Origin of the sequence: Pseudomonas lactis (assembly GCF_001439845.1) — a bacterium.
In the GTDB taxonomy this organism is placed as follows: domain Bacteria; phylum Pseudomonadota; class Gammaproteobacteria; order Pseudomonadales; family Pseudomonadaceae; genus Aquipseudomonas; species Aquipseudomonas lactis.
Genome location: NZ_JYLO01000001.1, coordinates 115343 through 344874 on the forward strand (window position 1 = coordinate 115343; position 229532 = coordinate 344874).

207 protein-coding genes, 2 tRNA genes and 2 pseudogenes (2 of these 211 running past the window's edge) are annotated in these 229532 nt (G+C 60.1%); 98 read left to right on the plus strand and 113 right to left on the minus strand.

From position 1 onward, the window contains the following. The 6 genes from dibA to TX24_RS00440 all read left to right on the plus strand — a co-directional run. Positions 1-937: the final stretch of a phosphodiesterase DibA gene (gene dibA / locus TX24_RS00415; protein ID WP_034134600.1), read on the plus strand. The gene continues 980 nt to the left of window position 1, outside the view; the window shows 937 of its 1917 coding nt (coding positions 981-1917); its start codon lies off the left edge, out of view; it ends in the stop codon at positions 935-937. Positions 938-1235: 298 nt separating this feature from the next. Continuing rightward, positions 1236-1418, plus strand: a complete 183-nt coding sequence (gene oscA, locus TX24_RS00420) for a sulfur starvation response protein OscA (protein WP_003170956.1) — start codon at positions 1236-1238, stop codon at positions 1416-1418. A gap of 64 nt (positions 1419-1482) precedes the next feature. Then, positions 1483-2493 carry a sulfate ABC transporter substrate-binding protein gene (locus TX24_RS00425; protein ID WP_003187562.1) on the plus strand — a complete coding sequence of 337 codons (1011 nt, stop codon included), beginning with the start codon at positions 1483-1485 and terminating at the stop codon, positions 2491-2493. Positions 2494-2693: 200 nt separating this feature from the next. Then, on the plus strand, positions 2694-3512 hold the full coding sequence (cysT, locus tag TX24_RS00430; RefSeq protein WP_032894195.1) for a sulfate ABC transporter permease subunit CysT: 819 nt from the start codon (positions 2694-2696) through the stop codon (positions 3510-3512). 13 nt (positions 3513-3525) lie between these two features. Next, positions 3526-4398, plus strand: coding sequence for a sulfate ABC transporter permease subunit CysW (gene cysW / locus TX24_RS00435; RefSeq protein WP_014716421.1), 873 nt, complete (start codon positions 3526-3528; stop codon positions 4396-4398). 3 nt (positions 4399-4401) lie between these two features. Continuing rightward, positions 4402-5370 (plus strand): sulfate/molybdate ABC transporter ATP-binding protein, encoded by a 969-nt coding sequence (locus TX24_RS00440; protein ID WP_032894194.1) that lies wholly within the window; start codon positions 4402-4404, stop codon positions 5368-5370. A gap of 127 nt (positions 5371-5497) precedes the next feature. On the opposite strand, the gene TX24_RS00445 is transcribed toward TX24_RS00440, so the two are convergent. Further along, the gene (locus tag TX24_RS00445; RefSeq protein WP_057709516.1) at positions 5498-6022 is read right to left on the minus strand and encodes an Mpo1 family 2-hydroxy fatty acid dioxygenase; all 525 of its coding nucleotides are present in this window, start codon (positions 6020-6022) and stop codon (positions 5498-5500) included. An 83-nt stretch (positions 6023-6105) separates the two neighbouring features. Here TX24_RS00445 and TX24_RS00450 point away from each other — a divergent pair, with 83 nt between their 5' ends. Beyond that, on the plus strand, positions 6106-6792 hold the full coding sequence (locus TX24_RS00450; protein ID WP_057709517.1) for a Crp/Fnr family transcriptional regulator: 687 nt from the start codon (positions 6106-6108) through the stop codon (positions 6790-6792). Here TX24_RS00450 and uraH read toward each other — a convergent pair. The 3 genes from uraH to TX24_RS00465 all read right to left on the minus strand — a co-directional run bounded on the left by uraH (position 6787) and on the right by TX24_RS00465 (position 8893). Then, a complete protein-coding gene (uraH, locus tag TX24_RS00455) occupies positions 6787-7197 on the minus strand; it encodes a hydroxyisourate hydrolase (protein WP_057709518.1) in 411 nt (136 codons plus the stop codon). The two genes, TX24_RS00450 and uraH, sit on opposite strands and share 6 nt — an antisense overlap. A gap of 27 nt (positions 7198-7224) precedes the next feature. Continuing rightward, positions 7225-7698, minus strand: coding sequence for a GlcG/HbpS family heme-binding protein (locus tag TX24_RS00460; protein WP_003187574.1), 474 nt, complete (start codon positions 7696-7698; stop codon positions 7225-7227). Between the two features lie 190 nt (positions 7699-7888). Continuing rightward, positions 7889-8893: an AraC family transcriptional regulator gene (locus tag TX24_RS00465; RefSeq protein ID WP_057709519.1), complete on the minus strand. Its 1005-nt coding sequence runs from the start codon at positions 8891-8893 to the stop codon at positions 7889-7891. 101 nt (positions 8894-8994) lie between these two features. On the opposite strand from TX24_RS00465, the gene TX24_RS00470 reads away from it, so the two are divergent. Then, positions 8995-10068, plus strand: a complete 1074-nt coding sequence (locus TX24_RS00470) for a fatty acid desaturase (RefSeq protein WP_003187578.1) — start codon at positions 8995-8997, stop codon at positions 10066-10068. Here the strand turns inward: TX24_RS00470 and TX24_RS00475 are convergent. After that, positions 10055-10870, minus strand: a complete 816-nt coding sequence (locus tag TX24_RS00475) for an ABC transporter ATP-binding protein (RefSeq protein ID WP_057709520.1) — start codon at positions 10868-10870, stop codon at positions 10055-10057. The genes TX24_RS00470 and TX24_RS00475 overlap by 14 nt on opposite strands. After that, entirely contained in the window at positions 10867-12465 is a 1599-nt protein-coding gene (locus TX24_RS00480) for an ABC transporter permease (protein WP_057709521.1), read from the minus strand. The genes TX24_RS00475 and TX24_RS00480 overlap by 4 nt, the downstream gene beginning before the upstream one ends. A 279-nt stretch (positions 12466-12744) precedes the next feature. Between TX24_RS00480 and TX24_RS00485 the strand changes: the two genes are divergently transcribed. Beyond that, positions 12745-13746, plus strand: coding sequence for an ABC transporter substrate-binding protein (locus TX24_RS00485; RefSeq protein WP_057709522.1), 1002 nt, complete (start codon positions 12745-12747; stop codon positions 13744-13746). A gap of 100 nt (positions 13747-13846) precedes the next feature. Here the strand turns inward: TX24_RS00485 and TX24_RS00490 are convergent, their stop codons facing one another. Next, positions 13847-14767, minus strand: a complete 921-nt coding sequence (locus TX24_RS00490) for a LysR family transcriptional regulator (RefSeq protein ID WP_003187586.1) — start codon at positions 14765-14767, stop codon at positions 13847-13849. A gap of 183 nt (positions 14768-14950) precedes the next feature. On the opposite strand from TX24_RS00490, the gene TX24_RS00495 reads away from it, so the two are divergent. Beyond that, complete coding sequence (locus TX24_RS00495) at positions 14951-15856, plus strand: TauD/TfdA dioxygenase family protein (RefSeq protein ID WP_003187589.1); 906 nt, start codon at positions 14951-14953, stop codon at positions 15854-15856. Positions 15857-15978: 122 nt separating this feature from the next. Here the strand turns inward: TX24_RS00495 and TX24_RS00500 are convergent, their stop codons facing one another. The 3 genes from TX24_RS00500 to TX24_RS00510 all read right to left on the minus strand — a co-directional run bounded on the left by TX24_RS00500 (position 15979) and on the right by TX24_RS00510 (position 19266). Continuing rightward, positions 15979-17586, minus strand: a complete 1608-nt coding sequence (locus tag TX24_RS00500; RefSeq protein ID WP_057709523.1) for an alkaline phosphatase family protein — start codon at positions 17584-17586, stop codon at positions 15979-15981. A gap of 168 nt (positions 17587-17754) precedes the next feature. After that, positions 17755-18216, minus strand: a complete 462-nt coding sequence (locus tag TX24_RS00505; protein WP_057709524.1) for an HIT family protein — start codon at positions 18214-18216, stop codon at positions 17755-17757. 105 nt (positions 18217-18321) lie between these two features. Further along, complete coding sequence (locus TX24_RS00510) at positions 18322-19266, minus strand: LysR family transcriptional regulator (protein ID WP_057709525.1); 945 nt, start codon at positions 19264-19266, stop codon at positions 18322-18324. A gap of 155 nt (positions 19267-19421) precedes the next feature. Between TX24_RS00510 and TX24_RS00515 the strand changes: the two genes are divergently transcribed. Continuing rightward, positions 19422-21737 (plus strand): TonB-dependent receptor, encoded by a 2316-nt coding sequence (locus tag TX24_RS00515; protein ID WP_057709526.1) that lies wholly within the window; start codon positions 19422-19424, stop codon positions 21735-21737. Here the strand turns inward: TX24_RS00515 and TX24_RS00520 are convergent. Both TX24_RS00520 and TX24_RS00525 read right to left on the minus strand, forming a co-directional pair. Next, on the minus strand, positions 21708-22895 hold the full coding sequence (locus TX24_RS00520) for a CynX/NimT family MFS transporter (RefSeq protein ID WP_003187597.1): 1188 nt from the start codon (positions 22893-22895) through the stop codon (positions 21708-21710). The genes TX24_RS00515 and TX24_RS00520 overlap by 30 nt on opposite strands. Beyond that, positions 22882-23343, minus strand: a complete 462-nt coding sequence (locus TX24_RS00525; protein ID WP_057709527.1) for a nucleoside deaminase — start codon at positions 23341-23343, stop codon at positions 22882-22884. Before TX24_RS00525 ends, TX24_RS00520 begins: the two co-directional genes overlap by 14 nt. Before the next feature lie 105 nt (positions 23344-23448). On the opposite strand from TX24_RS00525, the gene TX24_RS00530 reads away from it, so the two are divergent. From TX24_RS00530 to TX24_RS00585, 12 genes are all read left to right on the plus strand, one after another. Continuing rightward, positions 23449-24300, plus strand: a complete 852-nt coding sequence (locus TX24_RS00530; protein ID WP_057702704.1) for a LysR family transcriptional regulator — start codon at positions 23449-23451, stop codon at positions 24298-24300. A gap of 235 nt (positions 24301-24535) precedes the next feature. Next, the gene (locus TX24_RS00535) at positions 24536-25348 is read left to right on the plus strand and encodes an energy transducer TonB (RefSeq protein ID WP_003187602.1); all 813 of its coding nucleotides are present in this window, start codon (positions 24536-24538) and stop codon (positions 25346-25348) included. Positions 25349-25373: 25 nt separating this feature from the next. Continuing rightward, a complete protein-coding gene (locus TX24_RS00540) occupies positions 25374-26096 on the plus strand; it encodes a MotA/TolQ/ExbB proton channel family protein (RefSeq protein WP_087149709.1) in 723 nt (240 codons plus the stop codon). 1 nt (position 26097) lies between these two features. Next, on the plus strand, positions 26098-26499 hold the full coding sequence (locus TX24_RS00545; RefSeq protein WP_003187607.1) for an ExbD/TolR family protein: 402 nt from the start codon (positions 26098-26100) through the stop codon (positions 26497-26499). A gap of 195 nt (positions 26500-26694) precedes the next feature. Then, positions 26695-29631 (plus strand): glycosyltransferase family 32 protein, encoded by a 2937-nt coding sequence (locus TX24_RS00550; protein ID WP_157255538.1) that lies wholly within the window; start codon positions 26695-26697, stop codon positions 29629-29631. 284 nt (positions 29632-29915) lie between these two features. Further along, positions 29916-30497 carry an alpha/beta hydrolase gene (locus TX24_RS00555; RefSeq protein ID WP_003187610.1) on the plus strand — a complete coding sequence of 194 codons (582 nt, stop codon included), beginning with the start codon at positions 29916-29918 and terminating at the stop codon, positions 30495-30497. A gap of 47 nt (positions 30498-30544) precedes the next feature. Then, on the plus strand, positions 30545-31471 hold the full coding sequence (locus tag TX24_RS00560) for a sigma 54-interacting transcriptional regulator (RefSeq protein WP_056782590.1): 927 nt from the start codon (positions 30545-30547) through the stop codon (positions 31469-31471). 106 nt (positions 31472-31577) lie between these two features. Then, positions 31578-32360, plus strand: coding sequence for a MetQ/NlpA family ABC transporter substrate-binding protein (locus tag TX24_RS00565; protein ID WP_003187613.1), 783 nt, complete (start codon positions 31578-31580; stop codon positions 32358-32360). A 316-nt stretch (positions 32361-32676) separates the two neighbouring features. After that, positions 32677-33342 (plus strand): amino acid ABC transporter permease, encoded by a 666-nt coding sequence (locus tag TX24_RS00570; protein ID WP_003187615.1) that lies wholly within the window; start codon positions 32677-32679, stop codon positions 33340-33342. Continuing rightward, positions 33323-33982 carry an amino acid ABC transporter permease gene (locus tag TX24_RS00575; protein WP_003187616.1) on the plus strand — a complete coding sequence of 220 codons (660 nt, stop codon included), beginning with the start codon at positions 33323-33325 and terminating at the stop codon, positions 33980-33982. The genes TX24_RS00570 and TX24_RS00575 overlap by 20 nt, the downstream gene beginning before the upstream one ends. Further along, on the plus strand, positions 33979-34755 hold the full coding sequence (locus TX24_RS00580) for an amino acid ABC transporter ATP-binding protein (RefSeq protein ID WP_057709528.1): 777 nt from the start codon (positions 33979-33981) through the stop codon (positions 34753-34755). Before TX24_RS00575 ends, TX24_RS00580 begins: the two co-directional genes overlap by 4 nt. Further along, on the plus strand, positions 34752-35600 hold the full coding sequence (locus tag TX24_RS00585; RefSeq protein ID WP_003187618.1) for a transporter substrate-binding domain-containing protein: 849 nt from the start codon (positions 34752-34754) through the stop codon (positions 35598-35600). Before TX24_RS00580 ends, TX24_RS00585 begins: the two co-directional genes overlap by 4 nt. 109 nt (positions 35601-35709) lie before the next feature. Here the strand turns inward: TX24_RS00585 and TX24_RS00590 are convergent, their stop codons facing one another. Further along, positions 35710-36873 carry an AAA family ATPase gene (locus TX24_RS00590; protein ID WP_034125474.1) on the minus strand — a complete coding sequence of 388 codons (1164 nt, stop codon included), beginning with the start codon at positions 36871-36873 and terminating at the stop codon, positions 35710-35712. Between the two features lie 121 nt (positions 36874-36994). Between TX24_RS00590 and TX24_RS00595 the strand changes: the two genes are divergently transcribed. The 5 genes from TX24_RS00595 (at position 36995) to TX24_RS00615 (ending at position 46001) form a co-directional block, all read left to right on the plus strand. Beyond that, on the plus strand, positions 36995-38077 hold the full coding sequence (locus TX24_RS00595) for an efflux RND transporter periplasmic adaptor subunit (RefSeq protein ID WP_003187621.1): 1083 nt from the start codon (positions 36995-36997) through the stop codon (positions 38075-38077). Continuing rightward, positions 38074-39144, plus strand: coding sequence for an efflux RND transporter periplasmic adaptor subunit (locus TX24_RS00600; protein ID WP_034134619.1), 1071 nt, complete (start codon positions 38074-38076; stop codon positions 39142-39144). The genes TX24_RS00595 and TX24_RS00600 overlap by 4 nt, the downstream gene beginning before the upstream one ends. After that, positions 39141-42188 carry an efflux RND transporter permease subunit gene (locus TX24_RS00605; RefSeq protein WP_003187624.1) on the plus strand — a complete coding sequence of 1016 codons (3048 nt, stop codon included), beginning with the start codon at positions 39141-39143 and terminating at the stop codon, positions 42186-42188. Before TX24_RS00600 ends, TX24_RS00605 begins: the two co-directional genes overlap by 4 nt. 243 nt (positions 42189-42431) lie before the next feature. Then, a complete protein-coding gene (locus tag TX24_RS00610) occupies positions 42432-44645 on the plus strand; it encodes a glycoside hydrolase (protein WP_057709529.1) in 2214 nt (737 codons plus the stop codon). A 39-nt stretch (positions 44646-44684) separates the two neighbouring features. Next, entirely contained in the window at positions 44685-46001 is a 1317-nt protein-coding gene (locus TX24_RS00615; protein WP_057709530.1) for an amidohydrolase family protein, read from the plus strand. On the opposite strand, the gene TX24_RS00620 is transcribed toward TX24_RS00615, so the two are convergent. Beyond that, a complete protein-coding gene (locus tag TX24_RS00620; RefSeq protein ID WP_057709531.1) occupies positions 46002-46631 on the minus strand; it encodes a class I SAM-dependent methyltransferase in 630 nt (209 codons plus the stop codon). It abuts the gene before it with no gap. 176 nt (positions 46632-46807) lie between these two features. Between TX24_RS00620 and TX24_RS00625 the strand changes: the two genes are divergently transcribed. Next, positions 46808-47911, plus strand: coding sequence for a hypothetical protein (locus tag TX24_RS00625; RefSeq protein ID WP_034135367.1), 1104 nt, complete (start codon positions 46808-46810; stop codon positions 47909-47911). A 1-nt stretch (position 47912) separates the two neighbouring features. Here TX24_RS00625 and TX24_RS00630 read toward each other — a convergent pair whose 3' ends face one another. From TX24_RS00630 to TX24_RS00690, 13 genes are all read right to left on the minus strand, one after another. After that, positions 47913-48152: a hypothetical protein gene (locus TX24_RS00630; RefSeq protein ID WP_032900343.1), complete on the minus strand. Its 240-nt coding sequence runs from the start codon at positions 48150-48152 to the stop codon at positions 47913-47915. A 65-nt stretch (positions 48153-48217) separates the two neighbouring features. Then, entirely contained in the window at positions 48218-49483 is a 1266-nt protein-coding gene (locus tag TX24_RS00635) for a hypothetical protein (protein ID WP_057709532.1), read from the minus strand. A 91-nt stretch (positions 49484-49574) separates the two neighbouring features. Beyond that, positions 49575-50219: a methionine ABC transporter permease gene (locus TX24_RS00640; protein ID WP_003187635.1), complete on the minus strand. Its 645-nt coding sequence runs from the start codon at positions 50217-50219 to the stop codon at positions 49575-49577. After that, entirely contained in the window at positions 50209-51324 is a 1116-nt protein-coding gene (locus tag TX24_RS00645; protein ID WP_057709533.1) for a methionine ABC transporter ATP-binding protein, read from the minus strand. The genes TX24_RS00640 and TX24_RS00645 overlap by 11 nt, the downstream gene beginning before the upstream one ends. Continuing rightward, a complete protein-coding gene (locus tag TX24_RS00650) occupies positions 51321-52136 on the minus strand; it encodes a MetQ/NlpA family ABC transporter substrate-binding protein (RefSeq protein WP_057709534.1) in 816 nt (271 codons plus the stop codon). Before TX24_RS00650 ends, TX24_RS00645 begins: the two co-directional genes overlap by 4 nt. 138 nt (positions 52137-52274) lie before the next feature. Then, positions 52275-53633 carry an LLM class flavin-dependent oxidoreductase gene (locus tag TX24_RS00655; protein ID WP_057709535.1) on the minus strand — a complete coding sequence of 453 codons (1359 nt, stop codon included), beginning with the start codon at positions 53631-53633 and terminating at the stop codon, positions 52275-52277. Then, complete coding sequence (locus TX24_RS00660) at positions 53633-54826, minus strand: SfnB family sulfur acquisition oxidoreductase (protein ID WP_003187639.1); 1194 nt, start codon at positions 54824-54826, stop codon at positions 53633-53635. Before TX24_RS00660 ends, TX24_RS00655 begins: the two co-directional genes overlap by 1 nt. A 40-nt stretch (positions 54827-54866) precedes the next feature. Next, positions 54867-56108 (minus strand): SfnB family sulfur acquisition oxidoreductase, encoded by a 1242-nt coding sequence (locus TX24_RS00665; RefSeq protein ID WP_003187640.1) that lies wholly within the window; start codon positions 56106-56108, stop codon positions 54867-54869. A 183-nt stretch (positions 56109-56291) separates the two neighbouring features. Then, positions 56292-57083 carry a hypothetical protein gene (locus TX24_RS00670; RefSeq protein WP_034135361.1) on the minus strand — a complete coding sequence of 264 codons (792 nt, stop codon included), beginning with the start codon at positions 57081-57083 and terminating at the stop codon, positions 56292-56294. Positions 57084-57454: 371 nt separating this feature from the next. Beyond that, positions 57455-58201 (minus strand): L-cystine ABC transporter ATP-binding protein TcyN, encoded by a 747-nt coding sequence (gene tcyN / locus TX24_RS00675; protein WP_034135360.1) that lies wholly within the window; start codon positions 58199-58201, stop codon positions 57455-57457. Between the two features lie 3 nt (positions 58202-58204). After that, positions 58205-58870, minus strand: coding sequence for a cystine ABC transporter permease (tcyL, locus tag TX24_RS00680; RefSeq protein ID WP_003187646.1), 666 nt, complete (start codon positions 58868-58870; stop codon positions 58205-58207). Then, complete coding sequence (tcyJ, locus tag TX24_RS00685; RefSeq protein ID WP_014716462.1) at positions 58870-59664, minus strand: cystine ABC transporter substrate-binding protein; 795 nt, start codon at positions 59662-59664, stop codon at positions 58870-58872. Before tcyJ ends, tcyL begins: the two co-directional genes overlap by 1 nt. A 272-nt stretch (positions 59665-59936) precedes the next feature. Continuing rightward, positions 59937-60932, minus strand: coding sequence for a D-cysteine desulfhydrase (locus TX24_RS00690; RefSeq protein ID WP_003187648.1), 996 nt, complete (start codon positions 60930-60932; stop codon positions 59937-59939). Between the two features lie 166 nt (positions 60933-61098). Here TX24_RS00690 and epsC point away from each other — a divergent pair, with 166 nt between their 5' ends. From epsC to mgrA, 3 genes are all read left to right on the plus strand, one after another. Continuing rightward, complete coding sequence (epsC, locus tag TX24_RS00695; protein ID WP_014716464.1) at positions 61099-62025, plus strand: serine O-acetyltransferase EpsC; 927 nt, start codon at positions 61099-61101, stop codon at positions 62023-62025. 398 nt (positions 62026-62423) lie between these two features. Next, positions 62424-64385, plus strand: coding sequence for a choline transporter BetT (gene betT / locus TX24_RS00700; RefSeq protein WP_169878728.1), 1962 nt, complete (start codon positions 62424-62426; stop codon positions 64383-64385). A 127-nt stretch (positions 64386-64512) separates the two neighbouring features. Continuing rightward, positions 64513-65550, plus strand: a complete 1038-nt coding sequence (gene mgrA, locus TX24_RS00705) for an L-glyceraldehyde 3-phosphate reductase (protein ID WP_057709537.1) — start codon at positions 64513-64515, stop codon at positions 65548-65550. Positions 65551-65690: 140 nt separating this feature from the next. Here the strand turns inward: mgrA and tauD are convergent, their stop codons facing one another. From tauD to TX24_RS00740, 7 genes are all read right to left on the minus strand, one after another. Continuing rightward, a complete protein-coding gene (gene tauD / locus TX24_RS00710; protein ID WP_057709538.1) occupies positions 65691-66527 on the minus strand; it encodes a taurine dioxygenase in 837 nt (278 codons plus the stop codon). Positions 66528-66541: 14 nt separating this feature from the next. Further along, entirely contained in the window at positions 66542-67378 is an 837-nt protein-coding gene (gene tauC / locus TX24_RS00715) for a taurine ABC transporter permease TauC (protein WP_003187657.1), read from the minus strand. Further along, positions 67375-68154: a taurine ABC transporter ATP-binding subunit gene (tauB, locus tag TX24_RS00720; RefSeq protein ID WP_003187659.1), complete on the minus strand. Its 780-nt coding sequence runs from the start codon at positions 68152-68154 to the stop codon at positions 67375-67377. The genes tauC and tauB overlap by 4 nt, the downstream gene beginning before the upstream one ends. Positions 68155-68171: 17 nt before the next feature. Further along, positions 68172-69149 (minus strand): taurine ABC transporter substrate-binding protein, encoded by a 978-nt coding sequence (gene tauA / locus TX24_RS00725; protein ID WP_057709539.1) that lies wholly within the window; start codon positions 69147-69149, stop codon positions 68172-68174. Between the two features lie 243 nt (positions 69150-69392). Then, complete coding sequence (gene gshA / locus TX24_RS00730; protein ID WP_057709540.1) at positions 69393-70976, minus strand: glutamate--cysteine ligase; 1584 nt, start codon at positions 70974-70976, stop codon at positions 69393-69395. Positions 70977-71190: 214 nt separating this feature from the next. Beyond that, complete coding sequence (locus TX24_RS00735; RefSeq protein ID WP_057709541.1) at positions 71191-71574, minus strand: PaaI family thioesterase; 384 nt, start codon at positions 71572-71574, stop codon at positions 71191-71193. After that, positions 71574-73898, minus strand: a complete 2325-nt coding sequence (locus TX24_RS00740) for a Tex family protein (RefSeq protein WP_003187667.1) — start codon at positions 73896-73898, stop codon at positions 71574-71576. Before TX24_RS00740 ends, TX24_RS00735 begins: the two co-directional genes overlap by 1 nt. Before the next feature lie 355 nt (positions 73899-74253). Between TX24_RS00740 and ompR the strand changes: the two genes are divergently transcribed. Together ompR and TX24_RS00750 are read left to right on the plus strand one after the other, a co-directional pair. Next, complete coding sequence (ompR, locus tag TX24_RS00745; protein ID WP_003187669.1) at positions 74254-74994, plus strand: osmolarity response regulator transcription factor OmpR; 741 nt, start codon at positions 74254-74256, stop codon at positions 74992-74994. A gap of 117 nt (positions 74995-75111) precedes the next feature. After that, on the plus strand, positions 75112-76425 hold the full coding sequence (locus TX24_RS00750; RefSeq protein ID WP_003187671.1) for an ATP-binding protein: 1314 nt from the start codon (positions 75112-75114) through the stop codon (positions 76423-76425). 623 nt (positions 76426-77048) lie between these two features. On the opposite strand, the gene rimK is transcribed toward TX24_RS00750, so the two are convergent. Genes rimK through rimA form a run of 3 tightly spaced genes read right to left on the minus strand, consistent with a single transcriptional unit; the run spans position 77049 to position 79226 of the window. Continuing rightward, complete coding sequence (gene rimK, locus TX24_RS00755; protein ID WP_003187674.1) at positions 77049-77954, minus strand: 30S ribosomal protein S6--L-glutamate ligase; 906 nt, start codon at positions 77952-77954, stop codon at positions 77049-77051. Further along, positions 77951-78433: a retropepsin-like aspartic endopeptidase RimB gene (rimB, locus tag TX24_RS00760; protein WP_003187676.1), complete on the minus strand. Its 483-nt coding sequence runs from the start codon at positions 78431-78433 to the stop codon at positions 77951-77953. Before rimB ends, rimK begins: the two co-directional genes overlap by 4 nt. Positions 78434-78446: 13 nt before the next feature. Continuing rightward, positions 78447-79226 (minus strand): S6 modification regulatory phosphodiesterase RimA, encoded by a 780-nt coding sequence (gene rimA, locus TX24_RS00765; protein WP_003187678.1) that lies wholly within the window; start codon positions 79224-79226, stop codon positions 78447-78449. A gap of 116 nt (positions 79227-79342) precedes the next feature. On the opposite strand from rimA, the gene TX24_RS00770 reads away from it, so the two are divergent. Continuing rightward, a complete protein-coding gene (locus TX24_RS00770; protein ID WP_047712342.1) occupies positions 79343-79750 on the plus strand; it encodes an RNA-binding S4 domain-containing protein in 408 nt (135 codons plus the stop codon). A 75-nt stretch (positions 79751-79825) separates the two neighbouring features. On the opposite strand, the gene TX24_RS00775 is transcribed toward TX24_RS00770, so the two are convergent. Next, positions 79826-80629, minus strand: a complete 804-nt coding sequence (locus TX24_RS00775) for a phosphatase PAP2 family protein (protein WP_057709542.1) — start codon at positions 80627-80629, stop codon at positions 79826-79828. 124 nt (positions 80630-80753) lie between these two features. Here TX24_RS00775 and hslO point away from each other — a divergent pair, with 124 nt between their 5' ends. Together hslO and TX24_RS00785 are read left to right on the plus strand one after the other, a co-directional pair. Further along, positions 80754-81656 carry an Hsp33 family molecular chaperone HslO gene (gene hslO / locus TX24_RS00780; RefSeq protein WP_003187686.1) on the plus strand — a complete coding sequence of 301 codons (903 nt, stop codon included), beginning with the start codon at positions 80754-80756 and terminating at the stop codon, positions 81654-81656. Positions 81657-81835: 179 nt separating this feature from the next. After that, positions 81836-83377, plus strand: a complete 1542-nt coding sequence (locus TX24_RS00785) for a phosphoenolpyruvate carboxykinase (RefSeq protein WP_003187687.1) — start codon at positions 81836-81838, stop codon at positions 83375-83377. A gap of 59 nt (positions 83378-83436) precedes the next feature. Here the strand turns inward: TX24_RS00785 and TX24_RS00790 are convergent, their stop codons facing one another. The 5 genes from TX24_RS00790 to TX24_RS30175 form a co-directional block, all read right to left on the minus strand. Continuing rightward, a complete protein-coding gene (locus TX24_RS00790) occupies positions 83437-84300 on the minus strand; it encodes an EamA family transporter (RefSeq protein ID WP_241666046.1) in 864 nt (287 codons plus the stop codon). Between the two features lie 159 nt (positions 84301-84459). Continuing rightward, positions 84460-84816 (minus strand): DUF1493 family protein, encoded by a 357-nt coding sequence (locus TX24_RS00795; RefSeq protein ID WP_057709544.1) that lies wholly within the window; start codon positions 84814-84816, stop codon positions 84460-84462. Positions 84817-85493: 677 nt separating this feature from the next. Then, positions 85494-85790 carry a hypothetical protein gene (locus tag TX24_RS00800; protein ID WP_034134657.1) on the minus strand — a complete coding sequence of 99 codons (297 nt, stop codon included), beginning with the start codon at positions 85788-85790 and terminating at the stop codon, positions 85494-85496. A gap of 300 nt (positions 85791-86090) precedes the next feature. Further along, positions 86091-86690, minus strand: coding sequence for a putative adenosine monophosphate-protein transferase Fic (locus tag TX24_RS00805; RefSeq protein ID WP_034134658.1), 600 nt, complete (start codon positions 86688-86690; stop codon positions 86091-86093). After that, positions 86690-86860 (minus strand): YhfG family protein, encoded by a 171-nt coding sequence (locus TX24_RS30175; protein WP_003187692.1) that lies wholly within the window; start codon positions 86858-86860, stop codon positions 86690-86692. Before TX24_RS30175 ends, TX24_RS00805 begins: the two co-directional genes overlap by 1 nt. 175 nt (positions 86861-87035) lie before the next feature. On the opposite strand from TX24_RS30175, the gene TX24_RS00810 reads away from it, so the two are divergent. The 3 genes from TX24_RS00810 (at position 87036) to TX24_RS00820 (ending at position 90818) form a co-directional block, all read left to right on the plus strand. Continuing rightward, on the plus strand, positions 87036-88211 hold the full coding sequence (locus TX24_RS00810; protein WP_057709545.1) for a tetratricopeptide repeat protein: 1176 nt from the start codon (positions 87036-87038) through the stop codon (positions 88209-88211). A gap of 225 nt (positions 88212-88436) precedes the next feature. Continuing rightward, the gene (locus TX24_RS00815; protein ID WP_003187695.1) at positions 88437-90374 is read left to right on the plus strand and encodes a RecQ family ATP-dependent DNA helicase; all 1938 of its coding nucleotides are present in this window, start codon (positions 88437-88439) and stop codon (positions 90372-90374) included. A 12-nt stretch (positions 90375-90386) separates the two neighbouring features. Then, the gene (locus tag TX24_RS00820) at positions 90387-90818 is read left to right on the plus strand and encodes an acyl-CoA thioesterase (protein WP_032894109.1); all 432 of its coding nucleotides are present in this window, start codon (positions 90387-90389) and stop codon (positions 90816-90818) included. A gap of 146 nt (positions 90819-90964) precedes the next feature. Here TX24_RS00820 and TX24_RS00825 read toward each other — a convergent pair whose 3' ends face one another. The 3 genes from TX24_RS00825 to fdhD form a co-directional block, all read right to left on the minus strand. Continuing rightward, positions 90965-91447, minus strand: a complete 483-nt coding sequence (locus TX24_RS00825) for a glycine zipper domain-containing protein (RefSeq protein WP_003187699.1) — start codon at positions 91445-91447, stop codon at positions 90965-90967. Between the two features lie 350 nt (positions 91448-91797). Beyond that, entirely contained in the window at positions 91798-94146 is a 2349-nt protein-coding gene (locus TX24_RS00830; protein ID WP_003187701.1) for an FdhF/YdeP family oxidoreductase, read from the minus strand. Beyond that, positions 94143-94982, minus strand: a complete 840-nt coding sequence (gene fdhD, locus TX24_RS00835) for a formate dehydrogenase accessory sulfurtransferase FdhD (RefSeq protein ID WP_057709546.1) — start codon at positions 94980-94982, stop codon at positions 94143-94145. Before fdhD ends, TX24_RS00830 begins: the two co-directional genes overlap by 4 nt. 242 nt (positions 94983-95224) lie before the next feature. Between fdhD and lysM the strand changes: the two genes are divergently transcribed. Then, positions 95225-95665 carry a peptidoglycan-binding protein LysM gene (lysM, locus tag TX24_RS00840; protein ID WP_003187704.1) on the plus strand — a complete coding sequence of 147 codons (441 nt, stop codon included), beginning with the start codon at positions 95225-95227 and terminating at the stop codon, positions 95663-95665. Positions 95666-95694: 29 nt separating this feature from the next. Here lysM and yrfG read toward each other — a convergent pair whose 3' ends face one another. Further along, positions 95695-96360 (minus strand): GMP/IMP nucleotidase, encoded by a 666-nt coding sequence (gene yrfG / locus TX24_RS00845; protein ID WP_057709547.1) that lies wholly within the window; start codon positions 96358-96360, stop codon positions 95695-95697. A gap of 87 nt (positions 96361-96447) precedes the next feature. Between yrfG and nudE the strand changes: the two genes are divergently transcribed. Both nudE and cysQ read left to right on the plus strand, forming a co-directional pair. Beyond that, positions 96448-97014: an ADP compounds hydrolase NudE gene (gene nudE / locus TX24_RS00850; RefSeq protein ID WP_003187708.1), complete on the plus strand. Its 567-nt coding sequence runs from the start codon at positions 96448-96450 to the stop codon at positions 97012-97014. Continuing rightward, positions 97011-97847, plus strand: a complete 837-nt coding sequence (gene cysQ, locus TX24_RS00855) for a 3'(2'),5'-bisphosphate nucleotidase CysQ (RefSeq protein WP_057709548.1) — start codon at positions 97011-97013, stop codon at positions 97845-97847. Before nudE ends, cysQ begins: the two co-directional genes overlap by 4 nt. Before the next feature lie 125 nt (positions 97848-97972). Here cysQ and TX24_RS00860 read toward each other — a convergent pair whose 3' ends face one another. From TX24_RS00860 to rfbB, 7 genes are read right to left on the minus strand one after another with little or no spacing between them, the layout of a single operon-like run. Then, positions 97973-98428 (minus strand): thioesterase domain-containing protein, encoded by a 456-nt coding sequence (locus tag TX24_RS00860; RefSeq protein WP_003187710.1) that lies wholly within the window; start codon positions 98426-98428, stop codon positions 97973-97975. A 26-nt stretch (positions 98429-98454) separates the two neighbouring features. Continuing rightward, complete coding sequence (locus TX24_RS00865) at positions 98455-99840, minus strand: sigma-54-dependent transcriptional regulator (protein WP_003187711.1); 1386 nt, start codon at positions 99838-99840, stop codon at positions 98455-98457. Next, on the minus strand, positions 99837-101645 hold the full coding sequence (locus tag TX24_RS00870) for a sensor histidine kinase (protein WP_003187712.1): 1809 nt from the start codon (positions 101643-101645) through the stop codon (positions 99837-99839). The genes TX24_RS00865 and TX24_RS00870 overlap by 4 nt, the downstream gene beginning before the upstream one ends. Before the next feature lie 34 nt (positions 101646-101679). Continuing rightward, positions 101680-102549: a dTDP-4-dehydrorhamnose reductase gene (gene rfbD, locus TX24_RS00875; protein ID WP_003187713.1), complete on the minus strand. Its 870-nt coding sequence runs from the start codon at positions 102547-102549 to the stop codon at positions 101680-101682. After that, the gene (gene rfbC, locus TX24_RS00880; RefSeq protein ID WP_034134665.1) at positions 102546-103091 is read right to left on the minus strand and encodes a dTDP-4-dehydrorhamnose 3,5-epimerase; all 546 of its coding nucleotides are present in this window, start codon (positions 103089-103091) and stop codon (positions 102546-102548) included. The genes rfbD and rfbC overlap by 4 nt, the downstream gene beginning before the upstream one ends. Beyond that, the gene (rfbA, locus tag TX24_RS00885; RefSeq protein WP_034134666.1) at positions 103088-103963 is read right to left on the minus strand and encodes a glucose-1-phosphate thymidylyltransferase RfbA; all 876 of its coding nucleotides are present in this window, start codon (positions 103961-103963) and stop codon (positions 103088-103090) included. The genes rfbC and rfbA overlap by 4 nt, the downstream gene beginning before the upstream one ends. Next, positions 103960-105042 carry a dTDP-glucose 4,6-dehydratase gene (rfbB, locus tag TX24_RS00890; protein ID WP_057709549.1) on the minus strand — a complete coding sequence of 361 codons (1083 nt, stop codon included), beginning with the start codon at positions 105040-105042 and terminating at the stop codon, positions 103960-103962. Before rfbB ends, rfbA begins: the two co-directional genes overlap by 4 nt. Positions 105043-105193: 151 nt before the next feature. On the opposite strand from rfbB, the gene TX24_RS00895 reads away from it, so the two are divergent. From TX24_RS00895 to TX24_RS00905, 3 genes are all read left to right on the plus strand, one after another. Then, positions 105194-108103 carry an aminotransferase gene (locus tag TX24_RS00895; RefSeq protein ID WP_057709550.1) on the plus strand — a complete coding sequence of 970 codons (2910 nt, stop codon included), beginning with the start codon at positions 105194-105196 and terminating at the stop codon, positions 108101-108103. A 121-nt stretch (positions 108104-108224) separates the two neighbouring features. Beyond that, on the plus strand, positions 108225-109331 hold the full coding sequence (aguA, locus tag TX24_RS00900; protein WP_003187722.1) for an agmatine deiminase: 1107 nt from the start codon (positions 108225-108227) through the stop codon (positions 109329-109331). A 235-nt stretch (positions 109332-109566) separates the two neighbouring features. Then, on the plus strand, positions 109567-109782 hold the full coding sequence (locus TX24_RS00905) for a hypothetical protein (protein ID WP_057709551.1): 216 nt from the start codon (positions 109567-109569) through the stop codon (positions 109780-109782). A gap of 587 nt (positions 109783-110369) precedes the next feature. On the opposite strand, the gene TX24_RS00910 is transcribed toward TX24_RS00905, so the two are convergent. Further along, entirely contained in the window at positions 110370-112445 is a 2076-nt protein-coding gene (locus TX24_RS00910; RefSeq protein WP_057709552.1) for a TonB-dependent receptor, read from the minus strand. A gap of 408 nt (positions 112446-112853) precedes the next feature. On the opposite strand from TX24_RS00910, the gene TX24_RS00915 reads away from it, so the two are divergent. Further along, positions 112854-114170: an OprD family porin gene (locus tag TX24_RS00915; RefSeq protein WP_003187728.1), complete on the plus strand. Its 1317-nt coding sequence runs from the start codon at positions 112854-112856 to the stop codon at positions 114168-114170. 113 nt (positions 114171-114283) lie between these two features. Here the strand turns inward: TX24_RS00915 and TX24_RS00920 are convergent, their stop codons facing one another. Continuing rightward, positions 114284-115183: a LysR family transcriptional regulator gene (locus TX24_RS00920; protein WP_003187729.1), complete on the minus strand. Its 900-nt coding sequence runs from the start codon at positions 115181-115183 to the stop codon at positions 114284-114286. Positions 115184-115342: 159 nt separating this feature from the next. Here TX24_RS00920 and TX24_RS00925 point away from each other — a divergent pair, with 159 nt between their 5' ends. From TX24_RS00925 to TX24_RS00940, 4 genes are read left to right on the plus strand one after another with little or no spacing between them, the layout of a single operon-like run. Beyond that, positions 115343-116902: an MFS transporter gene (locus tag TX24_RS00925; protein WP_057709553.1), complete on the plus strand. Its 1560-nt coding sequence runs from the start codon at positions 115343-115345 to the stop codon at positions 116900-116902. 8 nt (positions 116903-116910) lie between these two features. Beyond that, positions 116911-117885: an LLM class oxidoreductase gene (locus TX24_RS00930; RefSeq protein WP_240164834.1), complete on the plus strand. Its 975-nt coding sequence runs from the start codon at positions 116911-116913 to the stop codon at positions 117883-117885. Further along, positions 117878-119116, plus strand: coding sequence for an MFS transporter (locus TX24_RS00935; RefSeq protein WP_240164833.1), 1239 nt, complete (start codon positions 117878-117880; stop codon positions 119114-119116). The genes TX24_RS00930 and TX24_RS00935 overlap by 8 nt, the downstream gene beginning before the upstream one ends. Before the next feature lie 17 nt (positions 119117-119133). Beyond that, positions 119134-120324: an LLM class flavin-dependent oxidoreductase gene (locus TX24_RS00940; RefSeq protein ID WP_003187734.1), complete on the plus strand. Its 1191-nt coding sequence runs from the start codon at positions 119134-119136 to the stop codon at positions 120322-120324. 43 nt (positions 120325-120367) lie between these two features. On the opposite strand, the gene TX24_RS00945 is transcribed toward TX24_RS00940, so the two are convergent. From TX24_RS00945 to TX24_RS01015, 15 genes are all read right to left on the minus strand, one after another. Further along, entirely contained in the window at positions 120368-121237 is an 870-nt protein-coding gene (locus TX24_RS00945; RefSeq protein WP_034134675.1) for a DUF6282 family protein, read from the minus strand. Next, on the minus strand, positions 121234-122007 hold the full coding sequence (locus TX24_RS00950) for an alpha/beta fold hydrolase (RefSeq protein ID WP_003187736.1): 774 nt from the start codon (positions 122005-122007) through the stop codon (positions 121234-121236). The genes TX24_RS00945 and TX24_RS00950 overlap by 4 nt, the downstream gene beginning before the upstream one ends. A gap of 68 nt (positions 122008-122075) precedes the next feature. Next, the gene (locus TX24_RS00955; RefSeq protein WP_003187738.1) at positions 122076-123047 is read right to left on the minus strand and encodes an NAD(P)H-dependent flavin oxidoreductase; all 972 of its coding nucleotides are present in this window, start codon (positions 123045-123047) and stop codon (positions 122076-122078) included. 73 nt (positions 123048-123120) lie between these two features. Next, on the minus strand, positions 123121-123483 hold the full coding sequence (locus tag TX24_RS00960) for a hypothetical protein (protein WP_003187739.1): 363 nt from the start codon (positions 123481-123483) through the stop codon (positions 123121-123123). 30 nt (positions 123484-123513) lie between these two features. Beyond that, the gene (locus TX24_RS00965) at positions 123514-123969 is read right to left on the minus strand and encodes a flavin reductase family protein (protein WP_223816913.1); all 456 of its coding nucleotides are present in this window, start codon (positions 123967-123969) and stop codon (positions 123514-123516) included. 104 nt (positions 123970-124073) lie between these two features. After that, positions 124074-124787, minus strand: coding sequence for an RraA family protein (locus TX24_RS00970; protein ID WP_003187741.1), 714 nt, complete (start codon positions 124785-124787; stop codon positions 124074-124076). Beyond that, positions 124771-125961 carry an isocitrate/isopropylmalate dehydrogenase family protein gene (locus tag TX24_RS00975; protein ID WP_034134678.1) on the minus strand — a complete coding sequence of 397 codons (1191 nt, stop codon included), beginning with the start codon at positions 125959-125961 and terminating at the stop codon, positions 124771-124773. Before TX24_RS00975 ends, TX24_RS00970 begins: the two co-directional genes overlap by 17 nt. Further along, positions 125958-126983, minus strand: a complete 1026-nt coding sequence (locus tag TX24_RS00980; RefSeq protein ID WP_034134679.1) for a beta/alpha barrel domain-containing protein — start codon at positions 126981-126983, stop codon at positions 125958-125960. The genes TX24_RS00975 and TX24_RS00980 overlap by 4 nt, the downstream gene beginning before the upstream one ends. 287 nt (positions 126984-127270) lie before the next feature. Then, positions 127271-128191, minus strand: coding sequence for a LysR family transcriptional regulator (locus TX24_RS00985; protein ID WP_087149706.1), 921 nt, complete (start codon positions 128189-128191; stop codon positions 127271-127273). A gap of 362 nt (positions 128192-128553) precedes the next feature. Next, positions 128554-128629: transfer RNA gene (locus tag TX24_RS00990), tRNA-Thr, on the minus strand. 488 nt (positions 128630-129117) lie between these two features. Further along, entirely contained in the window at positions 129118-130305 is a 1188-nt protein-coding gene (locus TX24_RS00995) for a methyltransferase (RefSeq protein WP_057709555.1), read from the minus strand. After that, on the minus strand, positions 130286-130975 hold the full coding sequence (locus tag TX24_RS01000) for an ABC transporter permease (protein WP_032803763.1): 690 nt from the start codon (positions 130973-130975) through the stop codon (positions 130286-130288). Before TX24_RS01000 ends, TX24_RS00995 begins: the two co-directional genes overlap by 20 nt. 38 nt (positions 130976-131013) lie before the next feature. Continuing rightward, positions 131014-131709, minus strand: coding sequence for an ABC transporter permease (locus TX24_RS01005; RefSeq protein WP_003187757.1), 696 nt, complete (start codon positions 131707-131709; stop codon positions 131014-131016). 74 nt (positions 131710-131783) lie between these two features. Next, positions 131784-132536, minus strand: coding sequence for an ABC transporter substrate-binding protein (locus TX24_RS01010; protein ID WP_005783892.1), 753 nt, complete (start codon positions 132534-132536; stop codon positions 131784-131786). Positions 132537-132549: 13 nt separating this feature from the next. Beyond that, a complete protein-coding gene (locus tag TX24_RS01015) occupies positions 132550-133323 on the minus strand; it encodes an ABC transporter ATP-binding protein (RefSeq protein ID WP_003187760.1) in 774 nt (257 codons plus the stop codon). Between the two features lie 555 nt (positions 133324-133878). Here TX24_RS01015 and gabP point away from each other — a divergent pair. Beyond that, positions 133879-135270 carry a GABA permease gene (gabP, locus tag TX24_RS01020; protein ID WP_057709556.1) on the plus strand — a complete coding sequence of 464 codons (1392 nt, stop codon included), beginning with the start codon at positions 133879-133881 and terminating at the stop codon, positions 135268-135270. A 136-nt stretch (positions 135271-135406) separates the two neighbouring features. Here the strand turns inward: gabP and TX24_RS01025 are convergent, their stop codons facing one another. Further along, positions 135407-135820, minus strand: a complete 414-nt coding sequence (locus TX24_RS01025; RefSeq protein WP_034134684.1) for a hypothetical protein — start codon at positions 135818-135820, stop codon at positions 135407-135409. Between the two features lie 158 nt (positions 135821-135978). On the opposite strand from TX24_RS01025, the gene TX24_RS01030 reads away from it, so the two are divergent. Both TX24_RS01030 and TX24_RS01035 read left to right on the plus strand, forming a co-directional pair. Further along, positions 135979-136944, plus strand: coding sequence for an arsenic resistance protein (locus TX24_RS01030; protein WP_047712363.1), 966 nt, complete (start codon positions 135979-135981; stop codon positions 136942-136944). 87 nt (positions 136945-137031) lie between these two features. After that, positions 137032-138639, plus strand: a complete 1608-nt coding sequence (locus TX24_RS01035) for an ArnT family glycosyltransferase (protein WP_003187765.1) — start codon at positions 137032-137034, stop codon at positions 138637-138639. A gap of 36 nt (positions 138640-138675) precedes the next feature. Here the strand turns inward: TX24_RS01035 and TX24_RS01040 are convergent, their stop codons facing one another. Then, positions 138676-139347 (minus strand): YajG family lipoprotein, encoded by a 672-nt coding sequence (locus TX24_RS01040; protein WP_003187766.1) that lies wholly within the window; start codon positions 139345-139347, stop codon positions 138676-138678. Positions 139348-139510: 163 nt separating this feature from the next. Further along, positions 139511-140449 (minus strand): LysR family transcriptional regulator, encoded by a 939-nt coding sequence (locus tag TX24_RS01045; protein ID WP_057709557.1) that lies wholly within the window; start codon positions 140447-140449, stop codon positions 139511-139513. A 101-nt stretch (positions 140450-140550) separates the two neighbouring features. Here TX24_RS01045 and TX24_RS01050 point away from each other — a divergent pair, with 101 nt between their 5' ends. Genes TX24_RS01050 through TX24_RS01065 form a run of 4 tightly spaced genes read left to right on the plus strand, consistent with a single transcriptional unit; the run spans position 140551 to position 145331 of the window. After that, entirely contained in the window at positions 140551-141447 is an 897-nt protein-coding gene (locus TX24_RS01050; protein WP_032894039.1) for a DMT family transporter, read from the plus strand. A 58-nt stretch (positions 141448-141505) separates the two neighbouring features. Then, complete coding sequence (locus TX24_RS01055; protein WP_003187771.1) at positions 141506-141889, plus strand: cupin domain-containing protein; 384 nt, start codon at positions 141506-141508, stop codon at positions 141887-141889. Then, positions 141886-143547: an acyl CoA:acetate/3-ketoacid CoA transferase gene (locus TX24_RS01060; RefSeq protein WP_082628728.1), complete on the plus strand. Its 1662-nt coding sequence runs from the start codon at positions 141886-141888 to the stop codon at positions 143545-143547. The genes TX24_RS01055 and TX24_RS01060 overlap by 4 nt, the downstream gene beginning before the upstream one ends. A gap of 56 nt (positions 143548-143603) precedes the next feature. Next, entirely contained in the window at positions 143604-145331 is a 1728-nt protein-coding gene (locus TX24_RS01065; RefSeq protein ID WP_057709558.1) for an FAD/NAD(P)-binding protein, read from the plus strand. Between the two features lie 128 nt (positions 145332-145459). On the opposite strand, the gene TX24_RS01070 is transcribed toward TX24_RS01065, so the two are convergent. The 4 genes from TX24_RS01070 to TX24_RS01085 form a co-directional block, all read right to left on the minus strand. Then, positions 145460-145535: transfer RNA gene (locus TX24_RS01070), tRNA-Phe, on the minus strand. A gap of 103 nt (positions 145536-145638) precedes the next feature. Next, on the minus strand, positions 145639-145911 hold the full coding sequence (locus tag TX24_RS01075; RefSeq protein ID WP_003187776.1) for an oxidative damage protection protein: 273 nt from the start codon (positions 145909-145911) through the stop codon (positions 145639-145641). Next, a complete protein-coding gene (mutY, locus tag TX24_RS01080) occupies positions 145908-146975 on the minus strand; it encodes an A/G-specific adenine glycosylase (protein WP_057709559.1) in 1068 nt (355 codons plus the stop codon). Before mutY ends, TX24_RS01075 begins: the two co-directional genes overlap by 4 nt. After that, on the minus strand, positions 146972-149188 hold the full coding sequence (locus TX24_RS01085; protein ID WP_057709560.1) for an AsmA family protein: 2217 nt from the start codon (positions 149186-149188) through the stop codon (positions 146972-146974). The genes mutY and TX24_RS01085 overlap by 4 nt, the downstream gene beginning before the upstream one ends. Positions 149189-149514: 326 nt before the next feature. On the opposite strand from TX24_RS01085, the gene TX24_RS01090 reads away from it, so the two are divergent. The 7 genes from TX24_RS01090 (at position 149515) to TX24_RS01120 (ending at position 155351) form a co-directional block, all read left to right on the plus strand. Then, on the plus strand, positions 149515-151176 hold the full coding sequence (locus tag TX24_RS01090; RefSeq protein ID WP_003187780.1) for an OFA family MFS transporter: 1662 nt from the start codon (positions 149515-149517) through the stop codon (positions 151174-151176). A gap of 303 nt (positions 151177-151479) precedes the next feature. Next, positions 151480-152076, plus strand: a complete 597-nt coding sequence (hisB, locus tag TX24_RS01095; protein ID WP_003187781.1) for an imidazoleglycerol-phosphate dehydratase HisB — start codon at positions 151480-151482, stop codon at positions 152074-152076. After that, positions 152076-152714 carry an imidazole glycerol phosphate synthase subunit HisH gene (gene hisH, locus TX24_RS01100; protein WP_003187782.1) on the plus strand — a complete coding sequence of 213 codons (639 nt, stop codon included), beginning with the start codon at positions 152076-152078 and terminating at the stop codon, positions 152712-152714. Before hisB ends, hisH begins: the two co-directional genes overlap by 1 nt. After that, positions 152715-152972, plus strand: coding sequence for a DUF2164 domain-containing protein (locus TX24_RS01105; RefSeq protein WP_032900357.1), 258 nt, complete (start codon positions 152715-152717; stop codon positions 152970-152972). Between the two features lie 39 nt (positions 152973-153011). Further along, a complete protein-coding gene (gene hisA / locus TX24_RS01110) occupies positions 153012-153749 on the plus strand; it encodes a 1-(5-phosphoribosyl)-5-[(5-phosphoribosylamino)methylideneamino]imidazole-4-carboxamide isomerase (protein WP_003187784.1) in 738 nt (245 codons plus the stop codon). A 9-nt stretch (positions 153750-153758) separates the two neighbouring features. Further along, complete coding sequence (gene hisF, locus TX24_RS01115) at positions 153759-154529, plus strand: imidazole glycerol phosphate synthase subunit HisF (protein WP_003187786.1); 771 nt, start codon at positions 153759-153761, stop codon at positions 154527-154529. Positions 154530-154595: 66 nt separating this feature from the next. Then, on the plus strand, positions 154596-155351 hold the full coding sequence (locus TX24_RS01120) for a substrate-binding periplasmic protein (RefSeq protein ID WP_057709561.1): 756 nt from the start codon (positions 154596-154598) through the stop codon (positions 155349-155351). Positions 155352-155460: 109 nt separating this feature from the next. Here TX24_RS01120 and TX24_RS01125 read toward each other — a convergent pair whose 3' ends face one another. From TX24_RS01125 to gpmI, 4 genes are all read right to left on the minus strand, one after another. Further along, complete coding sequence (locus tag TX24_RS01125; RefSeq protein WP_003187789.1) at positions 155461-156234, minus strand: divergent polysaccharide deacetylase family protein; 774 nt, start codon at positions 156232-156234, stop codon at positions 155461-155463. A 2-nt stretch (positions 156235-156236) separates the two neighbouring features. After that, a complete protein-coding gene (locus TX24_RS01130; protein ID WP_003187790.1) occupies positions 156237-157550 on the minus strand; it encodes a S41 family peptidase in 1314 nt (437 codons plus the stop codon). A gap of 30 nt (positions 157551-157580) precedes the next feature. Continuing rightward, complete coding sequence (locus TX24_RS01135) at positions 157581-158876, minus strand: murein hydrolase activator EnvC family protein (RefSeq protein WP_003187792.1); 1296 nt, start codon at positions 158874-158876, stop codon at positions 157581-157583. Positions 158877-159134: 258 nt separating this feature from the next. Further along, positions 159135-160661, minus strand: a complete 1527-nt coding sequence (gene gpmI, locus TX24_RS01140) for a 2,3-bisphosphoglycerate-independent phosphoglycerate mutase (protein ID WP_057709562.1) — start codon at positions 160659-160661, stop codon at positions 159135-159137. Between the two features lie 151 nt (positions 160662-160812). Between gpmI and TX24_RS01145 the strand changes: the two genes are divergently transcribed. The 3 genes from TX24_RS01145 to secB are packed head-to-tail and all read left to right on the plus strand — an operon-like array spanning position 160813 to position 162003. Then, the gene (locus TX24_RS01145) at positions 160813-161226 is read left to right on the plus strand and encodes a rhodanese-like domain-containing protein (RefSeq protein ID WP_034134692.1); all 414 of its coding nucleotides are present in this window, start codon (positions 160813-160815) and stop codon (positions 161224-161226) included. Next, positions 161227-161481, plus strand: coding sequence for a glutaredoxin 3 (grxC, locus tag TX24_RS01150; RefSeq protein ID WP_057709563.1), 255 nt, complete (start codon positions 161227-161229; stop codon positions 161479-161481). A gap of 42 nt (positions 161482-161523) precedes the next feature. Beyond that, positions 161524-162003 carry a protein-export chaperone SecB gene (secB, locus tag TX24_RS01155; protein WP_003187799.1) on the plus strand — a complete coding sequence of 160 codons (480 nt, stop codon included), beginning with the start codon at positions 161524-161526 and terminating at the stop codon, positions 162001-162003. 159 nt (positions 162004-162162) lie between these two features. On the opposite strand, the gene TX24_RS01160 is transcribed toward secB, so the two are convergent. Further along, positions 162163-162618 (minus strand): tRNA (cytidine(34)-2'-O)-methyltransferase, encoded by a 456-nt coding sequence (locus tag TX24_RS01160; protein ID WP_003171120.1) that lies wholly within the window; start codon positions 162616-162618, stop codon positions 162163-162165. Here TX24_RS01160 and TX24_RS01165 point away from each other — a divergent pair. Beyond that, positions 162617-163057: a hypothetical protein gene (locus tag TX24_RS01165; RefSeq protein ID WP_003187800.1), complete on the plus strand. Its 441-nt coding sequence runs from the start codon at positions 162617-162619 to the stop codon at positions 163055-163057. The genes TX24_RS01160 and TX24_RS01165 overlap by 2 nt on opposite strands. Positions 163058-163502: 445 nt before the next feature. Here the strand turns inward: TX24_RS01165 and ntrC are convergent, their stop codons facing one another. From ntrC to glnA, 4 genes are all read right to left on the minus strand, one after another. Further along, the gene (gene ntrC / locus TX24_RS01170) at positions 163503-164948 is read right to left on the minus strand and encodes a nitrogen regulation protein NR(I) (RefSeq protein WP_057709564.1); all 1446 of its coding nucleotides are present in this window, start codon (positions 164946-164948) and stop codon (positions 163503-163505) included. Further along, positions 164945-166030 (minus strand): nitrogen regulation protein NR(II), encoded by a 1086-nt coding sequence (gene glnL, locus TX24_RS01175; protein ID WP_014716523.1) that lies wholly within the window; start codon positions 166028-166030, stop codon positions 164945-164947. Before glnL ends, ntrC begins: the two co-directional genes overlap by 4 nt. A 363-nt stretch (positions 166031-166393) precedes the next feature. Beyond that, the gene (locus TX24_RS01180; RefSeq protein ID WP_003187810.1) at positions 166394-166930 is read right to left on the minus strand and encodes a chorismate mutase; all 537 of its coding nucleotides are present in this window, start codon (positions 166928-166930) and stop codon (positions 166394-166396) included. Positions 166931-167134: 204 nt separating this feature from the next. Continuing rightward, entirely contained in the window at positions 167135-168541 is a 1407-nt protein-coding gene (glnA, locus tag TX24_RS01185; protein WP_003187811.1) for a type I glutamate--ammonia ligase, read from the minus strand. Positions 168542-168876: 335 nt separating this feature from the next. Here glnA and thiI point away from each other — a divergent pair, with 335 nt between their 5' ends. Further along, the gene (gene thiI, locus TX24_RS01190) at positions 168877-170331 is read left to right on the plus strand and encodes a tRNA uracil 4-sulfurtransferase ThiI (RefSeq protein WP_057709565.1); all 1455 of its coding nucleotides are present in this window, start codon (positions 168877-168879) and stop codon (positions 170329-170331) included. A 139-nt stretch (positions 170332-170470) separates the two neighbouring features. Continuing rightward, on the plus strand, positions 170471-172291 hold the full coding sequence (gene typA, locus TX24_RS01195) for a translational GTPase TypA (RefSeq protein ID WP_003187814.1): 1821 nt from the start codon (positions 170471-170473) through the stop codon (positions 172289-172291). 197 nt (positions 172292-172488) lie between these two features. On the opposite strand, the gene TX24_RS01200 is transcribed toward typA, so the two are convergent. Then, complete coding sequence (locus tag TX24_RS01200; RefSeq protein WP_003187815.1) at positions 172489-172923, minus strand: YkgJ family cysteine cluster protein; 435 nt, start codon at positions 172921-172923, stop codon at positions 172489-172491. 237 nt (positions 172924-173160) lie between these two features. Between TX24_RS01200 and TX24_RS01205 the strand changes: the two genes are divergently transcribed. Together TX24_RS01205 and TX24_RS01210 are read left to right on the plus strand one after the other, a co-directional pair. Beyond that, positions 173161-175611, plus strand: coding sequence for a glycogen/starch/alpha-glucan phosphorylase (locus TX24_RS01205; protein WP_003187817.1), 2451 nt, complete (start codon positions 173161-173163; stop codon positions 175609-175611). A gap of 233 nt (positions 175612-175844) precedes the next feature. Continuing rightward, positions 175845-176855: a class 1 fructose-bisphosphatase gene (locus tag TX24_RS01210; protein WP_003187818.1), complete on the plus strand. Its 1011-nt coding sequence runs from the start codon at positions 175845-175847 to the stop codon at positions 176853-176855. A 57-nt stretch (positions 176856-176912) separates the two neighbouring features. On the opposite strand, the gene TX24_RS01215 is transcribed toward TX24_RS01210, so the two are convergent. Both TX24_RS01215 and TX24_RS01220 read right to left on the minus strand, forming a co-directional pair. After that, entirely contained in the window at positions 176913-177236 is a 324-nt protein-coding gene (locus TX24_RS01215; protein ID WP_057709566.1) for a type II toxin-antitoxin system RelE/ParE family toxin, read from the minus strand. After that, complete coding sequence (locus tag TX24_RS01220; protein WP_003171142.1) at positions 177233-177505, minus strand: type II toxin-antitoxin system Phd/YefM family antitoxin; 273 nt, start codon at positions 177503-177505, stop codon at positions 177233-177235. The genes TX24_RS01215 and TX24_RS01220 overlap by 4 nt, the downstream gene beginning before the upstream one ends. Positions 177506-177725: 220 nt before the next feature. Between TX24_RS01220 and TX24_RS01225 the strand changes: the two genes are divergently transcribed. Beyond that, positions 177726-177980: a hypothetical protein gene (locus TX24_RS01225; protein WP_003187823.1), complete on the plus strand. Its 255-nt coding sequence runs from the start codon at positions 177726-177728 to the stop codon at positions 177978-177980. A 30-nt stretch (positions 177981-178010) separates the two neighbouring features. Continuing rightward, on the plus strand, positions 178011-178580 hold the full coding sequence (locus TX24_RS01230; RefSeq protein WP_014716529.1) for a lipocalin family protein: 570 nt from the start codon (positions 178011-178013) through the stop codon (positions 178578-178580). A 126-nt stretch (positions 178581-178706) separates the two neighbouring features. Here the strand turns inward: TX24_RS01230 and TX24_RS01235 are convergent, their stop codons facing one another. Further along, the gene (locus TX24_RS01235; protein ID WP_057709567.1) at positions 178707-180071 is read right to left on the minus strand and encodes a formimidoylglutamate deiminase; all 1365 of its coding nucleotides are present in this window, start codon (positions 180069-180071) and stop codon (positions 178707-178709) included. Positions 180072-180218: 147 nt separating this feature from the next. Here TX24_RS01235 and hutC point away from each other — a divergent pair, with 147 nt between their 5' ends. The 20 genes and pseudogenes from hutC to TX24_RS01335 all read left to right on the plus strand — a co-directional run bounded on the left by hutC (position 180219) and on the right by TX24_RS01335 (position 204986). Continuing rightward, complete coding sequence (hutC, locus tag TX24_RS01240; protein WP_171905445.1) at positions 180219-180929, plus strand: histidine utilization repressor; 711 nt, start codon at positions 180219-180221, stop codon at positions 180927-180929. Beyond that, complete coding sequence (locus TX24_RS01245) at positions 180926-181486, plus strand: HutD/Ves family protein (RefSeq protein WP_057709568.1); 561 nt, start codon at positions 180926-180928, stop codon at positions 181484-181486. Before hutC ends, TX24_RS01245 begins: the two co-directional genes overlap by 4 nt. A gap of 342 nt (positions 181487-181828) precedes the next feature. Further along, positions 181829-183499, plus strand: coding sequence for a urocanate hydratase (gene hutU / locus TX24_RS01250; protein WP_003187833.1), 1671 nt, complete (start codon positions 181829-181831; stop codon positions 183497-183499). Positions 183500-183647: 148 nt separating this feature from the next. Next, the gene (locus TX24_RS01255; protein ID WP_057709569.1) at positions 183648-185093 is read left to right on the plus strand and encodes a purine-cytosine permease family protein; all 1446 of its coding nucleotides are present in this window, start codon (positions 183648-183650) and stop codon (positions 185091-185093) included. Positions 185094-185162: 69 nt separating this feature from the next. Further along, complete coding sequence (locus tag TX24_RS01260) at positions 185163-186128, plus strand: ABC transporter substrate-binding protein (protein ID WP_034134695.1); 966 nt, start codon at positions 185163-185165, stop codon at positions 186126-186128. 71 nt (positions 186129-186199) lie between these two features. Next, positions 186200-187051: an ABC transporter permease gene (locus TX24_RS01265; protein ID WP_003187838.1), complete on the plus strand. Its 852-nt coding sequence runs from the start codon at positions 186200-186202 to the stop codon at positions 187049-187051. Continuing rightward, on the plus strand, positions 187048-187872 hold the full coding sequence (locus tag TX24_RS01270; RefSeq protein WP_003187840.1) for a quaternary amine ABC transporter ATP-binding protein: 825 nt from the start codon (positions 187048-187050) through the stop codon (positions 187870-187872). The genes TX24_RS01265 and TX24_RS01270 overlap by 4 nt, the downstream gene beginning before the upstream one ends. A gap of 152 nt (positions 187873-188024) precedes the next feature. Next, the gene (hutH, locus tag TX24_RS01275) at positions 188025-189533 is read left to right on the plus strand and encodes a histidine ammonia-lyase (protein ID WP_057709570.1); all 1509 of its coding nucleotides are present in this window, start codon (positions 188025-188027) and stop codon (positions 189531-189533) included. Positions 189534-189559: 26 nt separating this feature from the next. After that, complete coding sequence (gene hutH / locus TX24_RS01280; protein ID WP_087149707.1) at positions 189560-191098, plus strand: histidine ammonia-lyase; 1539 nt, start codon at positions 189560-189562, stop codon at positions 191096-191098. 164 nt (positions 191099-191262) lie between these two features. Then, positions 191263-192672, plus strand: a complete 1410-nt coding sequence (locus TX24_RS01285) for an amino acid permease (RefSeq protein WP_003187846.1) — start codon at positions 191263-191265, stop codon at positions 192670-192672. Between the two features lie 15 nt (positions 192673-192687). Beyond that, a complete protein-coding gene (hutI, locus tag TX24_RS01290) occupies positions 192688-193893 on the plus strand; it encodes an imidazolonepropionase (RefSeq protein WP_003187848.1) in 1206 nt (401 codons plus the stop codon). 12 nt (positions 193894-193905) lie between these two features. Then, the gene (hutG, locus tag TX24_RS01295; protein WP_057709571.1) at positions 193906-194706 is read left to right on the plus strand and encodes an N-formylglutamate deformylase; all 801 of its coding nucleotides are present in this window, start codon (positions 193906-193908) and stop codon (positions 194704-194706) included. A gap of 487 nt (positions 194707-195193) precedes the next feature. Continuing rightward, positions 195194-196165 (plus strand): prolyl aminopeptidase, encoded by a 972-nt coding sequence (pip, locus tag TX24_RS01300; RefSeq protein WP_014716544.1) that lies wholly within the window; start codon positions 195194-195196, stop codon positions 196163-196165. After that, the gene (dtd, locus tag TX24_RS01305; RefSeq protein WP_003187854.1) at positions 196162-196599 is read left to right on the plus strand and encodes a D-aminoacyl-tRNA deacylase; all 438 of its coding nucleotides are present in this window, start codon (positions 196162-196164) and stop codon (positions 196597-196599) included. The genes pip and dtd overlap by 4 nt, the downstream gene beginning before the upstream one ends. 266 nt (positions 196600-196865) lie before the next feature. Further along, on the plus strand, positions 196866-198602 hold the full coding sequence (locus TX24_RS01310; RefSeq protein ID WP_003187856.1) for a glucan biosynthesis protein G: 1737 nt from the start codon (positions 196866-196868) through the stop codon (positions 198600-198602). After that, positions 198595-201173: pseudogene (mdoH, locus tag TX24_RS01315) on the plus strand (glucans biosynthesis glucosyltransferase MdoH); the annotation flags it as partial. The gene TX24_RS01310 and the pseudogene mdoH, both read left to right, overlap by 8 nt. Positions 201174-201351: 178 nt before the next feature. Further along, entirely contained in the window at positions 201352-202152 is an 801-nt protein-coding gene (locus tag TX24_RS01320; protein WP_034134698.1) for a transporter substrate-binding domain-containing protein, read from the plus strand. A 219-nt stretch (positions 202153-202371) separates the two neighbouring features. After that, on the plus strand, positions 202372-203169 hold the full coding sequence (locus TX24_RS01325) for a transporter substrate-binding domain-containing protein (protein ID WP_032893985.1): 798 nt from the start codon (positions 202372-202374) through the stop codon (positions 203167-203169). Positions 203170-203299: 130 nt separating this feature from the next. Beyond that, positions 203300-204259, plus strand: a complete 960-nt coding sequence (locus TX24_RS01330; RefSeq protein ID WP_034134699.1) for an amino acid ABC transporter permease — start codon at positions 203300-203302, stop codon at positions 204257-204259. Then, positions 204252-204986: an amino acid ABC transporter ATP-binding protein gene (locus TX24_RS01335; RefSeq protein ID WP_003187866.1), complete on the plus strand. Its 735-nt coding sequence runs from the start codon at positions 204252-204254 to the stop codon at positions 204984-204986. Before TX24_RS01330 ends, TX24_RS01335 begins: the two co-directional genes overlap by 8 nt. A gap of 113 nt (positions 204987-205099) precedes the next feature. Here the strand turns inward: TX24_RS01335 and TX24_RS01340 are convergent, their stop codons facing one another. From TX24_RS01340 to ubiE, 12 genes and pseudogenes are all read right to left on the minus strand, one after another. Beyond that, on the minus strand, positions 205100-207007 hold the full coding sequence (locus tag TX24_RS01340) for a methyl-accepting chemotaxis protein (protein ID WP_057709573.1): 1908 nt from the start codon (positions 207005-207007) through the stop codon (positions 205100-205102). A gap of 135 nt (positions 207008-207142) precedes the next feature. Continuing rightward, on the minus strand, positions 207143-208015 hold the full coding sequence (locus tag TX24_RS32850) for a methyl-accepting chemotaxis protein (RefSeq protein ID WP_370694792.1): 873 nt from the start codon (positions 208013-208015) through the stop codon (positions 207143-207145). Then, positions 208001-209059, minus strand: a pseudogene (locus tag TX24_RS32855) (methyl-accepting chemotaxis protein); the annotation flags it as partial. The gene TX24_RS32850 and the pseudogene TX24_RS32855, both read right to left, overlap by 15 nt. 232 nt (positions 209060-209291) lie before the next feature. Then, the gene (locus TX24_RS01350) at positions 209292-209999 is read right to left on the minus strand and encodes a 16S rRNA (uracil(1498)-N(3))-methyltransferase (protein WP_003187872.1); all 708 of its coding nucleotides are present in this window, start codon (positions 209997-209999) and stop codon (positions 209292-209294) included. After that, positions 209996-210787 (minus strand): twin-arginine translocase subunit TatC, encoded by a 792-nt coding sequence (tatC, locus tag TX24_RS01355; RefSeq protein ID WP_003187874.1) that lies wholly within the window; start codon positions 210785-210787, stop codon positions 209996-209998. The genes TX24_RS01350 and tatC overlap by 4 nt, the downstream gene beginning before the upstream one ends. Then, complete coding sequence (tatB, locus tag TX24_RS01360) at positions 210784-211191, minus strand: Sec-independent protein translocase protein TatB (RefSeq protein ID WP_003187876.1); 408 nt, start codon at positions 211189-211191, stop codon at positions 210784-210786. Before tatB ends, tatC begins: the two co-directional genes overlap by 4 nt. A gap of 10 nt (positions 211192-211201) precedes the next feature. Next, complete coding sequence (locus TX24_RS01365) at positions 211202-211480, minus strand: twin-arginine translocase TatA/TatE family subunit (protein ID WP_003187877.1); 279 nt, start codon at positions 211478-211480, stop codon at positions 211202-211204. A gap of 26 nt (positions 211481-211506) precedes the next feature. Further along, on the minus strand, positions 211507-211839 hold the full coding sequence (locus TX24_RS01370) for a phosphoribosyl-ATP diphosphatase (RefSeq protein WP_003187881.1): 333 nt from the start codon (positions 211837-211839) through the stop codon (positions 211507-211509). A gap of 2 nt (positions 211840-211841) precedes the next feature. Then, positions 211842-212234 (minus strand): phosphoribosyl-AMP cyclohydrolase, encoded by a 393-nt coding sequence (gene hisI, locus TX24_RS01375; protein WP_003187884.1) that lies wholly within the window; start codon positions 212232-212234, stop codon positions 211842-211844. A 41-nt stretch (positions 212235-212275) separates the two neighbouring features. After that, entirely contained in the window at positions 212276-213880 is a 1605-nt protein-coding gene (gene ubiB / locus TX24_RS01380; RefSeq protein ID WP_003187885.1) for a ubiquinone biosynthesis regulatory protein kinase UbiB, read from the minus strand. Continuing rightward, positions 213877-214500 carry a ubiquinone biosynthesis accessory factor UbiJ gene (locus TX24_RS01385; RefSeq protein ID WP_003187886.1) on the minus strand — a complete coding sequence of 208 codons (624 nt, stop codon included), beginning with the start codon at positions 214498-214500 and terminating at the stop codon, positions 213877-213879. Before TX24_RS01385 ends, ubiB begins: the two co-directional genes overlap by 4 nt. Then, complete coding sequence (gene ubiE / locus TX24_RS01390) at positions 214500-215270, minus strand: bifunctional demethylmenaquinone methyltransferase/2-methoxy-6-polyprenyl-1,4-benzoquinol methylase UbiE (RefSeq protein WP_003171186.1); 771 nt, start codon at positions 215268-215270, stop codon at positions 214500-214502. Before ubiE ends, TX24_RS01385 begins: the two co-directional genes overlap by 1 nt. Before the next feature lie 145 nt (positions 215271-215415). Here ubiE and TX24_RS01395 point away from each other — a divergent pair, with 145 nt between their 5' ends. The 3 genes from TX24_RS01395 (at position 215416) to TX24_RS01405 (ending at position 217166) form a co-directional block, all read left to right on the plus strand. Beyond that, a complete protein-coding gene (locus tag TX24_RS01395; RefSeq protein WP_057709575.1) occupies positions 215416-215691 on the plus strand; it encodes a polyhydroxyalkanoic acid system family protein in 276 nt (91 codons plus the stop codon). A 104-nt stretch (positions 215692-215795) separates the two neighbouring features. Beyond that, the gene (locus TX24_RS01400; RefSeq protein WP_034134703.1) at positions 215796-216218 is read left to right on the plus strand and encodes a phasin family protein; all 423 of its coding nucleotides are present in this window, start codon (positions 215796-215798) and stop codon (positions 216216-216218) included. Positions 216219-216230: 12 nt separating this feature from the next. Continuing rightward, positions 216231-217166 carry a phasin family protein gene (locus TX24_RS01405; RefSeq protein ID WP_034134704.1) on the plus strand — a complete coding sequence of 312 codons (936 nt, stop codon included), beginning with the start codon at positions 216231-216233 and terminating at the stop codon, positions 217164-217166. 187 nt (positions 217167-217353) lie between these two features. Here the strand turns inward: TX24_RS01405 and TX24_RS01410 are convergent, their stop codons facing one another. The 10 genes from TX24_RS01410 to TX24_RS01455 form a co-directional block, all read right to left on the minus strand. Beyond that, positions 217354-217974, minus strand: a complete 621-nt coding sequence (locus TX24_RS01410; RefSeq protein WP_057709576.1) for a TetR/AcrR family transcriptional regulator — start codon at positions 217972-217974, stop codon at positions 217354-217356. Positions 217975-218002: 28 nt separating this feature from the next. Continuing rightward, the gene (phaC, locus tag TX24_RS01415; RefSeq protein ID WP_057709577.1) at positions 218003-219685 is read right to left on the minus strand and encodes a class II poly(R)-hydroxyalkanoic acid synthase; all 1683 of its coding nucleotides are present in this window, start codon (positions 219683-219685) and stop codon (positions 218003-218005) included. 90 nt (positions 219686-219775) lie between these two features. Beyond that, the gene (gene phaZ, locus TX24_RS01420; RefSeq protein WP_003187895.1) at positions 219776-220621 is read right to left on the minus strand and encodes a poly(3-hydroxyalkanoate) depolymerase; all 846 of its coding nucleotides are present in this window, start codon (positions 220619-220621) and stop codon (positions 219776-219778) included. Between the two features lie 165 nt (positions 220622-220786). Next, positions 220787-222466, minus strand: a complete 1680-nt coding sequence (gene phaC, locus TX24_RS01425) for a class II poly(R)-hydroxyalkanoic acid synthase (RefSeq protein ID WP_057709578.1) — start codon at positions 222464-222466, stop codon at positions 220787-220789. 249 nt (positions 222467-222715) lie between these two features. Then, positions 222716-223093, minus strand: coding sequence for a gamma-butyrobetaine hydroxylase family protein (locus TX24_RS01430; RefSeq protein WP_003187897.1), 378 nt, complete (start codon positions 223091-223093; stop codon positions 222716-222718). Between the two features lie 164 nt (positions 223094-223257). Then, complete coding sequence (hslU, locus tag TX24_RS01435) at positions 223258-224595, minus strand: ATP-dependent protease ATPase subunit HslU (RefSeq protein ID WP_003187898.1); 1338 nt, start codon at positions 224593-224595, stop codon at positions 223258-223260. A gap of 37 nt (positions 224596-224632) precedes the next feature. Further along, positions 224633-225163 (minus strand): ATP-dependent protease subunit HslV, encoded by a 531-nt coding sequence (hslV, locus tag TX24_RS01440; RefSeq protein ID WP_003171209.1) that lies wholly within the window; start codon positions 225161-225163, stop codon positions 224633-224635. A 220-nt stretch (positions 225164-225383) separates the two neighbouring features. Further along, positions 225384-226085 carry an SPOR domain-containing protein gene (locus TX24_RS01445; RefSeq protein WP_003187899.1) on the minus strand — a complete coding sequence of 234 codons (702 nt, stop codon included), beginning with the start codon at positions 226083-226085 and terminating at the stop codon, positions 225384-225386. 1 nt (position 226086) lies between these two features. Continuing rightward, the gene (gene argS, locus TX24_RS01450) at positions 226087-227823 is read right to left on the minus strand and encodes an arginine--tRNA ligase (RefSeq protein ID WP_034134706.1); all 1737 of its coding nucleotides are present in this window, start codon (positions 227821-227823) and stop codon (positions 226087-226089) included. Between the two features lie 203 nt (positions 227824-228026). Beyond that, on the minus strand, positions 228027-229532 hold the 3' portion of the coding sequence (locus tag TX24_RS01455) for a primosomal protein N' (RefSeq protein ID WP_057709579.1). 714 nt of this gene lie beyond the right edge of the window; 1506 of the gene's 2220 nt are visible here — the last part of the coding sequence; its start codon lies off the right edge, out of view — the gene reads right to left on this strand; it ends in the stop codon at positions 228027-228029.

Here is a 229532-nt window from a genome sequence, read left to right on the forward strand (position 1 = left end):
GTTTATCAGCGCCAGTATCGGTATCAGCCTGTTCCCCAGTGACGCCCTCAGCGCCGAGCAATTGCTGCGCAACGCCGATTCCGCCTTGTTCAAGGCCAAGAGCGCCGGGCGCGAAGGCTACGCGTTGTATACCGAAGAGCTGACCGCCCACGCCCAGCATCGGGTGGAAATCGCCGGCGAGTTGCGTCGCGCCCTCGACCAACATGAATTGCGCGTGTATTACCAGCCGGTGCACGACCTGCACGACAGCCGTTTGGTCGGCGTCGAAGCACTGGTGCGCTGGCAGCACCCGGAACGCGGCCTGGTTCCGCCGGGCGAGTTCATCCCCATCGCCGAGCGCACTGGGCTGATTGCCGACATCGATGCGTGGGTGATGGACCAGGCCTGCCGCCAGATGTGCCAGTGGCTGGCCGACGGCGCGCCGCTGAGCTTTATCGCCATCAATGTCTCCAGCCGCCTGTTTGCCCGGCGCGAGCTGTATGAGCAAGTCGCCCAAGTGCTGCACACCACTGGCCTGGATCCGGCCTTTCTGGAGCTGGAAGTCACCGAGAGCGCCGTGATGGACGACCCGGAAGTCGCGCTGGAGCAACTGCACCGCTTGCGCGAACTGGGCCTGCGCCTGGCCATCGACGACTTTGGCACCGGCTATTCCTCGTTGCTGCGCCTCAAACGCCTGCCGGTGCAGAAGCTCAAGATCGACCAGGGCTTTGTGGCGGGCTTGCCGTGGGACGAAGACGACGCGGCGATTGTGCGCGTGGTGATCGCCCTGGCCAAAAGCATGGGCATGCAGGTGCATGCAGAAGGGATCGAGCAGGTGGAACAGGCGCGGTTCCTGCTGGACCAGGAATGCGACATGGGCCAGGGGTACTGGTTTGGACGGCCGATGCCGGCCCAGGAGATTGATTGGACGCGGGCCCCTCTGATCCGCCAAGACTGACTCGGTCAATGTGGGAGCCGGGCTTGCCCGCGAAGGCGGTGTGTCAGTCACTGCATGTGTTACTGCACCACCGCTTTCGCAGGCAAGCCAGCTCCCACAGGGGGTTCTGCGGCGCCTGTGTGTGAGCGTTTTTGCTGCCAAAACTCTTGCAACCCCATGCCCCATCAGAAAATTCTTTCTGGTTATATAAACATTCTTAAATAGTATTTTTAAGAATATCCGCGCTTATCTACTATCGCCCTCACGCCGCAAGCAGTGCCGCCACTGCCAGGCACTACTCATTTTCAGGAGCGAGACCATGAGCGCATCTCTACGTAGCGTTGACGGCCAGGACGAAGCAGCCATTTTGCGTGAAATCCAGAGCGCCCTGCGCGACCTGCGGTTTGGCGCGGTGGAAATCACCGTACACAACGCCCAAGTGGTACAGATCGAACGCAAGGAAAAATTCCGTCTGCAGAACCCCGGTAACAAACCGAGCTGAGCTAGAACGGCGATAGACCCGCAATTACAAGAAAAGCCAACACTCAAGAATTTCAGGAGCTTCTATGTCGTCGATTCGCCGTTATGCCTTGGCCGCATTGGCCAGTGCCGTGTTTGCCGGTTCCGCCGTTGCCAAGGACTACGAGTTGCTCAACGTCTCGTACGACCCCACCCGTGAGCTGTACCAGGATTACAACGCTGAATTCACCAGCTTCTGGAAACAGTCCCACCCCGGCGACAACGTCAAGATCCAGCAGTCCCACGGTGGCTCGGGCAAACAAGGCCGGGCGGTGATCGATGGCCTGCGCGCCGACGTCGTCACCCTGGCCCTGGCCGGTGACATCGACGAAATCGCCAAGCTGGGCAAGACCCTGCCGGAGAACTGGCAGACCCGCCTGCCGGACGCCAGCACGCCCTACACCTCCACCATTGTGTTCCTGGTGCGCAAGGGCAACCCCAAGGGCATCAAGGACTGGGGCGACCTGATCAAGAAAGACGTGTCGGTGATCACGCCCAACCCGAAAACCTCCGGCGGTGCACGCTGGAACTTCCTCGCCGCCTGGGCCTACGGCCTCAAGGCCGGCGGCAGTGAAGCCAAGGCCCAGGAATACGTCAAAGAGCTGTTCAAGCACGTCCCGATACTGGACACCGGCGCGCGCGGTTCTACCATTACCTTCGTCAACAACGGCCAGGGTGACGTGCTGCTGGCGTGGGAAAACGAGGCGTTCCTGGCCTTGAAGGAAGACGGCGGCGCCGACAAGTTCGACATCGTCGTGCCGTCCCTGTCGATCCTGGCGGAACCGCCGGTGGCTGTGGTCGACAAGAACGCCGAGAAAAAGGGCAACACCGAGATCGCCACCGCGTACCTCAACCACCTGTACAGCCCGGCGGGCCAGGAGATTGCGGCGAAGAATTTCTACCGTCCACGGGATGAAAAAGTCGCCGCCAAATACGCCCAGCAGTTCCCGAAACTGGACCTGGTGACTATCGACAAAGACTTCGGCGGCTGGAAAACTGCCCAACCGAAATTCTTCAATGACGGTGGCGTGTTCGACCAGATCTACACGGCGCAATAAGCCAAAGTAACTGTAGGAGCCTGACTTTTTTGTAGGAACTGGGCTTGTGTGGGAGCTGGCTTGCCTGCGATAGCATCACCGTGGTGTGACTGACACATCGAGGTGCCTGCATCGCGGGCAAGCCCGGCTCCCACAGAAAAGCCAGCTCCCACAAAAAGCGCGCTCCTACAGTGGTTTCTACCCTTTAACCAAGGACTCTTATGTCGCGTCGTATCTCCCCCGTCATACCCGGCTTCGGGCTGACGCTGGGCTACACCGTGGTGTACCTCAGCCTGATCGTACTCATCCCCCTGGCGGCGATGTTTGTACACGCCGCTCAACTCACCTGGGATCAGTTCTGGAATATCATTTCCGCACCTCGGGTACTGGCGGCCTTGAAGCTGAGCTTCAGCACCGCGCTGTACGCCGCGCTGATCAACGGTGTGATCGGCACGCTGCTGGCCTGGGTGCTGGTGCGCTACACCTTCCCCGGGCGCAAGGTCATTGATGCGATGATCGACCTGCCGTTCGCCTTGCCCACTGCCGTCGCCGGTATCGCGCTCACGGCGTTGTACGCGCCCAACGGCCTGGTTGGCCAGTTTGCCACAGACCTGGGTTTCAAGATCGCCTACACCCCCCTGGGTATCACCCTGGCGCTGACCTTCGTCACGTTGCCCTTCGTGGTGCGCACGGTGCAGCCGGTGCTGGCCGATATCCCCCGGGAAATCGAAGAGGCCGCCGCCTGCCTCGGCGCCAAGCCGTTGCAGGTGTTCCGCTACATCCTCGTGCCGGCATTGTTGCCCGCCTGGCTGACCGGCTTCGCCCTGGCGTTTGCCCGAGGCGTGGGTGAGTACGGGTCGGTGATCTTCATTGCCGGCAACATGCCGATGAAAACCGAAATCCTGCCATTGCTGATCATGGTCAAGCTCGACCAATACGACTACCGCGGCGCCACCTCCATTGGTGTGCTGATGCTGGTGGTGTCCTTTGTCTTGCTGCTGCTGATCAACCTGTTGCAGCGGCGCATCGAACGTCCATAAGGAGGCGCGGAACATGTCCCAATCGTCTATTTCCGCCGCGTCCTCGGCCAACGCCGCCCGGCGTGGCAGTGCGACCTCGCGACGTATCCTGATCGGCCTTGGCTGGCTGGTATTCGTCCTGTTTCTGCTGCTGCCATTGCTGGTGGTGGTGTCCCAGGGCTTGAAGAACGGCCTCGGCACGTTCTTCACCGCAATCCTTGAGCCAGACGCGCTGTCGGCGCTGAAACTCACGGTGATCGCCGTGCTGATTTCGGTGCCGCTCAACCTGGTGTTCGGCGTCAGCGCCGCCTGGTGCGTGAGCAAGTACTCGTTCCGTGGCAAGAGCATCCTGGTCACGCTGATCGACCTGCCGTTCTCGGTCTCGCCGGTGATCGCCGGCCTGGTGTACGTGTTGATGTTCGGCGCCCAGGGCTTCTTCGGGCCGTGGCTGCAAGAGCATGACATCCAGATCGTGTTCGCCCTGCCGGGTATCGTGCTGGCGACCATCTTCGTCACCGTGCCGTTCGTGGCCCGTGAGTTGATCCCGCTGATGCAGGAGCAGGGCACCCAGGAAGAAGAAGCCGCGCGCCTGCTGGGCGCCAATGGCTGGCAGATGTTCTGGCATGTCACCGTGCCGAACATCAAGTGGGGCCTGATCTACGGCGTGGTGCTGTGTACGGCGCGGGCCATGGGTGAGTTCGGCGCGGTGTCGGTGGTGTCCGGCCACATTCGCGGCGTCACCAACACCCTGCCGCTGCATGTCGAGATTCTTTACAACGAATACAACCACGTTGCCGCGTTTGCGGTGGCCAGCCTGTTGCTGATCCTGGCGCTCTTCATCCTGCTGCTCAAGCAGTGGAGCGAGAACCGAATCAACCGCCTGCGCAACAGCGCGGGTGAGGAATAAGTCATGTCGATCGAAGTCCGTAATGTCAGCAAGAACTTCAACGCCTTCAAGGCCCTGGACAGCATCAACCTGGATATCCAGAGTGGCGAGCTGGTGGCGTTGCTGGGCCCGTCCGGCTGCGGCAAGACCACGTTGCTGCGCATCATTGCCGGCTTGGAAACCCCGGATGCCGGCAGCATCGTGTTCCATGGCGAAGACGTCTCCGGCCACGATGTGCGTGATCGCAACGTTGGGTTTGTGTTCCAGCACTACGCGCTGTTTCGCCACATGACTGTGTTCGATAACGTCGCGTTCGGCCTGCGTATGAAGCCGAAAAACCAACGCCCCAGCGAAAGCCAGATCGCGAGCAAGGTTCATGAGCTGCTGAACATGGTGCAGCTGGATTGGTTGTCGGACCGTTACCCCGAACAACTCTCCGGTGGCCAGCGCCAGCGTATCGCCCTGGCCCGCGCCCTGGCGGTGGAGCCCAAGGTGTTGCTGCTGGACGAACCCTTCGGCGCCCTTGATGCCAAGGTGCGTAAAGAACTGCGCCGCTGGCTGGCGCGCCTGCACGAGGACATCAACCTGACCTCGGTCTTCGTGACCCACGACCAGGAAGAGGCCATGGAAGTCGCCGACCGTATCGTGGTGATGAACAAGGGCGTGATCGAGCAGATCGGTTCACCGGGCGACGTCTACGAAAACCCGGCCAGCGACTTTGTCTATCACTTCCTGGGGGACTCCAACCGCCTGCATTTGGGCGAAGACAAGCACCTGCTGTTCCGCCCCCACGAAGTGTCGTTGTCACGCCATGAACTGGAAGATCACCATGCGGCGCAAGTGCGGGATATTCGGCCGTTGGGTGCGACCACTCGCGTGACCTTGAAGGTTGAAGGCCAGAGTGAATTGATCGAGGCCGAAGTGGTGAAAGACCACGACAGCCTCACCGGCCTGGCGCGGGGCGAGACCCTGTTCTTCAAACCCAAAACCTGAGCCCAACACAATACCCCTGTGGGAGCCGGGCTTGCCCGCGATGGCGATGTGTCAGTCGACGGTTATGCCAGCTGATCCACCGCCATCGCGGGCAAGCCCGGCTCCCACATTGGGTCTTCAGTACCTGTTAGACCGTGGCGTTTTTCCCGCGTACCGCCACAGGCCCCGACCGCTCTTCAATCTGCCGCTTGAGGTCCTGCCGCAACCCCAGCAAAAACGCCAACTCCACCACCACAAACAACGGCCCCACGATCAGCCCCGACACATCGTCCACAAACGCAGGCTTTCTGCCTTCGTAGTAATGCCCGACGAACTGAATCACCCAGCCCACCACAAACATGCCCACGCCGCTGCTCAGCCACACCGCCGTGCTTTGCGCCGCCAGCACATGCCCGGCCCACACCGACAAGCCCATCAGCACCGTCATCAACACGCCCAAGGCCAGTTCCAGGCGCAGGTAAAACCACGCCGAAAACAACGCCAGCAGCACCGCAGGTGATAGCCACAGCCCGCCCACCGACCACTCGGGGCGCGACAGCAGCACGGCCACCGCCACCACAATCAGCGGGATACCGATGAAGTGGCTGGCGATGTTGCGTGGGTCGCGGTGGTATGCGGCGTATTGACTGAGGTGGTCGACGAGGCTTTTCATTGTTGTTCCTCCTGTAGGATGTTTGATCATGCCCTGTCAGCCTGTACCTAACTGTCAACTGGGCGACAATCTTCGGAGTTCGCATGGACACAGGGACATGGCACGCGCAATTGGCTCGCGGTCATTGGTTCAGCCATTTGCCGCCTGACTTGCAGCGTAGCCTGCTGGAGGCAGCGCGGTTGCGTGTGCTGACGGCGGGGCAGTACCTGTTCAAGCGAGGTGACCCGCCGTGCGGCGTGTATGCGGTGCTGGAAGGCACGGTGCGCATCAGTGCGGTCAGTGCCCAAGGCAAGGAAGCGGTGTTGAGCCTGGTGGAAACGCCCTACTGGTTCGGCGAGATCTGCCTGTTCGACAACCTGCCGCGCACCCACGATGCCCTGGCCACGGGCGCATGCAGGCTGTTGCAGGTGCCGCAGGCGGCGATGCTCGGCATTCTCGAACAGCATCCGCTGTTCTGGCGGGAGATGGCCCTGTTGATGAGCCATAAACTGCGGCTGTCGTTGATCAATATCGAACAGATAAGCCTGATGCCCGCCTCAAAGCGCCTGGCCCATCGGTTGCTGATGATTGCCCAAGGCTACGGCGAAGTGGAGCAGGCGCGCCGCGTGCTGCACCTGCCCCAGGAGGATCTGGCGGCAATGCTGGGCCTGTCGCGCCAGACCATCAACAGTCTGCTCAAGGCGCTGGAGCAACAGGGCATTATCGGCTTGAGTTACGGCGCCATCGAGATACGCGACCTCAACGGGCTGCAGCTGGCCGCGGGCCTATGAACCGCGATAGGTGGAGAAGCCGTAAGGGCTGAGCAGCAGCGGGATGTGGTAGTGCTGGTCGGCTTGCTTGACCTGGAAAATCACCGGCACCTCGGGGAAGAACGTCTCGCGGTTAGCCTTCTTGTAGTAATCGCCGGTCTTGAACACCACGCGGTACTCGCCCGGCTGCAGGCTGCGGTTGGCCGGGAACAGCTCGGCGATGCGGCCTTGCTGGTTGGTGACACCTTCAGACAGCGACTGCCATTTATCGCCCACGTGCTGTTCCAGGGTGACATTGACCCCGGCGCTTGGCAGGCCATTTTCCAGGTTGAGTACGTGCACGCTCAGGGGGTTGCCGTCGGCCAGGGCCAGGTTGCACAGGCTGCTCAGGCTTAGTGCGGCAAGGGTCATGCTCAAGGTTTTCATCGCGAAGTCCTTTTGAGGGAAGTGGAATCAAGGGGTGATTTTCAGGCCCAGTTGCTCGGCGGCCTGCACGGCGCAGGCTTCATCCTGCGCGGCGCCACCGGCACCGGCGATGCCTAGGGCACCGACCAGTTCGGCGTCGGCAAACAGCGGCACGCCACCGCCGAGCAACAGCAGCTCGGGCAAGCTGTTGAGGTTGGCGGCCTCGGGGTTATTACGCGCCCGTTCGGCAAACAGCCGGGTCGGGTTTTTTGTCGACAGCGCCGTGTACGCCTTGCGTTGGCTGGCGAGGCTGTTGTGCGGGCCAACACCGTCAGCGCGCAGGCCCAGCAACAGGTTGCCACCGCGGTCGAGTACGGTCAGCGCAGCGGTGCAGTGGGCCAGGCTGGCGTCGGCCAGTTGGCGAGCGGTGTGCAGATCCAACTCGGCGTGGCGTGGCAATTGTGGCGCCGCCTGGGCGGCGGTGGCCACGGCGAGGCTCAAGAACAAGGCAGTGCGGTACATAGTGAGGGCTCCAGAAAGCAGGCCGTCACGGTAACCAGCGGATGCGGACAAAAGCCGCACAATTGGATGACAGGTTTGTAATCAAACTCAGGGAGTTTTGGTGGTTGTACTGGCCTCATCGCAGGCAAGCCCCCGCATGATGTGAACCCATTCCCCTGTGGGAGCTGGCTTGCCTGCGATGAGGCCCTTGCTACTGCAACCCGTCGCGAAACTGCCCCGGCGTCATCCCTGTCCAGCGCTTGAACGCACGGTTGAAACTGCTGGTATCGGCAAACCCCAGCAAATGGCTGATCTCGGCCAATGAGCACTGCGGGTCGCGCAGGTGCAATAACGCCAGGTTTTGCCGGCACTCGTTAAGCAAGGCGTCAAACCGACACCCTTCATCGGCCAAGTGCCTTTGCAGGCTGCGCAGGCTCAAGTGCAGCGCTTGTGCAATGCGTTCGGCACTCGGCTCGCCGTCTGGCAATTGCGCCTCGATGGCGGCGCGCACCTTGCGTTCCCAGGTCAGCGGTTGCAGTTGGGCGAGGGTGCGCTTGAGCACGGTTTCGTTGTGTTCGGCCAGCTCCGGGTTGGCATCGTCCAGGTGGCTGTCGAAGTCGCTGGCGGCGAACTCCAGGCGGTCTTCGTCGGCGGCAAATAATACTGGCGAGCGAAATACCGTATGCCATGGCTTGGGGTCGGCAGGTTCCGGGCGCCGTAGGTAAACGGCCAGCGGCGCATAGTCACGCCCGAGGCGGTTGCGGCAGGTGCGCACATAGATCGCCGCAAAGGCATCGATCGCTTCCGGCGCGGGCGCGGGGCTGCCTGGGGGTTGGAGCAGGCGAAAACGGTAGACGTCGCCGTGGCGGCTCAGCTCCAGGTCCAGGGCATCACTGACCACTTGGTGATAGCGCACGATGCGCTCGAACACCTCGCGCAAGCTGCCGCTGGCCACCAATGCGTAACCCAGCGCATGAAAGGTGGTGGGGCTGACAAACCGCGACACCCGCAACCCAATCGCCGGGTCGCCACTGGCCTCTACCGCCAGCGCCCATAAGCGCGTAGTGGCCGACAACCGATAGCGGGCGTTGGGGTCGTCCATCTGCTGCGGGTCCAGCCCGGCTTCGGCGCACAGCGCGGCGCTGTCGAGGCCCAGGGCGTCGAGCTGCTTGCGCAGGGCGCGGGTCCAGCTGGCGAGGGAAGTGGGTTCGGTCATGGCAATTGGCGCTTGTGGTCAACAGATTGGCGTGCGCGGCTAGCGTCCTGCGCTAGGGTTAGGTGCAGGATTCAGGCATCACTTCACAAGAGAATGGAAGCATGGACGGTACTTCTGCAAGCCCCCAGCCGTTGAACGCACAACAGCGTTCGGCGCATATCCGCGAGGTGGTGATGGCCGAGGGCGTGCGCCTGCGCCAGCGGCACCCCTGGTTGTTGCATCAGGACGCGCTGGGCGCGGGCATCCTGGCCTTTGCCTTGTTAGGCATGCTCGGCTCGGCGGCGCTCTATATCAGCGGTCACATGGCCTGGTGGGTGTGCCTGCTGCTCAATGCGTTCTTCGCCTCGCTCACTCACGAGCTGGAACACGACCTGATCCACAGCATGTACTTTCGCAAACAGCGCGTGCCCCACAATTTGATGATGGGCCTGGTGTGGCTGGCGCGCCCGAGCACCATCAACCCGTGGATACGTAGGCATCTGCACCTCAACCATCACAAGGTTTCGGGCACCGAGGCCGATATGGAAGAGCGCGCGATCACCAATGGCGAACCCTGGGGCATCGCGCGGTTGCTGATGGTGGGGGACAACATGATGTCGGCCTTGATCCGCCTGTTGCGCGCCAAGACCTGGCCGCACAGGTTCAGCATCCTCAAGCGCGTGCTGCTGGTGTACGCACCGCTGGCCTTGCTGCATTGGGGCGCGTGGTACGTCTTCCTGGGCTTTCATGCCGCCAATGGGATTGCCAGTTTGATGGGCGCGCCCATTCAGTGGTCAGCCGGTACCTTGCAGGTGATGCAGGTGATCGATATCGCTGCGGTGGTGATCATCGGCCCGAACGTGTTGCGCACCTTCTGCCTGCACTTTGTCAGCTCCAACATGCATTACTACGGCGATGTGGAGCTGGGCAATGTGATCCAGCAAACCCAAGTGCTGAACCCCTGGTGGCTGTGGCCGTTGCAGGCGTTCTGCTTCAACTTCGGCAGCACCCACGGCATCCATCACTTTGTGGTGAAAGAGCCGTTCTACATCCGCCAGATGACCACCAAGGTGGCGCATAAGGTCATGGCCGAGATGGGGGTGCGCTTCAATGATTTGGGCACCTTTGCCCGCGCCAACCGCTTCGAGCGACGTGAGCAGGCACACAGCGATTTAGCTCACCTCAGCAGGCAATAAACGCCAGGGGCAAATCGCGAATCTGTTCGCGCACGGGCGGTTGGTAGTGGTCATCGCTGATCAACTCGTGCAGCAGTTCTTCGCGCAGTTGGTGGAATTCAAAGCTGCTGCGCTGGCGTGGATGGGGCAGGGCGATGTCGACTATTTGCTTGATGCGCCCGGGCCTGGGCTCCATCACCACCACACGGTCGGCCAGGAAAATCGCCTCTTCCACATCGTGGGTCACCAGCACCGTGGTGATCCTGGCGCTGGCACGAATCGCCAGCAGTTCATCCTGCATCTGCTGACGAGTCAGCGCGTCGAGGGCGCCGAAGGGCTCGTCCAGCAACAGGATGCGCGGGCTGGCCACCAGGCCGCGGGCAATCGCCACCCGTTGCGCCATGCCGCCGGAGAGTTGGTGCGGGTAGGCACGGGTGAAGTCGGTAAGGCCCACCAGCTCGATAAAATCGTTGATGCGCCGCGTGCGCTCGGCCTCGCTCAGCGGCTCGTTGACCAGGCCCAAGCCGATGTTTTGCGCCACGGTCAGCCACGGAAACAGACGGTGCTCCTGGAATACAATGCCGCGTTCGCCGCCGATACCGCTGACAGCGTTGCCATCCACCTGGATCTCGCCGCGAAACTGCGTATCGAGCCCCACCAGCAGGCGCAGCAGGGTCGACTTGCCGCAACCGCTGGCGCCGACAATCGCGACGAATTCCCCTTCGGCCACCTCCAAGTTGAATTCACGGATGGCTTCCAGTTCGAAGCCATCGACGTCGAAGGACTTGCCCACGTGGTTGAAGCTGACAATCGGTGCGTTCATGCGTGTCTCCAGCGAGTGGCGCGGGTTTCGAGGCGTTGGCCGAGCAGGTTGAGGGTGGCGCCGGTGAGGCCGACCAGCAGCATGCCGCTCATGATCAGGTCCATGCGCAGCAGCTGTTGGGCACCGATCATCAGGCTGCCGATGCCGCCATTGGAGGGCATGAAATATTCGGCGCCAAGGGTGCCCATCCACGCGTAGATCAGGCTCAGGCGCAGGCCGGCGAAAATCCCCGACGCGGCGCCCGGCAGCACCAGGCGACGCAGGCGTTGCCAGAGGTTCAGGCGCAGCACCTGCGCGGCTTCGCGCAGCTGGGGCGACAGGTTGAGCACGCTGCGCTGGGTGGCGATAAACAACGGGAAGAAGGCGGCGAGGGCGATAAACACCCACTTGGCCAACTCACCCAGGCCGAACCAGGCGGTCAGCAGCGGCACCCAGGCGAAAATCGCAATCTGACGCAGCGCGGACAAGGTTGGGCCGAACAGTCGCTCACTGCGCCGCGACAACCCCAGCCACAGGCCCACGGCAAAGCCCAGGCTGCCGCCGAGCAGCAAGCCGCCCAGGGCTCGGCCCAGGCTTTTGCCCAAGGCTGTGGTCAGGCTTCCATCCAGTGCGCCGGCCAGGGTGGTTTGCAGCACGGTCCAGGGGCTGACCAGAATGTTCGGGTCTACCCAGCCCTGTTGCGTCGCTGCCTGCCACAGCGCCAACAACAGCAAGGGTAACAACCAGGGCTGCAGGCGTTGCCAGCCTTCATAGCGTGGCCCGCGGCGGATCTGCGCGGTGGCAGGGTGGGGCCAGTGCACCCACTTGCGATCCAGCCAGCCGATGCCGCGGTCCATCACCACACCCAGCACGCCAATGACCACGATGCACACGAAGACGATATCGAGCATGAACAACTGGCGCGCCCACACCATCAGGTAGCCGATGCCTTCGCTGGAGGCCAGCAACTCCACGGCCAGCAAGGAAGTCCAGCCGGCCCCCAGGGCCAGACGCACGCCGGCCATGAACGCCGGCAGTGCGGCGGGCAGGATCAGACGGCGGATCAGCAAGTGGCCAGGCAGGCGCAGCGCCCGGGCGGCTTCGCGCAGGTTGGGCTGGGCATCGCGCACGCCCACCAGGGTATGCAGGGTCACGGGCACCACGATGGCCTTGACCAGCACCACCAGTTTGAGGGTTTCGCCAATGCCGAAAAACACCATGAACAGCGGGATCCAGGCCAGGGTCGGCACTTGCGCCAGTGCGCTGAAGGTCGGGAATACCAAGCGCTCGGCGCGCGCACTGAAACCCAGGAACGCGCCGAGTATCGCGCCGGCACTGACACCGGCCAGCAGGCCCCAGAACAAACGCTGCAAGCTGATGGCCAGATGGCTCCATAACTCGCCGCCGGCCAACTCCACCGCGCTGCTCCAGACCAGGGCGGGAGTGGGCAGAATCTGCTCGCTCATCCAATGATTGCGGCTGGCCAGCCACCATAAGGCAAACAGCGTGAGTGGCAGCAGCCACGGCAATAAACGCTGGCCCAGCTGCGGCCAGCGCGACGCGATGCCTTTGGGCGGGGCCGCCAGCGGCAGGCTCAGAAGTGAAATCCGGGCCATGGAAGACCTCCGAATGCGTTATGTGATTTCGATCTTACAAAAGCGTGATCAAGATGATTGTGAGATAAGAAAAGTCATTTAAAGCCTCACACCGCCACGCATCCAATGCATTCGAAGAATATTTTCGATGCTGTTTGTGCATACCCCGCTGGAGGCTGCGGGTTAGCTTGCATAGTTCTAAAAGCTATTAAATTGTGAATTTATAGTATTTAAAGTTTTGTTCAGTCTGTGCCTACTTTTTGCTCCCCAGGCGACCGTCGCCCACCAGGAGCTGCGCTTATGAAACTGCCCTTTAAACGTCTGATCAGCCTGTTCGTCGGCACTGCCCTGGCCGGGTTGGTGCATGCCGCCGACCTCAAGGAAATCCGCATTGCGGTGCCCGACCTCAGTGCCGGCAGCCAGCACAGCGGCGGTGGCATCACCGACGTGTTGCGTGAGCAGCAGATCTTTGAAAAAGCCTTTGCCGACCAAGGCATCCAGATCCAGTGGAATTACTTCAAGGGCGCCGGCCCGGTGATCAACGAAGCGTTCGCCAACGGCCAGGTGGACCTGGCCTATCTGGGCGACCTGGCGGCGATCATCGGCCGCTCCAATGGCCTGGACACGCGGCTGCTCAGCGCCTCCGCACGGGGAGTGAAACACTACCTCGGCGTGGTGCCGGGCTCCGGCATCAAGACCTTGCAAGACCTCAAGGGCAAGCGCGTGGCGGTGTTCCGTGGCACGGCCAGCCAGTTGTCGTTCGACAGCGCTTTGGCCAGCCAGGGCTTGAGCGAGAAGGACCTGAAGGTGATCAACCTGGACTTCAACGCGGCCGCTGCCGCCCTGGCCGCCAAGCAGATTGACGCCACCTGGGGCGGTTCCACCCTGACGGCGTTGCAGGCCAAAGGCTTGGCAGAGATACCGCTGACCACCAAAGACCTGGGCGATGCCGGCAGCATCCAGGCCGTGCTGGTGGGCAGCGCCAAATTCGTCGATGAACACCCAGACGCTGTGGCCACGTTGCTCAAGGCTCAGCAGCAAGCGGTGCAGTGGTTGACCGATGACAACAACAAACAGGCGTACATCGCACTGGTGTCAGGGCTGGCCAGTTACCCGCCGGTGATCCTCACCAATGATTTGAAAGACCAGAAACTCAGCGAAGTTTTCCCCTCCACACTGGACCCGGTGTTCCTTGGCAAATTGCAGGATGCGGTGGACTTGGCGTCCAAAGAGAAGTTGATTCGCAGGTCGTTTCAGGTGAGTGATTGGGTGGTGCCTGGGTTGGCGGCGGCGGGGCTCTGAGCTTGTCGGTGCCTGGGCTATCGCTATCGCAGGCAAGCCAGCTCCCACAGGTTGCAATGCATTCCAAATGTGGGAGCTGGCTTGCCTGCGATGAGGCCCGTCAAACCGCCACACTCACCTGCTGACTATCCACCTCCACCAAGGTCTCAATCATCGCCTTCGCCGCCGGCGACAACCGCGACCCCGTGCGGCTGACAATCCCGCAGCGTGCACTCAGGGTGTCCATGTGCTGCGGCAAGTTGCGCCAGTGCAGCAGTACCAACGCCCCCCTGGCAATGTCCTCGGCAAACGCTTCTTCAGTGCCGACACCGATGGCATTGGTTTGCAGCACGATGCTCACCAGCGCCGGGAAGTGCTCGGTCTGGATGCTCGGTGAAAAATCCATACGCCCACTCAGGTTGGCCAACAGCTTGCGAATGCCTTGGGAAATCAGCGGCGCCGCCAGCGGGTAGTCGAACATATCGTTGGTCGACAGGCTGTCCTTGGCCAACAACGGGTGCCCAGGGCGGCAGAAAAACACCCCGCGTTTGGGGGTGAGTGCGCGGGTCTGGAAATTCGGGTCGGCCTCGAACTGACGAATGTCAGCGATAAAGAATTCGATCTCTTCACGGCTCAGGCGGCGGCTGAGGGTTTCCCAGTTATCCACCTGAAACGTGGTGCGGATTTTCGGGTGCGCGTTGATAAACCGCGCCACGGCATCCGGCACCAGTTTCACCGCGGGCGCCGGGCCGCAGCCGAAACGCAGGTCGCCGGCGTCCAGCTTGGTCATGCGCGTCACTTCACTGCTCAGCAGCGCTGCGCCATGCACCAGGCTCAGGGCGTGCTGCAACACCACCTGGCCTTCCGGCGTGGGGCGCAAGTCCTTGTGGCCACGGTCTACGAGCACGCAACCGAACTCCTGCTCCAGCCCCTGGATGCTGCGGCTGAACGCTGGTTGGGTGATGCCCATGGCGTCCGCGGCACGCACGAAACTGCGGTGTTCGTTGAGGGCGATGAAGTAGCGCAGTTGGCGAAGATCCATATGCTTTCCCGGCATTTTAAAAATAGGTCGAAGGCATTTGCGACCGAGCAAGCTGAGGTTTTAAATGCAAGCTCTTATTCCGTCAACGAAGCATTCATTCATTTGCTAGACCTAAATTGCATATGAATAGAGCGTTGCTGGAAGCGTCCCCCACCATTTCGCAGGCACATGAGGGTCATCACAATGAGCAACGCCGCATTAGCCGTTCAACCCATCGCCCACGCACTCGATATTCACCCGGTGGCCGGGCGAATCGGTGCCGAGATCCGTGGCATCAAACTGTCCGGTGAGCTGGATGCCGCCACCGTCGAAGCCATTCAGCAGGCGCTGGTGCAATACAAGGTGATCTTCTTCCGCGAACAAACCCATCTTGATGACCAGAGCCAGGAAGCCTTTGCTCACCTGCTCGGTGAGCCGATTGCCCACCCGACGGTGCCGGTGCGGGACGGCACGCGCTTCTTGATGGAGTTGGATGGCACCCGTGGCCAGCGCGCCAATTCCTGGCACACCGACGTGACTTTCGTCGATGCGTACCCAAAGGCCTCGATCCTGCGTTCGGTGCTGGCGCCTGCTTCCGGTGGCGACACCGTATGGGCCAACACCGCCGCTGCCTACAACGACCTGAGCGTGGAACTGCGCGCATTGGCTGACCACCTGTGGGCAGTGCACAGCAACGAATACGACTATGCCGCCCGCAAGCCGGATGTGGCGGTGGAGAAGCTGGAGGAATACCGCAAGGTGTTCACTTCCACGGTGTACGAAACCGAACACCCGGTGGTGCGCGTGCACCCGGTCAGTGGTGAGAAAACCCTGCTGTTGGGGCACTTCGTCAAACGCCTGAAAGGCTACTCCCAGGCAGAGTCGGCGCAGTTGTTCAACCTGCTGCAAGGCCACGTCACTCGCCTGGAAAACACCGTGCGCTGGCGCTGGAACACCGGCGACGTGGCGATCTGGGATAACCGTGCCACCCAGCATTACGCGGTGGACGACTACGGCACCCAGGAGCGCATCGTGCGCCGGGTTACGCTCAAGGGGGATGTGCCGGTGGGGGTGCAGGGTCAATCAAGCAAAACCACTAAAGGTCTCTAAGCCGGGTGAAGATTAAAAATGTGTGCGGGCTTGCTCGCGAATGCGCAGTGTCAGTCGACGTATTCATCAACTGACCGATTGCATTCGCGAGCAAGCCCGCTCCCACATTTGGTTTGTGGTGTTTACCAGACCCCGATCTTCACCACTTTCTCTGCCTCTGGTTCACCATAACGAAACCATTGCCCACGCAGTTCAACCTCCGTGTGGCTGATGGTGGTGCGCCGCTTCAAACCGCGCAGCCAGTCGAACAGATAACCCAGGTGCGTCTCGCGCACCTCGGCATAGGCAGGATCGCTGCCCAGGTCGTGCAGTTCTTGCGGGTCGTTTTCCAGGTCGAACAGTTGCGGGCGAAAGCCGTCGTACGCCAGGTACTTCCAGCGCTCGCTGCGCACCATGGTCATGCGGCAACGGTCGATGGGTTGCTCCAGGCGCTCGCGAGCGGGGGCCTGGAAGGCGTAGTCATATTCGGCAATGGCATAGCGGCGCCAGGTGGGTTGTGCGCCCTGCAGCAATGGAATCAATGAGCGGCCTTCCAGGCGATGGTCGGCGGCGGGCAATCCCAAGGCGTCGAGGAAGGTGGGCAGGGCGTCGATGGTTTCCACCAGGCGCTCGTCTACGGTGCCGCGGCTGATATCGGCGCTGGCACGCGGGTCGCGCACGATCAGCGGTACACCCACCGCAGGCTCCAGCAAGAATTCTTTTTCACCGAGGAAATGATCGCCGAGGAAGTCGCCGTGGTCGCTGGTGAACACGATCAGCGTGTCGTCCCAGCGGCCAGTGCTTTGCAGAAAATAGAACAGCCGCCCGAGTTGATCGTCGATCTGTTTGATCAGGCCCATGTAGGTCGGAATCACCGTGAGGCGCACCTCGTCACGGGAAAAATTCTGGCTCTCCTGGTGTTGGCGGAATGCCTGGTACACCGGGTGATCGCTGGTGTGCTCAGGTTGAATCGGTGCCTGTACATGCTCGGTACCGTACAGCGCGTGATAAGGCGCCGGCGCGATGTAGGGCCAGTGCGGCTTGATATACGACAGGTGCAGGCACCAGGGCTGTTCACCTTGTTCGTCGATAAAGTCGATGGCGCGGTCGGTGGTGTAGACGGTCTCCGAATGTTCTTCGGCCACACGTGCGGGTTTGCCGGCGTTGCGCATGTGCCAGCCGCTGAGCACTTCGCCGTTTTCACCTTCGGCGGCGTTGGCCCATTCGTGCCAAGGGTTGCGGCCGCTGTAGCCGTGGTCACGCAAGTACTGGGTGTAGGGTGCGGACTCACGCTTATCGTCGAACAGCGGGCTGTCGGGGTAGATGCCGTCGTGGCGCAAATACGTGTCGAAACCGACTTCATTGAGCGGCTCGGCCTGGGCACTGTCGGGGTCGATCTGCAGGCGCTGCAAGGCTTCCAGGTTCGGCGTGGCGTGGGTCTTGCCCACCAGTGCGGTGCGGATGCCGTGGGGGCGCAGGTAGTCGCCGATCGTCAGTTCTTCCAGGGGCAGCGGCACTGCGTTCCAGGCCACTTGATGGCTGCTGACATAACGCCCGGTGTAGGCCGACATGCGCGACGGGCCGCAGATGGTGCCTTGTGTATAGGCCCGACTGAAACGCACGCCGGCGGCGGCCAGGCGGTCGATATTCGGCGTATGCAGATGGGCATGGCCGTAGCAGGACAGGTAGTCTCGGCGCAGTTGGTCGCACATGATGTAGAGCACGTTGCGCACGGGTTTGGGGTCAGACATGGGAATTTACCGAACGGAGGACAGGTGGGGTTTTTCGCCGTTCGAGGGGCGCTCTGGCAAGTGCATTTGGGGACTGGGTTCTATGCATTGAGTGCATGGGTGTGGCTGCTGGCGTCATCGCAGACACATATCTACCTGGCACCCCGCGATCAAATGGTGGGAGCAGGCTTACCCGGCGAAGGACCTGATGTGAGCGGCCAGTCCTGCCAGCGCTTTATCATCTGCCCTGGCCGCGTCATGGGAGGAGACATAGCCTTCATAACGCTCAAAATATTTGTCCTGGGTCGAACTGATTTTTTTGAAGGCGCTATCTTCCCCGGTCCCGTGCATCGGGAATAATTTGGCGTGCAGATGATCGACGCCATAACCCTCCAGAATCATGCCCGTTCTAGCCACACCTTTTAGCGCTTTGTCCAAAAGCTTCGCCGTCTTCTTGGCTGCGATGACCAAGTCACACAGCACGGTGTCCGGTTCGGCAAACGCATAGCTGCCGTGATGGGTTTTGGGGATAACCACACTGAACCCCGGCGTATTGGGAAATATGGAGAGAAAGGCCATGTGGGTCTGGTCTTCCCACAGGAGGTGGGAGGGTGCAGTACCGCGGGCAATGCTGCAAAAAATACAGTCCATCAAATGCGCTTCCTCGTGCGAGTCAAAAGGTAGACCCTCTTGTATGTGATCTTTGTTATCTAACGATGACTTCACTGACGTTGCGGGCCGCTGTTCACCGCTTAGTCAGACCGCAATATTTTCCAACGCATAAACATCCTCGTCCCTCTCGTCAATCTCCTTGATCTGCTCAATCATCGCCTGCGCCAGCGGCGACAACCGATACCCTGCGCGGCTGACGATTCCGTAGCGGGTGTAGCGCTCCTCCAGGTTTTCGTCCAATCCCTCAATCTGCAAACACACCAACTCGCCCCGTGCCATGTGCAGCACGTCGCTGTTGGCGCTGACGATGCCGATGGCGTCCGAGCGCAGCACCACGCCCATCAGGCTGTAGCCGTTTTCGCATTCCACATTGGGCTGGTAATCCGGCCGGCCGCTGAGGTCGACGATGACTTTGCGCAGGTTCGGCGGGCGGATGGTCACTGCCAGCGGGTAGCTCATCAGCTCGGCGGCGCTGACGCTGTGGCGTGCGGCCAAGGGGTGCCCGGCGCGGCAGCAGAAGTGCCAACGGCGCGGGCGCAGGCGGTGGGTGTGGTAGTCGGGGTTGGCTTCGAAGTGGCGGGTGTCGGCGACGAAGAATTCGAACTCTTCGCTGAGCAGGCGCTTGCCCAGGCTTTGCCAGTCGTCCACCTGGAACTGCACGCGGGCCTTGGGGTAGCGCCCGATAAAACTGCCGATGGCACATGGGACTAACCCAGCTGCCGGCGCGGGGCCGCAACCGAAACGCAGTTCACCGGCTTCCAGTCCGTTGAACTGGCTGATTTCGTTGGCCAGTTGTTGTGCGCCGCTAACCAGGCGCCGTGCATGTTCGAGCATTACCTGGCCTTGCTTGGTGGGCGCCAGGTCTTTGCGGCCACGGTCCACCAGTTGGCAGCCGGCACTGTGTTCCAGGGCCTGGATGCTGCGGCTGAACGCCGACTGCGACAGGTTCACCGCTGCTGCTGCCGCGACGAAACTGCGTTGTTCGGCGAGGGCGATGAAGTGGCGAAGCTGGCGCAGGTCGATATGCATTTTTCACATCAAAAATATCCGGGAAATGCATTGGCTATGCATTACGTCGACTCCTTATAAAGGCTATCTCTTATGCAGTAAATGTTCGTAAAAACATAAATAAATAACCTTTAGGAATATAAGGCGACGAATATTCCGGGGTTCTGGAGCCGCTTATGAGTCTGTTCAAGTCCTTGCCCCTGGCTATGTTGGTGGCCGGCAGCACCAGTTGGTCGCCGGCCCAGGCCGCTGAAAACCCCGCGCCTGCCGGCAAGGGCGAAAGCGCCAGTGGCCAACTGGAAACTGTCACGGTCACTGCCCGGCGGCGTACCGAAAGTGCCCAGGCCGTGCCGACGCCCATGAGCGTGGTCGGCGGCCAGGCCCTGGAAACCCAGCGGGTGTATCGCATCCAGGATTTGCAGCAATTGGTGCCCAGCGTCAACGTCGCCTATATGCATGCGCGCCAGTCCAGCGTGTCGATCCGCGGCCTGGGCAACAACCCGGCCAGCGATGGCCTGGAAGGCAGCGTGGGGCTGTATATCGACAACGTCTACCTGGGGCGCCCGGGCATGGCGGTGTTCGACCTGATGGACATCGAGCAGCTTGAGGTTTTGCGCGGTCCCCAGGGTACGTTGTTCGGCAAGAACACCACCGCTGGCGTGATCAATATCAGCACCCGCGCGCCGAGTTTTACCCCAGAGCGCAGCATCGAAACCTCCCTGGGCGAGGACGGTTATTTCCAGACCAAGGGCACGATTTCCGGACCCCTGACCGATGACCTGGCGGGGCGTTTCTCGGCCTATCGCACGCGCAGCGACGGCGATATCAAGAATGAACATGACGGCCATGATCTGAACGGCGGCTCCCGCCAGGGCTTTCGCGGGCAACTGCTGTACAAACCCAGCGAGGCCTTCAACCTGCGCTGGATCGGCGACTACAACGAAGAAGACTCCAGCGCCGGCACCCGCGTGCTGTACAGCACCGGGCCGACCATCAATGGCACCAACCTGTATCAATCCCGGGCCAACGCGGCAGGCGCCACCCTGGTGGACGGCACCCATCGCAAGGTCAACCTGGACAACGACCAGCACGTCACGGTGTTCCAGGGCGGTACGTCGCTGGAAGCCAACTGGACGCTGCCCAGCGACTTCACCCTGACCTCGGTGAGTTCGTACCGCTGGTGGAATTTCACCCCGCGCAACGATGACGGCCTCAATGTACCGGCGTCGTATAACGCCGGGGTTTCGGTGGAAGATAAGCAGTGGTCCCAGGAGTTTCGCCTGGCGTCGCCCAGCGGTGGTTTCTTCGATTACGTACTCGGCGCTTACTACTTCGGCTCCGACCTGGATAACAAATCCTTTGCCTACTACGGGCCCAAGGCCGATATCTGGAACGGCACGCCTGCCGGTGCGTTGAGCAATGTGAGCAGTGTGGGCAACGGGCATATCCGCACCGACAGCTTCGCGCTGTTCGCCCAAGGCACCTGGCACCTGACCGAGCGCCTGGATTTCACCGCCGGTGTGCGCGGCACCTATGAAGAAAAAAGCGCCTGGGTCACGCGCAATGCGCCAGTCGGTGGCGCGGCGGTCAGCGGGCCTGCCGCCACGGCGCGGCGTGGGCGTACCGGGGCCTATGATTCAGGCGACCTGTCGCAATACAGCGCCACGCCGTCGGGGCTGCTCAACCTCAGTTATCACTTCAACGAAAACCTGCTGGGCTACGCGACGCTGTCCCATGGCGAGAAATCCGGCGGTGTGAACCTGGCGGTGGGGTCTGCGCCGACAGCCGGAGCCGACTCGTTGCTGATTGGCACCGAGCGCGCCAACAACGCCGAGATGGGTTTCAAGAGCACGTTGTGGGACCGCCGCCTGCAGCTCAATGCCAACCTGTTCTGGACCCAGGTCAACGGCTACCAGACCAACGCCTACGACCAGGACAACCGCGTGCAGTACCTGACCAACGCCGGCTCGGTGCGCTCGCGGGGCGTGGAAGTGGAAAGCACCCTGGTGCCGATCAAGGGCCTGACCCTGAACATCAACGGCTCCTTCAATGACGTGACGTACCTGTCTTACAAGGATGCGCCATGCCCGCCGGAAACCAGCCTGCGTCCCGGTGCGCCGGCGTCCTGCGACTTGAGCGGCCATCAGGTAGTGGGCGCCTCCAAGTGGATCGCCAACGCCAACGGCGAGTACAAGTGGAACCTGGCGAACGGCTTCGAACCCTATGTCACCGCCAGCTACGCGTTCCGTTCCAAGGCGGTGGGCACGGTGGAAGATTCCGACTACGGGCAGATCCCGGCGTATGCGGTGGTCAACCTGTCTACCGGTTTGCGCGGCGACTATGACCAAGGGCAGTGGGATGTGTCGCTGTGGCTGAAAAACGCCTTCGACAAAACCTACTACACCACTCTGTGGACCGGCGGTAACGGCGGTTACGAGGGCTTGCTGGGCACGCCGCGCACCTTAGGCGTGACTGGGCGCTACGACTTCTAGGTCGGTGCGATAGGTGGCCGGGCTGAACACCCGCGTCACCAGCAGCATCGCCACTACCGTCACCGTCAGCACCACCCAGGCACTGACAAAGTTGCCGGTAAGCTCGCGCAGCCAGCCGGTCAGCCACGGCGAAATCGCATTGATCAAAAAGCCCACGCCTTGCACGAACGCCGCCAGTTGCCCCGCTTGGCGAGGGTCGCGATGGTGGTCGAGGGTCAGCAGCAGGCTCAGGGCGAAACAGGCGCCCAGGCCGAAGCCGCACAAGGCCACCCACAGGTGAGGATATTCCTGCGGCGCAATGATCAGGCCCAGGTAGCCAATGGTTTGCGCCAACAGGCTGATGCTGAGCAATGGGCGACGGTCGATACCGCGTTGCGCCAGCACTGGCATCAGCAGGGCGGCCGTCACCTGAAAAATCGTCATGAACGCCAGCAATGAACCGCTGGGCAGCATGCCCCAACCCAGTTGCTGATAGTAGGCGGGCAGCCACGCGACCATGCTCATGTAGCCGCAATTGACCAGGCCGAAATACAGCGCCAGCAGCCAGGCGCGGCGGTTGCGTAACCCTTTGAACGCAGGCGCCTGCTGTGGATTTCGCGCCGCGCCCAGCGGCAGCCAGGCCCACAGCAGCAGTGCCCCCAGCGCCGGCAGGAGCCACACACCCAATCCCGCCTGCCATTGCTCGAAATACGTGGCCACTACCGGGCTGAACAACGCCGCCAGCCCACCGCCGGCCATCAGCGAAGCTGAGTACACCCCCATCGCCACCGGCACGCGGTGATGGAATTCGCGCTTGATCATCGCCGGCACCAACGCCTGGATCAGCGCCACGCCCGCGCCGCCGAGCAGCGCGGTCACCAGCAGTGCCGAAGCCTGGCCCATCAGCCAGCGCGCCAGGCACGCCAGCAGAATCATCAACAAGCCCAGGGCGATGCCGCGACGCTCGCCCAGGCGCGCCTCCACGCGCACGCCGACCAGTGCCACCAACCCCATGCAGATCACCGGCAGGCTGGTGAGCAGGGCGCTGCTCTGAAAGCTCAGGCCGGTGGCCTGGCGAATCTCGCCGAGCAGCGGGCTGATGGAGCTGAGGATGGGGCGCAGGTTCAGGCCGAGCACCACCAGCAGGCCCCAGCCGGCGAGGGATTTATTCAGGCTCATGCAGGGTTTTCCACTGATGATACAGCGCAGTCATTGCGGCGTCGGGAAGGTGCTGGATGGGCAGGCGTTGCGCGCCGATAGGCAGGCCGACCTGTTGGCCAATGGCTGCGGTCGACAGGCCGTACGGCTCGGCCATTTCGTTGCTGGCGGCAAACACTACGCGTTCTACACCGCACAGGTACATGGCGCTCAAGCACATCGGGCAAGGCTGTCCGCTGGCATAGATCACGCACCCTTCCAGGCGTGCACCCAGCTGCCGGCTCGCTGCGCGAATTGCCAGCAGCTCGGCGTGGGCGGTGGGGTCCTGGGTCAGGTGGATCTCATTCACGGCTTCCACCAGCACTTCACCGTTGCGCGTCAGCACCGCACCGAAGGGGCGGCCACCTTGGGCGACGTTGGCGCGGGCCAAGGCGATAGCGCGTTGCAGGTGTGGTTGATCGTCGGTCATACAAGGCCCCCGGGCGCGATGAAAGGTGAAGTATGGTCAGCCACCGGGGTATGCTGAAATTAAATATAAACATGCCAATCAGTGGCAAACGCAATGGTGATGACGTTGTTCGACCCCGTGTTGTTGCGCAGCTTTGTCGCCGTGGTGGACTGCGGCAATTTTACCCGCGCCGCCGAGCGCCTGCATTTGACTCAATCCACCGTCAGCCAACAGATCCGCCGTCTGGAAGACGCAGTGGCCTGTCAGTTATTGGACCGCGATCAGCGCCGGGTAGTGGCCACCGCCGAGGGTGAGCGTCTGCTCGCGTATGCGCGCCGTATTCTCGCGTTGCACGAAGAGGCCGCCGACGTGCTGATCAACCAGCAAAGCGACGGCGTGTTGCGCCTCGGCGTGCCGGAGGATTTCGCCGCCGAGCGCCTGATGCCGCTGCTATCGGCGTTTGTGGTGGCCTATCCACGGGTGCGACTGGAGGTCACCAGCGGGCTGGGCCCTGAATTGCAGCGCCAGTACCGGGGCGGTGAGTTCGATGTGTTGCTGGTCAAGCAGATGGGCGACAGCGACGACTGTGTGGCGTCGTGGCCGGAGCCCTTGTATTGGGTCGACAGCCTGAGCACGCCGGCGCTGGGCCGTGACCCGCTGCCGCTGGTGGCTTTCCCGGTGGGCGGCCTGTACCGCAACGACATGCTGCACCATCTTGAGCGTGCCGGTTGGCGTTGGCGCATCGGCTATTCCAGCGCCAGCCTGGCCAGTGTGTGCTCGGCGGTGGCGGCAGGCTTGGGCATCAGTTTATTGCCAGAACGGGTGTTGCAACCGGGCCATCGCATACTCGGCCCAGAAAGTGGCTTGCCAGCTGTTCATGGCGTGCGATTGGCCTTGTATGGTCGCAGTGGCTTGGGCGCAGCGGGCCAGAGTTTGTTGGATGAGTTGCTGGCGTTGTGTAGTGGAAACCCGCACTGAGCCATACCTTTGCTGAATATTTTGTATGCCTTTAGGGCATTGAAAAACGACGGCTTGAAGCCAGGCCACGTACCCCGTGGCTTTGGCGTTAACGGCTGTTTTATATATGCAATTTTGTTCTATTTATAACTTTAAAGATTACTTTAAGAGATAAGTGTCTGGCCCCGATGATTCAGCCCTCGACGGGCCTTCACGTAGGCCCCGTCGGTTTTTCAAAACCGCAGGGAGTGAATCAATGGGCAATGTCCAGACCGCCGCCAGTGCACCCGAGGCGCAGTGGCGCCAGGCACCGAGTGGTGAGTTGGTCGACCTTGGCCGGCCGCATCGCGCGCCGTTGGGGCAATTGCGCCTGCAGAAGACCCCGAAGCGTTTTTCCAGCCGCCGCGAAGGGGTTTTGCTCGGGTTGCTGGTGTTGGCGCTGCACGGTGCAGTGATCTATTGGGTGAGCCAGAAACCCACGCCGGTGCTGCCGATTGTGCCGCCGGAAATTCCACCGATGACCATCGAATTTTCCCAGCCGGCGCCGCCGGTGGTTGAACCGCCACCGCCTGTACCGCCACCACCGCCTCCGCCTGTGGTCGAGCCACCGCCGCCGGTGGTGGATGAGTTGGCGGCCAAGCCGGCGCCGCCCAAACCCATTGTGAAACCCAAGCCCAAGCCCGTGCCTAAACCTGAGCCCAAGCCGGCCCCCAAGGCCGTCGAGCAGCCACCTGCACCACCGACGCCAGCGCCACCTGCACCGCCCGCACCTGCGGCGCCAGAGCCGGTGACGCCTGCTTCGGCCAACGCCGCGTACCTGAAAAACCCGGCGCCGGAATACCCGTCACTGGCTCAGCGCCGCGGTTGGGAAGGCACGGTGTTGCTGCGCGTGCAGGTGCTGGCCAGCGGTAAACCGGGTGAGATCCAGGTGCAAAAAAGCAGCGGTCGCCAGCAGTTGGATGACGCGGCATTGGCAGCGGTGAAGCGCTGGAGTTTCGTGCCCGCCAAGCAGGGCGATGTGGCCCAGAACGGCTGGGTCAGCGTACCCATCGATTTCAAGATCCATTAACTATTCAGCGGCGCAGAGGGAAAACATCATGGCATTGGCATCTCCACTTGAATCCATCGAAAGCGCGGTGATCTGGCTGCTGGTGGCCTTTTCGGTCGCCACCTGGGGCCTGGCCTTGCTCAAGGGCGTGCAGTTCGGTCGCCTCAAGGCCCAGGATCGCAAGTTTCACAAACAGTTCTGGGCGGCATCGAGCCTCGACTCGGCCGCCGAACTCGCCGACACCCAGCCTGGCGCCGCCGCCCGTGTAGCCCAAGCTGGCTATGCCGCGATCCAGGTGGGCGATACCACCCACGCTGCGGATTTGAGCCAGGCGATCAATCACCAGGACCGCCTCGAACGCGCCCTGCGCCAGCAAATCGTGCGCGAGCGCCGCTCCCTGGAGACCGGCCTGGCCGTAGTTGCCAGTATCGGCAGCACCTCGCCGTTTATCGGCCTGTTTGGCACCGTGTGGGGCATCATGGAAGCGCTGAAGGGGATCAGCGCCGCCGGGTCCGCCAGCCTGGAAACCGTGGCAGGCCCGATCGGGGCGGCGCTGGTCGCGACCGGCGTGGGGATCGCCGTCGCGGTGCCTGCGGTGTTGGTCTACAACTATTTCCTGCGCCGCCTGAAGCTGACGGCGGCAGACCTGGATGACTTTGCCCACGACTTCTACAGCCTGGCGCAGAAGAACTCATTCCGCGTGCTGTTGCATCCGACACTGACCAAAGCCAGCGTCGCCAGCCCGCAAAAAGTGAAGGAGGCGTCCTGACATGGCCTTCTCCACGCAAGACAGTGATGAGGTGCTGAGCGAGATCAACGTCACGCCGCTGGTGGACGTGATGCTGGTGCTGCTGGTGGTGTTTATCGTCACCGCGCCGCTGTTGACCAACTCCATCCCGATCAACCTGCCCAAGACCCAGGCCGTAGCGCCGGTCGAGCAGAAAGACCCGCTGGTGGTGAGCATCGACGGCGCAGGCAAAGTGTTTATCAACAAGGACGCCATCCAGCCGGACCTGCTGGAGTTCAACCTGCAGGCGGCCAAGGCCAAGGACCCCGATGTACGGGTGCAACTGCAGGCCGATGACGGTGTGAATTATGGCGAAGTGGCGCGCGCCATGGCGTCGATCGAGCGTGCGGGGATTACCAAGTTGTCGGTGATCACCGCACGGTAGTTTCAAAAAATCTCGACAGTTTTTGGGCCGCTTTCCTTGGCAGGGTGCGGCCTTTTTTTATTTAAGGGTCAGGTATTTATGGATGTTGCACAGGAAAAGAATTTACATGTTTTTGAGTGTTTCCAAGCGTGCAATTCTGGACGACATGATTATGCTGGGCAGTGCATGGAGCAATTTAATTAATGGAGAAATTACATGCCTATACGGTTTCCTGTTCAGCTGGTAAACACGTTTGTAAATCCGCAGGTGTCAACTGATAAGCCTGTAGAAAATTCCCCGGTGGTGGTCTCTCCACCCTCCGGTTCACCACGTCTCAAACATCCTTCAGCCTGTAAGCCGCCAAGTTTGGTTGACTACCAGAGAAAATACGGTGCATCAAAAGGGGGGGAGTCTGCCGGCGTCTCCAGGGGGACGAACAACGGAAGTTCGACATTGAAGAAAAACGCTAATATAGAGTCTTATATTATTAAGCATTCTGGCGATTTTATAACCCCCGAAAAAGAAATTTCAACAATCTTGTCCGCAGCGATAAAGCAGCGCTGGGGATTGGATCTTGATCCCGATAAAACGTTTCTGGTTACATTTAAAGATAATGGGGAAGACGAAAAAGACGTCGTCGAAAAAATAACACTGACACAGGCGGCGCTGAAGAACAGGCAAGATGTAACGATTGAGGATAATGAGGGTTGGTTTCGAAAAATTGCCAAATATTTTTCTCCGGTAGTGTATGTTTACAATAAAATTGACGGCTGGGTCGAAGAGGCAAACAGTCGGCAAGGTATTTACCGGGAACCGAGTGCTCAGGGGGCTGCGCCTTATACTTCGGATACTCAGGTATCCATACCCGTTGATGATTTTAAAGCATTAGTCTGGGATACAGACCGGACTAAACTGTATAAAAATACCCTTGATAGCTTTTGGGACAAGCACAGCGGCTCATATACATCATTGAGTAAAATCTCTTTTGTTAAAGCGATCAATCTACAACGCTTGGAAGGCTCGCTTAAGCCTGCCGAGGCAGCACTCGCCCAGCGTGCGTTGGGGCCTGTTGCGCAAAAGGAATGGTCCGAGCTGACCGCCCAGGATTTTACAATGCCTGCGGTCAAGGACCCGGATCTGGATGTCGGTCTGCTGAGCATCAATGGCTTTCAGTCCACCGACTTGATGTGTGTGACCGACCGCAAAACCCAGCTCACATTGCTTTACATCCCTGGCAATTCCTCGCCGATCCATCGCTTCGACAATCCGGAACAAATGAAAACGTGGCTGGCCGAGCAAGCCAGGGATCCTGTAAAGCGTGAATCACTGTTGACGCATTTCTCCCTCAAGGACCAGGCCAGAAGGTCGTTTTCAGATGGTGTGCGTCAAACCTTGGAAGGGATGGCCAATTGGTCCGAAGCGCAGGCGGCAGGGAACGCGTTTCTTTCGGGGCTCAATGGCTGGGTGCCGGATCGTTTTATCACCGTTGAGCCATTAAGTGGCGATCCTTTTGAAGCGGTCAAGGTTCGGCAAAAAGAGCGTTCTTACTCGGATGCCGACAATGCCATTGTCAGCGATGGCGACTACACCAAGAACAAGATACTGCAGGGTGTGGAAGAGGCCACAAAGGTCGCAATGTTCATGACACCACTGGCGCTGGTCATGCCGGAAGTAGCCATAGGGCTGGATATTTTCTTCCTGGCTGCCGGGGTCACCCAGGCAGGCATCGGTATTGATGATGTCGTCAAAGGCAAAGCGACGGGGGCTGACCGTATCGTTTTTGGCGTATTGAACGCCGTGCCGCCATTAGCCACTCATGCGGGGGCGCCGCTTGCGAAGGTGCTGACAGAGCGGGTCTCCGGGGAGGGCATTGTTGCAGGGGGTGATATTGCAGCCCAGGCGCCCACTCAAGTCACCGAACAAGGGCGGCCAAACTTCAACCCGCCACGACGTGTCAATGGCCAGATAGGATACCCGATGAGCCCTGTTGCGCCTCCGAAGATCCTCGAGGAATTCACGATTCCGATGGACGATATCCATCAAATGTTCTTGCAAGACTACATGGTTTTTGTAGATCAGTACGGTACAAAAGTTACGTATGACGTAGAGGCACGCCTCTGGCGTGGGCTCAACGAGAACGGGCAAGTGAATGACATTTTTTATTGGCGTAAGGGGCAAGGAAAGTGGCTGAGTGGTACTAAAGCCGAGGCGACTGCCGGGAGTAAAAGTGCACCGGTTTCGACTATTAATAAAACACTGAAAGTACCGCCACTGCCGTCGCTGCCTTCCGCCGCTACAGAAGTGCCAAAAGTCATCCACTATTTTTGGGCAGGCAATGAGATGCCAGAGCATTTGCTCGAAAATATTATTGAGAACTCCAGGAAAAGCCCGGGGTATAAGTCTATCGTTCACGTGGATGCCAATAACGCTGGGGCCTTTCAGAAGATAAAATCCGCTCTGGATCACCGAGTGGGTGGGCTTGAAGTTCACGATTTGAAAGAAGAGGAGGCTTTTCGAGAACTCAATGCCGGCAAGTATGGGGAGATGTATCAGTATTTTCGCTCAGGACAAGGGCAGAATTTATCGGCCTCGTCTGACGTCATGCGCGTTGCGCTGATAAAAAAATACGGTGGTATTTATCTCGATACTGACGATGTTCTGACTAAGGGGGTAGGCGATGTCATGCTGAAAGCCACTCCAAATGATATTCTGATGAATTCGCCCGTTACTTACGCTGCCACGGACTTCAATGGGTTCAATACAAGTAATTTTGCTAGCCATCCCGACAATCCTTTGCTCGATACCCTTATGGAAGAATCTTATCAGCGATACAAGGCTAATGAATCCTGGTTGCAGGCAAATCGTCCGTTCCTGCCTGAGGAAGCGACAACCGCAGAGCAACAGGCTTATAAAGAGTATGAAACAAAGATTTTTGAAATAACCGGTCCGAGAATGTTTGGGGATGTGCTCGAACGAGAGAATTACGGTTTCTTTCCGATTGTCGATGAAATAAACGAGCTCTTGAATGCTCGTGTTCTCCTTCCCGAAAATTATGCAAAAAAATACACTGAGTTGAGAGATTATTATATGCCGATGAATCATAAGTTTGGGGTTTCTATCGGGGCGGAGCACTCCATGCAGCATTCTCGTTAATGCGGGTATAGGCTTGGCGGCATGAGCAATAAGTGAGCGCTGGACGCTTGAACGTGACCACTGATTGCTCATCTGGAAAGTAATCCAGCTTCGCCAAAGAGAAGGGCATCGTCTCGCTCTGACACCTGGGTGTCGGGGCGAGCGATGGCGTTTCCTGAGGTGTGGGCGGGGAGACACGGCTAAATTCTATTTTGTTATTAATAAATTCTTTTTTATTCCTTATTCTGTTTGAAGGTCGTCCCTATACTGAGCTGCAACGCTAAACGTTGCAGGAGGGCACACCCATGCACAGCGAGTCGATTCGTTATCTGATCGTGCCGGGCTGGCAAGGATCGCCAGAAGATCATTGGCAAACCCATTGGCAGAACAGCTTGCCCAACAGCGCACGGGTGGAGCAGGCCGATTGGCTGACGCCGCGTCGCGAGGATTGGGTGGCGGCACTGGCCGAGGCCATCGCTGCTGACAGTACGCCGGTTATCCTGATCGCCCATAGCCTGGGCTGCATCACCGTGGCCCACTGGGCCGCCACCGCACCCGTGCAGTTCTTGCGACAGGTACGCGGTGCGTTGCTGGTGGCTCCGGCGGATGTCGAGCGCCCTGCGTGTGCCCCTGCACTGCGCAATTTCGCCCCTATTCCAACTGACCTGCTGCCATTTCCCAGCCAGGTGGTCAGCTCCGATAACGACAGTGCCGTGAGCGCCCCCAGGGCTCTGGACCTGGCGCGTCAATGGGGCGCCGAAGCCGGCATCTTGTCGGGCGCCGGGCATATCAATGTGAAGTCCGGCCACCGGCGCTGGGAGCAAGGGTTTGCTTACCTCTATCGCCTGCAACATCGCCTCGAGCACCACGCTCGGCGCAGCGCCTAATATTTTTCAACGCCCCGTCCCTGTGCGGATTGGGGCGGGAGCCTGCCATGAGTCTGCATGAAACCTTTGGCCAGCCGTTGCTGACCTTTCCCGATGCCGAAAAAAGCCCGTTGAGCATCCGCGCCAAGGCGCTGGTGTTCGTCGACCCACGGTCACGCCAACTGCGTGAAGAGTTGGAAAGCCTTGCGCCGCGTGCCTTGCCCGTATTGATTCGTGGTGAGACCGGCAGCGGTAAAGAATTGCTGGCGCGGCACATTCACCGTGGCAGCGACCGTACTGGCCTGTTTGTCTCGGTCAACTGTGGCGCCATCAGCCCCACCTATGCCGATGCCGAGTTGTTCGGCTATGCCGCCGGTAGCCACAGTGGTGCGGCGAGCAGCCGGGCGGGATGGTTCGGCTCGGCCAACGGCGGCACCTTGTACCTGGATGAGATTGGCGACTTGCCGCTGCCGATCCAGGTGAAGTTGCTCGCGGCCCTGGAAAACCACGAAGTCACCCGTGTCGGTGCCCATCAGCCGAGCCCGGTGGATGTGCGCCTGGTGGCCGCCACCAGCATCGACTTGGCCCAAGCCGTGGCCGTGGGCAAGTTCCACGAGCGTCTGTTTCATTACTTGAGCGAAGGCCGGCTGGACCTGCCAGCGTTGCGCGAGCGGGTGGGGGATATCTTGTCCCTGGCCGAATATTTCCTCGGCATCTACAGCCAGCGCCTGGACCTCCCGGTGCCGCTGATCAGCGACGCCGCCCAGCAGGTGCTGGAGCAACACACCTGGCCGGGCAATACCCGTGAACTGGAAAACGTCATTCACTTTGCCTTGCTGGTGAGCAGTGGCGATGAAATCTTGCCCGAGCATTTGAACTTGCCGGTGGCGGGTTCGCCGCTGGAGCAAGTACGACGAATTTTTGCCAGCGCCAGCCCAGCCGAGAAGGAATCGGTGCGTAAATTCCTGTATGAGCAAAATGGAATATCAACGTGAATAAAAGATATTGTTCGGGAATAAAAAATCTAGGTATTGTCCTCACCACGCCGCGATAGCACTTCGCTGGCACCTCACATAAAAACGGTCGTTAGAAGGACATTGCATGAAAAAGGTTCTGTTGTTTACCGCTCTGGCGGCTGCCCTGACTGCCGGCTTCGCCCAGGCCAACGAAAAGCTGGTGGTGGCTGCTACGCCGATCCCGCACGCCGAAATCCTCGAGCTGATCAAGCCGACCCTGGCCAAGGAAGGTGTGGACCTGCAGATCAAAGTCTTTACCGATTATGTACAACCGAACGTGCAAGTCGCTGAGAAACGTCTGGACGCCAACTATTTCCAGACCCTGCCGTACCTGGAAAACTTCAACAAAGGTAAGGGCACCAACCTGATTACCGTGGTGGGTGTGCACGTTGAACCCTTCGGCGGCTACTCGAAAAAGATCAAGAAAATTGAAGATCTGAAAGACGGCGCCACCGTGGCTATCCCTAACGAAGGCTCCAACAGCGGCCGCGCCCTGTTGCTGCTGCAAAAGGCCGGTGTGATCACCCTCAAAGACCCGACCAACGCCTTGGCCACGCCGAAAGACATCGCCAGCAACCCCAAGAACCTGAAATTCAAAGAGCTGGAATCGGCCCTGCTGCCACGGGTACTGGACCAGGTTGACCTCGACCTGATCAACACCAACTACGCCCTGGAAGCTGGCCTGAACCCGGCCAAGGACGCGTTGATCATCGAAGACGCCAAGTCGCCGTACGTGAACTTCCTGGTGGCGCGCCCGGACAACAAGGACAGCGATGCTATCCAGAAGTTGGCCAAGGCCCTGACCAGCCCGGAAGTCAAAGCTTTCATCGAGAAGAAGTACAACGGCGCGGTGGTGCCAGCGTTCTGATGTAAGCCAAAACTCCTTCAAGGTTTCAACGCCGACGGCTACTACAGCGTCGGCGTTTTTTTATCTGAAATACACTCAAAGACTGTGGGAGCTGGCTTGCCTGCGATAGCGGTGGGTCAGTGTCACATCTGTACCTGACGGACCGCTATCGCAGGCAAGCCAGCTCCCACAGAGGTAAGTTTTTTGGTGATATGGATATGCTATCTAGGTATTTAAACTTTGATTTTTATACCTTTAAAGTTCGCGCTAGCTGACGTTATCCACGTCGGCACGGACTGCGCTCGCGGCATTACCCATGCGGCGATATGGACTGCACATGACCTTCGATTTCGCTTTTATCCTCAGCACCCTGCCGGCGTTTCTCAAGGCCGTGGGTGTGACGCTGCAAGTCGGCCTGATCGCCATTGCCACCTCCTTGCTGGTGGCGCTGATCAACGCTGCGCTGCTGGTGTTTCGCACGCCTTACCTGTCGCGCCTGGTGGCGTTGTATGTAGAGCTGGCGCGTAACACGCCGCTGTTGATCCAGCTGTTTTTCGTCTACTTCGCGCTGCCGGCCCTGGGTTTCAATATTTCCGGGTTCTGGGCGGCGATTATCACCATGACCTTTCTGGGCGGCGCCTACCTCACCGAAGTGCTGCGCGCCGGTGTGGAAGCGGTGCCGCTGGCGCAAATCGAGTCGGGCAAGTCCATTGGCCTGTCCGACTGGCAACTGCTGCGCCATGTGATTCTGCCCCAGGCCGGTATCCTCAGCCTGCCGGCGTTGTTCGCCAATTTCATTTTCCTGCTCAAGGAAACCACCGTGGTGTCCGCGGTGGCGGTGCCGGAGATTCTCTACACCACCAAGAGCTACATCGCCCTCTACTACAAGACCTACGAAATGCTCGCCGTGCTGACGCTGATTTGCGTGCTGTTGTTCCTGCCGTTGTCGCTGTTGCTCAGCCGCCTGGAAAGGAGGCTCCAGCATGGCCAGTTCGGGTCTTGAGTTGCTCTGGGTGTCGTTGCCGCAACTGAGCAAGGGCGCTGCGCAAACCCTGTCGATTTCGTTTTTGAGCATCGCCTTCAGTACGGTGGGCGGCGTGCTCTACGGCGTGCTGCGCACCTTGAATAACAAGGCGATCAACGGCGTGCTGCGGGTCTACCTGGAACTGTTTCGCGCCATTCCGGTGCTGGTGTGGTTGTACCTGCTGTTTTTTGGCCTGCCGATCTTCTTCGGCCTGAGCATTCCGAGTTTCTGGTGCGCGGTGCTGGTGCTGTCGTTGTGGGGCGCCAGCGAGGTGGGCGAAGTGGTGCGTGGCGCGCTGCATTCGTTGCCCCGTGGCCAGCGCGAAGCGGGCCTGTCGATTGGCCTGTCCGGCCCACAGTTGTACGGCTATGTGCTGCTGCCCCAGGCCCTCAAGCGCATGACGCCGCCGACCATCAACGTGTACACGCGCATCATCAAGACCAGCTCCCTGGCGGTGCTGATTGGTGTGGTGGATGTGATCAAGGTCGGCCAGCAAATCATCGAGCGCACCTATGAGTCTGTATTGATCTACGGTGCGCTGTTCCTGTTTTTCTTCTTTATCTGCTACCCGTTGTCAGCCGCCTCCAAGGTGCTGGAACGGCGCTGGGCCCAAGCATGAGCGCATTGATCGAGTTCCAGGGTTTCAACAAATTCTTCGGCGAGACGCAGGTGCTCAAGGGCATCGACCTGAGCGTGCAAAGCGGCGAGGTGGTGGTGATCCTCGGCCCCAGCGGTTGTGGCAAAAGCACCTTGCTGCGTTGTTTGAACGGTTTGGAAGTGGCACACAGCGGCAGTCTGCGGTTTGCAGGCCTTGAGCTGTTGGATAAAACCACCGACTGGCGCCAGGTACGCCAGGACATCGGCATGGTGTTCCAGAGCTACCACCTGTTCCCGCACATGAGCGTGCTGGACAACATCCTGCTCGGCCCGCTGAAAGTGCAAAAGCGCGACCCCCGCGAGGCCCGTGAGCAGGCGCAAAAACTGCTGGAGCGCGTGGGCCTGGCCGACAAGCGCGATGCCTTCCCTCGCCAGCTTTCCGGCGGCCAGCAACAACGCATCGCTATCGTGCGCTCGTTGTGCATGAACCCCCAGGTCATGCTGTTTGACGAAGTCACCGCGGCCCTCGACCCGGAGATGGTCAAGGAGGTGCTGGAAGTGATCCAGGGCCTGGCCCGCGATGGCATGACCCTGCTGATCGTTACCCACGAAATGGCCTTCGCCCGCGCCGTCGCCGACCGCGTGGTGTTCATGGAGGCCGGTCGAATCCTCGAACACAACACCCCCGAGGCATTCTTTACGAACCCGCAGACCGCACGCGCGCAGCAGTTCCTGGAGAAGTTCTCCTTTGTTTCAACACTGCCCAAAAAGATCAAGGAACTGGAGCTGATATGAAAAAGTTACTGCTGCCACTGTTTGCCGTCGCCTTGCTGGCCGGCTGCGATAAAAAGGCCGAAGAGCCGGTAAAACCTGCGGCTGTGAGCTACATCGACAAAATCAAAGCGCGGGATAAACTGATTGTCGGCGTGTTTACCGACAAGCCACCCTTCGGCTTTGTGGACGAAGCCGGTCGCTATGTCGGCTTCGATACCGACATCGGCCGGCAATTCGCCAAGGACCTGCTGGGCGACGAAAACAAAGTGGAATTTGTTGCCGTGGAACCGGCCAGCCGCATTCCCTTCCTGCAAAGCGACAAGGTCGACCTGATCCTCGCCAATATGACCGTGACGCCTGAACGCAAGGAAGCGGTGGACTTTACCAACCCCAATCTGAAAGTCGCGGTCCAGGCCCTGGTGCCGAATGACAGCGCCGTCAAAAGCCTGGATGACCTGGCCACCCGCACGACCATCGTCACCACTGGCACCACGGCGGATATCTGGCTGACCAAGAACCACCCGGACTGGAAGCTGCTCAAGTTCGAGAAGAACTCCGAGTCGCTGCAGGCGCTGTCGGCTGGCCGTGGTGATGCGTATGCGCAGGATAATCTGGTGTTGTTCAGTTGGGCCAAGCAGAACCCAGGTTACCGTGTGCTGGAAGAGAAACTGGGTGATGAAGCGCCGATTGCCCCGGCGGTGAAGAAGGGCAATACCGAGCTGCGTGACTGGGTGAATGCCGAGCTGGCAAAGTTGGGCGAGGAGAAATTCCTACTCAAGCTCTATGACCAATATGTGCGTAAAGAGCTGAGCGATGACACCAAGCCTGAGAGTGTGATTGTGGAAGGCGGTAAGTGGCAGGGCTGATTGAACACGTCCTTGTAGGAGCGAGCTTGCTCGCGAAGAACGCACAGGCAACGCGGGCTACCAGATAACGCTGCGTTATCGTTGACGTTTTTCGCGAGCAAGCTCGCTCCTACTCCGGCCAATGCCAAGCCGGTGCATCCAAAATGCCTTGTCCCACAATCCGCGTTTCCCCCATCACCTTCTCCAACACAATCGAGTTACACCCCTCATCCTGCTGCAACGCCGCAATCAACCGGCTGGCATGGCTCACCACCCACACCTGGCACTGTTTCGAGGCCTGGATAATCAAGCGCGCCAGTGCTGGCAACAAGTCCGGGTGCAGGCTGGTCTCCGGCTCGTTCAGCACCATCATGGTCGGTGGCCTTGGCGTCAGCAGCGCGGCGATCAGCAGCAGGTAGCGCAGGGTGCCGTCCGACAGTTCCGCCGCCGACAACGGGCGCAGTAAGCCTTCTTGATAGAACTCAATGGCAAAGCGTCCGCCCTGCAAGGGTTCGATATGCAACCGTGCGCCGGGGAAGGCATCACTGACCGCGTGCTGCAACGCCTCGACATCGCCCACTTCGCGAATCGTCTGTAACGCGGCCGCCAGATCCCGACCGTCGTGATGCAGCACCGGCGTGCGCGTGCCTAATTGCGGCTGACGTACCGGCGCATCCACATCGCTGCGAAAGTGATCATAAAAACGCCAGCCACGGATGCTTTCGCGCAGCAGCAACACTTCCGGCGAACCGCGCAGGCTGCCGACCTGATCGAACAGGCTGTGATAGTTGGGCGTGTGCTGGGCCAGTACGTCCCAGGCGCGGCCATCACGGGCGCGTACCATCGGGCCCGAACGCTGCACCAACAGGCTGGCCGGGCGGTAGAGGGGGCCGGCCCAGATACATTCCTTTTTAATTTCCGGGTCCAGTTTGAACTCGCTGCCGGGAACCGGGATGGGCATGCCCAGGGAGATGGCGTAGCTGAAGTCCTCCCCGGCAAAGCCCAGGCGCAAGCGTTTGACGCCTTGGGCAACCACGGCCTCCACCGGCACTTCGCCATTGCGCATGCGCCGGCTGATGTTTTCCGGCCCGGCCCAGAATGTGGAATCCAGCCCGCCTTCACGGGCCAGCGCATTGATCACCCCGCCCTGGGCGGTTTCGGCCAACAGGCGCAGGGCGCGATACAGGTTGGACTTGCCGCTGCCATTGGGCCCAGTCACCAGGTTCAGCCGGTCCAGGGGCACCACCAATTTGTTGATCGAGCGGTAATTGGCCACCGCGAGGGTTTTAAGCATGTGTATTTAGTCAGCGTGGGAACCATTGGAGTATGGGATCCTCCATGCAGATAAGGAACCCTGATCTAAGCTCACAGTCGCATACACACTTGAACGTCGGCATCACGCAAAAGGAGCCTGCATGGGCGGTCGCACCTCGACATTTATTTTCAGCCTTGGCCTCCTGGCGCTGCTCAGTGGCTGTGGCCAAGACAAGGCCGAGCCCAAGCAGCATTCACGGGTGTTCGTGCAAACGGTGCAGTCGGCGGATTTTGCCGCGGCGGTCACGTTGACCGGTGATATCCAGGCGCGGGTGCAAACCGATCTGTCCTTTCGCGTGGGAGGCAAGATCATCCAGCGCATGGTCGACGTGGGCGACCGAGTAACGGCCAGGCAAGTGCTGGCCAAGCTCGACCCCAAGGACCTGCAAACCAATGTCGATTCCGCCCAGGCTCAGGTTGTGGCTGAACAGGCGCGGGTCAAGCAGACCGCCGCCGCCTTCGTGCGCCAGGAAAAACTCTTGCCCAAAGGTTATACCAGCCGCAGCGAATACGACGCCGCCCAGGCCGCGCTGCGCAGCAGTCAAAGTGCCCTGGCCGCTGCCCAGGCGCAGTTGGCCAATGCCCGCGAACAATTGGGCTACACCGCGTTGATCGCCGATGCACCGGGGATCATCACGGCGCGCCAGGCCGAAGTCGGCCAAGTGGTACAAGCTACCGTGCCGATCTTCAGCCTGGCCCGCGATGGCGAGCGTGACGCCGTGTTCAACGTGTATGAGTCCTTGCTGGTTGAGCCGCCGCCCGACGCGCCGATTACCGTCAGCCTGCTGGACAACCCGAGCATCAAGGCCGTGGGCAAAGTCCGCGAAGTCACGCCCGCCGTGGCCGCCAATACCGGCACCGTGCAAGTGAAGATCGCCCTGCAAAGCCTGCCCAAGGGCATGGAGCTGGGCTCGGTGGTCAGCGCCACCGCCAATGGCCCGGCCAAGGCGAGCATCGAGCTGCCCTGGTCGGCCCTGACCAAAGACCTCAACGAGCCAGCCGTATGGCTGGTGGACGGCGAGGGCAAGGCGCAGTTGCACAAGGTCACCGTGGCGCGCTACCTCACCGGCAAAGTGATCATCGGCGAGGGCCTCAACGGCGGTGAAAAAGTCGTGATAGCCGGTGGGCAATTGCTGCACCCCGGCATGGTCGTCGAGATCGCCCAACCCGGAGCGCAGCCATGAAGCAACTGACGCTCATTGTCGCCGCCAGCCTGTTGCTGGTGGCCTGCTCCAAGGAAGAGGCGCCGCCCGAACCCATACGGCCCGTGCTGTCCATGGAAGTGAAGGCTGAAGATCAGGAAAACCTCGGTCGTTTCGCCGGCACCATCCAGGCCCGCTATGAAAGCAACCTGGGTTTCCGCGTGCCTGGCCGCATCGCCCGTCGCGCCGTGGATGTCGGCGCCGAAGTGCAGAAAGGCGCCTTGCTCGCCGTGCTTGACCCCACCGACCAGCAGAACCAATTACGTGCCGCCCAGGGCGACCTGGCGCGGGTACAGGCGCAGTTCATCAACGCCCAGGCCAACGCTCGGCGGCAACAGGAACTGTTCAACCGTGGCGTCGGCGCACAGGCTCAATTGGATGTGGCCCAGACCGACCTGAAAACCACCCAGGCGACCCTCGACCAGGCCCGCGCCTCGGTCAATCAAGCCAAGGACCAGCTCAACTACGCCGAACTGCGCACCGACCACGCCGGCATCGTCACCGCCTGGAATGCCGAGGCCGGCCAGGTGGTCAGCGCCGGCCAGCAAGTGGTGACCCTGGCCCGTCCGGACATCAAGGAAGCCGTGATCGACTTGCCCGCCGGCCTGGCTGAACGTCTGCCTGCCGATGTGGTGTTCCTGGTCGCCGGGCAATTGGACCCCAGCGTGCACACCACCGCCGTGGTGCGTGAGATCGAGCCTCAGGCCCAAAGCGCCACGCGCACCCGTCGCGCACGCCTGAGCCTGGCCGAAACCCCGCCCGCGTTCCGCCTGGGCACGGCAATCAGCGTGACTTTGAGCACCGCCATCGCCCCGCGCATCGAACTGCCCCTGAGCGCCTTGCAGGAAGTTGACGGCAAGACCCGTATCTGGCTGCTCGATACCCAGAGCCAGACCGTACAACCCCGCGAGGTCACGGTCATCAGTCGTGATGCTCACAGCGCCTTGCTCAATGGCAGCGTCAAACCCGGCGAGCGCATTGTCACCGCCGGCGTGAACAGCCTGAAACCCGGGCAAAAAGTCAAAATCGACGAGGACAGCCCGCGATGAAAGGGAGCTTCAACTTATCCGACTGGGCCCTCAAGCATCAGTCCTTCGTCTGGTACCTGATGTTCGTCGCGCTGCTGATGGGCGTGTTCTCGTACATGAACCTGGGCCGTGAAGAAGACCCGTCGTTCACCATCAAGACCATGGTCATCCAGACCCGCTGGCCGGGCGCGACCCAGGAAGAAACCCTCAAGCAGGTCACCGACCGCATCGAGAAAAAACTCGAGGAACTCGACTCCCTCGACTACGTGAAAAGCTACACCCGGCCCGGCGAGTCCACGGTGTTCGTGTTCCTCAAGGACACCACCAGCGCCAAGGCTATCCCGGAGATCTGGTACCAGGTTCGCAAGAAGATCGATGACATTCGCGGCACCTTCCCCCAGGGCTTGCAGGGGCCGTCGTTCAACGATGAATTCGGTGACGTGTTCGGCTCGGTGTATGCCTTTACCGGCGATGGCCTGTCGATGCGCCAGTTGCGTGACTACGTGGAGCAGGTGCGCGCCGAAATCCGTTCGGTACCGGGGCTGGGCAAGGTCGAGATGATCGGCCAGCAAGACGAAGTGATTTACCTGAATTTCTCCACGCGCAAACTCGCGGCGCTGGGGATTGATCAGCGCCAGGTCGTGCAAAGCCTGCAATCGCAAAACGCCGTGACCCCGGCCGGGGTGATCGAGGCAGGGCCCGAACGCATCTCCGTGCGCACCTCCGGGCAGTTCGCCTCGGAGAAAGACCTGGCCAACGTCAACCTGCGCCTCAATGACCGTTTCTACCGGCTGGCGGATATTGCCGACATCAGCCGTGGTTATGTGGACCCGGCGCGGCCGATGTTCCGCTTCAACGGCAAACCGGCGATTGGCTTGGCCATCGCCATGCAGAAGGGCGGCAATATCCAGTCGTTCGGCAAGGCCCTGCACGGGCGCATGGACGAGCTGACCGCCGACCTGCCGGTGGGCGTCGGCGTGCACAAGGTGTCCGACCAGGCCGAAGTGGTGGAGGAGGCCGTCGGCGGCTTCACCAGCGCATTGTTCGAGGCGGTGATCATCGTGCTGGTGGTGAGCTTTATCAGCCTCGGCATGCGCGCCGGGCTGGTGGTGGCGTGCTCGATTCCGTTGGTGCTGGCACTGGTATTCGTGTTCATGGAATACAGCGGCATCACCATGCAGCGCGTGTCGCTGGGCGCGTTGATCATCGCCCTCGGCCTGTTGGTGGATGACGCGATGATCACCGTGGAGATGATGATCACGCGTCTGGAAAAAGGCGAAACCAAGGAACAGGCGGCGACTTACGCCTATACCTCCACGGCGTTCCCGATGCTCACCGGCACCCTGGTGACCGTGGCCGGCTTCGTGCCGATTGGCCTTAACGCCAGTTCGGCGGGCGAGTACACCTTTACCTTGTTCGCGGTGATTGCCGTGGCGATGCTGGTGTCGTGGGTGGTGGCGGTGCTGTTTGCGCCGGTGATCGGCGTGCATATCCTCAGCGCCAATGTGAAACCGCACAACGCCGAGCCAGGGCGCATTGGCCGGGCCTTCAATGGCGGCATGCTGTGGGCCATGCGCAACCGCTGGTGGGCCATCGGCATCACCGTGGCGTTGTTCGTGGCCTCGGTGTTTTCCATGCAGTTTGTGCAGAACCAATTCTTCCCGTCGTCGGACCGCCCGGAAATCCTCGTCGACCTGAACCTGCCGCAAAACGCCTCGATCAACGAGACGCGCAAGGCCGTCGACCGCCTCGAGGCGATCATCAAGGACGACCCGGACATCGCCCGTTGGAGCACCTACATCGGCCAGGGCGCGATTCGTTTCTACCTGCCGCTGGACCAGCAGCTGGAAAATCCCTACTACGCGCAACTGGTGATTGTGAGCAAAGGCCTGGAAGAGCGTGGCGCCCTGATCGCCCGCCTGCAACAGCGCCTGCGCGATGATTTTGTCGGTATCGGCAGCTACGTGCAGCCGCTGGAAATGGGCCCGCCGGTAGGGCGGCCGATCCAGTACCGTGTGTCTGGCAAAGACATCGACCAGGTGCGCAAGCACGCCATTGAACTGGCGACCTTGCTCGACCAGAACACCCATTTGGGCGAGATCATCTACGACTGGAACGAGCCGGGCAAAGTGCTGCGGGTGGACATCGCCCAAGACAAGGCGCGGCAATTGGGGCTGTCGTCGGAAGACGTGGCGCAGTTGATGAACAGCGTGGTCAGCGGCGCGGCGGTGACCCAGGTGCACGACGATATCTACCTGATCAACGTGGTCGGCCGCGCCGAAGATGCCGAGCGGGGCACCCCGGAGACCTTGCAGAACCTGCAGATCGTCACGCCCAACGGCACCTCGATTCCACTGCTGGCGTTCGCCACCGTGCGTTACGAGCTGGAGCAGCCGCTGGTGTGGCGCCGCGACCGCAAGCCGACCATCACCATCAAGGCCGCCGTGCGCGATGAAATGCAGCCGACCGACCTGGTCAAGCAGTTGGCGCCGACCATCGAGAAATTCAGCGAAGGCTTGCCGGTGGGCTATAAAGTCGCCACCGGCGGTACCGTGGAAGAAAGTGGCAAGGCTCAGGGGCCTATCGCCAAGGTGGTGCCGTTGATGCTGTTCCTGATGGCCACCTTCCTGATGATCCAGTTGCACAGCGTGCAGAAGATGTTCCTGGTGGCGAGTGTCGCGCCACTGGGGCTGATAGGCGTGGTACTGGCGTTGATCCCCACGGGCACGCCCATGGGCTTTGTGGCGATCCTGGGGATTCTGGCGCTGATCGGCATCATCATCCGCAACTCGGTGATTCTGGTCACTCAGATCCACGAATACGAAGAGGCCGGCTACACGCCGTGGGATGCGGTGGTGGAGGCGACCGAACACCGGCGTCGACCGATTCTGCTGACTGCTGCGGCGGCGAGCCTGGGCATGATCCCGATCGCACGGGAGGTGTTTTGGGGGCCGATGGCTTACGCGATGATTGGTGGGATCATCATTGCGACATTGCTCACGTTGCTGTTTCTGCCGGCGCTGTATGTGGCCTGGTACAAGATCCGCGAGCCGAAACAGGATTAACACTGAGAGAGGGGCTGTCAGTTAAGCGCAGATCCTCTGTGGGAGCGGGCTTGCCCGCGAAGGTGGTGCGTCAGTCGCTGCATCTGTGACTGAACTGTCGCTTTCGCAGGCAAGCCAGCTCCCACATTTGGATCTTCATTCTGGTTAAGGCTGTGTGAAACTTCTGAAAAATCCGCATGTCGTCCTGGCTCGCTACTGCATGTTGTACCCTCTGGTCCTTATTCCAAACCCAGGTCGATCCTCATGCAGTGCCTGCGTTTCACCTTGCTGCTCTGCGCGTTGCTCCTTGCGCCGCCCACCTTCGCCGCCACCGTACTGGAAAACGCTTTATGGCGTGTCGAGCTCGACCCCGCCACCCTGGCGCTGCGCGTGACACCTGCGGGCCAAGCCTCGGTGCAGGCCTCCAGCGGTGTGGCTGCGCATGCCGTCAGCCAATTGCGGATCACCCCTGACCAGGCCACTTGGCAATGGGACAACGGCGCCTATCGCCTGAGCGCCCGCCTGCAACAGCGCGACCTGGCCCTGACCATCAACGCCCGTGAGCCCGGTGAGCTGGCCCTGCTGCGCCAGCCCGCCGAGGCCATGGGACGAGGGTTGATCTGGCCCTTGGCCGAGGGGCATTACGTGCCTGCCGGCAATGCCATCTGGAACGCGTTTCTGCTGGAGCGGGGCGAGTTCAATACCACCCAGGACCTGAGCCTGCCGCTGTGGGGCGTGGATCACGCTGGCTTCACCTTGAACTGGCTATTGACCAACCCCTACAACAACCGCCTGCAATGGCAAGCCGACGGCAACGGCCTGGCCCTCTCAGCTTCCCATGAATTCACCCCGCTGGCGCCCGACGCGCCGATGACACTGCGCCTGTCCTTGGGCGATGCCGATCCGTTGGCTGGCGCCAAGCGCTACCGCCAGTGGCTGGTGGAGCAGGGCCGCTATGAACCGTTGGCGGACAAACTGCGGCAGACGCCTGAAGCCCAGAAGCTGCTGGGCGCAAGCCATGTGTACCTCTGGGACAACGGCCTGCTGGCTTTGGGTGATGTGCGAGATTGGCCGAAACTGATCAAACGGCTGCGCAGCCATGAACTCAAGACGCTGATGGACAAAGAGAGCGCACAGCTGCTGGCGCAGTCCACTCCCTTGAATCGCTATGAGCAAACCGTGCTGCTGCGCGGCCTCAACGCGGCGATCAACACCAAGGCCCGGCAGGCCTGGCAGGTGGAAGAGCCCGACATGACCCGCCTTGCCGCTCGCTATGGTGAGCTGCGCAGTGAACTGGCCGTGGACTTTGCGGGGGCCTTGAGTGATAGCCCGCAAACTTGGGGCAGTAGCACCATTCAAGCCCTGCGCGACGCCGGGCTGCAGCGTCTGTTGCTGACCTTGGGCGAAGGTTGGGAGGGTGGCCTCTGGCATCCCGAAGCGATTCGCGCGGGGGTGGATGCCGGTTTTCTGATGGCGCCTTACGACTCCTATGAAACGGCCCTGTCCGCCACGGAAAACCCCGATTGGACCACCGCCCACCTGGGCGCCAAGGCCTATCGCGACTGCGCGATCGTGCTGAAAGACGGCAAGCTGAAAACCGGCTTCCAGAAGTCCGGCCACTACACCGACCCGCGTTGTGTACGGCCTTTGCTGGAGGCGCGGGTGAAAGCGGTACAAGCCAAAGCTGGTTTCAACGCCTGGTTTCTCGATGCCTACGCCACCAGCATGCTGTTCGACAGTTACCGCAGCGACGCCAGCATGACCCAGGCGCAAAACGCCGAAGGCAATATCGAAGCCTCCCGCTGGATAAACACCGTGCCCAAGCTGGTCACCGGCTCCGAAGACGGCAACGCCATCACCGCCCAGGGCATCCTGTTTGCCCACGGCATGCAGACCCCGGTGATCGGCTGGGGGGATCCTGAGATGACCAAGGACCAACAGTCGCCGTACTTCGTCGGCAACTGGTACCCCACGGAGCAACCGGCGGTGTTCTTCAAATCGGTGCCGTTGAAGGAGCCGTTTCGCACCGTGTATTTCGAGCCGACGATGCGCCTGCCGTTGTATCAGGCGGTGTTCCACGGCTCGGTGATCACCACCCATCATTGGCTGTTCGACAGCCTCAAGCTGAGCAATGTGCAGGTCGAGAACGAGTTGACCCAACTGCTCTATAACGTGCCGCCGCTGTATCACCTGAGCACAGCTACACTCAAACAGCGCTTGCCGGTGATACAACGCCAGGATGCCTTTTTCCGTGCGCTACACCAGCGTCTGGCTACTCAGGCGATGATCGATTTTCGCTGGTTGAGCGATGACCGGCAGGTGCAACAAACCACGTTTGCCGATGGTACTCGGCTGGTTGCCAACTTCTCTGGGCAAATCCGTGAGATCGCTGGGGCCACCCTTGATGAATACAGCATTACCGCGTTCGAGGCAGGCGACAACGTAATGCAGTATCGCGCCGGCAACCCTCTACATTGAGCGAGGGCACCCTTGCCGGTCAGGAAGGGAGTTATCCTCATGTATATCAAATCTGCGTTGTTGGCATTTTGCTTGCTGATTGTCATCGCGTGCCAGCACGAGTCTCCTCAGGCTGGCCCACGGCTTCTGATCGAGAACGCCTACATCTTTACCATGGAGCCGGACCAGCCCCGTCCGTTCATGGGCTACCTGCTGGTGGATCAGGCCGGCGCCATCAGCGGATTGGCCGCCGGCAAAGCGCCCCCCGGGCTAGTGGCGCAACGCCGTATTGATGCCAGGGGGCAATGGGTGATGCCGGGGTTTGTGTCGGCGCACAGCCACCTGTGGCAAAGCGGGTTCTACGGGATTGCCGCGAATGAAAACCTTGAAGGTTGGCTTGCCCGGCTTTACGGCGTTGAAGCGCCAAAACTGGACGCCGCGCAGCTCTATCAACTGACCCGGCGCGGTGCGAGTCAGTCCCTGCGCAACGGTATTACCACGATGTTCAACTTTACCTATACCGGGGCGGACCGCAGCGGCGAAGTGGACCGCCAACAACTGCGCGGCGCGCTCGACGCGGGGGGGCGTGTGATACACGGGTTCAATGTACGCACCATCAGCGAAAGCTGGACTCCCGCCATGGCCCGTGAGCGTACTGCGGCATTCCTGATGTGGGCCGACGCGCAATCTGAATCAGGGCGTTATCTGGGCACGATGCTTGCCGGCGGCGCTGGGTTCGTCGACGCTGCGGTCGGGCAGGCCCAGGTTGAAGGCGACCTGATGCATGAGTTTTCTTTGGGCAACCAGCAGCACTATCTTGAGTCCGTAGCAGATTCCGCGGGGGAGCGCGCCCGTTATCCGGTACTTGAACAGGCGGGTATCATCGGGCCGCGCTTGATCTTTGGCCACTTCATTCACTCCACACCCGAGCTGACTGCTGCGGCGGCCAAGGCGGGTGTCGCCATGGTCTGGAATCCGATGTCTAACGGTCGCCTGGGGGCCGGGATGGCGGATGTGCTGGCTTATCGCGCCGCGGGCATGAAAGTGGGCATGGGCGTGGATGGCGAAGCCAGTGCCGACCGAGCGGATCCCTTCGAGAATATGCGCATGGGCTTGTATCAGGTGCGCGCCGTCCATCAACGGGCGGCCGCGATGCAAGCCTATGAAGTGATGCGCATGCACACGCTGGGCAGCGCCGAGGTGCTGGGGGTGGAGGACAAGCTGGGCAGTCTCAAGTTGGGTAAACGTGCTGACATGCTCCTGGTGGACCCAGGTAGCTTCACTCCCTGGCAGGAACCTTATGCCGCGCTGGTGTTTGCAGGTGGAGTGAAAGACATTCGTGAAGTCTTTGTGGATGGTCTCTCACTGGCTCGCTGATCAGGCAGGCTTGCGCCATACACTCGCCAACCAAGGCTGCTGCTCCCGCGGCAACCCGGCCGGCCGGTAGTAGTGCTCCAGCTCTTCAAACCCGGCCTCGGTCAGCAAGGCTCGCCACGCCTCCAGATCGTGATAGGACCCATACCGCGGCCCATTCCAGCCCTCTTGGTTCTCGCCCCGAGGGTTGGAGCTGAACAGCACGCCTCCAGGTTTCAACGCGCCATGCAGTTCTTTGAGCACGCGCGGCAGTTCCTGTTTGGGAATATGAAACAGCACCGCATTGGCAAACACCCCGTCAAAGCGCGCAGCGGGCAGGTCCAGCTTGAGAAAGTCCTGCTGCAGCACCTCACAGCCGCTGTCTTCGCGGGCCATCTGCGCAAAACGCTCGGAGCCATCCAGGCCCACGGCGATATGCCCCATGCGCGTAAACGTCTGCAAATCCCGCCCTGGCCCACAGCCGAAATCCAGCACGGTAAACGGCGGCGTGCCCTGGATATGCCGCAGCAGCGCGTCGATGTTCTGGCTCACATCGTGATCGCGGGTGCCTTCACGGAAGTCTTCGGCCACCTTGTTGTAATGGCCCAAGGTGGTGGCGGTGATCTGATTGAGGTCGTCGGGAGCAAGTTTCATGGCATGGCGCACGGCAGCGGCTGAGGTGACGGGACTATACCCCGGCCCACTCTTGAGTTGAAAACCGTGTATCCGCTGTAGGGCGCTTCACGGCGGTCGCAGTGCGCGCATCCGACAGACCGCCACGGGGAATTGTGGGTAAGATTCGGCCCTCATTTGCAGAGGGCTATACATCCATGGAAGAGGAAAAACGTTCACCCGTTGGCAACGACACCGCACCGAACAAGGTCGACCAATACGCCACGAGATTAAGCAATGGGCTGTTCTGGCTCAATGAGCGTGCCTGGCCGCTGACGGTGGGGATTCTCTCGGTGGCAGGCCTGTACCTGTACCAGTACATCCAGATGGAAAAGGTGCCGCTGAGTATCTTGTCGGCGTCGGCGTTCACCGCATTGCCAGCGATGTTCGCCATGTTGGTATTTGTGATCGGCATGATGGGCGCATCGATCCTGGTGCCCACGTTCATCTTGTTCACGCGCCTGAACGGCACAGGTGTGCGTCTGAGTGATCAACTCAATCTCAGCCCGCAGTCGCCGCAAGAGACGGCCCAGCACAGGAGGTTACTGGGACATTGGGGGGCCAGCCTGTTGGTGATGTTTGTGTTCTGGATGTCCGCCGTATACCTGTCCGTGAACGCCGAAAGTGGGCTTTTGCTGACGCTCGGTTGGATCGTGGCGATCATGGCGGCGGTAGTGGCCTATGTCGGTATCATCATTCGTGCCCGGCCCGCCCATGTTGCCCTGCGTGAGTTGTCCGGCGAGTTCTGGCTGGCCAGTGCTGGCGCCGGGGCCATTCAAATGGTGGTCATTCTGATGGTGACGGTGCCGGTCTCCCGCGCCTTCAGCGAGTACTCCGACAGCGCCGTGTTCTTTGCGCCGTTCATGGCCGCCGAAATGGCCGTGCTGTTTCTGATTCAGGGGAGCGCCGCCTGCCTGGTGGTGCGTATGCGCGTTCAGAAAAACCCGGTGGCGTTCGCCTCGTTGGTGGCCTTTGCGCTCATCGTTTTACTCGGGCTGATCCCGGCGAGTGGGGCCAAGTTGGGCGGCCTGCCGCTGCAAGGCTCCGCCTCGGGAGGGCGGGTTTGTACGTTGATGACCTGGGCGGCAGAGGCCAAGGTTCCCGGCGTGCTGGTAGACGCCGACAACCCCAAGCGCAGTGTAAAACTGCGGGTGATGGCCGACTCGGATGGCAGCTACATCGTGAGGCCCTGGCAGGCCAAGGAAAAAACCATCACCTTCGTGCCCCGCGCCAGCGTTGCCCAACTGGATGAGTGCCCGTGAGCTAGCGGGTTTCCAGGCGGGCGGAGCCCACTGCTCTCACTTCCTGCATCGAACGGTTATCGGTTCGAGAGCTGATCCAAGAAAAACCGTTTTCCGCGGCTCGGACAGTGATTGCGAAGTTCTGTGGCACAACGAATGTCGGTGCAGAAGAAATGGGAGTGGCTGCTGCATTTTCGTTTACGGTAGCGAACAGCACGAGGACGGCCGACACGAAGCCGCTGGAAGTCATGAGGTTTGGCATGTGCTGAATCTCCTAGGTCGAATGTGTCGAGTATTAAATGGTGTTTGAGCTCGTAAGCATCCCTTTCAGTAAAGTTTTACCGCCACAGCTTGAACGTCCTGCTCGCTATCAACGTTCTGACCAGCGGCATAATTCCCGCTTTGGGAAACGGCCTTGAGCGCACTGTTTCGGCCACCGTCAATTGCTTCAAGGCAGCTGTATTTGGCAGGAATTTCACCGGAAGCAGGATGCCAGATACATCCGACTGTGTACTGAGCATCATTAGTCCTGTTCAGAGCCACCGTGTTGTTGTCAGCAATGCTGAATGCCTGGGTCCATGTGTTCGGTGGAGGCTCAATCAGCTGGATACCAAATATTCCGGCAGGAGGAATCCACGTGAAATAGCTGGTCCTGCCGTCGTTATCCTTGCGCTCTACCAGGGCAATTCCGTTGTTATTGATTGCGCGTCCATAGTTCATGGTGCCGATTGCCAGATTCAGAGTCAGCGGAGCCGACGTGGGTGTATTCCAGACTGCTGTTCGGGCCGGGTTGGCATTGGTGTTGGGATACTCGCAAAAGCCTATGGATTGTAGGGCGTTATTGAGGCCAGTGACCACGCAATGGTTGGCCCCGGTAGCGAGGGGCAAGGGTGTCACGGTATAACCGGTGGCATTCGCTTGAGCTAACTTGGGAACGGTAGTGCCGTTGCTGCCCGGGCAGTTCAGGGCAATCCCCGGATAGTTGCTCGTAAGCGTGTTGTTTATGTCCTGAGGAGTGCATGCGTCGTTGTACCCTGCCAACCCGAGTAGCGACGAAAAAACGCGCATAGGCGTGCCAGTTCCGGCAAGCCACACAACTGTGGAGTACTCTTTGCCGTCGCTGCTGATGCTTGATCCGAGCATATCGCCGCGCTGGTTGAACGCGTTGACGGTGGTCCGTACATCTGCAGCACGCAGTAGTGTGCCAGGAAGCGGAGCGAGCGCTGTAGGAGTGCTTGTCGGGGTAGTCACGTTCCAGATCACGGCGGTATCGACATTGTTAGCGTTCTTGCAGATGCCAGCAATCCAGCCACCGTTGGAGACAGCACTTGCGTAGCAGGGCTGAGTTTCCACCAGTGGTTTCAGTGCTAGCTGTGCGTTCGGTGTGTTCAGGTTTACCACCCAAGGCGCATTGTTAGCGCTGGAATCGGGCGGCGAGCAGTTGCCGACAGCAATAGCGTTGTCGTTGATGCTGGTGGTTTCGCACTGCCCAGCCATAGGCCCCAATTTGACGTAGTGGGCAGCATTGGCTGTCAATGCAAGTACACTCGCCAACAGGCTGCCCGCGATTTTCATTAGGTGTGCTTTCATCATCAGTCCGTCCTTGGGGAAACATTCACGGTCTGATTAGATATACAAAGAACATGATCAACAACTGTCATAGTTGACAGGTATGAACGCGTACTCAGCGCTTGTTCAACACCCGCGCCAAGCGGTCCCCGCTTAGTTGGATCACCGCCACCAGCACCACCAGCAGCACAATCACCGTGAGCATGATCTGCGTATCGAAGCGCTGGTAGCCGTAGCGGTAGGCAATATCGCCCAGGCCACCGGCACCGATCGCCCCGGCCATGGCCGATGAGTTGATCATGGTCACCAGGGTGATGGTGAAGCCGCCGACGATGCCGGGCAGCGCCTCTGGCAACAGCACATGCCAGATGATGTGCCAGCGGCGGCAACCCATGGCCTGAGCGGCTTCGATCAGGCCATGGTCGACCTCGCGCAGGCTCACTTCGGCGATGCGCGCAAAGAACGGTGTGGCGGCGATGGTCAGCGGTACCACTGCCGCCCAGACGCCATAGGTGGTGCCGACGATCAGGCGCGTGAACGGGATGAGCGCCACCATCAGGATCAGGAACGGTATGGAGCGGAACAGATTCACGAACGCTCCCAGCACGCGGTTAAGGGCCGGTGCCTGGTAGATGCCGCCCTTGTCACTGGTGACTAGGAACACTGCCAGCGGGATGCCCACCAGCAGCGCGATCAGCGACGACACCCCCACCATCAACAAGGTGTCGATGGCGCCCTGCACTAAACGATCAAACCACATAGCCCAGCACCTCCACCTGTTGTGCCCAGTTCGCCGCGCGTTTGCGCAGTTCTTCGCCGTTGTGCGGCGATGCATTCACTGCCAGCAGCAGTTGCCCCAAGGCATGCCCCTGGATGCGTTCCACGCCCCCATGCAGTAAACGCACGCGGCCGCCGAGGGCACTGAACAGCGCCGCGAGGTCTGGCTCCAGGGTGTCGCTGCCGGTGAACTGCAGGCGCAGCACCAGTGCGGCGTCGGCCGAGGCTGGCGTGGGTTGCAGGCGGCTTTGCAACTCTGGCGGCAAGCCGTGTTGCAGCGGTGCGAGCAGGGTCTTGCTGACCTCATGTTGCGGATCGCCAAACACCTGCCATACCGGGCCTTGCTCGACGATACGCCCGTGTTCGAGCACCACCACGCGGTCGCAGATGTCGCGGATCACCGCCATCTCATGGGTGATCAGCACGATGGTCAGGCCCAGGCGTTGGTTGATCTCGCGCAGCAGGCCGAGGATCGACTGGGTGGTTTCCGGGTCGAGGGCCGAGGTGGCTTCGTCGCACAGCAGAATCTCGGGGTCGTGCACCAGCGCGCGGGCGATGCCGACGCGCTGCTTTTGCCCGCCGGACAGCTGCGCCGGGTACGCTTTGTGTTTGTCTTGCAGGCCTACCAGTTCCAGCAGTTGATGCACCTTTCGCGAGCGTTGTGCCTGGGGCACGCCAGCGACCTTGAGCGGCAACTCGACGTTCTGCCACACGGTCTTGGCCGACATCAGATTGAAGTGCTGGAAGATCATGCCGATGCGCCGCCTTAGCGCCACCAGGTGGTCTTCATCGAAGCTGCCGATGTCCACCTGGTCGATCAGCACCCGCCCGCTGCTGGGTTGTTCCAGACGGTTGATGGTGCGGATCAGCGACGACTTGCCGGCGCCGCTGCGGCCGATGATGCCGAACACTTCGCCACGCTGGATCGCCAGGTCAATGCCTTGCAGCGCATGCACCGTGCCGTCATAGGTCTTGCCCAGATTGATGAAGCGCACATGGGCGCGGTTCAAGTCCGGGTGCAGTTCAGTCTGTTCGGCGTGGCTGGGCGCGTGCTCCAGGTCACGCAAGCGGGCGTTGGCGGCACTCATGGTTTAGCTTCCCAGCCGACCTGGTAGAGCTTGCCCAGGGACTTGTCCAGGGCAGCGCGCACTACAGGCGAGTGCTGGTAGATATCGACGAACTTGATCACCCGTGGGTCGGTTTTGCTTTTGGGCTGGATGACGAACTGAATCACGTATTCCGGGTGGTCGAGGCCGTCGAACAACAGCGCCGACTCGGCATCGAAGGTCTTGGACAGGCGGATATACGCCGGGTAGCCCTGCACCAGATCGGCGTCGTCATAGGCGCGCACCAGTTGCACGGCTTCCACTTGCAGGATCTTGATGTTTTTCGGGTTGGCGACGATGTCTTCCTCGGTGGCCTTGTAGCCCACACCCGGCTTGAGGGTGATCAGCCCGGCCTTGGCCAGCAGTTGCAGGCCGCGACCGCTGTTGATCGGGTCGTTGGCAATCGCCACGCTGGCGCCTGCGGGCAGCTCGTTGAAGCTCTTGTACTTTTTCGAGTACAGCCCGACGTTGTTGATGATCCCTGGCGCGTACGGCACCAGGTCAAACCCGGCGGCGGCCTTGGCGTTTTCCAGGAAGGGGATGTGCTGAAAGTAGTTCACGTCAATATCGCCGGCGGCGAGGCTGACGTTGGGCGCGATCCAGTCGGTGAACTCCACCAGTTCGACCTTCAGGCCCTGCTTGCCGGCTTCTTCTACGGCGGCTTCCAGCGGAATGGCGAAGGCGGCGGTGGTGCCGATTTTCAGCGGGGCGTCGGCGGCGAATACCGCCGAGCTGAATAAGCCGAAGGCCAGGGCCAGTACTTTGACTGGGTGGTTTAAGAATGTCTTTTTCATAGTGGTTTTCCAGTCATAAGGTCTTAGATAGCGAGATCGTTCCCACGCTCCGCGTGGTAATGCAGCCAGGGACGCTCCGCGTCCCAAAAGCGAACGCAGAGCGTCCAGGAGGCATTCCCACGCGGAGCGTGGGAACGATCAAACAACGTGGCGGTAGGTAGAGCCGGTGTGTTGCTTGGGTAAGCGGGCCGTGTCGTGGAAGACTTTTTCCCGCAGCGTTCCCGGCGCATATTCGGTCTTGTACGAGCCCCGTCGTTGTAACTCCGGTATCACCAGCTCAATGAAATCCACATAGCTCTCCGGCGTCACAATGCGCGTCAGGTTGAAACCATCCAGCCCGGTTTCGCTGATCCAGGATTCCAGCTCATCGGCCACCTGTTCAGGCGAGCCCACCAAGGTGATATAGCGCCCGCCCAAGGCGTGCTGTTCAAGCAATTTGCGCCGGGTCCAGTCGTTGTTCTGCAGGTTCTGGGTGGCCGACTGGATCGCGTTGCTTTTGACGTACTGAATCGGTTCGTCCAACGCGTACTGGGCAAAATCGATCCCGGTCGAGGCCGAGAAGTGCGCCACGCCGGCTTCCGCGCTGGCGTAGCTCAGGTACTCGGCGTGCTTGGTCCACGCCAGCTCTTCGGTGGCGCCCACGATCACGTTGAGGCCCATGAACACCTTGATGTCATCCGGGTTGCGCCCAGCCTCCACCGCGCTGGCGCGCACCTTGTCCACCTGGCGCTTGGTCGCGGCCTTGTTCTGCCCGCTGATAAACACGCACTCGGCATGCCGCCCGGCGAACAGCAAGCCGCGCTCGGAACTGCCGGCCTGGAACAGCACCGGCGTGCGCTGCGGCGAGGGCTCGCACAGGTGGTAACCCTCCACCTGATAGAACTCGCCGTGGTGCTCTACCTTGTGCACCTTGCCCGGTTGCGCATACACCCGCGCCTGGCGATCGTTGCGCACCGCGTCGTCTTCCCAGCTGCCTTCCCAGAGCTTGTACAACAACTGCAGGTATTCATCGGCCTGGTCGTAGCGCCGGTCATGCTCGACCTGTTCGGTGAGGCCCATGGCCTTGGCGGCGCTGTCGAGGTAGCCGGTGACAATGTTCCAACCCACCCGGCCGCGGCTCAGATGATCCAGCGTCGACATGCGCCGGGCGAACAGGTACGGCGGCTCGTAGGTGAGGTTGGCGGTAAGGCCGAAGCCAAGGTGCTGGGTGACGGCGGCCATGGCCGACACCAGCAGCAGCGGGTCGTTGACCGGTAGCTGGATCGACTCCTTGAGGGGCACGTCAATGGAGTCCTGATAGACGTCATACACGCCGACGATATCAGCGATGAACAAACCGTCGAACAACCCGCGCTCCAGGATCTTCGCCAGTTCAGTCCAGTATTCGAGGGTCTTGTACTCGGTCGAGTTGTCTCGTGGATGAGCCCACAAACCGTGATTGATGTGCCCGATGCAGTTCATGTTGAAAGCATTGAGCAGGATCTTTTTTTTGCTCATCAGATGGTCCCCCGCAGCGGCGGGTTTTCATCGTTGAGGTAGTAGTTGCCGACCGCATGGTATTTCCAGCGCACCGGGTCGTGCAGGGTGTGCACCCGGGCATTGCGCCAGTGGCGGTCCAGGCCATGCTCGGCCAGGGTCGCCTGGCTGCCGGCCAGTTCGAACAAGGTGCTGCCGGCTGCCAGGGAAATCTCTGTGCTCAAGGCGCGCACTTCGGCGACGGCGATGGAGGCTGCGGCGACGGTCTGGGTATTGCTGTCGGCCTGGGCGCGATCAAGGAATTCACCTGCGCGCTCCAGCAAGGCTTCGGCGGCGTGCAGGCGGCTGCTCAGGTGGCCGAAGCTCTTGAGTGTCAGCGGGTCTTCGGTGGCTTTGTCGTTGCCGGCGTCGATCCACGGGCGGGTCTTGGTGCGCACAAAATGCAAGGCGTCCTCAAAGGCTGCGCGGGCGATGCCGGTGTCGATGGCAGCGTGGAGGATCTGCGCCAGCGGGCCAACGGTGGTCGGGCGTTCGAACGCGCTCTGGAACGGCACCACGTCTTGCGCTGCGACCCACACGTTATCGAACACCACCGAACCGCTGCCGGTGGTGCGCTGGCCGAAGCCGCTCCAGTCGTCGATCACCGTCAGGCCCGCGCTGTCACGCGGCACGAAGGCCAGTTGCTGCACGCCGTTTGCATCCACCACCGAGGTGGGGATGCGCTGGGCATAGATCGCCCCGGTGGCGTAGAACTTGCGCCCGCTGATGCGAAAACCATCGCCGTCGCGGGTGAGGCTGGTGATGCGGTCATGGGCGGTCTTGGTGCCCAGTTCCGCCAAGGCGTTGCCAAAGCGTTGGCCGGCCAATACCTCGGCGTACAGGCGTTGCTGCTGTTCGGAGCTGCCGTTCACGCGCAGTACTTCGAGGGCATAGAAATGGTTTTGCGGAATCTGGCCCAACGAGCCGTCGGCCTGGGCGATCAGTGCGATGACCTTGGCCAGGGTGACGTTGGACACGCCCGCGCCGCCGTAGGCCTTGGGCACGCTGATGCCCCACAGGCCAGAGCGGGAAAACACGTCCAGTTCGGGCAATGGCAGGCGGCGTTCGCGGTCGCGTTGGGCGCTGTCACGGCGCAAGTCTTCAGCAAGGTCGCTGGCGACAATAAGCGCTTGTTCGTCGCTGGTGATGACCGCGACGGGGTGAGAAAGGGTCATGAGTTTCTCCAGAAGCTCGTGGAAAAAGTGTTCTGGTTGGTTAAATCCAGGAATGACGAGCCGGCAAGGTGCCGTTGAGTCGATAGGCGCCGATGGCGTGGTACTTCCAGCGCACCGGGTCGTGCAGGGTGTGCACCCGGGCGTTGCGCCAGTGACGGTCAAGGTTGAATTCGGCCAGGGTGGCGCGGCTGCCGGCCAGTTCGAAGAGCTTCTCGGTGACTTGTAACGCCACTTCGGTGGTCAGCACCTTGGCCTCGGCCACGGCAATCGAGGCGTGGGCGGCGGATTGCGCGGTGATCGGCGCGGCGCTGACCTGGTCCAGCACCTGGCCTGCCTTGCGCAGCAGGGCTTCGGCGGCGTGCAGTTCGATCTTCAGCTTGCCGATATCGGCGATCACATACAGGTCGTCGCTGGCTCGCTCGACCTTGGCGTCGATCCACGGGCGCGAACGCTCACGTACGAAGGCGATGGCATCGTCGAGGGCGCCCCGGGCGATGCCGGCGTCTATGGCGGCCTGGATCAGTTGCGACACGGCCCCCTGGATATTCGGGCTTTCGCCCAGGCGCCAGTTGTCGATGACCAGTTCCGGGTCCACTGCCACGCGGTCAAGCAAGACGGTGCCGCTGGCGGTAGTGCGTTGGCCAAAGCCGGACCAATCATCAACGATGCGCAGCCCTTCGCTGCCGCGACGTACAAAGGCCATGACCTGCTTGCCGTCATCGTTCAGGGCCTTGATTGCCACCCAGTGAGCGAACAGCGCGCCTGTGGAGTAGAACTTCTGGCCGCTGAGCACGTAACCGTCGCCTTCGGCCGTGAGGCGCGCCTTGAGCTCAAGGGTATTTTTGGTGCCGCGTTCCGGTCCGCCGTTGCCGATGCGCCAGCCGTCGAGCACGCTCTGGAACAGCTGCTTTTTCTGACGCTCGGTGGCGGTGCCCTGCAATACGTGCAAGATGCCGAAATGGTTCTGCGGGATCTGCCCGAGTGCCGGGTCGGCCGCGCTGATGATCGCGAAGACTTCGGCCAGGGTCACAAACGACACCTGGGGGCCGCCGTATTCACGGGGAATGGAAATACTGCCCAAGCCGCTGCGGGTGAATTGTTCGAGCTGCGCCCACGGCAGTTTGCGTTGCTGGTCGCGCTGGGCGGCCTGCGCACGCGCAGCCTGGGCCAGCTCGTGGGCGGCGCTCAGCGCCTGGGCGTCGTTGCGCAGCACCGTGGCGGGCAACAGCAGGGGGGCTACGTCCAGATCACTCTGGGGGGATGTTAGAGCCAAGTTAGACATCAGCGCCGCTCCTTGGCTGCACGCAATGCCCTGGCGTTGTGCACCGGGGTAATTCTGACCATACCGACCTCGCATTCAATGAAATAAACAGAAAAATCAGGAATGTCCGGTGGTCCGGTGCATATACCCTAAGCGTGTTAATTATTTAAATAAACTAACTTTTAGGAATATGCATAGAAGGGCTCACCCCGGTTCACAGGGTGAGCCGAAGCGACGCGGTTGATAGCCCGGGGCGGGCGAGGCTGGGCAGGGAGTAGGTGTGCAGGCGGCGATGCGCAGCGTACGGGCGGGCGCCCAGCGGGAGTTGTTACCCACGCGGTCGAGAATGCAGTAGGTGACCTCCAATCGGCAGTCGTCGCCGGCTTCGACAATGATGTGGGGCGGCACCCACACCTGCACCGCCAGGCCGACGCCCTGGGCCTGTATGCGGGGCAGGTCCAGGCGTACATCGCCCCAGCGCAAGGTGATGGCATCGCCCGTGCTCATGTTCAGGTAAGGCTCGATGGTCAGCGGAATGCCGCGCCTTACCTGGCTGCTGTTGACGCCATGGCGGCGGATCGTCTCGGGCAGGTTCACGGGCGCCAGGTTCTGGTTTTCATCGCTGCCCTCCGGGTTCAGGCGCGGCGAAGGCTGACCGCCGGGGTAGCTGGTCTTGACCCGCACCAGGGTCACCGCCGAGCGCATCGGGCCATGGCCGATCTGCAAGACCTGATAATGGACGCGTGCCGGGCCATCCTGCACAAAGCTCTGCGGTACGCACAGGTGGGTATAGGTGCCGATCTTGCAAGCCGTCACCTTACGCGAGGCAGCAAAGCAGTTGTTCCAGAACAGTTCAATCAGGTCACCTTCTTCCATGCTCGGATAGGGCGAGATATCGACCTGCAAATGGGCGGACGCCAGGGCGCTGATGCCGTTTCCAATAGCCTGGGGCAGCCTTGGGGCACGGAGCGTGGCCGGGGTTTGAGTGTGTGTCATAAGTAATCTCCTTGATGCAGCCAGCAGCAATCGTTCCGAAGCCTCGACGCACAGGCGCAAGGGGGTTCGAAAGGCACGATTCAGTCAGTAGCCGGGATGGGATCCAATCCTCAAGGCGCTAGATAAGAGGGTTGGCCAGGGAGCGTCAATGGAGGCAAAGGGCTTAACGGCGGGTTTGGAGAGATTCAGAAGGGTCTGACGGGGCGGGGGATTTTAAGGCGCTTACGACGGGGGCTTTTACGCGCTCAACCTGCAACCCCTTGTAGGAGCGAGCTTGCTCGCGAAGAACGCCCAGGCAACTCGGTCAATCTGATTCACCGCGTTATCGTTAACGTTCTTCGCGAGCAAGCTCGCTCCTACACTGGGAGGCGTCAGTGGGCGAGGAATTTGCTCAGGAACTGTTTGGTGCGTTCTTCCTTGGGGTTGGCAAATAGAGCCTTGGCATCGCCCTGTTCGACGATCACGCCCTTGTCGAAAAAGATCACCCGGTTGGCCACATCACGGGCAAAGCTCATCTCGTGAGTGACGATAACCATGGTGCGGTTTTCTTCGGCCAGGCTACGAATGGTCGCCAAAACTTCGCCCACCAGTTCCGGGTCGAGGGCCGAGGTGGGTTCGTCGAACAGGATCACCTCCGGCTCCATGGCCAATGCGCGGGCAATCGCCACACGCTGTTGCTGGCCGCCGGACAGCCGCCTCGGGTAAGACGCTTCCTTGCCCGCCAGGCCGACCCTGGCCAACAGCGTGCGCCCCAGTTCGGCCGCCGCTTCCCGTGGCATCTTCTTGACCACGATGGGGCCTTCGATGACGTTTTCCAGCGCGGTACGGTGGGGGAACAGGTTGAAGTTCTGGAACACGAAGCCCACATGCTGACGCAGACGCCGCACCAGGCCCTGTTGCTGGTTGAGCGGCCTGCTGCTGTCGATCTCGATGTCACCCACCTTGATACGGCCGCTGGTGGGCTCTTCGAGGAAGTTCAGGCAGCGCAGGAAGGTGGTCTTGCCCGAACCGCTGGGGCCGATGATGGCGACCACTTCGCCTTCCTTGACCTCAAGGTCGATGCCGTTGAGCACCACCTGACCATTGAATTGTTTGGTCAGTTTTTCAACCACGATCATGCTTCAAGACTCCAGGTCATGCCGGTTGACCCGGTCTTCCAGACGATTTTGCAGATGCGCCAGGATGCTCGCCAGGATCCAGTAGATCAGGGCCGCGGACAGATACATGGTGAAGATTTCGAAGGTACGTGCCGACACCAGTTGGGCCTGGCGGAACAGCTCGGGCACCTGGATGGTGGCGGCCAGCGCCGTGTCCTTGACCAGCGAAATAAAGCTGTTGCCCAAAGGTGGCAACGCCGTGCGCATCGCCTGGGGCAGGATGGCCCGGCGCAACGTTTGCGCTCGGGTCATACCGATACTGGCAGCGGCTTCCCACTGGCCACGCTCGATGGAGGCGATGGCGGCCCGCAGGATTTCACAGGCATAGGCGGCCATGTTCAGCGAAAAGCCGATCATGGCGGCCGGGATCGGGTCCAGCTCGATGCCCACTTGCGGCAAGCCGTAGTAGATCAGGAACAGCTGCACCAGCAACGGCGTGCCGCGAAAGAACGACACGTAGACCCGGGCCGTCCAGCTCAAGAGCTTGAAGCGCGACAGGCGCATCAAGGCCAGGCCGAAGCCCAGCAGCAGGCCGAAAAACATCCCGCCCAGACTGAGGATTACCGTGTAATACGCGCCCTTGAGCAGAAAGGGCGCGGAGTCCAGCGCGAGTTGGAAACCTGCTTCCATTATTGCGTGACGTCAGCGTTGAAGTACTTCTCGGACAGCGTCTTCAAGGTGCCGTCGGCGCGCAGTTTGTCCAGAGCCTTGTTCACCGCGTCGAGCAATTCAGGCTCGCCTTTGCGCAGGGCGATACCGGATTCCTGACGGGAGAAGGCGTCGCCGGCAGCGGCGGTGTCGGGGGCTTTCTTGGCGTATTCCAGGGCGGCCAGGCGGTCGATCAGGATGGCGTCGATGCGGCCGATACGCAGGTCTTGGAACTTGGTCGGGTCGTCGTTGTAGGTCTTGATAATAGCTTTAGGCTGGTTGTCCTTGAGCCATTGTTCGTAGTTGGTGCCCAGGCCCACACCGACTTTCTTGCCGGCCAGGTCGTCGGCTTTCTTGATCGAGTCGACGTTCTTTTTCAGCACCAGCGCCTGGATGCCGGACACGGTGTAAGGCTTGGAGAAATCGTATTTTTTCTTGCGCTCTTCGGAGATGGTTACCTGGTTGACCACAGCGTCCAGGCGCTTGGATTCCAGCGCGGCGAGGATGCCGTCCCATGGCGTGGCTTGCAGCTTGACCTTCACGCCCAGCTCCTTGGCCAGCGCCTCGGACAGTTCCACTTCAAAACCGCTGAGCTTGCCGCTTTCATCGACGAAGCTGAACGGAGGGTAGGTGCCTTCCAGGCCGATCTTGATCTCGCCGGCCTTCTTGATAGTGTTCAACTGCTCGCCGGCAACCGCCTGGCCCAGCCAGCCAGCGCCAAGCGCCAGGCCCAAAGTGCCAACCAACAGCGTGCGACGAAATGCAGAAATAGTCATGGAGAGCCCCTGTGTTTTTATGGTGAGCGAAGCAGGTGACGCGGTAGTCGTATCCTGCCCTAAAGTGCGAAGCGCGTCTTCGCCTTCGGCGCGATGATAAGACGGGTTTTTAAGTCTTGAAAATAATAAAAATAGAATTTCATATTCTTTTTGGAAATATGTACGGCTTGTGTAGGAGCTGGCTTGCCTGCGATTGCAGTGTGTCAGTGCCAAGTTTCTGGCTGACCCACCGCAATCGCAGGCAAGCCAGCTCCCACATCGACCGTATTTAATCAGTTGAAAACTGAGTCATAAGCAAACAACGCCGGCGCCCCACCGGTGTGCAGGAAAATAATCGGCCCCTCTTCAAAGCGCTGGCGCCCGATGCCGTCGAGCAAACCGGCCATGGCCTTGCCGGTATACACCGGGTCCAGCAACAGACCTTCCTGGCTGGCCAAAAGTTTGATCGCCGATAGGGTGCCAGCGTTTGGCTCGCCATAACGCGGCCCGAAATACTCGTCCCACAGGGTCACCTTAAAGGCTTCGGGAATAGCCACACCGAGCAACTCGGCGGTGCGTTCGGCCAGGCCCTGCACCTTGGGTAATTGCGCTTGCTCGGTGCGCGACACCGTGATGCCGATCACCGGCAACTGCGGCAATGCTTCGCTCAAGGCCAGGGCCAGGCCGCTGTGGGTGCCGGCGCTGCCAGAGGCAAGCACAACCGCGGCGAATTGGATGCCGCTGTCTTCAATCTGCGCGGCCAACTCCAGCCCGGCGCGCACGTAACCCAACGCGCCGAGGGCATTGGAGCCGCCGATAGGCACCAGGTACGGCTTCTTGCCGTTGCTGCGCAGGCGGTCGGCGAGGGCGTTGAGTTGGTCGTCGACGTTGTCGAGGTTTTCCACCAGTTCCACTTTGGCGTCGAACAGCTCCAGCAGCAGGCGATTGCCGTTGCCAAGGTAGTTGGGGTCGTCGGTGCCGGTAGGGTTTTCCAGCAGGGCAACACAGCCCAGGCCGAGCTTGGCGGCGAGCGCGGCGGTCTGGCGCACATGGTTGGACTGGATCGCGCCAGCGGTGACCAAGGTGTCGGCGCCCTGGGCAAGCGCGTCGGCGGCCAGGTATTCGAGTTTGCGCAGCTTGTTGCCGCCCATGGCCAGCGGCGTGGTGTCATCGCGTTTGACGTAGATGTCCCTGCCCAGCCAGGCCGACAGCCGCTCGAGTTTTTCCAGGGCGGTGGCATTGCCCAGTAGTTCCAGGCGGTCAAAACGGGCGAGCTGTTGTTTGATCATGGTTACGCACGGTGGCTGAGTGATGGGGGGACTATAGGCAGGCACTTTTCATCGGGCAACCGTCAATCGCTTATGCCGAAAGGTTCTTATGCTCACACCATTGGTTCTTAAGAGCTGCCTGGGTGCATACCGTAAAGTGATGGCCATTTCGTCAGGAGTGAATACCGTGAGTGAGCGTTCCAGTCATTGGCAATTGCAGACCATCGTCAGCCAGCTGCGCGGCGCCCGCGACCAGTGGCGAACGCGCAATGGGCGCTTGAGTGGCGAGCATGGTGGCCGCGAGTTGCCGTCCCGCGAGGCGGTGGCACAGATTCTTGAGGCCTTGTGCGGCGCCCTGTTTCCGATGCGCCTGGGCCCGGCGGACCTGCGCGAAGAAAGCGAAGACTTCTACGTGGGCCACACCCTCGACGTCGCGCTCAACGCCTTGCTCGCCCAGGCGCGCCTGGAGTTACGCTATGCCGCGCGCCAGAGCGGTGAGGACGACAGCGAAGTCAACGCCCACGCAATTCGCCTGATCCAGGATTTCGCCCTGGCCTTGCCATCCTTGCGCAGCCTGCTGGACACCGACGTACTGGCCGCCTACCACGGCGACCCGGCCGCACGCAGTGTGGATGAGGTGCTGTTGTGCTACCCGGGCATCCTGGCGGTGATCCACCATCGCCTGGCCCATCACCTGTACCGTGCCGGCCTGCCGCTGTTGGCGCGGATCAGTGCAGAAATCGCCCACTCGGCCACCGGCATTGATATCCACCCCGGCGCACAGATCGGCCCGAGTTTCTTTATCGACCACGGCACGGGCGTGGTGATTGGCGAGACGGCGATCATCGGCGAGCGCGTGCGCATCTACCAGGCCGTGACACTGGGGGCCAAACGCTTTCCGGCGGATGAAGATGGGCAATTGCAGAAAGGCCACCCGCGTCACCCCATTGTTGAAGATGATGTGGTGATCTACGCCGGGGCGACGATCCTGGGGCGGATCACCATTGGCCAGGGTTCGACCATTGGCGGCAATGTGTGGCTGACCCGCAGCGTGCCGGCCGGGGCGAATATCACTCAGGCGAACTTGCAGCATGATGATGGGGCGCAGAAGTAATACCTGAGTAGACACCCATCAGTGTGGGAGCTGGCTTGCCTGCGATAGCGGTGTATCAGTCAAAGGAAGGGCGGCTGACCCACCGCTATCGCAGGCAAGCCAGCTCCCACATTTAGAATGTATTTCAACGTGGGGTCGCTGAACGATTTGCCTCCTTCATCCGTCATACCAATCCCTGAGCTAGTGTAGGAAACACCTACCACTCAGCCCCGAGATTAGTCCCAGACCGCCTATTCATGTTTAACTTGAACGTTCGTTCAAGTTAAACCGGTGGTTCGCTGCCCGCTCACAACAGGAGGCTTACCTTTGCTGAGTCCGTTTTTTACAGCCATATCCCGCAACCTTGAGGTGCATCGTTCATGAGTGCATCGTCCACCCCTTCCAGCGGCATGGTGCGCATGAATGCGCCCGTTTTCTACTTTGCCGCGACCGTCATCCTGCTGTTTGGCATCACTGTCATCGCTATCCCGCAACAGGCCGGTGCCTGGTTGCTGGCGGCGCAAAACTGGGCGGCCAACACGGTCGGCTGGTACTACATGCTGGCGATGACCCTGTATCTGGTCTTCGTGGTGGTCACCGCGCTATCGGGCTACGGCAAGATAAAACTCGGTGCCGACCACGACGAGCCCGAATTCAGTTACCTGTCCTGGGCCGGCATGTTGTTCGCCGCCGGGATCAGCATCACGCTGTTTTTCTTTTGCGTCTCGGAGCCGCTGACGCACTTGGTGCAGCCGCCCCAGGGCGAAGCAATGAACGCCGATGCGGCGCGCCAGGCCATGCAGGTGTTGTTCCTGCATTGGGGCCTGCATGGCTGGGGCGTGTTCGCGTTTGTCGGCATGGCCCTGGCGTATTTCGCTTACCGGCATAACCTGCCGCTGGCGTTGCGCTCGGCGCTGTACCCGCTGATCGGCAAGCGCATCAATGGCCCTATCGGTTACGCGGTGGATGGCTTTGGCATCATTGCCACGGTGTTCGGCCTGGGTGCCGACATGGGCTTTGGCGTGCTGCACCTCAACTCTGGCCTGGACTACCTGTTTGGCATTGCCCATACCCAGTGGATCCAGGTGGGCCTGATTACGTTGATGATGGGCGCGGCGATCATCGTGGCCGTGGCCGGCGTCGACAAGGGCGTGCGGGTGATGTCCGACATCAACATGCTGCTGGCCTGTGCGCTGCTGCTGTTCGTGTTGTTCGCCGGGCCTACCCAGCACCTGCTCAACACCTTGATCCAGAACATCGGTGACTATTTGGGCGCGTTGCCCACCAAGAGTTTTGATGTGTACGCCTACAACGAGCCGAGCGACTGGCTGGGCGGCTGGACGGTGTTCTATTGGGCCTGGTGGATCGCATGGTCGCCGTTCGTGGGCCTGTTTATCGCGCGCATTTCCCGTGGCCGCACCATCCGCGAATTCGTGTTTGGCGTGCTGCTGATTCCGCTGGGCTTCACCCTGGCGTGGATGTCGATCTTCGGTAACAGCGCCATCGATCAGGTGCTCAACCATGGCATGGCAGCACTGGGCCAGTCGGCGATCGATGACCCATCGATGAGCCTCTACCTGCTGCTGGAAACCTACCCGTGGAGCAAGACCGTGATCGCGGTCACGGTGTTCATCAGCTTTGTGTTCTTCGTGACCTCGGCTGACTCCGGCACTGTGGTGCTCTCCACCCTGTCGTCCAAAGGCGGCAACGCTGACGAAGACGGGCCGAAGTGGCTGCGTGTGTTCTGGGGCGCGATGACCGCCTTGGTCACCAGTGCGTTGCTGTTCGCCGGCAGTATCGACTCGCTCAAGTCGGCGGTGGTACTGACCTCGCTGCCGTTCTCGCTGATCCTGCTGCTGATGATATGGGGGTTGCACAAGGCGTTCTACCTGGAGTCGCAAAAGCAGATTGCGCAGTTGCATTCCCTGGCGCCGATCTCCGCTTCGCGCAAAGGCCGAGGTGGCTGGCGCCAGCGTTTGAGCCAGGCGGTGCATTTCCCATCCCGCGATGAGGTATACCGTTTCCTCGACACCACGGTGCGCCCGGCGATTGAGGAAGTGACCGCAGTGTTTGTCGAGAAGGGCCTTACGGTGGTGACCCAGCCCGACCCGTCCAACGACAGCGTCAGCCTCGAAATTGGCCATGGCGAAGAACGCCCGTTCATCTACCAGGTGCAGATGCGTGGCTACTTCACACCGTCGTTCGCCTTGGGCGGCATTGGCAAGAAAGAGATCAACAACCGCCGCTACTATCGGGCCGAAGTGCACTTGAGTGAGGGCAGCCAGGACTATGACCTGGTGGGCTACACCAAAGAGCAGATCATCAATGACATCCTCGACCAGTACGAGCGCCATCTGCAGTTCTTGCACATGGTGCGCTGATAGCGTTCCTCTCAAGTAGGTCTTTGCTGTAAAAGGAAGACGCAGACTTAAGCGATTCAGCTGCTTAAAAGGCCCGGGAATATGCCTATTCCCGGGCCTTATTTGCCCTAGATCAAGAGAGGATTCGATGACGTACATTGCTGCCGAAAACCGCTATGAATCTATTCCTTATCGCCGCGTAGGCCGCAGTGGACTGGTGCTGCCGGCACTGTCCCTGGGGTTGTGGCACAACTTTGGCGACAGCACCCCGATCGACACCCAGCGCGCTTTGCTGCGCACCGCGTTCGACCTGGGTATCAACCACTTCGACCTGGCCAACAACTACGGCCCGCCCTACGGCAGCGCCGAGATCAATTTCGGTCGGTTGCTGCGCGAAGACTTCAAGCACTATCGCGACGAGTTGATCATCTCCAGCAAAGCCGGGTGGGACATGTGGCCCGGCCCTTACGGCCAGGGTGGCGGGTCGCGTAAATACTTATTGGCGAGCCTGGACCAGAGCCTGCAACGCCTGGGCGTCGATTATGTAGATATTTTCTACTCGCACCGCTTCGACCCCGACACGCCCCTGGAAGAGACCGCCAGCGCCCTGGCCACTGCCGTGCAACAAGGCAAGGCGTTGTACATCGGTATCTCGTCTTACTCCGGGGTTAAAACCCGCGAAATCGCAGCGTTGCTCAACGAGTGGAAAGTGCCGTTGTTGATCCACCAGCCGGCCTACAACCTGCTCAACCGTTGGGTGGAAAAAGACCTGCTGGACACCACTGAAGAACTCGGCGCCGGGGTGATCGCCTTCACGCCGCTGGCCCAGGGTTTGTTGACCGATAAATACCTCAACGGCGTACCGGCCGATGCGCGGGTGAACCGTCCGGGTGGTGGCTCGTTGCAGGCCCAGCACCTGTCCGAAGCCAACATCGCCCATGTACGCGGCCTGAATGAAATCGCCAAGCGCCGTGGCCAGAGCCTGGCCCAGTTGGCGTTGGCGTGGACATTACGTGATCCACGGGTAACCAGTGCGCTGATCGGCGCGAGCCGGCCGGAGCAGATTATCGAAAACGTCGGGGCGTTGAAGAACTTGAGCTTCAGTGCGCAAGAACTGGCGGAGATTGATCGGTTTGCGCAGGAAGGTGGGATCAACCTGTGGGAAAAACCGTCCACTGCTGAATAACCTTACACCACTGGTTGATCGTTCCCACGCTCTGCGTGGGAATGCAGCCCCGGACGCTCGGCGTCCGCTTTAAAGTCGTGACGCAGAGCGTCACAGGAGGCGTTCCCACGCAGAGCGTGGGAACGATCTGTCGCCAAGCGTCAGAACGGCACATCCCCAAGAATCGTCGCCCGGTGCATCACCCGCCGCTGCGGCCGGTAGTCATCCACGGCGTAATGCTGGGTAACGCGGTTATCCCAGAACGCCACGTCATTCTCCTGCCAGCGCCAGCGAATGGTGAATTCCGGGCGGGTGGCGTGGGTGAACAGCAGCTTGAGAATGGCCTCGCTTTCGGCCGGTTCCAGTTCATTGATTCGAGTGGTGAAGCCGTCGCTGACGAACAGCGATTTACGCCCACTCACCGGGTGCGTGCGCACGACCGGGTGCGATAGCGGCGGGTTTTTCTTGCGGGTTGCTTCCCAGCGCACAAGGTCTTCGGCGGTGTTGCCAAAGCGCTCCAGCGGGAACGACTTGGTGAAATCGTGTGTGGCGGTGAGGCCATCGAGCAAGCGCTTCAACGGCTCGGACAACGCCTCATACGCCGCAATCCCACTCGCCCACAAGGTATCGCCGCCGAAGGCTGGCAGCAGCTTGGCGCTGAGCACAGCGCCCAGGGCCGGCGTGGGCAGGAAGGTCACGTCGGTATGCCACACCGCGTTATCACGCACATCCGTGACGGCGGTGTCGAGGATCAGCACTTCGGGCTGTTCCGGCACGTTGGGGTAGATCGGGTGGATGTGCAGGTCGCCAAAGTTTGCCGCGAACCGTGCCTGTTGCGCAGGGGTGATCGGCTGGTCACGGAAGAACAGCACCGAATAATCGAGCAACGCCTGTTCAATGGCCTCGCGCTGTTCGGGGTTCAGCGGCTGGGTGATATCGACGCCACTGATCTGGGCGCCCAGGGCGGTACTTAATGGGGTAACGGTCAGGCTGCTCATTGTAGATTCTTCACTCAGTGTGCCTGGCCATGCCAGGGCACTAATTTACGCTGCAGGGCGCGCAGGCCCATTTCCATGGCGAAGGCGATCAGGGCGATCACCAGGATCCCCAGCACCACCACATCAGTGACCAGAAACTGCGCCGCCGACTGCACCATGAAGCCCAGGCCACTGGTGGCGGCAATCAACTCGGCCGCCACCAGAGTCGACCAGCCCACGCCCAGGCCGATGCGCACACCGGTGAGGATATCGGGCAGGGCGCTGGGCAGGATCACATGGCGAATCAGTTGTGCGCGGGTGGCGCCCAGCGACTGCGCAGCCCGCAGCTTGGCGGGGTCGACGGTGCGCACCCCGGTTGCGGTCGCGATGGCGATCGGGGCGAAAATTGCCAGGTAAATCAGCAGCACCTTGGACAGCTCGCCAATGCCGCACCAGATCACGATCAGCGGCAGGTAGGCCAGCGGCGGAATTGGCCGGTAGAACTCGATCAACGGATCGAAAATGCCTCGGGCAATGCGGTTGGCACCGATGGCAATCCCCACCGGCACGGCGGTCAGCACCGCAAAGCCCAGGCCCAGGCCGATGCGGCTCAGGCTAGCTCCCAGGTGCTGCCACAAGGTGGAATCCATGTAGCCGGTGGTCGCCAGCAGCCAGCCTTTTTGCAACACGGCGGACGGTGGCGGCAGGAACAAAGGTTCGATCAAACCGGTGGCGGTCACCGCCCACCACAAGGCAAGCAGAGCGACCAGGGTCAGTACGCTGATCCAGCGCGTGCTCAGGCTGCGGCGTACCGGGATAACGGCAGGTGCCACCGGCTTGTTGGCCGTGGCGGGAAGTTCGTAGCTGCTCATGCGTACACCTGCCTTTGGGAGAACACTTTGCCCAGCACGTGTTCGCGGGTTTCGATAAAGCGTGGGTCGGACTTGATGGCGCGGGCCGATTCTCCGGCGGCATACCGTTGGCCGAAGTCCAGCTGCAACCGCTCAACGATCTGGCCGGGGTTGGGCGCGAGCAAGATCAGGTCGGTGGCGAGAAATACCGCCTCTTCAATGTCGTGGGTAATCAGGAACACCGGCTTGGCCGTGCGCCGCCACACTTGCAGCAGCAACTCCTGCATCTGTTCACGGGTGAAGGCATCCAGGGCGCCGAAGGGTTCGTCCATCAGTAATACGCGAGGGTCGGCCGCCAAGGCGCGGGCAAGGCCGACGCGCTGTTTCTGGCCGCCGGAGAGTTGCCAGATGCGCCGGCTGTCAAAGCCGGCCAGGTCCACCAGTGCGAGCATTTCACGGGCGCGCACATCGCGCTGCGCCTTGGGCACGCCGGCCAGTTCCAGGCCGAAAGCCACATTGGCCAGCACGTCCTGCCAGGGCAGCAGGGCGTCGTCCTGAAACACCACGCCGCGCTCGGCACTGGGGCCTTTGACCGGCACGCCATCAAGGGTGATACGCCCGGCAGACGGTTCGACGAAGCCGGCAATCAGGTTCAACAACGACGTCTTGCCACTGCCGGAGGGGCCAAGGGCAACCAGCAATTGCTGGGGCCCAAGCTCCAGTGAAATATCGGACAGTACCGGTTCCGGGGCGCCTGGGTACTGTGCGCTGATGCGCTCCAGTTGTAGCAAGGCCATCGCAGTGAACTCCTGGGTCAGTTGGTGATGAACTTGGCGCTGACGTAAGGGGCGTAGTCGGGCAGCACGGCATCGACCTTGCCCTGTTCCTTGAGGAACGCAGCGGTGTCGGTGACAGCCTTGGTGGTCGGCGCGCCCAACAGGGTTACCTGGTCGGCGGCCAACGGGTAGACGTTGCCTTGCAGCAGCAAGGGGATGTCGCTGGCCTTGGCGCCGGAGAGTTTCACCAGTTTGTCGACGTTGCCGGTATCGGAAAGCCAGGCTTGTGGGTTTTTGCGGTAGGCGGCGTAGGCATCCAGAGTGACTTTGGCGAAGGCGGTGACGATCTCTGGGTGCTTCTCGGCAAAATCCTTGCGCACGATCCATGCATCGAACGTCGGCGCGCCGAACTTGGCCAGTTCGCCGGAGGTAATCAGCACCTTGCCGGTTTCTTTGGCCACCCCCAGAGCGGGGTCCCACACGTAGGTGGCGTCGATATCACCACGCTTCCAGGCGGCGATGATGGCCGGCGGGGCGAGGTTGAGGATGGTGACTTTGGCCGGGTCGATGCTCCAGTGTTTCAGGGCGGCGAGCAGGCTGTAGTGCCCGGTGGAAACGAAGGGCACAGCGATTTTTTTGCCGACCAGATCCTCAGGGCTGTTGATCCCCGAACCGTTACGGGCCACCAGGGCTTCGGCGCCACCGATCTGGGTGGCGACGAGGAAAGTTTGCACCGGGACTTTGCGGGTTATTGCGGCAGTCAGTGGGCTGGAACCGAGATAGCCGATCTGCACGTCGCCGGACGCGATGGCGGCGATGATGTCGGCGCCATTGTCGAATTTACGCCAGTCGATCTTGGCGTTGGTGGCCTTTTCATAGGCGCCGTCGGCTTGGGCGACTTTGGCCGGGTCTACGGTGGTCTGGTACGCAATGGTCACATCCGCCGCCTGGGCAAACAGGCTGGCACCGGCCAGGGACAATGCGGCCAACAGGCGCAGAGGGGTCAGCAGTTTCAAGGGGAAGCTCCTCAATCAGGCGGCCGAGGGTCGGCGCGTGAGGAGACTAAATGATCTAAGAACTCGAAAATAAATAACTTTTTCGAATTAGCTTATGAGGGTAAATGACGAAGCCTGTTTTCAGGCTGGCAGAATAATGTGGGAGCTGGCTTGCCTGCGATAGCGGTGTATCAGTCAACAGGTGGGTTGCTGACCCACCGATATCGCAGGCAAGCCAGCTCCCACAGGGGAGCGAGCCTGAGGTTAGTTGCTGATGGCGAGGATGCTTGCCTGGTACGAGCCGACAAACACGTCGAAATCGCCCACTTCGTTCTGCTCCAGCTCCGCCTGTTGCGCCAGCGATACGCGGGCCAGTTCTTCAAAGCGCGCTTGTTCGTCAGCCGCCAAAGGCTCCTTGCGAAAGTACTCGGCATGCACTTCGCTTTGACGCAGGGAGAACTGCGCAAAGCTTTCCTTGCGCTCAGCCATGGCTGCCAACACCTGGGCCGAGGGCGTCAGGGACGGGTCCTTGACCTTGGCCAACTGGGCGTCCAGTGCCTCGCTGTGTTCGGTGATGCCATGGCTCTGATCGAGCAGGGCGGCCAGCGGGGCAATCTTCTCCAGCAACTCGGCCGCCCACTCCTTCATGTCCACCGGCTGGCCGTCACGCTGCAATTGCAGGCCCGGACGGCGGCCTTCCTTGACCACGCTGAGGAAGTTGGAGCTGGCGTTGCCGCACTCGTTGTTGGCGAACAGCGGGCTGTCGTTCAGTGCGCAGTACAGCAGGAACGCGTCGAGGAAACGTGATTCCGGCAGGTCGATACCCATCGGCAAGAACGGGTTGATGTCCAGGCAGCGCACTTCGATGTACTGGATGCCGCGGGCCATCAACGCCTGGATCGGCCGCTCGCCAGTGTAGGTCACGCGCTTGGGACGGATGTTGGAGTAGTACTCGTTTTCGATCTGCAGGATGTTGGTGTTCAGCTGAACCCACTCGCCATCCTTGTGCGTGCCGACTTCAACGTACGGCGCGTAGGGCGTTGCTACCGCTTCGCGCAGGCTATCGGTGTAGCTGGCCAAATCGTTGTAGCACGGCGTCAGGCCGGCCTGGGCGTTGCTCTGGTAACCCAGGTCGCTCATGCGCAGGCTGGTGGCGTAGGGCAGGTACAGAGTGTCGGCGTCGAGGACTTCAAGCTGGTGCGAGCGCCCGCGTAAGAAGCCGGCGTCCAGGGCGGGCGAGGCACCGAACAGGTACATCAACAGCCAACTGTAGCGTCGGAAATTACGGATCAGCGCGATGTAGGCCGTGGACTGATAGTCACGGTCGGTGCCGACAAACCCTTCTGTTTCCTTGAGCAACGGCCACAACGCTTCCGGGAGGGAAAAGTTGTAGTGGATGCCTGCGATGCACTGCATGGTCTTGCCGTAACGCAGGGCCAGGCCCTTGCGGTACACGTACTTGAGCTGACCGATATTGGAGGTGCCGTAGTAGGCAATCGGTATATCTTCCTCGGCCGGCAACGGGCACGGCATCGAGGGGCTCCAGAGGTATTCGCTGCCCAGCTTGGTGTAGGCAAAGCGATGGATCTTGTCCAGGCTGCTCAGGGTCTCGGCCGGGTTGGGCAGGGCTGGGGTGATGAACTCCAGCAGCGATTCCGAGTAGTCGGTGGTGATCTGTTCATTGGTCAACGCGGCGCCCAATGCTTCGGGGTGTGGCGTTTGTGCCAGGCGACCCTCACTGGTGACGCGCAGGCATTCGCGCTCGATGCCGTGCAAGCACTGCTCTAGCAGGGAGAGGTGTTCGCGCTTGCCGAGCAGGGCCAGGCGGCGGTTGAGAAGTTCGCTCAAGTTGGATTCCTTCACGCGTCAGTCGCCCCAATATGGGGGTGGGCAGGACGGTCTACAAGGGTGAAGTGGAAACTGGCGTGATCGCCTGGTTTTGAGTCGATTTGACCCGCTCTGAATTTGCCGACTTCACTCCATGAATTGGGCTACAGCGCAGCGAGAAAATTCCGACGCTGTTATCGCAGCGCCGAAATTAACTCAAATCGGGGGTGGGGAGCTATAGGACAGCGAACGTGCCCTGTGCTTTTGCGACAAGTCTTTCGCCTTGGTACACGTCGGCCTCGACCACCAGGGTGCGGCGACCAGTGTGGATTACTCGGCTGGTGCACAACACCTCACCGTCTTCCACGGCGCGGATATAGTTGATCTTGCATTCGATGGTGGCGCTCTGCTGGTCAAAACCATGAGCGCTGGAACACGCCAGGCCCATGGTGATGTCCACCAGGCTGAAAATCGCCCCGCCATGGAGCTTGCCCGCGCGGTTGCGCAGGTGCGGCTCCAGGGTCAGGGCCACCTCGGCAACGCCCTCTTCCAGGCGTTGCAGGCGGCAGCCGATCAGTTCGCTGAAGGCGCTCTGGGTCAAACCGGCCGGAATCTCCATCAGCGTTTCTTCAGCTGTTTAGCGTTGGCAAACAGCGACGCCATGGCGTTGTTGCTCGGCGCGGCAGTCGCGGTTTCCTTGCGCGGCGCGTTGTTCTGCGACTGGCGTGGCGCCGAACCTGGGCGTGCGCCACGGGCACCGTCGATTTTCTCGCCGGGGGTGTCGCTCATGCGCATCGACAGGCCCACGCGTTTACGCGGGATGTCCACTTCCATGACCTTGACCTTAACCACGTCACCAGCTTTCACCGCTTCACGTGGGTCCTTGATGAACTTCTCCGAAAGCGCGGAGATATGCACCAAACCGTCCTGATGCACGCCGATGTCCACGAATGCGCCGAAGTTGGTCACGTTAGTCACCACGCCTTCGAGGATCATGCCCGGTTGCAGGTCCTTGAGGTCTTCGACGCCGTCCTGGAACTCGGCGGTCTTGAACTCCGGGCGCGGGTCGCGACCCGGTTTCTCCAGTTCTTGCAGGATATCGGTGATAGTCGGCACACCGAAGGTCTCGTCGGTGTACTTCTTGGGGTCCAGGCGCTTGAGGAACGCGGCATCACCGATCAACGAACGGATATCGCGGTCGGTCTCGGCGGCAATGCGTTGCACCAACGGGTAGGCTTCCGGGTGAACCGCAGAGGCGTCCAGCGGGTTGTCGCCGTTCATTACGCGTAGGAAACCAGCAGCCTGTTCAAAGGTTTTTTCACCCAGGCGTGCGACCTTTTTCAGCGCAGCACGGGTTTTGAACGCGCCGTTTTCGTCGCGGTGACTGACGATGTTCTGCGCCAGGGTGGCGTTGAGGCCGGAGATCCGCGCCAGCAGGGCCACGGATGCGGTATTCACATCCACGCCCACGGCGTTTACGCAGTCTTCCACCACCGCATCCAGGCCGCGTGCCAGTTTGAGCTGTGACACGTCGTGCTGGTACTGGCCGACGCCGATGGATTTAGGGTCGATCTTCACCAGTTCGGCCAGCGGGTCTTGCAGGCGACGGGCGATGGACACCGCGCCACGGATCGACACATCGAGGTCCGGGAATTCCTTGGAGGCCAGCTCCGACGCCGAGTACACCGAAGCGCCTGCTTCGGAGACCATGACCTTGGTCATCTTCATGGCTGGGTATTTTTTGATCAGCTCGGCGGCCAGCTTGTCGGTTTCGCGGCTGGCGGTGCCGTTGCCGATGGCGATCAGGTCCACCGCGTGCTTGGCGCACAGGGCGGCGAGGATCGCCAGGGTCTGGTCCCACTTGTTGTGCGGAACGTGCGGGTACACCGTGGCGTGGTCCAGCAGTTTGCCGGTGGCGTCGACCACCGCGACCTTGCAACCGGTGCGCAGGCCCGGGTCGAGGCCCAGGGTGGCACGCGGGCCGGCTGGTGCTGCCAACAGCAGGTCGTGCAGGTTGTGGGCGAACACGTTGATTGCCTCGGTTTCGGCGCCGTCGCGCAGCTCGCCGAGCAGGTCGGTTTCCAGGTGGGTGTAGAGCTTGACCTTCCAGGTCCAGCGCACCACTTCGCCGAGCCATTTGTCTGCCGGGCGGTTCTGGTTCTGGATGCCGAATTGTTGACCAATCATGCCTTCGCACGGGTGCATGGTGCCCGGCAGCTCGTCACCGACTTTCAACGCGGAGCTGAGAATGCCTTCGTTGCGGCCGCGGAAAATCGCCAGGGCGCGGTGGGACGGCATGCTTTTGAGCGGCTCGTCGTGTTCGAAGTAGTCGCGGAACTTGGCGCCTTCTTCCTCTTTGCCGGCGATGACGCGGGCGCTGAGGATGGCTTCTTGCTTGAGGTAGGTACGCAGTTTTTCCAGGAGGCTGGCGTTTTCGGCGAAGCGCTCCATCAGGATGTACTTGGCCCCTTCGAGGGCGGCCTTGACGTCGGCGACGCCTTTTTCAGCGTCGATGAAGCGCGTGGCTTCAGTTTCTGGCGTCAGCGACGGGTCGTTGAACAGGCCATCGGCCAAATCACCCAGGCCGGCTTCCAGGGCGATCTGGCCCTTTGTACGACGTTTCTGTTTGTATGGCAGGTAAAGGTCTTCGAGGCGGGTCTTGGTGTCGGCGAGCTTGATGTCGCGTTCCAGTTGAGGGGTCAACTTGCCCTGTTCCTCGATGCTGGCGAGGATGCTGATACGCCGTTCGTCGAGTTCTCGCAGGTAGCGCAGGCGCTCTTCCAGGTGCCGCAATTGGGTGTCGTCGAGGCTGCCGGTCACTTCTTTTCGGTAACGGGCGATGAAAGGCACCGTGGAGCCTTCATCCAGTAGAGCGACGGCCGCTTCGACCTGTTGTGGGCGTACGCCGAGTTCCTCGGCGATGCGGCTGTTGATGCTGTCCATAAAACCACCTGAAATTCTTAAAATCAGCACGCAGGCCCGTAGAAAAAGGCCGGCGAGGCTGGTTGAGCGGCCCGACTGGCGCCGCTGCCTGGGTCAAGAGGCTGGCTATTGACCCTCGAAATCGAAAAATTCACGACAAGCGGGTAAAAAAAGCCCGGCAGTAAACGGTAACGATCTGACGTTGCCCTGCACGCAGGCGCCGCATTATAACCAGCGTTCTGCCCTTCGGGGGTACTGCGCCGCAGGTTGCAGGGCGCGGGTTCGCTGGCAGTAGATGAAAAATCTGCTAACAATGCACACGGTGCGTATAACGGCAGCTACGCCATAATGCGCGCCGAGATAAGAGGAGCATCCAATGAGCAGCACCGCACAAACTGCTGAAGGCGAAAAAATTCTCATCGTTGATGACGATCCGGGGCTGAGCAGCCTGCTGGAGCGTTTTTTCAACTCCAAGGGCTATCGGGCCCGGGCGGTGCCGAACACCGAGCAGATGGATCGCCTGTTAGGGCGTGAAGTCTTCAACCTGGTCGTACTCGACCTGATGCTGCCCGGCGAAGACGGCCTTACTGCCTGTAAACGCCTGCGCGGTGCGAACAACCAGATCCCGATCATCATGCTCACCGCCAAGGGCGATGAACTGAGCCGTATCAAGGGCCTGGAACTGGGTGCTGATGACTATCTGGCCAAGCCTTTCAACCCCGATGAGCTGATGGCGCGGGTCAAGGCCGTATTGCGTCGCCAGGCACCGGCGGTACCGGGCGCACCGGGCAGCGAAGACGAAAGCGTCACCTTTGGCGACTACGAACTGTCGCTGGCCACCCGTGAGCTCAAGCGCGGTGAAGAAGTGCACATGCTCACCACCGGTGAATTCGCAGTGCTCAAGGCCTTGGTGATGAACGCTCGCCAGCCGCTGACCCGTGACAAGCTGATGAACCTGGCCCGTGGCCGGGAATGGGACGCACTGGAGCGCTCCATCGACGTGCAGATTTCCCGACTGCGCCGGATGATCGAGCCGGACCCTTCCAAGCCGCGGTATATCCAGACGGTATGGGGTGTGGGTTATGTGTTCGTGCCGGATGGCACCGCAACCAAGTGACCGATGATTTGCAGGGGCGGGTATCCTGGCGTTTGACTCCATGAGGGTCGACGGGATGCCCGGCGTCTGCAATTCTGCGAGCACCGCTCGTTCCTGCAAGGTGTGCAGCTTTCATCTATGAAAACCCCGCTGTGGTTCCCACAAAGTTTCTTCTCCCGCACCCTCTGGCTGGTGCTTATTGTCGTTCTGTTTTCCAAGGCACTTACGCTGGTTTATCTGCTGATGAACGAAGACGTGCTGGTAGACCGGCAGTACAGCCATGGCGTCGCCCTGACGTTGCGTGGTTATTGGGCGGTAGACCCTGAGAACCGCGAAAAGGTAGCCAAGGCATCGACCCTGACTCGGGTTGACGGCGCCGGTGTGCCTGAAGGCGAACAACATTGGCCTTACAGCGAAATTTACCAGCGCCAGATGCAGGCCGAATTGGGCGCCGACACCGAAGTGCGCCTGCGTATGCATGTTTCGCCTGCGTTGTGGGTGCGAGCGCCCAGCCTGGGGGATGCGTGGATCAAGGTTCCGCTTTATCCGCACCCGCTGCGCGGGCAAAAAATCTGGAACGTGTTGGGTTGGTTCCTGGCCATTGGCTTGCTCTCAACGGCGTCTGCGTGGATTTTCGTCCGCCAGCTCAACCAACCCCTCAAACGCCTGGTGTTTGCCGCTCGCCAACTGGGCCAGGGGCGCAGTGTGCGCCTGCCGGTCAGCGACACCCCTAGTGAGATGACGGAGGTGTACGGCGCCTTCAACCAGATGGCGGAAGATGTCGAACAGGCCGGACGCGAGCGCGAGTTGATGCTGGCGGGCGTGTCCCATGACTTGCGCACACCCTTGACGCGATTGCGTTTGTCCCTGGAACTGATGGGTGACCATACCGACCTCACCGATGACATGGTGCGCGACATCGAAGACATGGACGCCATCCTGGACCAGTTCCTGGCGTTCATCCGCGACGGGCGGGATGAGGTGGTCGAGGAGGTCGACCTCACCGACCTCGTGCGTGAGGTGGTTGCGCCCTATAACCAGAACGGTGAGCAGGTGCGCACGCGCCTGGAGCCGATCCAGCCGTTCGCCTTACGCCGGGTGTCGATGAAGCGCCTGCTGAACAACCTGATCGGCAACGCCTTGCACCATGCCGGTTCCGATGTAGAAGTGGCGGCGTACGTTTCTGGCGACAGTGCCGCCCCTTACGTGGTGCTGAGCGTGATGGACCGTGGCACAGGAATCGATCCGGCGGAACTGGAAGGTATCTTCAACCCCTTCACCCGTGGCGACCGAGCCCGAGGTGGCAAGGGCACCGGGTTGGGGTTGGCTATTGTGCGGCGGATTGCGTCGATGCATGGCGGCAATGTTGAGTTGCGCAACCGGGAAGGCGGTGGGTTGGAAGCACGAGTGCGGCTGCCGCTGGGGTTGATGTTGCCTAGAGACGCTGTCTAACAAGCAATATGAATGCAAATGTGGGAGCTGGCTTGCCTGCAATGAGGACGGCACATTCAACATCGTTGTTGACTGAGCTACCGCTATCGCAGCATAGGTATTTACACAATTTTGTACGTTGTAGCAGCCGACGGTAACTACGATGCGAAGCGAGTCGCTCTTGATCTTGATCTGCTTTTGATCTTAGGCGCCCCGTTAAACCACGCTGGCGGATTACGGGCACACCGAGCCTAGGCGAGGTGCCGAGTGGTGGGGCAAGAGCGCTTTGCTTACTTTCGCGCTTTTCGAAAGTGAGCCGCCGTCAGGGCGGAACCCTAAGTGGCCTTTACCTAAATAACGGATATGTACGCGGTCAAATCCAACATCCCCGTCGGCTGTCAGGCCGTCTTCGCAGCGATGCGGCGACCCAACAAGCCAGCTCCCACAATTAGATCGCGGGGCGTCAGGTAGATAGGCGTCGGCTGTCAGGTCGCGGGAGCAAGCTCCCTCGCCACAGGGTCAGTGTGTAGATACCTATGCTGCGATGAGGGCGGCACATTCAACATCGTTGTTGACTGAGCTACCGCTATCGCAGGCAAGCCAGCTCCCACAGGTGTTTTGTGATGGGTGGTAGGTGGGGGTATTCAGCCCTTGCCCTTGGTCCGAGTCATATTCGGCCCGCCGTTCTTCTCCAGATGCTGAATGATGATCCCCGCCACATCCTTACCGGTGGTGGTCTCGATCCCTTCCAGGCCTGGCGATGAGTTCACTTCCATCACCAGCGGGCCATGGTTGGAGCGCAGGATGTCCACACCCGCCACACTCAGCCCCATCACCTTGGCCGCCCGTAGCGCGGTCATGCGTTCTTCCGGGGTGATCTTGATCAGGCTGGCGCTGCCGCCACGGTGCAGGTTGGAGCGGAACTCACCGGGCTTGGCCTGGCGCTTCATGGCCGCAATCACCTTGTCGCCCACCACGAAGCAGCGAATGTCCGCGCCGCCAGCTTCCTTGATGTATTCCTGCACCATGATGTTCTGCTTGAGGCCCATGAACGCCTCGATCACCGACTCCGCTGCCGTTGCTGTTTCACACAGCACCACGCCGATGCCCTGGGTACCTTCCAGCACCTTGATCACCAGCGGTGCGCCGTTGACCATCTCGATCAGGTCGGGAATGTCATCCGGGGAGTGGGCAAAACCGGTGACCGGCAGGCCGATGCCCCGGCGCGACAGCAGTTGCAGGGAGCGCAGCTTGTCCCGCGAGCGCGCAATGGCCACGGATTCATTCAGCGGAAACACGCCCATCATTTCAAACTGGCGCAGTACCGCGCAGCCATAGAACGTCACCGAAGCGCCGATACGCGGGATCACCGCATCAAAGCCTTCCAGGGGTTTGCCCCGGTAGTGGATCTGCGGCTTGTGGCTGGCAATGTTCATGTAGGCACGCAACGTGTCGATCACCACCATTTCATGGCCACGTTCAGTGCCGGCCTCGACCAGGCGGCGGGTGGAATACAGACGCGGGTTTCGCGACAGCACAGCAATCTTCATGCAGCACCTGGGGCAGAAATAGTGGAGACCGGGAACACCGGCTTGTCTTGAACGTACTTGAGGCCCGGATTGACCACCAACTGGCCGTCAATCAGCGCCTTGGAGCCCAGCAGCAGGCGGTAACGCATGGCTTTGCGACAGGCGAGGGTGAACTCTACCCGCCATACCCGATCACCCAAGGCCAGGGTGGTGCTGATCACGTAGCGCACCTGTGCATGGCCGTTGGAGCTCTTGATGGTTTTCATCGTCACCAGGGGCGCTTCACAGCGCCGGTGACGCAATTGCACCACGCTGCCCAGGTGCGCGGTAAATCGCACCCACTTTTCACCGTCGCGCTCAAAGGGCTCGATATCGGTGGCGTGCAGGCTTGAGGTGCTGGCGCCGGTGTCGATCTTCGCGCGCAGGCCCGCCACTCCCAAGTCGGGAAGTGCCACCCACTCACGCAGACCTACAACGGTCAAATGGTCAAATGTCTTCAATAGGGTTAACCGGTCAATTTGCCCAGGCTTGAGGAGATACCTCAGCCAACGCTTTGAATGCAGGCTTGGCGAACCAGAAACCCTGCATCAGAAATATTCCGCAGTCGGATAGGAAGTCGCGCTCGCCGGCACTTTCGATGCCTTCGGCGATGACAGTAACCCCCAACTGCTCACAGATTGTGACAATCCCCCGGACGATCACCTGACGGACACGATCCTGGTCGACATCGCGAATCAGCGCCATGTCGAGCTTGATCAAATCAGGTTGGAAATCGGCCAGCAGGTTCAGCCCCGAATAGCCCGCACCGAAGTCGTCGATGGCGGTCTTGAAGCCGAATTCGCGGTATTCACGCAGAATATTCGTCAAATGGCGATAGTTATCTACATGCTCGCTTTCCAGGGTCTCGAAAATCAGCCGGTCCAGTGGGAAATTGTGCGCCCGGGCGGCCTCCAGAGTGCTGCGGATACACAGCTCCGGGCGATATACGGCATTGGGCATGAAGTTGATGGAAAGGTGAGTCTGCATACCCAGGGCGGCGGCACCGGCGATGGCCTTGGTCCGGCAGCGCTGGTCGAAGCGGTAGCGATTGGTTTCGTTGACCTGAGCCAGCACCGACAGCGCGCCTTCTCCCTGGGTGCCGCGTACCAAGGCTTCGTGGGCGAAAATAGAATGATCGCGCAGGTCTACGATAGGCTGGTAGGCGAACGCAAAATCGAACCCCAGCGGCTCGCTTTGCTGGCAACCCACGCACCGCTGGTTGGGCGAGGTGAGTGAAATAGGAAAGTCGGTCACAGCGTATCCTCGCGAAAACAGGGTGCTACCTGGCGTATCTTAGGTGAGCCTTGGGGTTTATGCGTCGAAGGGTTTCAACGGTAAAGTTGCGACATTTTTCAGAGCGAGGAATTCAAGTGGCTCAAAAGCAGGAAGAGCAAGAGAAGGTCCGGTTGGACAAGTGGTTGTGGGCAGCCCGGTTCTACAAGACCCGCGCCCTGGCCAAGGCGGCTATAGAGAGCGGCAAGGTGCACCATCGCGGCGAGCGCTGCAAACCGGGCAAGGAACCACGCGTCGGTGACGAGTATCAGATTCGTACAGGTTTTGATGAAAAAACCATCGTGGTGCAGGCACTTTCCATCGTACGCCGCGGCGCGCCTGAAGCGCAGGCGCTGTATGCGGAAACCGAAGCCAGTATCGCCAAGCGTGAGAACGCTGCGGCCATGCGCAAGGCGGGTGCTTCAGGCTTGACCACCGATGGCAAGCCGAGCAAGAAGCAGCGCCGCGATCTATTCAAGTTTCGCGGCAGCGGCAATGACGATTGATTGCACGAATCGCCTATGCAAACTCGATCAAAAGTGGGAGCAAGCAAGCCCGCTCCCACTTTTAGCCCTGAGGAGTTACGCAGTTGTGCGCATCACACTCAACCGCCCAATAACGGGCAACTTGCTCAGTAGCCCGAAAAGCGGCGCCGTCATGCGCAACAAGGCGCCCGACACCTTCACCGCAAACGGCGTGTAATATCCCCAGCCCAACGCCAGCAGCGCCAGCAGTACGCCACCGATGTAGTCGTCCTGTCCCCAATGCGCGCCCGCGACCAGCCGCGGCATCATGAACAGCAGCGCCAGGCCCCAGATCACCAGCACCTGGCCGATGCGCTTGGCAAATACGGTCATGAACATCCCCCAGATCAACAGCACCGAAGCGTGGTCGCCGGGGAAGCTCTGGCTCGAACGGTCTTTCAATTCCCAGGTTTTCTCCAGCCCTGGGAAAAAGTCGCTCATTTGAATCGCGCCGCTGATGACCATCGACGGGCTACTGTGCTGCCAGCCCATGTGCGCCGCGAGTTTGGAGAACAGCATGCGGATAAACAGCAACAGCAGCAGGATGCCAAGGAAGCCAAAAAACGCCTGGCGCACCTGCACGGCCTTGAACACCCAGTCGCCGCGAATCAGCAGTGCCAGCAAGATCACGCCGACCACTGCATCAAACGGCCGCAGGCTGGCCACGGCCCATACATGCAACCAGGTCGAGTTTGTGGCCAATGGGCCATTGAGCAGGTGAAACAGCCACTCGTCGAAAATTACACAGAGCATTTGGCCCGTGGGCCACAGCCAAAAACACAGCAGCCCGATAGCGAGTAGATTGCAAAGAGCCCATCGCCGGAGGTTCCAGTTGGCTTGGAACAAACCCGGATTGTTCATAAACTGTCCCTCATCGCTCTATTGTGCTCCTTGAATTCAGGAGAAGTCGCACCAAGATGGTGCTAAAGCGTTTAATTTTATAAACCTTGTAATCATTTTGTCATCACTTCAGATACCCAGACCTATGACTGATCTACCGGATACCGACTTCACCCAACGCTTCATCTTCGATGAGAGCGATGCCCGCGGCGAGATGGTTTCGTTGGAGCTCAGCTATGCCGAAGTCCTTGCCAAACACGCCTATCCGGAGCCGGTCGCGCAATTGCTCGGCGAGTTGATGGCCGCCGCGGCGCTGCTGGTGGGCACCATGAAGTTCGACGGTTTGCTGATCTTGCAGGCGCGTTCCGAAGGGCCGGTGCCCATGTTGATGATCGAGTGCTCGAGCGAGCGCGAGATCCGTGGCCTAGCTCGTTATGACGCTGAGCAGATTGCTGCAGACGCTACCCTGGCCGACCTGATGCCCAACGGCGTCCTGGCACTGACTGTCGACCCGACCGAAGGCCAGCGCTACCAGGGTATTGTCGACCTCGACGGCCAGACCCTGTCGGAATGCTTCACCAACTACTTCGTCATGTCCCAGCAAGTGGGCACCAAGTTCTGGCTTAACGCCGACGGCAAGCGCGCTCGCGGTTTGCTGGTGCAACAACTGCCGGCCGATCGCATCAAGGATGAGGATGACCGTGCCGAAAGCTGGCGGCATATCATCGCCCTGGCCGACACCTTGAAGGCCGAAGAACTGCTGGGCCTGGACAACGAAACCATCCTGCACCGCCTCTACCACGAAGAAGCCGTGCGCCTGTTCGACGCACAAGGCCTGCGCTTCAATTGCAGCTGCTCGCGCGAGCGTTCCGGCAACGCGCTGGTCAGTCTGGGCCTGGAAGATGCGCAAAATCTGGTGGTGGAACACGGCGGCCATATCGAGATCGACTGCCAGTTCTGCAACCAGCGCTACCTGTTCGATGCGGCTGATGTAGCGCAATTGTTCGCTGGCGCAGGCAGCGACACCCCTTCCGACACCCGCCACTAAAACGTTTAAGCACAGGTAAATCACCTGACAAACGCCGGATTAGAGGTGTTCTGACGGGAGGGCCCTACTCTTTTTGGGCTTTTCTGGCATAATCCGGCCCACTTTTTTCGCGGTAGTAGTGCGCAACTTTCTACTACAAAACGTTTGGAGCACTCGGCCATAGGCCGACGGGGAACCTCATGACGCAAGCCAATAACGCCGTATACACCGATCTGAGTGTTGACGATCTGGTCAAAGAAGCCCTGCAGCGCGGTGAAGGCGTGCTTGCCGATACTGGCGCGCTGGTCGTAGAAACCGGTCATCGCACCGGTCGTTCGCCGGTTGACCGTTTCATCGTTGAAGAGCCTTCCACCCAGGACGCCATTGCCTGGGGCCCGATCAACCGCAAGTTCCCGGCCGACAAGTTCGATGCTCTGTGGGCTCGCGTCGAGGCCTTCAACAACGCGCAAGAGCATTTCGTTTCCCATGTTCACGTAGGGGCTGCAGAAGACCACTACCTGGCCGTGAAAATGACCACCCAGACTGCCTGGCAGAACCTGTTCGGTCGTTGCCTGTTCATCAACCCGGCCCAGTACAACCCGGCCGGTCGTGACGAGTGGCAAGTGCTCAACGTGGCCAACTTCGAGTGCGTGCCAGAGCGTGACGGCACCAACTCCGACGGTTGCGTGATCCTCAACTTCGCCCAGAAAAAAGTACTGATTGCCGGCATGCGTTACGCCGGTGAAATGAAAAAAGCCATGTTCTCGGTGCAGAACTTCCTGCTGCCGGCTGCTGACGTGCTGCCAATGCACTGCGCCGCCAACATTGGCGAAGCAGGCGACGTGACCCTGTTCTTTGGTCTGTCCGGCACTGGCAAGACCACCCTGTCGGCCGACGAAAGCCGTTACCTGATCGGTGACGACGAGCACGGCTGGGGCGAAGGCGTGGTGTTCAACATCGAAGGCGGTTGCTATGCCAAGTGCATCGACCTGTCCGAGAAGAACGAGCCCGTTATCTGGAAAGCCATCAAGCATGGCGCGGTGCTGGAAAACGTCGTGATCGACGAGGCCAAGCACGCCGACTACGCCGACGTCAGCCTGACCCAGAACAGCCGTGCCGCCTACCCGCTGGAGCACGTTGCCAAGCGTTCCGAAAAGAACCTGGGCGGCGAGCCAAACGCGGTGATCTTCCTGACTTGCGACCTGACCGGCGTACTGCCGCCTGTGTCGATCCTCAGCGAAGAACAAGCGGCCTACCACTTCCTGTCCGGCTACACCGCTCTGGTGGGCTCGACCGAAATGGGTTCGGGCAGCGGCATCAAGTCGACGTTCTCCACCTGCTTCGGCGCACCGTTCTTCCCGCGCCCGGCCGGCGAATACGCAGAGCTTCTGATCAAGCGCATCCGTGGTTTCGGCTCCAAGGTCTACCTGGTCAACACCGGCTGGACCGGCGGCGGCTACGGCGTCGGCAAACGCTTCAACATCCCGACCACTCGCGGCGTGATTGCAGCGATCCAGAGCGGCGCGTTGATCGGTGCGCAAACCGAACACCTGGACACCATCAACCTCGACGTGCCATTGGCCGTACCGGGCGTTGAAACCGGCCTGTTGAACCCACGCAACACCTGGGCTGACAAGGCTGCCTACGACGAAGCGGCGAAGGCGCTGGCTGGCCTGTTCATCGAAAACTTCAAGAAGTTTGAAGTCAGCGATGCGATCAAGGCGGCGGGTCCTAAGTTGTAAGATTCGCTGGTTGTAAAAAAGCCGCCTCTTAAGCAGGCGGCTTTTTTATGGGCGAACGATTAGTCGGCGATGTGCAGTACCACTGCACCGACCAGCACCAGCACGACGCCTGCCACCTGCACCGCTGACAATCGTTCCTTGAAAAACACAAACCCCAGGATCGCCGCAATCCCTCCCGACAGCGTACTGATCACCGTCACCACCGACACCGAGCCGGCCATTGCGCCCCACGAAAACGCCGAGAACCCGCCGAGGTTCATCAAGCTCGCACCGGTCAACGTCGCGCAGTTTTTCAGTGGCGGGATCTTCAGGCCATCCTTGATCTTCAGCACCATCACCACCAGCACGCACAGGCCCACGAGGTAACCCAGCCACAACATGCTGATCGGCCCCAACGCCGGCAGTGTGTAGCGGCCTTGCAGCCAGAAACTGGTGCCGTACAAGGTTGCGGCGAACATGGCGTAGGCAATCGACAGGCGCGGGTTGTTGTGGGGCGTACCGTTGTCCTTGTGGATGCTGGACAGCACAACGCCGATCACGCACAAAGCGATGCAGCCCAGTTGTACCAGGCTGATGTGCTCACCGCTGGCCCAGGAGAGCAGGGTGGTCACCACTCCATAGGACGTCACCAGCGGCGCGACGATGGCTGCTTTGCCCAAGGCAAAGGCTTTGGACAGCGCAAGGGCGCCGGACACCGTCAGCAGAGCGGCGGCGACGCCCAGGAGCCAAACGCTTAACGGTGCATCAAGGGATTTGAAAAGGAAGGCCGGGAAAATGACCAGCAGGAAGGTCATGATCAAAAAACCGAGAGCTTGGCCGAAATACACTGCGCGTTTAACGCCAACGGCGCGGGCGTTGAGGCCCACCAGAAAGTCCGTGCCGCCCCAGAGCAGGGCGGCCAGCAGGCCCATTGTTACGTCCATGTAAGGTCCTTGTTTGTATACCGATCGCCAGCTTGGCGCAGTCCCAATGTGGGAGCGGGCTTGCTCGCGAATGCAATGTATCTGTAACGTAAATATTGGCTGACACGCCGCATTCGCGAGCAAGCCCGCTCCCACATTTTGTGCTCAGTGTTGCTCAGGTCAGCTAAGGTTTTCCAGCGTTTGCGTGTCCCAGCTATGGGTCTTGATCGCCAGGTAGAGCATGCCGATGGTCAACGGGATCTTGTCGCCACGGCCTTTGGCGCGACGCTTCAGGAACACGTCGAACACCGGCGGCTGGAAGTAACGATAAGCGTCGTAGTCGCTTAGGTCGACCCGGAAATCCTGTTCCAGCGCCTCCATGAATTGCTTGGCCTCAACGCCATCGCAAGCAAGGTCGAAGTTGAGCGAGGTTTGCAGGCTAATGGTCTTGTGTTTCGGCAGACCGATTTCTTCATGCAGCAATTGCAGGAGTTGCTGCATGACAGGGTCTTCGGGGAGGTTGGGGGCCAGGTTCATGGTTGGGGTGCGTAGGAGTGGGTGAGGAGGCTTTTTACGTTGCAGGCGGTATTTGTTTCGCGTGATGAAGAGAGCCAAGCCTATCAAAAACAAGGCCAGGGGAAGAAGTTGAATGTTCAGGACAATGGCGATGCAGGGTAGCCAGAACAACAGAAGCAGTCCCGTTACGATGAAGGTAACGGCGAAACGCGTTCTTAACGTGCAGTCAGTGATTTTGTAATACAGCAGCAGATGGAGAGCGAATAATAGCGCTGTTTGTAGGTAAAGCCATTGACTAAAACTCATCTGGAGTACACATGCATTGAGACGCTTGAGCGCTGCGGGCCTATGCCACCGCTGACCTGAGCATCCAGGCCAATGACGATGTCTGCGCTGTGAAAGTTGCGGATCCTGCGATAAATCAAGTTGATAGGAGGTTATTTTCAGTCGGCTACGCGTAACTGGTATAGAGGGTTGAACGGGTATTTGAAGCAGTTTGGGAAACGGACGACGTGACGTTTGGCGGTGTCTTACAAAAGCCTCCGGCATTTATGGCTTGCAACGATGTAATGGGTAAAGCTGATCAATTGTAGGAGCGAGCTTGCTCGCGAAAAACTCAGGGGCGCCGCGTTTTTTCTGATTTACCGCGTCATCGTTGGCGATTTTCGCGAGCAAGCTCGCTCCTACACAGGTGTTGCTTAGACTTGCGCTTGTTCAGGTTGCAGCTGAACGTGTTGCGCGGCTTCCAACAAATCACAGCCGTCCTGAACGAGCAGGTACAGCGCATTAATGATGTGGGAAATGTCTTTGAGGTCGGCGTGGTCGAAGGTCAGGCAGGAGAAGGTTTCCAGTAAGTCGCTGGCAGCGCGGATACGCTGGTGGGCGGCCGATTGGATATCTTCAGCTTTGGCTGCAGTGTCTATGACAAGAGGGTGGGTGGCGGTGAAGTTGGTGCGTAGCTGACGATAGCGGTCCATCGTTTCAGGTATTTGCATTTGAACGTACTCGGTTTGCTGTTAGGTAACCGACATCACCGTGGCCAAACGGTGGGTGGCGGACTGTGCGCGGGTTGGCCAGCCGGAAACAGCAATCCGACACGTCCGAAGACGTCCCACACACAGCCGCCATAGCAGTGCGTTACGAGACGATAGACGCTCGCAAGGCAAGTAATGGCACTTATGTGTGCTGTTTTCAGGTGACCAAACCCGGTCGCTGAATTGGCAGCGACGAGCCGAACCTTAAAAGTGAGTTTGTTCTCGAGCAATAAACAGATAGTTTAGTCGTTCGAAGTTCGATCAAGCACTCAGAGGCCTACCGATACACCGCTCAAAAATCGCTTCCAATCCCCGATAGTCACACGCCACCGCGTCAATATTCGCGGGTATCCAGGCCGCATGTTTTACCAGCCACCAATTCACCGAAAACCCCGCATTCACGATGATCTGTTCAAACAGGATCCGCTGCGCCCGTCCATTCCCCTCGCGGAAGGGGTGAATGACGTTCAGGTCGCCATAAGCTTCAGCGATTTGGCGCACAAGATCAGCCTGAGTCGCACCGACATACCAATTGGCGTCTTGCATATGCCGGACGATTTTCGCCGCTTCTGGTGGAATACGCTCCGGGGTGCAAAACAGCGTGTCGCCTTTCTGGATGTTGACGCTGCGCAGTTCGCCGGCCCAGTCATAAATGTCACCGAACAGTATGCGGTGAATGTGTTGCAGGCGATCAAGGTCGTAGGGCGGCGGAAAGAGTGGAAGGTTGCCTATGGCGATTTCGGATAATTCCCGCTCGGCCTGGTGCAGGCGTGCTTCATCGAGTAAATCGAGGCGGTTGCGCAGGATGCTGCTACTGGGATAGCAGTACGGGTCCTGGCCCACCCCGTATTTGTCGAGCATCAGCGTGAGGTGTTGCGGTACTTGGCAAGGACGGCTTCGCGTGTCGGCAGGGGTTTGTCGACGTCGGTCGGTTGGGTATCGAACCCTTCCAGGCGCAGGCTGGCCAGGTAATTGGAACGGCGGATCTTGTGATAGTGATCCTGTTTTTGCTCAAACGTCAGTTCGCTCATCGCTGCGTCCTCTTGGAAAGCAAGGCTTGATTGTAGCGCAATGCGTAGCTCGGTAGGCGGGATAAAAACCCCGTCACAATCTGTATAAAAAATCTGCCAGCGAGCTCATTTCAGCGTATGTTTCACCGCAAAATCTTGTAGGGCGATTCCGCCCACTACTTAAAGGGAGTTAAGCATGGGTTTGCTGCGTGTCGCCTCGGCGATGTCTTTGTGTGCGGTGGCGTTTTCTGTCCAGGCCGAGCAGTTGCCGATTGAGGTGCTGAGCGCGGTGGTCAAGGACCAGAAAATCGCCGATGCCGAAGTTTTGCTGCAACGTAACGGCGCACAGAACGTGGTGGGCCGTACCAACGCGCAAGGCCAGGTCACGCTGACCAGTGAGGCGGCTGACGATGCCAGCAACCTGCTGATCATCAAGAAGCCTGGCTATTCCAACCTGGTGGTGAAGTGCCCGTGCAAGGGCATGACCTATGCCATCAGCCCGGTGATGGAAAACCTCGACGGCCTGCGTGTGGTGTTGACCTGGGGCAAGGCTCCGCGCGACCTCGACTCCCATATGATCTTCCCCGGCAATAACATCTTCTTCAACAATAAAAAGGGCACCGACGCCGAACTGGACGTGGATGACACTGACAGCTATGGCCCGGAAACCATCACCCTGCAGAAAAAGCATTACGGCGAAAGCTACGTCTATGCCGTGCACGACTATTCCAACAGTGGCTCTCCCACCTCCAGCGAGTTGTCCAACAGTGAGGCCAAGGTGTTCGTGTATATGGGGCAATCCCTGGTACGCACCTACTATGTGCCGCAGAACCGCACCGGCAACCTGTGGACCGTATTCCGCATGACCGGCAGTGGTGACTTCCAGGACATCAACACCTTCACCGGCGTGAGAGTCGGCGCCGAAGATGTGCTCAACGAGGTCAAGCCGTTGCTGGATGACAGCGTGGCCGTCACCGCCGTGACGGTGAGCTCGTCGGTACAGGCCGATGCGAAAAAGCTGAACCTCAAGGGCGAAGCGGCCTACCAGGCCGGTAACCTGGACCAGTCCATCGACTTCTTCCGTCAAGCCATCGAGCTGGATAACAGCTTCGGCAAGGCTTACGGCAACCTGGGCCTGGCGTATCAGAAAGCCGGCAATACTGCGGAGTCGATCTGGGCCAACCGCAAGGCTATCGCCCTGGCCACCGGTACCAATGCCGCGACCGTGCGTGCCGGTGCCTACTACAACATTGCACGCATCTATGAAGCGGCCGGCCAGTTCCCGGATGCGTTGCGTCATTACCAGTTGGCCAAAGAGCAAAAGGCCAACCCGGTGTATGACACGGCGATTGAGCGGGTGCAGAACCGCTGATTCAGCTGTAGCTCGGTTGTGAAATGTGGGGGAGGGCCCGCCAGCTCCCACATTTTTGTCTGCTACGTCCTGCTACTTTCTCGGAAAATTCCCACTTCGGCCCTGGGCCATCCCTCCCCCTGTGTATCATCCTGTCTCTTTTTTCCTTGCGACCTTTCTCGATTCGCCGAACTTACTGGGCTACGTTTTTAAGCCACGTTCAGCGGTCAATGGAGTGACAGCCTTATGCACGACACCCTCCAGCAGGTCTTTGGTTACCCACACTTTCGCTTGGGCCAGGAAGAGACGGTCAGCGCCGTGCTGGCTGGGCGTTCTGCCGCCGCCATTTTCCCTACGGGGTCGGGCAAATCCTTGTGCTATCAGCTGTCGGCCGTGTTGCTGCCGCACCTCACGCTGGTGGTATCGCCGTTGCTGGCATTGATGCAGGACCAGTTGGGTTTCCTGCAGCGCCATGGCATTTCGGCGGGCAGTATCGATTCGGCCCAGAGCCGTGATGAAGCCAATGATGTCATGGCCCGTGCGCGATCGGGCGAGCTCAAGATCCTGATGATTTCCGTGGAGCGTTTGAAGAACGAGCGTTTCCGTAATTTCCTGAACAGCGTGCAGATCTCGTTGCTGGTGGTGGACGAGGCGCACTGTATTTCCGAATGGGGCCACAACTTCCGCCCGGATTATTTGAAACTGCCGGACTACCAGCGCCAGTTCAACATCCCGCAGGCGCTATTGCTGACGGCCACGGCCACACCCAAGGTGATCGCCGACATGCAGGCCAAGTTCGCCATTGCTGCCGAGGATGTGGTGACCACGGGCTTCTATCGCTCCAACCTCAACCTGCTGGTGGAACCGGTCAGCGGCCACGACAAACGCCGCAGGCTGGTGGAGTGGATGAAAGCGCGGGCCAACCAGCCGAGTATCGTCTACGTCACCTTGCAGAAAACCGCCGAGCAGATTGCCGAGCATTTGAACCGCCACGGCATTCAGGCCGAGGCTTATCACGCGGGGTTACCCCACGAAAAGCGCGAAGGCATCCAGCAGCGTTTCATGGGCGGGCGTTCCAATTGCATTGTCGCAACCATCGCGTTTGGCATGGGCATCGACAAGAGTGACATCCGCAATGTCGTGCACTTCGACTTGCCCAAGTCCATCGAGAACTACAGCCAGGAGATCGGCCGCGCCGGGCGTGACGGGCAGCCGTCGGATTGCCTGGTGTTGGCCAACCGCGACAGCCTCAATGTGCTGGAAAACTTTGTGTACGGTGACACGCCGGAGCAGGAAGGCATTCGTCGTGTGCTGGAGGAGTTGCAGGCCGCGCGTAGCGAAGGGCAGTGGGAGTTCTTGCTCAGGTCGCTGTCGGACCACAGCAATATTCGCGAGCTGCCGCTCAAGACGCTCCTGGTGCAATTGGAGCTCAAGGGCGTGATCGCACCGCGCTATGCGTTTTATGCGGAATACCGGTTCAAATACCTGATCGAGCCCGAGGCCTTGCTGGCGCGCTTTTCTGGCGAACGGCAGCAGTTTGTCGCGGCGATCATCCAGGTATGCAAGCGCGCTAAAACCTGGGCGACGGTGGATTTCGACGCGCTTTATCAACAGCACAATGCCGAACGTAGCCGGGTGGTGAAGGCGCTGGATTATTTTCAGGAGCAGGGCCTGATCGAGCTCGAAAGCAAGCAGATGACTGAGGTCTACAGTTTGCTCGACACCGATTTTGACCCGCAGGCGCTAAGCGCCGAGTTATACACAGGCTTCAAGCAGCATGAGGTGACGGAGGTCGCGCGGATCCACACTATGCTCGACCTGTTCGCCACTGAGCACTGCCTGGGGCAACGCCTGGCGCGCTACTTTGGTGATGAAAATGCGCCCCAGCGTTGCGGGCATTGTTCGGTGTGCTACGGCCAGGTTGCCCATCTGCCGGCACCGCCGAGCCTGCCGTCGCTTGTGGATAAAAACTTCATGGGGCTGTGCGGTGATTTTATCCACAGGCATCATGAGTACACGGGGCACTTGCCGAATGCGGAGCGTTTGACGCGTTTTCTTGGCGGTATCAGCGTACCGTTGTTTACCAAGTTGAAGGCGCGGGGCATTCCCGGTTTTGCTGCGCTGGAAGACTATCCCTACGCCGAGGTGCGCGACTGGGCCCATGCTCAATTGGATCAACTTTGACGAGACTTGCCGATGCCTGACTCAACGCCTGTGCGCGACGATTACCGCCACTTCCAGCCGATCACCACGCGTTGGCACGACAACGATGCCTACGGCCATGTGAATAACGTCACCTACTACAGCTTCTTCGACACCGCCGTTAATACCTACCTGATCGAACAGGGCGGGCTGGATATTCATGACGGTGAGGTGGTGGGGTTTGTGGTGAGTTCGGCCTGCGATTACTTCGCCTCGATTGCTTTCCCTGAGCGCATTGAAATCGGCCTGCGGGTAGGCAAGCTGGGCAATAGCTCGGTGCAGTATGAACTGGCGGTATTCAAGGCGGGTGAGCAGGAGGCGTGTGCGGCGGGGCGCTTTGTCCATGTGTTTGTGGACCGAGCGTCGAACCAGCCAGTGCCGATTCCGGGGATGTTGCGCGAGGCGATGCAGCGCTTGGTGGTTTGAGGCACCTACAAGCAACCCAGACCAAATGTGGGAGCCGGGCTTGCCCGCGATGGCGCAGTATCAGGCAATACCTCTAAACCTGATTCACTGCTATCGCGGGCAAGCCCGGCTCCCACACTGGATGTGTTCGTCAGAGCACGTATTGATCAGTCGCGATAACGATGCTTGTTCTTGCGATGCCCATAGGCATGGCCGCGGCCTGGGTGGCCATCGCGGTAGTAGCGACGATCGTCACGGTCGCGATCGCGGTAATGGCGGCTATCGCGATCACTTTCGTTACCCATGTAGTTGCCCAGCGCGCCGCCCGCGCCACCGCCGGCTGCTGAGCCGACCAATGCACCGGTACTGCCGCCGACGCTGCGACCCAAGACGTTGCCGCCGGCTGCGCCCAGTGCGCCACCGATGGCGGCTTCACCACGGCTACGCTTGTCTGCGCCGACCGCGCTACCGCCAGCGCCGCCCAGGGCCGCGCCAATGGTCGAACCGGTATTGCCGCCCAACTGCTGGCCGACAACGGAACCTAGAACCCCACCCAATGCGCCGCCTACACCGGCTTCGGTGGTGCCGCCAGCCATGGCTGCGCCACTGACCAGGCCAAGGGACAACAAGAGAATCGAGGAGAACTTCATTCAGGGAAACCTCAAGGGATGACGGCGCGATCCTGAGGTTGTATCGAGCCGCTGACAATCGAAATCCGACCGGCGGCAGAGGTTGTATACAATTTGCTAAGTTACTGTTTTGTATCGGGAACTTAAGTCGTTTTTACAGGTCTTTAACTACTTCGGAAGGGCCGCTTTTATGCAAAAGCGGCCCTTTTTTTGTGCCTGCAGAATGTGCGGTGATTGTGCTGGCCTCTTCGCGGGCAAGCCCGCTCCCACACGGGGATGGGTTCACAATTGAGAATGTGTGAACCGATCTAATGTGGGAGTGGGCTTGCCCGCGAAAGCGGTAGTTCAAGCAACACATATCTCGGATCAAGTCAGGCCGAGCGCGCCATGATCAACCCACTGTCACTCGCCGCTTCCAAGCGAATCGCAACAAACTTCGACGTTGGCGTATGGCTACCGTCGCCAGTGCTTTCCAATGGCACCAACGGGTTCACTTCCGGGTAGTAAGCCGCCGCCTGACCCGCCGGAATATCAAACGCCAGCAGCGTAAAGCCTTTCACACGGCGCTCACGACCGTCTTCCCACAGCGACACGATGTCTGCCTTCTGCCCCGGCTTGAAGCCCAGGCGGATGATGTCGGCTTCGTTGACGAACAGCACGTCACGCTGGCCTTTGACCCCGCGATAACGGTCGTCCAGGCCATAGATGGTGGTGTTGTACTGATCATGGGAGCGCATCGACTGCATGATCAGGTCCGGCACCCGGCCCGTGGCGTGGGTGCGTTCGTGGATCAGGTCTTTGGGCAAGATGTTCGGGCGGAAGTTGGCGCGGCCCGACGGGGTGTTCCAACGGCGTGCGCCGGCGGAGTTGCCCAGGTAGAAGCCACCTGGGTGTTTGATCTTCTCGTTGAAGTCCTTGAAGCCTGGGATGGTGTCGGCGATCAGGTCGCGGATGCGCCCGTAGTCGGCCACCAGCCAGTTCCAATCCACGGGCTTGCTGCCCAGGGTGGCGGCAGCAATGCCCGCCAGGATCGCCGGCTCGGACTTCATCAGTTTCGACAACGGTTGCAGTTGGCCGTTGGAGCCGTGGACCATGCTGAACGAGTCTTCCACCGTCACCGCTTGCGGGCCGTCGGCCTGAATGTCGATGTCGGTGCGGCCCAGGCACGGCAGGATCAACGCGTCTTTACCGTGCATCAGGTGGCTGCGGTTGAGCTTGGTGCTGATCTGCACGGTCAGGTCGCAATTGCGCAGCGCTTCGAAGGTGCGCGTGCTGTCTGGCGTGGCTTGGGCAAAGTTGCCGCCCAGGCCGATAAAGACTTTGGAGCGGCCTTCAAGCATGGCGTGAATCGCTTCCACCACGTTGTGGCCGTTGTCTCGCGGCACCTGGAACTGGAAACGTCGCTCCAGCGCGTCCAGAAACGCCGCCGGTGGGCGTTCGTTGATGCCCATGGTGCGGTCGCCCTGCACGTTACTGTGGCCACGCACCGGGCACAGCCCTGCGCCTGGGCGGCCAATATTGCCGCGCAGAAGCATCAGGTTGGCGATTTCTTGGATGGTCGGCACCGAGTGTCGGTGCTGGGTAATCCCCATCGCCCAGCACATGATCACATTCTTGCCTTTGGCGTACATGCGCGCCGCTTGCTCGATCTCCACCAGGGTCAGGCCGGACTGCTCGACGATTTCCTCCCAGGAGGTGTCGTCGATCTGGCCCAGGTATTCCAGGACGTTGGCGGTGTGTTCGTTGAGGAAGTCGTGGTCGAACACTGCTTCCTTGCCTTCGGCCAGGGCTTGGCGTTCCCACAGCAGCAGGAATTTGGCCATGCCACGCAAGATCGCCATGTCGCCACCCAATGCCGGGCGGAAGTAGGCGGTGTTGGTTGGCTTGTCGCCGTTGGTGAGCATTTCCAGCGGATGTTGGGGGTGCTGGAAGCGCTCCAGGCCGCGCTCTTTCAGTGGGTTGATACACACCACCTGGGCGCCGCGCTTCACTGCTTCGCGCAGAGGCTCGAGCATGCGTGGGTGGTTGGTGCCGGGGTTCTGGCCCCAGACGAAAATGGCATCGGCATGCTCGAAGTCATCAAAGGTCACGGTGCCTTTGCCCACGCCCACGCTCTGCGCCAGGGCTACACCGCTGGCTTCGTGGCACATGTTGGAGCAGTCCGGGAAGTTGTTGGTGCCATAGGCGCGTACAAACAGCTGGTACAGGTAGGCAGCTTCGTTGCTGGCGCGGCCCGAGGTGTAGAACTCGGCCATGTTCGGGCTGGGCAACGCGTTGAGGTGCTTGCCGACCAGGTCGAAGGCGGCTTCCCAACTGATGGGCGTGTAGCGATCGGTCTGGGCGTCATAGCGCATCGGCTCGGTCAGGCGGCCCTGATATTCCAGCCAATAGTCGCTTTGTTCCAGCAAAGCCGTGACGCTGTGCTTGGCGAAGAAGGCCGCATCGACGCGGCGCTTGGTGGCTTCCCAGTTGACTGCCTTGGCGCCGTTTTCGCAGAACTTGACCATGCCGCTTTCCGGTGAGTCGCCCCAGGCGCAGCCCGGGCAGTCGAAGCCGCCGTTCTGGTTGGTCTTGAGCATCATGCGCAGGTTTTTCAGGGCGTTGTCGCTGGTCAGCCAGGCTTGCGCCACGCTGATCAGGGCGCCCCAGCCACCGGCTGGGCCTTTGTAGGGCTTGTAGCGTGGGGTTGGGGTCTGGTCGGCTTGGTGGTGAAGGCTCATGGCTGGTGCTCCATCGCAGGGCTATAGACCCGTGGCGCGCTTTTTTGCGGCAGGTGGATGAGGTTGAGGTTGTGCCGGCGCGCCCATTGCAGGGCCAGGCCGGTGGGCGACGACAGGCTGACCAGGGTCTGGATGCCCGCGCGTAAAACTTTCTGAATCAATTCCAGGCTGCAGCGGCTGGTAACAATCGCCAGGCCGCCGTCGGTCGGAATCTTTTGGCGGATCAACGCGCCAATCAATTTATCCAGGGCGTTATGCCGGCCGATGTCTTCGCGACCCATCAGCAATTCGCCTTGGTTATTCATAAACACCGCCGCATGCACGGCGCCACTGTGCTGGCCCAGGGGTTGGAATGCACTGATACGCTGGCGCAGGCCGTCGAGCCACTGCGCCGGCGGCAAGGGCGCGCCCGGCAGTACGTGGAGGTCGGGCAATGCTTGCTCTACCGCTTCCACGCCACACAGGCCACAGCCGCTGGTGCCCGCCAATTGGCGACGTTGCTGCTTGAGGTTCCAGAACGCACGGCTGGAAACCTGTACCTGGGCGTACTGGGCTGCGCCTGAACCGCTGATTTTCAGGTCATAAATGTCGTTAACGTCGGTGATAATGCCGCTGCCGAGGCTGAACCCTACAATGAAGTCTTCCAGGTCCGTAGGCGTCACCAGCATCACCGCCTGGCTGATATCGTTATAGGCAATCGCCAACGCCACTTCTTCGGCCAGCGCAGTGCTGGCGACTTCTGTGTGTTCAAGATTGCAATAGTGATAGCTCTGGCTGGCGACGGGCGCGGTCGATTCAAGAGCGGGCGCCGCGCAGTGAGGGCGCTTGGCGTTCATGGGGCAGTACCACCGGCGGATTGATCAGTGTTTAGACTAGGCGCGACAAAGGGTCACGTCTAATCGCCAGTATTGATCTATTGATAGAGGGCGTCGATCAAGGTTCACCGGCGTTTTCGTCGGGCTTATTCCAGGTAGGGTTGATTGGGATACTTTTGAGTCTTTAGCCAGTCTGGAACCCAAGTCGGCAGGACTGGTCTAGTCTTGGGCATCTGGAAATTAAATCCCAAGGAGAGCGCACCATGAGTATTTTTAGCTTTATCAAAGAAGCCGGCGAAAAGATCGTCGACCTGTTGACGCCGGGTAATGCGAACGCCAGTGAGCAGTTGAAGGAGCATGTGAGCAAGGTGGGCCTGGGTAATCCAAACGTGCAGACCACGGTGGATGGCGACAAGGTCACGGTGACCGGTGAAGTGGCCACGCAGGAAGAGAAAGAGAAGATCCTGTTGGCGCTGGGCAACATTGCCGGCGTGGCAAGTGTGGATGACCAGATCACTGTCACTGGCCCTGCGGTTACCGCTGCTCGTTTCGTTGTAGTGAAAAAGGGCGATACCCTCAGCGCGATTTCCCTGGCGGTGTACGGTAACGCCAACCAGTACAATAAGATTTTCGAGGCTAACAAGCCACTGTTGTCGCACCCGGACAAAATCTATCCAGGCCAGACACTGCGTATCCCTGAGTAATACGCAGGATAAAATGAGGAAGCTCGCTCCTACATAAGCCCGGTAATAAGTTCTCGATAATCCCCGACGGCTGCAAATTCTGCGGTGTCCTTTGGTCCTTTCTTGCTATCAGGCTCCTTCACTGCCAGCAAATGACCGACACCGAAATCCCGAGCGCTGCGCAGGATCGGCAATGTGTCATCTATAAACAGGCTACGGGCCGGATCAAACTGGATATCCGCTTGCAAGGCTTGCCAGAATTGCGGGTTCTCCTTGGGAAAACCGTAGTCGTGAGAGCTGATCAATCGCTCGAAATACAGCGCCAGTTCAATGCGTTCCAACTTCAATGACAGCGAATCACGATGAGCGTTGGTGATCATGATCACGCGCTTGCCGGCCTGTTTGATCGCCGCCAGGAACGTATCGGCATCCGGGCGCAGGGCGATCAGGTGGGCGGTTTCCAGTTTGAGTTCGCGCACCGGAATCTTGAGTTCGGTGCTCCAGAAATCCAGGCAATACCATTGCAACTGTCCGGCGTTACGCTCAAACAGCGGTTGCAGCTCCATCTCGGCCATGGCCTGGCTCACACCGTGCAGCTCGGCGTAGCGCTGGGGCAGGTGCTCCATCCAGAAGTGGTTGTCGTAATGCAGGTCGAGCAGGGTGCCGTCCATGTCCAGCAGGACGGTGTCGATGGCGTGCCAGGGCAGAGAGGGCATGGTGGGGTCTCATGTAAGTAAAGATATCCGACACAGACAATCGGAAAAGCCACGGTATAGTAACCCGATCACGCCAAGGAGCCGTTTATGCGCCAGAAACCCACTGTCCTCGCCCGCGAAATAGTTGCCAGTAGCCGTTTGTTCCGCGTGGAGGAAGTGCAATTGCGCTTTTCCAATGGCGTTGAGCGCACCTACGAGCGTCTTGTCGGGCGTGGCACGGGCTACGGCGCCGTGATGATTGTAGCGATGATCGATGAAGATCATGCATTGCTGGTGGAAGAATACTGCGGCGGCACTGACGAATATGAATTGTCATTACCCAAAGGCCTGATCGAGCCCGGCGAGGACGTGCTTGCAGCCGCAGACCGCGAACTCAAGGAAGAGGCCGGCTATGGCGCACGGCAGTTGGAACACATCACCGAGCTGTCATTGTCGCCAGGTTATATGAGCCAGAAAATCCAGGTGGTGTTGGCTACCGATCTTTATGAAGAGTGCCTTGAAGGTGATGAGCCCGAGCCGATGCGGGTAGACCGGGTCAACCTGCGTGAGCTGTCGGCGTTGGCGCAAAACGAGCAATTCAGCGAAGGTCGCGCCCTGGCGGCGCTGTATCTGGTCAGAGACCTGTTGACCCAGCGTGGAGCGTTCAACGCATGAGCGAACTGTTTTTAGGCCATCCGTTTATCGCCCCGGTCATTGAGCTGGCGCGCCAGGCCGGTGAAGCTATCCTGCCGTACTGGCGTGCCGATGTAGCCGTGACCTCCAAGGCGGACGATTCACCCGTGACGGCTGCCGACCTGGCTGCCCACCATCTGATTCTCGCAGGCCTCACCGCGCTGGACCCAAGTATTCCAGTGTTGTCTGAAGAGGACGCCGATATCGATCAGCGTGTGCGTGCCGGCTGGCAGCGCTGGTGGTTGGTGGATCCCCTGGATGGCACCAAGGAATTCATTTCCGGCAGTGAAGAATTCACCGTCAATATTGCCTTGATCGAACAGGGCCGTGTGGTGTTCGGCGTGGTGTCGATACCGACCACTGGCCGTTGCTACTTCGGCGGCGCGGGCCTGGGGGCTTGGCGGTCGGACGTCAATGCCGCGCCCAAGCAGATTCAAGTGCGCCAGACCAGGGCTGCGGGCGAAGCCTTTACCGTGGTGGCCAGCCGTCGTCATACCAGCCCTGAGCAGGAGCGCTTGCTGGAGGGTTTGAGCGAGGGTTTGGGTGAGTTGAAATTGGCGAATATCGGCAGTTCGTTGAAGTTTTGTTTATTAGCCGAGGGCAGTGCCGATTGTTATCCGCGCCTGGCGCCGACGTCGCAGTGGGATACCGCAGCGGCCCAGGGTGTATTGGAAGGGGCGGGGGGCGAAGTGTTGGAGTTGAATGGCAAGCCGTTCAGCTACCCGGCGCGGGAGTCGTTGCTGAACCCGTTCTTTCTGGCATTGCCAGCCAAGGCCGCCTGGCGTGATCGGCTGTTGACCCTGGCCAGATCTTAAGATCACTGCAGAGCAAAATGTGGGAGCGGGCTTGCCCGCGATGGCGGAGTGTCAGTCGTACAGGTATTGGCTGATCCACCGCTATCGCAGGCAAGCCAGCCCACATTAGCTTTATGGAGTGGCTGCTAGCGATGCAGCACGTACTGGCCGGTAAAGACGACGGCATGCTCTTCACTGCCTTCATTCACAATCCACGTCTCCAGCGCCAACCGCGCCCGCCCATAGCGCTGATAGGTCGCCACAAAGCGCTTCCACACCTTCTCCTGCGGCGCCGCGCAAATGGCTGTCGCGTCCTGGGTCACCGGCAGTGGGTAGCTGATCTGCCCTTCCTGAATCACGATGTGCCCGTCCTCAATCCCGGCTTCACGCAGCTTCAGGTGCAGCCAACCCCAACCTGCCAGCACGGCGCCGCAGTAGAGGCTGCCGCCGAACATGGTGCTCTTGTGGTTGATATTGGCTTGCAACGGCAGGTGCAGTTGCAGTTGGTCGTGTTGCCAGTCGAGCACCCTGAGGCCCATTTCCCGGGTGAGTGGGATGTCATGGTGAAGGATGGATTCCAGGTAACGGCTGTCGCGGCTCATGGCGGCCTCTTCGTGGGTGGACGATGTCATTCGTCGTCGGCGCTCTGGCTGGCACTGTCGGCGAAGTTCAGGCCGTGTTTGCGCAGTTTGTCATGCAAGGTTTTGCGCGGCACGCCCAAGGCTTCGGCGAGGCTGCGCACGGAGCTGTGGGGGCGGGTCAGTTCGGCGGCGATCAGGCTTTTTTCGAACTGTTCGACTTGCTCGCTCAGGCCTCCTGGCGTGGAGGTCAGCACGCCGGCGGCGGGATGGTCCTGGGTGTTGTCCAGGGCCAGCTCCAGGCCGAGGGCGAAACGCTCCGCGGCGTTTTGCAATTCCCGCACATTGCCCGGCCAGCTGTGGCGCAGCAACAGCGCGCGCTGGCCCGGTTGCAGTTCGTGCAAGGGCAGGCCGTGACGGCTGCTGGCCTCGTCGGCGAAGTGCTGGAACAGCATCAGCGCATCTTCACCCCGTTCACGTAGCGGTGGGATGCGCAGCGGCGCCACATTGAGGCGGTAATACAAGTCGGCACGGAAACGGCCCTGGTCAGCGGCCTGGCGCAGGTCTTCCTTGGTGGCGGCGATAATGCGGATATCCAGCGGGATCAGCTGATTGCCACCCAGGCGTTCCACTACGCGCTCCTGTAAAAGACGCAGCAACTTGACCTGTACATCCAGGCTCATGCTTTCAATTTCATCCAGAAACAGCGTGCCGCCATTGGCAAACTCGAACTTGCCGATGCGGCGCTTCTGCGCGCCGGTAAACGCGCCGGGTTCATGGCCGAACAGTTCGCTTTCCACCACCGATTCCGCCAGGGCCCCGGCGTTGATCGCCACAAACGGGCCGCTGCGTCGGCTTGAGAGGTCGTGCAGGGCGCGGGCGACGACCTCCTTGCCCGCCCCGGTTTCGCCGAGGATCAGCACATCGGCCTTGGTTGCGGCCAGCGCACCGATTTGCTCGCGCAGGCGCAACATCTGTGGCGAGTGCCCTACCAGGCGCGTGCTCAGTTGCTGGCGGTCGCTGAGGGCCAGGCGCAGGCTGCGGTTGTCCAGTACCAGCCGGCGCAGGGCCAGGGCACGACGCACGCTGTCGAGCAGCGCGTCACTGGCGAAGGGTTTTTCCAGGAAGTCATAGGCACCGGCACGCATGGCCTGCACCGCCAGGGGTACGTCGCCGTGGCCGGTGATCAGCAGCACCGGCAGGTCGGGGTCCTGGCCGTGCAATTCGGTCAACAGTTCCAGGCCGTCCATGCCGGGCATGCGGATGTCGCTGACCACCACGCCCGGCCAGTCGCGGGACAGGCGTGTGGTGAGCCCGTTGGCTTCGCCCAGGGGCAGGACTTTCAGGCCGGCCAGGTCCAGGGTCTGGCACAGGGCCTGACGCAGGTGTGGATCGTCGTCGATCAATACCACCTGAATCGAGTTGTCGATACTCATACACTGCGGTCCTCGGACGGTTGCAGACTGACGCCCGGCGAGCCGGCACGCAATTTCAAGGTTAACAGCGCGCCGCCTTCCTTGTGGTTGGCAAACGACAGTTCGCCGCCAAAGGCGCGCATCAGGGTGTCGCAGATCGCCAGGCCCAGGCCCAGGCCTTGGGTGCGCGTCTTGGTGGTGTAGAAAGGCTCGCTGGCGCGGCCCAGGGCTTCCATGCAAAAGCCCGGGCCGTTGTCGCGAATATACAAGTTGACGCCTTGGGGCGTGGTTTCGGCACTCAGCCACAGTTTGCGTGGCGGGCCTTTTTCGGTGAGGGCGTCCAGAGCATTGGCCAGCAAGTTACCCAGCACCTGGCGCAGGCGAGTTTCACCTGCCTGCACCCACAAGGTCGCCTCTGGCAGGTCGCGGATCAACTCCACCTCCATCGAACGCCGACGCTTGGCCAGCAATGCCAGGGCGTCGTCGAGCGCCGGTTGCAAAGCCACGCTCTCCGGCGCATGCCGGTCGCGGCGGGCGAATGCGCGCAGGTGGGCGATGATCGAGGCCATGCGCCCGGTCAATTCGCTGATCAGCTTGAGGTTGCCGCGGGCGTCGTTGGTGCGCTCATGGTCGAGCAGGATTTCGGCGTTTTCGGCATAGCTGCGAATCGCCGCCAGTGGCTGATTCAATTCATGGCTGATACTCGCCGACATGGTGCCCAGCGCCGAGAGTTTACCGGCCTGGACCAAGTCGTCCTGGGCGCGCACCAGTTCTTGCTGGGCATGCTCGCGCTCCAGCACTTCCTGTTTCAGGCGCCGGTTCAGGCCCTCCAGGTCGCTGGTACGCTCGGCCACGCGCATCTCCAACTCGCGGCGGGCCTTGGCTTCGAAGGCGATGCGTTCCAGGTAGTGCCGGCGGCGCTGCATCAGCAACCCCAGCAACAGCATCAGCACCAACAACGTGGCGCCGCCTACGGCGACGACCGTGCGCACCGGACGGTTGATCAGCGAGCGCGGCGCGAGGATTTCCACGTTCCAGCCGGTTTCGGCGATGGCCGTGGATTGGCGCAGCCAGGCGCTGCTGCTGAGGCTCAGCGGCTGCGGGTCGCGGGTGGGGTAGGGCTGGATGGCAACGATGGCCTCGCGTTCTTCGGCAGTCAGTGGCCGAGTGGCGCGGAATCGCCATTGCGGGCGTGAGGTGAGGATCACCACGCCGTTATGGTCGGTGACCAACAGTTGTTCCGGGGTATTGCCCCAGAGGCTTTCGGTGTGGTCCAGGTCGACCTTCACCACCAGCACGCCGATGATGGTGTCGCCGTCACGTACCGCGGCAGCGAAGAAGTAGCCGCGCTTGGCCGAGGTGGTGCCCAGGCCGAAGAAGCGCCCCAGGCGCCCTGCCATGGCCTCGCTGAAATACGGACGGAAGGAGAAGTTGCGCCCGACAAAGCTGTCTTGTTTGTCCCAGTTGGACGCGGCGAGGGTCTTGCCGGTGGTGTCCATCAAATACATCACCTCTACCCCGGCCTGGGCGGCGACGTCCTTGAGCAACTGGTTGGCACTGACCAGGTGGGTGCTGACGTGGGGCGCGTCCAATGCGGTGCGCAGGGCCGGCAAGTCACCGAGGATTTGCGGCAGTATTTCGTAGCGATGCAGGGTGCCCAACAAGTTGGCGACGTAGAGGTCGAGGGTCTGGCGGTTTTGCCCGGCCAGCTCGCTGCGGTAATAGCGCTCGGCCAAATGCTCCAGCGGCCACAACAGCGGCGCCAGGCACAGAGCCAGCAGGGCTAGGCTGCGCCAGCGGGGTCTTCGCGCAAGAGGTGGGGTCATGGAAGTCGCGCCTGTGGGTACAGGCGCATTATGCCTAGTGCTGCTGTGCAAGACACTCGTGCAATGCGTCCTGCCACTGTGGCTGGCTGACGTGCCATTGCTGTTGCAGGCGCGTGCAGTCCAGGCGCGAGTTCAGCGGGCGCTTGGCGGGGGTCGGGTAGGCGCTGGAAGGGATCGGTTCCAGCTCGGCGCAGGCCTTGCCTTCGGCGCGCAGTTGCTCGCCAATCGCCTCGGCAAAACCGAACCACGAGGTTTCACCCTGGGCAGTGAGGTGGTAAACGCCCCAATCCCCTGCCTTACCGGCCTGCCACTGCTCGATCAGCACACGGGTGCTGTTGGCGATAGTCCCGGCCCAGGTCGGCGCACCGATCTGGTCGGCCACGATGCGCATCTGCGGTTTTTCCTGCAGCAGGCGCTGCATGGTCAGCAGGAAATTCTTGCCATGGCTCGAATAGACCCAACTGGTACGCAAGATCAGGTACTGGCCACCTACAGCCGCAATCGCCTGCTCACCCGCCAGCTTGCTCTGGCCGTAGACACCCAATGGGTTGGGCGTGTCGTCTTCGGTGTAGGCGGCAGGTTTGCTGCCGTCGAACACGTAGTCGGTCGAGTAATGGATCAGCGGGATACCCAGCGCCTTGGCTTCCTCGGCGAGGATGCCGGGGGCGATGGCATTGATGGCAAACGCAGCGTCCGGTTCGCTCTCGGCCAGATCGACGGCGGTGTGGGCCGCCGCGTTGATGATCAGGCCAGGGCGATGGGCGCGCACTTGTTGGCGGATAAGGTCTGCGTCTGCCAGGTCAAGCTGGTCGCGGCCCAGGACGATAAGTTCGCCCAGGCCCTGGAGCCGCTGTTGCAGCTCCTGGGAGACTTGGCCGTGTTGGCCGGTGATGAGGATTTTCATGGGAACAAGTCAGCGTCCATCAGCAGTTTACCGACCTGATCCTTGGCGGAGAGTTGCGGCGGTTCGGCCAGCTCCCAGTCGATAGCCAGCGTCGGGTCATTCCAGAGAATGCTGCGCTCGGCGCTTGGCTGGTAGTAGTCGGTGGTTTTGTACAGGAATTCTGCGTACTCACTCAATACCACGAAACCATGGGCGAAGCCTTCCGGCACCCAGAGTTGGCGATGGTTCTGTGCCGACAGGCGGACACCCACCCACTGGCCAAAGTTGGGTGAGCTGCGACGGATGTCGACCGCTACGTCCAACACTTCACCGTAGGTGACACGTACCAGCTTGCCTTGAGTGTGTTCAAGCTGATAGTGCAAACCTCGCAGCACGCCTTTTTGCGAGCGTGAGTGATTGTCCTGCACGAAATTACGCTTGAGCCCGGTGGCCGCTTCAAAGGCGCGCGCATTGAAACTTTCGTAGAAGAAACCGCGTTCGTCGCCGAATACCTTTGGCTCGAGGATGAGTACGCCGGGTAGTGTGGTTTCAACTACATTCACTGGGTCTCTCCGGCAAGCGAGTAGAGGTATTGGCCATAGCCGGTCTTGCCAAAGTACTTGGCGCGCTCCAGCAGATAGTCACGATCGATCCAGCCGTTTTCGTAGGCGATTTCTTCCAGGCAGGCCACTTTCAAGCCTTGGCGGTGCTCGATGGTCTGAACGTAGGTCGAGGCTTCCAACAGGCTGTCATGGGTGCCGGTGTCGAGCCAGGCGAAACCACGACCGAAGCGTTCAACGTGTAGATCGCCACGCTGGAGGTAGGCATTGTTGACGTCGGTGATCTCCAACTCGCCGCGTGGCGACGGCTTGACCGCCTTGGCGATCTTGATCACGTCGTTGTCGTAGAAGTACAGGCCGGTCACCGCGTAGTGGGACTTGGGTTTAGCCGGTTTTTCTTCGATGGACAGGGCGCGGCCTTCGCTATCGAAGTCAATCACACCGAAGCGCTCAGGGTCTTTGACCCAGTAGCCGAACACCGTGGCGCCCGAAGGACGTTCGGCGGCGGTGCGCAGTTGCTCGCCGAAATGCTGGCCGTGGAAGATGTTGTCCCCCAGGATCAAGCACACAGGGTCATCGCCAATGAACTCTTCGCCGATGATAAATGCCTGGGCCAGGCCGTCCGGCGAAGGCTGCTGCGCGTAGGTGAAGCGCACGCCGAACTGGCTGCCATCGCCCAGCAGGTTCTGGTATTGCGGCAAGTCCACTGGCGTGGAGATCACCAGAATATCCTTGATCCCGGCCAGCATCAGTACCGAGATCGGGTAGTAAATCATCGGCTTGTCATACACCGGCAACAACTGTTTGGACACGCCCAGGGTAATGGGGTGCAAACGCGTGCCGGAACCGCCGGCCAATACAATTCCCTTCATCATGCGATCAAATCCTTCACGTCAGTATTGCCCAGTCGTTCACCTTGATAACTACCGTCCTGGACCCTGCGGCACCATTCCAGGTTATCGAGGTACCACTGCACGGTTTTGCGCAGGCCGGTCTCGAAGGTTTCTTCCGGGACCCAGCCCAGTTCGCGTTCGATCTTGCTGGCGTCGATGGCGTAGCGTTGGTCGTGGCCTGGGCGATCCTTGACGAAGGTGATCAGGTCGGTGAATTTCTCCACGCCGGCTGGGCGTTGTGGCGCCAGTTCTTCCAGCAGGGCGCAAATGCCACGTACCACGTCGATGTTTTTCTGTTCGTTGTGGCCGCCGATATTGTAGGTCTCGCCCACAACCCCAGTGGTCACCACTTTGAGCAGTGCACGGGCGTGATCCTCGACGAACAGCCAGTCACGCACCTGCAGACCATCGCCATACACCGGCAGTGGCTTGCCCGCCAGGGCGTTGAGAATCACCAGCGGGATCAATTTTTCAGGAAAGTGGAACGGCCCGTAATTGTTCGAGCAGTTGGTCAACAGCACTGGCAGGCCATAGGTGCGCTGCCAGGCGCGTACCAGGTGGTCAGACGCTGCCTTGCTCGCGGAATACGGCGAGCTCGGTGCGTACGGCGTGGTCTCGGTGAAGAGGTCGTCCACGCCGTGCAGGTCGCCATACACCTCGTCAGTGGAGATGTGGTGGAAACGGAACGCGCTTTTTGCCGGCTCTGCCAGCTTCTGCCAATAGGCGCGCGTGGCTTCCAACAGGCTGTAGGTGCCAACGATGTTGGTCTGGATAAAATCCGACGGACCGTCAATGGAGCGGTCCACATGGGACTCGGCCGCCAAGTGCATGATCGCATCAGGTTCGAAGCGTGCGAGTACGCCGCTGACGGTGGCCTGGTCGATGATATCGGCCTGGACAAACTCATAGCGGCTGTTGGACGCGATGCTGGCCAGCGACTCGAGGTTGCCGGCGTAAGTCAGCTTGTCCAGGTTGAGCACTTCATGCTCAGTGTGTTGAATCAAGTGCCGGATCAGGGCCGAGCCAATAAATCCGGCACCGCCGGTGATGAGAATGCGCATGTCGAGGGCCTTTTCCTTAGACGGACACTGGGCGAAAGTAGCATAGCTTGAGTTGTGAATCGGGCCGGCGCAAGCACCGTGAGTAGAAGGGGTTGATTAACGCCACAGAACAATGGCGATATAGACGCCTGAAAAAACAAAGGTCGTCACAATGTCGTTAGCCACGTTGACCCACCGTGCCAGCTTGCCTTGCCCACAAGTCACCCCCGAACAGGCCGCATGCCTGCTCGATCGACACTATGGATTGACGGGCAAATTACGCTCATTGGGCAGTCAACAAGACCTCAACTACAGAATTGACAGCACGCAGGGCCGTTTCGTTCTGAAAGTCTGCCGGGGTGACTACGCCGCGGTTGAACTCCAGGCCCAGCACGCGGCCCTCAACAGCCTGGGCACGCATCCCGGCCTGCGCGTGCCCAAGGTTATCCAGACCGTAGAAGGTGAAGAGTTGCTGACGGTCAACGTCGATGACCAAACCCTGCACCTGCGGCTGTTGGACTATATCGACGGCCAACCCCTGACGCATTTGCCCCACCTGAGCCGCACCGTGATCGAAGGCTTTGGTGAGCTGTGCGGGCAAATGAGCAACGCGCTGGCAGGTTTCGAACACCCTGGCCTGGAGCGCACCCTGCAATGGGACCCGCGCCACGCGCAGGCATTGATCAACCACCTGCTGGCAACCTTGCCCGACCTGCCGCAGCGTGCTGCTTTGGAGCAGGTGGCCAGGCAGGTCGAAGCGCATGTCCAGCCGTTGGCGGCACACCTGCCGTGGCAGGCGGTGCACATGGATATCACCGATGACAACGTGGTGTGGCAGCGTGATGCCCAGCGGCACTGGCGTATACAAGGCGTGATCGATTTTGGCGATCTGGTGCGTACCTGGCGAATTGCCGACCTGTCGGTGACCTGCGCGGCGCTTTTGCACCATGCCGACGGTGATCCGTTTGCCCTCTTGCCGGCGATCCAGGCCTGCCACGCGGTCACGCCCTTGCAGCGCGAAGAGTTAGAGGTGCTGTGGCCGTTGATCGTCGCTCGCGCGGCAGTGTTGGTGCTCAGCAGTGAGCAGCAGCAACGCCTGGACCCGGATAACACTTATCTAAAGAAAAACGCCGAGCACGAGTGGGAAATTTTCGATATCGCCACGTCGGTGTCCTTTGAGCTGATGCAAGCGGCGATTCTGCGCAGCGTCGGCGAAACATTACCGTCCGTCGCCAACCACGACTTCGCGCCTTTATTGCCAGGTTTGGTGGGTCGCGAGTTCGCCCTGATCGACCTGGGCGTACTCAGCCCGCATTTCGAGGCAGGCAATTGGGAAACTCCCGGCATAGATCGGCGCTTGCTGGATGAAGCGGCGACGGTGCATGGGCTGGCGGCCAGTCGTTATGGGCAATACCGCTTGTCGCGCACCCGTCCCGACAGTGCGGTGGAGCCCGAGACCTTCCCCCTGCATGTCGAGCTGCATCTGCCCCACGGCACGGTTTTGGAGGCGCCCTTTGCGGGAACGCTGCGCGAAGGCACCGACGGCTTACTGTGCATGCATAGCAGTGGGCTGAGCCTGCGCTTGTGGGGCGTGCGAACATCACTCAAGCCCGGTGCAACGCTGGTGAAAGGGCAGGTGCTGGGCGAGGTTCATGGGCCGTTGACCGTGCAGTTATGCCGCGCCGACCTTGAGCCACCGCTGTTCTGCACACCTTCCCGGGCGTTGGCATGGCAGGCGTTGTGCCCGTCACCCGCGGCGCTGTTGGGCCTGGCCTGTGATGCTGAGCCGGAACTGGACCCAGAGGCCCTGCTGGCCCGGCGGGATGCCAGCTTTGCCCGCTCCCAGAAGCACTACTACGCCGACCCACCGCGTATCGAGCGCGGCTGGCGTAACCACCTGATCGATATGCAGGGCCGATCCTACCTCGACATGCTCAACAACGTGGCCGTGCTGGGCCATGGCCACCCGCGCATGGCTGAGGTGGCGGCTCGGCAATGGTCGTTGCTCAACACCAACTCGCGCTTTCACTATGCGGCAATTGCCGAGTTCTCCGAGCGCCTGCTGGCGTTGGCGCCACAGGGCATGGACCGGGTGTTCCTGGTCAACAGCGGCACGGAGGCCAATGACCTGGCGATTCGTTTGGCCTGGGCCTACAGCGGCGGGCGCGACATGCTCAGCGTGCTGGAGGCCTACCACGGCTGGTCGGTGGCGGCGGATGCCGTGTCCACCTCGATTGCCGATAACCCCCAGGCCTTGAGCAGCCGCCCGGATTGGGTACACCCGGTGACGGCGCCCAATACCTACCGCGGTGAGTTCCGCGGGCCGGCCAGTGCGCCGGACTATGTACGAAGCGTGGAGCATAACCTGGCGAAAATCGCCGCGAGCCGGCGTCAATTGGCCGGGTTCATCTGCGAGCCGGTGTACGGCAATGCCGGCGGCATCTCCCTGCCAGCGGGTTACCTGCAACAGGTATATGGCTTGGTCCGTGCCCAGGGTGGCGTGTGCATCGCCGACGAAGTGCAGGTGGGTTACGGCCGCATGGGGCATTTCTTCTGGGGGTTTGAACAGCAGGGTGTGGTGCCCGACATCATCACCATGGCCAAAGGCATGGGCAACGGCCAGCCGTTGGGCGCGGTGATCACCCGTCGAGAAATTGCCGAGGCACTGGAGGCCGAGGGTTACTTCTTCTCGTCATCCGGAGGCAGCCCGGTCAGCTGCCGGATCGGCATGGCAGTGCTGGACGTGATGGAGGAGGAAAAACTGTGGGAAAACGCCCAAGTGGTAGGCGGGCATTTCAAGGCACGACTGGAGAAATTGATCGACCGCCACTCACTCGTCGGTGCTGTACACGGTTCGGGATTCTATCTGGGCCTTGAACTGGTGCGTGATCGCCATACCCTCGAACCTGCGACGGCAGAAACCGCCTTGTTGTGTGATCGTCTGCGTGAGTTGGGGATTTTCATGCAGCCTACGGGGGATTACCTGAATATCCTCAAGATCAAGCCGCCGATGGTCACTTCCCGGCGCAGCGTGGATTTCTTTGTCGACATGCTGTCGAAAGTGCTGGATGAGCAACTGTGATTTATCGATGGTTATCGGCTATTTGTTGCAGAACTGAGCACCTATCGTATTTTTAGGCTGTTAAAGCCGATTTTTATCCATTATAAAGTTGCCCTTCACCCCATTCGGAGCCCTGATCGCCATGACCACCTTGCACAGCACACCTCGCGCCGATGGCTTTCACATGCCTGCCGAATGGGCGCCCCAGACTCAGACCTGGATGATCTGGCCCGAGCGCCCAGACAACTGGCGCCTGGGCGGCAAGCCTGCGCAGGCGGCCCATGTGGCGGTGGCCAAGGCCATCGCGCGGTTTGAGCCGGTGACCGTCGCGGTTTCCGCCGGCCAGTACGAAAACGCCCGTGCCCGCCTGGACGTGCCCAATATCCGCGTGGTGGAAATGTCCAATGACGACGCCTGGGTTCGCGACACCGGCCCGACTTTCGTGATCAACGGCAGTGGTGAAGTACGGGGTGTGAACTGGGACTTCAACGCCTGGGGTGGTTTTGACGGCGGCCTGTATTCGCCGTGGAACCGCGATTCCCAGGTGGGAGGCAAGATCCTCGAGATGGAGCGCACACCGCGTTACCGCACTGAAGGCTTTGTGCTTGAAGGCGGTTCGATTCATGTCGACGGCGAAGGCACACTGATCACCACCGAAGAGTGCCTGTTGAACCGCAACCGCAACCCGCACCTTGATCGTGCGGCCATTGAGGCGGTGCTCAGCGATAACCTAGCTGTGGATAAGATCATCTGGTTGCCGGACGGCCTGTTCAACGACGAAACCGACGGCCATGTGGATAACTTCTGCTGCTACGTGCGTCCGGGCGAAGTGCTGTTGGCCTGGACCGACGACCCGCAAGACCCGAACTACCCACGCTGCCACGCAGCCATGGATGTGCTGCAAAGCAGCACCGATGCCCAGGGTCGCTCGTTCATCGTGCATAAAATGCCGATCCCGGGTCCGCTGTATGCCACTGAGGAGGAATGCGCCGGGGTAGATTTGGTTGATGGCAGCCAGGAGCGTAATCCGACCGTGCGGTTGGCCGGTTCCTACGTCAACTTCCTGATCGTCAACGGCGGCATCATCGCGCCGAGCTTCGATGACCCGTTGGACGACCAGGCCAAGCAAATCCTGCAGAATCTGTTCCCACAGCATGAAGTGGTGATGGTGCCGGGTCGCGAACTGTTACTGGGCGGGGGCAATATCCATTGCCTGACCCAACAGCAGCCCGCCCCGCAGCGAAAGTGAGTGCAGTTGTAACAGCGCCTTGATGGCGTAGGAGCACTGCGCCCTTGCGGTGCTCCCCGCAAGCCCGCGACCCAGCCCGGTCGCGGGCTTTTTCATGCCTGTATGCCAATGAACAGGGCACATTGGCATAGCTCTTGTATCGCTGTGGTTACAGTGGCCCAAGGGGGATGACCGCGCAGTTCTGTCACAAACCTTGAGTAAGTTAGCCGCTCACGCAGCAGGAGAGAGCGCTGAAATGAATGCCGATGTCCACCTGATGAACACGCGTACGTTCCACCCTTTGCGGGTCGACGGTGACGCCATCCTTGCGCTGGCCCTCTGGTTGAAGGCAAACGGCTCGCGACAGGTCAGGCAAGCGCCTGACTTGCGCAGCGTGATGAGTGAGCGCTACCCGGTGGGGTTGTTCACGGAGGATGAGGTGCAGGCGTTGTGCGAGTTGATGAGCAACTGACAGAGCGCCGAAATCTAAATGTGGGAGCTGGCTTGCCTGCGATAACCATAGGTATCTACACAATTTTGTAGGTTGTAGCAGCCGACGGGGTAACTACGATGCGAAGCGAGTCGCTCTTGATCTTGCTCTTGCTCTGCTTTTGATCTTAGGCGCCCCGTCAAACCACGCTGGCGAATTACGGGCACACCGAGCCCAAGCGAGGTGCCGAGTGGTGGGGCAAGAGCGTTTTGCTTACTTTGGCCTGGGCCGGCATCCCGGCTTTTGCAAAGTGAGCCGCCGTCAGGGCTGAACCCTAAGTGGCCGTTACCGCAGGAATGGATATGTACAGGGTCCACCTGTGTTGACCGTCAGGCAGTCTTCGCAGACAAGCCAGCTCCCACAGTTTGATCGCGGGGCGTCCGGTAGATAAGCATCGGCTGTCCGGTCGTCACGGGAGCAAGCTCCCTCGCCACAGGTCCAGCGTCGTACCGAAGTTGTGTAGATACCTATGCTGCGATAGCGGTGTATCAGCCGACAGAGGGGGTGCTGGCCCACCGCAATCGCAGGCAAGCCAGCTCCCACACAAGCCGTATTTCACATGAGCTTTGTCAGAAGCTGTAGGTACCGGTAACCACCAGACTTCGCGGCTCACCCGGTTGAATCTGCGCCGCACTGGTCGCCGAGGCGTAGTAGTTTTTGTCGGCGATATTGTTCAGTGCTGCCCGCACGTCCCATTCTTTCTGACGGAACCCGGCCAGCGCGTCCCAGCGGCCATAACCCGGCAACACCACGGTGTTGAGGTTGTCGGCATATCGATCACCCACCAGGGTCAAACCGGTTTCCGCGTACCAGCCCATCTGCGGTTTCCAGGTGATGAACAGGCTGGCGTTGCGCTTGGCCACGTCGCTGATTCGTTTGCCTTCAAAGCCATTGTTGTCCTTCTCGACCTTGGCGTCCTGCAGGCCCACGCCGCCGCGCACATACCAGTTGTCGACGATCTTGCCGGTGGCGGTCAGTTCCACGCCGCGTGAGCGTTGCTCGCCGGTGAGCAGGGTAATGGTGCGGTCCAGCGGGTCGGTGGTGCGGCGGTTGTAGAGCTCCAGTTCGTACACGGCCAGGGTGGTGCTCAGGCGCTCGTCGAACCAGTCGCTCTTCACGCCGATTTCCTTTTGCTTGGTCAGCTCCGGGCTCAGGTCGTTGGCGTTGCCGGTGGCGTTCGGCGTGATGCCGATCAGGCCGCCGCCGGCTGGCGAGAAGGTCTTGCTCCACGAGGCATAGAACGAGTGGTGCTCCAGAGGCGTCCACACCAGGCCGACGCGCGGGCTGGTGCTGTGGCTTTTCACGTTCTGTTGGATGTCGAGCAGCTTGTTGGTGGTGTCCACTTCGAAACGGTCGTAACGCAGCCCGCCCAGCAGTTGCCACTGGTCGTTCAAGCGCAGTTGGTCCTGCACATACAGGGCGCGGCTTTCGACTTCAGTGTGGTTGTTACTCGACAGTCGCATGCTGCCGGTGTGGCTCAGGCGGCGATTAGGCTGGTTGAGGTCCAGGCTCGGCACTGTCCTGCCATCCCGAGCGGAGTACAGCTTCGGATCGCGGCGCTGGCTGCCCAGCTCAATGCCGGTGAGCAAGCGGTGCTCCAGGCCAAAGGTGTCGAAACCGCCTTCCAGCTCCAGGTTGTTGAACACGTTGCGGGTGGTCAGGTCCTGCTGCCAGTGTTGGCGGGTGACGCTGTTGGTTTTCGGCTCGTAACCGGTCTGGTAGGTATTGTCGAAATCACTGTCGAGCTTGAACACGCCGAGGGTATGGCGCAGTTGCCAGTCGGCATTGAGCTCGTAGGCGAGTTTGGAACGCAGGGACTGGGACTTATCGTCGATGTAATCGCCGTGATCAAAGTAAGTGGTGCTGCGGCTCACATCCGCCGGGCGCCCGTTGACGCCCGGAATGCCACGGTCTGGGGTGCGGTTGTAGCGGCTGTATTCGTATTGCACCAGCCAGTTCAGCTCTGGAGTGAGCTGCCAGCTCATCGATGGCGCGAACAACTGGCGGTTGCCGCTGACGCCATCGCGAAAGCTGTTGTTGTCCTGGTTGCCCATGTTCAGGCGCAGGCTGATGTTGTCGGTGGGGTCGGTGCTCAGGTCGGCATACAGGCTGCGCAAATCGTTGCTGCCGCCTTGGGCTTCGATACTGGACTTTTGCCCTGGGGTGGGCATTTTGCTCACCCGGTTGACGATCCCGCCCTGGCCGCCTCGCCCGTAAAGCACGGCGGCCGGCCCCTTGAGCACTTCGATACGCTCGATGTTATGCAGGTCGCGCACGTACTGGCTGTCGTCGCGAATGCCATCCAGATAGAAGTCATTGCTGGCGTCGAAGCCGCGTATGCGCAGGCTGTCAAAGCGTGTATCGGCGCCGCTGCTGACGTTGGGGATACCGCTCAAGGCCTGGCCCAGGTCGTTGGTGCCATAGGAGCGCAGGCTTTCGGTTTTGACTGAGTCGATCGCCTGGGGCACATAGCGAACGGCCGTCGCGGTACGTGTGGCGGTGCTGGTTTCCTTGACCCGTGGGTCGTCTTCGTCTGCTTCCACACTGATCGAGGTTTCAGGCAAGACTGTGGCCGCACCGGCAAAACCGGCAGACAGCAGAACAGAGAGCCCAAGGGAGAGGGGCGTCAGGCGAGGGGCAGGCATGGGAGTGTATCCAAATGACGTGGCAGGAAAATTGTGCGTGAATGGTAATGCTTTGCATTTGCGCGCGTTATCTATTCCCTAATGCCTACCCTGTAGGATTTGTTACTTAATGTGTTTCGAGGGGGTTTCAAGGCGCTTTTCAGGCTTTCATCCCCGCGCCTTCGCTCGCCGCTTAGACGAATATCGCCTAAATACAGACGATTCACGAAATTGACACATAGTTCAACGCCCGCATAGGATTGCGCCCAACGCCTGTGGCTAACCACCATGACTAATCCAATAAAAAAAGGCCCGCGGCAGTTCAGTCGTCCGCGGGCCTTCTTTTTGCCGGCAAAGTCGACACCAGAAAAAGCAATAGGAGCCTGGTGTCACAGCGCGTACTCAACCCGTAATAAGGAATATAAGAAAATGTTGAAGCAACGGATGAGTCTGATCGCTCTGGGGATTTTGAGCGCATCGACAGCAATGGCAAACGACCAGGAGCAATCCAAGGGGTTTGTTGAAGACAGCCACCTGAACATCGCAGCACGTAATGCCTACATCAGCCGTGACAAAAAAAATGGCGAGAAGGACAAGGCTGAATGGGGCCAAGGCTTCATCGGCAAGTTCGAGTCCGGCTTCACCCAAGGCACCGTGGGTGTGGGTGTGGATGTGATTGGCCAATACGCTATCCGCCTGGACGGTGGTAAAGGTCGCGCTGGCGCCGGCGGCATCGACTTCTTCAAGCAGGGCAACGGCACTGTTGATGACAACGGCCAGCGAAACCCAGGCTCGGCACCACACGACCTGGCCAAAGGCGGCGCTGCCGTGAAGTTCCGCGTTTCCAACACTGTACTCAAGTACGGTGATCAGTTCCCGGCTGTGCCTGTGCTGCAGTACGACAACTCTCGCCTGTTGTCGGAAACCTACACCGGTACTTCGATCGTCTCTAAAGAGATCGCCGGTCTGCAACTGGACGCGGGTCATTTCACCAAAGAAGCGCGCAAGAGCATGGAAGGCACCGACAGCGGCCGCCTGAAAAGCATCGACTACATTGGTGGTAGCTACAAATTCACCGAAAGCCTGTCGGCTGCCCTGTACGCCTCCGACATGCAGGACGTGCTGAAGAAGCAGTACGTCAACGTCAACTACGTGCTGGCCCTGCCAGAGAAGCAGTCGCTGACGTTTGACTTCAACGGCTACAAAACCAAGCTGGACCGCAGCTTCGCCCTGGAAAACCAAGGTGATGCGGACGCTCGCGACAACAAGATCTGGAGCCTGGGCGCTACTTGGGCCGTTGGCGCGCACAGCTTCACCCTCGCTCACCAGCGCAGCACCGGTGACACCGGCTACCTGTACGGTGGCTACCGCAACGCTGGCGGCATTGGCGACGGTGGCAATACCATCTTGCTGGCCAACTCCTACTGGTCCGACTTCAACGGCAAGGACGAGCGCTCCTGGCAAGCAGGTTATGGCATCGACTTCGCCACCTTCGGCGTACCGGGCCTGACCTACAACATTGCCTACGTGCGCGGCACCAACATCGACGACGGCACTGGCCGTGGCGATGGCACCGAGCGTGAAATCTGGAACCAGTTCAAGTACGTGGTACAGAGTGGCCCAGCCAAAGACCTGAGCCTACGTGCTCGCGCCTCGTGGTTGCGCGTTTCCAACAACGCCAGCAACTACAACACAGGCGGTAACGAAATCCGTCTGTTCGCCGACTACCCGATCAACGTTTTCTAATTGATCGAATGTCGTGCCTGATGCCAGGCAATAAAAACCCCGACTGGTTCGGGGTTTTTTATTGCGCGCCGGCTAAGCGGGTGACCTGGAGGTGCACATACGCCACCCGCTTATTATTCGTTCAAGGCGCTGTTAAATAGCTGACTGTGCATAAAGTCTATGAAGACTCGCAGCCTCAGTGAAAGGTGTTTGCTGGAAGGCCATACAAGCCGAAAGACTCCGGTATGAACCGTATAGTCCGTCAGCACTTGCACCAATTCGCCGTTCTTGATGGATTGGGTCGTCATGAAATCAGGCAGGCAGGCAACGCCCAAACCTGAACGAGCCACATCGACAATCACTTCAGTCGTGTTGCACACCATTGTTTGAGGCAGCTCGAAATCCGGCTCTCCAGCCGCAACGCGTAAAGGCCAAGGTTCCACTTTTCCCGTCGAAGGAAACTTGTGCAGCAGGCATGAATGCATGGCCAGATCCGCTGGGCGTTTGGGTACTCCATACGCTGCGAGATAGGCTGCAGACGCCACAATCTGCAGCTGGAAGCCCCCCAGCCGTTTAGAAATCAGCCGCGAATCAGTGGGCTCGCCTGTGCGTAACACGGCGTCAAAACCTTCCTCGATAACGTCGACCATGCGATCAGAAAAGTCGATGTCGAGTTCTATTTCCGGGTAGGTGCGCATGAACTGAATGATTGCCGGCATGACGAGGCCGCTGACGAGAGGCAGGCTGATTCGCAATTTGCCCCTCGGTTTTTCACGTGCGTTGCTCAGCTCCATTTCTGCAGCTTCAAGCTCTGAAAGTATTCGTCGACAGCGTTCAAGAAACAGTGAGCCTTCCAGCGTCAGGGCGATGCTTCGCGTGTTGCGCTGGAAAAGACGTACCCCGAGCCTGTCCTCCAGCCGACCGATACTTTTACCGACGCCCGACGAAGAGATGCCCAATCGTTTCCCTGCCTGGGTAAAGCTTCGAGTCTCAGCCACCAATACAAATAATGAAATGCTGCCAAGCGACTCCAACGGATGGCCCTCACTGCGGACACAAGAGTCCGATATGTTCGGATTATAGGCCTGTTTTTGTTTGCAGACGCAAGCCCTAACCTTTGGATGGGCCGATCACCGCAGACAACTGTGCGCGAAGGACCGACACCTGCGCATATCAATGAAGGAACCATTCAGATGAACTCAACACACAGCGCTCAGACGGCTCCCCCGTTATTGAAGTGGCTGCAGCTTTTCGCAGCTTGCCTCACAGGCGTACTCATTCCGCTTTGCTTTACCGGGCCAGCCGTAGTGCTCTCTTCCATCAGTGCTGCCATGGGTGGATCTGCTGTAGAGCTCAGTTGGGTGGTCAACGCTTATATCCTTACTTATGGCAGCGCCATGATGGCGGCGGGGAGCCTGACGGATATCTATGGACGCAAGCGGGTATGGCTGATTGGCCTGGTCATCTTCGTGTTGTCTACCGTCGCTATTCCCTTTTCTTCGACTGTTTTGCAGATCGACATCCTGCGCCTTGTGCAGGGGTTGGGCGGAGCAGCGGCGTTCGCTGGCGCCATGTCGTCATTGGCCCAGGTGTTCCACGGCGCAGAGCGCACCAAAGTATTCAGTCTGCTCGGTACGACGTTCGGCATTGGGCTAGCCTTCGGCCCGCTGGCCGCGGGAGTATTAGTCGACTCGGCAGGTTGGAAGTGGACGTTCCATGCTACTGCATTGATAGGCATCGCGGGCTTCGTGCTCGTGTGCGTGAGTGCGACGGACTCTAAAGATCCGGTTAACAACGGTATGGATTGGCCGGGAGCTCTGAGCTTTACGGCCGCATTGACGTTGTTTACCTATGGCGTCCTTCTCGCGCCAGAGGATGGTTGGGCCAGTCCCATCGTGTTGGGCTGTGTCGCTGGCGCGATCGTTCTGTTCATGATCTTCGTGGCGATTGAGCGTCGTGTCAGTAGCCCGATGCTCGACCTTTCATTGTTCAAACAAGCCAAATTCGTAGGCGTGCAGATTCTTGCAGCCAGCCCGGCGTTCTTTTTTGTCGTGCTCATTATCATGCTGCCGGCACGATTTATCGGGGTCGATGGACTCAGTGCCCTGCAAACCGGAAAAATGATGATTGCGTTGGCTGCGCCGTTGTTGTTTGTACCGTTTCTAGCGGCCCAGCTCGCGCGTCACTACACCTCAGGGATGCTCTCGGCAGTCGGGCTGGTGTTGGTGGCTGCCGGGCTGTTCTGGCTGGGTGTTGTGCTGGATAGCGGCGCCAGCAATGCAGTGATGCCCATGGCGCTGATCGGTATCGGCATTGGCCTGCCTTGGGGGTTGATGGATGGGATGGCCGTCAGCGTGGTGGAGAAAGAACGTGCGGGAATGGCGACTGGCATTTTCAACGCTGTTCGTGTGTCCGCCGACGGAATAGCGATCGCCATCGCTGGTGCGTTGCTGGCGACGTTTATTCAATGGGGGCTGTTCGACGCCGCTACCCATTTTGCTGTGGATCAGATTATGGGAGCCTCCAGCCGGGCAGCGCTCGGCGATCTGCACAGCGCAGGTAATCAGCTGCCAGGGCAGTCGGAGCTGTTGCGCCTCGAGTATGCGAAAGGGTTTCGGCACCTGCTGTTCATCCTTGGGGCTGGTAGCGTGCTGACGGCCATTGCTGTGTACGCAACACTGGGTCGAGTCAGCGCGCATGATCATCAGCCGGCGGAAGCAGTCCGCCCGGTGATCGTGGGTGACGGCGAATGATTGGCCAGATGCAAACGAGCGACGATTCCAATCGAACTCACCCTGCGTTTTCACGTGTGTTTGCGCCTGGCCATCTTACGTTTGGGCTGATCGCGCCGCTGGAAGGGTATCCCGATCGCATGGCACCCACCATGCAGGATCATGTCGATCTGGCGCGCCAAGCCGACATCGCGGGTTTCTCCGCGATATGGCTGCGCGACGTGCCCTTGCTGGACCCGGAGTTCGGGGACGCGGGGCAGATGTTCGATCCGCTGGTGTACGCCGCTCACTTAGGCGTGGTTACTAGACGTATCTGCATCGGCACTGCCGGCGTGGTGTTGACGTTGCGCGATCCCTTGATGGTTGCCAAGCAAGCCGCGACCCTTGATGTGTTACTGCAGGGGCGCTTTCTGCTTGGGCTCTCAACGGGTGATCGGCCCAGCGAATACCCAGCGTTCAGCCGGGAGTTCGACAATCGTGCAGAGCGTTTCAGGGAGGGTTGCGAAGTGCTGCGTATAGCGACCCAACAGGCGTTTCCCACGTACGAGTTTTGCCACTATGGCAGGCTCGACGGCACCCTGGATTTGCTTCCAAAGCCCTGGTCTACGGCAATGCCGATGCTTGCCGTTGGCCGTTGTGGTCAAGACATGAAGTGGTTGGCGTCGAATATGGATGGATGGCTCTGGCACCAGAGTGACTTTGGCAGCCTGCCCAATTTGATTGAGCAGTGGAGGTCTTGTTCTGCGCCAGGAACGTTCAAGCCATATGGTTATGCGACATTCTTCAATCTGGAAGAAAATCCCGACGCTCCGTTGAAGGTGGGGCGAGGCATAAGCACCGGACGCAATGCGCTTATTGATTTGTGGGAGCGACAACAAGCGCAAGGTGTTTCACATGTCGCATTGAACCTGAAGCCGTTACGTCGCCCTGCCAAAGATGTCTTACAGGAGCTAGCAGAATATGTGCTGCCGCATTTTCCAGCCCAGGGAGCAAACCTTGTCTGAACAAAACGCGCCGTCAGCTCAGGACTTGTTGAATCAAAGCATGGTTGTCCCACGCAGTCCGCTACGTATGTGGCTGGCAGGTTGGATGGTGGTGTCGGTGTTTATTCTGTCCAATACCGCGACCCCGCTCTATGTCGTGTGGCAGGGGCAACTCGGGTTTGCATCTTCGACCCTCACGTTAATATTCGCGGCCTATATTCTGGGGCTATTGCTCAGTTTGCTGGTTGCCGGGCAAGTCTCTGACCGCTACGGGCGCAGGGTGGTACTCCTGCCGGGCCTGGTCTGCGCGATGTCGGCTGCATGGTTATTCAAGTCCGCCGAATCGGTGGAGAGTTTGCTGTTCGCAAGGCTGCTTACAGGTATTGCCGTAGGGATCATTGTCTCGGCGGGGATGGCAAGTGTGGTGGATCAAGGAGGTCTACCGCGGCGAAGGTTATCTTCGCTAGTGGCCTCGATGTCAATGGTGCTGGGAGCAGGTCTCGGGCCCTTGCTGGCTGGCAGCTTTGCCACGTTTGCAAGTCAGCCGATCGAAAAGGTGTTTACCTTGGAGCTAGGGATACTTGCACTCGCTTTCCTGATCGCCTGGACGATGCCAGACGAAGCCAATAAGGCCCAGCCAATAGGCCATGCAAAATGGAAGTTCCCTTCGGTCGAGCGACATCATCGCCTTCACATACTGTTAGGAATCGCGCTGTTCGGTCCTGGCATTACAGCAACCTCATTTGTCTTGTCGTTAGGGCCATCGCTATTGGCAAGTCTGCTTAACATCAAGACGCCGCTGATGGCAGGAGCCACTGCGTTTCTAATGTTCATCTCGGCTTTCGTCGTCCAGATGGCGCTGCGCCGACGCACTGTGGAACATATCTTCTATTTCAGTGCCACTGCGACCTTCTTCTCGATGCTGGGTATCTGCACTGCGATAGCGATTTCCTCTCCCGTCGTCCTGATTATCGCCGCCTTGCTAGCGGGTGCGGGTCAGGGGCTGGGGCAGTTGGGAGGATTGACGTTAATCGCGTTAAGGATATCGGACAACAAGCGAGCGCAGGCTAACGCATTGCTCAATATGGGGGGCTATGTCCCTGCAGGTCTGCTGCCTGTAGCAACAGGTTTCCTGATCGATCGAACTGACTTGGCCTTCGGCGCTTATACGCTGGCGGGTCTGCTCGCTAGCTGTGCCCTGCTCGCCGCCTGGTTTGTTGCGAGAAATAAGCAAGAAGTTCACCACTACTGACGACCTGGGAGGTCATCATGCGCACGACAAAGTCCACCCCTGTAAAACCTAATCCAATGCGTGTCAGTCGTAACAAGATGCAACTAGGGGTATTTTCTACGAACACCGAGGGCGGCTGTACGGTGACGAATGCGCCCGAGCGGATTCGCGGGGATGACTGGGCGGGCAATCTGGAAATTGCAAAAGACGCGGACCGGGCAGGGTTTGAAGCGTTCATTCCGGTAGGCCGTTGGAAAGGCTTTGGTGGTGCCAACAACACCGGTGGCGTGTGTTACGAAACTTACACTTGGGCGGCGGGCATTGCCGCATTGACCGATCAGATCGCAGTGTTCACCACCTCGCACTTACCCACTGTGCACCCTCTGTTTGCCGCCAAACAGGCGGTTACGATTGACCACATCAGCGGCGGACGATTTGGCCTGAATATTTTGTGTGGCTGGTACGGCGCTGAGATGAGGATGTTCAGCGGTCACATGATGGAACACGACAAGCGATATGACTACGCTGAGGAATGGTTGCACATCGCGCAGAACGCCTGGCAGCAGCAGACGCCTTTTGATTTCAAAGGTGAGTACTTCACGATCTGCGACGCGATCTCTCAGCCACAGCCACTCAACAAGCCTTACCTTATCAACGCTGGCGGCTCCCCACGTGGAAAAAGGTTTTGTGCAGAACATTGTGATGCTGCGTTCTTGATCATCAAGCATTTGGATGGCGAAGCGGCGGTGCGTGAACAGATCGCGTCCTACAAGGATCTGGCCAAAAATGAGTTCGGCAGAGACCTCAAGATCTGGTGCTATGGCTACGTTGTTCAAAAAGACACTCAGGAAGAAGCTGAGGCGTACCTGGATTATTACGCCAACCAAATGGGCGACGATGAAGGATGTGACATCATCACGACCGAGTTGGGCATTCAGACCGGGATTTTCACTCCCGAGGATGCGGTTCGGTTCCGTTTCCACTTCAAGGCCGGTTTTGCCGGCGTACCGTTAGTGGGCACGCCAGAACAGATTGTAGAGCTCTTCAAGAAATATTCAGACTGGGGCATTGATGGCATCGCTCTCACCTGGTTGGACTACCACCAAGGCATCAAGGACTTCGTAGCGGGCGTTCAACCGCTCATGGAAGCGGCAGGTTTGCGCGAGCCGTTCCTCAGTGATGCATCGCCCGTGCTCAACGAGGCGCGCGAAGCTGTGGAAATGGTGTGATCGCTGGCCCCCAGGCGAATGCACCTGGGGGCCCAACTCCCGTTTAGAGCTCCAACATTTTCTGCGGATTGGCAAGGGTCACTTGCACGCGGCGAGCGTTATCCAGCTCAAACGTGTCAAACCACCGCTGGCTTTGTTCGAGCCAGTCGTTGACGTCCATCTGGCTCGTTTGGCCCAAATCTGAGCTGTAGACAACATTGGGGACGGTCGATAGCACCTCGCGAAAGTCGTCTTCTTGTTGATAGCCTAAAAGATAGGTGAGGGCGGTCTGCTCAATGAATACGTTAGGAGCCGTGGCGATCTCCAAAAGCTCGGCAGCCTTCAAATCAGTCAATGGATTGGCCGGCTGGTTGAGCATCAGGCGCGGCACGCCCAATCGAACAGATTCATCTACCAGAGCACGTACCTCGCGAGCGTCAGCGTGGCCGGTAGAAATGACCAGGGGGTAATCACACGCCATCTTGAGTATGTCCAGGGCCTGGGGCGTCAAGCGCCCGGCGTCTGTTGTGACGCGCAGAGGCTTGATGGGTTTACTTACCAACAATGGATGGCTGACATTTCGCGCGAGGGTACTGGTGTGCTTTCGTCCTGTCACCGTCGGGAAGTGCACAATGAAGCGTCCCGGTTCGTCGCCGCGCATGCACAGGCTACGCTCCACCACCCTGAAGTCCACACCGCCTGCAATCTCATTCAAAACCAAGGAACCACTGACAGGGAAACCCTGTGAGCGCGCTTCCCAGGCCTGCGCGGCAGTGCAGCCCAAGTGGTTTTTCAATACCACCCGGCCGTTGGCCGCTGCGTACAGTTTTCCGGCATCTATTGCGCCATGGCGGCGAACGAACGCGTCCGGGTTCGCGTGGTAGTGCAGGTCGATAAAGTTCAGGGAATGGCTGGTGTCTTTGAGCGCGTTCATGCCGCGTGTTCCGAGCGAGGTATAAGAAAAGTGTCGATAGCGTTCACAACCGAATCGAGATCGTCAGCCAACGGCCGCATGCCTCCCGCTCTTATGCACAGTGTGCGTTGGTGGGGTCCAGAGGTGCGTACCACGTGCGGTTGGTTGACAAGTTGGGAGCGCTCGCCAAAAACGCTCAGAACCCTTCCTTGGTATGCCAGTAGACTGTGACTGAGATCGATACCGGCTAACAACCCAAAACCACCTGAGAGGCGCTGCCCCTGTATTTCAAGATCAACACTGTTTTGGGTTTCTGGACTTTGCTGGGGGTGTTTGCCTTCGGGTAGGACGAGTGCATCCAGCAGACGCTTGGCCTCTTCAACGTGGCCAAGCTGTGCAAGTTCCGCCATTCTTCCAAGCCTGGCATCCAATATAGCGTCGGCTTTGGCTGGGGAAGAGAGCAGCAACAGAGCCGCCGTTGACGCAAGCGAGGAGGTACGGACCAGTTCCAGCGCCAGCGCGCCGCCCAAGGCGACACCGACAAGCACGTCGGGTATGCCCCAGGGTTGCAGCAACTCAGCCCAACGCTCACTGAAAGTGTTCAGCGTCTCATCGCAGGCAACGGGTATCGAGAGCGAATCAAACACCACCACCCGATAGCCTGCGCTGAGAAAATGACCTGTCAGCGGCGCGATAAAGGCGCCCTCGTCCCATGTGGGCATGACGGGGGAAAGTACAAAAACGCACTGTTTTCCTTGCCCATACACTTTGAATTGCACGTCCTGGTTCATTGTTTCGCTCCTGCAGAAATAACAAAGCCTACTTTTACAAGCAGGCCGGTTGTGCCCCGTGAGTCCGTTTAGAGGGTGCGTCCCAGCTTGGCGACAGTATCGGCATAGCCCTTGAGGGTGGCCTCGACTATCGAGCGCGCCGGCTGTACGTCCTTGATCAGATCGGCCACCTCGCCTGCCCAGATCGCTTTAGTCCCTACGTCGTCTGTTGCCAGTGCCCGTTCGTACTGGGGCCGCAACTCATCAAGGGCCAGCGAGAACGCCTGCTCGTTACCAACCCACGACTCGGAAAACTGGTTCGCGATCGCCCGACCGCTGTACTCTGCGGGCCAAGATATTCCGCGCACATCATCAAAGATGCGAGTTCTGACGGTGTCGCTTGCGACGGCGTGGAGCAGCCTGTTTTTCACACGCTCAGAGGGAAGCGCTTCGTCGCAGGCCAGGAATCGCGTTCCCATCATTACCCCGTCCATTCCGAGTGCCATGGCGGCGGCCATTCCTCGGCCATCAGCTATCCCACCTGTTCCGATCAGGATTACGCTCTCGCCCACGGCATCGCGAACTGCCGGGAACAAAGGCATGGAGGATCTGCGCAAGCTGTGCCCCCCAGCTTCTGCACCCTGCACGATCAATGCATCGGCACCGGCGTCGAGAGCGTATAACGCCTGGTCAACGTCATGTACTTGCACGATGACTTTGGCGTTCGCTTGATGAATGGGCTCGATAAATGGACGAGCGTCACCAAAGGACAGCGCTACAACCTGCGGGCCGAACTCCAGTGCCAAATGCAGTAGCTCGAAACGTTTCGCCACCGTGAACATGACCAGCCCGACGCCCCAGGGCTTGTTCAAATCCTGCATGAGCGACAACTGTTGAACCATCCAGTCAGGATCTCCGTAGCTTGCTCCCACCAGGCCTAGCCCCCCTGCGTTTGAAACGGCGGCTGCCAGGTGTCCTCCTGATGCACCTCCCATCGGTGCGAGGACCAGTGGGTGCTGGATGCCCAAGAAGGTTGTCAATGCTGAACGGATTGCGGCCATAACTTCTTCCTTGATCGAATATTGAATAGGCTTGGGTATTGCGCAGCGCCAAGCGCTGCGCATGCGATTGCAGTTAGCCGACAGTTTCGCGGGCGGTGGCAGGGGTGATGTAGGTGGCGACGGTGTACAAGTGATATTCCCAGGTACCGGTTTCTTTCAAGCGCGAATAACGTGATAAAAACTCTTCGTCGATGAAAAGCGATTCGAACTGCCCACGATCGCTCCACTGAGCCTGGTTGATGACCGTCTTGCCGTCTGTGCTCTTCATCAAACGGCTCCACTGAAAGGCACTGTACGTTCGCGCAACATAGTTGACCGTGTCCTCCAGTATTTCCACCGCGAGGTCCTGCGCGCCTTCTTCAACATGCACCACATTCACGAGATAAATCGCGGTGTCATCGGAAACAGATTGAGGATCAAACAATTCCATTTTCATGATTATCTTCCAATAGTGAAAAACGCGTGTTCAAGGCATTACAGGTATGGAACCTGTGGGTTTCCCGTCCTGCCAGAGCAGTGGAGTGATGTCTTGCGCCACGACAAGGTCGTCGACGTGACCGATGATTATTTCGTGGGTTCCATGGCTCATGCGTTGGGCAACGGTGCAGAAAAGAGAAGCCTGGGCACTGGGCAGATACGGTAGGCCGTTGGAGTGTTGCCAGTCGGCTGTCTCGAACCGGGCAGGGCCGGTGACTGCGCCACCAAAAACCTTCACCAAGTCCTCTTGGCCAACCCGAAGCAAGTTCACCGAAAACCTTCCATGACCAATCAGAGGCCTGTACATGCTTGCCCCGTGATTAATGCAGACAAGGATGGAGGAAGGGTCTGTACACACCGACGTTACGGCGGTTGCAGCCATCCCAAAAGGTGCGCCCTCATGTTCAGTCGCAATAAGAGTGACCGTGGAGGTCAGGCGACGCATCGCTTTCTTGAACTCTTGAGTGACTGAACCCTTGTCTGTGAAGCAGTGCGGTTTCAACGGCGTGCTCAAGACCCTGGCGCTGGCGGATAGCTCATGCGAAAGGCTCATTGGGCTAACTCCGCTTCTACCTTCTGAGCAGCACCCAACCAAGGCTGGTCGTAGCGGTAGGTCTTGCGAGCCTCCTCTAATGAGGCCCCCGCGGTTATCGCTCCGATAATCTGGCGTTCGGTGTGTTCTACGGCACGCGCACGGCGAATAACTTCGGCCGCTATATGCTGCGCAATGACAAGGCAGCCGCTGCCATCGCAGACCAGCAGGTCTCCAGGATTGACGGTGACGCCACCGATCTCAAGCGAGACCTGCACCGCTTTGAGCTGAGTCCGGTTTTTTGCGGACTGCATGAACCGTCCGCGGCTGAACAGGGGATACCCCAGCTTGACGACGGTATCGATGTCCCTGGCCACTCCATCAATTACAGTGCCTTTTATGCCTCTGGCCACGGCGAAGTGCGTCATGATATCGCCCCATACCGTGCAGTCTTGGCGCCCCGCATTGGAGCTGACGATCACGGCTCCAGGCGGGACCTGATCAATATAATTGGCCGCATTTTTGAACCCATGAGAATCTCCGACCGGCTCATACTGGACGGTAAAAGCAATGCCCACGCAGCGACTACCAGGAACTTGGGTGGTGATGCCCAGAAGGCCGCCAGAAACGCCAAGGCTGTCCAGGGCATCGGACAGTGACGCGGTATCCAATTGTTCGCATTCGTCCAGCAATGCTTGAGAGAGTTGGACCGATTCAAAGAGCTTGGGCATGTGTTGCTCCCAGGGGTGAGGTTGGAACGCAAGGTTGGGCCCAGTTCAGCGCGGCCATGGAAACGCATTCTCCAATAATGGCTTCGCCAACCTGCGCGGTGGAGTGCGACCCCCCCATGTCATAGGTGCGCACGCTTGAACGCGCCACCCGGCTGACCGCCGCCGTCACGTATTGTGCTTCCTGCGGATAACCCAGATGCTCGAGCATCAGAGCGATGGTCATGAACATCGCGCTGGGATTGGCTTTGTTGAGCCCTGCATGGGCCGGAGCGCTGCCGTGGACCGGCTCGAAATATGCGCCCAGCTTTCCGAAGTTCCCACTCGGGGCGAAACCCAGGCCACCCATGACGCCTGCGCCGAGATCAGAAAGGATATCGCCGAACATATTCTCAGCCACTACAACGGAGAAACGCTCCGGGCGTTGCACCATCCAAAGCGCTACTGCGTCCACGTTCTCGATTACGCCCTCAATGCCAGGGTATCCCTGGGCGACACTTTCAAATACACCTCGAGTGAAAGCGCTGCTGTGACGAAGTACCATGGGTTTGTCTACGAAGGTGACCCGGTCGAATCCATGCCGGGACGCATAGTCAAATGCGTATTCGAAGATGCGCTCAAGCCCGCTGCGCGTTTGTAGGCGCACGGAAATGGTCGCGTCCTCCTGCCCTTCACGACGCCATGGCGCGCCCAATGCTTCCCGCTCTTGCAGCAAGGGCAGGAATTGATCAGGTATCCGTCCATAATCCAGACCGGCGTACAGCCCTTCAGTGTTTTCCCGGATGACGACAAAACGGAATCGATTTTCGCCCGTGATGTCAGTGACCGGCCGCACGTTTGCGTAAAGATCCAGGTTTTGCCTTAGCTGGATCACCGGGCTTACATAGCGGCGGTTCTGCCCCTGAAGATGAGGGGGCAGCTCTGCTTCTGTTTCGGCAAGGGGTTTGCTAGTGATGGCGCCTAACAAGGTGGCGTCGCACTGATTGATCTTTTCCCAGGTTTCATCCGGAACGGTATTGCCCTCCCGCTTCCAGCATTCCCAACCGATGTCCCCGAACTCGAGATCGAACGGCAGGTTCAAGGCCTTAAGGACTGGCAGTGCGGCCTCCATGACTTCGATGCCAATACCGTCACCGGGAAGCACACAAATACGCTTGCGTGTGAGGTAGTCGCTCATCCAGCTATCTCCTGTGCGGTCATGGTGTCGCGCCCGTAAACATTCGCGATGGCTCTGGGTGCAAGGCGTGCGACCTGATCCTGTTGATGCATGATTTCAAGAGCACGATACTCGGACGTCAGTTGAAAGCGCTCGACGGTTTCTTGCATGCGTTTTGTACTGTCGAACGGGAAGTTATACGCCCCCATAATGATGTCCAGCAGAGGGCTTGGGATGTTGTTGAATGGGATAGACGCCGCGGTCAGGTTCGAAAGTTCAAGAACCTTGACGAGGTCAAATCCATGATTAGTGCCAATGCGCTCGAGATAGGCGACGAGCATGCTCAAGTGCAAGTTGCCGGCCCCTTTCCCCATCCCGCATATGGACGTGTCGATGTACTCGGCGCCCGATTCGATGGCAGCGGCTGCGTTAGCCAGAGCCATTGAAAGATTGTTATGGGCGTGGAAGCCCAATGGCACTGCCAGTCGGTTGGAGAGACGACTGATCAGTCGATCAACATCGCTTGGGAGCATGTGCCCATTAGAGTCTGCGAAACAGATGATGTCTGCGCCAGCGCCCTCAGCGCGCACCGAGGTGTCAATGACGGCACTGAGCGTTTGTGCCGTCACATGGGTGACATTGGCACTAACGCTGAAACCGTAATCGCGAGCGAGTGAAAGAGTGGCAAGCCCTTCGGTCAACTGCTCTCGGCGTAAGCAGACTCGGATCATCGAGACGCCCTGCTCCTTGAGCATGGCGAAATCCTCGTTACCCACGTTTTTAGGGTGGACCATCACCGCAAGCTCGATTCGGCCACCGCCAGCCTGGCGAACGCGCTCAATAAAATCAGCATTTATATTGCTCGTCAGTCCATGCTCAACTTTGGGCGCGAACGACCCCCTGCAATAACCAACCTCACATACATTAATCCCGGCCTCTGCCAAGCTTGATGTTATTACCAGGGCCTGTTCGTCCGTGAAGTTGAAATTATTGCGATATCCTCCGTCACGCAGCGTGACGTCCACAACTTTTACTTTCCCCATGATAATTTCTCCTGCGGTTGATGGCAGTTAAGAGGTGGGCACACATTTGACCGAAGATAGTTAATCCCCCCTTTATTTTTTTTGTAGGGGGTGACCTTCGTTGGGTATATAGAGCCAGCCGAAACTCATTGCAGTTCGGTCTTGCAAGCACCTGTTGAGGTGTTCGGTATTGATCCTCGTCAATACGTGTAGTTTTGTAAACGTGCGTTAATCACCGGTGCCTGTGAATTTTTTCCCATACTGGATCAACGCCGACTGACACAGGGCGCTTGATCAGCTTGTTGCCTTTAATCATTGTCGTAGAAGCAGGCCTCAACGTAATTCATGGCGGCCTGGATTGAGGGGATCGCACGGAAGTCTTCGTGCACCCCTAGCCAGACGTCCACCATCAACGGGTCTGCGAGCTCAAGCCGGCAAAGCTGTGAGCTATGTTGCACTGCGAAGCTGGGCAGCAGCGCAATACCCACGCCGGCCTCGGCTGCCCGGACCTGCAGCTCGACCGTTTTCGCTTTGAGGACGCATGGACGATCCCCGACAATTTTTTTTAGCCAGTCATTTTGAGGAAGTGTCATGGCTTCGGCTTCGTAGCCGATGAACTCATATTGCTCGGGGGAGCGGTCTTGGAGATAGGTCTTGGCGCCATAGAATGAAAAGGAGGCCGAACCTATCCGCCGCGCGACAATGCCAATTTGGCGAGGCTTGGCGAAGCGAATGCACAGATGTGTCTGGCACTTGGACAGAGACGAATACTGGCTATCGCCTAGAAGACGCAAAACTATGTTCGGATGCGTTGACCGGAAACGTCCTAGGTTGGGGATCAGTTTCTCGGAGGTAACGGAAGGCGGGGCGCTGACCGTCACCTCGACAACTTGCTGGGTTTGCGCGGCTGCGACAGCCAGACGTTCAATCGCCTCCGTTTGAGTCTCGATCTGTTTTCCCAGGTCTGCGAGTTTGCGCCCGACCGTTGTAAGTTCGTACAGGCGCTTTCTACGATCAACTAATTTTACACTGAGTGATTTTTCAAGCGCCGCGATACGTCGAGAAACAGTAGCATGCTCGACGCCCAAGACACGCGCCGCTCCACTCAAGGAGTTCACTTGGGAGAACGCCACGAAGTAACGGAGGTCTTCCCAGTTTAAATGTGCTGTTTGACAGGATATAGCTGGCTCTGCATTCGACGCGATTCTATTCCTGGATGCTATATTCATTTAATATTTCCTTATATCAATAGCAACGGTAAAAAATGTCGGGCACAACCGACGGAGTAGTAATTATCCAGGCAGGCTCAATGCTGGATAAGTCCTATTGGATCCAATGTGGAAACTGAATCGCATCGATGTTATGTGTTTGCGCAGGGTCTATGTGCGTCGCAAATGTCAGATCACAAAGGACAAAACTGTCCGATATTTTGGTGACTCGCGATGTGTTTTTCTGGTAGGGGGGGGCGATGCAATTGGCAGCTGTCGAGCGGCGATAGGAGGTTACCGCGTCATCGGAGTGCGCTGAAGTGTAGTGCTTAATTTCCAAACCGCAGAAACTACAAAGCCCCGCATTGCGGGGCTTCGAGATATGGTGCCGGCACCAGGAGTCGAACCCGGGACCTACTGATTACAAGTCAGTTGCTCTACCAACTGAGCTATACCGGCGTGTTAGGGCGACGATTATAGCGATTGGAAAGGTTCTGTAAACCCCTGAATTCTGACTATTTTTGCAAAATCGAAGGTTTCTCGCGATTAGCGCGTTTCCCCCGTGTCTTCACAGGTTGAAAAGCACACGCAAAGTTCGGCTCCAGCTCGCGCAGCAGATCAAGACCAATAGGTTCCAGACCCCCTCCTAACCAGATGTCCAACGAGCTTTACCCCCTTGTCGAACACGCCAAAACAGCCCGCATAAAGCGCCCGTTATGCGCCTGGCACCAGATGCTTATGCACAATCGGTTGGTAACAGCTGTCACGAAACAGCCATTTTGTGCAGCAGTTCTCAACACGCTGCAACTGCCTGTTTTGTGTGCACTTTATTTTGTGAACAAAAAATGACCAGATTGGCTTTTGGCGTGAAGGGCCGGTATCTACGGCCTCTGTAAAGAATTCATCAACAGAGTTATCCACAGGTCGTGTGTAGGATTTTTTGCCCTTTATTGGCGCTCGGCCAGCACCATCAAGTTGCGCGGGGTCAACGACGATTCGCAGAAGCTGCCGACCTCGACGTTGTAGCCCTGTTCCACCATAAACAGTGCCCGATCCAGCACCAACCACAGTTCCAATGGGCGTCGAAACAAGCCTCTCACGAGTTCCAGGTTGCGCACCTCGGCCAGGCGCTGCCAGCCGTGGGCCTCAAGTGCCGGCCAATCCTGTTCGCCTGTGGATAAGCCTTTGAGGCTTGCCAATTCCTGGCAATAGTCGGCAAAGGGTTTGTTCAGCCAACTGGCGGGCAGGGAGGGTGTTGGCAGGTAGTCGTCGCAGCCCCGCAGTTGCCGTTGCAGTTGGTCAAAGCCCAAGCGCCGGGCCATGGAGGTGTCCCGTTGTTGGCGTACACGGTTGCCGGCGGTGACGGTTTCGCTCAGGGGCAGGCCCAGGTCATCAATCGACAGCTGTAGCAATGAGGCGCGCCCGGCGGCGGAAAGGGCCTGATAACTGTCGGCGGTGATGCGGTTGTAGCAGCAGGGCGCTAATGCCAGTTGTTTGCAGCCGGCGGCGCTGGCCAGTTGCAGCAGGCGCACGTGCAGGTCGCCGCAGGCGTGCAGGGCGACGGGTGTGTGTTCGGGCTGGATCGCGACATCCGCCATTACGTCTTGCAGATGATGGGTTGCGGGCAGGCCGTGGCGATCACTCAAGGCTTGGCCGGAGGCGATCAGGGCGGGGTCGTATTCCAGGCAGGTCAGATGTTGGCCGGGTTGCAGCAGGCGACGGCCTAGGTGGCCTTTGCCGGCGCACCAGTCCAGCCAGTGGGCGGGCGTTTGGGCAAAGGTCAGCGCGGCGCCGAAGGCTTCGATCTGTTGCCATTTGCGCCCGGGCACGTCGACATTCAGGCGATGGCGAGCGGGTTCAACGGCGTGTGTGGGCAACTTATCCACAGTGCCGAGGCGCAGCGCGTCAGCGGCCAGTTGTGGAAAAGGCGCGGGCGCGGGCAGGTCGTGGGGGTGGTTGTGACTGGCTTCGGCCTCGGCCAGCGAGCGCTGGCGCAGCCATTGGGATAAGGCTGGGTGCACGGTTTCCCAGGGCAACTGCAGCTGGGTAAAGGGCCGTGGTCCCCACAGCCCTTGGTGTTCGGTCAGGAATGCATCCAGTGCCTGGAAGCGTGCCTCAACGTCCTTGGCATGCATCGACGCGCAGCCATTTTTCCAGCAGTTTGAAGCCGCGTACCAGTACGTAGGCCATCAGCAGGTAGAACAGCCCGGCGGCGAAGAAGATCTCGACCGGCAGGTAGGTGCGGGCAATGATGGTGCGCGCCATGCCGGTCAGTTCCAGCAGAGTCACGGTGCTGGCCAGGGCGCTGGCCTTGAGCATCAGGATCACTTCGTTGCTGTAGGCCGGCAGGCCGATGCGCGAGGCGCGGGGCAGGATGATGTAGAACAGCGTCTTGGGCTTGGACATGCCCAGGGCGCGCGCCGCTTCGATTTCGCCAGGCGGAATGGCCTGGATCGCACCGCGCAGGATCTCGGCAATATAGGCGGCGGTGTGCAGGGTCATGGTGGCGGTGGCGCACCAGAACGGGTCTCGCAGGTACGGCCACATGAAGCTGTTGCGCACGGCGTCGAACTGCGCCAAGCCGTAATACACCAGGAACAACTGCACCAGCAGCGGCGTGCCACGAAAGAAGAAAATGTAGCCGTAGGGCAGGGCGCTCACGTACCAGCGGCGCGAAGAGCGGGCGATGCCGAGTGGGATCGCCAGCAGCAGGCCGGCGATCACGGCGATTGCCACCAGCTCCAGGGTCAGTGTGGCGCCCTGGGCCAACTTCGGCAGCCACTTGATGATCACGGCCCAGTTCAGGCCCAGGTCAAAGTGCGATAACCAGCTGTAGTCGCCGCTCATTGGGTGCTCCTTGCAAAGCCGCGGGCGGCGCGTTTTTCCAGGAAGTGCATGCTGGTCATCGCCAGTACGGTCAGGCCCAGGTACATGAACGCCGCGACCATGAAGAAAGTGAATGGCTGCTTGGTCACGGTCACGCCGATTTGCGCGTGGCGCATGATTTCTTCAAGGCCGATCACCGACACCAGTGCGGTGTCTTTCATCAGGATCATGAACAGGTTGCCCAGGCCCGGCAGGGCGATACGCCACATCTGCGGCATGATCAGCCGGGTGAAAATCCGCAACTTCGACAGCCCCAGCGCCACACCGGCTTCGCGGTGGCCCTTGGGAATGGCGAGAATCGCGCCGCGAAACACTTCCGTTGCGTAGGCGCCGAAGCACAGGCCCAGGGCGATGACGCCGGCGGCGAAGGCACTCAGCGACAGGTCGGGGTTGCCAAAAAACTCACCCAGGGCGCGCATCAGGTTGACGGTGCCGAAGTAAATCAGCAGCACCCACAGTAATTCGGGAATACCGCGAACGATGGTCGAATACGCACCGCCCAGCCATTGCAGCGGCTTGTATGGCGAAGTCTTGGCCAAGGCGCCGGCAAGGCCGAGCACCAGCCCCAGGCACAGGGCCGTGAGCGCCAGTTTGACGGTCATCAGCGCGCCGGCGGCGAGGGCCGGGCCGAATCCGTAGAGATCGAAATTCATGGTGTTTTCATATCGCGGCAGGCATTGCTAAAAGCCGACGCGCTCACAGGAGCGCGTCGGGCAGGTCGTTCAGATCATTCGATGCTGAACGGGAAGTACTTGTCGTTGATCTTCTTGTAGGTGCCGTCTGCCTTGATCTCTGCCAAGGCTTTGTTCAGGCGCTCGCGCAATGGGTCGCCCTTGCGCACGGCGATACCGATCTTGTCGCTTTCTACAACTGGGTCGCCTTTGAATTCATAGGCCGAACCGTCTTTGCTCTTGAGCCACTCGTACTGCACGTACTTGTCAGCCAGGATGCCGTCTAGGCGACCGGAGGTCAGGTCGAGGTAGGCGTTTTCCTGAGTGTCGTAGAGCTTGGCTTCGGTGTCCGGCAGCTTGTCTTCCAGGTAGGTACCAGCCAGCGTTGCGCGCTGTGCACCGATCACCTTGCCTTTCAGGTAAGCGGCGTCGGTCTTGAAGTCTGCCGTGGCTTTGGGCGCAATGAACTGCAGCTTGTTGGAGTAGTACGGGTCGGTGAAGTCCACTGCCTGCTTGCGCTCGTCGGTGATCGACAGCGAGGACACCAGGAAGTCGAACTTCTTGGCATTCAGGGCCGGGATGATGCCGTCCCAGTCGGACACATACACTTCGCACTTCTCGACTTTCATCTTGGCGCACAGGGCGTCGCCGATGTCCTTGTCGAAGCCGACGACATTGCCGCTGGCGTCTTTATTGTTGAACGGCGGGTAAGCCGCTTCGATCCCCATCTTCAAGGTTTCTGCCATGGCCGTGGCGCTGAACGCCATCGAGACGGCCGCGGCCAGAAGGAATTTCTTATAGGTCTGCATGCATGTTGCTCCGTTAGCGGTTGCTGGACATGAATTGTTTGCAGCGCGCCGAAAGCGGGTTTTCAAATACCTGCTGTGGCGATCCTTGCTCTTCGACCAGGCCTTGGTGCAAAAACACCACTTCGCTGGATACCTGCCGGGCGAAACCCATTTCGTGGGTGACCAGCAGCATCGTGCGGCCTTCTTCGGCCAGTGCGCGGATCACATTAAGTACTTCCTGGACCATTTCCGGGTCAAGCGCAGAAGTCGGCTCGTCGAACAGAATGACTTTAGGCTGCATCGCCAAGGTACGCGCAATCGCCGCGCGTTGTTGTTGGCCGCCAGAGAGTTGCGCGGGGTAGGCGTGACGCTTGTCGGCAATACCGACCTTGGCCAGCAAGGCCTCGGCCACTTCTATTGCTTCAGCCTTGCTTTGGCCGAGTACGCGCCGAGGGGCCTCGATGATGTTGTCGAGGATGCTCATGTGCGGCCACAGGTTAAAGTTTTGAAACACAAAACCGATTTCGCTGCGCAGACGGTTGATCTGCTTGCCGTCGGCGGCCATCAGCTCGCCGTTTTTCGCGGCCTTGAGCTTGAGTTCTTCGCCGGCCACCAGGATCTGGCCCTGGTGCGGGTTTTCCAGCAGGTTGATGCAACGCAGGAAGGTGGACTTGCCGGAACCTGAGGAACCCAGGATCGAGATCACATCGCCGTCGCGAGCGGTCAGCGAGATACCTTTGAGTACCTCAAGCTCACCATAGCGTTTATGCAAGTTGCGGATTTCAAGCGCGGGCGTGGCCTGGGCCATGTGCGGTCCTCATTGTGTTCGTTGCGATCTTCGCTGTTGGGCCGCCTTCCTGGCGAGGCGCCAAGCTAGCATAGCGTTTGGATGACAGCCAACAGCGCTGCGGACGGTTAACCGATGGTCTGCGGCAGGGTGTCGCATCGGCGCAGCAGTGTGTCGCGCCATCAACAACCTACAGACGTTTGACCCGGAAAGATCCACAGGCTTCGCGTAAAAAAGGGCGCGATGGTGCCAGCTTTGGCCGGGTGTTGGAAGGGTTAACCGGGCAAACGGTCCATATCAGCCCGCTTATGGGGCGTCACGTACTTTTTGTGTGTGTTTTTGGTGCGTCGGTACGTCGTGAATGTGGGTCGCACGGTAACGCTATAGCGGAATGCCATTGTTCTCAATGACTTGCGATAGGTTGCGAATTGTCCTACAGCCCCCGTCAACTGTGGCTATGAAATATTTTGGCGCAAATCTTGCGTAAAAAATAAAGAACGCCCTGTTGGATTCTTTTCACGAGAAAGGCTGCAGGCCGGGCGAACCGTTTTCGCAATTCCTCGCAAAGGTGTGTCAATGAGTAGTACGCAAAGCTCCAATGACCTCGAACAGGGGCTCAAACCGCGGCACGTCACCATGCTGTCGATTGCCGGCGTCATCGGCGCCGGTTTGTTTGTCGGCTCCGGCCATGCGATCGCTGCTGCCGGCCCGGCTGTACTGTTGGCCTATGCAGCCGCCGGTACACTGGTGGTCTTGGTGATGCGCATGCTGGCCGAGATGGCCGTTGCGTCACCCGATACCGGTTCGTTCTCTACCTATGCCGACCGGGCAATCGGCCACTGGGCCGGTTTCACCATTGGCTGGCTCTACTGGTGGTTCTGGGTGCTGGTGATTCCGTTGGAGGCCAACGCAGCGGCGACCATCCTGCACGCCTGGTTCCCCGACGTGGCGATTTGGGCGTTTACCCTAATCATTACGTTGTTGCTGACTGCAACCAACCTGTTCAGTGTGAAGAACTACGGTGAGTTCGAGTTCTGGTTTGCGCTGATCAAAGTCGTTGCGATCGTCGGCTTTGTGATCCTCGGCCTGGCCGCGATCTTCGGCTTCTTGCCCACCAGCCAGGTCAGCGGTGTTTCGCACCTGTTCGATACCCAAGGTTTCATGCCCAACGGCATGGGTGCGGTATTGGCAGCGATCCTGACTACCATGTTCTCGTTCATGGGCACCGAGATTGTCACCATCGCCGCAGCCGAGTCGAAGAATCCAGGCCAGCAAATCACCAAGGCCACCAACTCGGTGATCTGGCGGATTGGTTTGTTCTACCTGTTGTCGATCTTCATCGTGGTGTCCCTGGTGCCTTGGAACGATCCGACCCTGGCGGCCGTAGGTTCCTACCAGACCGTGCTGGAACGCATGGGCATTCCGAACGCCAAGCTGATTGTCGACCTGGTGGTGCTGGTTGCCGTGACCAGCTGCCTCAACTCGGCGCTGTACACCGCGTCGCGCATGCTGTTTTCCCTGGGCCGTCGAGGTGACGCACCGGCCGTGGCCAAGCGTACCAACAAGAGCGGCACGCCTTACTGGGCGGTGTTGCTGTCTACCGGTGCTGCGTTCCTGGCGGTATTCGCTAACTACGTCGCCCCGGCGGCGGTGTTCGAATTCCTGCTGGCCAGCTCTGGCGCCATCGCGTTGTTGGTGTACCTGGTGATTGCCGTGTCGCAGCTGCGCATGCGCCAGAAGCGTACGGCGGCGGGCGAGAAGATCGTCTTCAAGATGTGGCTGTTCCCAGGCCTGACGTACGCGGTAATGGTGTTTATCGTCGGTACGTTGACCATCATGCTGTTCCAGGAAGCGCACCGTGTCGAGATCATCGCCACCGGGGTTCTGAGCTTGCTGGTGGTATTGGCGGGGTTGGTGGTGGCGAGCCGTCGCAAGGCCCAAAGAGTGGGGGCTGCGGCGCTTAACTGACGAGATACGGTGAATAGGGCGCCACAAAACAATGTGGGAGCCGGGCTTGCCCGCGATGACGGACTGCCAGTCGATGTATTCGTCGCCTGACACTCCGCCATCGCGGGCAAGCCCGCTCCCACATTTTTATTTTGTGTCAGTCGGGGGCGTTGGCCAGGGCGTGGGACGCCGCCACGTAATCGGCCTGGAACTGCGGCGACTCAATCCACGCCAGCGCGGCGGCCTCATCATCGCTGTCCGTCGCCCACTGCCGATACTCGATCAGCGCCGCCAGGATAAAGTCGGTCGCTTCCTCTTCGCCTTCCTGCTCCAGCACCAACGCCAGCAACGGGTGCGCCAGGAATACCGCACACAGCGCCTGCTGGCTGATCTCGCCGGCGGTACGCATTTGGACGAACAGCTCAGTCAAATCCACCGACTCAAGGTCGATGCGGCTGTCGTCGCCCGCGAAAGCATCTGGCTTGGGCGCCACGGCGCGCTGGGTGCGATTTTGCTTGGCCTTGGCTTTTGCCCGGTGGGCGCGTTTTTGCTGCTTGTTTGGCGAGGCCATGGGCTCGACGTCCTTGGGGTTTGGGTCTAGAGGGTGTATTGAAGCGCAGGTTGGGGCAAATCCCAAGGGTTTCTCGGGCGGCACGGATTGCTGTAATGCTCGACCTTCTCTGCGCGATTACTTAGGCTGACAGTCTATTGACCCACCAGAGCCCGCCCATGACCCGCGACACCCTGGAACACCATCAGGTCCCGATCTACTTCGTTGCCGTCTTTTTGGCCGTCACGTTTGGCCTGCTCTGGCCCTTGTCGGCGCAGGGCCTCAGCCTTTGGGTGACACCTGCCATCGCCGTGCTGATGTATGCGATGTTTTTGCAAATTCCCTTTCTTGAGCTGCGCCAAGCCGTGGGCAATAAGCGTTTCATGGCGGCCTTGCTGTTGGCCAATTTCATCCTGGTGCCCTTGCTGGTGTGGGGGTTGACCCGTGGCCTGGTGGAGCGCCCGGCGTTGCTGGTGGGCGCTCTGCTGGTGTTGCTGACGCCCTGTATCGACTATGTGGTGGTGTTTACCCATATCGGCAAGGGCGATTCGCGGTCGATGCTGGCGGCAACACCGCTGCTGCTGTTGCTGCAACTGCTGTTGTTGCCGGTCTACCTGGGGCTGATGTTGGGCGAGCAATCCAGCGGGGTGGTGGCGGCGGGGCCGTTTGTAGAAGCGTTCGTGGGGCTGATTGTGGTGCCGATGCTTCTGGCGGTTGTGACCAGCGCTTTCGCGCGGCGGTCGAGCGCCATTAGCCTTTGGAACAGCGCCTGGGCCTGGTTGCCGGTGCCAGCGATGGCCTTGGTGTTGTTTGTAGTGCTGGCTTCGCACATCACGGCAGTGGTGCGGGATATCAATGTGTTACTGCCAGTCATTCCGGTCTACGTGGCCTTTGTGTTGCTGGCGCCGCTGATGGGCATTGTGGCTGCGCGGCTGTTCGCATTGCCAGCGTTGACGGCGCGGGCGGTGACCTTCAGTGCGTCGACCCGTAACTCGCTGGTGGTTTTGCCATTGGCGCTGGCCCTGCCGGAGGATGTGCGCGGCTTGGCCGCAACGGTGGTGATCCTGCAAACCCTGATCGAGTTGGTTGCCGAATTGCTCTACGTTCGCCTGATTCCGGCAGTGGTGTGGCCCACCAGTCGGTAACCGCGTGAATGTTCAGATCTGTTCAGGCGCCATTCAGGGGCGCGTTCGGCACCATACGCCAGCGCTTCCCACCTGACAGGTCACCCGATGGATCACCGCAACCGTTTTCGCCTGGAGTCACTGGGTATTTTCCTGGTCGCTCTCTTGTTATTCACAGTGGGCATTTGGGATCAGCAGCCCCAGGGTTTTGACGGGCGTTGGGCGCTGTTCATGCAGGAAATGTATCGCCATGGTGCGAGCCTTTTCCCCACCACCTACGGCCAGCCTTACGCGGATTACCCCGGCACCGCGACTTTCTTCAGTTATTTATTTGCCCGCTTGTTTGACGCGCCGAACCACTTGGCAAACGTGCTGCCCACGGCGCTCGCATCGGCGGGGGTGATTGCGCTGATGTACCGCCTGCTGGCGCCCTACAGCCGTGCCTGGGCGCTGCTGACGGTGTTACTGACTCTGCTCACCGCCCAGTTGCTCGAAAAGTCGCGCTCGGTGTGCCTGGACCAGATGGTCGCGTTGTTATGCGTGGCCAGTTTCTACCTGCTGCACACCGGCGAACACCTTGGGTCACGGCTGCGGCAACTGGCGGTGTTCCCGTTGTTCGTCCTGGGTTTCGCGATACGTGGGCCACTGGGGTTGATTGAGGTCTGCGCGGTGGTGTGTGTGTATTGGGCGCTGGGCAAGCCTGGGGAGCGTGTCCGGCAGGTGCTGATCCACGGCGTTGTCGGCTTGGTGTTACTCGCTGCGTGCTGGTGGCTACTGATGAAGCTTGCGCGGTTCAGTGGCGGCGATGCGTTCGCCGATGAAGTCTTCAAGATGCAAGTCGGCGGGCGTCTGGATGAGTCTGGTGAGCCGTTCTACTTCTATTTCCAACTGAGCTTGTACCGCTACTTTCCGGTGGTGCCGCTGGCATTTGCGACCCTGGTTGCGTTGCGCCATCGCTGGCCCGAACGCTGGGCCAATGAGCACCTGCAATTGCTGGTGCGGTTGGGGGGCTGCGGCTTGATGATTCTGCTCGGCCTGTCGGTACCGCACTTCAAGCGCGCTTATTACATTTTGCCGATGGTGCCGATGTTCGCGGCGGTCGCAGCCTTTGGGCTGCTGCATGCGCAAGGCTGGCTGGTGCGCGTGCGCCGTGGCTACGAGTGGCTGGTCGCGGCGCTGCCAGCGTTATGCGTGGTGGTGTTGTTTGTGTGCCGACACGCCTGGCACAAGCAGGGCTACTGGCCGCAGATTTCCTTGCCGTTGATGATCGGCGCGTTGGTGGTGCTGCAAATCGCGGCGTTGATTGCCTGGCGGCGAGCATGGCGGTTGGTGTGGCTCAGTCTGATCGCGCTGGTGGCGCAATGGCTGTTGCTGGTGACGGTGATAGAGCCGGCCAAGGACCTGCAATTCGATACGCGGCGGTTTGTCAGCCAGGTGGAGGCACTGCGTGAGGCGCAGCCGGGCCCTTTGGTGTTTGTCGACCTGGCGCGGGATACCTGGGCAGTGCGCTACATGATGAACCTGGATCACGATGAACAGCCGCTGTTTGTCGGGCGTCGCGAGCTTGAGAAGCTGGCGGTGCTGCCCCGGCCTTCCTGGGTGATTGTGTCGCGCAAGGAGACTGCGCTGTTGAAGGGGTCGCCGGTGGAGCACCTGGCACCGAGCTATCAAGGGCGCTTGAATGACAACCCGTTGATGGTGTTTTTGCTCAAGTAAGGAGGCCCTTGAGCCAAGGGCCTGCCGAGCAGCTGATTACTTGCAACGGAAGCTTTCAGGCATCGTGACCGTGTAATTGCGCTGCACACGGTCCTGGAAATTCAGGTTCTGCAAACCCTGCTGTACCAGAAAGGCTTCTACCTTGGCGGCTTGGCAGTCGTCGTTATAGGACGACGCCCGTAGCAGGTAGACCGCACGCCTGCTCGCTTCATCGCGAGCGGTGACCCGGAAGGTGGTGAGCGTGGTGTAGCCGGTGCGCTCCGAGGTCCCTACCGGGCCGTAGGAAGTGTTTGGGGTGCTGGTGCAGGTCAGTTGGTCGGTCTTTTTCTTGTTCTTCTTGCATTGGGTGGTGGTGCTGTTTGCCACTTGCCCGTATTCGGTGGCGGTGTAGCGATACGTCACCTGCTTGCTGTCGACATCCAGGGTGACGGTCATTTTGATCGGTGCATGGTTCTTGGGCAGTGTGGTGTCGGTATAGACGTTGCGAAAGCCCTGGTCCTGCATGGCGCGAACCATGTCGCGCAGGTAGTAGCGGGCATTGAGCGAGTTTTCATCACTGCCGCCAGTGGAGGTCACCAGCACGGTTGCCTGGCGGTCAAAGTGGTAGTCGGGATCAGGCGTTGCGTTGATTGCTACGTCCAACTGCGTGGCACACCCACTGAGCAGGGCGGTCAGTATTAATAGGGTGCAAAGCAAGAAGCGGGTCATGAAAAAACCTTACAACTGAGAATTGGGTAAAGGCTGAACGATTGAACCCAGAGAAAAATAACCAGCACGGAGGATAAAAGCCTGATGGCTTTCCTCTGCCAATCGCAGGCACTAAGCCACTAAGGATACAGGGCAGCGGTCTTGGTCGTCATGGCAGCCGTGGTTATTCCGCCTTCTGTGGGGCTGGCAACCATCCACCACCGTCTTCGAATTTCTCGATCAGGAAGTCCACAAAGACCCGCAACTTGGGCACGGCAAACTTGCTCGGCAAGAAAATCGCATGAATGCTGTCGCCGAAAGTGCCCTCTGCAATGTACTTGGGCAAAATCACGCTGAGGCTGCCCTTGCGCAGATCCTCGGCGATGGAGAACGTGGGCAGCAAGCCTATGCCCACACCTTCCATCACGGCCTGCCTCACAGATTCACTGCTGTTAACGCAGAAACGCCCTGATACGCGTACTTCGGTCACTTCGCCGTCGCGAATAAAACGCCAGGATGCTTCGCGCGCCAGACCGTTGATCAAGCAATTATGTGCGGCCAAATCACCGAGCGTGGCGATGGGGGAGTGGCTGCTTAAGTAACCGGGTGTTGCACATAACACGTAGTCGAGTTTGGCTAAGCGTCGCGCTATAAAACTGTCAACGGGCGTACTGGTCAGACGTATCGCAATATCGAACCCTTCTTCGACAATATCCACATAGCGGTCGCTCAAAGAGAGCGTGACGCTGATATCGGGGTAGGCGTTGAGGAATTGCCCAACCAGGTTGCTCAAGTGGAGATTGCCAAAGGCAACCGATGTGGTGACCCGCAAGTGGCCTCGGGGCGCCGATTGCAAGCTTTCGACTGAGTTGAGTAATGCGCCGGTTTCCTCGGTAATCCGAACACCGTGCTGATAGGCAAGTTCTCCCGCTTCTGTGAGCGCAAGGCTTCGCGTGGTGCGGTTTAACAACTTGGCCCCGAGCGTTTCCTCAAGCCTGCGCATTTGTTTGCTGACGGTCGAGGTGGTCGAACCGAAGAAACGGGCCGCTTTGGAGAAACTTTTCAGTTCGACAACTTTAACGAAAACAAAGACATCCGAAATATTATCTGAGAAAGATTCCATTGTTTCTCCAGAGGACACAGGCTTGTTCTTTTTGGCCGTATTGTGCGCAGCGGGTGGGTTAAATACTTTGAATTCTCTAGCGGTTAAACCTTGGAGGATTCATGAAAGCCCTGACCAGAAGTTTCAATATTGCCCTGCCCGCCACTCTACTGCCTTTGCTCTTCATCGTCATGTGGAGTTCCGGTTATGTCGTGGGCAAAGTGGCACTCCCCTTTGTGGGGCCCTACACCCTGATCTTCATTCGCTTTGCCAGTGCGGCGCTGATCCTGCTGGGCGTGGCGCTTGCGACTAAAGCACCGTGGCCGAAATCCCGCGCTCAGTTCGGCCATCTGGTGGTGGTGGGTATCCTGATCCAGGCGCTTCAGTTTGCTGGCCTGTACATGGGGCTGGATCTGGGCGTGTCGGCTGCTGTGGCCGCGCTGATTGTCGGCACGATGCCGGTGTTTACCGCGTTGGGCGCCACCCGGTTTCTTAACGAAAAAGTCAGTCGTGTTGAGTGGCTCGGCTTGGTGGGCGGATTGTTCGGTGTGGCCCTGGTGGTCTATGAACAGCTCGGTGTAAGTGCAACAGCGAGCCTGACAGGTTACTTGTGCGTAGTGCTGGCACTGGTTGGCATCACGGCCGGCAGCCTGTATCAGAAGAAATACTGCACCGGCATGGACTTGCGCACCGGCGGTTTTATTCAGTTGGCCACGGCCTCTTTCGTGATGTTCTTTCTCGCCGACCACTTTGAAAACCTCGCGGTTCAGTGGACCCCAACGATGATCTTCGCGTCCGGCTGGTTGTCACTGGTCAACTCTATTGGCGCTATCAGCATCCTCTACATTCTCATGCGCAAAGGTGAGGCGAGCAAAGTAGCAGGCCTGTTCCATCTTATTCCCGCAGTCACAGCCTTAATGGGCTTTGTATTCCTCGGTGAATCGTTCAGTGCAATTAACGCAGTGGGTTTTGCGATTACCGCACTGGCTGTTTATGCGTGCACCCATGTCAAGAAGTGAACTCAACGTTTAACCCCCCCTATCTAACGCCTCTTTATCCAGCGAACAAGGAAGTATCATGCATACCGGACAAATCCTTAAAGATGTACTCAACGCAGTACGCAGCAAAGAAGCCTTGCCGTGGGTGCCTTATACCGCCAATGGCCGAACCAAGACCGACATCGTGCATTTGTACCAAGGCCCGGAAGTGGATGGCCCATCAGCGGCCCTGGTACGTTATCAGCCGGGTGCCCGTACCCAACGCCACCTTCATCCTGGCTACGAACTGATTTTCGTGCTCGATGGCGTGCTGCATAACGATGCCGGTGCACACCCAGCCGGCACGCTTGAAGTCTGCCCGCCTGACAGTGAGCATGCGCTGTGGAGCGATGAGGGCTGCACCTTCCTGGTGGTGTGGGAAAAGCCCGTGCAGACCGTTTCCCTGGCGCAGGTGCAGCCATGATGGGCGCCCTCAATAGCGGCTTCGGCGTCCAGGCTGCCCCGGGGGCGCCGCTCGCAGCGGCCTCGTTCGGCAGTGATTACGTGATGGAGCCAAAGCGCGTCATCACCGCCAGCCAGGCGGCCGCCCTGGTACCCGATAATTGCACGATCACCACTGGGGGGTTTGGCAGTTGCGGGCACCCTGACCTGCTCACCGAAGCACTGGCGGCGCGCTTTGCCGCTACCGCACAGCCATCTGACCTGACCCTGGTTTTTGCGGCCGGGCAGGGTGACAAGGCCAGCCGTGGGCTTAATCAACTGGCTGTCAAAGGCCTGCTGAAAAAGGTGATCGGAGGCTACTGGGCGCTTGCACCGTCGATAGGCCAGATGGCACTGCGTGGTGAAATCCAAGCGCACAACTGGCCTCAGGGCGTGATAAGCCACCTGTTCCGCGCAATCGCCGGGGGCAAAAGTGGAGTGCTCTCAGGGATTGGCTTGCACACCTTTATCGACCCCAGGCAGGAGGGGGGCAAAGTCGGCCCGGCTACGACTGAAGAGCTGATCTCAGTGGTAAACGTTGGGGGGCGTGAAGAACTTTTCTATCCGTCGATGCCCATCAATGTCGCCTTTTTGCGCGGAAGTCGGGCGGATGTCGACGGCAATATCAGCATGGAGGACGAAGCCAACTTTCAGGACAGCCTCGCCCAGGCGCAGGCCGTTCACAATTGCGGCGGTATCGTCATCGTGCAAGTGATGGAATTGGTCGACCGTAACTCGCTCGATCCTCAGGCGATCCGTATTCCGGGGATCTTTGTTGATTATCTAGTTTTATCCACACCAGACACACATTGGCAAACCTACGGTGAGGTCAGAAACAACACCTATACCGGGCGGTCGCGCTCCGATACCGCAGTCACGCCGTTACCCCTGTGTGCCAAAAAAATCGTCGCGCGCCGAGCCTTGTATGAAATAGCCCGGTACAACGCGCCGATCGTTAACCTGGGCATTGGCACTCCAGAGTTCATTGCAAGGGTGGCGAGCGAGGAGCGCTGCTCCGCCCATGTGCTTACTGTCGAGTCAGGGGTTATCGGTGGCACGCCTGCTCGCGGGCTGTCATTCGGCGCTTCGAGCAACCCTCAAGCGATTCTCGATCAAGCCAGCCAGTTCGACTTCTATGACGGTGGCGGAATCGATCTGGCCTTCCTCGGGTTTGGTCAGGCCGACAGCCGTGGCAATGTCAACATCAGTCGATTCGGCGGGCGGCTCAACGGTGTCGGTGGTTTTATCAACATTTCGCAAAGCGCCAAGCGCGTGGTGTTTTGCGGAACCTTCACGGCCGGTGGTTTGGAACTGGGGTTTGAAGCCGGGCAATTAATCATTGAGCGTGAAGGGGATATCACCAAGTTTATTCAAGCCGTTGAGCACATGAGCTTCAATGCCGCCCATGCGCAATCACGCAACTGCCCGATTCTGTTCATCACTGAACGGGCTGTGCTCGTATTGAAGGACGGCCGCTTGATACTCAAGGAAGTTGCGCCGGGTATCGACATCGAGCGCGATATTCTCGCTCGCAGTACGGCCGATATCATCGTGGCTGACCACGTGGAGTTGATGCCTGCGTCGATTTTTCTCCATCGGCCGCTCTCTGTCACAGACAAGTACTGGCGTTCGCGTGACTAACTCATCATTTCATTGATGGCTCTTCATTCTTCGCACTACGCGTTTTGGAAAACACCATGAAAAAAATAACAATTGCCATAGTGGGCGGTGGTTCTGTCGGCGTCGCATATTTTACGCAACTCATTGATGAAGCTGTTCGTCAGGGGCTGAGTCATCATTTGGATGTGCTGATCTTTGAGTCACAGAAAACACCTGGGCCGGGTTATGCGTACCAGGCAGACTTCGAGTGCAACTTGCTCAACACGCGAGCCGACGCCATGTCTGCGGTGGCAGGCGACAAGCGGCATTTTATTCGCTGGCTGGAACAGCATGGCGCAGATCAGGCGGTAGATTTTCCACAAACAGTCATCGACGATCACGCCTTCCTGCCGCGCAGCCTGTTCGGCAGATACCTGGCACATCAGTATGAGCAGACGATGGCCGTGGCCCGCGCCCATGGCATTAAGGTCACCGCAGTGACCTCAACCGTCACAGACTTGATCTCACTGTCTGACCAGCGCCCTTGCATTGATACCGAGAGCGGCGTGGCCTACGTGGCGGATCGGGTTGTCCTCAGCATGGGAAACCTGCCATCGACGCGGTTTACTCAGCTCAATGATGTGGCTGGCTTCGTGCGCACCCCCTACCCAACCCGGGACATGGTGCGCAACATACCGGCCAACGCGTCGGTGTGTGTGCTAGGGACCGGACTGTCGGCCATTGACACTGTGCTCTCACTGACGGAAGCCGGGCACCAGGGAAAAATTGTCATGGCATCGCGCACCGGCCGTCTGCCCAGCGTGCGCGGTACCTTTAATCGGCCTCATACATTGACTCATCTGACCCGGGCCCACATCGATAACTTCTGTGATGCAAATGGTGGTCAGCTCAAGCTGCATGACGTCTTTACGATGTTGCTGCGTGAGATCGAGGAGGTTACCGGTGACACCTTGGACTTGAAGCGCATCTTGAATTCGGGCGCCGGTGTGTTGGACTACATAACGTCTGAGATCATGCAGGCAGACAATGCCGAGCGCCTGTGGCAGTCGGTCATTTACTCGACCAACTCCATTATCGACTACGTCTGGCACCGTCTGTCCCGCGACGACAAGCAGGTATTCCAGACGACATTCGGCAGTCTCTGGTCTTCTTACCGCGTCTCGGTGCCGGTCAAAAACGCCCACAAGTTGCAGGCGTTGCTGAAGGCTGACCGCATACTGGTGCTCGGCGGCGTCAGCCAGGTCACTTACAACGAGGCTTCAAAGGTCTTTGAGACGCGCATTGACGACCGTCGCAGTGCATTTCGTACCGTCATCGAAAGTGAATATGTCATTAACGCCACCGGGTACTCCGTTCAGGTGGAACACTCTGACGTGCCGCTCGTGGTGAATTTGCTCCGTCGCAAGCTGGCCAAGCCCAATGAGTTCGGCGGCTTTGAGCTGGACTTCGAGACAGGAAGGTTGGTGGGTGCAGCCGGTGAGGCCTGGCCGCATGTCTCGGTACTTGGCAGCCTGGCCACCGGCACGTACTTCTGGACGAATGCGATGGACGTCAATGTCAGGTTGGCCCGGCGTCAGGTTGAAGATGCGCTCAGCGTATTGTCAGGCAGCATCTCTCACACGGCGTTGCCTTCGGCGCGAGTACCTCGTCGTCGCTCTGTCACTCGAAGAGGTCGCACGGCCTCCGCTTCGGCGAGCACCAGGCAGAGTAGACGCTACGGCCTGAAGGCTGCTCAGGGGAACGCAAGCGTGCTTGGGGTACCCGTGCGAGGGGAACTGGCGTCGCCGACGACTCAGCTGGTCTGAGGGCGCTTTGAGCTTGGCCATTTAAATCAGGCCCGCGCAGATCGTTTCGGCTTCGGGACCTGAAGCCGGTTGAATCGCAGGCAATAAAAAACCCCAAGGAATTGCTTCCTTGGGGTTTTTCGGTATTTTGGTGCCCAGAGACGGAATCGAACCGCCGACACGGGGATTTTCAATCCCCTGCTCTACCGACTGAGCTATCTGGGCAACGGGGCGCATTAAACGGGTTTTTCAGGGGGTCGTCAAGCAAGTTTTCAAAAAATATTTAATTATTACCGTCGCTTACGTGCCAACCCCGGTTTTTGATCAATTATTGAGCAGGTGGGACGTAGCCTTCAGCCTGGGCGTATTCCTCGCCGGAAAAGAACTTGTCCATTTCGCCGGCCAGGTATTTACGGTCTTCGGCATTCATCATGTTCAGGCGCTTTTCGTTGATCAGCAGGGTCTGGTGTTTCAACCAGTCGCCCCAGGCTTTGGCGGAGACGTGGTCGTAGATGTCCTGGCCCTTGGCACCTGGGTACGGAGGGCGTTCCAGGGCTGGCAGTTCTTCTTTGTACTTGCGGCACATGATGGTGCGGGTCATGACGAAACTCCTGCGTTCAATACATCGGCCGCGCGCTTCAGCAGTTTTTTCACCGGGGCGGCAAGGCCCAGGCGCGGCGGGGTGGCGAGGTTATACCAGAGCCAGTCGGCCTCGGCCACGTGATGGGCGGTTTCCTCGACCTGGACCAGCCAGGGTTCGATGGCCAGCTGGAAGTGGCTGAAGGTGTGGACCAGCCCTGGCAGTTCCTGATGCTTGCCCAGCGCGAGTGCATGCTGGTTGGCCAGGTGGTCGAGGTCGCCCAGGTCATCCAGCTCCGGCAAGCTCCACAAACCGCCCCACAGGCCCGTTGAGGGGCGACGGTAAAGCAGGATCGCGCCCTCGGCGTTGGCCAGCATGGGCATCAGCGTGCGCTTTTGCGGGATGGTCTTGCGCGGCTTGGGGATCGGATAGCGCGTCTCCAGCCCGAGCATGTGGGCTTCGCAGCCTTTTTCCAGCGGACACAACAGGCAACTCGGTTTGCTGCGGGTGCACAGGGTGGCGCCCATGTCCATCATGGCCTGGGTGTAGGCGTTGACGCGTTCAAAGGGCGTGAAGCGCTCTGCGGTGGCCCACAGCTGCTTGGCCACCTTGGGTTCGCCAGGGTAGCCCTCTTGGGCGGTAAAGCGCGCCAGCACGCGTTTGACGTTGCCGTCGAGGATCGGCGCGCGTAGGCCCATGCTCAGGCTGGCAATCGCGCCAGCAGTGGACAGGCCGATACCCGGCAACTCGGTGAGCTTCTCCACGTCGCGGGGGAATTCGCCGCCGTGTTCGGCCACCACGATCTTCGCGGTCTTTTGCAGGTTGCGCGCCCGGGTGTAGTAGCCCAGGCCCGTCCACAGGTGCAGCACTTCATCTTCCGGCGCGGCGGCCAGGGCTTCGACCGTCGGCAAGGAGGCCATGAACCGGTCGAAGTAGTTGAGCACGGTGCTGACCTGGGTCTGTTGCAGCATGATCTCCGACACCCACACCCGGTAAGGGGTGATGCCCTGTTGCCAGGGCAGGTCGTGGCGGCCATGACGGTCGTACCAGTCCAGTACCGCTTGTGAAAACTGCTCGTTTCTCATCGGTTGAACAGGCCTTTCAATGCGTCTTTGAGCTTGGGGTTAACCTTGTCGAGCTTTTCTTCCAGCTTCTCGTTAAGGCGATTGCCGGCCGCCTTGAGGGCGACCTGGCCCAGGCCGTCCTTGTCCAGGCGGCAGGCTTTGGCGCCCAGCTCCAACGGGCCACGGCAACGCAGCGGGACTTCAATGCCCTGGAAGTTGGCGCCGACCTGGCAGGCCGGGTCCGGCACGTCGCGCTTGTCGCCTTCGACGATGATGCCCACGCGGTAGTCCATGCCCAGCACGCGTAAATCCACATCACCGTTGCCATTGAGCGTCAGGCCAGGGATGCGCACTTTCAGGTCGGGGTTGCTGGCCACGCCGTTACGGAACGTGAGGTTGCCGCGCAGTTCCTGGAAGGGCGTGTCCTTGCCGCCTGGGGTGGTGCTCAGGGTCTTGCGGTTGAGCAGGGCGATGCCGGTACACAGTTGCTGCTCGATGTTGGCATTGAGCAACACGCCGTTGTTGATCACGAGGCTGGCAGTGCCGTTGAGGCTGTCGATCAGCGCTTTCTGGCTATTGCCACGGCCGCTTAGGTTACTGTCGAGGGTGAGCTGGCCTTTGACCGGCGGGGTTTTCCCTTGGGCCTGCAGGATGCGTTCAACAGGCACCTGCTTGATGTGGCTTTGCAGGGCCAGCACGGGCGTGTCCTGGCGCACGTCGAGTGTGCCGTTGGCCTGGAACGTGCCGTTGTAGAGGCCGCCGCTAAGGGTGTCGAGCTTGAGTTGCCCGTCAATGCCGGAGGCTTTAAGCACCGCGTTCTGAATGGGCAACTGGCTCAGGGTCAACTCGCCAAAGGCCAGGTCTGCATTCACGTCCAGGCTGCGCAGGCGGGTGAGCGGCAGCAGTTTGTCATTGCTCCAGGCACCTTTGGTCGGCGCCTCCGGCAATGGCGTGTTGCCGCCCGCGGCCATGGCGCCGGCTTCGCTGCTCTGTACTTCGGCCTGGCGTGCAGCGGTTGCACCTTTGGCGGCTTCGGATTTGGCCGGCAGGTAATTGTCGGCATTGAAGGTATCGCCCTTGAGCTGCACACGCAGGGACTGCTTGGCGAAATCATCCACGGCGACGCGGCCGGTGAAGGTGCTGGCATCGAGCTTCAGGTTCAAGTCTTCCAGGGCGACGCTGGTGGGCGTGCCCTTGAGGCGGCTCACCAGTTCGACCTTGCTCAGGCTGCCTGGGGCCATGGCAGGCAGTGGGTGGCCGATGCTCTCAAGAAACTTGGCCAGGTCAAACTGGGCAACCGACAGGGCGCCGCTGATCTGCGGGGTTTTGTCCAGGTCATTGGCCTTTAGTTCGCCCAAGGCGCGCAGTTGGTTGGCCGCCAGTTTCAGGTTGGTCCATTCGGCGACGTTGGCCGCCAGGTCCACCAGCAATTGGCCCTGGGTGGAGAAACTCACCGTCTTGCCCTGCAACGGCTCACCAGTGGCCTCGCCACTCAAGCGCATGTCTTCGAACTGATAACGCTTGAGCGCACGCTGGATGCGCAAGTTGCCGTTCAGCTCAGTCTTGACCCGCATCAGCGGCTGGTTGCTGCCCAGGAAGGCCGTGAGTTTCAGCGGGATGCTGGCGCCTTCGTGGATGGCACCGGCACTCAGTTGGATGCTTTCGGCACTCAGCTGCTTGCCGGTCTGTTCATCGGTGTATTCGACGCGGGCGTTGTTGATGGTCAGGCTGTCGATATCCAGGCGGATCGGCTGCGGTGGCTTTTCCGGCTTGGTTTCAGCCACGGGTTCGACCGGCGCGGGAGCGGGGGTGCCTGTGGTTTCGTCGGGCAGGTTCTTGCCGATGTCTTCCCAGTTGCCATGGCCCTGCTTATCGCGGTTCAGGCGCAGGTTCAGGCCTTCGACACGCACATCGCTCATCTGCACTTCGCGGCGCAGCAGTGGCAGCACGCGCACCGACAGGCCGAGCATCTGCAAGTCGGCAAACGGTTGAGTCGGTGCGGTCAGGGTCGCGACGCTGGCTTCGTGAAGCTCCAGGCCCAGCCAGGGGAACAGGCTCCAGCCGATATCGCCATTGAGCGTCAGCTCGATGTGGGCCTTGTCGCGGGCTATCTGGCGAATTTCTTCTTTGTAGTCGTTGGGATCGAAAAGGTGGGTCAGGGCAAAGCCGAGCGCCACAATGATCAGCAACAGCCCGAGAAGTACCAGACCCAGGATTTTGCCGAACGCTTTCATGGGCGAGTCCTTGTATGTCGATTTCAAAATTTAGCCGCAGAGTATAACGCCCGACGGCCCGCGTCAGTTCACGGATCGTTACATTGTATCCACCGGCGTGGAAATGGGATTTTGACGTCAGAAAAATACAGACAATCCAAAAAAGGTAGTGGCAGTTTGATTTTTCTGTCATCCACTGGTGCTAATCTCTGCACGTTCGTCCGCCTTCTGCGACTTAAGGTCGCGCCTAAAAGGGAGCTTCACTCAACAAAACGGCCACGCTTTGCGTGCAAGGCCGAGGGAGAGAGCGCCTGACGGACGCATACCAATAACTGGGGGAAACACCAATGAGCACTAGCACTGTGGCCGGCACTGACGCCGCACAGCCTGCGTTCCTGTCCAAGGAGCGCATCATCGCCAAGCCGGGCTTCAACCGCTGGCTGGTTCCACCGGCCGCCCTGGCCATTCACCTGTGCATCGGCATGGCCTACGGCTTCTCGGTGTTCTGGCTGCCGTTGTCCAAGGCGCTGGGTATCACTGCGCCGGTGGCTTGCGCACCGGACATGGGCTTTATCGCTCAAGTCTTTTCGTCTCAATGCGACTGGCCCATCTCCATGCTGGGCTGGATCTACACCCTGTTCTTCATCTTCCTGGGCTGCTCCGCAGCGATCTGGGGCGGCTGGCTGGAACACGCCGGGCCGCGTAAGGCCGGTGTAGTCTCCGCGCTGTGCTGGTGTGGTGGCCTGCTGATCTCAGCCCTGGGTATCTATACCCACCAGATCTGGCTGATGTGGATCGGCTCCGGGGTCATTGGCGGCATTGGCCTGGGCCTGGGCTATATCTCGCCCGTTTCGACCTTGATCAAGTGGTTCCCGGACAAGCGCGGCATGGCCACCGGCATGGCGATCATGGGCTTTGGCGGCGGCGCGATGGTGGGTGCACCTTTGGCCGCAGCGCTGATGGGCCATTTCTCTTCGCCGACCAGCGTCGGTGTATGGCAGAGCTTTGTGGTCATGGCGGCGATTTACTTCGTGTTCATGATCGGTGGCGCCCTGCTGTATCGCGTACCCCCGACCGGCTGGAAGCCTGAGGGCTGGACCGCGCCAGCGAAGAAAGCCAGCAATGCGATGATCACTCACCGCCATGTGCATGTGAATGTTGCGTGGAAAACCCCACAGTTCCGCCTGGTATGGCTGGTGCTGTGCCTGAACGTGTCGGCCGGTATCGGCATCCTGGGCATGGCCTCGCCGCTGCTGCAGGAAGTGTTCGGCGGCAAGTTGCTGGGTGTTGATGTGCCATTTGGTCAACTGGATGCTGGTCAACTGGCCTCCATTGCAGCCATTGCCGCTGGTTTTACCGGCCTGTTGAGCTTGTTCAACATCGGTGGTCGGTTCTTCTGGGCCTCGTTCTCTGACTACCTGGGGCGTAAAAACACCTACTTCGTGTTCTTCGCCCTGGGCTTTGCCCTGTATGCGCTGATCCCGAACCTGGGGCATCTGGGCAACGTGGCGCTGTTTGTGGCCGCGTTCTGCATCATCCTGTCGATGTACGGCGGTGGTTTTGCCACGGTCCCGGCTTACTTGGCCGACTTGTTCGGGACCCAGATGGTCGGCGCGATCCACGGTCGCCTGCTGACCGCCTGGGCTGCGGCGGGCGTACTGGGCCCGGTGCTGGTGAACTACCTGCGTGAATACCAGTTGAGCATCGGCGTTGAACGCGCCGCGGCCTACGACATCACCTTGTACATCCTCGCCGGCCTGCTGGTGCTGGGCTTTATCTGCAACCTGCTGGTGCGCCCGGTGGCCGACAAGTACTTCATGACCGACGCGGAACTTGCCGCCGAACAGGCGCTGGGCCATGACAAAGGTGCTGATGCGAGCACCGTGCTGGAGTGGAAGGCCTCCGCCGCCAGCAAGCCGCTGGCGATTGCCGCGTGGCTGGTAGTGGGTATTCCGTTGGCGTGGGGTGTGTGGGTGACCCTGCAGAAGACCGCAGTACTGTTCCACTGATACCGTGGCTGATCGTTGGCTGATCGTTCCCACGCTCCCGCGCTGATCGTTCCCACGCTCCCGCGTGGGAATGCATCCCGTGACGCTCTGCGTCACCCTCTGCGCAGGGCTTGGGCCCTGCGGTGTGATCGGAACGCGGAGCGTTCCTGGCGGCATTCCCACGCGGAGCGTGGGAATGATCGCGCGCACCATGCTGGGGCGCCGAGATTAACTCGTCAGTCTTATCCCCTTCGTTGTTTCTGTTTAGCGCCCGCGCCCCTATAATGGCTGCCTTTTTCGCCCAATGATTTTGCGGAGCTGGTGATGGCCGAACGTAAGGCATCTGTCGAGCGCGACACTCTGGAAACCCAGATCAAAGCCTCGATCAACCTGGATGGCACCGGAAAGGCCCGATTTGATATCGGTGTCCCTTTTCTTGAGCACATGCTGGACCAGATCGCCCGTCACGGGCTGATCGACCTGGATATCGTCGGCAAAGGCGACCTGCACATCGACGACCACCACATGGTGGAAGACGTGGGCATCACCCTCGGCCAGGCGTTTGCCAAGGCCATCGGCGACAAAAAAGGCATCCGTCGCTACGGCCATGCCTATGTCCCGCTGGACGAAGCGCTGTCCCGTGTGGTCATCGACTTCTCCGGTCGCCCGGGTTTGCAGATGCACGTGCCTTACACCCGCGCGAACGTGGGCCGTGGCTTTGACGTCGACCTGTTCCAGGAATTCTTCCAGGGTTTCGTTAACCACGCACTGGTCAGCCTGCACATCGACAACCTGCGCGGCACCAACACTCACCACCAGATCGAAACCGTGTTCAAGGCTTTCGGCCGCGCACTGCGCATGGCTGTGGAAGTCGATGAGCGCATGGGCGGGCAAATGCCGTCGACCAAGGGCGTCCTGTAATGCAGACGGTCGCGGTTATCGATTACGGCATGGGTAACCTGCACTCGGTGGCCAAGGCCCTTGAGCATGTAGGTGCCGGCAAGGTGCTGATCACCAGCGATGCCAACGTGATTCGCGAAGCCGACCGCGTGGTGTTCCCCGGTGTTGGCGCGATTCGCGATTGCATGGCCGAGATCCGCCGCCTGGGTTTTGACAGCCTGGTGCGCGAAGTCAGCCAGGACCGCCCGTTCCTCGGCATCTGCGTGGGCATGCAAGCCTTGCTCGACAGCAGTGAAGAGAACGGCGGAGTCGACTGCATCGGCCTGTTTCCGGGCCAGGTGAAGTTCTTCGGCAAAGACCTGCATGAAGAGGGCGAGCACCTCAAAGTCCCGCACATGGGCTGGAACGAAGTGCGCCGCACCGTCGACCACCCGCTGTGGCACGACATCCCTGACATGGCGCGTTTCTACTTCGTGCACAGCTACTACATCGCCGCCGGTAACCCGCGCCAGGTGGTGGGTGGCGGGCATTACGGCGTCGACTTTGCCGCCGCGCTGGCCGATGGTTCGCGCTTTGCCGTGCAGTTTCACCCGGAGAAGAGCCATACCCATGGCCTGCAATTGCTGCAGAACTTCGCCGCGTGGGATGGTCGCTGGTAAATGGCCAGGAAACCGAAGCAGCCGATCTTGAACCTCGCGCCCGAGCAGGAGCGTGAGGCTACTGACAAGATCAAGCGATTCATGGAGGACCGCTTCGAGCTCAAGCTGGGCTCGTTCGAGGTCGCCGAGATTCTTGAGCTGTTTACCACCGAAGTGGCGCCGCATTATTACAACAGGGCGATTTTCGACACGCAGACGCTCCTTAAAGAAAGGTTCGAAAGCATCGAAAGCGACTTGTGGTCGCTTGAGAAACCCTGATTTCCCAAGCATTGCTGAATATCGAATAAGGTTTGCCAGATGCTGATTATCCCCGCTATCGATCTCAAGGACGGCGCTTGTGTACGCCTGCGCCAAGGCCGCATGGAAGATTCCACCGTGTTCTCCGATGACCCGGTGAGCATGGCTGCCAAATGGGTAGAAGGGGGCTGCCGTCGTCTGCATCTGGTGGACCTGAACGGCGCCTTCGAAGGCCAGCCGGTCAACGGCGAGGTGGTTACTGCCATCGCCAAGCGCTACCCGAACCTGCCGATCCAGATCGGCGGCGGTATCCGCTCCCTGGAAACCATCGAGCACTACGTCAAAGCGGGCGTGAGCTACGTGATCATCGGCACCAAGGCCGTGAAAGATCCAGCCTTCGTCGCCGAAGCCTGCCGCGCTTTCCCGGGCAAAGTGATCGTAGGCCTGGATGCCAAAGATGGCTTCGTCGCTACCGACGGCTGGGCTGAAATCAGCACAGTGCAGGTGATCGACCTGGCCAAGCAGTTCGAAGCCGACGGCGTGTCTGCCATTGTTTATACCGACATCGCCAAAGACGGCATGATGCAGGGCTGCAACGTACCCTTCACCGCAGCCCTGGCAGCGGCCACCAAGATTCCGGTGATCGCTTCCGGCGGCATTCATAACCTGGGTGACATCAAGTCGCTGCTGGACGCCAAGGCTCCCGGCATTATCGGCGCCATCACCGGCCGTGCGATCTATGAAGGCACTCTGGACGTCGCCGAAGCTCAGGCTTACTGCGACGCCTACAACGGCTGAGGACTGACCATGGCGCTGGCCAAACGCATCATCCCTTGCCTGGACGTCGACAACGGTCGCGTGGTCAAGGGCGTCAAGTTCGAGAACATCCGTGATGCCGGCGACCCGGTGGAAATCGCCCGTCGCTACGATGAGCAAGGTGCCGACGAGATTACCTTTCTCGACATCACTGCCAGCGTCGATGGCCGCGACACCACGCTGCATACCGTCGAGCGCATGGCCAGCCAGGTGTTTATCCCACTGACCGTGGGCGGTGGCGTGCGCACCGTGCAAGACATCCGCAACCTGCTCAATGCCGGTGCAGACAAGGTCTCGATCAACACCGCCGCCGTATTCAACCCCGAGTTTGTCGGCGAAGCCGCGCAGCACTTCGGCTCGCAATGCATCGTGGTGGCTATCGACGCCAAGAAGGTATCCGGCCCGGGCGAAACCCCGCGCTGGGAGATCTTCACCCACGGCGGGCGCAAGCCTACCGGGCTGGACGCGGTGGAGTGGGCGATGAAGATGGAAGGCCTGGGCGCCGGTGAAATCCTGCTGACCAGCATGGACCAGGACGGCATGAAAAACGGCTTCGACCTGGGCGTTACCCGCGCCATCAGCGATGCCCTGGGCATTCCGGTGATCGCATCGGGTGGCGTCGGCAACCTGCAACACCTGGCCGATGGTGTACTGGAAGGCCACGCCAGCGCGGTGCTGGCGGCGAGTATTTTCCACTTTGGCGAATACACCGTGCCCGAGGCCAAGGCCTATATGGCCGCACGCGGTATCGTCGTGCGCTAAACGCTGCTGGACACCATGGCAGGCTCGCGGCACTCTCTGCGCTTGCCATGGATTCCGGTAGCCTTCATGTTCAAACACCTGCTGCTCGCCCTCGCCAGTTCCTCCATGCTCATGGTGGCTACGGCACACGCCGAACAACCGTCTGACGCCTCCCTGGTGCTGCTGACGGAAAATTTCCCGCCCTACAACATGGCGAAAAACGGCAAGAACTTCGCCAAGGACGAGAACATCGAAGGCATCGCCGTAGACATCATGCGCGAAACCTTCAAACGTGCCGGCATTTCCTACAACCTGACCCTGCGTTTCCCTTGGGAGCGAATCTACAAACTCGCCCTGGAAAAGCCGGGTTACGGCGTGTTTGTGATGGCGCGGTTGCCAGACCGTGAGGCCTTGTTCAAATGGGTCGGCCCCATCGGCCCGGACGATTGGGTGCTGTTGGCCAAGGCCGACAGCAAGATCCAACTGGAAAACCTTGAGCAGGCGCGCCGCTACAGGATCGGCGCCTACAAAGGCGACGCCATTGCCGAAAGCCTGGACAAGCAGGGGCTCAAGCCGATTGTTGCCTTGCGTGACCAGGACAATGCGCAAAAGCTCATGGAGGGCCAGATCGACCTGTGGGCCACTGGCGATCCTGCTGGGCGCTACCTGGCGCGGCAGGTGGGGGTGAACGGGCTCAAGACGGTATTGCGCTTCAACAGTGCGCAGCTTTACCTGGCATTGAACAAGGACGTACCGGATGAGGTGGTGGCCAGGCTCCAGGCCGCGCTGGAGCAGTTGCGTGAAGAAGGCCGTATCGACCAGATCATGGCCAACTACCTGTAGGAGCGAGCTTGCTCGCGAAGGACGTCAACGATGATGCGGGTATCCGGGGTGTACGCGGCGGTCTCAAGTTTTTCGCGAGCAAGCTCGCTCCTACAGGGGGGGGGGGGCGTCAGCGATAGATGCCGTTCTTGCCATGCCCGGCCATCGCCCGGTTACTGCGCACGCTGATCATCAATTTGATATCGATCCACTCCACGCCTTGCGCCTTGAGCTTGGGCAATTCGCGCTCCAGCACCGCCAGGGTCTGCGGGTAAGGGTGCCCGATCATCACCGCCGAGCCCTGCTTGTGCGCCAGTTTGATCGCGGTTTGCAACTGCGTGGTAATCGCCGCTTCGGTGCGTTCGTCGTCGAGAAATACATCCCGCGACACATGGGCCAAACCGATCTTCTGCGCCTCGGCGGCGGCAACGGTCTGCGCGCTGGTGCGGCTGTCGACGAAGAACTTGTGGCGCCGTTGCAACTCACCCATCAGCCAAGCCATCGCCGCCGGTTGTGCGGTCATGCGGCTGCCCATGTGGTTGTTGATGCCGGCGGTGTAGGGCACTGCGTCGAACGCGGCGTCCAGGCGCTTGCCCAGTTCTTCGATCGACAGCTCAGGGTGCCAGGCGAATGGGCCGGTGGCCGGGTCCATGGGCATGTGCAGGATCACGATCTTGCCAGCCTTATGGGCCTCACGGGCGAATTCGGCGGCGTGGGGCGTGTCCGGCATGATGGCGGCGGTCACCGGGCCGGGTAGCGCGAGCACGCGGCGATCCCGAGGCAGGTTTTGCCCCAGGTCGTCGATGATCAGTGTCAGGTAGGCTTTGTGCGGTTCGCCGGCAGGGGCCGCTTGAGCGACCCCTGCCAGGCTGCACAGCACAGCGAGGATCAGGGCAAGGCGCATGATCAACGGCTGCGGGTGATGCTCAAGCCCTTGAGCAGGCTGAGTGCCTGGGCCAGTTGGTAGTCATCGTCCTGCGGCATCGGCTTGGCCTTGGCGCGGCTGCCGGTTGGCTGGTCGGCACCGCCGTTGCCATTGCCCAGGTGACCTTGCAGGTCGGCCTCTTTGTAGTATTCGCCGTCGATCTCGTTGGTGATCTTGGCGCGGCGTACTTCGATGTCCGGCACGATGCCCTGGGCCTGGATCGAGCGGCCGTTGGGCGTGTAGTACAGCGCCGTGGTGATCTTCAGCGCACGCTCGTTGTTCAGCGGCAATACGGTCTGCACCGAGCCTTTGCCGAAGCTGGTGGTGCCCATCAGCACGCCGCGCTTGAGGTCTTGCAGGGCACCGGCGACGATTTCCGAAGCCGAGGCGCTGCCACCGTTGATCAATACCGCCAGTGGCACGTTCTCGCTGAGGTCGTTGCCGGTGGCCGAGAAGCGCAACTCGGAGTTGGCGATACGGCCCTTGGTGTAGACGATCAGGCCCTTGGTGACGAAGTGGTCGACCACCTCGACCGCCGACTGCAACACGCCGCCTGGGTTGTTGCGCAGGTCAAGCACGATGCCGTTGAGCTTCTTGCCGTTGTCTTTGCGCAGTTTGGCCAGGGCCTTGGCCACTTCGTCGCCGGTCTTGACCTGGAACTGGGTGATACGGATGTAGCCGTAGCCCGACTCCAGCAGCTGGCTTTTCACGCTCTTGACCGTGATGGTCGCGCGGGCCAGGGTCACGTCAAACGGGTTGCCGCCGTCGCGTACCAGGGTCAGGGTGATCTTCTGGCCGAGCTTGCCGCGCATCTTGTCGACGGCTTCGGTCATGGTCTGGCCGCGGGTTGGCTGGCCGTTGATCTTCACGATCAGGTCGCCGGCCTGGATACCGGCCTTGGACGCCGGGGTGTCGTCGATAGGCGAGACCACTTTGATCTGGCCGTCTTCGGAGCCCACTTCGATGCCAAGGCCGCCGAACTCACCGCTGGTGCTTTCCTGCAACTCGGCGAAATCTTCCGGGCCCAGGTAGGCGGAGTGCGGGTCGAGGTTGCTGAGCATGCCCTTGATGGCATTTTCCAGCAGGGCCTTGTCGTCTACGGGTTCGACATACGCTGCCTTGATCCGGTCCATGACCTCGGCAAAGGTACGCAGCTCGTCCAGCGGCAATGGCGCCTTGGTCGTCGCAGCCGTGGCGGGTGCAGCCGGTGCGGCCTGGTCGGCAAAAGCCAGAGGCGCGCCGATCACCAGGGCGATCGTCAGGGCCAGCGAAGTGAGGCGGGACAAATGCAGCATGTCGAACGAACTCCTAATGTAGATGCGACCCTATCCTTGGGACCGGCACCATTGTGCAGGGTCGCTCGGGCGGCCCTGCTGACGAATAGCGAAGTACAGCGCCGGGGTGTCCTGGCCACCACTGTTACCGACAGTGGAGATGGATTCACCGGCTTTTACAACATCACCTGCCGACTTGAGTAATGTCTGATTGTGGCCGTAAAGGCTCAAATAGCCATTACCGTGGTCAAGAATCACCAGCAAGCCGGCGCCCCGCAACCAATCGGCAAACACCACGCGGCCACCATGCACGGCGTGGACCTGGCTGCCGGCAGAGGCGCTGATCATCACGCCATCCCACTTGGCGCGGGTGTCATCGCCACGGGTTTCCCCAAAGCGTGCCAGTAATCGACCATCAACCGGCCATGGAAGTTTGCCGCGCGCTGAAGCAAAAGGGCCGCCGAACGACTCGCCACTGCTGGAAACCAGCGGGCCAGGGGCTGCGCGCGCGGGTTTGCGCGGGGCCGGAGCGTCGGTGGTGGCAGCCAGTTCAGCCTCACGCTGACGCTTTTTTTCGGCTTCCTGCTGGGCGATCAGCGCTTTTTGCCGCGCTTCTTCGGCCTCGCGTGCCTGGCGGGCCAGGGTTTCTTCGATGGTCTTGAGGACTTTGGCCAGGTCGGCCTGGTCCTGCTCGCGGGCCTGGAGCTTGGCGTCGCGGGCTTTTACGTCGCTGTTGAGCTTGGCCAGGGCCTGCTGGCGTTCCTTGCGTACTTTATCGAGCTGGTCGCGCTGGGTGTCCAGGGCGGTTTTCTGGTCGAGTAGCTGGGATTGCTGGTCGGCGATTTCTTGTTCGACATTGGCCAATTGACGCAGGGTTTCGTTAAACCCCTTCAATTGCGCCAGGCGCGCCTGGCTCAGGTAATCGTAATAGGTGAGGGTACGGGCGAATTTTTCCGGGTTCTGCTGGTTGAGCAGCAGCTTGAGGTACTCCTGGCGGCCGCTCTGGTACGCGGCACGGGCCTGGATCGCGATCAGACGTTGCTGTTCAACGCGTGCGCTCTGGAGTTTTTTTTTCTCAGCGTCGAGTCGCTCCAGTTCCGACTCGCTCTTCTTTAGTTCTTTTTGCAGCTCCTGGACCTGCTTCTCCAGCTTGCCCATTTCGGTTTCCGTGCCGCGCAGGTCTTTCTGCACCCCGGATTTTTCTTCCTGGAGCTTGCCGAGCAGCTTTTTCAGCTCGGTAATGTCCTGACGCGTAGCGTCCAACTGTTGTTGGGTTTGTGCGCGCTCATCGGCAAACGCCGGTTGGAGCAGGCAGACAAGAGCAAGGGTTATCAAGGCGCGAAGCATAGAGGCGGGCGACACCAGGGGAAAAGGACGGCCTAGTATGCCCGCCAAGCGCTGCAAAAAAAACGCCCAATTGGGGCTGGTGGGCAAGATAGGTGCCGAGTGGTGCTGGTATGGCAAAAAGATATCTCTCAAAGCGCCACAAACCAATGTGGGAGCGGGCTTGCCCGCGATTGCGGTGGGTCAGCGACATAGATGTCGACTGATTAGCCGCTATCGCGGGCAAGCCCGCTCCCACACTGTTTTGTGGCGTACTTTGGATCAGACCAGGATCGAGGTGCCGGTCATCTCCTTCGGCTGCTCCAGCCCCATCAGTTTCAGCATGGTCGGCGCCACATCCGCCAGCACGCCACCTTCACGCACTTTGAAATCACGTTTGCCAACATAGATGAACGGTACCGGCTCGGTGGTGTGCGCGGTGTGCGCCTGGCCGGTGGATTCGTCGGACATCTGCTCGCAGTTGCCGTGGTCGGCGGTGATCAGCGCTTCGCCGCCGACTTTATCCAGCGCGTCGACAATGCGGCCAACGCACAAGTCCAGGCATTCAACTGCCTTGACCGCCGCTTCCAGGTTGCCGCTGTGGCCAACCATGTCGCCGTTGGCGTAGTTGACCACGATCACGTCATAACGCTGGTTATCAATGGCATCGACGATCTTGTCGGTGACTTCCGGCGCGCTCATTTCCGGCTGCAGGTCATAGGTGGCGACTTTTGGTGACGGGATCAGAATGCGCTCTTCGCCGGGGAACGGCTCTTCGCGGCCACCGGAGAAGAAGAACGTCACGTGGGCGTATTTCTCGGTTTCGGCGATGCGCAGCTGGGTCTTGCCGTTCTTGGCCAGGTAGTCGCCCAGCACGTTCTCCAGGCTGCCCGGCGCGAACGCCGAAGGGGCCGGGATGTTGGCGGCGTATTGGGTGAGCATGACGAACTCGACCTTCGGCTGGCGCGCGCGTTCGAAGTCCTTGAAGCCTTCATCGACAAACACATGGCTCAGCTCACGGGCACGGTCGGCGCGGAAGTTCATGAACACCACGGCGTCGCCGTCTTCGACCTTCACCGGCTCGCCGATGGTGGTGGCCTTGACGAACTCATCGCTCTCGCCACGGGCGTAGGCTGCTTCCAGACCTTCCTGGGCGGTGGCCGCGTTGAATTCGGCCTGGCCGTCGACGATCAGGTTGTAGGCTTGAGAGACTCGGTCCCAACGGTTGTCGCGGTCCATGGCGAAGTAGCGGCCCACCAGGCTGGCGATACGGCCCTTGCCCAGAGCGGCGAAGGTGGCGTCCAGCAGTTCGATAGAGGATTGCGCGCTTTTGGGCGGCGTGTCGCGGCCGTCGAGGAAGGCGTGCAGGTAGATTTTGTCAGCGCCGCGCTTGAACGCCAGTTCGGCCATAGCGACCAGGTGATCCTGGTGGCTGTGTACACCGCCGTCCGACAACAGGCCCATGAAGTGTACGGCCTTGCCGGCGGCAACGGCTTTATCAACCGCCGCGCAGATGGTCGGGTTCTCGAAGAACTCGCCATCGCGGATCGCTTTGGTGACTCGGGTGAAGTCCTGGTACACCACTCGTCCGGCGCCGAGGTTCATGTGGCCGACTTCCGAGTTGCCCATCTGGCCGTCCGGCAAGCCCACGTCCATGCCGGAACCTGAGATCAGGCCGTTAGGCACGGTGGCGGTCAGACGGTCCAGTACTGGCTTGTTGGCCGAGTAAACCGCGTTGTCGTGGTGGCTTTCACTGTGTCCGAAGCCATCGAGAATTATCAGGACCAAAGGTTTAGGCGTGGTAGTCATAGATCCTCTCGCGGCGTTAATAAAGGAAGACAATTGAAAAGGGAGTGGCAGTTTAAAGCGAAGTTCCAACCACGTCACCGCTTTACGGGGGTTGGCCCCCCCTGGCGGCTGTGTATACTTACCGCCATTTTAACGCCCTGGAACCTCCTTGATGGTTGATCACCTGATTGCATTTGCCACTGCCCACTACCTGCTTGTGGGCGCCTTCGTCATCCTGCTGGCGCTGCTGATCGCTCATGAACTGAGCCGCGGTGGTCGCAGCCTGAGCACGTCGGAGCTGACCGCGCTGGTCAACAAGGATGAGGCCGTCGTCGTCGATATTCGCCCGGCCAAGGATTATGCCGCCGGCCATATCGTTGGCGCCCTGAACATTCCCCAGGACAAGCTGATGGCGCGCCTGGGCGAACTGGAAAAGCACAAGGCCAAGACCATCATCCTGGTCGATGCCCAGGGCCAGCACTCCGGCACCCACGCCCGTGAGATGCTCAAGTCCGGCTTCACCGCTGCCAAGCTGTCCGGTGGTATCAGCAGCTGGCGTGGCGATAACCTGCCGTTGGTGAAGTGAATGAGCCAGGTTGTCGTGTATTCCAGCGATTATTGCCCTTATTGCATTCGAGCTAAGCAGTTGCTCCAGAGCAAAAAGGTTGCCTTCGAAGAGATCAAGGTCGATGGCAAGCCCCAGGTGCGCGCCGAAATGGCCCAGAAAGCCGGCCGCACGTCGGTCCCGCAGATCTGGATCGGCACCCGGCACATCGGTGGTTGCGACGACCTGTTTGCCCTGGAGCGCGCCGGTAAACTTGATGTGCTGCTGTCCGTCTGACTCCTAAACCCTTAAGAACCCCAAGATAAAGAAGGATCTGCGATGACTGATCAACAGAACACCGAAGCAGCGCAAGACCAAGGCCCACAGTTCTCGCTGCAGCGGATCTATGTGCGTGACCTGTCGTTCGAAGCGCCAAAAAGCCCGGCCATCTTCCGTCAGGAGTGGACCCCAAGCGTTGCGCTGGACCTGAACACTCGTCAGAAATCCCTGGAAGGTGACTTCCACGAAGTGGTGCTGACCCTGTCGGTCACCGTCAAGAATGGTGAAGAAGTCGCTTTCATCGCTGAAGTGCAACAGGCCGGTATCTTCCTGATCCAGGGCCTGGACGAAGCGTCCATGAGCCACACCCTGGGCGCGTTCTGCCCGAACATCCTGTTCCCGTATGCCCGTGAGACCCTGGACAGCCTGGTCACCCGTGGCTCGTTCCCGGCACTGATGCTGGCGCCGGTTAACTTCGATGCCCTGTACGCTCAAGAGCTGCAGCGCATGCAACAGGAAGGCGCGCCGACCGTTCAGTAATTTGCTGAGCGGCGCCGTTCTAAAATGTGGGAGCGGGCTTGTGTGGGAGCTGGCTTGCCTGCGATAGCATCACTGCGGTGTGACTGACACACCGAGGTGCCTGCATCGCGGGCAAGCCCGGCTCCCACACAAGCCCGCTCCCACATTTGTTATGCGGTGTTATTTAAAGCCCAGTTGGCGCCAGCCTTCATAGACGGCGACGGCCACGGTGTTGGACAGGTTCAGGCTGCGGCAGCCTTCACGCATCGGCAAGCGCAGGCGATGGCCATCGGGCAACGCGTCAAGCACCTCGGCCGGCAGGCCTCGGCTCTCCGGGCCGAACAGAAACGCGTCGCCCTCGGCAAAGCTGGCATCATGAAACGGCCGCGAGCCCTTGGTGGTGAACGCGAACAGCCGTGGGTGGCCCAGGCTCTCCAGGCAACTGGCGAGGTCGGCATGGCGCTTGAGGGTGGCGTACTCGTGGTAGTCCAGCCCGGCACGGCGCAGGCGCTTGTCGTCCATGTCAAAGCCTAAAGGCTCGATCAAATGCAGGTGGCAGCCACTGTTGGCGCACAGCCTGATAACGTTGCCGGTATTCGGCGGAATTTCTGGTTGAAAAAGGATGACGTGAAACATGCACGGCTCCGAAGGCAAAGATGCGCTGCATTCTACCCCCGAAGACGACCCGAGACCGAAGCTATTGCCGAGGGTGTTGGGCTCATTGGCGATTGTCGGCTTGATGATTGGCTTGATGATCGGCCGCTTGACCACCCCCGAACCGCTTGAACTGCAACAGGTAGAACCTGCGGCGGATGGCTTGGTGGTGTGGTTCAACAACGAACCCAAGCTGCACGGCGAGCATATCGACGGCACCGTGGCGCTGCTGTTTGACGCCCAGGGCAAGGCTGCCAGCGGGCAGCTCAAGGTCAATGCCAAGGACGTGAATTGGCGCATACGCAAGACCGATGCTGGCTTGCTGCTGAACCTGGTAGCGGCCCGGCCGTTGCGTGGGGAGTGGAGCGGTGCAGAGGTTGATGGCCGCTGGCGGCTGGAGATCCATCTCCAAGAGCAATAAAAGAGGGAGTTCCCGGCCTGCCTGTACCAGGGCTCCCAAAACGGGGTGAAGCCTGAGGCTTCGGTGTTAAAGAGGGGATTCTCGGCCTGCCTGTACCAAGGTCCCCGAAACTGGGTAGTACAAGGGTTATTGCAGGGGGCGTGCCAAAACTTGCAATTGCGGCTTGAAAAAAATGCCAAAAAGCGCAAAGCCCCGGAATACGGGGCTTTGGTTGTTTCTACGGTTATGAACTTCGCAGCGAAAGCGCTCTGTGAGGTTTCGGGTCTGTGCTCAATGGCGGTTCATCGTGCATTGAAGCGGTGCACAGTCTGCTGGCATTGCACAAAACAAATGTGGGAGCTGGCTTGCCTGCGATAGCGGTGTGTCAGCCCTATATCGGGTGACTGGCACACCGCCATCGCGGGCAAGCCCGGCTCCCACACTGGGCTTTCAGTGGTCTTGGGGTTCAGGCCTCATCACCCTCATCATCATCCCCACCATCCCCACCATCCACCTTCATCCCCAATTCCTTGATCTTGCGCGTCAGGGTATTACGCCCCCAGCCCAGCAGCACGGCGGCATCGCGGCGGCGGCCGGCAGTGTGTTTCAACGCAGTCTCGATCATGATCCGCTCGAACGCCGGCACGGCGCTGTCCAGCAGGTTCGACTGGCCGCGTGCCAAGGCCTGGTCGGCCCATTGGCGCAGCGCCTGTTCCCAGTTGGTCACGGGTGCCGAGTCCTGCGGCAGGCTCAGCAGCTCCGGCGGCAGGTCGCTGATGTGTACTTCTCGCCCGGAGGCCATCACGGTGATCCAGCGGCAGGTGTTCTCCAGCTGGCGAACGTTGCCGGGCCACGGCAGGTTCTTGAGGTATTCCTCGGTCTCGCTTTTGAGCAGCTTGGGTTCCACAGCCAGCTCCAGGGCGGCGCGGCTGAGGAAGTGGCGAGCGAGGGTGGGGATGTCTTCGCGACGGTCCGACATGCGCGGGATGTGGATGCGGATCACGTTGAGGCGGTGGAACAAGTCCTCACGGAATTTACCCGCATGCACCAGGGTTTCCAGGTTCTGGTGGGTGGCCGCGATGATGCGCACATCCACCTTGACCGGCGTATGCCCGCCCACACGGTAGAATTCACCGTCAGCCAGCACGCGCAGCAAGCGAGTCTGGGTATCGGCCGGCATGTCGCCGATCTCATCGAGGAACAGCGTGCCGCCGTCCGCCTGTTCAAAGCGTCCGCGACGAAGGTTAGCCGCGCCGGTGAATGCGCCTTTTTCATGGCCGAACAGCTCGGACTCCATCAAATCCTTGGGAATCGCCGCCATGTTCAGCGCGATAAACGGCGAGGCCGCCCGTGGGCTGTGGCGGTGCAGCGCATGGGCAACCAGCTCTTTACCGGTCCCCGATTCGCCGTTGATCAGTACGGTGATGTTGGAATGGCTCAAGCGCCCGATGGCGCGAAACACTTCCTGCATCGCCGGTGCTTCCCCGATGATTTCCGGGGTGCGGGTCAGGGTTGGCGGGGCTTCCTGGTTCTGTTGTTCCTGGGCGTGCTGGTTGGCGCGCTTGACCAGCGCCACCGCCTCATCCACGTCGAATGGCTTGGGCAGGTATTCAAAGGCGCCGCCCTGATAAGACGCGACAGCGCTGTCCAGGTCCGAGTGGGCGGTCATGATGATCACCGGCAAGCGCGGATGCTGCTCGCGAATGCGCGCCAGCAAGTCCAGGCCACTGGCCCCAGGCATGCGAATATCGGAAATGATCACATCCGGCTGCTGGCGTGCCAGGCGGCTCATCACCCCATCGGCGCTGTCGAAGCTCTGGGTGGTCATGCCTTCTTGTTGCAAGGCTTTTTCGAGGACCCAGCGGATAGAACGGTCGTCATCGACGATCCAGACAGTTTCACTACGGCTCATGTCGTGGGGGCTCCTTGTTCCAATGGCAGGAAGATCGAGAACGTGGTGTGGCCGGGGTGGCTCTCACATTCGATCAGGCCCTGGTGCTGGCTGATGATGTTCTGGGTAATGGCCAGGCCCAGCCCGGTACCGTCCGGGCGGCCGCTGACCATGGGAAAGAAGATGGTTTCCTGCAACTCCGCAGGAATGCCGGGGCCGTTGTCGATGATCTCGACCTTGGTCACCAGGCGATGGCGCACATGGCCAATGGTGAACTGGCGCAGGGCGCGGGTGCGCAGGCTGATGCGGCCCAGGCGCAGCTCGTTCTGGCTGCTGATGGCCTGCATGGCGTTGCGCACGATGTTGAGCACCGCCTGGATCATCTGTTCGCGGTCGATCAACACGTCGGGAATGCTTGGGTCGTAGTCGCGCACCAAGGTGATGCAGCCTTGGCTTTCGGCCTCGACCAGTTGGCAGACGCGCTCCAGCACCTCATGCACGTTGGTCATCGCCAGGGACGGCAGCTTGTTGGAGCCGAGCATGCGGTCCACCAGGTTACGCAGGCGGTCGGCTTCTTCGATGATGACGTTGGTGTAGTCCTTGAGGTGCTCGTCTGGCAGCTCGCGGGACAACAACTGTGCCGCGCCGCGAATACCGCCCAGCGGGTTCTTGATCTCATGGGCGAGGCCGCGCACCAGCATCTTGCTGGTTTCCTGCTTGGACAGCTGCGCTTCCTCCTTGGTGATGCGCAGCAGGCGGTCGCGGGGGTGGACTTCGAGCAGCAGCAGGGTCGCGCCATTGCTCAGGATCGGGGTCACCGCGTAGTCGACGGTCAACGTCTGCCCAGTGAGTGCGGTGAGCATCGCTTCGCGCTTGGTAAACGGATGAGCCTGCTCCACGGCCTGGCGCAACGAGCTCAAGGCTTCGGCCGACTCGGTGAACAATTCGCTGATGAACTGCCCATGGCTGCGCTGGCCGCTGATGGCCAGGAGCATCTCCGCCGCCGGGTTCATGTACTCAAGACGCAGGTCGGCATTGAGCAGGATGGTCGCGGTGGTCAGGTTGTCGAGTAACAAACGGTGCAGTGCATCGCTGATGGTCATCGGGACCTCTTTTGGAGCAAGGCGCGGGCTTGAGGCACACGCTGATACAAGGAAAATGCAAAAACCAAACCAAGGCTCCGAAAAGAAGCGCTAACCCCCTGAAATAAGGGGTTTAGGCGCGAAACTGTGGCGTTCTGCCAGCTTGAACGGGAAGTTTCGAACCAAAATGGGCTGGGCACTTGAGAAGGGTGCAGGCTATCGCACCAATATAGTGCGGTTTTGTGAAGGTTGTTCAGCAACTGAAGCTTGAAGGCAAATCGCAGTCAGTGTGGGAGCTGGCTTGCTTGCGATAGCTGTGGTGCATTCAACACCGTTATCGCAGGCAAGCCAGCTCCCACATTTTTAATTGGATTTGCAGTCCTTTTAACCTTTATAGATGCAAAGCTCGGCGGTGGCGCGGATCATCGCCAGTTGGCGCAGCGGATCATTCAGCGGTTCGTGCACGGCCTCGGCCAGCCATTGCGGGCACTGCGGGTCGGTGCGCTGTGGAGTGAAGTCGGCCAACTGCTGCAACAGCCTTTTTTGCAGCTCGTCCAATCGCGGGCGGATCTGCTGGACCAGGTCCGGGCGTGGATCGTCGGGGGCTTTGCCTTGGAACTGCCAGTCGGACAGGTGGGTGTATTGCACCAGTTTATTGGCTTCGATCTGCGCGGCGAAAAACTGCTCAGCAGCGGCCGGGTCCAGCTTGTAACCAGATGCCTGGGCCGTAACGCTGGCGATCACCTCTTGTTCGCGCTTCTTGTCCTCCACGGGCTTGTGGCTGTCCCATTTGCTCAGCGCCACCTGGTCGGCAATCTCCAGGCGTTCGGCGATGCTGTTGAGCAAGGGCTCGAGCGTAGGCGGCGCAGCGCTCGCACTGGCACTGATGAACAGCAGGGCAAATACAAGTCGATATCTCAAAGGTGATCTCCTGTGGGAGCGGGCTTGCCCGCGATGGCGGTGTGTCAGTGATACAGCAGGTGGCCGGCAGTGCGCCATCGCAGGCAAGCCAGCTCCCACACGTTGATTGGGTTTGCAGAGCTGGCGTAGCGTAACGCCCAGGCAAAAAAAAGACCTCCCGAAGGAGGCCTTTTTCATCACGCTACCTTAAGCAGCGCTACCGGATCAGCAGCTGTAGTACAGCTCGTATTCCAGTGGGTGTACGAAGGTACGTACTTTGATTTCTTCTTCGCTTTTCAGGGCGATGTAAGCGTCGATGAAGTCGTCGCTGAAAACGCCGCCTTTGGTCAGGAACGCACGGCCCTTGTCCAGCTCTTCCAGGGCTTCTTTCAGGCTGCCGCACACTTGTGGGATCTCTTTGGCCTCTTCAGGCGGCAGGTCGTACAAGTTTTTGTCGGCGGCGTCGCCAGGGTGGATCTTGTTCTGGATACCGTCCAGGCCGGCCATCATCAGGGCGGCGAAGGCCAGGTAAGGGTTGGCAGCCGGGTCTGGGAAGCGCGCTTCGATACGACGGCCTTTAGGGCTGTTGACGTAAGGAATACGGATCGAGGCGGAGCGGTTGCGTGCCGAGTAGGCCAGCATCACCGGCGCTTCAAAACCTGGGACCAGACGCTTGTAGGAGTTGGTCGACGGGTTGGTGAAGCCGTTCAGCGCTTTGCCGTGCTTGATGATGCCGCCGATGAAGTACAGGGCGGTATCGGACAGGCCGGCATAGCCTTCGCCAGCGAAGGTGTTCTTGCCGTCTTTGGAAATCGATACGTGAACGTGCATGCCCGAGCCGTTATCGCCGTACAGCGGCTTAGGCATGAAGGTAGCGGTGCGGCCATAGGCATCGGCAACGTTGTGCACGCAGTATTTCAGGGTTTGAACTTCGTCAGCCTTCTTCACCAGCGTGTTGAATTTCACGCCGATTTCGTTCTGGCCGGCAGTCGCCACTTCGTGGTGGTGAACTTCAACGGTCTGGCCCATTTCTTCCAGTGCGTTGCACATGGAGGTACGGATTTCGTGGTCGAAGTCGAACGGTGGTACTGGGAAGTAGCCGCCTTTCACGCCTGGACGGTGGCCTTTGTTACCGCCTTCCACGTCCTGGTCGGACATCCACGAGCCTTGCTCGGAGAAAATCTTGAACATGGAGCCGGAGATGTCGGATTTGAACTTCACCGAGTCGAAGATGAAGAACTCTGGCTCAGGGCCGAAGAATGCGGTGTCGCCGATACCGGTGGACTTCAGGTATTCCTCGGCACGGTGGGCGATGGCGCGTGGGTCGCGGTCATAGCCTTGCATGGTCGAAGGCTCGATGATGTCGCACACCAGGATCAGGGTTGGCTCTTCGGTGAACGGGTCGAGTACGGCGGTGCTGTCGTCTGGCAGCAGGATCATGTCGGAGGCTTCGATGCCTTTCCAGCCGGCGATGGAGGAACCGTCGAACATCTTGCCGACTTCGAAGAAGTCATCTTCCAGCGCATCGCGAGCCGGCATGGTCACGTGGTGCTGAGTGCCTTTTGTGTCCGTGAAGCGCAGATCAATCCATTTAACGTCATGATCTTTGATGAGTTGAACCGACTTCGACATGGTGTCCTCCGGGTGGCTTCGGGCTTGGGGTAGTGGAGTTAGCCCTTAGAATTTGGGTGATGCCGGCGCGGATACTCCGCCAAGGCAACCTGCCTCACAAGAGAGCAAATTGCATGCCAGTGCGCCAACATGGCCGTTTTGCCTCAAAATAGCCCCTATAACGGTGCAATCGGCAAAAACGGCATAAATCGCGCACTGCAATGTAGCGTTTATTTGGGTAAATGACCCGTTTTGGTGCATTGCATGTGCAATGCATATTAACTGGTTAAACCTTGAGCGATTTCCGCTATAATCCGCGCCCCCCTTTTTCAGCAGGCCCGGCGCGCGCTGTTTCCATGAAATTAATCGTTAAAGTCTTCCCCGAGATCACCATCAAAAGCCGACCGGTACGGACGCGTTTCATCCGTCAGTTGGCCAAGAACATCCGTGCCGTGCTCCGTGACCTGGACCCGGCTGTGGTGGTGAACGGCGTGTGGGACAACCTCGAGCTGGAAACCCGCATTACCGACGCCAAAGCCTTGAAGGACATGACCGAGCGCCTGAGCTGCATGCCGGGCATCGCGCATTTCCTGCAGGTGGATGAGTACCCGCTGGGCGACTTCGACGACATCACCGAAAAGTGCAAGCAGCACTACGGCAGTGCGCTTGAAGGCAAGATTTTTTCGGTGCGTTGCAAGCGTGCCGGCAAGCACCCGTTCAGCTCCATGGACGTCGAGAAATACGTTGGCAGCAAGCTGCGTCGTGAGTGCGGCGCCGCTGGAATTTCCCTCAAAGCGCCGCAAATTGAAGTGCGCATGGAAATTCGCGACCAACGGTTGTTTGTGATCCACAGCCAGCACAACAGCATCGGCGGCTACCCGCTGGGTGCCCTGGAACAGACCCTGGTATTGATGTCCGGCGGTTTCGATTCCACGGTGGCGGCCTACCAGATCATGCGCCGCGGCCTGATGAGCCATTTCTGCTTCTTTAACCTGGGCGGGCGTGCACATGAATTGGGCGTGATGGAAGTCGCGCACTTTATCTGGAAGAAATACGGCAGCTCCCAACGCGTGCTATTTGTAAGCGTACCGTTCGAGGAAGTGCTGGGCGAAATTCTCGGCAAAGTCGATAACAGTCATATGGGCGTAGTATTGAAGCGTATGATGTTGCGCGCTGCGTCCCGAATCGCCGATCAATTGCAGATCGACGCCCTGGTGACCGGCGAAGCGATTTCCCAGGTTTCCAGCCAGACGCTGCCGAACCTGTCGATCATTGATTGCGTGACCGAGAAGCTGGTGCTGCGCCCGCTGATCGCCAGCCACAAGCAGGACATCATCGACCTGGCCGAGCAAATCGGCACCGCCGACTTTGCCAAGCATATGCCTGAATACTGCGGGGTCATTTCGGTGAACCCCAAGACCCACGCCAAGCGTCACCGCGTGGAGCATGAAGAAAAAGAATTCGACATGGCGATTCTGGAGCGTGCGCTCGAGAACGCCAAGCTGGTCCCAATCGATCGAGTGATCGACGAATTGGGCCAGGATGTGCAGATCGAAGAAGTCAGCGAAGCCCTGGCCGGCCAGATCATCATCGACATCCGTCACCCGGATGCCGCCGACGACGAGCCGCTGGAGATTCCTGGCATCGACGTACAAACGCTGCCGTTCTATGCATTGAACGCGCGTTTCAAGGAACTGGATGACAGCCGTCAGTACCTGCTGTATTGCGACAAAGGCGTGATGAGTCGCCTGCATGCCCACCATTTGCTCAGTGAGGGGCATGCCAATGTGCGCGTTTATCGACCGAGCTAAGAGCCCGGGGCTGTTTGCCTGTGGCCTGCGTCACCGGCCCCCCGACTCTGCCGTCAAGCTGTAACGGCAAGGCCTGACTCTACTGTTAATCGCTGCCACGACCTGTCAGCACACCGAATCCTCTGATCGAGATACACAAGTGATCGAAAATCTACGTAACATCGCCATCATTGCTCACGTTGACCATGGTAAAACCACCCTGGTAGACAAACTCCTGCGTCAATCCGGCACCCTGGAGCGCAACGAGCTCAACGACGAGCGCGTGATGGACTCCAACGACCAGGAAAAAGAGCGCGGTATTACCATCCTGGCAAAAAACACCGCTATCAACTGGAACGGCTACCACATCAACATCGTGGATACCCCGGGCCACGCCGACTTCGGCGGCGAAGTAGAACGCGTAATGTCGATGGTTGACTCCGTTCTGCTGCTGGTTGACGCTCAAGACGGCCCTATGCCGCAAACCCGTTTCGTGACCAAGAAGGCTTTCGAAGCCGGCCTGCGTCCGATCGTGTGCATCAACAAGGTTGACCGTCCAGGCGCGCGTCCGGACTGGGTTCTGGACCAGATCTTCGACTTGTTCGACAACCTGGGTGCTACCGAAGAACAGCTGGACTTCCAAGTCATCTACGCCTCGGCCCTGAACGGTATTGCTGGTCTTGACCACACCGACATGGCTGAAGACATGACTCCGCTGTACCAGTCGATCGTCGACAACGTACCAGCACCGAAAGTCGACCGTGAAGGCCCGTTCCAGATGCAAATCTCGGCACTGGACTACAACAGCTTCCTGGGTGTTATCGGCGTTGGCCGTATCGCTCGTGGTAGCGTCAAGCCGAACACCCCGGTTGTCGCTATCGGCGCTGACGGCAAGAAGCGTAACGGTCGTATCCTGAAGCTGATGGGTCACCACGGTCTGCACCGTGTAGACGTTGAAGAAGCTTTCGCTGGCGACATCGTATGCGTGAGCGGTATGGACTCGCTGTTCATCTCCGACACCCTGTGCCAGCCGGACAACGTCGAGGCGATGAAGCCTCTGACCGTTGACGAGCCAACCGTTTCCATGACCTTCCAGGTAAACGACTCGCCATTCTGCGGTAAAGAAGGCAAGTTCGTGACCTCCCGTAACATCAAGGAACGTCTGGACAAGGAGCTGCTTTACAACGTTGCTCTGCGCGTTGAAGAAGGCGACTCGGCTGACAAGTTCAAGGTTTCCGGCCGTGGTGAGCTGCACCTCTCGGTACTGATCGAAACCATGCGTCGCGAAGGCTTCGAAATGGGTGTTGGTCGTCCTGAAGTGATCATCCGTCAGGTTGACGGCGTGAAGCAGGAACCGTTCGAAAACGTCACCATCGACACCCCTGAAGAATCCCAGGGCAAGGTCATGGAAGAGATGGGCCTGCGCAAGGGCGACCTGACCAACATGGTGCCGGATGGCAAAGGCCGTGTACGTCTGGAATACAACATCCCTGCTCGTGGTCTGATCGGTTTCCGTAACCAGTTCCTGACCCTGACCAACGGTGCTGGCATCCTGACCTCGATCTTCGATCGCTACGACACCATGAAGTCCGGCGACATGTCCGGCCGTCAGAACGGTGTTCTGGTATCGGTAGAAACCGGCAAGGCGCTGACCTACTCCCTGGAAACCCTCCAGGCGCGTGGCAAGCTGTTCGTTGAACACGGTCAAGAGATCTACAACGGCCAGATCGTTGGTCTGAACAGCCGTGACAACGACATGGGCGTCAACCCAACCAAAGGCAAGAAGCTCGACAACATGCGTGCTTCGGGCAAAGACGAAACCATCGCTCTGGTTCCACCTGTTCGCTTCACCCTGGAACAGGCCCTGGAATTCATCCAGGACGACGAGCTGTGCGAAGTCACGCCTAAGTCGATCCGCCTGCGTAAGAAGATCCTGGACGAAGGCGAGCGTACCCGCGCTGCCAAGAAAGCCAAGAACTGAGTTAACTCAGGCTGAATGAAAAACGCCCCCGGTCGAAAGGCCGGGGGCGTTTTTTTATGCCTGCAGTCTGTGTGTTGTGATCGTTCCCACGCTCCGCGTGGGAACGCCGCGTGGGACGCTCCGCGTCCTGCTTTCAAGAGCGGACGCAGAGCGTCCACAGCTGTATTCCCACGCAGAGCGTGGGAACGATCAAAAACTTAGAACTTGTCGAGGGTCTTGAAGTTGGTCTCGCGCACCACTTCCTTGGGCTTGTACGCGCAATACCCTGGCCGCGGCCCGATTTTCGGGTGATTGCGGCAGGTATCCGGGCGCTTGTCATAAATAGTGCAAAAGCGCGTCTTACGATCCAGGTACAGGCAGTCGTTGTTGCTCATGCGCTGCAGGGTGAAAATTTCGGACTTGTTGTTGTAGCGCTCGACGATGCCTTCTTTCTGCAAACGCTTGGCGATGTTCTTCGGCGGATCGCCGCGCTCGAACTCATCGACGATGCCAATGCGGATCAGGTCCTTGATCTTCACCTCCACCGGCAGCGTGCAGCAGCTGGACACGCAGCCGCCGCACATATGGGCGGAGTATTTCTGCCAGGTCTCTAGACGGTCGAGTTCCGCGGCGGCGATCAGTTGAGGCTTCATCAAGGTTCCAAGGTGGGGCGTTATCCGGGCGCGCGATCATACCGGGATTGGTGGTTTTTTGAACAATATTTTGCAGGTTTCAGCTCAAAGGTTTGGCCAGGGCCTGATCGGGCACGACCCCTGCATCAAATTCAGCCACAGGCCAATGAGTTAAAAAACTGCCGAACCAGCACGTCTACCGTCTGTCAGACCGACTAGGCTCTAGCAACTCCTTCAATCTCGCCCGAGGTCGCACCGATGTCTCAGGAACCGCTTGCACGAGAAGCAGAGGTAGCCGCATTCCGCGATGCTGTCTTGACCAAACTCACCTACGCGGTGGGCAAGGACCCGGATCACGCCTTCGACCATGACTGGTTCGAAGCCATTGCCCTGGCCGCGCGCGACCAGATGGTCGACCACTGGATGGACCACACGCGGCGTATTTATCGCAAAGGCCAGAAGCGCGTTTATTACCTGTCCCTGGAATTTCTCATCGGCCGTCTGCTCTATGACAGCCTGAGCAACCTGGGTGTGCTGGAGATCGCGCGCGAAGCGCTGTCGGAGCTGGGCGTCGACCTGGAGCGCATCCGCCTGCTGGAGCCCGACGCGGCGCTCGGCAATGGTGGCCTGGGCCGTCTGGCGGCGTGCTTTATGGAAAGCATGTCGACCCTCGGCATTGCTGGCCACGGCTATGGCATCCGTTATGAACACGGCTTGTTCCGCCAAGCGATTGTCGACGGTTGGCAGCAGGAACAGACCGAGCGCTGGCTGGATTTCGGTAACCCTTGGGAATTCGAACGCGCCGAGGTGATTTACCCGATTGGCTTTGGCGGCAGTGTCGAAACCGTGGCGGACGCCTCCGGCAAGATGATCCAGGTATGGTCGCCCAACGAAACCGTGCGCGCCGTGGCCTATGATACGCCGGTCGTCGGTTGGCGCGGCGCCAGCGTCAACACCCTGCGCCTTTGGCGTGCGCGCGCCGTAGAAGACCTGCACCTGGAGCGCTTCAACGCCGGTGACCATTTGGGCGCTGTCGCCGAAGTGGCCCGTGCCGAAAGCATCTCCCGCGTGCTTTACCCGGCCGACAGCACCGAAGCAGGGCAGGAACTGCGCCTGCGCCAGGAATATTTCTTCGTTTCCGCGTCCCTGCAGGACTTGTTGCGTCGCCACAAAAACATGCACGGTTCGGTACTGAGCCTGGGCGAGCACGCCGCCATCCAACTCAACGACACCCACCCGTCCATCGCCGTGGCCGAGTTGATGCGCCAGCTGGTCGACCTGCATGACATTCCCTGGGAAGCCGCGTGGGATGTCACCGTCGAGACCCTTTCGTATACCAACCACACCCTGCTGCCCGAAGCGCTGGAAACCTGGCCGGTAGGTTTGATGGAGCGCATGCTGCCGCGGCACATGCAGATCATCTACCTGATCAACGCCCAGCACATTGACTCGCTGCGTGCCAAAGGCATCCACGACTTTGATGTTTTGCGCGCTGTGTCGCTGATCGAAGAAGACAACGGCCGCCGCGTGCGCATGGGCAACCTGGCGTTCCTGGGTTCCCATAGCGTCAACGGCGTGTCCGGTTTGCATACCCAGCTAATGCGCAGCACGGTGTTCTCCGAACTGCACAAGCTCTACCCCGAACGCATCAACAACAAAACCAACGGCATTACCTTCCGCCGCTGGCTGTACCAGGCCAACCCCAAGCTGACCGATATGCTAGTGGAAGCCTTGGGCCCGGGCATTCTCGATCAGCCCGAACAGCGCCTGATCGAGTTGGAACCCTTTGCCGAGAAACCGGCCTTTCGCAAAGCATTTGCTGAGCAGCGCCTGCACAGCAAGCGCGCCCTGGCGCAGATCATCCATGAGCGCCTGGGCATCGCGATCAACCCGGCGGCGATGTTCGACGTGCAGGTCAAGCGTATTCACGAATACAAACGCCAACTGCTCAACCTGCTGCACACCGTAGCGCTGTACCAGGCGATCCGTGCCGAGCCGGGCATCGACTGGGTGCCTCGGGTCAAGATCTTTGCCGGCAAGGCGGCGGCCAGCTACCACCAAGCCAAGCTGATCATCAAGCTGACCAACGACATCGCCCGCACGGTCAACAACGACCCGACCGTGCGCGGTCTGCTCAAGGTGGTATTCCTGCCCAACTACAACGTCAGCCTGGCGGAAAGCATCATTCCGGCAGCGGATTTGTCGGAGCAGATTTCCACCGCCGGCTTCGAAGCTTCCGGCACCAGCAACATGAAGTTCGGCCTCAACGGTGCGCTGACCATCGGCACCATGGACGGCGCCAACGTGGAGATGCACGAGCGTGTCGGCGCCGAGCACATGTTTATCTTTGGCCTCAGTGCCCAGCAGGTGGAAGCTCGCAAACACGCCGGCGAGTTCAGCGCCGGGCCGGACATCGCCGCGTCCCATCGTTTGAACGACGTGCTGCAAGCCATCCGTGGCGGGGTGTTCTCGCCGGATGACCCGGGGCGTTATGTGGGCCTGATCGATGGGCTGGTCGACTACGACCGCTTCCTGGTGTGTGCCGACTTTGACGCCTACTGGGACGCCCAGGCACGGGTCGAGGCGCATTGGCACGACTCCAAGGCCTGGTGGCGCTCGGCGGTGCTCAACACGGCGCGCATGGGCTGGTTCAGCTCTGACCGGACCATCAGGGAGTACGCCACCGAGATCTGGAAAGCCCTCGACTGACCCCTGATGCCACTGTAGGAGCGAGCTTGCTCGCGAAGAACCTCAACGATAACGCTTGCTTCCTGAATGAGCGCGGCGCGTATGAGTTTTTCGCGAGCAAGCTCGCTCCTACAGAGGTGTCGTTGCTCCGTTGCGTGAACTCTATTGGCGTTAAATCCTCTGATTAGAGGAAATCAGCCCCGACTCGCGCTAAACTGCGCGGGTTTTTAGCCCCCCATTCTCCGGAGCCGTCCATGTCCCGCGTTACCTTGAGTCGCTATTTGATCGAGCAGACCCGCAGCAACAACACGCCTGCCGATCTGCGCTTCCTTATCGAAGTGGTGGCGCGTGCTTGCAAGGAAATCAGCCACGCCGTTTCCAAAGGCGCACTGGGCGGTGTCCTGGGCAGCATGGGCACTGAAAACGTGCAGGGCGAAGTGCAGAAGAAACTGGACGTGCTGTCCAATGAAATCCTGCTCGAAGCCAACGAATGGGGCGGTCACCTGGCCGGCATGGCGTCCGAAGAAATGGACAATGCCTACCAGATCCCAGGCAAATACCCGAAGGGCGCATACCTCTTGGTATTCGACCCACTGGACGGTTCGTCCAACATCGATATCAACGCACCGGTCGGCACCATCTTCTCGGTATTGCGTTGCCCGAACGAATACCTGAGCCAGAACGAAGCCCTGAACGAAAAGGCCTTCCTGCAGCCAGGCACTGAGCAGGTTGCTGCCGGCTACGCGATCTACGGCCCACAGACCATGCTGGTGCTGACTCTGGGCGATGGCGTCAAAGGCTTCACGCTGGACCGTGAAATGGGCAGCTTCGTACTCACCCACGAAGACATTTCGATTCCTGCTTCTACCCAGGAATTTGCCATCAACATGTCCAATCAGCGCCACTGGGAAGAACCGGTGAAGCGCTACGTCAACGAGCTGATGGAAGGCGAAGAAGGCCCGTTGAAGAAGAACTTCAACATGCGCTGGGTGGCCGCGATGGTTGCCGACGTACACCGCATCCTGACCCGTGGTGGCTTGTTCATGTACCCACGCGACAGCCGCGAGCCGTCCAAGCCGGGCAAGCTGCGTCTGATGTACGAAGCCAACCCGATGTCGTTCCTGGTTGAGCAGGCAGGCGGTGCGTCCACCGACGGCCACCAGCGCATCCTCGACATCCAGCCAGAAGGCCTGCACCAGCGTGTGGCGGTATTCCTGGGTTCGAAGGAAGAAGTTGAGCGTGTAACGGCTTATCACAAGAAGTAAAATCTTGCGGTAACAAAAAAGCCCCGAAATGCGCTTAGCGCTTCGGGGCTTTTGTTTTTATTGAATAAGGTTTTTCAGCAGCAACGCCTGCAGGCTTTTCCGAGTGTCGGCGATGATGTGGACGTAAATGATCGGGTTTCGAATTTCGTAGATGATCCGATTCATGCCACAGACAACCTGTCGATATTGGCTGAGATTCAACTTCTCGATCTCTTGCGGTATCGAGCCAGCATAGGGTTGAGACTCAAGCAGCCGTATGGCCTGTTTCATCGCGTCGTAGGACTGCTGCCAAGTCGATGTCGAGAACTGCCGGATGAGGTATGACTTGATGTCTTTAAGGTCGCGTTTTGCCGAGTGAAGAATCACAACCTTGAATGTCATTGAGCGTCGTCCTTGTCCAGCTCGGCGAACACGTCCTCCATGTCTTGAAACTGCCCCAACTCAATCTGCCGGTTGCCCAAGGCCAATAGCTTTAACAAGGCCATGGTTTCTGCCTGTTCCTCAAAACTCTTCACATCCATCACCACCAGCTTCGCTTCGCCATTTTGGGTGATGACCAGGGGTTCGCGGCTTTCAGTGAGTGTTTTGACGATCTCGGCGGTATGACTTTTCAAGTAGCTGATCGGCTTTATCTGCGAAGAAAATTTCATAGTTTGGCCCTGGTTCGAGATGGGACTGATTTTAGTCTTAATTTGGTCTTTGGCAGACAGCAACTGATGAAAGGCCGTGATTTTCCATTCGAAAACACGGTTCCAGGGGGCAGTTCACATAAAAAATAAATAGCACCCTCCATCGGGAACCAGACACCCCTTTTCCCTTCTAAGCTTCTGGCAGATACCCCAGCTGCTTTGTCTCTCCAGGAGCTTTTCCATGTCTATACGCCGTCTCGCCCTGCTGGCTTTTTGCGTGCTCTTAGCCGCTTGCAGCAAGGTCACCCAAGAAAACTACCAAAAGCTCTCAGCCGGCATGGCCAAGGCCGAGGTGGAGTCGTTGCTGGGCAAGCCAACCGATTGTTCCGGCGCACTGGGCATGTCCAGCTGCACCTGGGGCGATAAAAACAGCTTTATCAGCGTGCAGTACGCCGGTGACAAAGTTCTGATGTTTTCCGGGCAAGGCCTGAAGTAAACCGGGGCGCGAGCCTGCGGGAGAAGAAGAATGATGCGTTTTGTTTTGTTCCTTTGCGCCAGCCTGTTTTTGGCGGGCTGTGCCAGCCATTCTGGCGATGATCTGCAACCCAAGACGGCGAGCAACGTCAACCTCAAGCGTTACCAGGGCACCTGGTATGAGTTGGCCCGGTTGCCGATGTACTTCCAGCGCAACTGTGCGCAATCCGAAGCCCGCTATACCTTGCTGCCTGATGGTGACATGTCGGTGTTCAACCGCTGCCTGACACCTGAGTGGAAGTGGCAAGAGGCCAAAGGCACGGCGACGCCGCAGGTGCCAGGCAAGACCGACAAGCTGTGGGTGGAATTCAATAACTGGTTTACGTCACTGTTGCCGGGCGTTGCCAAGGGCGACTACTGGGTGCTGTATGTCAGCGATGACTACAAGACCGCCATCGTCGGCAGCCCGAGCCGTCGCTATATGTGGATCCTGTCGCGCACGCCAACGGTGAGTGCCGATACCCGCGAAGACCTGCTGAGCAGGGCGCGACAGCAAGGGTACGACACCACGCGGCTGATCTGGCGTACATCGGACAAGCAGATGGCAAAGTCCTCTCAGTAATCCTGAGTACCCTCAATCCAATGTGGGAGCTGGCTTGCCTGCGATACAGGCACCTCGGTGCATCAGTTGCACCGGGTTGATGCTATCGCAGGCAAGCCAGCTCCCATAGTTGTTATGGATTGGCTGTTAGTTCAGCAAGTCCTTCAGGACCTGGGTGAATGCCCGGCGGCTGTCTTCTTCGCCAGCATGACGTCCATCTCGCACCACCCACTTGCCATTGACCAGTACATCGCGCACTTGCCGATCCCCACCGGCAAATAGCCAGCGGTTGAGAATCCCATCCTCACTGGCCGTCGCCAAGTACGGATCGCTACCGTCCAGCACAATCCAATCCGCACGCTTGCCCACTTGCAGTTGACCAATCGGCTGGCCCAGCGCTTGAGCACCACCGTCCAGCGCAGCATCGAACAGCGTGCGACCCACCATCGGTTGATCACTGCGGTACAGCCGATTACGCCGCTGATCACGCAGGCGCTGGCCGTATTCCAGCCAACGCAATTCTTCCACCACGCTCAGTGATACATGGCTGTCGGAGCCGATGCCCATGCGGCCGCCCTGGGCGAGGAAGTCTACCGCCGGAAAAATCCCATCGCCCAGGTTGGCTTCGGTGGTCAGGCACAAACCGGCAATCGCTCGGCTGTTGGCCATGCGGGTGACTTCATCGGCATCGGCATGGGTGGCATGCACCAGGCACCAGCGCTCATCCACCTCGACATTGTCATACAGCCACTGCAACGGGCGCTTGCCGCTCCAGGCCAGGCAGTCGTCGACTTCCTTTTGCTGTTCAGCGATGTGGATATGCACCGGGCAGGCCTTGTCACTGGCGGCCAGCACGGTATGGATTTGTTCGGGGGTGACGGCGCGCAGGGAATGGAAGCACAGGCCCAGTTGCTGCGCTGGTTGTGCCGCCAGAATGGGCTGCAAGCGGGCTTGCAGGTCCAGGTAGTTTTCAGTGCTGTTGATAAATCGTCGCTGGCCTTCATTCGGCGCTTGGCCACCAAAGCCTGCGTGGGTGTAGAGCACCGGCAGCAAGGTCAGGCCGATCCCGCTGCTGGCGGCAGCGTGGCTGATCTGGCGGGACAGCTCCGTACGGTCGGCGTAGGGCTGGCCGCTGAGATCGTGATGCACATAATGAAACTCGGCCACCGAGGTGTAGCCGGCCTTGAGCATTTCGATATACAGCTGACGGGCGATGACCTGTAACTGCTCGGGGTTGATCTTGCCGACCATGCGGTACATCAAATCGCGCCAGGTCCAGAAACTGTCATTGGGGTTGCCGGCCACTTCGGCCAAGCCTGCCATGGCGCGCTGGAAGGCATGGGAGTGCAGGTTCGGCATGCCCGCCAACACCGGGCCCCTGAGCCGTTCGGCGCCTTCTGCACTGGCATTGGGCTCAACCTTTGTCAGCAGGCCATCGGCGCTGACTTCAAGACGTACATCGTTGGCCCATCCATTAGGCAGCAGTGCGCGTTCGGCAAAGAAAGCGGACATGATCAAGGCACCCCGGTCGTGTGTTTATTTGTATATACATATACAGACGTTTGCCTGCTCGGTAAACTCCGGCAATCTATGCATCTTTTTCCCCCGCAAGGATTCCCTGTGCCGACTCCGCCCGCCAACTCTTCGCTGGCTGCCCACATGGACGAAAGTCCGGCGCCCTTGTATGCCCGCGTCAAACAGATGATCAGCCAGCAGATCCTCAACGGCAACTGGCCGCCCCATTACCGCGTGCCGTCGGAAAGCGAGTTGGTCAGCCAGTTGGGCTTCAGCCGCATGACCATCAACCGTGCCCTGCGCGAGCTGACCGCCGAAGGTTTGCTGGTGCGCATGCAAGGCGTCGGTACGTTCGTGGCTGAGCCCAAAAGCCAGTCGGCCCTGTTTGAAGTGCACAACATCGCCGATGAAATCGCCTCCCGCGGGCATCGGCACACTTGCCAAGTGATCACCCTGGGCGAAGAGGCCGCCGGTTCCGAGCGCGCCGTTGCCTTGGAAATGCGTGAAGGCGGGCGCGTGTTCCACTCGTTGATCGTGCATTACGAGAACGACATTCCTGTGCAAATAGAAGACCGATTCGTCAACGCCCTGGTCGCGCCGCAATACCTGCAACAGGACTTCACCCAGCAAACCCCTTATGCCTATTTGAACCAGGTGGCGCCGTTGACTGAGGGCGAGCATGTGGTTGAGGCGATCCTCGCCGATGCCGCCGAGTGCAAGTTGTTGCAGATCGAGCCGAGCGAGCCGTGCCTGTTGATTCGCCGACGCACCTGGTCGGGTCGCCAGCCGGTGACTGCGGCGCGGTTGATCCACCCCGGTTCCCGTCACAGCCTCGAAGGACGTTTCAGCAAATGAGTACTGTGAAAGTCTGGCGCGCCGCCGACTACGTGCGCATGCCGTGGAAGAACGGCGGTGGTAGCACGGAAGAAATCGCCCGCGATGCGGGCACCGGCCTGGATGGATTTGGCTGGCGTTTGTCGATTGCCGACATTGCCGAATCGGGTGGGTTTTCCACCTTCGCCGGTTACCAGCGCGTGATCACCGTGATCAAAGGCGCCGGCATGGTGCTGACCGTGGACGGTGAGGAACAACGTGGGTTGTTACCGCTACAGCCGTTCGCGTTCAAGGGCGAAAGCCAGGTGTCATGCCGCTTGATCACGGGGCCGATTCGCGACTTCAACCTGATCTACTCGCCACAGCGTTACCATGCACGCTTGCAGTGGGTGGATGGCGTGCAGCAGTTTTTCAGCACCGCGCAGACGGTGCTGGTGTTCAGCGTGGCGGATGAAGTGAAGGTGCTGGGCGAGAAGCTCGGCCACCATGATTGCCTGCAGGTGGACGGTAACACGGGCCTGCTGGATATCGGCGTCACTGGCCGCTGCTGCATCATCGAACTGACCGCACGCGGTTAAAAACTGTGGGAGCAGGCAAGCCAGCTCCCACATTTGTTTTTTTGCATTGTTCACAAAATCTGTTTCCACTCCGCGCACCAATTTGTTACCGAACGCCCCAGCGTGACGCAAAGCCACGCTGTCGTGACAAATCCTCTTTGCTGTAAAACGCCTCCGTAAGAAATTTCATCAAGCCTCCAAGCCTTGATTATCAAGGCTTGCGCGCGCCTTGGAAAAAAATCTGCAAGGCTCATTTCAAAAGTTGGCCGCTCGATTGCATATGCTTGTACATACAAGTAAAGATGTGTGCGTAAGACCTCGCACCATCAGTGTCCGCGCATCGATCGCCGAGGAGTCCTAGCTGTGACCAAGCCTACAAAATACCGTGACGTCGAAATCCGCGCCGCCCGCGGTAACAAGCTCACCGCCAAAAGCTGGCTGACCGAAGCGCCGCTGCGCATGCTGATGAACAACCTCGACCCGCAAGTGGCCGAGAACCCCAAGGAACTGGTGGTGTACGGCGGTATCGGCCGTGCGGCGCGCAACTGGGAGTGCTACGACCAGATCGTCGAGAGCCTCACTAACTTGAACGACGACGAAACCCTGCTGGTGCAATCCGGTAAGCCGGTCGGCGTGTTCAAGACCCACAGCAACGCCCCGCGCGTGCTGATTGCCAACTCCAACCTGGTGCCGCACTGGGCCAGTTGGGAGCATTTCAACGAACTGGATGCCAAGGGCCTGGCCATGTACGGCCAGATGACCGCCGGCAGCTGGATCTACATCGGCAGCCAAGGCATTGTCCAAGGCACCTACGAAACCTTCGTCGAAGCCGGCCGCCAGCACTACAACAGCGACCTGACCGGCCGTTGGGTACTCACCGCCGGCCTCGGCGGCATGGGCGGCGCGCAGCCTTTGGCCGCGACCCTGGCCGGCGCCTGCTCGCTGAACATCGAGTGCCAGCAAGTCAGCATCGACTTCCGCCTGAACAGCCGCTACGTCGACGAGCAGGCTACCGACCTCGACGACGCCCTGGCGCGCATCGCCAAATACACCAAGGAAGGCAAAGCCATCTCCATCGCGTTGCTGGGCAACGCCGCAGAGATCCTGCCGGAACTGGTCAAGCGTGGCGTGCGCCCGGACATGGTCACCGACCAGACCAGCGCCCACGACCCACTCAACGGTTACCTGCCGGCCGGCTGGACCTGGGACGAATACCGCGCTCGCGCCAAGACCGAGCCGGCCGCCGTGATCAAGGCCGCCAAGCAGTCGATGGCCGTACACGTCAAAGCCATGCTCGAATTCCAGAAGCAAGGCATCCCGACCTTCGACTACGGCAACAATATCCGCCAGATGGCTCAGGAAGAAGGCGTGGAAAACGCGTTCGACTTCCCAGGTTTCGTACCGGCCTACATCCGCCCACTGTTCTGCCGTGGCATCGGCCCGTTCCGTTGGGCGGCGCTGTCCGGCGACCCGCAAGACATCTACAAGACCGACGCCAAAGTCAAAGAACTGATCCCGGACGACGCCCACCTGCACAACTGGCTGGACATGGCTCGCGAGCGCATCAGCTTCCAGGGCCTGCCGGCACGTATCTGCTGGGTCGGCCTGGGCCAGCGTGCCAAGTTGGGCCTGGCGTTCAACGAAATGGTGCGCAGCGGCGCGCTGTCCGCGCCGGTCGTGATCGGCCGTGACCACCTGGACTCCGGCTCGGTCGCCAGCCCGAACCGCGAAACCGAAGCCATGCAGGACGGCTCCGACGCTGTGTCCGATTGGCCACTGCTCAACGCCTTGCTCAACACCGCGAGCGGCGCCACCTGGGTCTCGCTGCACCACGGTGGTGGCGTGGGCATGGGCTTCTCCCAGCACTCGGGGATGGTGATTGTCTGCGACGGTACTGACGAAGCGGCCGAGCGGATTGCCCGCGTGCTGCACAACGACCCGGCGACCGGGGTGATGCGCCATGCCGATGCCGGTTATCAGATTGCTATCGACTGCGCCAAGGAACAGGGCCTGAACCTGCCGATGATCAAGTAACGGCCGGCGCAGTACTTGTGGGAGCTGGCTTGCCTGCGATGCAGACGACGCGGTCTGGAAGTACGACCGAGGTGATGCTATCGCAGGCAAGCCAGCTCCCACAGAAGAGCAAGATGCGTACAAAACAATCCATCAGAGGTTGAACAACATGGCTGCAAACGACACCACCCCGTTGATCGAGAAACGTTCGATCGACTACATCCCGGAAGCGGAAAGACATGGTCGTCTATTCAGTCAATTCACCCTGTGGATGGGTGCCAACCTGCAGATCACTGCGATTGTCACCGGGGCGTTGGCCGTGGTGCTGGGTGGTGATGTGTTCTGGTCGTTGATCGGCCTGCTCATCGGTCAACTGATCGGCGGTGGCGTCATGGCGCTGCATGCGGCGCAAGGGCCCAAGCTTGGCCTGCCGCAGATGATTTCCAGTCGGGTGCAGTTCGGCGTTTACGGCGCGGCCATTCCGATTGTGCTGGTGTGTTTGATGTACCTGGGCTTCACCGCCACCGGTACCGTGCTGTCGGGCCAGGCGCTGGGCCAGTTGTTCGGGGTCAGCGACAGCGTCGGCATCCTGATCTTCGCCAGTGTCATCGTGCTGGTCACGGTGCTGGGTTACAGGGTGATCCACTTCATCGGCCGGGTCGCCAGCCTGATTGGCGTGGTTGCCTTTGTGTACCTGTTCAGCCGCTTGATGAGCCAGACCGACGTTGGCGCGCTCCTGCAGATCCGCCACTTCAGCTGGAGCAGCTTCCTGCTGGCCGTGTCACTCGCGGCCTCCTGGCAGATCGCCTTCGGGCCGTACGTGGCGGACTACTCGCGTTACCTGCCGAGCCACACGTCATCGGTGAAGACCTTCCTCGCGGCTGGCGCAGGTTCGGTCATCGGTGCCCAAGTGGCGATGGTCCTCGGCGTGTTTGCCGCGGCCATGTCCAACGGGCAGTTTGCCGGCCACGAGGTGGCGCACATCGTTGGCTTGAGCGGCACGGGGGCTACCGCTGCGTTGCTGTACTTCAGCATCGCGTTCGGCAAGGTCACCATCTCGACGCTCAACTCCTACGGCAGCTTCATGTGCATCGCCACCATCATCAGCGGCTTTCGTGGGCGTCTGGAGGTCACGCGTCTGCAGCGTCTGGTGTTTGTGCTGATGATCGTCGGCACGGCCACGCTGATCGCGTTGCTCGGCCAGCATTCGTTCCTCGGTGCATTCAAGTCGTTCATCCTGTTCCTGCTGGCGTTCTTTACGCCCTGGAGCGCGATCAACCTGGTGGATTACTACTGCATCACCCGCGAGCGTTATGACGTGCCGGCGCTGGCCGACCCGAACGGTCGCTACGGCCGTTGGAACCTGCTGGGCATCAGCGTCTACGTATTCGGCGTGCTGGTGCAGTTGCCGTTCATCTCCACCAAGTTCTACACCGGCCCCCTGGTGGCAGCGCTGGGGGATGTGGATATCTCCTGGATCATCGGCCTGGTACTGCCGGCGGCCCTGTATTACGTGTGTGCGAAAAAATGGCACGGCACGGTACCCGATCACCTGATCCTGCCAAAAGAGCAGGGCGCTTCACCCACAACAAACGGGCTGGCTGCACAAGCCTGATGGGACGTGGACAGGGCAGGACGCCTACTGACTGCCGTAATCCATTTCATGATTGGGAGCGTCACAACAATGACTATGAATAAGACCTTGCTGGCTACTCTGTTCGCAGCTGGCGTGCTGGCAAGTGCCGGCGCCCAGGCGGCTGGTTGGTGCGAGTCGGGTAAACCGGTGAAATTCGCCGGCCTGAATTGGGAAAGCGGCATGTTGCTCACCGACATCCTGCAAACCGTGTTGGAAAAAGGCTACGACTGCAAAACCGACAGCTTGCCAGGCAATTCCATCACCATGGAAAACGCCCTGGGCAGCAACGACATCCAAGTGTTCGCCGAGGAGTGGGTAGGTCGCAGCGAGGTCTGGAACAAAGCCGAGAAGGCCGGCAAAGTCGTCGGCGTCGGTGCTCCGGTGGTCGGCGCGGTAGAAGGCTGGTACGTGCCGCGCTATGTGATCGAAGGCGATGCCAAACGCAAGCTCGAACCCAAGGCCCCGGACCTGAAAAACATCGCCGACCTGGCCAAGTACGCCTCGGTGTTCAAGGACCAGGAAGAACCGTCCAAGGGCCGTTTCTACAACTGCCCGGCCGGCTGGACCTGCGAGCTGGACAACAGCGAAATGCTCAAGAGCTACGGCCTGGAAAGCACCTACACCAACTTCCGCCCGGGCACCGGCCCGGCGCTGGATGCGGCGGTGCTGTCGAGCTACAAGCGCGGCGAACCGATTCTGTTCTACTACTGGTCACCGACGCCGCTGATGGGCCAGGTCGATCTGGTCAAGCTGGAAGAAAAGCCCGGCGTGGATAAAAGCGTGAGCATCAAGGTCGGCCTCTCCAAAACTTTCCACGAGCAAGCTCCGGAACTGGTGGCCGTGCTGGAAAAGGTCAACCTGCCCATCGACCTGCTGAACCAGAACCTGGGCCGCATGGCCAAAGAACGAATCGAATCGCCGAAACTGGCGAAAATTTTCCTCAAGGAACATCCTGAAGTCTGGCACGCCTGGGTGAGCGAAGACGCAGCCAAGAAAATCGACGCGGCCTTGTAGGTCAAGGGTGCACGGCTACCCTCAAGGGTGGCCGGGCGGCTGGCCACAACCCACTGGATCGAGAGCACGATATGTTTCCTGAGAGTTTTACCTTTTCCATCGCCGACTGGGTCAACGGTTGGGTGGACGCACTGGTCACCAACTACGGCGATGTGTTCCGGCACATCTCCGACACGCTGCTGTGGGCCATCGTCAACCTGGAAGGCCTGCTGCGCGCGGCGCCCTGGTGGCTGATGTTGGCCATCGTCGGCGGTATTGCCTGGCACGCCACCCGCAAGGTGGTGACCACCGCAGTGATTGTCGGCTTGCTGTTCCTGGTGGGCGCGGTTGGCCTGTGGGACAAGCTGATGCAAACCCTGGCATTGATGATGGTGGCCACGGTGATCTCGGTGTTGATCGGCATCCCCTTGGGCATCCTGTCGGCGCGCAGTAACCGCCTGCGTTCGGTGCTGATGCCGTTGCTGGACATCATGCAAACCATGCCCAGCTTCGTGTACCTGATCCCGGTGCTGATGCTGTTCGGCCTGGGCAAGGTCCCGGCGATTTTCGCCACGGTGATCTACGCCGCGCCGCCGCTGATTCGCCTCACAGACCTGGGTATTCGCCAGGTCGATGGCGAAGTCATGGAAGCCATCAACGCCTTCGGCGCCAACCGCTGGCAGCAACTGTTCGGCGTGCAATTGCCGCTGGCGCTGCCAAGCATCATGGCCGGGATCAACCAGACCACCATGATGGCGCTGTCGATGGTGGTGATCGCCTCGATGATCGGTGCCCGTGGCTTGGGTGAAGACGTGCTCGTCGGCATCCAGACCCTCAACGTCGGCCGCGGCCTTGAAGCCGGGCTGGCGATCGTGATTCTCGCAGTGGTCATCGACCGCATTACCCAGGCTTATGGCCGCCCACGGCATGAGGCGAGCAAATGACGACTGTCAGCAAAATCGAAGTCAAAAACGTCTTCAAGATTTTCGGCGCGCGCGCCCAGGATGCGCTGGCCATGGTCGGCCAGGGCAAGACCAAGGATCAGGTACTGGCCGAGACCGGTTGCGTGGTCGGTGTGAATGACCTGTCCCTGAGCATCGGCACCGGTGAGATCTTCGTGATCATGGGCTTGTCGGGTTCGGGCAAATCCACCCTGGTGCGCCACTTCAACCGGCTGATCGACCCCACCAGCGGCGCGATCCTGGTGGACGGCGAAGACATCCTGCAACTGGACATGGAAGCCCTGCGTCAATTCCGTCGGCACAAGATCAGCATGGTGTTTCAGAGCTTCGGCCTGCTGCCGCACAAGAGCGTGCTCGACAACGTTGCCTACGGCCTCAAAGTACGTGGCGAAACCAAGCAGGTCTGCGCCGAACGTGCGTTGCACTGGATCGAAACCGTGGGCCTCAAAGGCTACGAAAACAAATACCCGCACCAGCTGTCCGGCGGCATGCGCCAGCGCGTGGGCCTGGCTCGCGCCTTGGCGGCCGACACCGACATCATCCTGATGGACGAAGCCTTCAGCGCCCTCGACCCGTTGATCCGCGCCGAGATGCAAGACCAGTTGCTGGAGCTGCAAAAGACCCTGCACAAGACCATCGTGTTCATCACCCACGACCTCGACGAGGCCGTGCGCATCGGCAACCGCATTGCGATTCTCAAGGACGGCAAGCTGATCCAGGTCGGCACCCCGCGAGAGATTCTGCACTCGCCGGCGGATGAGTATGTGGACCGCTTTGTTCAGCGCCGGGCGGCGGTGGTCTGATCCGGGCTGTGTTGATCGTTCCCACGCTCCGCGTGGGAACGCATTTCGTGACGCTCCGCGTCACTTGGGGGGACGCAGAGCGTCCCAGGCGGCGTACCCACGCAGAGCGTGGGAACGATCAATGCTGCCTAAGAATTGAAGAAGGTATAAAGATGTCCCAGGCAACCAAAATCATCATCGCCGACACCCCCATGCGCTGGCAGGACGTCACCGCCGTCGCCCGCCACGGCGCGGTGCTCGAAATGTCGGGCCACGCCTGGGCGCGCATCGACAATGCCCAAGCCATCGTGCAGCGCATCGTCACCAGCGGCGAGCGCGCCTATGGCGTGAACACCGGCCTGGGCGCGCTGTGCAACGTCTCGCTCAAGACCGAGCAACTGAGCCAACTGTCGCGCAACACATTGCTGAGCCACGCCTGCGGCGTCGGCCCGGTGCTCAGCGATGAGCAGACCCGCGCGATCATTTGCGCGGCGATCATCAACTACAGCCACGGCAAGTCCGGCCTGCATCCGCAGGTGGTGCACGCACTGCTGGCGCTGCTCAACCACGGCATTACCCCGCAAGTGCCGTCCCAAGGCTCGGTGGGGTATCTGACCCACATGGCCCATATCGGTGTGGCCCTGCTGGGCGTTGGCAATGTGAGTTACCGCGGCCAGATCGTCACGGCGCAACACGCGTTGCAGGCTGAAGGCTTGCAGCCGGTGGTGCTCGGCGCCAAAGACGGCCTGTGCCTGGTCAATGGCACGCCGTGCATGACCGGCCTGAGCTGCCTGGCCCTGGCTGATGCGCATCACTTGCTGCAATGGGCCGACGTGATCGGTGCCATGAGCTTCGAAGCCCAGCGCGGCCAGATCGACGCCTTCGATGAAGCCATCATCGCCCTCAAGCCACACCCAGGCATGCAGCAAGTGGGTATCAACCTGCGTGCCCTGCTCGACGGCAGTGAGGTGATCGCCAGCAGCAAAGGTATTCGCACCCAGGACGCCTTGAGCATTCGCTCGATCCCGCAGATTCACGGCGCGGCCCGCGACCAGGTGGAACACGCCACGCGCCAGATCGAAACCGAACTCAACAGCGCCACCGACAACCCGCTGGTGCTGGGCACGCCGGATAATTACCGTGTGGTGTCCCAGGCCAACCCCCACGGGCAGTCCGTTGCGATGGCGGCCGACATACTCGCCATCGCCATGGCCGAGATCGGCTCGGTGGCCGAGCGCCGACTGGACCGTCTGGTCAACCCGCATGTCAGCGGCCTGCCAGCCTTTCTGGTGAGCAACCCGGGCGTCAACTCCGGAATGATGATCGTGCAATACGTCGCCGCGTCCTTGTGCGGGCAGAACCGCCAGTTGGCGCAACCTGCCGTGCTCGACAACTTCGTCACCTCGGGCCTGCAGGAAGACCACTTGAGCATGGGCACCAACGCTGCGCTCAAGCTGCACCAGGTGCTGGCCAACGTCACCCAGATTCTTGCCATCGAGTACCTGCTGGCGGCCCAGGCTTTCGAGTTTCTCAAGGGCCAGCGCTTCGGCGCCGGTACCGACCGCGCCTGGCGGCTGCTGCGCGAAGAGGTCCCTGCCTATGAACAGGACCGTTGGCTGGCGCCGGATATTGCCGCCGCTGCCCAGCTGCTTAAAAACACTGCATTACCGAATTTGCACTGAACACCTAAGAACAATTCACAAGGAGTATGAATGTGACTGCGCTAAACCTGATTCCAGGCCAACTGAGCCTCGCCCAACTGCGTGCCATCTACCAGCAGCCAGTAACCCTCAGCCTGGATGACAGTGCCTCGGCCCAGATCGAAGCCAGCGTTGCCTGCGTGGAGCAGATTCTCGCCGAGAACCGCACCGCCTATGGCATCAACACCGGTTTTGGCTTGTTGGCCTCGACCCGCATCGCCAGCGAAGACCTGGAAAACCTCCAGCGTTCCCTGGTGCTGTCCCACGCCGCCGGCGTCGGTGAGCCGATCAGCGATGCGCTGGTGCGACTGGTCATGGTGCTCAAGGTCAACAGCCTGAGCCGTGGCTTCTCCGGGATTCGTCGCCAGGTGATCGACGCGCTGATCGCGCTGATTAATGCCGAGGTGTACCCGCACATTCCGCTCAAGGGTTCGGTCGGCGCCTCCGGTGACCTGGCGCCGCTGGCGCACATGTCCCTGGTACTGCTTGGCGAAGGCAAGGCGCGTTACAAGGGCGAATGGCTGGAAGCCACCGAGGCACTGAAAATCGCCGGCCTCACGCCGCTGACCCTGGCCGCCAAAGAAGGCCTGGCCCTGCTCAACGGCACCCAGGTGTCCACGGCCTACGCCCTGCGTGGCCTGTTCGAAGGCGAAGACCTGTTCGCCGGTGCCCTCGCGTGCGGCGGCCTCACCGTGGAAGCGGTACTGGGTTCGCGCTCGCCGTTCGATGCGCGTATTCATGCGGCACGTGGCCAACGTGGCCAGATCGACTCGGCAGCGGCCTATCGCGACCTGCTCGGTGAGAGCAGCCAGGTGTCCCAATCGCACCAGAACTGCGACAAGGTACAAGACCCGTACTCCCTGCGTTGCCAGCCACAGGTCATGGGCGCCTGCCTGACCCAATTGCGCCAGGCCGCCGAGGTGCTGGTGGTAGAAGCCAACGCAGTGTCGGATAACCCGCTGGTCTTTGCCGCCGAGGGTGACGTGATTTCCGGTGGCAACTTCCACGCCGAGCCGGTGGCCATGGCGGCCGACAACATGGCGCTGGCCATTGCCGAAATCGGCTCCCTGAGCGAGCGCCGTATCTCGTTGATGATGGACAAGCACATGTCGCAACTGCCGCCGTTTCTGGTGGGCAATGGCGGGGTGAACTCCGGTTTCATGATCGCCCAGGTGACCGCAGCCGCGCTCGCCAGCGAGAACAAGGCACTGGCCCATCCCCACAGCGTCGACAGCTTGCCGACCTCGGCCAACCAGGAAGACCACGTTTCCATGGCCCCGGCTGCGGGCAAGCGTCTGTGGGAAATGGCCGAGAACACCCGGGGCATCCTCGCGGTAGAATGGCTCGCTGCGTGCCAGGGCCTGGACCTGCGCGACGGCCTGAAGACCTCGCCCAAGCTGGAAAAAGCCCGTGGCATCCTGCGTGGCAAAGTGGCGTTCTATGACAAGGACCGTTTCTTCGCCCCCGACATCAACGCCGCCAGCGAACTGCTCGCCAGCCGCTGCCTGAATGAGCTGGTGCCGGCCAGGTTGCTGCCAAGCCTCTGACCGCGACTCGGTCTGTGCCTGATCATTCCCACGCTCCGCGTGGGAATGCATCCTGTGACGCTCTGCGTCACCGCTCTTAAAGCGGACGCGGAGCGTCCAGGTCGGAGTTCCCACGCCGAGCGTGGGAACGATCTTCTCCTCATAAGAATAATTAGGGACGAGAAATGCACCAGCCAGAAAAAGGTTTGAAACGCGGGCTCAACGCCCGACATATTCGCTTCATGGCCCTGGGTTCCGCGATCGGCACCGGGTTGTTCTATGGCTCTGCCTCCGCCATCCAGATGGCCGGCCCGGCTGTGCTGCTGGCCTACCTGATCGGCGGCGCTGCGGTCTTCATGGTGATGCGCGCCCTCGGCGAGATGGCTGTGCACAACCCGGTGTCCGGCTCCTTCGGTCAGTACGCCAGCACCTACCTGGGGCCGATGGCCGGGTTTATCCTCGGTTGGACCTACGCCTTTGAAATGATCATCGTCTGCCTCGCCGACGTCACCGCGTTCGGCATCTACATGGGCTTCTGGTTTCCCGAAGTGGCCCGTTGGGTCTGGGTGCTTGGCATCGTGTTTTTGATCGGCGGCCTGAACCTGTGCAACGTCAAAGTCTTTGGCGAGATGGAGTTCTGGCTGTCGCTGCTCAAGGTCGGCGCCATCGTGGCGATGATCCTCGGCGGTTTTGGCATCATGCTGTTCGGCATTCACTCGGCAGGCGAAACCCAGGCCAGCGGTCTGAGCAACCTGTGGGCTCACGGCGGCTTCATGCCTAACGGCATCGGCGGGTTAATTGCCTCGTTTGCGGTGGTGATGTTCGCCTTTGGCGGCATCGAAATCATCGGCATCACCGCCGGTGAAGCCAAGGACCCGCAACGCGTGATCCCCAAGGCGATCAACGCGGTGCCGCTGCGTATATTGCTGTTCTACGTGCTGACCCTGTTCGTGTTGATGGCGATCTACCCGTGGCCGCAGATCGGCAGCCAGGGCAGCCCGTTCGTGCAGATCTTCAGCAACCTGGGGATTGGCTCGGCGGCGACTATCCTTAACATCGTGGTGATCTCGGCGGCGGTGTCGGCGATCAACAGCGACATCTTCGGCGCCGGCCGCATGATGTACGGCCTGGCTCAACAAGGGCAGGCGCCCAAGGGCTTCGCGCAATTGTCCAAACAAGGCGTGCCGTGGATGACCGTTGTAGTCATGGGCGCGGCCTTGCTCGGCGGCGTGGTGCTCAACTACCTGATCCCGGAAAACGTATTCCTGCTGATCGCCTCGATTGCCACCTTCGCCACCGTGTGGGTCTGGCTGATGATCCTGTTTACCCAGGTCGCCATGCGCCGCTCCATGACCAAGGCGCAGGTCGCCGAACTGAAATTCCCGGTGCCGTTCTGGCCCTATGCGCCGGCAGCGGCCATTGTGTTCATGCTGTTTGTGTTTGGTGTACTCGGTTACTTCCCGGACACCCAGGCGGCGTTGATGGTGGGCGCCGTGTGGATCGTGCTGCTGATCATCGCCTACTGGCTGTGGGTCAAGCCTGCCGCCGGGCAAACGGCCAAGGTCGATTACGACCCGGTTTTGTCTCATCGATAACTTAGGGAGGCGTTGATGAAAACGCTTTGGCAACACTGCCACGTCGCAACCATGGCCAACGGTAAATACTCGATCATCGAGGATGCCGCCATGGTGACTGCCGGCTCGCTCATCGAGTGGGTCGGCCCCCGCAGCCAGGCGCCGACGGCGGATTACACCCAGGTGCATGACCTGCAAGGCGCGTGGGTCACCCCCGGGCTGATCGATTGCCACACCCATACGGTGTTTGGTGGCAACCGCAGCGGCGAATTCGAGCAGCGCCTTGAAGGCGTCAGCTACGCCGAGATCGCGGCCAAGGGCGGCGGCATTGCCAGCACCGTGCGCGCAACCCGTGCGGCGAGCGAAGATGAGCTGTTCTTGAGTGCCGAAAAGCGCCTGCGTAGTTTGCTGCGTGACGGCGTGACCACGGTGGAGATCAAGTCCGGCTACGGCCTGGACCTGGCCAACGAACGCAAGATGTTGCGCGTGGCCCGGCGCCTGGGTGAAGCGCTGCCGGTCAGCGTGCGCGCCACGTGCCTGGCCGCCCACGCGTTGCCGCCGGAGTACAAAGACCGTGCCGACGACTACATTGAGCACATCTGCAAGGAGATGCTGCCGGCGCTGGCAGCAGAAGGGCTGGTGGATGCGGTGGATGCCTTCTGTGAATACTTGGCCTTTTCCCCCGAACAGGTCGAGCGCGTATTCAAGGTTGCCCAACAGCTTGGCTTGCCCGTGAAGCTGCACGCCGAGCAGCTCTCATCGCTGCACGGCTCCAGCCTGGCGGCGCGTTACCACGCGTTGTCGGCCGATCACCTGGAATTCATGACCGAAGAAGACGCCATCGCCATGGCCGCTGCCGGCACCGTCGCCGTGTTGCTGCCGGGCGCTTTTTACTTCCTGCGTGAAACCCAGTTGCCGCCCATGGACGCCCTGCGCAAGCACGGCGTGAAGATCGCCATCGCCAGCGACCTTAACCCCGGCACCTCGCCGGCGCTGTCGGTGCGGCTGATGCTGAACATGGCCTGCACCCTGTTTCGCATGACCCCGGAAGAAGCCCTGGCCGGCGCCACGCAACACGCGGCCACCGCTTTGGGCCTGGGCGATACCCATGGTTCGCTGGAAGTGGGCAAGGTCGCGGACTTTGTCGCCTGGCAGATCGACCGCCCCGCCGACCTGGCCTACTGGCTGGGTGGCGAACTGGATAAACGCGTCGTGCGCCACGGCGTCGACGTCACTGTTTGAGAGGATGCTGTTGTGGATAAGGTTCTGACATTCAAACAAGGCCGCGTACCGCTGCTGATCAGCATGCCCCACGCCGGCCTGCGCCTCACCCCTGCGGTCCAGGACGGGTTGATCCCCGAGGCGCAAAGCCTGCCGGACACCGACTGGCATATCCCCCTGTTGTATGACTTTGCCCAAGAGCTGGGCGCCAGCACCCTGGCAGCGGAGTACTCGCGGTTTGTCATCGACCTGAACCGGCCTTCCGACAACACGCCGCTATATGCCGGCGCTACTACCGGCCTGTACCCAGAGACGCTGTTCGACGGCATGCCGTTGTTCCGTGCAGGGCAAACGCCCTCCGACGAAGAGCGGGCCAGCTACCTGCAAAAAATCTGGGGGCCGTACCATCGCCAACTGCAAGAAGAACTGGCGCGCCTCAAGGCCGAATTCGGTTATGCGTTACTGTTCGACGCGCACTCGATCCGCTCGTTGATCCCGCACCTGTTTGACGGCAAATTGCCGGACCTCAATTTGGGTACTTTCAACGGCGCTGCGTGCGACCCGCAGCTGGCCAGCCAGCTGGAAGCCATCTGCGCTCAGCATCCGCAATACACCCATGTGTTGAATGGGCGCTTCAAGGGCGGCCATATCACCCGTCACTACGGCAACCCGGCGCAGGATATCCATGCGGTGCAGCTGGAGTTGTGTCAGAGCACCTATATGGAGGAGTTCGAACCGTTCCGTTATCGCCCTGATCTGGCCGAGCCGACGCAGGTGGTGTTGAGGCAGTTGCTGGAAGGACTGTTGACTTGGGGGCAGAAGCACTACCGGTAATTGTTGCTGCTGCTGCAATAGCTTTCGCGAGCAAGCCCGCTCCCACACTTGACCGCGCGCTATCATGAGAATGCGCTCCAAATGTGGGAGCTGGCTTGCCTGCGATAACGGTGGTTCAGCAACACTTTTATCAACTGACACACCGCCATCGCAGGCAAGCCAGCTCCCACACTGTCGCCAAGACTGAAGCTTCTACCCGCGATGACTCATCCCAGGCTCGCCTGCGCCAAACCTACAACCCCATGTGCTATCGCTCCGAAGCGCCTGATCCAGCAGAAGGCTGGCCCACGGTTGTTTGCGGGCTCGCGGCCAAGGCCAGAGGTGGATCGGCTGTATGACTATCTGCTCGGTTATCTGAGGCGCGAACTGCTGACACAGGTCTAAGTGCTCAAGGACATGCTCATTGCACAATTCGGGTTTATGATGCCAGACGGCAAAATAATAGACGTCCCCCCAGGGATGAACCCGACACCCTACGGAGCACGCAATGCAGACTTGGTACCCGCAGATCAAACCCTACGCCCGGCACGATCTGGCTGTCGATGACACCCACACCCTGTATGTCGATGAAAGTGGCTCCCCCGAAGGATTGCCTGTCGTGTTCATCCATGGCGGCCCCGGTTCCGGTTGCGACGCCCAGAGCCGCTGCTATTTCGACCCGAACCTCTACCATATTGTCACCTTCGACCAGCGTGGCTGTGGCCGCTCCACGCCAAGGGCGAGCCTGGAGAACAACACCACTTGGGACCTGGTCGCCGACCTTGAACGCATCCGCGAGCACCTGGGCATCGACAAGTGGGTGCTGTTCGGCGGCTCCTGGGGCTCGACCCTGGCCCTGGCCTACGCGCAAACCCATCCCGAGCGTGTGCTCGGCCTGATCGTGCGCGGCATCTTCCTCGCCCGGCCCCAGGATATTCGCTGGTTCTACCAGGAGGGCGCGAGCCGTCTGTTCCCGGATTACTGGCAGGACTACGTGGCCCCGATCCCGGTGGAGGAGCGCCACGATATGATTGCCGCTTACCACAAGCGGCTGACCGGCAATGACCAGATCGCCCAGATGCACGCGGCCAAAGCCTGGTCGGGCTGGGAAGGCCGCATGCTGGGCCTGTGCCCGAGCCCACAACATGTGGAGCGGTTTTCCGAGCCGCAGCGCGCCCTGTCCATCGCACGTATCGAGTGCCATTACTTCACCAACAACTCCTTCCTGGAACCCAACCAGCTGATTCGCGATATGCACAAGATCGCCCATCTGCCTGGCGTCATCATCCATGGCCGCTACGATATGATCTGCACGCTGGATAACGCCTGGGAGTTGCACCAGGCCTGGCCCAACAGCGAGTTGCAGGTGATCCGCGAGGCGGGGCATGCGGCATCCGAGCCGGGTATCACTGACGCGCTGGTACGCGCGACCGGCGAAATGGCTCGGCGCTTGCTCGACCTGCCGCCTGAAGAAGCATGAAGGGCCTGTTGCAGCGGGTGCGTGGCGCCCGGGTCGAGGTTGCGGGTGAGGTGGTAGGCTCAATCGACCAGGGTTTGCTGGTGCTGGTCGCCGTCGAGCCTTCAGATACGCCCGAAAGCGCCGACAAACTGCTGCACAAGCTGCTTAACTATCGGGTGTTCAGTGACGAGGAGGGCAAGATGAACCTCTCCCTCAAGGACATCGGCGGCGGTTTGCTGCTGGTGTCGCAGTTCACCTTGGCGGCGGATACCAAGAGCGGGCTGCGGCCCAGCTTCTCCACGGCGGCTCCACCGGCCCTGGGAGCGGCGCTTTTTGATCACTTGTTGTTACAAGCGCAACAATTGCATGGCAAGGTGGCGTCAGGGCGTTTTGGCGCTGATATGCAGGTGCACCTGGTCAATGATGGCCCTGTGACCTTCCTCTTACAGACATGAATGTATGAAAAGCGACGTTAATGCCTAAAAACGCAGGGTTTCGCTACAAATACTTCACTGTCCCTGATGCGTTGTCTCGCGGGCTACTAGATAATCGCGCGCTACGGGGATCAGCGTTGTTTGGTCCATTTTTGACTTAGGTAGAGCCTTGTCCGATGGCCTTTGGGGAATCATTTTGCCCTTGGGGAGTCGGAACATTGCTCGCCAACCTGGCATATAGATAGCTGGCCGTTGGTTTTTTGATCTGTTTTCGGCGAGGGTTGCTCGTGATTGTTAGTCCCTGTAATGCACCAAAATTGTCTGCCAAACGGTTACGAAACGCACTGGTGACGGGCTCTGCCCTGTTTTGCCTGTTCGGCGCGGGTCAACTGTGGGCGTTCAGTCTGGATGATGTGTCGGCCAAGGCGAAAGAGCTGGCCGGGCAGAAATACGAAGCTCCGCGCAGCAATTTGCCGAACGAATTCCGCGAAATGAAATTCGCTGACTACCAGAAGATTCGTTTCCGCAATGAAAAAGCCGAGTGGGCCGATCAGAACACCCCGTTCAAGCTGTCCTTCTATCACCAGGGGATGCATTTCGACACCCCGGTGAAAATCAACGAAGTCACCGCCGACAGCGTGCATGAAATCAAGTACGACCCGACGCGTTTCGATTTCGGCGATGTGAAATTTGATCCTAAAGCCACCGAACAGTTGGGTTACGCCGGTTTCCGTGTGCTTTTCCCGATCAACAAGGCCGACAAGCAAGACGAAATCATGACCATGCTCGGCGCCAGCTATTTCCGCGTCGTGGGCAAAGACCAGGTGTATGGCCTGTCTGCCCGTGGCATGGCGATCGACACTGCGTTGCCGTCTGGCGAAGAATTCCCGCGTTTCACCGAGTTCTGGATCGAGCGTCCAAAACCGGGTGACAAGCATCTGGTGATCTTTGCGCTGCTGGATTCGCCACGCGCCACTGGCGCCTACCGCCTGATCCTGCGCCCTGGCACCGATACCGTGGTGGACGTCAAATCCCAGATGTTCCTGCGTGACAAGGTCAGCAAACTGGGCGTTGCGCCGTTGACCTCGATGTTCCTGTTCGGCGCCAACCAGCCGTCCAAGGTCCTCAACTACCGTCGCGAGCTTCACGATTCCAGCGGCCTGTCGATCCACGCCGGCAATGGCGAGTGGATCTGGCGTCCACTGAACAACCCTAAACACCTATCGGTCAGCAACTTCAGCGTCGAGAACCCGCGTGGGTTCGGCCTGCTGCAGCGTGGTCGCAACTTCAGCCACTACGAAGACCTGGACGACAACTACGACAAGCGCCCGAGCGCCTGGATCGAACCTGAAGGCGATTGGGGCAAAGGCTCCGTCGACCTGGTCGAGATCCCGACTGCCGATGAGACCAACGACAACATCGTGGCCTTCTGGAGCCCGGCCGAGCTGCCGGAAGTCGGCAAGCCGCTGGACGTGGCCTACCGCCTGCACTGGACATTGGACGACGCGGCTTTCCATTCGCCAGACAGTGCCTGGGTCAAGCAGACCCTGCGCTCCACCGGTGACGTGAAGCAATCCAACCTGATCCGTCAGCCCGATGGCAGCGTGGCCTACCTGGTGGACTTCGAGGGCCCGTCCCTGAAGAAACTGCTGCCGGACGCTCCGGTACGTAGCCAGGTGAGCGTGGGTGATAACGCCGAACTGGTTGAAAACAGCGTGCGTTACAACGAACACACCAAAGGCTGGCGCCTGACCCTGCGTATGAAGATCAAGGACGCAAGCAAGCCGACCGAAATGCGTGCGGCGCTGGTGCAAGATATCGTGCAGCCTGAGCCTGAGTCGGTTTCCAACCATGTGCTCAAGGCCGACAAAGTCTTGGCCAAGCAGCATGAGAAGCAGGCCAAGAAAGACGCCAAGGACAAGGAAGCCAAACAGCCTGAGGCTGCCCCAGCCACACCGGAGCCGATCAAGACCGAGCAAGTCCTGACCGAAACCTGGAGCTATCAGTTGCCTGCCGATGAGTAATTCTCAAGTCAAGCCAGAGACTCTGTCCGAGTACCTGGCGCATCTACCCATGACGGCTGAGCAGCGCGCCGAGCTGGCGGGCTGCAAGTCCTTCAGCGAGTTGCACGAACGTCTGTCGTCCAAGACCTTCGACGCACCGGCCGACGCTGCCCAAGCGTCGGTTGGCCGCCGCTTGACCCTCAACAGCGCCGAAGAGCTGCAAGACGCCGAGATGCTGGCGCTCGATGCCAGCGGTCGTGTGTGCCTCAAGGCCACGCCGCCGATCCGCCGGACCAAAGTGGTGCCCGAGCCTTGGCGTACCAACATTCTGGTGCGCGGTTGGCGCCGGATGACCGGCCGCACCAACCCGCCCAAGACACCGAAAGACGAGCGGGTACTGCCGGCTGCGCGCTGGCGTACCGTGGGCTCGATCCGTCGTTACATCCTGTTGGTGCTGATGCTGGGCCAGACCATCGTGGCCGGCTGGTACATGAAAGGCATCATGCCGTACCAGGGCTGGTCGCTGGTCGACTTCGACGAAATTCGCAACCAGACCCTGCTGCAAACCGCTACCCAGGTACTGCCTTACGCACTGCAAACCAGCATCCTGATCATGTTCGGGATTCTGTTCTGCTGGGTGTCGGCTGGTTTCTGGACTGCGCTCATGGGCTTCCTGGAACTGCTGACTGGTCACGATAAATACCGTATCTCCGGTAAAAGTGCCGGTGACGAGCCGATTCCCAAGGATGCGCGCACCGCCCTGGTGATGCCGATCTGTAACGAAGACGTGCCGCGTGTATTCGCCGGTTTGCGTGCAACGTTCGAATCGGTGGCCGCGACCGGTGACCTGGATCGCTTCGATTTCTTCGTGCTCAGCGACAGTAACGACGCCGACATCTGCATCGCCGAACAGCAAGCCTGGCTCGACGTATGCCGCGAAGCCGGTGGTTTCGGCAAGATCTTCTATCGCCGTCGCCGCCGCCGCGTTAAGCGCAAGAGCGGCAACCTCGACGACTTCTGCCGTCGTTGGGGTGGTGACTACAAGTACATGGTCGTTCTTGACGCTGACTCTGTGATGAGCGGCGAGTGCCTGACCAGCCTGGTGCGCCTGATGGAAGCCACGCCGGATGCCGGGATTATCCAGACCGCGCCGCGTGCGTCGGGCATGGACACCCTGTATGCGCGCATGCAGCAGTTCGCTACCCGCGTATACGGCCCACTGTTTACCGCCGGCCTGCACTTCTGGCAGTTGGGTGAATCCCACTACTGGGGTCACAACGCTATTATCCGTATGAAGCCGTTTATCGAGCACTGCGCCCTGGCGCCGTTGCCAGGTAAAGGCGCGTTTGCCGGCGCGATTCTTTCCCACGACTTCGTTGAAGCCGCGCTGATGCGCCGCGCCGGCTGGGGCGTGTGGATTGCCTACGACCTGCCGGGCAGCTACGAAGAACTGCCGCCGAACCTGCTGGATGAACTCAAGCGTGACCGTCGCTGGTGCCACGGTAACCTGATGAACTTCCGCCTGTTCCTGGTTAAAGGCATGCACCCGGTGCACCGTGCGGTGTTCCTCACCGGCGTGATGTCTTACCTTTCGGCGCCGTTGTGGTTCTTCTTCCTGGTGCTGTCCACGGCCTTGCTGGCGGTGAACACGCTGATGGAACCGCAGTACTTCATGGCTCCGCGCCAGTTGTACCCGCTGTGGCCACAATGGCACCCGGACAAGGCGGTGGCGCTGTTCTCCACCACCATCGTGCTGTTGTTCCTGCCTAAACTGCTCAGCATCATCTTGATCTGGGCCAAGGGCGCCAAAGAGTTCGGTGGCAAGTTCAAGGTGACCCTGTCGATGCTGCTGGAGATGTTGTTCTCCATGCTGCTGGCGCCGGTGCGGATGATCTTCCACACCCGTTTCGTGCTCGCCGCGTTCCTCGGCTGGGCCGCTACCTGGAACTCGCCGCAACGTGATGACGACTCCACACCTTGGAGCGAGGCGGTCAAGCGCCACGGTCCGCAAACCGTGCTGGGCTTTTTGTGGGCGCTGCTGGTGGTGTGGCTGAACCCAAGCTTCCTGTGGTGGCTGGTGCCTATCGTCGGTTCGCTGATGCTGTCGATCCCGGTGTCGGTGATTTCCAGCCGGGTCAAGTTGGGCCTCAAGTCCCGCGACGAGAGCCTGTTCCTGATTCCTGAGGAATACAATCCGCCGCAAGCCCTGCTGTCGACCGAGAAGTACACCCACGAAAACCGTTGGCACGCCCTCAATGACGGCTTTGTGCGTTCGGTGGTCGACCCGCAGCAGAACGCCCTGGCCTGCGCCTTGGCGACCTCGCGGCACCGTGAGGCCGAGCCCATCGAGTACCTGCGCATGGAGCGGGTTCGCCACGCGTTGAAAGTCGGCCCGGCCGGCCTCAACAACAGCGAACGCCTGGCCTTGCTCAGCGACCCGGTGGCCCTGGCTCGCCTGCATGAGCAGGTGTGGAGCGAAGGCCATGCCGAGTGGCTCGGCGCTTGGCGTGCCTCGATCAAGGCTGATCCGCACGCGCCATTGCTGCCCCTGCAACCACAGTCGCCCCAGGCCCAACCGGCCTGATTCAGGCACCCCCGAAGGCTCACTTCGGGGGTGTTTCAAACGTTGGTCCTACAGCGTTTTTAGCCCCTTCCTTTTTATTCCTAACTCCTTGTTATTTCGAAACAAAAGACCTTTGTTCGAAGCGTATTGCCGTGCCTGCGGCTGGGTTAGGATCGCCCCCACATTGGACTCGCCACGGGGGCATTCATGATCAAAAGGTATTGTTTGGCATTGCTGATGGGCTTTTTCCTGGGGGGACATGCAGGCCTGCTTTACGCGGGCGCGCTGGACAACGCTGTGCGCCGTGGCGTACTTAAAGTCGGCACCACCCCCAATAACGTGCCGTTCGAAATGCTCGATAAGCAGGGACGCATCGTCGGCTTTGAAATTGACTTGCTCCACGCCATGAGCCGCGCGCTGGGCGTAGAACTTGAATTGGTAGCGGTGCCCTACACAGACTTACTGCCAGGGCTATTGGCGAACAAGTTTGATCTGATTGGCAGCGGCATGACGGTCACTCAAGAGCGCAACCTCAAGCTCAACTTCAGTGACTCGTTTATCGTGGTGGGCCAGACAGTGTTGCTGCATCCGCGCCTGGGCGGGCTGGTCGCCAGTATTGAAGAACTGGACGACGCCAGTTACCGCGTTGTTGCTACCCAAGGCACCACCGGCGAAGCCGCTGCACAGCGCTTTCTCGTATCTGCGCGGCTCAGCAGTGTGGCCAACCCGGAAGAAGGCGTGCGGCAGGTTTTAGAAGGCAAGGCCGATGCTTTTATCCATGATGCCCCCTACAACCTGATCGCAATGACTCGGCCGCAGAACAGCGCGTTGTTGGCGCTGGAACAACCCTTCACCTTTGAGCCCTTGGCGTTTGGCCTGAAAAAAGGTGATTACGACAGCCTCAATTGGATCAACCACTTTCTCAACCAGATCGCCCAGGACGGCACCTACGATCGCCTGCATGACAAGTGGTTAAGGGACACGGCCTGGATCGCCGAGATCGACTGATCGTCATAACTGCTTACACATCAACCCCTGATCGAGAGGCCGCGCTGAAGCGTCTGCGCCTGCGCTTCTCCGGGCCGCTGTCAGTGTTTTCCGACACACACCGATAACATTTACCGGTGAAACCTTTGTGGCGGACAACGAGTGGGTTAGGATCGCTCCCCGAAATGGCGCAGCCCTCTCGTGCGCCCACTTTATAAGAATCGTTCAGGGGTCTTGATGATGAAAAAGTATCTTTCGATGCTGATGCTTGGCGTCACCGCGCTGGTCGCTGCCACCGTGGCACAGGCCGGCGCCATTGATGAGGCGGTCAAGCGCGGCACGTTGAAAGTCGGCATGGACCCTACCTACATGCCGTTCGAGATGACCGACAAGCGCGGTGAAATCATCGGTTTCGAAGTCGACATCCTCAAGGCCATGGCCAAGTCCATGGGCGTCAAGCTAGAGCTGGTGTCCACCGGCTACGACGGCATCATCCCGGCCTTCCTGACCGGCAAGTTCGACATGATTGGCAGCGGCATGACCCTGACCCAGGAACGCAACCTGCGCCTGAACTTCAGCGAACCCTTCATCGTGGTCGGCCAGACGCTGCTGATCCGCAAGGAGCTGGAAGGCACCATCAAGTCCTACAAAGACCTGAACGACGAGAAATATCGCCTGACCTCCAAGCTCGGCACCACCGGTGAAATGGTTGCCAAAAAGCTGATCTCCAAAGCCAAGTACCACGGCTACGACAACGAGCAGGAAGGCGTGCTCGACGTGGTCAACGGCAAGGCTGACGCCTTCGTCTACGACGCGCCGTACAACGTGGTGGCCGAGAAAAAAGTCGGTAACGGCAAGCTGGTGTTCCTGGACGAACCCTTCACCTTTGAACCCCTGGCGTTCGGTTTGAAGAAAGGCGATTACGACAGCATCAACTTCATCAACAACTTCCTGCACCAGATCCGTAACGACGGCACCTACGATCGCATCCATGACAAGTGGTTCAAGAGCTCCGAGTGGCTCAAGGACATGGAATAAGGCCTGACACCGAGTTGCCTGTATCGCAGGCAAGCCAGCTCCCACATTTGACTGTATTCGCACATCAACCTGTGGGAGCGGGCTTGCCCGCGATGGCGGCCTATCAGGCGACACCTATGCGGAAAGTGAAATGAAACAGAAAAAAGCCCAATGGCCCTGGCACCTGCTGACGGTGGTCGTGCTGGTCGGCCTGGCGGGTGCCTTGTATTACGCCACCTCGTTGATGTCCTACGAGTGGCGCTGGAACCGCGTCCCACAGTACTTCGCCTATCAAGCCGAGACCTCCCAGCGCGCCGCGGATATTTCCACCGTGGTCGAACTGGTGCGCAACGGCGATACGGCCGAAGTCACCCTGCGCAACGACGCCGGGGTCGAGCAAAAGCTCACGGTTGCCGATAACAGCCTGCAAGTGGCACGCGGCGACGATGTGGCTGAAGGCGATGTGGTCGGCGTGACCCGGCAATGGGCACTGGGGCCGTTGATGTGGGGCTTGTGGACCACATTGTGGCTGTCGGTAGTGTCCGGCATCCTGGGCTTGGCGATTGGCTTGGCGACCGGGCTGTGCCGGCTGTCGAAAAACCCCACCTTGCGCGACCTGTCGACGATCTACGTCGAGCTGGTGCGCGGTACGCCGCTGCTGGTGCAGATCTTCATTTTCTATTTCTTTATCGGCACGGTACTCAACCTGTCCCGGGAGTTCGCCGGGATCGCCGCGCTGTCGTTGTTCACCGGTGCCTACGTGGCAGAAATTGTGCGCGCCGGCGTGCAGTCCATCACCCGAGGCCAGGATGAAGCGGCGCGCTCCCTGGGCTTGAGCGCCAGCCAGTCGATGCGCCATGTGGTATTGCCGCAGGCGTTCAAGCGCGTGTTGCCACCACTGGCCGGGCAATTTATCAGCCTGGTCAAGGACACGTCCCTGGTGTCGGTGATCGCGATTACCGAGTTGCTCAAGAGCGGCCGCGAGGTGATCACCACCTCGTTCTCGCCATTTGAAATCCTGTTCTGTGTGGCGGGCTTGTACCTGCTGATCAACCTGCCGCTGTCGAAGATGGCCAGCCGGCTTGAGCGGAGGCTCGCCCAAAGTGATTGAAGTGCGCGATCTGGTAAAAGTCTTCGATACCCGTGGGCAAGTGGTGCGCGCGGTGGATCATGTCACCACTCAAGTGGCCAAGGGCGAGGTGCTGGTGGTGATCGGCCCCTCGGGCTCCGGCAAGTCCACCTTCCTGCGCTGCCTTAATGGGTTGGAGGAATTCGATTCGGGTTCGGTGAGCATCGACGGCCTGCAACTGGCCGACCCGAAGACCGACGTGAATGCCTACCGCCGAGAAGTGGGCATGGTGTTCCAGCACTTCAACCTGTTCCCCCACATGACCGTGCTGGAAAACCTGTGCCTGGCGCAAAAGGTCGTGCGCAAGCGCGGCAAGCCAGAGCGCGAGGCCAAGGCCCTGGCGCTGTTGGAAAAGGTCGGCATCGCGCAGAAGGCCCACGAGTTTCCATCGCGCCTGTCTGGCGGCCAGCAGCAGCGCGTCGCCATTGCCCGGGCCCTGGCGATGGAGCCCAAGGTGATGCTGTTTGACGAGCCCACCTCGGCCCTCGACCCGGAAATGGTCGGTGAAGTGCTGGACGTGATGAAGACCTTGGCCCTGGAAGGCATGACCATGGTGTGCGTCACCCACGAGATGGGCTTTGCCCGGGAAGTGGCAGACCGGGTGTTGTTTTTCGACCACGGCAAACTGCTGGAAGACGCCGCCCCGGTCGAATTCTTCAATGCGCCAAAAGACCCCCGCGCCCAAGCCTTCCTGCGCCAGGTCCTATGACTGTAGGAGCGAGCTTGCTCGCGAAAAACGTCAACGATAACGCCACGCACCCTGAATGAACGCGGCGGCCTTGGGTTTTTCGCGAGCAAGCTCGCTCCTACAGGGGTGGTGTTTCAGAGCTTGAATTTGGCGACCAGCGTCTGCAAATCCAGGCTCAACCGCGTCAACTGAACACTCGCCGCCGCTGTTTCCTCGCTGGCGGCGGCGGTCTGTTCCGACACGTCCCGCACCTTCAACACACTGCGATTGATCTCCTCGGCCACCGCGCTTTGCTGTTCCGCCGCGGCGGCGATCTGCGGGTTCATTTCCTGGATAACCGAGACCGTGCGGGCAATGGCGATCAGGGCGTCGCCGGCGTCGCGGGTCAGGGCGACGCTGTTGTCGGTCAGGTTGCGGCTGCTGTCCATGATGTCCGCCACCTGTTGGGTGCCGTTATGCAGGCCGAGGATCAGCCCTTCGATCTCCTCGGCCGATTCCTGAGTGCGTTGGGCCAGGCTGCGCACTTCGTCGGCGACCACCGCAAAGCCTTGGCCGGCAGTGCCCGCACGCGCCGCTTCAATGGCGGCGTTCAGGGCTAGCAGGTTGGTCTGCTGAGACACGGACTTGATCACGTCCAGCACACTGGCGATCTTCTGGCTCTCCTGTTGCAACGCGAGCATCGCACGGCCCGACAGCGCCATTTCACTGGCCAGGTTGCCAATCTGCTCCACGGCCTGGGTGACCACCTGCTCACCGGCGCCGGCCTGCTGGTCGGCTTCATTGGCTGCCACCGAGGCGCGTTCGGCATGGCGCGCCACTTCCTGGGCAGTGGCGAGCATTTCATTCATTGCCGTCGCCACCTGGTCGGTTTCGTCTTTCTGCTCGTTGAGACCGCTGCGGGTCTGCTCGGTGACCGTGGATAACTGTGTAGCCGCCCCGGCGATCTGCCGGGCGCTGTCGCCGATACTGCTGATCAGGCTACGCAGGCTGCGGGTCATTTGCCCGATGCTTTGCTGCAACTGGCCGAGTTCGTCGCGACGGTCTACAGGCATGTCATGGCTAAGGTCGCCCTCGGCAACACGGTGGGCAGCGCTGAGGATTTCCCGCAGTGGCACCGCAATCTGCCGGGCAATCCACCAGGCGGCCAGCGCGCCGAGTGCCAGGGCCGCCACCGTCACACTGATCAGCAATGTACGGGTGTGGTCCGCCTCGTCGTTACGCTTGGCGTTCTGGCTCTGGCTCAACAGGTTACTGCTTTCACGCAGGTTATTGAGTTGCTGTTCGAAGCGGTTTTGCACGGTTTCCACGTTGAGCTGGGCTTCCTTGAGCTTGGTCAGTTGCTCTCGATAATTGGCCAGGTCGGTCCTGAGCAGTGCCGAGTCGACTGGCAGCGCTGTGACTGCCGCTTGCGCGATCTCCAGGGCGTCAAGCGCCTTGCCGAGGGTCTCTGCATAAGTTGCCAGCGATTGCGCGGCCCAGGCGGGGCTCTGGGCTCGATCTTCGGCCAGCTCCATGGCTTGACGCAGTTGCTCGATGGCGTCCAGAGCCTTTTCGTCGTTCTGGTCAGGCAAGTCACTGGCAAATTGGGCGAGGGTATCGCTGGCTTGCAGGGCAATTTTCTTCAGGTCCGGGCGCAGGCGCTCGCGCTGCTCGACCAAGGGCGGAAGTTGCGCCAGAGCTGCCTTGAAGCCGTTGGCGAGGCTCATGGCGTCCTCGAGTCGCTGCACGTCAGTCGGGTCTTTCAGGCGGTTTGAAAGGGCGGCCAGGTGCTGGTCGATCCGTTCAATCTTCGCGGCCATTTTGCCCAGGCTATCGCTGTCTGTGAGGGTGCGGTACACGATGCGGTCGGCGCGCATGGCCTCGGCATCCACCGCCAGTTGCCCCAGGGTCGTCAGGCTGTCGGATCGGTAAAGCACGGCGTTCAAGGCTTGCCAGCCCGTAGCGGCAATCAGGAAGCTGAGGATCAGCACTTGGCCAAACCCCAGGGCGAGTTTGAGGCGGACGCTGGCATTGACCAGCACGCGGGTCAGCCGAGAAAACATGGTGAACCTCCGAATCAGAGAAAGCGTTTCGCGACACCTGCAACGCTAATTCGATTCGGGCCTGTGGAGGGCTGATAACTGCGTAGGAAATTTCACAAGATGCGGCGGCTTTGGTAAGCCGCCGCGTAGGGTAATTCAGACTCGGAAGCGCCCGACCAGGGTCTGCAGGTAGATCCCCAGGCGCGCCAGTTCGGCACTGGAGGACGCAGTTTCTTCGCTGGCCGACGAGGTTTGCTCGGAGATGTCGCGCACATTCAACACGCTGCGGTTGATCTCTTCAGCCACGGCGCTTTGCTGCTCGGCGGCGGTGGCAATCTGCGAGTTCATCGCCTGGATGGTCGAGACGGTGCGGGTGATATTGCCCAGCGCGTGGCCGGCGCGGCGCGTCAGCTCAACACTGCTCTCGGTCAGCCCGCGGCTGTTGTCCATGATGGTTGCCACCTGCTGGGTACCGCTTTGCAGGCCGACGATCAGCTCTTCGATCTCTTCGGTGGACTTCTGCGTGCGCTGGGCCAGGCTGCGTACTTCATCGGCCACCACGGCAAAGCCACGCCCGGCTTCACCGGCACGCGCCGCCTCGATGGCGGCGTTAAGGGCCAGCAGGTTGGTCTGTTGGGCCACGGATTTGATCACGTCGAGCACACTGCCGATCTTGTCGCTTTCGCGCTTGAGTTCACCCATGGCCACCGTGGAATTACCCACTTCGGTGGCCAGGCGCTCGATCTGGGCGATGGCTTCCCCCACCACCTGGTCGCCTTCACGGGCTTGCTGGTCGGCAGCCACGGCGGCTTCCGAGGCCTCTTCGGCGTTGCGCGCCACTTCCTGCACGGTGGCGGCCATTTCGTTCATGGCGGTGGCCACCTGGTCGGTCTCGACCTTTTGGCTGTTGACCCCGGCGCTGGTTTGTTCGGTCACGGCTGATAACTGCTCGGCGGCGCTGGCGATCTGGGTGACGCCGTCGCTGATCCCGCCGATCAACTCACGCAGGCCCACGGTCATGCTTTGCATGGCGCGCTGCAATTGGCCCAGTTCGTCCTGGCGACCCGATTCCAGGTTGTGGCTCAGGTCGCCGGAGGCTACGCGCTCGGCGACTTTGAGGGTCTGGTTCAGCGGGATGACGATCTGGCGGGTAATGGCCCAGGCCGCGAAGATGCCGACGATCAGCGCCAGCACGGTGGCAAGCAGCAACAAGTATTTGGCTTGCGCGGCATCTGCGTCACGCACGGCGGTCTGGGAGACGGTGAGCTTTTCGCTGTGGCCCAGCAGGATGTCGCCTTGGGCGATCATGGTCTTCAGCGCAGCCGCGCTGGCGATCTGGGAATCGCGATACTGGCTGACAGCGGCGCGGTAGGCTTGCAGTGATGCCCCGGCTTCTTGCAGATTGGCCTGGTATTGCGCAGGCAACTGGCCTTGCAGCTCGGTGATTTTCTTCAGGGCGTTGTCGATGGCATCCAGGGCCGGTTGCTCGGCTTCGACCTTGCCGCTGTAGGTGTAGCCGCGTACCTGAAAGCGCGATTGCTGGATCAGCTTGCTCTGCTCGACCACGCTGTTGAACTGGGCAACGCTGTCACCTTGCAGCAGGGCTTTTTCGATTTCGTTGATCTTGACGACGGCATTGTCGGCAGTGTCGCCGAGTTTGCTGCGCGCGCCCTCACGCTTGAGACCCGCCTGGACCATGGCGGCGAAGGCCTTTTTGTATTGGTTCAAGGCTTCCTGCTGTTGCTCGACCAGGGCTTTGTCGTCAGGTTGCTCGATCAGCTCGGACGCGGTCTTCAGGCCGCTGTCGAGGTGGGCGAGCAGGCCGTCGACCTTGTCCGTGCCTTGCTCGCCACGGCGCATGTCGAAGTCCAGGCGTGCCAGGCGCAGGTCTTTGCTCAGGCCATTGAGGCTGGAAATAAAGCCCAGCTTGTCGCCGCGACTGATCACGTCCCCCAGGCCGGTCCAGCCGGTAAAGGTGATCAACAGCGTCAGGAGCAACACCAGGCCAAAGCCCACACTCAGCTTGCGGTTGACGCTTACATTCCCCAACTTCTCGGCTAACCAACGATACATGCTGCGAACTCCCCTGGAACAAGGCTTGGACTTATTCAAAGGCTATCGGCAACGCACGGGGATACTTGATCGTTCCCACGCTCTGGTGATCGTTCCCACGCTCTGCGTGGGAATGAATGGCGTGACGCTCTGCGTCACAAGGGCGGACGCAGAGCGTCCTGAGCGGCATTCCCACGCAGAGCGTGGGAACGATCACCCGATCACTAGAGCGTGGGAACGATCAGTCGGGGGGTTAGAACAGGCGGGCGAGCAGGGCCGTTACGGCGGTTTCGACGCGCAAAATACGCGCACCCAACTGCACCGGCTGCAAACCGGCCTTGGTCAGCAGGTCCACTTCATAGGGAATCCAGCCGCCTTCCGGGCCGATCGCCAGGGTTACCGGTTCTTCCAGGGCTCGAGGGCAGGCCGGGTAATCGCCCGGATGGCCGATCAGGCCCAGAGTGCCAGTCGCCATGGCCGGCAGCCGGTCTTCGACAAATGGCTTGAAGCGTTTCTCGATAATGATCTCGGGCAGCAGCGTGTCCCGCGCTTGCTCCAGGCCGAGGATCAGTTGCTCGCGCACCGCTTCAGGCTCCAGGAACGGGGTTTGCCAGAAGCTTTTTTCCACCCGGTAACTGTTGACCAATACCACCTTGGGCACGCCCATGGCCGCCACTGTTTGCAGCACCCGGCGTAGCATCTTCGGGCGGGGCAGGGCCAGCAGCAAGGTCAGGGGCAGTTTGCTCGGCGGCGGTTGGTCGAAGCTCACTTGCAGTTCGGCTTCGGCGGCTTCCAGGCGCAGCAATTGGGCATTGCCCATCAGCCCGCCAATGCGGCCCACGCGCAGGGTGTCGCCGACGGCGGCGCGGTGAACCTCCTGCATATGCACCAGGCGCCGATCACGCAGCACGACGCGGTCGGCCGCGATAAAGTCGGCCTCTTCGAGTAGCAGCAGGTTCACGGCTGGGTCGCTGGCGGCTGGTCGTCGTCGACAGGCGCGTCATCCGGGTGTTCGCCACGCTTGCTGATCAAGCCGCTGAACAGGATGCCCACTTCGAACAGCATCCACATCGGCACGGCCAGCAAGGTCTGGGAGAATATGTCCGGCGGCGTGAGGATCATGCCGACCACGAAGCAGCCGATGATCACGTACGGGCGGATCTTCTTCAGGTACTTGACGTCGACCACGCCGATCCACACCAGCAACACCACCGCCACCGGGATTTCGAACGCCACGCCAAAGGCGAAGAACAGCGTCATCACGAAATCGAGGTAGCTGGTGATATCAGTCATCATTTCCACACCAGCCGGGGTGGCAGCGGCGAAGAACTTGAAGATCAGCGGGAACACCAGGAAGTAGGCGAAGGCCATGCCGGTGTAGAACAGCAGGATGCTCGATACCAGCAACGGCACGGCGATGCGCTTCTCATGCTTGTACAGGCCCGGCGCGATAAAGCCCCATATCTGATGCAGGATCACTGGGATCGCCAGGAACAGCGAGACCATCATGGTCAGCTTCAACGGCGTCAGGAACGGCGACGACACATCGGTGGCAATCATCGTCGCGCCGGCCGGCAGGTACTGGCGCAGGGGCGTCGAGACGAAGGTGTAGATCTGCTGGGTAAAGGCGAACAGCCCGGCAAAGATGATGAAGATCGCCGCCACGCAACGCAGCAGGCGGGTACGCAGCTCGGTGAGGTGCGAGACCAGCGGCATATGCTGGTCGTTTTCCGGTTTATCAGCGCTCATGGGGCTCGCGGCGGCAATGTAGGGTCATGGGGTGCGGGCGACGCAACGGGCGTCGGCGCGGGCGTCGTTGGGGCGGGCGCTGCAGGAGCAGCGTCGGCCACAGGGGCTGGCGCGATGCTGTGCTCGGCCACCGGCGTGACCGGCTTGGCCGGCTCTTGCACCGGGGACAGAATCTTGCGGGCTTCCTGCTCCAACGAGAGGATGTGTTCGTTGTGCAATTGCCGACGGATTTCGTCGGCACCGATTTCCCGTTCAACTTCCTGTTTGATCGCGTTGAAACTGCGTTTTAGACGCCCGATCCACAAGCCGGCGGTGCGTGCGGCACCGGGCAGGCGCTCCGGCCCCAGTACCAGCAGGGCCACCAGGCCGACGAGCAGCAGTTCAGAGAAGCTGATACCAAACATTAGTCAGTGCTCACGAGTCTTTGCGGGTCGGCTCTTGGACCTTTTCAGCCTGAACGTCGAAGGTACGGCGTTCGGTGATCGGCTGGGTGGCCTGCGGGTGAACAGGCTGGGCCGGTGGCACCGGGTTGGCGCTTGGCTCGGCTGGCTTTTCATCATCGTTCATGGCTTTGCGAAAACCCTTGATCGACTCGCCCACGTCGGTGCCCAGGTTCTTGAGTTTCTTGGTACCGAACACCAATACCACCACCACCAGAATGACGATCCAGTGTTTCCAGTCAAAAATGCCCATGCTTCAAATCCTCAAGTCTTAGTTATTCAGGCGGACGGGCGCGAGGCCTTTTCGGCGTGTCCGGACAAGCCGAAGCGACGGTCCAGTTCATCCAGCACGGCCTGTGGGTGCTGCCCCAGTTGGGCGAGCATCACCAGGCTATGGAACCACAAGTCTGCGGTCTCATAGATTACATCGCTGTAATCACCGCTGATTTGCGCGTCCTTGGCCGCAATGATGGTCTCGACGGATTCTTCGCCGAGTTTTTCCAGAATCTTGTTCAGACCCTTGTGGTACAGGCTGGCGACGTAGGAGCTGTCGGCATCCGCGCCTTTGCGGTCTTCCAGCACCTGGGCCACACGGTTCAGGGTATCGCTCATGTTCAGTGTCCTGCTGGGTAGATGGCGTGCGGGTCTTTGAGCACCGGCTCCACAACCTTCCATTCGCCATTCTCGAACACGCGATAGAAGCAACTGTGGCGGCCAGTGTGGCAGGCGATGCCGCCGATCTGTTCGACCTTGAGGATCACCACGTCGGCATCGCAGTCCAGGCGCAGCTCGTGCAGGGTCTGCACATGCCCGGATTCTTCGCCCTTGCGCCACAGTTTGCCACGCGAACGTGACCAGTAGATGGCGCGCTGCTCGGCGGCGGTGAGGCTCAGGGCCTCGCGGTTCATCCAGGCCATCATCAGCACGCGCCCGGTCTTGTAGTCCTGGGCAATGGCCGGCACCAGGCCGTCACTGTCCCACTTGATCTCATCCAGCCAGTCTTTCATGTTCGGCTCCGGCAATTTGCGACAGTGTATAACCGGATTGGCTATCGACGCACGATCAGATAAACACCCACGGCGACCATAATGCCGGCTGGCCAGTGGCCCAGTTGGTTCAATGGCCCGCCGATCGCCAGCATCACCCCGCCCACCAGGTGCGCGGCGCCGAGCAGGCGCAGGAACCAATCGTCCTTGCGCTTGCGCCACGGTGGCTCTGGGTCCTTGGCGTGGGGCTGGGACATGCGCTCCAGCAGGTCGCGGGTCATGTTGGCCAGGTGCGGCAGCTGTTCGAACTGGCTGTGCAGGTTGCCCAGCATGGTTTTGGGGCTCATGCGCTCGCGCATCCAGCGTTCCAGGAAGGGTTGCGCGGTGTTCCACAAATCGAGGTCCGGGTACAGCTGGCGGCCCAGGCCTTCGATGTTCAGCAGGGTCTTTTGCAACAGCACCAGTTGCGGCTGCACTTCCATATTGAAGCGCCGCGCGGTCTGGAACAGGCGCATCAGCACCTGGCCGAAGGAAATATCTTTTAACGGTTTTTCGAAGATCGGCTCACACACCGTGCGGATCGCCGCTTCAAATTCATTGAGCTTGGTTTCCGCCGGCACCCAGCCCGAATCAATGTGCAACTGCGCCACACGACGGTAGTCGCGCTTGAAGAAGGCAAACAGGTTGCGCGCCAGGTAATCCTGGTCTTCGGGGGTGAGGCTGCCGACGATGCCGCAGTCGATGGCGATGTACTGCGGGCTCCACGGGTTGACGGTGCTGACGAAGATGTTGCCCGGGTGCATGTCGGCGTGGAAGAAACTGTCGCGGAACACCTGGGTGAAGAAAATCTCCACGCCGCGCTCGGCCAGCATCTTCATGTCGGTGCGCTGGTCGGCCAGGGTCGCAAGGTCAGTGACCTGCACGCCGTAGATGCGCTCCATCACCAGCACTTTGGGGCGGCACCAGTCCCAATACACCTGCGGCACGTACAGCAGTTGCGAGCCTTCGAAGTTGCGCCGCAATTGGCTGGCGTTGGCCGCCTCGCGCAGCAGGTCGAGTTCGTCGTAGATGGTTTTTTCGTAGTCGGCGACCACGTCCACCGGGTGCAGCAGGCGCGCATCGGCGGAGAAACGTTCGGCCGCGCGGGCGAGGACAAACAGCCACGCCAGGTCCTGGCCGATGATCGGCTTGAGGCCTGGGCGAATGACTTTTACCACCACTTCTTCGCCGGTCTTGAGTTGCGCGGCGTGCACTTGTGCCACCGACGCCGAGGCCAGGGGCTCGACGTCGAAGCGGCTGAACACCTCGCTGATCTTCTGGCCCAGCTGTTCTTCGATCAGCGCCATCGACTGCTGCGAGTCGAACGGCGGCACGCGGTCTTGCAGCAGCATCAGCTCGTCGGCGATGTCTTCGGGCAACAGGTCGCGGCGGGTGGAGAGGATCTGCCCGAACTTGATAAAGATCGGCCCCAAATCCTGCAACGCCAGGCGCAGGCTGGCGCCACGGCTCAACGGCGACGGCTTGCGCGGGAACCAGCGCCATGGCAGCACATAACGCACCGCCAGCAAAAACCACGGCAAAGGCAGGGCAAACAGCAGATCATCGAGACGGTAGCGGATTACGACGCGCTGGATACGAAACAAACGGCGGACGGCGAGCAGCTTCATGCGTTATCGCTTGGATCAAGGGAACGGCTCAAGCGCTCGAAGCGGGCCTCGAGGCGTTCCAGGTCGATTTTGGCCTTGTCGAGTTCGCGAAAGCGCGCTTGCGCTTCCCGTTGCCCGACCAGGGTGCGCGATTCTTCGCTCAGGTATTCGGCGAGGTTCTGGTTGAGGCTGGCGAACCCTTGCTGATACCAGCGCGAGCGGCTGCGCAGGTGCCCGCTGATCAACTGGGTGGCGACGGGGCCGATCCAGCGCGACAGTTCGTATTCCCAGTCCAGCTCCAGGTCTTGCAGCACGGCGGCCAGGTCCATCAGCACCGCGCTGTCGCCTTCCAGTTCCACCTCGGGGCTGTGGAGGATGGCAGTCTTGTTGCGGCTCAGCGCCAGGTGCAACAGGCTGGAGGCCGGCGCACGCAAGGTGCAATCGGCTTGGGCGGCCCATTGGGTGGCGAGCAGCAGGCCTTCATCGCTGGGCAGGATAAACAGCTGCAAGACGGGGCTGCGGCAATCGACGGCAATGACTTTGCCGGTCAGGTGCGCGAGCCGCGCCAGGGCAGTGCTGTCCAGGCGCAGGACACGGTTGAGGCCGTGCTCGACGCTGGCGAGGAGACCTTGCAGCAGCATCAGGGCTTGATGCCGCGGTGCAGGGCGACGATGCCGGACGTCATGTTGTGGTAGGTCACGCGGTCGAAACCGGCCTCCACCATCATCGACTTCAGGGTTTCCTGGTCCGGGTGCATGCGGATCGACTCGGCCAGGTAGCGGTAGCTCTCGGCATCGTTGGTGATCAACTTGCCCATCAACGGCATGAAGGCGAAGGAGTACGTGTCGTAGACCTTGGACATCAGCGCGTTGGTCGGCTTGGAGAACTCCAGCACCAACAGGCGGCCACCTGGCTTGAGCACGCGCAGCATCGAGCGGATCGCGTCCTCCTTGTGGGTCACGTTACGCAGGCCGAAGGCGATGGTCACGCAGTCGAAATGGTTGTCCGGGAACGGCAGCTTCTCAGCGTCGGCCTGGACGAATTCGATATTGCCGGCCACGCCTTTGTCGAGCAGGCGGTCGCGGCCAACCTTGAGCATCGAGCCGTTGATATCGGCCAATACCACCTGGCCGGTGGGGCCAACCAGCTTGGAGAACTTGGCCGCCAGGTCGCCTGTGCCACCGGCGATGTCCAGCACCCGGTTGCCGGTGCGTACGCCCGACAACTCGATGGTGAAGCGCTTCCACAGGCGGTGCATGCCGCCGGAGAGCACGTCGTTCATCAGGTCGTACTTGGCCGCCACGGAGTGGAACACCTCAGCGACTTTTTCCGCCTTTTGGCTTTCCGGGACGTTCTTGAAGCCGAAGTGAGTGGTGGGTTCGGCATCGCTGCCTTTGCGCTGATCAGTCATATCGCTGTCACCAAAAGAGAATGCGGGACATGATAATCCCCAAGGCCTACTTTGTCTTGGCAAGGCTGCAGGTAAGATAGGCGCTCATCGAGACCTTTTGCCGCATGGCGGGTGTTCTGAGTCGTTATAAAGAGGAGTCATTGCAATGGCCCGTATTACCGTTGAGCGTGAACACACCCTGGGGAAAGAACAGGCGCGGGCCAAGGCTGAGCTATTGGCGCGCAAACTCGAGGACAAATATGGCGTGGATTTTTCATGGGCTGGCGACACCCTGAAGCTCAAGCGCTCCGGGGTTAAAGGCACGGTGTGGGTGGCCGATGATTCGCTGCGCATTGATGTGGAACTTGGCCTGTTGATGTCGGCCATGAGTGGCACGATCAAGTCCGAAATCGAAAAAGCCCTGGATAAGGCCCTGGCCTGATAGGGCTGTGCTTAGGGTGCCGATTCTAATTTTAAACCCTACTTTGTGCCCAAGCCCTCAACTCTTGCGGGCCGTCCGCCACCCAATCCTGTGTGAGGTGCACCATGGCCAAAGTTATTTTGAAGAAAAAAATCGACGTTCAGACCACCCCTCTGAATGAGGTTAAAAGCTATGCCCGCAAGATCTGGCTGGCGGGTCTTGGTGCCTACGCCAAGGTCGGCAGCGAGGGCGGCGAGTACTTCAAGGAACTCGTTAGAAGCGGTCAACGTGTTGAAAGTAAAGGTAAAAAAGTTGTAGTTGAACAACTTGATGCCGCCAACAGTCAGATTGACCAAGTAAAGAGTAACGTCTCCGGCGTCAAAGGCCTGGTTGAAGTTCAACTGGATAAAGTTGAAAAAGCTTTTGATACTCGTGTCGCCAGTGCCTTGAATCGGATCGGCATTGCGTCTAAACATGACGTGGAGACACTCTCTGCTAAGCTCGAAGAGCTGACGGCATTGCTCGAACGTGTCGCGCGTAAACACTAAGGAGACATCGGGATGGCTGTTAAAAAGACTACTCAGAAAGAAGGCAGCTCGTGGGTCGGGAAAGTTGAAGAATATTCCCGCAAAATCTGGCTCGCTGGTTTAGGCGTGTACTCGAAGATCGACAGTGACGGCAGCAAACTCTTCGAGACCCTGGTTAAAGACGGCGAGAAAGCCGAGAAGTTGACCAAGAGCACGGTTGGTAAAAAAGTCGACGCTGCCAAGGCGAGCGCGGGTTCCGCCAAGTCGAGCATTTCGGATACCTGGGGCAAGTTGGAAGAGACTTTCGACAAACGCCTCAACAGTGCTATTTCGCGACTGGGCGTACCGAGCAAGGCGGAGTTGAAGGCGCTGCACAGCAAGGTCGATACCTTGACCAAGCAAATCGAAAAACTCACCGGCGCCAAAGCGGCTCCCGCCAAGATCGCCGCCGCCAAGCCTGCAGCAAAACCGGCGGCCAAACCAGCAGCTAAAACCGCCGCTGCAAAACCCGCCGCCAAAACTGCCGCCAAGCCGCTGGTTAAAGCCGCCGCCAAGCCGGCTGCAAAACCCGCTGCGAAAGCGCCAGCCAAAGCCGCTGCGAAACCTGCGGCCAAGCCAGCGGCTAAAACCGCTGCGGCCAAACCGGCTACCAAGCCTGCCGCTAAGCCAGTGGCCGCTAAAGCCGCCGCGAAACCTGCAGCTAAACCGGCTGCCAAACCTGCGGCTAAAACCGCTGCTGCTAAACCTGCTGCCAAGCCCGCCGCTGCGAAACCTGCGGCCAAACCTGCCGCGGCCAAAAAGCCTGCGGTAGCGAAAAAACCGGCAGCCGCAAAGCCCGCCGCAACGGCCAAGCCAGCCACGGCGCCAGCACCGGCCGCTTCTACCGCCAATTCGGTGTCCGCACCGACGCACGCGGCTGCTACCCCGACTGCTACGCCGGCTACCCCGACGCCATCCAGTCAGTCCTGATTTCTACGGGACACAAAAAACGCCCGGTCTGCGAAGATCGGGCGTTTTTTATGCAAGCCTGAAAAACGCCGCATGCCCCATTTTTGTAGGAGCGAGCTTGCTCGCGAAAAACTCAAAGACGCCGTGTTTATTCAGGAAGCCCCCGTTATCGTTGACGTTTTTCGCGAGCAAGCTCGCTCCTACATGTTTAATCAACGTCATCCAGGTACTTCAAGGCGAACTTCTCGGTCGCCTGCCGCGCCGTCGGCAGCAGATGCGGCGCCACCAGCATCATGATCTGGTACACCACCACCCGCACTTCACCTTCACGGTCCAGAATCCGTTGGTAATCCAGGGAAAACAGCAACGTCAGGGTGATCTGCTCCACCAGTTGCCCCAACGCCTGGGTATCACTGACCAGTTGCCCAGCCGCCTTCAACCGCGCAAGCAATGACGCCAATGTGCGCTTGAGCGCCGTGAGCAAGTGACGGATCCCCTTGGCCAGCTTGGGCAAGCGCCCGGCCAGGTTCGACAGGTCCTGGAGCAGGAACCGGTAGTGGGCCATGCGCTCGACAATCAGGTGCAGGAACAGCCAGTAATCCTCGGCCTCCAGTTGCGCATCGGCGGGAGGGTCCAGCAGTGGCGCCAGCTCAGATTGAAAACGCTCGAACAACCCGAGCACCAAGGGCTCCTTGCCGTGGAAGTGATAGTAGAGGTTGCCGGGGCTGATCCCCATTTCATTGGCCACCTCCATGGTCGACACGTTTGGTTCGCCTTTGTGGTTGAACAACTGCAGGGCACATTCAAGGATACGGTCGCGGGTCTTCATCCAGTCTTCTTAAAGTTGATCGCTGAGCTCAGCGCACCCGCACGTAAGTGCCCGGCGCCGCTTCCATCGGTGGGTAATTCTGGTTGCCCAGGGCGGTGAGAGTTTCGCGTTGTACACCGGAGCGTTTTTGCACCCACTCCAGCCACTGCGGCCACCAACTGCCCTCGACGTGCTGGGCGTCGTAATACCAGGCGCGCGGGTCGCTACTCAGCTTGGGGTTCTCGACGTAGTTGGCCTTGGGGTTGCCCGGCGGGTTGAGGATGCTCTGGATATGCCCGCTGTTGGACAGCACAAAGCGCCGCTCGCCATCCAGCAGTTGCGTGGAGCGGTACACCGCATCCCACGGGGTGATGTGATCGTTGATCCCGGCCACGCTGAAGCTGTCCACCGCGACCTTGCGCAAGTCGATGGGCGTGCCGCACACCTCCAGCCCACCGGGATGGCTCAGGGGGTTGTGCTTGAAGAAGTCCAGCAGGTCGCCGTGCAAGGCGGCGGGCAGGCGGGTGTTGTCGTTGTTCCAGTACAGGATGTCGAACGCCGGCGGTTCCTTGCCCAGCAGGTAGTTGTTGATCCAGTAGTTCCAGATCAGGTCGTTGGGGCGCATCCAGGCAAACACCTTGGCCATGTCGCGACCGTCCAGCACGCCTTGCTGGTAGGAGCGGCGCTTGGCGGCTTCCAGGGTTTGTTCATCGGCGAACAAGGTTGCAGGGCTGTCGATCTGGCTGTCCAGCAGGCTCACCAGGTAGCTGGCGCTGGAGATGCGCCGCAACTGGCGCTTGGCTTGCAGGTGGCCTTGCAGCGCGGCGATGGTCAGGCCGCCGGCGCAGGCGCCCATCAGGTTGACCTCGCGGGCGCCGGTGATGGCCCGGCACACGTTGAGCGCTTCTTCCAGCGCCGCCACGTAGGTGGACAGGCCCCATTCGCGATGCCGCACGTCCGGGTTACGCCAGCTGACCATAAAGGTCTGCAGGCCGTTTTTGAGCGCGTATTGCACAAAGCTGTTGGCCGGGCTCAGGTCGAAAATGTAGTACTTGTTGATTTGCGGCGGCACCACCAGCAGTGGCTTGGCGTACTGTTTTTCGCTCATGGGCTTGTATTGGATCAGCTCCAGCAGCTCATTGCGAAACACCACCGAACCGGGCGTGGTCGCCACGGTCTTGCCCACTTCGAAAGCGTGCTTGCTGACCTGGCGCGGCAAACCGTTGTTGTGCAGCAGGTCTTCGAACAAATTACTCACGCCACGCACTACGCTGTTGCCGCCGGAGTTGAGCAACTCCTTGATCGCCAGCGGGTTGAGCAGGGTGTTGGAAGGGGACACGGCATCGTTGAGCAGGGCGAAGGCGAACTGCGCGCGGGCGCGATCATCGTCACTGAGGGCGCTGTCATCGATCCACTGCCGTGTCTGTTTTTGCCAGCTCAGATAGGCTTGCAAGCTGCGGCGGTACAGCGGGTTGAGCTTCCAGGTGGGGTCGCTGAAGCGATGGTCCCTGGGGTTGGGTTCGTGCACGGTCTCACCCAGCAGCACGCGGCCCAGTTGGCCGCTCAGGGCCAGGGCGTGGCGGGCGGTGTGCACCGGGTTGCGCAGGCCATGCGCGGCCACGGTACGCAGGGTCGACAGCAAGTCCCGGCCACGCAGGCCGGTGATCGCATTTTGTGCGTTGATGAACGTAGCGGGGGTGGGCGCCGGGTTCGTCACGGGTCTTTCTCGCATGAGCCAACACTCCTTCGTCAAGACATCAAGCAGGCACGCCAATCCAGAACCATAGTCGGTTCCTGGCAAGTTGCGCGGTGGTGTGTTCCTTCACACCGCCGGTCGCGGATGTATCACGGCGCGCAGGCGCTCCTCTTCGAGAAACTTCATGATGATCGGCGCCACGGCTTCGGCCCGGGTGATCAGGAACAGGTGGCCGTCATCGATGATGTGCAACTGTGCATTGGGGATGCGCCAGGCGAGCAGGCGCATGTTGACCAGCGGGATCAGCGGGTCATCGTCGCCGGCCAGCACCAGGGTGGGCTGGCGGATCTTGTGCAGCCAGTGAATGCTGGTCCAGCCCAACCCGGCAAACAACTGCCAGTAGTAACCCAGCTTGCCGGCCGAGCGCACTTTGCTGGCGTGTTCGGCGGCCAGTTTGGAATCACGGCGGAACGAGCCGCCATAAATCATCGGTGCAATGCGCACCACATGGGACGGTTGGATATAACGCCTGGGGCTTGCCATCAGCCACAAGACTTTCGGTTTGCCCGGCACCATGAAGGCACCGGCCGCCGTGGCCGCCAGGATCAATTTCTTGCAGCGCTCGGGGTAGTCATAGGCGAACTGCTGGGCCAGCGCGCCGCCCCAGGACACGCCCACGGCGTTCACTTGGCCGTAGTCCAGGTAGTCGAGCATGCGTGCGGTGAGCTTGGCCAGGCCGGGGAAACGGTAGGGCCGGTTCGGCGTCGAGGAACCGCCCACGCCGGGCACGTCGAAGGCGATCACTTCCAGGTCCGGGTCCAGGGCCTGGACGAACGGAAACACCAGCTCAAGGTTGGCGCCGATGCCGTTGAAGATCAGCAGGGGCGTCAAGTGCGGCTTGCCCGGACGCACCGCCGTGCGGATGGTCTGGCCATCCAGGTCGATGGTACGGAAGATGAACGGTTGCGGCATGCTCAAGCCCTGTGAAGTGGTGCTATTGGTCTGTAGGAACTCGGTCAGTGTGGGAGCTGGCTTGCCTGCGATGGCATTCTTTCAGGCCGCGATTAGTGAGCAGGCCCATTGCTATCGCAGGCAAGCCAGCTCCCACATCTGATCTCATTTCAATCACAAGAATGCCTAGCGTTCATGTACATAGGTACCCGGCGCCGCTTCGGCGGCGGCATAGGTTTTATTGCCTAATGTCGTCGGGGCTTTTTTCAGTTTCCCCGCCCGTTCCGCCTGCCACACCTGCCAATGCAGCCACCACGAATCGGTGTGCTTGGTCGCATCTTCCTGCCACTCCAGCGCACTGCCGGCCAGGCCCTCGCTGGTCTGGTAACGCGCCTTGGGGTTGCCCGGCGGGTTGAGGATGCTCTGGATATGCCCACTGCTGGACAGCACAAACTCGACCTTGCCACCGAACAACTGCGCTGACTTGTAGCAGGACTGCCACGGCGTGATGTGGTCGTTGGTGCCGGCCAGGGAATAGATATCGGCGGTGACCTGCTTGAGGTCGATAGGCGTGCCGCACACTTCCAGAGCGTTGGGGCGTACCAGTGGGTTGTTTTTGAACAGTTCGATCAGGTCGCCATGGAACGCCGCCGGCAAGCGGGTGGTGTCGTTGTTCCAGAACAGGATGTCGAATACCGGCGGCTCGTTGCCCAGCAGGTAGTTGTTGACCCAATAGTTCCAGATCAGGTCGTTGGGGCGCATCCAGGCAAAGACCTTGGCCATGTCACGGCCTTCCAGCACGCCGGCCTGGTAAGAGTGGCGCTTGGCCGCTTCCAGCGTCTGTTCATCCACAAACAGCGCCACCTGGGTGTCCAAGGTGGTATCCAGCACGCTCACCAGCAGGGTCAGGGCGTTGACCTTCTTCTGCCCCAGCGCCGCGTAGTGGCCCAACAGCGCGGTGCAGGTGATGCCGCCGGAGCAGGCGCCGAGCATATTCACGTCTTTGCTGCCGGTAATCGCCGTGACCACATCGACCGCTTCCTTCAGCGCCTCGATATAGGTGGATAGCCCCCATTCGCGCTGGGCCTTGGTGGGGTTGCGCCAACTGACGATAAAGGTCTGCTGGCCATTGCGCAGGCAGAAGCGCGCCAGGCTTTTATCCGGGCACAGGTCGAAGACGTAGAATTTGTTGATCTGCGGCGGCACCACCAGCAGCGGGCGCTCATGCACCTGCTCGGTAATGGGCTTGTACTGGATCAGCTCCAGCACGTCGTTGCGAAACACCACCGCGCCTTCGCTGGTGCCCAGGGTCTTGCCGACTTCGAAGGCGCCCATGTTGACCTGGCTGGGCATGCCGCCGTTATGCACCATGTCCTTGGCCAGGTGGGACAGGCCGTCGAGCAGGCTTTTACCGCCGGTTTCAAAGAAGCGTTTGACCGCCGCCGGGTTGGCCGCGCTGTTGGTGGGGGCCATGGCTTCGGTCATCAGGTTGATCACGAAGTGGCCGCGGCTGATGTCTTGTGCCGACAGGTTGCTGTCGTCGATCCAGTCGTGAAGTTCCTTGCGCCACGCCAGGTAAGTCTGCAAATAACGTTTGTAGAGCGGGTTCTGGCTCCAGGCCGGGTCGTTGAAGCGACGGTCGTCGCCCTCGGGCACCAGTGCGGATTTTCCGAACATCACATTCTTCAATTCAACGCCAAAGTGGGCGACGTGCTTGACGCTGTGCAACGGTTGCTTGATGGCTTGGGTCAGCACCATCTTGGCCGAGGCCAATAAGTCCTTTTTGCGTAACGCGATGATCGGGTTCAACCCCAGGGTGTTTTCCGAGGCCTGGCGTTTCAAGTCATCGTTATTCTTGTTACTCATCTACGACGCTCCATTGTCCGAAAGACGAGTACCGGCGATTGCTGCGCACCCAATTTCGATACACGACACCAGCCTGGTACTGCGACTCGGGTGACCGTTGATACCGCATCGTCAAATGCAGGGAACTTGCCAGCTCCATTGGTTACCCGAGTTTATTTTTTTTCGCAAGCGGGCCAATCGTTGGCCACGCGACAGGGCATTCAAGCAGATGAAATTAGAAAATGCGCTCTAAACAGCAAGACCCTTGGGCTAGAGCATCAGCCGCACGACCGACTCACTCGGATCGCGGGTTTTTCCAGCGGCTTTGAGCTCGGCCAGGTAGTCGGCCCACAAAGCCTCCTGACGTACGGCCAATTGATAGAGGTAGTCCCAGGTGAACAGTCCGCTGTCATGACCGTCGTCGAAGGTCAATTTCAGTGCGTACTGGCCGGCCGGTTCCAGCTTGATCAACCGGACGTTGAGCTTGCCGAATTGCAGGATGGGTTTGCCGTGGCCCTGGACCTCGGCGGAAGGTGAGTGCACCCGCAGGAATTCGGCGGGCAACTGGTAGGTTTCATCCGGCCCGTAGGTCAGGCCGAGGGTGTTGGAGGTTTTGTGCAGGTTTACTGCGGTAGGAAATTTCGACATTGGAGATAACCCTGTAGGAACCGGCTCAAAATGTGAGAGGGACCAATGTGGGAGCTGGGCTTGCCCGCGATGCAGGCACCTCGGTGTTTCAGGAACACTGAGGTGATGCTATCGCAGGCAGGCAAGCCAGCTCCCACACAAGCCACTCTCACATTGAGTGAGGCTTACAGGATATAACGAGACAAGTCTTCGTTCTGCGCCAATTCGCCCAAGTGGCTGTTGACGTAATCAGCATCGATCTTGATCGCTTCGCCATTCTGCGCACCGGCCATGTCGCCGGCACTGAAGGACACTTCCTCCAGCAGGCGCTCAAGCAAGGTATGCAGGCGACGGGCACCGATGTTCTCGGTCTTCTCGTTGACCTGCCAGGCGATCTCCGCCAGGCGCTTGATCCCGTCTGCCTGGAATTCGATACCCAGCCCTTCGGTTTTCAGCAACTCGCGGTACTGCTCGGTGAGCGAGGCATGCGGCTCGCTGAGGATGCGCTCGAAGTCGCCCGGCGTCAGCGCCTTGAGCTCCACCCGAATCGGCAAACGGCCTTGCAGCTCGGGCACCAGGTCGCTGGGCTTGCTCAGGTGGAAAGCACCGGAGGCGATAAACAGGATGTGGTCAGTCTTGACCATGCCCAGCTTGGTGTTGACCGTGCAGCCCTCGATCAGCGGCAGCAAATCGCGCTGCACGCCTTCGCGGGACACATCCACGCCGCCTGAGTTGCCTCGCTTGGCCACTTTGTCGATCTCGTCGATAAACACGATGCCATGTTGCTCGACCGCTTCCAGGGCCTTGGCCTTGAGTTCTTCCTCATTGACCAGGCGCCCGGCTTCTTCGTCGCGCACCAGCTTGAGCGCCTCTTTCACCTTGAGCTTGCGGCTTTTCTTCTTGCCCTTGCCCATGTTGGCGAACAGGTTCTGCAACTGGCTGGTCATTTCTTCCATGCCAGGCGGGGCAGAAATATCCACGCCGGACACTTCAGCCACTTCGATCTCGATTTCCTTGTCATCCAGTTGGCCTTCACGCAGGCGCTTGCGGAACAGCTGGCGAGTGTTGGAATCGGTAGCCGGTGCGGCGTCTTCGTTGAAACCCATGCGTGCCGGTGGCAAAAGGGCGTCGAGGATGCGCTCTTCAGCGGCGTCTTCGGCGCGGTGGCTGACCTTGGTTACTTCCTGTTCGCGCAGCATCTTCAGGGCGGCGTCAGCCAGGTCACGAATGATCGACTCGACATCGCGGCCCACATAGCCGACTTCGGTGAACTTGGTCGCTTCGACCTTGATGAACGGTGCATTGGCCAGTTTGGCCAGGCGCCGGGCGATCTCGGTTTTACCCACGCCGGTGGGGCCGATCATCAGGATGTTCTTGGGCGTTACTTCAACGCGCAGTTCTTCCGGCAGTTGCATCCGGCGCCAGCGGTTACGCAGCGCAATGGCAACGGCGCGCTTGGCATCGTCCTGGCCGATGATATGGCGATTGAGTTCATGGACGATTTCGCGGGGAGTCATGGACATAGTGTTTGGCGGCCTCAAGCCTGAATAAGCCCAGGGCTTACTCGGCGAGGTCCTGCTCCTCAATGGTCTGGTTGTGGTTGGTGAACACGCAGATATCGCCAGCGATACCCAGGGCGGTCTCGACGATTTCACGGGCCGACAGGTCGGTTTTCTTCAACAGCGCGCTGGCCGCAGCCTGGGCGTAGCCGCCGCCGGAACCCATGGCGATCAGGCCATGCTCGGGTTCAACCACGTCGCCGTTGCCAGTGATGATCAGGGAAGCGTCTTTGTTCGCAACCGCGAGCATGGCCTCCAGGCGGCTGAGGGAGCGGTCGGTGCGCCATTCTTTGGCTAGTTCCACAGCGGCGCGCACCAGGTGACCCTGGTGTTTCTCAAGCTGGCCTTCGAAACGCTCGAACAGGGTAAAGGCGTCGGCGGTTGCGCCTGCGAAGCCGGCAAGCACCTGGCCGTGGTACAGGCGGCGCACTTTCTTGGCGTTGCCTTTCATCACGGTGTTGCCCAGGGAAACCTGGCCGTCGCCGCCCATGACAACTTTGCCGTGGCGACGTACTGAAACGATGGTGGTCAAGGGGAGAGTCTCCACGCAGCGGGGCGAAAATGCCCTGATGGAAACTCATATGGGGGTGGCGAGGGGGATTTCAACCGTAGGAAGGCAGGGCGGACGAGTGGTGATCGTTCCCACGCTCCGCGTGGTAATGCCGCCTTGGGCGCTCTGCGCCTGCTCTGTGACGCAAAGCGTCAAGGGGCACGTTCCCACGCGGAGCGTGGGAACGATCAGTGGGTATGCGTCAGCGGCTCTGGCGTTGTTGTAACAACAGGTTGCTAAACCCTGCGCCGGCCAATTGCTTTTGCGCCACGGTCAGCTGTTCACGGTTGCTGAACGGCCCCACCAATACGCGATACCAGGTCGCGTCCTTCACCGTGCCAGACTCCACCGATACCGACTGGCCCAACAGAATGATCTGTGCGCGTACACGGTCCGCATCCGCCTGTTTCGGGAACGAACCCGCTTGCAGGAAGAACTTGGTCACCGGCGCAGCCTTGGTGGCTGCCACGGGCGGTGCTGGCGGCGGCGTGATGCCGGCCAGCGCGGCCTGGGCGCGCGCGGTGTCGATTTTCGCCGCTTCTGCTGGGGTTACCGGCGTGGTCGGCACCTGTGGCGTCGGCAGGGTTTTTTCCGGCACGGCGTCAGGCGGCACGATCACTTCCGACTCCGGCAGCAGCGTGTAGAAGTCGTACTTGGGCTTTACCGGTGCAGTCGGGCTCGGCGCGGTCTTGTTGGCTTCGGCGATTTTCGTGGCCTTTTGCTGCTCCTGTTTGACGCGCTTGACGTCATCGCCCTGGCCGGGCTCCAGCTTCATCAGAAACACGATAAATGCGCCGACCGTAAGGCCGATGGCCATCCACAGCCAACCCGGAATCGGTTGCTTCGCCGGGGCCTGGTAGCGGCTGGCGCCGCGCTTGGGTGCAGGTTTTTTCTTGGCAGCCAACTTACATACGCTCCAGAGTTTCCAGGCCCAAGAGTTCCAGGCCTTGCTTGAGGGTGCGTCCAGCCAATGCGGCAAGGCGCAGGCGACTTTGTTTCTGGGCTTCGTCGTCGGCGGTCAGGATCGGGCAGTTCTCGTAGAAACTGGAGAACAGGCCGGCCACTTCGTACAAATAGGTGCACAGGATGTGCGGCGTGCCTTTTTCGCCAACGCTGTTGAGCACTTCGCCAAATTGCGCGAGCTTGGCCGCCAGTTCCTGTTCATGGGCGGCGTCCAGCGCGATCTGGCCTTGGACTTCGCTGAAGTCCTTGCCCAGTTTGCGGAATACCCCGGCCACGCGGGTGTAGGCGTACAGCAGGTACGGTGCGGTGTTGCCTTCGAAATTGAGCATCAGGTCGAAGTTGAAGCTGTAGTCGCTGGTGCGGTGCTTGGACAGGTCGGCGTATTTCACCGCGCCAATGCCCACCACGCGGGCAATGTTGCGCAGGTCGGCCTCGGCCAGCTCCGGGTTCTTTTCCTTCACCAGGTTGTAGGCACGCTCCTGGGCTTCGGTCAGCAGGTCGATCAGCTTCACGGTGCCGCCGTCGCGGGTCTTGAAGGGGCGGCCATCGGCGCCGTTCATGGTGCCAAAGCCCATGTGCTCCATGTGCATCGGGTGGGTGACGAAACCAGCGCGGCGCGCCACTTCGAACACCTGCTGGAAGTGCAGGGCCTGGCGCTGGTCGACGAAGTACAGCGCACGGTCAGCCTTGAGCACGCCACTGCGGTAACGCACGGCGGCCAGGTCAGTGGTGGCGTAGAGGTAGCCGCCATCGGCCTTGACGATGATCACCGGCAGCGGCTCGCCGTCGGCGGTCTTGAATTCTTCGAGGAACACGCACTGGGCGCCGTTGCTCTCGACCAGCAGGCCCTTGGCCTTGAGGTCGTTGACCACGTTGATCAGGTCGTCGTTATAGGCGCTTTCGCCCATCACGTCGGCCATGGTCAGTTTCACGTTGAGCAGCTCGTAGATTTCCTGGCAGTGGGACAGGGAAATTTCACGGAAGCGGTTCCACAGCGCCAGGCACTCTTCGTCGCCGGCTTGCAGCTTGACCACCAGGCCCCGGGCGCGGTCGGCAAACTCTTCAGACTCGTCGAACCGCTTTTTGGCGGCACGGTAGAAGTTTTCCAGGTCGGCCAGTTCGTTGCTGGTGATCGGGTTTTCCTGCAGGTAGGCCATCAGCATGCCGAACTGGGTACCCCAGTCGCCCACGTGGTTCTGGCGGATCACGGTGTCGCCGAGAAACTCCAGCACCCGTGCCACGCCGTCGCCAATGATGGTGGAGCGCAGGTGGCCCACGTGCATTTCCTTGGCCAGGTTCGGCGCCGAAAGGTCAATGACCACGCGCTGGCTGTCGCCGGCCTTGCGAGCACCGATGCGGGCATCGGCCAGGGCGGCATCCAGGCGCAACGCCAGGGCCTGGGTGTTCTGGAAGAAGTTGATAAAACCAGGGCCGGCGATTTCGGCCTTGGTGACACTGGCGTCAGCCGGCAGGGCTGCGATGATTTTTTCGGCCAGGTCGCGCGGTTTCATGCCGGCCGGTTTGGACAGCATCATCGCGATGTTGCTGGCGAAGTCGCCATGGGTCTTGTCGCGGGTGTTCTCCACCTGGATCGCCGGCGACAGGCCTTCAGGCAACACACCTTCGTTGACGAGTTGGGTGAGGGCTTGTTGGATCAGCTGGCGAATGGTGTCTTTCATGGTGTTCTCTTTCGACCGCAAGCGGCGGCGCGCGATGCGCAGGTGGAAAAACTGGGCATTATCCGTGGCGAGGGCGGGCTTGCCAACCGTTCAGACTATATGGCGGACCTGCGGGCCTCTTCGCGGGCAAGCCCGCTCCCACATTAAGGGTATTCACATTTCATAATGTGGGAGCTGGCTTGCCTGCGATGACGTAATTACCCTCAATACAAATCTACCGGGTCTACATCCAACGACCATCGCACCTGCCGGCCGCTGGGCAGTTGCTCCAGCTCAAGCATCCAGCGATTTAATAGCCGATGCAGCGGCGCGCGCGAGGTTGCCTGCAAGAGTAGCTGAGCGCGATAACGTCCGGCGCGCCGCTCCATGGGCGCTGGCACCGGGCCGAGTAATTCGATGCCGCTGAGGGCCAACTCGCCCAATAAACGCTCAGCGGCGCTGCAGGCCTCATCAAGAAAGCCTTCGGCCTGACCGGGCTTGTGGGCCTCGGCACGCAGCAGCGCCAGGTGCGCAAAGGGCGGCAGGCCAGCGGCGCGGCGTTCGCTCAAGGCCTGTTCGGCGAAGGCAAAGTAGCCCTGTTCCGTCAGTTGAATCAGCAGCGGGTGGTCGGCCAGGTGCGTCTGGATAATCACCCGGCCTGGCTCTTCGGCCCGCCCGGCGCGCCCCGCCACCTGCACGATCAACTGCGCCATGCGTTCGCTGGCGCGAAAATCGCCGGAGAACAGCCCGCCATCGGCATCCAGGATCGACACGAGGGTCACCCGTGGGAAGTGATGCCCTTTGGCAAGCATCTGCGTGCCCACCAGGATGCACGGTTGGCCCTTGTGGATGGTGGTGAACAGTTGGTTCATGGCGTCTTTGCGCGACGTGCTGTCGCGGTCGACCCGCAGCACCGGGTAATCCGGGAACAGAATGCCCAGGCGTTCTTCGGCGCGTTCGGTGCCGGCGCCCACGGGCCGCAGGTCCACCTTGCCGCACTGCGGGCAATGGCGCGGTACCCGTTCCACATGGCCGCAGTGATGGCAGCGCAACTCGCCGTGGCGCTGGTGCACGGTCATGCGCGCATCGCAGCGCTCGCACCCAGACATCCAGCCGCAGTCATGGCACAGCAGCGTTGGGGCAAAGCCGCGGCGGTTGAGAAACACCAATACCTGCTGGCCGGCGGCGAGGGTCTGGCCGATCGCCTGTTGCATCGGGCCGGAAATCCCGCTGTCCAGCGGGCGGCTTTTCACGTCCAGGCGCAGGAAGCGCGGTTGTTTGGCGCCACCGGCGCGCTCGTTCAAGCGCAGCAGCCCGTAACGGCCGGTGTAGGCGTTATGCAGGCTTTCCAGGGAAGGCGTGGCCGAGCCCAGCACAATCGGGATGTCTTCCTGGCGGGCGCGCACCAGCGCGAGGTCGCGGGCGTGGTAGCGCAAACCTTCCTGCTGTTTATAGGAGCCATCGTGCTCCTCGTCGACGATGATCAGCCCGGGGTTTTTCATCGGCGTGAACAGTGCTGAACGCGTGCCGATAATAATGTCGGCCTCGCCGTCCCGCGCTGCCAGCCACGACTCCAGGCGTTCACGGTCATTGACTGCCGAGTGCACCAGGGCGATACGGGCATTGAAGCGCTGTTCGAAACGCGCCACGGTCTGCGGGCCCAGGTTGATCTCCGGGATCAGCACCAGTGCCTGCTTGCCGGCCTGCAGGGTCTCGCGGATCAGTTGCAA

Excerpts from the sequence above, each read along its gene's own strand:
- oscA (WP_003170956.1), top strand. The coding sequence starts at position 1,236 with ATGAGCGCATCTCTACGTAGCGTTGACGGCCAGGACGAAGCAGCCATT.
- TX24_RS00425 (WP_003187562.1), top strand. The coding sequence starts at position 1,483 with ATGTCGTCGATTCGCCGTTATGCCTTGGCCGCATTGGCCAGTGCCGTG.
- cysT (WP_032894195.1), top strand. The coding sequence starts at position 2,694 with ATGTCGCGTCGTATCTCCCCCGTCATACCCGGCTTCGGGCTGACGCTG.
- cysW (WP_014716421.1), top strand. The coding sequence starts at position 3,526 with ATGTCCCAATCGTCTATTTCCGCCGCGTCCTCGGCCAACGCCGCCCGG.
- TX24_RS00440 (WP_032894194.1), top strand. The coding sequence starts at position 4,402 with ATGTCGATCGAAGTCCGTAATGTCAGCAAGAACTTCAACGCCTTCAAG.
- TX24_RS00445 (WP_057709516.1), bottom strand. The coding sequence starts at position 6,022 with ATGAAAAGCCTCGTCGACCACCTCAGTCAATACGCCGCATACCACCGC.
- TX24_RS00450 (WP_057709517.1), top strand. The coding sequence starts at position 6,106 with ATGGACACAGGGACATGGCACGCGCAATTGGCTCGCGGTCATTGGTTC.
- uraH (WP_057709518.1), bottom strand. The coding sequence starts at position 7,197 with ATGAAAACCTTGAGCATGACCCTTGCCGCACTAAGCCTGAGCAGCCTG.
- TX24_RS00460 (WP_003187574.1), bottom strand. The coding sequence starts at position 7,698 with ATGTACCGCACTGCCTTGTTCTTGAGCCTCGCCGTGGCCACCGCCGCC.
- TX24_RS00465 (WP_057709519.1), bottom strand. The coding sequence starts at position 8,893 with ATGACCGAACCCACTTCCCTCGCCAGCTGGACCCGCGCCCTGCGCAAG.
- TX24_RS00470 (WP_003187578.1), top strand. The coding sequence starts at position 8,995 with ATGGACGGTACTTCTGCAAGCCCCCAGCCGTTGAACGCACAACAGCGT.
- TX24_RS00475 (WP_057709520.1), bottom strand. The coding sequence starts at position 10,870 with ATGAACGCACCGATTGTCAGCTTCAACCACGTGGGCAAGTCCTTCGAC.
- TX24_RS00480 (WP_057709521.1), bottom strand. The coding sequence starts at position 12,465 with ATGGCCCGGATTTCACTTCTGAGCCTGCCGCTGGCGGCCCCGCCCAAA.
- TX24_RS00485 (WP_057709522.1), top strand. The coding sequence starts at position 12,745 with ATGAAACTGCCCTTTAAACGTCTGATCAGCCTGTTCGTCGGCACTGCC.
- TX24_RS00490 (WP_003187586.1), bottom strand. The coding sequence starts at position 14,767 with ATGGATCTTCGCCAACTGCGCTACTTCATCGCCCTCAACGAACACCGC.
- TX24_RS00495 (WP_003187589.1), top strand. The coding sequence starts at position 14,951 with ATGAGCAACGCCGCATTAGCCGTTCAACCCATCGCCCACGCACTCGAT.
- TX24_RS00500 (WP_057709523.1), bottom strand. The coding sequence starts at position 17,586 with ATGTCTGACCCCAAACCCGTGCGCAACGTGCTCTACATCATGTGCGAC.
- TX24_RS00505 (WP_057709524.1), bottom strand. The coding sequence starts at position 18,216 with ATGGACTGTATTTTTTGCAGCATTGCCCGCGGTACTGCACCCTCCCAC.
- TX24_RS00510 (WP_057709525.1), bottom strand. The coding sequence starts at position 19,266 with ATGCATATCGACCTGCGCCAGCTTCGCCACTTCATCGCCCTCGCCGAA.
- TX24_RS00515 (WP_057709526.1), top strand. The coding sequence starts at position 19,422 with ATGAGTCTGTTCAAGTCCTTGCCCCTGGCTATGTTGGTGGCCGGCAGC.
- TX24_RS00520 (WP_003187597.1), bottom strand. The coding sequence starts at position 22,895 with ATGAGCCTGAATAAATCCCTCGCCGGCTGGGGCCTGCTGGTGGTGCTC.
- TX24_RS00525 (WP_057709527.1), bottom strand. The coding sequence starts at position 23,343 with ATGACCGACGATCAACCACACCTGCAACGCGCTATCGCCTTGGCCCGC.
- TX24_RS00535 (WP_003187602.1), top strand. The coding sequence starts at position 24,536 with ATGGGCAATGTCCAGACCGCCGCCAGTGCACCCGAGGCGCAGTGGCGC.
- TX24_RS00545 (WP_003187607.1), top strand. The coding sequence starts at position 26,098 with ATGGCCTTCTCCACGCAAGACAGTGATGAGGTGCTGAGCGAGATCAAC.
- TX24_RS00550 (WP_157255538.1), top strand. The coding sequence starts at position 26,695 with ATGCCTATACGGTTTCCTGTTCAGCTGGTAAACACGTTTGTAAATCCG.
- TX24_RS00555 (WP_003187610.1), top strand. The coding sequence starts at position 29,916 with ATGCACAGCGAGTCGATTCGTTATCTGATCGTGCCGGGCTGGCAAGGA.
- TX24_RS00560 (WP_056782590.1), top strand. The coding sequence starts at position 30,545 with ATGAGTCTGCATGAAACCTTTGGCCAGCCGTTGCTGACCTTTCCCGAT.
- TX24_RS00565 (WP_003187613.1), top strand. The coding sequence starts at position 31,578 with ATGAAAAAGGTTCTGTTGTTTACCGCTCTGGCGGCTGCCCTGACTGCC.
- TX24_RS00570 (WP_003187615.1), top strand. The coding sequence starts at position 32,677 with ATGACCTTCGATTTCGCTTTTATCCTCAGCACCCTGCCGGCGTTTCTC.
- TX24_RS00575 (WP_003187616.1), top strand. The coding sequence starts at position 33,323 with ATGGCCAGTTCGGGTCTTGAGTTGCTCTGGGTGTCGTTGCCGCAACTG.
- TX24_RS00580 (WP_057709528.1), top strand. The coding sequence starts at position 33,979 with ATGAGCGCATTGATCGAGTTCCAGGGTTTCAACAAATTCTTCGGCGAG.
- TX24_RS00585 (WP_003187618.1), top strand. The coding sequence starts at position 34,752 with ATGAAAAAGTTACTGCTGCCACTGTTTGCCGTCGCCTTGCTGGCCGGC.
- TX24_RS00590 (WP_034125474.1), bottom strand. The coding sequence starts at position 36,873 with ATGCTTAAAACCCTCGCGGTGGCCAATTACCGCTCGATCAACAAATTG.
- TX24_RS00595 (WP_003187621.1), top strand. The coding sequence starts at position 36,995 with ATGGGCGGTCGCACCTCGACATTTATTTTCAGCCTTGGCCTCCTGGCG.
- TX24_RS00600 (WP_034134619.1), top strand. The coding sequence starts at position 38,074 with ATGAAGCAACTGACGCTCATTGTCGCCGCCAGCCTGTTGCTGGTGGCC.
- TX24_RS00605 (WP_003187624.1), top strand. The coding sequence starts at position 39,141 with ATGAAAGGGAGCTTCAACTTATCCGACTGGGCCCTCAAGCATCAGTCC.
- TX24_RS00610 (WP_057709529.1), top strand. The coding sequence starts at position 42,432 with ATGCAGTGCCTGCGTTTCACCTTGCTGCTCTGCGCGTTGCTCCTTGCG.
- TX24_RS00615 (WP_057709530.1), top strand. The coding sequence starts at position 44,685 with ATGTATATCAAATCTGCGTTGTTGGCATTTTGCTTGCTGATTGTCATC.
- TX24_RS00620 (WP_057709531.1), bottom strand. The coding sequence starts at position 46,631 with ATGAAACTTGCTCCCGACGACCTCAATCAGATCACCGCCACCACCTTG.
- TX24_RS00625 (WP_034135367.1), top strand. The coding sequence starts at position 46,808 with ATGGAAGAGGAAAAACGTTCACCCGTTGGCAACGACACCGCACCGAAC.
- TX24_RS00630 (WP_032900343.1), bottom strand. The coding sequence starts at position 48,152 with ATGCCAAACCTCATGACTTCCAGCGGCTTCGTGTCGGCCGTCCTCGTG.
- TX24_RS00635 (WP_057709532.1), bottom strand. The coding sequence starts at position 49,483 with ATGATGAAAGCACACCTAATGAAAATCGCGGGCAGCCTGTTGGCGAGT.
- TX24_RS00640 (WP_003187635.1), bottom strand. The coding sequence starts at position 50,219 with ATGTGGTTTGATCGTTTAGTGCAGGGCGCCATCGACACCTTGTTGATG.
- TX24_RS00645 (WP_057709533.1), bottom strand. The coding sequence starts at position 51,324 with ATGAGTGCCGCCAACGCCCGCTTGCGTGACCTGGAGCACGCGCCCAGC.
- TX24_RS00650 (WP_057709534.1), bottom strand. The coding sequence starts at position 52,136 with ATGAAAAAGACATTCTTAAACCACCCAGTCAAAGTACTGGCCCTGGCC.
- TX24_RS00655 (WP_057709535.1), bottom strand. The coding sequence starts at position 53,633 with ATGAGCAAAAAAAAGATCCTGCTCAATGCTTTCAACATGAACTGCATC.
- TX24_RS00660 (WP_003187639.1), bottom strand. The coding sequence starts at position 54,826 with ATGACCCTTTCTCACCCCGTCGCGGTCATCACCAGCGACGAACAAGCG.
- TX24_RS00665 (WP_003187640.1), bottom strand. The coding sequence starts at position 56,108 with ATGTCTAACTTGGCTCTAACATCCCCCCAGAGTGATCTGGACGTAGCC.
- TX24_RS00670 (WP_034135361.1), bottom strand. The coding sequence starts at position 57,083 with ATGACACACACTCAAACCCCGGCCACGCTCCGTGCCCCAAGGCTGCCC.
- tcyN (WP_034135360.1), bottom strand. The coding sequence starts at position 58,201 with ATGATCGTGGTTGAAAAACTGACCAAACAATTCAATGGTCAGGTGGTG.
- tcyL (WP_003187646.1), bottom strand. The coding sequence starts at position 58,870 with ATGGAAGCAGGTTTCCAACTCGCGCTGGACTCCGCGCCCTTTCTGCTC.
- tcyJ (WP_014716462.1), bottom strand. The coding sequence starts at position 59,664 with ATGACTATTTCTGCATTTCGTCGCACGCTGTTGGTTGGCACTTTGGGC.
- TX24_RS00690 (WP_003187648.1), bottom strand. The coding sequence starts at position 60,932 with ATGATCAAACAACAGCTCGCCCGTTTTGACCGCCTGGAACTACTGGGC.
- betT (WP_169878728.1), top strand. The coding sequence starts at position 62,424 with ATGAATGCGCCCGTTTTCTACTTTGCCGCGACCGTCATCCTGCTGTTT.
- mgrA (WP_057709537.1), top strand. The coding sequence starts at position 64,513 with ATGACGTACATTGCTGCCGAAAACCGCTATGAATCTATTCCTTATCGC.
- tauD (WP_057709538.1), bottom strand. The coding sequence starts at position 66,527 with ATGAGCAGCCTGACCGTTACCCCATTAAGTACCGCCCTGGGCGCCCAG.
- tauC (WP_003187657.1), bottom strand. The coding sequence starts at position 67,378 with ATGAGCAGCTACGAACTTCCCGCCACGGCCAACAAGCCGGTGGCACCT.
- tauB (WP_003187659.1), bottom strand. The coding sequence starts at position 68,154 with ATGGCCTTGCTACAACTGGAGCGCATCAGCGCACAGTACCCAGGCGCC.
- TX24_RS00735 (WP_057709541.1), bottom strand. The coding sequence starts at position 71,574 with ATGGAGATTCCGGCCGGTTTGACCCAGAGCGCCTTCAGCGAACTGATC.
- TX24_RS00740 (WP_003187667.1), bottom strand. The coding sequence starts at position 73,898 with ATGGACAGCATCAACAGCCGCATCGCCGAGGAACTCGGCGTACGCCCA.
- ompR (WP_003187669.1), top strand. The coding sequence starts at position 74,254 with ATGAGCAGCACCGCACAAACTGCTGAAGGCGAAAAAATTCTCATCGTT.
- TX24_RS00750 (WP_003187671.1), top strand. The coding sequence starts at position 75,112 with ATGAAAACCCCGCTGTGGTTCCCACAAAGTTTCTTCTCCCGCACCCTC.
- rimK (WP_003187674.1), bottom strand. The coding sequence starts at position 77,954 with ATGAAGATTGCTGTGCTGTCGCGAAACCCGCGTCTGTATTCCACCCGC.
- TX24_RS00775 (WP_057709542.1), bottom strand. The coding sequence starts at position 80,629 with ATGAACAATCCGGGTTTGTTCCAAGCCAACTGGAACCTCCGGCGATGG.
- hslO (WP_003187686.1), top strand. The coding sequence starts at position 80,754 with ATGACTGATCTACCGGATACCGACTTCACCCAACGCTTCATCTTCGAT.
- TX24_RS00785 (WP_003187687.1), top strand. The coding sequence starts at position 81,836 with ATGACGCAAGCCAATAACGCCGTATACACCGATCTGAGTGTTGACGAT.
- TX24_RS00790 (WP_241666046.1), bottom strand. The coding sequence starts at position 84,300 with ATGGACGTAACAATGGGCCTGCTGGCCGCCCTGCTCTGGGGCGGCACG.
- TX24_RS00795 (WP_057709544.1), bottom strand. The coding sequence starts at position 84,816 with ATGAACCTGGCCCCCAACCTCCCCGAAGACCCTGTCATGCAGCAACTC.
- TX24_RS00800 (WP_034134657.1), bottom strand. The coding sequence starts at position 85,790 with ATGCAAATACCTGAAACGATGGACCGCTATCGTCAGCTACGCACCAAC.
- TX24_RS00805 (WP_034134658.1), bottom strand. The coding sequence starts at position 86,690 with ATGCTCGACAAATACGGGGTGGGCCAGGACCCGTACTGCTATCCCAGT.
- TX24_RS30175 (WP_003187692.1), bottom strand. The coding sequence starts at position 86,860 with ATGAGCGAACTGACGTTTGAGCAAAAACAGGATCACTATCACAAGATC.
- TX24_RS00810 (WP_057709545.1), top strand. The coding sequence starts at position 87,036 with ATGGGTTTGCTGCGTGTCGCCTCGGCGATGTCTTTGTGTGCGGTGGCG.
- TX24_RS00815 (WP_003187695.1), top strand. The coding sequence starts at position 88,437 with ATGCACGACACCCTCCAGCAGGTCTTTGGTTACCCACACTTTCGCTTG.
- TX24_RS00820 (WP_032894109.1), top strand. The coding sequence starts at position 90,387 with ATGCCTGACTCAACGCCTGTGCGCGACGATTACCGCCACTTCCAGCCG.
- TX24_RS00825 (WP_003187699.1), bottom strand. The coding sequence starts at position 91,447 with ATGAAGTTCTCCTCGATTCTCTTGTTGTCCCTTGGCCTGGTCAGTGGC.
- TX24_RS00830 (WP_003187701.1), bottom strand. The coding sequence starts at position 94,146 with ATGAGCCTTCACCACCAAGCCGACCAGACCCCAACCCCACGCTACAAG.
- fdhD (WP_057709546.1), bottom strand. The coding sequence starts at position 94,982 with ATGAACGCCAAGCGCCCTCACTGCGCGGCGCCCGCTCTTGAATCGACC.
- lysM (WP_003187704.1), top strand. The coding sequence starts at position 95,225 with ATGAGTATTTTTAGCTTTATCAAAGAAGCCGGCGAAAAGATCGTCGAC.
- yrfG (WP_057709547.1), bottom strand. The coding sequence starts at position 96,360 with ATGCCCTCTCTGCCCTGGCACGCCATCGACACCGTCCTGCTGGACATG.
- nudE (WP_003187708.1), top strand. The coding sequence starts at position 96,448 with ATGCGCCAGAAACCCACTGTCCTCGCCCGCGAAATAGTTGCCAGTAGC.
- cysQ (WP_057709548.1), top strand. The coding sequence starts at position 97,011 with ATGAGCGAACTGTTTTTAGGCCATCCGTTTATCGCCCCGGTCATTGAG.
- TX24_RS00860 (WP_003187710.1), bottom strand. The coding sequence starts at position 98,428 with ATGAGCCGCGACAGCCGTTACCTGGAATCCATCCTTCACCATGACATC.
- TX24_RS00865 (WP_003187711.1), bottom strand. The coding sequence starts at position 99,840 with ATGAGTATCGACAACTCGATTCAGGTGGTATTGATCGACGACGATCCA.
- TX24_RS00870 (WP_003187712.1), bottom strand. The coding sequence starts at position 101,645 with ATGACCCCACCTCTTGCGCGAAGACCCCGCTGGCGCAGCCTAGCCCTG.
- rfbD (WP_003187713.1), bottom strand. The coding sequence starts at position 102,549 with ATGAAAATCCTCATCACCGGCCAACACGGCCAAGTCTCCCAGGAGCTG.
- rfbA (WP_034134666.1), bottom strand. The coding sequence starts at position 103,963 with ATGATGAAGGGAATTGTATTGGCCGGCGGTTCCGGCACGCGTTTGCAC.
- rfbB (WP_057709549.1), bottom strand. The coding sequence starts at position 105,042 with ATGCGCATTCTCATCACCGGCGGTGCCGGATTTATTGGCTCGGCCCTG.
- TX24_RS00895 (WP_057709550.1), top strand. The coding sequence starts at position 105,194 with ATGTCGTTAGCCACGTTGACCCACCGTGCCAGCTTGCCTTGCCCACAA.
- aguA (WP_003187722.1), top strand. The coding sequence starts at position 108,225 with ATGACCACCTTGCACAGCACACCTCGCGCCGATGGCTTTCACATGCCT.
- TX24_RS00905 (WP_057709551.1), top strand. The coding sequence starts at position 109,567 with ATGAATGCCGATGTCCACCTGATGAACACGCGTACGTTCCACCCTTTG.
- TX24_RS00910 (WP_057709552.1), bottom strand. The coding sequence starts at position 112,445 with ATGCCTGCCCCTCGCCTGACGCCCCTCTCCCTTGGGCTCTCTGTTCTG.
- TX24_RS00915 (WP_003187728.1), top strand. The coding sequence starts at position 112,854 with ATGTTGAAGCAACGGATGAGTCTGATCGCTCTGGGGATTTTGAGCGCA.
- TX24_RS00925 (WP_057709553.1), top strand. The coding sequence starts at position 115,343 with ATGAACTCAACACACAGCGCTCAGACGGCTCCCCCGTTATTGAAGTGG.
- TX24_RS00930 (WP_240164834.1), top strand. The coding sequence starts at position 116,911 with ATGCAAACGAGCGACGATTCCAATCGAACTCACCCTGCGTTTTCACGT.
- TX24_RS00940 (WP_003187734.1), top strand. The coding sequence starts at position 119,134 with ATGCGCACGACAAAGTCCACCCCTGTAAAACCTAATCCAATGCGTGTC.
- TX24_RS00945 (WP_034134675.1), bottom strand. The coding sequence starts at position 121,237 with ATGAACGCGCTCAAAGACACCAGCCATTCCCTGAACTTTATCGACCTG.
- TX24_RS00950 (WP_003187736.1), bottom strand. The coding sequence starts at position 122,007 with ATGAACCAGGACGTGCAATTCAAAGTGTATGGGCAAGGAAAACAGTGC.
- TX24_RS00955 (WP_003187738.1), bottom strand. The coding sequence starts at position 123,047 with ATGGCCGCAATCCGTTCAGCATTGACAACCTTCTTGGGCATCCAGCAC.
- TX24_RS00960 (WP_003187739.1), bottom strand. The coding sequence starts at position 123,483 with ATGAAAATGGAATTGTTTGATCCTCAATCTGTTTCCGATGACACCGCG.
- TX24_RS00965 (WP_223816913.1), bottom strand. The coding sequence starts at position 123,969 with ATGCGTCGCCTGACCTCCACGGTCACTCTTATTGCGACTGAACATGAG.
- TX24_RS00970 (WP_003187741.1), bottom strand. The coding sequence starts at position 124,787 with ATGCCCAAGCTCTTTGAATCGGTCCAACTCTCTCAAGCATTGCTGGAC.
- TX24_RS00975 (WP_034134678.1), bottom strand. The coding sequence starts at position 125,961 with ATGAGCGACTACCTCACACGCAAGCGTATTTGTGTGCTTCCCGGTGAC.
- TX24_RS00980 (WP_034134679.1), bottom strand. The coding sequence starts at position 126,983 with ATGGGGAAAGTAAAAGTTGTGGACGTCACGCTGCGTGACGGAGGATAT.
- TX24_RS00985 (WP_087149706.1), bottom strand. The coding sequence starts at position 128,191 with ATGAATATAGCATCCAGGAATAGAATCGCGTCGAATGCAGAGCCAGCT.
- TX24_RS00995 (WP_057709555.1), bottom strand. The coding sequence starts at position 130,305 with ATGCATGCCAAGGACGTTGAGGCACGCTTCCAGGCACTGGATGCATTC.
- TX24_RS01005 (WP_003187757.1), bottom strand. The coding sequence starts at position 131,709 with ATGAATTTCGATCTCTACGGATTCGGCCCGGCCCTCGCCGCCGGCGCG.
- TX24_RS01010 (WP_005783892.1), bottom strand. The coding sequence starts at position 132,536 with ATGCAGACCTATAAGAAATTCCTTCTGGCCGCGGCCGTCTCGATGGCG.
- TX24_RS01015 (WP_003187760.1), bottom strand. The coding sequence starts at position 133,323 with ATGGCCCAGGCCACGCCCGCGCTTGAAATCCGCAACTTGCATAAACGC.
- gabP (WP_057709556.1), top strand. The coding sequence starts at position 133,879 with ATGAGTAGTACGCAAAGCTCCAATGACCTCGAACAGGGGCTCAAACCG.
- TX24_RS01025 (WP_034134684.1), bottom strand. The coding sequence starts at position 135,820 with ATGGCCTCGCCAAACAAGCAGCAAAAACGCGCCCACCGGGCAAAAGCC.
- TX24_RS01030 (WP_047712363.1), top strand. The coding sequence starts at position 135,979 with ATGACCCGCGACACCCTGGAACACCATCAGGTCCCGATCTACTTCGTT.
- TX24_RS01035 (WP_003187765.1), top strand. The coding sequence starts at position 137,032 with ATGGATCACCGCAACCGTTTTCGCCTGGAGTCACTGGGTATTTTCCTG.
- TX24_RS01040 (WP_003187766.1), bottom strand. The coding sequence starts at position 139,347 with ATGACCCGCTTCTTGCTTTGCACCCTATTAATACTGACCGCCCTGCTC.
- TX24_RS01045 (WP_057709557.1), bottom strand. The coding sequence starts at position 140,449 with ATGGAATCTTTCTCAGATAATATTTCGGATGTCTTTGTTTTCGTTAAA.
- TX24_RS01050 (WP_032894039.1), top strand. The coding sequence starts at position 140,551 with ATGAAAGCCCTGACCAGAAGTTTCAATATTGCCCTGCCCGCCACTCTA.
- TX24_RS01055 (WP_003187771.1), top strand. The coding sequence starts at position 141,506 with ATGCATACCGGACAAATCCTTAAAGATGTACTCAACGCAGTACGCAGC.
- TX24_RS01060 (WP_082628728.1), top strand. The coding sequence starts at position 141,886 with ATGATGGGCGCCCTCAATAGCGGCTTCGGCGTCCAGGCTGCCCCGGGG.
- TX24_RS01065 (WP_057709558.1), top strand. The coding sequence starts at position 143,604 with ATGAAAAAAATAACAATTGCCATAGTGGGCGGTGGTTCTGTCGGCGTC.
- TX24_RS01075 (WP_003187776.1), bottom strand. The coding sequence starts at position 145,911 with ATGACCCGCACCATCATGTGCCGCAAGTACAAAGAAGAACTGCCAGCC.
- mutY (WP_057709559.1), bottom strand. The coding sequence starts at position 146,975 with ATGAGAAACGAGCAGTTTTCACAAGCGGTACTGGACTGGTACGACCGT.
- TX24_RS01085 (WP_057709560.1), bottom strand. The coding sequence starts at position 149,188 with ATGAAAGCGTTCGGCAAAATCCTGGGTCTGGTACTTCTCGGGCTGTTG.
- TX24_RS01090 (WP_003187780.1), top strand. The coding sequence starts at position 149,515 with ATGAGCACTAGCACTGTGGCCGGCACTGACGCCGCACAGCCTGCGTTC.
- hisB (WP_003187781.1), top strand. The coding sequence starts at position 151,480 with ATGGCCGAACGTAAGGCATCTGTCGAGCGCGACACTCTGGAAACCCAG.
- hisH (WP_003187782.1), top strand. The coding sequence starts at position 152,076 with ATGCAGACGGTCGCGGTTATCGATTACGGCATGGGTAACCTGCACTCG.
- TX24_RS01105 (WP_032900357.1), top strand. The coding sequence starts at position 152,715 with ATGGCCAGGAAACCGAAGCAGCCGATCTTGAACCTCGCGCCCGAGCAG.
- hisA (WP_003187784.1), top strand. The coding sequence starts at position 153,012 with ATGCTGATTATCCCCGCTATCGATCTCAAGGACGGCGCTTGTGTACGC.
- hisF (WP_003187786.1), top strand. The coding sequence starts at position 153,759 with ATGGCGCTGGCCAAACGCATCATCCCTTGCCTGGACGTCGACAACGGT.
- TX24_RS01120 (WP_057709561.1), top strand. The coding sequence starts at position 154,596 with ATGTTCAAACACCTGCTGCTCGCCCTCGCCAGTTCCTCCATGCTCATG.
- TX24_RS01125 (WP_003187789.1), bottom strand. The coding sequence starts at position 156,234 with ATGCGCCTTGCCCTGATCCTCGCTGTGCTGTGCAGCCTGGCAGGGGTC.
- TX24_RS01130 (WP_003187790.1), bottom strand. The coding sequence starts at position 157,550 with ATGCTGCATTTGTCCCGCCTCACTTCGCTGGCCCTGACGATCGCCCTG.
- TX24_RS01135 (WP_003187792.1), bottom strand. The coding sequence starts at position 158,876 with ATGCTTCGCGCCTTGATAACCCTTGCTCTTGTCTGCCTGCTCCAACCG.
- gpmI (WP_057709562.1), bottom strand. The coding sequence starts at position 160,661 with ATGACTACCACGCCTAAACCTTTGGTCCTGATAATTCTCGATGGCTTC.
- TX24_RS01145 (WP_034134692.1), top strand. The coding sequence starts at position 160,813 with ATGGTTGATCACCTGATTGCATTTGCCACTGCCCACTACCTGCTTGTG.
- grxC (WP_057709563.1), top strand. The coding sequence starts at position 161,227 with ATGAGCCAGGTTGTCGTGTATTCCAGCGATTATTGCCCTTATTGCATT.
- secB (WP_003187799.1), top strand. The coding sequence starts at position 161,524 with ATGACTGATCAACAGAACACCGAAGCAGCGCAAGACCAAGGCCCACAG.
- TX24_RS01165 (WP_003187800.1), top strand. The coding sequence starts at position 162,617 with ATGCACGGCTCCGAAGGCAAAGATGCGCTGCATTCTACCCCCGAAGAC.
- TX24_RS01160 (WP_003171120.1), bottom strand. The coding sequence starts at position 162,618 with ATGTTTCACGTCATCCTTTTTCAACCAGAAATTCCGCCGAATACCGGC.
- ntrC (WP_057709564.1), bottom strand. The coding sequence starts at position 164,948 with ATGAGCCGTAGTGAAACTGTCTGGATCGTCGATGACGACCGTTCTATC.
- glnL (WP_014716523.1), bottom strand. The coding sequence starts at position 166,030 with ATGACCATCAGCGATGCACTGCACCGTTTGTTACTCGACAACCTGACC.
- glnA (WP_003187811.1), bottom strand. The coding sequence starts at position 168,541 with ATGTCGAAGTCGGTTCAACTCATCAAAGATCATGACGTTAAATGGATT.
- thiI (WP_057709565.1), top strand. The coding sequence starts at position 168,877 with ATGAAATTAATCGTTAAAGTCTTCCCCGAGATCACCATCAAAAGCCGA.
- TX24_RS01200 (WP_003187815.1), bottom strand. The coding sequence starts at position 172,923 with ATGAAGCCTCAACTGATCGCCGCCGCGGAACTCGACCGTCTAGAGACC.
- TX24_RS01205 (WP_003187817.1), top strand. The coding sequence starts at position 173,161 with ATGTCTCAGGAACCGCTTGCACGAGAAGCAGAGGTAGCCGCATTCCGC.
- TX24_RS01210 (WP_003187818.1), top strand. The coding sequence starts at position 175,845 with ATGTCCCGCGTTACCTTGAGTCGCTATTTGATCGAGCAGACCCGCAGC.
- TX24_RS01215 (WP_057709566.1), bottom strand. The coding sequence starts at position 177,236 with ATGACATTCAAGGTTGTGATTCTTCACTCGGCAAAACGCGACCTTAAA.
- TX24_RS01220 (WP_003171142.1), bottom strand. The coding sequence starts at position 177,505 with ATGAAATTTTCTTCGCAGATAAAGCCGATCAGCTACTTGAAAAGTCAT.
- TX24_RS01225 (WP_003187823.1), top strand. The coding sequence starts at position 177,726 with ATGTCTATACGCCGTCTCGCCCTGCTGGCTTTTTGCGTGCTCTTAGCC.
- TX24_RS01230 (WP_014716529.1), top strand. The coding sequence starts at position 178,011 with ATGATGCGTTTTGTTTTGTTCCTTTGCGCCAGCCTGTTTTTGGCGGGC.
- TX24_RS01235 (WP_057709567.1), bottom strand. The coding sequence starts at position 180,071 with ATGTCCGCTTTCTTTGCCGAACGCGCACTGCTGCCTAATGGATGGGCC.
- hutC (WP_171905445.1), top strand. The coding sequence starts at position 180,219 with ATGGACGAAAGTCCGGCGCCCTTGTATGCCCGCGTCAAACAGATGATC.
- TX24_RS01245 (WP_057709568.1), top strand. The coding sequence starts at position 180,926 with ATGAGTACTGTGAAAGTCTGGCGCGCCGCCGACTACGTGCGCATGCCG.
- TX24_RS01255 (WP_057709569.1), top strand. The coding sequence starts at position 183,648 with ATGGCTGCAAACGACACCACCCCGTTGATCGAGAAACGTTCGATCGAC.
- TX24_RS01260 (WP_034134695.1), top strand. The coding sequence starts at position 185,163 with ATGACTATGAATAAGACCTTGCTGGCTACTCTGTTCGCAGCTGGCGTG.
- TX24_RS01265 (WP_003187838.1), top strand. The coding sequence starts at position 186,200 with ATGTTTCCTGAGAGTTTTACCTTTTCCATCGCCGACTGGGTCAACGGT.
- TX24_RS01270 (WP_003187840.1), top strand. The coding sequence starts at position 187,048 with ATGACGACTGTCAGCAAAATCGAAGTCAAAAACGTCTTCAAGATTTTC.
- hutH (WP_057709570.1), top strand. The coding sequence starts at position 188,025 with ATGTCCCAGGCAACCAAAATCATCATCGCCGACACCCCCATGCGCTGG.
- hutH (WP_087149707.1), top strand. The coding sequence starts at position 189,560 with ATGAATGTGACTGCGCTAAACCTGATTCCAGGCCAACTGAGCCTCGCC.
- TX24_RS01285 (WP_003187846.1), top strand. The coding sequence starts at position 191,263 with ATGCACCAGCCAGAAAAAGGTTTGAAACGCGGGCTCAACGCCCGACAT.
- hutI (WP_003187848.1), top strand. The coding sequence starts at position 192,688 with ATGAAAACGCTTTGGCAACACTGCCACGTCGCAACCATGGCCAACGGT.
- pip (WP_014716544.1), top strand. The coding sequence starts at position 195,194 with ATGCAGACTTGGTACCCGCAGATCAAACCCTACGCCCGGCACGATCTG.
- dtd (WP_003187854.1), top strand. The coding sequence starts at position 196,162 with ATGAAGGGCCTGTTGCAGCGGGTGCGTGGCGCCCGGGTCGAGGTTGCG.
- TX24_RS01320 (WP_034134698.1), top strand. The coding sequence starts at position 201,352 with ATGATCAAAAGGTATTGTTTGGCATTGCTGATGGGCTTTTTCCTGGGG.
- TX24_RS01325 (WP_032893985.1), top strand. The coding sequence starts at position 202,372 with ATGAAAAAGTATCTTTCGATGCTGATGCTTGGCGTCACCGCGCTGGTC.
- TX24_RS01330 (WP_034134699.1), top strand. The coding sequence starts at position 203,300 with ATGAAACAGAAAAAAGCCCAATGGCCCTGGCACCTGCTGACGGTGGTC.
- TX24_RS01340 (WP_057709573.1), bottom strand. The coding sequence starts at position 207,007 with ATGTTTTCTCGGCTGACCCGCGTGCTGGTCAATGCCAGCGTCCGCCTC.
- TX24_RS32850 (WP_370694792.1), bottom strand. The coding sequence starts at position 208,015 with ATGCAAAGCATGACCGTGGGCCTGCGTGAGTTGATCGGCGGGATCAGC.
- tatC (WP_003187874.1), bottom strand. The coding sequence starts at position 210,787 with ATGAGCGCTGATAAACCGGAAAACGACCAGCATATGCCGCTGGTCTCG.
- tatB (WP_003187876.1), bottom strand. The coding sequence starts at position 211,191 with ATGTTTGGTATCAGCTTCTCTGAACTGCTGCTCGTCGGCCTGGTGGCC.
- TX24_RS01365 (WP_003187877.1), bottom strand. The coding sequence starts at position 211,480 with ATGGGCATTTTTGACTGGAAACACTGGATCGTCATTCTGGTGGTGGTG.
- TX24_RS01370 (WP_003187881.1), bottom strand. The coding sequence starts at position 211,839 with ATGAGCGATACCCTGAACCGTGTGGCCCAGGTGCTGGAAGACCGCAAA.
- hisI (WP_003187884.1), bottom strand. The coding sequence starts at position 212,234 with ATGAAAGACTGGCTGGATGAGATCAAGTGGGACAGTGACGGCCTGGTG.
- ubiB (WP_003187885.1), bottom strand. The coding sequence starts at position 213,880 with ATGAAGCTGCTCGCCGTCCGCCGTTTGTTTCGTATCCAGCGCGTCGTA.
- TX24_RS01385 (WP_003187886.1), bottom strand. The coding sequence starts at position 214,500 with ATGCTGCTGCAAGGTCTCCTCGCCAGCGTCGAGCACGGCCTCAACCGT.
- ubiE (WP_003171186.1), bottom strand. The coding sequence starts at position 215,270 with ATGACTGATCAGCGCAAAGGCAGCGATGCCGAACCCACCACTCACTTC.
- TX24_RS01395 (WP_057709575.1), top strand. The coding sequence starts at position 215,416 with ATGGCCCGTATTACCGTTGAGCGTGAACACACCCTGGGGAAAGAACAG.
- TX24_RS01400 (WP_034134703.1), top strand. The coding sequence starts at position 215,796 with ATGGCCAAAGTTATTTTGAAGAAAAAAATCGACGTTCAGACCACCCCT.
- TX24_RS01405 (WP_034134704.1), top strand. The coding sequence starts at position 216,231 with ATGGCTGTTAAAAAGACTACTCAGAAAGAAGGCAGCTCGTGGGTCGGG.
- TX24_RS01410 (WP_057709576.1), bottom strand. The coding sequence starts at position 217,974 with ATGAAGACCCGCGACCGTATCCTTGAATGTGCCCTGCAGTTGTTCAAC.
- phaC (WP_057709577.1), bottom strand. The coding sequence starts at position 219,685 with ATGCGAGAAAGACCCGTGACGAACCCGGCGCCCACCCCCGCTACGTTC.
- phaZ (WP_003187895.1), bottom strand. The coding sequence starts at position 220,621 with ATGCCGCAACCGTTCATCTTCCGTACCATCGACCTGGATGGCCAGACC.
- phaC (WP_057709578.1), bottom strand. The coding sequence starts at position 222,466 with ATGAGTAACAAGAATAACGATGACTTGAAACGCCAGGCCTCGGAAAAC.
- TX24_RS01430 (WP_003187897.1), bottom strand. The coding sequence starts at position 223,093 with ATGTCGAAATTTCCTACCGCAGTAAACCTGCACAAAACCTCCAACACC.
- hslU (WP_003187898.1), bottom strand. The coding sequence starts at position 224,595 with ATGTCCATGACTCCCCGCGAAATCGTCCATGAACTCAATCGCCATATC.
- argS (WP_034134706.1), bottom strand. The coding sequence starts at position 227,823 with ATGAAAGACACCATTCGCCAGCTGATCCAACAAGCCCTCACCCAACTC.